Genomic DNA, 226,729 nt, shown 5'->3' on the forward strand with positions numbered 1-226,729 from the left:
AAGGTCCGGCCCAGCGCCGCCTCCGGCTCCATGCCCATCCAGGTGCGGAAAGTCGCGTTGAGGAACTGCAGCCGTTCCTCCGCGTCGATGTAGGAGATCAGCACCGGCAGGTTGTCGGCGATCGTGCGCAGCCGGCGCTCGCTGGACTCGTGGCGCAGCACGGCGTCGTGGAGCTCCAGCGTGCGCGCTTCGACGCGCAGCTCCAGCGAGGCGTTCAGCTGCGCCAGCGAACGGTCCTGCTCGGCCTGCCGGTGCGCCAGATCGGTCAACGCGTGCGACAGCAGCGCCGCCTCGCGATAACCGCCGACGGCGGGGAGCGCGTCCTCGCTCAGGTGGCGACGTTGCGCGATCGCGTCGGCCAGCTCGTTCAGCGGGCGGGTCATGCGCCGCGCCAGCCACCAGCTCAGCGGCACCGCCGCCGCCAGCATCAGGATCGCGCTGAGCATGATCTGGCGCCGCAGCCCGTAGTAGTCGGCGAGCGCCACCGCCACCGGCTGCCGCACCAGCACCGTCCAGCCCAGGCCGGGATACAGGCCGTAGCCCTGGCTGGGCACGCTGACGGCGAAGTAGTCGACACCGTCGGCCTCGTGGTGCCGCAGTCCCTGGCCGTTCTCGGTGCCGATGGGCATCTTCTTTCCCTCGCGGTCCGACGGCCCCAGGATCACCACGCCGTCCTTGCCCAGGACCAGCGCGTCGGCCTGGTGGGACGCCATCGTCGCGTCGATCAGCTCGCTCTTGATCTGGCGCGCCCAGCCCCAGCTCAGGTGCACGCCGAAGACGCCCTGCAACTGGCCGTGGTGGTCCAGCAGCGGGATCGCGAAGTCGACGAAACGCCACGGCTCGTTCTGCCGCGGCAGCAGCTTTTCCAGCAGCAAGGCCGCGTGCACGTCGCCGACGAAGGGCTGACCGCCCTTCGCGCCCTGCCACCACGGGCGCTTGGAGACGTCGACGCCGTCCAGCAGCCCGCCGGCGGCGGCCAGCACCTTGCCTTGCCCGTCGGTCACGCCCAGCCACGCGAAGTGGTCGAAACCGACCTGCACTTGGTCCAGCGCGCGGCGCATCGCCTCGGGATCGTCGAAGCGGCGGAAGGGCTCCAGCTGGGCCAGCACCCGCACTTCCTTGAACTGCTGCGCCATGCCGCGGTCCAGGGCGTCGCGGAAGTCGACCGCGACCTGTCGCAGCGACTCGACCGCGCGGCGCTCGGCATGGGCGCGGGCGAAGTTCTCGATGAGCAGGGCGGAGATCAGCAGCGCCGCCGCCACCGCCGCCAGCACCATCGCGGTGAGCCAGCGGCCGAGAGAGGCGCGCGACCCGCGCGGCGGGACGAAGCCGTCGGCGCTCGCGCCCGGTCCGTGAGGACCCCCGGGCGCGGGAGGAGACGGCAGGACCTGGACGTTGTCGTGCATCACTGCAGTTGTAGCGAGAGCGGGCGCAACCTGCAACGCGGGATAGTGCCACTGCACCAGCGGCGGGCAAAGACCGACCCTGTGCGGGCACCGTCGCGGGGCGGACTTTGCAGGCGCACCAAAAGCGATCAAGCTGGAGGCCCTGCCGGCCCGCCCGCCGGACGGGGGTGGGCACGGCGCTTGCAACCTGCCCCTCCCGACCGCCACCCGGAGGCGGTCCGTCCCTGGAGACCTCATGCATGCGCTGACCCTTCCGGCCGCTGGCCACTATGACGAGATGCTGCTGCAAAGCGGCGCGATCCGGCCCAGCTACCAGGCCTTCGCGGACTGGCTGCACGCGCAGACGCCCGACGCCCTGGCCAAGAAGCGGGCCGAGGCCGACCTGCTCTTCCACAAGGTCGGTATCACCTTCGCCGTCTACGGCGACGAGGCCGGCGCCGAGCGGCTCATCCCCTTCGACACCGTGCCCCGCATCGTCCCCGCCGACGACTGGCGGATGCTGGAACGCGGCCTGCGCCAGCGCGTCACGGCCCTCAACCGCTTCCTCTGGGACATCTACCACGACCACGAGATCGTGAAGGCCGGGCTGATCCCCGCCGAGCAGGTCTTCGCCAACGCGCAGTACCAGCCGGCGATGCAGGGGCTGGACCTGCCGCTGGGCGTGTACGCGCACATCACCGGCGTGGACCTGATCAGACATTCCGACGGCGGTTATTACGTGCTCGAAGACAACCTGCGCGTGCCCTCCGGCGTCAGCTACATGCTGGAGAACCGCAAGATGATGATGCGGCTCTTCCCGGAGCTGTTCGCGAAGTACTCGATCGCGCCGGTCGCGCACTACCCGGCGCTGCTGCTGAACACGCTGCGCCAGGCCAGCCTGGCGGACAACCCGACCGTGGTCGTGCTGACGCCGGGGCCGTTCAACTCGGCCTACTTCGAGCATGCCTTCCTCGCGCAGCAGATGGGCGTGGAACTGGTCGAGGGTCAGGACTTGTTCGTCAAGGACGGGTTCGTGTTCATGCGGACCACCGTCGGGCCCAAGCGCGTCGACGTCATCTACCGCCGCATCGACGACGCCTTCCTGGACCCGCTGGCCTTCCGGTCGGATTCGATGCTGGGCGTGCCGGGGCTGCTCTCGGTCTACAAGCAGGGGCACGTGGTGCTGGCCAACGCGGTCGGGACCGGCGTGGCGGACGACAAGTCCATCTATCCGTATGTGCCGGACATGGTCCGCTTCTACCTCGGCGAGGAACCCATCCTGCACAACGTGCCGACCTGGCAGTGCCGCAAGCCGCAGGACCTGGACCACGTGCTGGCCAACATGGGCGAGCTGGTGGTGAAGGAAGTCCACGGCGCCGGCGGCTACGGGATGCTGGTCGGACCGGCCTCGACGGCGGCAGAGGTCGCGGACTTCAAGGAACGCGTGAAGGCCAATCCCTCGAACTACATCGCGCAGCCGACGCTGTGCCTGTCGAGCTGCCCGACCTTCGTCGAGCGCGGCATCGCGCCGCGCCACATCGACCTGCGGCCCTTCGTGCTCTCGGGGCGCGAGGTCAACATGGTCGCCGGCGGCCTGACGCGCGTGGCGCTGAAGGCGGGCTCATTGGTCGTCAATTCGTCCCAGGGTGGTGGCACCAAGGACACCTGGATCCTGGAGAACTGAACCATGCTCAGCCGTACCGCCGCACAGCTCTACTGGATGAGCCGATACATGGAGCGCGCCGAGAACCTGGTGCGCATGCTCGACGTCACGCATTCGCTGTCGCTGCTGCCGCAGTCGCGCGGGGCCGCGACGGAACTCGCCGCGCCGCTCGCCGTCACCGGCACGCTGGAGGCCTACCAGGCGCGGCATCCGCAGTTGAGCGCCGCGCAGCTCTTCCGCTTCATGGGGATCGATCTGGAGAATCCCGCCTCGGTGCTGTCGTGCATCCGGCAGGCGCGCGAGAACGCGCACGCCGTGCGCGGCCAGATCACCGCCGAGATGTGGGAAGCCATCAACACCAGCTGGCTGGAAGCCCGTGAGCTCGCGCGCAAGGGCGTGGTCGAGCCGTCGTCCTTCTTCGACTGGGTGAAGGAGCGTTCCCACCTGTTCCGCGGCGCGACCTACGGGACGCTGCAGCGCAACGACGCGTACTGCTTCATCCGGCTGGGCACCTTCGTCGAACGCGCGGACAACACCGCCCGGCTGCTGGACGTGAAGTCGCAGCTGATCGCCCCGGCGGTGGACACGCTGGCGCCGGTCGACGCGCCCAGCGAGAGCGCGCCCGACTTCTACGCATGGAACGCGCTGCTGCGGTCGCTCTCGGCCTTCGAGGCCTATCACGCGGCCTACCGCGACAGCCTCAACGGCCGCCGCGTGACCGAGCTGCTGATCCTGCGGCCGGACGTGCCGCGCTCGCTGCGCGCCTGCTGCGACGAGATCCGCACGGTGCTGCCGCAGATCGAGGCGCGCCCCGGCGACGGGGACGCGGGGCGCAATGTCAAGCAGAGCGCCGGCCGGCTGGCGCTGCGGCTGGAGTATGGTGCGGTGGACGAGATCCTCGACCAGGGGCTGCATCCCTGGTTGACGGGTTTCCTGCAGGATTCGGCGCGGCTGGGCCGCGACATCCAGCAGGCCTATTTCGAGGCGCAGTGAAACCAGGGACAGCGCCATGCATCTGCACATCTCGCACGAGACCGTCTACGCCTACGACTCCCCGGTAGCCCGCAGCACGCAATACCTGCGGCTGACGCCCCGGCCCACGCGCGGCCTGCGCGTGCTGCACTGGGCGCTGGAACTGCCCTCGCCCGCCAGCGCCTGCAAGGACGCCTTCGGCAACACGATGCATGTACTGAGCCTGGACGGCCCGCGGCGCGACATCGTCCTGCGCGCGATCGGCGAGGTCGACACCGACGACGCACCGCCCACGCCGGACCCGGAGGAGGAACTGCCCTCCCCGCTGTTCCTGCGCGACAGCCCGCTGACGCGCGCGGACGCCCAGTTGCGGCAGTTCGCCGCCGGCTTCGCGGACGCCGCGAAGACCGACGCGCACGGGGCGCTGCTCGCGATGATGGCGGCGATCGGCGAACGCATGCCCTACGTGCGGGGCTACACCGATGCGGCCACCCCCGCGGCGGAAGCCTTCGAGACGGGTCACGGCGTCTGCCAGGACCATGCGCAGGTCTTCGTCTGCTGCGCGCGGCTGCTGGGGCTGCCGGCGCGTTACGTCTCGGGTTACCTCGCGACGGACTTCGAACATGTGGCGAGCCACGCCTGGGGCGAGGTACGCCTGCCCGCGGCCGACGCCACCGGACCCGCCCCCGCGCACGGCATGGCCGGCGGCTGGCTGGGGTACGACATCAGCAACCAGTGCCTGGCGGACGGGCGCTACGTGAAGCTGGCGACCGGCGCGGACTACCTGGACGCCTGCCCGGTGCGCGGTGTCCGCACCGGGGGCGGGCTGGAGACGATGCGGGCGGAAGTGCACGTGAAGCCCGGCACGACGGACCAGCAATGAGCGTGCACCACGACGGCGCGTTGCAAGCCTGATGCGCTAACCTTCCGCCCCATGACTTACTGTGTTGCCATGCGGCTGCGTGCCGGCCTGCTGTTCGCGTCGGATTCGCGGACGAATGCGGGCGTCGATCACATCGCCACCTTCCGCAAGATGAATCTGTTCGAGCAACCGGGCGAGCGCCTCATCACGCTGCTCACGGCCGGCAATCTGGCGACCACACAGAGCGTGGTCAGCCTGCTGCGCCAGCGCGCGACGGTCAACGGCCGGCACCTGATGAGCCTGACGTCGATGTACGACGTCGCGGAGCTGGTGGGCAAGACGCTGAAGGAAGTGGTCGCGCGAGACAGCGACGGCGTCGGCCAGTTGAACCAGGGCGTGGACTTCGGCGCCAACTTCATCGTCGGCGGCCAGATCCGGGGCGAGGCGCCGCGGGTCTTCCACGTCTATCCGCAAGGCAACTTCATCGAAGCCACGGAAGACACGCCCTACGTGCAGATCGGCGAGTCCAAGTACGGCAAGCCCATCATCGACCGCGTGATCGACTTCGACAGCTCGCTGGCCGAGGCCACGAAGTGCGCGCTGATCTCGTTCGACTCGACGATCCGGAGCAACCTGTCGGTGGGCCTGCCGATCGACATGCTGCTCTACAAGACCGACAGCTTCGCGCCAGCCGAGCCGCACCGGATCACGAAGGACGATCCCTACTTCACGACGATCAGCCAGGGCTGGGGCGGCGGGTTGAAGCGGGTGTTCGAGCAGTTGCCGGACGAAGACTGGTTCGCGTGAGCGGACGGCAAGCCCGTCACGGCTTGCCCTTGCAGTCGCAGACCTCGCTGCCGTTGTCGAAGACGACGCGCCAGCGGCCATCGGCATCGAGCCGCCAAGTCGACGCAAATCGCGCGACCAGCTTGTCTTTCACGTGCACCGGTCCGGTGGAGTAGCCGAGCTTGCCATCGGGCAGGACCTCGACGAGATCGGGTGTCCATGAGAACGGCGCTTCGGGGTCTTCGAAGAAGCGCTTCCAGTGCGCGAGCACGGCGGCCCGGCCGCGCAGCGGCTGCTTGCCGTCGATGAAGATGGCGTCCTCCGCGACGAATTCGGCGAAGGCCTTGAAGTCCCGCTTGGACATCGTGGCGGCGAAGGCGATCTCGGCGTCGCGGACTGGGTTCTGTTCGCCAGTGACAGAGGGCGTTGCTGCATTCGGCGATGTCGCGGCGGTCGCGCTCAACGCGCCAGAGGCCAGGGCAAGCGTGGAACGGAGGATCGAGCGGCGGTCGGGCATGGCGGGGCTCCGCTGAGTTCGTGGCGAAGTCTAGTCACAGTCCACCCTTCAACAGGAAGTCAGCTGACGGGCAGTGCCCATTTTCCAGGGAACGCGATAAACGCCGGCGCGTGCAGTGCGCGCATGCTGGACGATGAGCGGCCACCAATCGACCAGTCGGGAGGCCATCGGCCAGAACGTCTGCGACGCCCATTGGTTGTCGAGCACATAGGCAATCAAACCGTTCCGTCGTATCGCCTTGCGCTCTTCACCCGCGCGCTTGCTCAGTTGGTCGCGCGTGATCACGACCCAGCAAGATCCCTGCGCTCCGAGTCCATCCATCCATGCGGTGTCAGCCATGTGCGCAGGAAACACTTCCTGCAGATGCACGACCCGCTCCGCGAGATCCTTCTCCTCGGACAGAACCGAAATGGCGCGAGCGATGGTTTCCGAAAGGTTGTTGTCGAACATCACCTTCATGCGGCGACCCTCTGCTCGAACTCGACGGCCGCCATGACCTCTTGAGGCGTCGCACGCCAGAGCCTCGAGACGAAGTCCAAGGCGCCCTTTTCTGCGACGTATGACTGCTGGACGGTGATGGTCGGAACGCCGGTGCGCTCGATGATGGGATGTCCGAACTGACGGCACGGATCAATCACGATCAGTCGCTTCCTCGGCAACGGGAACCATCGCAAAGGCTGGCCGTTGCCATCGAAGTCGATCTGATCTTTCAAGGCCGGCCTGATGATCCGATCGAAAACGTACTGGCGCCGGCGCACGTCCACCAGCTTTCGATCTTGCGCGGAGACGCCGACCATGTCCATGAAGATGCGCTTCCCATCGGTCAGGAAGCGCTTGGACTGCAACGGGTATGGACCCAGGTCTTTCCGAGCCACTTCAATCGTCGCGCGGACCGCCTGCAAGGACACGCCTTGCCGGATCAGCTGCGTGACCATCCGCAGTTCCATCAGGTCCTTGAAGCCCAGCACGTAGTCGCCGCCGATCTCTTCATCGTCGGAGTACTGGAGTAGCCACAGAGGTTGGGTGACCGACGTCCCTGAGGCCGTCTGGCGCGAATACCCCTTCAGCCATCGGCGCACGCTGCGCACATCGGCGCCGACCAATTGGGCGGCGCGAGGAATGCGGTAAAGACCGGTACCCACAAGCGAATGACGTTGACTCATGACGAAGCAGTTTAGGAACGCTTCGTGAGTCCGGAATCGAGCCGGCGGGGGGATGTTGCCGTCGAGACACGCCCCATCGGGCGCCCCCTTCAGTGGGAACTCAATCGTCGAGCGACTTCAAGAACTGCTTCAACTCCGGCGTCCTCGGCGAGCCGAAGACATCGGCGGGTGTGCCGATCTCGTGCACGCGGCCTTGATGCATGAAGATCACCCGATCCGCGACCTTGCGCGCGAAGTTCATCTCGTGCGTGACCATCAGCAGTGTCATCCCCTCGTCGGCCAGCGACTCGACGACGCGCAGCACCTCGCCGACCAGCTCGGGATCGAGCGCCGACGTGATCTCGTCGCACAGCAGCACCTGCGGCTCCATCGCCAGCGCGCGCGCGATCGCGACGCGTTGCTGCTGACCGCCCGACAGCTGATCAGGCATCGCATCGAACTTCTCCGCCAGCCCCACCCGCGCCAGCAACGCCCGCGCCTGCTCGGCGGCGTCCCGCTCGGTGCGCCGCTTCACCAGCGTCGGCGCCAGCATCACGTTGCGCCCGACGCTCAGGTGCGGGAACAGGTTGAAGCTCTGGAAGATCATCCCGACCTGCTGCCGCAGCGCGCGCATCGCCATCGCGCTCTCGTGCAGCAGCGGCTTGTCGGCCACGCGCAGCGAGCCGTCCTGGAACTGCTCCAGCCCGTTGATGCAACGCAGCAGCGTGCTCTTGCCCGATCCGCTCTTGCCGATCAGCGCGATCACCTCGCCGCGCATGACGTCGAGGTCGATGCCCTTGAGCACCTCGTTCGTCCCGTAGGACTTGCGCAGCGCGGTGATGCGCACGATGGGCACGCCGGGAGCAGGCATCCCCATCGGCGGATTCATGTCGTCGATCGGGTGCTCGATCACGTGATCGATCAGCTTGTCAGGCAGTGCGGCCATGCTGCTTCCTTTCGAGGTGTTGGGCGGCCAGGCTCACGGGGAAGCACAGCACGAAATAGAACAGCGCCACGCAGCCGAAGACCAGGAAGGGCTTGAAGCTCGCGTTGGCGATCATCCCGCCGGCCTTGGTCAGCTCCACGAAGCCGATCACCGATGCGAGCGCGGTGCCCTTGATGACCTGCACCAGGAAACCGACCGTCGGCGCGATCGCCAGACGCGCCGCCTGCGGCAGGATCACGTGGCGCAACTGCTCGCCGAAGCTCATCGCCAAGCTGCGCGCCGCCTCCCACTGACCGCGCGGGACGGCCTCGACGCAACCGCGCCATATCTCGACGAGGTAGGCGCTCGTGTAGAGCGTCAGCGCCAGCGAGGCCGCCGTCCACGCCGAGACGTCGATGCCCAGCAGCGACACGCCGAAGTAGGCGAGGAACAGCTGCATCAGCAGCGGCGTGCCTTGGAAGATGGCCACGTAGGCCCCGATCACGCGCTGCGTCTTGGGGCCCAAGCCGATTCGCAGGCACAGCAGCGTTCCACCGACCAGGCCGCCGCCGATGAAGGCGATCAGCGACAGCGCGACCGTCCAGCGCAACGCGAGGGCGAGGTTGCGCAGGATATCCCAGAGGGTGAACTCGATCATGGGCGCCTCCCGCTGCCGAAGAACCACTTCGGTCCCGCCCAGAGCAGCAGGCGCCGCGTGATCAGCGACAGCGCCAGGTAGATCGCCAGCGCGACGAAGGTGGCCTCGAAGGCGCGGAAGTTGCGGCTGTGGATGAGGTTGGCGGCGTAGCTCAGTTCCTCGGTGGAGATCTGGCCGCACACCGCGGTGCCGAGCATCACGATGACGATCTGGCTGGTCATCGCGGGCCAGACGCGTTTGAACGCCGGCGGGAGGATCACGCGCGTGAAGACCTGCGTCGGACCGAGGGCCAGGCTTTGCGCCGCCTCCCATTGGCCCTTGGGCGCGGCCTGGATGCCGGCGCGCAGGATCTCGGTGCCGTAGGCGCCGAGGTTCAGCGTCATCGCGATCAGCGAGGCGGCTTCGGGCGACAGCTTCACGCCCAGCGCCGGCAGGCCGAAGAACACGAAGAACAGCTGCACGATGAAGGGCGTGTTGCGCAGCAGCTCGACGTAGACGCCGACGCCGCGCCGCAGCGCCGTCGACCCGCAGGCGCGCGCCCACGCGCCCAGGGTCGCGATCAGCAGGCCGAGCGGCACGGCGATCACCGTGAGGCCGACCGTCCACGCGAGGCCGCGCAGCAGCAGCGGCCATTCGGCGAGGACGGCGCCGAAGTCGAACTCGATCATGGGCGGCTCCCGGAGTGCCTGCTAGGCGCGATCAATGCCGATGTGCAGCGACGTCGCCGCTCAGAGCGGCAGCTCGCCCGCGCCGCGGCCCAGCCACTTCTTGGAGAGCGCCTCGAGTTCCCCGCCCTGCTTGGCGGCGGCGACGATCGCGTTGACCTTCGCGAGCAGCGCGTCCTCGCCCTTGGCCACGCCGATGAAGCACGGGCTGTCCTTGAGCAGCAGCTTGTATTCGATGTTCAGCCCGGGCTGGCGCTGCATCAGGTTGCCGGCGACGGCGGCGCTGGTGGCGACCACCTGCGTCTGGCCGGCGGCGAACGCGGCGATGGTCGCGTTGTTGTCCTCGAAGCGCTTGAACTCCAGCGTCGAAGGTGCGACCTTGGCGAGTTCCTGATCCTCCATCGCGCCGCGTGTCACGGCGACGGTCTTGCCGGCGAGGTCGGCGAAGCTCTTGATCGCCAGGCTCTTGGGCGCAAAGACCGCTTGGTAGAACGGCGCGTAGGCCGAGCTGAACGAGATGACCTTCTCGCGCTCCGGATTCTTGCCGAGCGTCGAGATGACGAGGTCGGCCTTCTTCGTCTGCAGATACGGAATGCGGTTGGCGCTGGTGACGGGGACCAGCTCGACCTTCACGCCGAGCTTGGCGGCGATCAGCTCGGCCATCGCGACGTCCAGGCCTTGCGGCTTCATGTCCGGACCGACGAAGCCGTACGGCGGGTAGTCGGTCGGGATCGCGATCTTGATCGTCTTGGACTTCGTGATCGTGTCCAGCGCGGTCTGCGCGTGCGCGCCCGGCGCGATGAAGCCGATGCTCAGGCCGAGGCCGGCGGCCAGCAGCAGGCGACGCGGCACGAGCGTGCGGACGGAGGGACGGACGGCGTGGCTCATAACAAGGCTCCTAGGTAGGGGGCGGGGGCGGAATCGGTGGCGTCGGCCGCGGCCGTGCGCGCACGGGAACGGCGCGCCGGCGAGGCGGAAGACGATGCGGAGGCGCTCGACGCCATCGGCGTCAGCGCCTGGCGCAAGTGATGCAGCGGGTCGTCGGTCTGCGTTTCCAGCTGCAGCCCGGCCTGCACGCTGGCGAGGTGCTCGGCCATCAGCGCCTCGGCGCGGACGGCGTCGCCCTGTTCGAGCGCGGCCACGATGGCGACGTGCTCCTGGCAGGACTGCGCGGCGTCGTGCGACGACTGGTAGAGCATCGCGATCAGCGTGGTGCGCGCGGTGTAGTCGCGCAGCGTGTCGGCGAGCAGGCTGTTGCCGAGGCACTCGGCCAGGCAGACGTGGAAGTCGCCGAGCAGGAAGCTGCGCGCGCCGACGTCGTCGCCGCGCAGGGCCGCCTTCTCCTGCGCGAGGTGTTTCTTCAGGCGCGTGAGCGCGGGCTTGTCGAGCGGCCGCCGACCCCGCAGCAGGCCGAGCTCGATGACGCGTCGCGCCTCGAAAGCCTCACGGGCTTCATCGCGCGAGGGGGCGATGAGATACCAGCCGCGGCGCGCGCTGACGGTGACGATGCCGCGCGCCGCGAGACGCGTCAGCGCCTCACGGACGATGGTGCGGCTGCAGTCGAAGAGCAGCGCGAGCTGCTGCTCGCCGAGACGCGTGCCCGGCGCCAGCTTCTGCGCGAGCACGGCATCGATGATGCGCTGGCTGATGTCGGTGGCGGTGATGCCCATGCAAGGGGCTTTGCAGCTTCCGTGCCAGCGCGGGTCCACCCTGCCTTCCCAGGCTCATCTGTCTTGTATGCAAGCCAGAACGACACCCGCGCACCGCCGTTGCGCACAAGCTTGGTGTGGCGGGCACTGTCGCAGTGCCTGCCTCGCCGTCAATGCGGCCACGGCGCTTCGATGTTGTCCATCGCAGACGGGTGAGGACGCTCATCGTCTTCGGACAGTTCCGCCTGATCCATCAAGAATGGAGCGTGCTTGATCTTCTCGTAAAGATTCAGCAGTCGACGCTCCGCCTTCTCGAGAAGGATGTCGTAGCGCATCAACGTGATCGTGGTCTGGGGCCCGGCGTTCCAGAACTCCTCTTCCCCGCGTTGGATGCCCTCTCCGAGGACATAGCAGTCAATCTTCGTGTGAGCTTTGAAGCATCCGTGATTCCGAAGCTCCTTCACGTACTTCGCCACCTGCGACCGCTCGGTATCCCCGATCTCCGTGCCGGTCGTCTTCAGTTCAATGAGTGCGAGATGCTTGATGCCGTTGACCTCATGCACGGCGTCGTAAGACGGGCAGGCGTAGAGCCCGATGCTGCTATCGGGTAACACAACGAAGTCAGGGCGATTTCGGGAGCCGACTGCCGTCGGATCCTTGAGGAACTTCCGGATCACTCGCGTCATGCCTGCGTTCGCCGTGAACTCGGCCGACTCGAACTCCGGACCAAACATCCACAACCCGCGCGCGACGAGCGGTTGCAGTTCGTGGACTTCATCGACGCCCACCACATCGAGCTTGCCGCGAAGCTCGGCGATCAGTCGCAGGCGGCACTCGACCTCGTTGAGCACCAGTGTCGCCATGCTGGCCGGCCAGCGGCTCAGGATGTCGCGGAGCGCGCCCGCATTCGCATTGGGCACGTGTTCATCGTTGCAAACTTCAATCAATACTGTCTCCTTCGGTTGGGAAGGAACTCAGTGTCTGAAAGAACTTCGGCGCCGAATATGGCGCCGAATTGCAGGAGTCGCTGATATCTGAGTCAGCGTCAGCCGTCGACCCGCATCGAGTAGTCGACCGCCTTCGCGTCCTTGGTCAGGCGTCCGACCGAGATGCGGTCGACGCCCGTCGCCGCGATCCAGCGCAGCTGGTCGAGGGCCACGCCGCCGGAGACTTCCAGCAAGGCCTGACCCCCGGCGATCGCCACCGCCTCGCGCATCATCGGCTCGCTGAAGTTGTCCAGCAGCACGCTGACCGCGCCGGCCTTCAAGGCCTCGCGCAGCTGCTCGATGGTCTCGACCTCGACCTGGATGGACACGCCGGCCTCCAGCGCCTGCGCCTGCTGCAGCGCCTGCGTCACACCGCCGGCCGCGGCGATGTGGTTCTCCTTGATCAGGATCCCGTCGTAGAGGGCCAGGCGTTGATTCGCCCCGCCGCCCACGCGCACCGCGTACTTCTGCGCCAGCCGCAGGCCGGGCAGCGTCTTGCGCGTGTCCAGCACCGCGCAGCCGCGCGGGTTCGGGCTCGCGCCTTCGATCGCGCGCGCATGCGCGCGCGTCGTCGTCGCCGTGCCCGACAGCAGCTGCAGGAAATTCAGCGCCGGGCGCTCGGCCGACAGCAGCGAACGGCCTTCGGCCTCGATGCGGCAGACCACCGTGTCGGGCGCCATGTCGGCGCCTTCCTCATACGACCACTCGATCCGAGACGAACCGTCCAGCGCGAGGAACACGCCCTCGAACCAGTCGCGGCCGCACAGCACCGCCGCCTCGCGCACGCGGACATGCGCCGTCACGCGCCGGCCCGCCGGCACCAGCCGCGCGGTCCAGTCGCTGACGCCGATGTCCTCGAACAGCGCATCACGGATGTTGCGCGCGCGGGCCTCGTCCAGGGTCTCGTTGTGATCGAACATCGTCGCGGGTCTCTGCCTTGCGCTCGTTGAACTTGGCTCGTTGAACCTGTTTACTCGGCCTCGCCGATCGTGATCGACAGTTCGCCGAAGCCTTCGATCACGCCGGTGATCTTGTCGCCCGGCTTCACCGGACCGACCCCTTCCGGCGTGCCCGTGTAGATCAGGTCGCCCGGTTCCAGGTGATAGAACTGCGACAGGTTGGCGACCAGCTCCGGAATGCTCCAGATCATGTCCGACAGGTCGCCGCGCTGCTTCTCCACGCCGTTCACGGACAGCGTGATCGCGCCCTTCGTCAGGTCGCCCTGCTCCGAACGCGGCACCAGCTCGGTGATCACCGCCGAGTGCTCGAAGCCCTTGCCCAGATCCCACGGCCGGCCGATGGCCTTGGCCTCGTTCTGCAGGTCGCGGCGCGTCATGTCCAGTCCGGCGGCGTAGCCCCAGACCGCATCGCCGGCCTGCTCGGGCGTGGCCTTGAACACCGGCTTGCCGATCGCCACCACCAGCTCCATCTCATAGTGCAGGTTCTTCGTGCCCGGCGCGTAGGGGATGGTGCCGCCCGACGGCGCCAGCGCGCTGGCCGGCTTGGTGAAGTAGAACGGCGGCTCGCGATCCGGGTCGCTGCCCATCTCGCGGGCGTGGGCGGCATAGTTGCGGCCGACGCAGAAGATGCGGCTGACGGCGTAACGCGCGTCGGTGCCGCGCACGGCCACGGCGGCCTGCGGCGCTGGGGGGAAGAGGTAGGTGCTCATGACGGTGCGGACGTAACGATCGAAACGATCATGAAAGGAAAGAGGGGTGCGCGCAGCATAACCTTGGCAAATCCGCGCCGCATTGCTAGGGTTGCGGCCATGTTTGAAGCCCGCCCCGCCGGTCAGCGCCTGACCGTCCTGACGTGTGCCCTGATCCTGGCCGCCTGCGCCAGCCCTGGCCCCTCCTCCAACCGACCCTCCTCCGGCGGCTCCAAGGTCTCCTCCTGGCCCGACCGGGACGGCCCCGACGCCGTCGTCCCGCCCGACCTGAAGAAGGTCCCCGATGCCGTGCCCAAGCTGGAATCCATCCGCAAGGGCGGTCCCAACAAGCCGTACGAGGTGCTCGGCGAACGCTACGAGCCGATCGCCGACGACAAGCCGCTGGTGCAGAAGGGACTCGCGTCCTGGTACGGCCGCAAGTTCCACGGCAAGCCGACGTCCAGCGGCGAGATCTACAACATGTACGCGATGACCGCCGCGCACGCGACCATCCCGATCCCGAGCTACGCCCGCGTGCGCAACCCGAAGAACGGCCGCGAGATCATCGTGCGCATCAACGACCGCGGTCCGTTCCACAAGGGCCGCATCATCGATCTGAGCTACACGGCCGCGCTCAAGCTGGACGTGCTCAACGGCGTGGCGCCGGTGGAGATCGAACGCATCACCTACGAGGACATCCGCACCGGCGCGTGGACGCGCGACCGCGACACGCTCTCGCCCGATCCGAAGGTCGCCCCCGACACGCCGGTGTATGCCGCCGCCACGCCCAGCGGCGCGCCCGACCTGACGACCACCGCGCAGATGCGTCCGCCGGTCACGCCGGTGCCGGCGCAGGTGCCGCTGCCGACGCCCGTGATTCCGCCGGTCGCCAAGGCGGACCGGCCCGCGACATCGTCGACGCCTTCCGCGTCCCCCTCGACCGCCACAGCGGGAATGACGGACGCGGGCATGACGCCCATTCCCATCACCGCGCTGCCGCCCGGCAGCGATCTGCCGCCGTCCGGCCAGACCAAGGCCGACGCGATGGCGGCCGCCACCGCCGGCGCGATCGCCGCGACCGACTCGCAGGCCCCGGTGCCCGCGCTGAAGATCGCCGCGGCGGCGCAGGGCTACTGGCTGCAGTTCGGCGCGTTCTCGCGCATGGAAGGCGCCGAGCAGCTGCGCGAGCGCTTCACGCGCGGCATGGAAGAACTGGCGCCGATGCTGACGATCTTCAAGGACAAGAACCTGCACCGGCTGCAGGCCGGCCCGTTCGCGAGCCGCGAGGACGCCCGCGCCGCCGCGGACCGCGTCCGCACGTCGATGGCCCTGACGCCTATCCTGGTCGAACGGCGCTGATGGCCGCGCGGGCCTCAGCGCCCGCCGGCCACGTCCAGCGTCGCACCGACGGTGTAGCTGGCCGCGTCGGACATCAGCCAGGCGATGACCTCGGCGATCTCCTCCGCGCGGCCGAGCCGTCCGATCGGAATGCCCTGGGCCGCCTCCGCCAGACGGGCCTGCAGCTCCTGCGCGGGCAGGCTGTCGGCATGGATGTCGGTCTCGATGACGCCGGGGCGCACGCCGTTGACCCGGATGCCCTGCCCGATCAGCTCATGCCCCAGGCTCAGGGTCAGCGTGTCCACCGCGCCCTTGCTGGCGGCGTAGTCCGAATAGAGATTCGCCGATCCGCGCTGCGCCGCACGCGAGGACAGGTTGACGATCGCGCCGCCGCGTCCGCCCCGCGCCGTGCTCATCCGCGCGGCGGCCTGCTGCGTGCAGTAGATCAACCCGAAGACATTGACCTCGAAGACGCGCCGGATGCGCTCGGGGGTCAGGTCTGCCAGCGAGGCCATGCGCCCCACCATGCCGGCGTTGTTCACCAGTCCGGTGAGCCGGCCGAGCCGCGCATCGACCGCCGCGAACATCGCCGCGACCTGATCCGGATCGCCGACATCGGCGCGGATGGTCTCGGCCCGCCGGCCCAGCGCCCGCACGCGCGACGCGATGGCCTCGGCGGCGGCGTCGTCCTGCCGGTAGTTGAGCGCCAGGTCGTGACCCCGCGCGGCGAGCAGCAGCGCGGTCGCCGCGCCGATGCCCCGTCCGGCGCCGGTGATCAGCGTGATCGGGCGATCAGCCACGGCCGTGGCAAACACGGGGCCTCCGGCCCCCTCCGAGTCAGGGACACCATTCGTCATGGGCGTGATTGTGCGCGCGGCATCGCTTTGCGATGATGGTCCGCATGCCGCCACTCGACACCGCCACGCTGCTGATGGTGATCGCCGTGATCGACGCGGTCGCGTGTGTCGTCTGGCTCGCGCTCGGCGATGTGCTGCGCATCGCGCCCCGCGCGTCGCGACGGATCTCCGCACACCACGGCCTGCTCGCGCTGAGCTGGTGGCCCGCGCTGCCGGCCTCGATGGAGCGGCTGATCGGCCTGCCGCTGGACCTCGTCGCCGCCGGCTTCCTCACCGCGGGTGCCCGCGCGCTGACCCGGGATCGCGACAACGTCCGCGACATCGTGGGCATCGTCCTGCTCGGCTTCGCCGCCGTCGCCTGCACGGCCGGCGATCCGGACCCCGACCGGGCGCGCGCCTTCTCCAACTTCATCGTCGGCGTTCTGGCGCTGATGGCGGCGCGCGATGTGGCCGTCGGCGCGGGCTTCCGCATCGCGCTCACCGGCGTGCTGGTCCTGCCCTTCGGCGCGTTCGCCACGGTCTGCCTCTGGCGCACGGCGACCTTGCTCGGCTGGCTTCCTCCGGCGTATGCCCTGGCGGGACCGGGCGTCAACGTGCCGCTGGTCATGCTGATCCTGGTCGTGGACGTGACCATGGCCACGGGACTGATCGCGCTCGTCATCCAGCGCCTGATCGCGCGGGTGCGCCACCTCATGCGCCGCGACGCGTTGACCGGCCTGCTCAACCGCCGCGCGCTGGAGGAGCACCTGGCCCGCATGCAGGCCCGGACCGACCGCGGCCGGCGCAGCGCCGTGCTGATGCTGGACGTCGACCACTTCAAGCGCATCAACGACGAACTGGGCCATGCGGGCGGCGACGCCGCGTTGCAGCACCTGTCGGCCGTGCTCGGCGCGACGCTGCGCGACGCGGACTGCTTCGGCCGCCTCGGCGGCGAGGAATTCGCGGTGCTGCTGCCCGACACCGACCTCGAAGGCGCGATGCTGGTCGCGGAGCGGCTGCGTGACCTGCTGCAGAAGCAGCCGCTGGCCTGGGGCGACAAGCTCTGGCCGATCAGCGCCAGCTTCGGCGTCGCGACGATGCGCCCGGGCGACCCCCACGGCCACGGCGCGCTCACGCGGGCCGACGCCGCGATGTACGCGGCCAAGGCGCGCGGGCGCAACCGCGTGCTGCGCGCCGCCGGCGAGGCGGAGTTCGCCTGATGCTGCCCGTCGCCGATCCGGTCTCGCTGATCGCCGCGCTGGTGGTGCTGTTCGGCGTCGCGGCCGCCGTGTGGCTGATGATGGCCGTCGGCCTGCGCGAATCGCCCTGGGCCTGCGTGAGCGTCGCGGGCGCGAACGGCGCGCTCGGGGCGTCCTTCCTGCTGCACGAGGCGCTGGGCCTGGTGCCGCACATGGACTACGGGTGGTCGGATTTCCTGTCGGTGGCGGCCTTCGGCCTCATCCGGGTGACGGTCCCGCTGGTGGGCGACCGGCCGGCACCTTGGCGTGCGACGCTGCTCGTGGTCGCCGGCGTGGGCCTGCTCACCGCGCTGTTCACGGCCGGACCGCAGACGCTGCCGCACAAGCTGGTCCTCTTCGGCACGATGTGCGTGCTCTCGCTGCTGGCGGCGGTGGACGCGTGGCGGCTGATGCGCGCGCGCGGGCTCCACATGCGGGCGGCGCTGATGCTCGCCTCGCCGCTGGTGATCGTCGGTGTCCTGCTGCTGTCGCGGCCGATGGAAGCGGCGCTCGCACCGGGCCGCACCGAGGACATCGACGTCGCCAGCGCCTTCAACCTCGGCTGGTTGTGGGCGTCGCTGGTGCTGGCCTTGCTGATCAACGGCTGGATCGCCTTCCTGCTGCTGATGAAGCTGGTGCTGGAGATCCGCCGCCTCACCGAACGCGACCCGCTCACCGATGCGCTCAACCGCCGGGCCCTGTCCGAGGCGGTGGACCTCGAGCACTCCCGCCAGATGCGCGGCCACGGCTACGCGCTGGTGCTGCTGGACATGGACCGGTTCAAGCTCCTGAACGACTCGCTCGGCCATCCGGCCGGCGACGCGGCGCTGAAGGCGCTCGTCACGCTGCTGCGGTCCTGCCTGCGGGAGGTGGACCGCTTCGCCCGCCTGGGCGGCGAGGAGTTCTGCGCGCTGCTGCCCGACACCGGCATCGCCGGCGCGGCGCTGGTGGCGGAGCGGATGCGGACCTTGCTGGCGGAGCATCCGTTCACCTGGGAGGGTCAGGCCTGGCCCCTGACGGCGAGCTTCGGCATCGCCGAATCCGCGCGCGAGGACGCCAGCGCCGCCGAGGTGCTCAAGCGCGCCGATCAGGCGCTCTACCGCGCGAAGGGACAGGGGCGCAACGTCGTGCAGGCGGTGGAGCTGGAGCCGGCGCCGGCGACCAAGCCGGCGCACTGAGCCGCTCCCTCAGAACCGCCCGCGCAGGCTCAGCATCACGCTGCGCGGATCCCCGTAGTTGGGATAGTCGAGGTTGGCCCAGTAGGTCTTGTCGAGCGCGTTGCGGACCGACAGGCCGAGACTGAAGTGATCGTTCAACTGGTAGTTGGCATGCAGGTTCAGCAGCACGTAGCTGCCCTGCGTGACGGTCACCGTGCCCAGCGTCGGATGCGGGATGCCAGAACCCGTGACCGTGCTCTGGGCATTCAAGCCCGCGCCGATGGTGAGCCGTTCCCATGCGCCGCGCAGGCGGTAGCTGGTGCTGAGCTGCATCGTGTGGCGCGGCAGGTTCGCGTAGATCAGGTCCAGCGCGTTGCGCGTGATCCGCGTGTTGGCGTAGCCCGCATTCAGCGTCCAGCCCGGCGCGAGCTGGCCCGCGACGTCGAACTCGAAGCCCTTCGTCTGGGTGCCGTTGACGCCGATGTAGGCCGAGCCGCCGTCCGACAAGGTCCCGTCCGGCACCGACGAATCGCGCACCGCGTAGTTGTCCTGCTTGGCCTCGAACACCGCGGCCGACACCGCCAGCCGCTTGTCGAGGAACTCCCCCTTGATCCCGAGCTCGGTGTTGCTGCCGCGGATCGGCGCGAGGAGGTTCTCGTTCTTGTCCTTGACGTTCTGAGGCTTGAACAGGTCGGTGTAGCTCGCATAGAGCGAGACCGCATCGGTGATGTCGTAGACGACGCCGACATACGGCGACACCTCGTCGGTCACCTTGTAGGCGCCGGTCCGGGCCGTGAAGTTGCCGGCCGCGTTGAACGCGTCGGTGCCGGTCTTCCAGTAGCTCAGCCGCGCGCCGGTGATCAGCGACAGCGGCTCCAGCACTTTCCAGCGGCCCATCGCGAAGACGCCGCTCTGCTCGGTCTCGGCGATGCGCTTCGCGCCCGTGGCGCTGAAGGTGGGCGCGGGCGCGTTGCCGTCCCAGCTGCGGATGTCGGGGATGTTGTAGCTCCACGAGGCAACCGAGGTCAGCGTCGGCGTGGTCGTCGTCGTCTTCACGCCGTTGGCGCCGATCACGAGGTCGTGCTTGCGACCGAACAGCTCCAGCGTGCCTGAGGCGTAGAGGTCGAGGCTGTCCCGCTTCTCCCAGCTCTTGCCGACGGCGGCGAGCAGCTTCAGTCCCGCGCCGGTCTTCGGGTCCGGATAACCGCTGGCGTAGGTGCGCAGGCTGAAGGTGTTGCCCTCGCTGTGATTGGCGATGGCCTTCAAGGTCCAGTCGCCGCCGAGCTTCTGCTCGAGCTGCGCGTAGCTCGTGCCGTTGTGGCGCGACCAGCGCGTCCACGGCGGCGAGAAGCTGGTCTCGCGCGGCAGGCCGGCCAGCGAGCCGTCCGACGCGAAGCGCGGGATCGTGCCCCAGATCGGGCCCTTGGGCACATTGTTCTGGTCCTGGTAGCCGAGGGTCAGCGTGGTGCTGTCGGTCAGGTCCGCCTCGAGGGTGGCCATGAAGGCGGTCTTGGTCTCGCTGTGGCGATCGCGGTAGCCGTCCTTCTCCTGCGCCGACGCGATCAGGCGCGCACGCACGCGGCCGTCGCGGGTGACCGGCGTGTTGAGGTCGGCTTCGACGCGATGGAAATCCTCCGAGCCCATCACCAGGCCGCCGTAGGCGGAGAACGCCTTCTCCGGCCGCTTGCGGATCATGTTGACCGTCGCCGACGGGATGCCCGCGCCGGTGGTCAGGCCGTTGGCGCCGCGCACGACGTCGATGCGCGAGTAGAAGACGGTGTCGTACTCCTGCTGCGTGCCGCCGCTGTAGGTGGGCACGCCGTCGATCTGGAAATCGGTGATCTGGAAACCGCGCGCGAAGTACAGCGGACGCTGCGTGTCGTAGAAGGACACGTTCACGCCGGTGATGTTCTGCATCACGTCGTTGATGCTGATCAGGGTCTCGTTCTCGATGCGGCTCGCGTCGAGGCTGCTCATCGACTGCGGCGTCTCGCGCGCGGTGAGTGGCAGGCGTGTGCTCGCGCCCTCGAGCTTCTTGCGCGCGGCGCTGATGGTCACGCGATCCAGCGCGCGACGGCGATCGGCGGGCGTCCCGCCCGCGCTGGAGGATTCAGCGGCGGCTTCGGCGGACTCGGCGTCCGGCACATCGGCATCGTGGCCGGGCGTCGACATCGACTGGGCCATGGCGGCGCCAGCGGACAGGAGCAATGCGACCGCGGTCGCGACGGGAGTTCGGGAGGAGCGTGACATGTGAAAGAGCAGGATCGAGCGGGCGCGAGCCCGCATACCGGCGCGCGCAAGCGCACCAGCCCCGGGGAGGGAGGTGGACGACGGAGGCTTGCGGGACCGGCTCCAGAATCGCGCGGCGTGCGCAACAGGCGTTGCGAGGCGCGGAGGAGCGGTAGATCAGGCTGGCGGGTGGGCCATCAGCGGGGATTTACCCGTCAGATGAGAACTGTTCTCATTGTAGAAACAGTTTTGGAGAGGCCTCGGGCAAGACCTGTCACCGTGTGCGGTCTTCAGGCCAGGGCGACACGGTTGCGGCCCAGATGCTTGGCGCGCTCGACGGCGGCGTTGGCGCGCGCGATGAGCAGGTCGGTGGCGTAGGGCGGCGCACTCGCCAGGCCCATGCTGAGCGTCACGTCCAGGCCCGGCGCGAGTTCCTGCCACGGGTGCACGGAGACGCTGGCGCGGATGCGCTCGCAGACTTCGAAGCCGCGATCCGCGATGGTGTCGGGGAAGACGACGAGGAACTCCTCGCCGCTCCATCGCAGCAGCAGGTCGGAGCCGCGCGTGTTCTCGCGCAGCAGGTCGGCGAGCTCCTGCAGCACGCGGTCGCCGATCTCGCTGCCGTGACGCTCGTTGATGTTGCGCAGACCGTCGGCATCGATCAGCGCGACGGTCAGCGGTCGGTCCTCCTGCTCCGCCGTGCGCAGCAGCGGCGGCAGGCGGGCTTCCAGGCAGCGGCGGTTGCCCAGACCCGTGAGAGGATCCTTGAACTCGGCCGCATCGCGCGCGGCGACGCTCGCAGGATCGGCGGCGAACTCCGCTTCCATGCGGGAGACGAAGTACTGCGATTGCGCCATCAACTGCGAGACCGCGCGGCGACGCTCCAGCGTGCGCGCCTGTTCGAGATGGAACAAGGACGGCCCGAGCAGCGCCAGCGCCTTCGCGGCACGGTAGCTGGCCTGATGCTGGCGCACGCGCTGGAACAATGGCACGTCGTGCGGCACCGGGGTCGCGGACGCGGACGCGGTCGACGCATCGGCGGTCGCGACGTGCTCGGTCTCCGCGCGCAGCGCCTCCAGCTGCTGCCAGGCGATGCTGGCCTGGCCGCGCGCGAGTTGCAGTTCCGCCAGCATGCAGCGCAGCCGCCAGTCCAGCAGCCGGAAGCCGGCACGCTCGCATTCGTCACGGGCTTCGATCAGCAGCGGCTCGGCTTCATCGAGGCGCCCCATCAGCAGCAGCACCTCGCCGAAGTTGGACGCGGTCAGGGCGATGCCGTAGCGGTCGCCGAGCTGCAGCGAATGCGGACGCGCCTCGCGGGCGAGCGCCAGCGCCCGTTCGAGCGTGCGCGCCGCCTGATCCGGCGCGGCGCCGTCGCGCTGCAGGTGGTACGCGCCGATCGCGACCGTGCACAGGTTGGTGAGCGTGACCACGCGTTCGAAGGGCGTGGGGTTGGTGCGGAGCAGGCCCGCCGCCTCGGTCATCAGGCGCTCGGCCTGCCAGGGATCGCCCATGCGCTCGAAACAGGCGCCGAGGCCGTTCAGCGCGATCGCATGCAGGCGCAGGTCGCCAAGCTCGGCGGCGAGCTTCAGCGCTTCATGCGCGCAGGCCAGGCCTTGTTCGTAGGCGCCGAGCTCGCAGGCGGCGAGGCTCATCCAGCGCAGCAGCTCGCACATCGCGGGGCTCGCACCCAGCGGACGCATCAGGCGCAACGCGCGCTCGCCGACGTCGAGCATGCCGGGCAGATCGCCCATGCGCAGCCGGAAGAAGCTGCGCAGCTTGCCGGCCTCGGCCTGCTCGTTGATGAAACCTTCCGCGTCGGCGCGATGCCAGATCGTATCGGCCAGCGCGACGCCGTCGGCCAGCCGCGCCTGCTGCTGCGCGAGGCGCGCGCGGTCGAGCAGCTCGCTCAGCGGCACGCCGTCGAAGGCGGACGCCGGAGTCGGGTCGGAAGAAGGAGCACCGTGCGGAAACATCCGGCAAGGTTAGCCGATCAGGCGGCGTGCGACGGCTGCCGGCCCTCACCCCTGCCCTCTCCCGCAAGCGGGAGAGGGAGTTCCGCCGGCTTACTTGCTCGTGGGCATCACGAACTCCGCGCCCTTGGCGATGCTGGCGGGCCAGCGCTGCATGACGCTCTTCTGCTTGGTGTAGAAGCGCACGCCCTCTTCGCCGTAGGCGTGCATGTCGCCGAAGAGGCTCTTCTTCCAGCCGCCGAAACCATGCCACGCCATCGGCACCGGGATGGGCACGTTGATGCCGACCATCCCGACCTGGACCCGACGCGCGAACTCGCGCGCGACGTTGCCGTCGCTGGTGAAGCAGGCGACGCCGTTGCCGAACTCGTGCGCGTTGACGAGGTCCAGCGCTTCGCCGAAGTCCTTGACCCGCACGCAGGCGAGCACCGGCCCGAAGATCTCTTCCTTGTAGATGCGCATCGTCGGCTTCACGTGATCGAACAGCGTGCCGCCGGTGAAGAAGCCGTCGGGCAGCCCGTCGACGCGATGCCCGCGGCCGTCGACCACCAGCGTCGCGCCTTCCTCGACGCCATGGGCGATGCAGCCCTCGATGCGATCGCGCGCCTCGCGCGTGACGATCGGGCCCATCTCGGCGTCGAGCGCCATGCCGTTCTTGATCTTGAGCGCCTTCGCGCGCTCGGCCAGCAGCGGCACGATGCGGTCGCCGACGTCGCCCACCAGCACGGCAACCGAGATCGCCATGCAACGCTCGCCCGCCGAGCCGTAGGCAGCGCCGATCAGCGCGTCGACCGCTTGGTCGATGTCGGCATCGGGCATGACGACCATGTGGTTCTTTGCGCCGCCTAGCGCCTGCACACGCTTGCCGTTGCGCGCGCCCGTCTCGTAGATGTACTGCGCGATCGGCGTGGAGCCGACGAAGCTCAGCGCCCGCACGTCCGGGTGGTGCAGCAGCGCGTCGACGACCTGCTTGTCGCCCTGCACGACCTGGAAGATGCCGTCGGGCAGGCCGGCCTGCTTGAAGAGTTCGGCGATGGCGAGGCTGGCCGACGGATCGCGTTCGCTGGGCTTGAGGATGAAGGCATTGCCGGTGGCGACGGCCAGCGGCGCCATCCACATCGGGACCATGAACGGGAAGTTGAACGGCGTGATGCCGGCGACCACGCCCAGCGGCTGGCGCGTGGTCCAGTTGTCGATGCCGGTGGAGACCTGCTCGGTGAAGTCGCCCTTGAGCAGTTGCGGCACGCCGCAGGCGAACTCGACGACGTCGATGCCGCGGCTGACCTCGCCCTGCGCGTCGGTGAAGACCTTGCCGTGCTCGGCGGTGATCTTCGCGGCGAGGCGGTCGCGATGCTGGTTCAGCAGCTCGAGGAACTTGAACATCACGCGCGCCCGGCGCAGCGGCGGCGCATCCGCCCACGCAGGGAACGCCGCCTGCGCCGCGGCGACGGCGGTGTTCACGTCCTCGACGTTGCCAAGCTGGAGCTGGCGCGCGACCTGACCGGTGGCGGGATTGAACACCGCCTGGCTGCGACCCGACGTCGCCGGGTGACGCTCACCCGCGATGAAGTGGGTGATGTCGGCGCTGTCAGTGAACGCGGCGGGGGCGTTGGCGGTCGAGCTCATGGCGGTCTCCTGCTTCTTGGGGATGCGATCCAGTCTAGGCATCCCCCTCGCGCCTGCCTAGCCCAGATCGTCGATCACATTGTTCGATAAACTGAACAATCATGACCCGCCGCGCCCCCACCTCGTCACCCACCGCCTCGCCCAACCGCGCCAAGCGTCCTGCAGCATCCACCCCCTCGATCCCCTCGGAACTCGACCCTCCCTCGACCCTGCGGGGGGACGCGCGCGACGAGCTCCTGTGGTCGCAGCTGCAGGCCTTGATCGCGGTGGCCCGGCTCGGTAGCTTCACCAAGGCGGCGCAGCGGCTGGGTCTGTCGAAGGCCGCGATCAGCCAGCGGGTGGCGGAGCTGGAACGCCACCTCGATCAGCAGCTGGTGCAGCGCACGACGCGCTCGGTGCGCCTCAGCGAGGCGGGGCTGCGCCTCGTCGAGCAGGCGGAGCCGGGTCTCCTGCTGCTGAACCGCAGTCTCAGCGAAGCACGCGAGGCGGCCGGCGCGCCGCGAGGGCTGCTGCGCGTGACGGCGCCGGTCGCACTCGGCAGGCAACACGTGGCCCCGTCGCTGCCGGCGTTCTTCGATCGATATCCGGAGTTGCGGATCGAGCTCGACCTGTCGGACCGGCTGGTGCCGCTGGCGCAGGAGGGTTTCGACCTGGCGGTCCGGCACACGAGCGCGCCGCCGGAGACGCATGTGGCGTTCAGGCTCTGCGCGTCACGGGCGCTGTTGACGGCGAGTCCGGCCTACCTGGAGCGGGCCGGCGTTCCGCAGCATCCCGCGGAGCTGGCGCAGCACCGCTGCCTGCCGTACCTGCGTCCGGGACCGGCGCAGTGGTTCTTCGAGCGCGCTTCGGGCGACGCGGAGCCCGAGCGCATCCGTGTGCCGGTGCAAGGGAATTTCCGCGCGAGCAACAGCGAGGTGCTTCGGGACGGCGCGCTGTCGGGCCTCGGCATCGCGCTGTTGCCGGACTTCAGCGCGCGGGACGCGATGCGGGAGGGGCGGCTGGTCGAGGTGCTGCCCGATTGGCGCGCGGTCGGCTTCTTCGGCGACGCGATCTACGCGATCCACCCGTGGAGCAGCCACACCCCGCAGGGGGTGCGCCTGCTGATCGACCACCTCAAGGGGGTCATGCGCGAGGGGTATTGACCGCGGCGACGATGCCCGAAAGGCCATCCAGTCGCGCACGCAGGTCGGCGATCTCCGCGGCGAAGTTGTCACGGGCCGTGGTGGCGCCGACGAGCTCCATCTCGGCGGCGAGGCGCCTGTCGGACTCCACGGCGGAAGCCGCCACCTGGCGCTCGAGCTGCTGACGGAGGTCGACGAGCTGCGAGTCCTTGCCCGCGATCGCGAGCTGGTCCTTGGCCTTGCCGACCAGCGCATCGGAAGCGATGTCGCGCGCGTGGCGCAGTTCGATGGTGAGGCGCTCGATGCTCGCGTCGCGCTCGGCGACGCGGGAGAGCGCCTCGTCACGCGCGGCGGCGACCTGGTCCAGATGCGACTGCAATTCGTCGCGCTCCGATTCCGCGCGTTCGTTCAGATGCAGCAGGGCGGCGAGGTCCGTCTCGGTCCGCGCGAGGCTGTCGCGCAGGCGCCCGGCGACGTCCTCCATCAGATGCCGGGCGTCGCGGAAGGTGCCGGAAGTGGCGGCCGGAGCGGCGATGGCCGCGTCCTCGAATGTCGTGTCCATGTCTGTTCCCAATCAGGTCCGTGAGCCGAAGGGATCACGGCGGCGGCCGATGCGTGTGCCGGGCGCCCACGGACGTGAAGGCGACCGTCGGACATCGATTCTTTAATCGCCCCCTCCAGGCGGCTGAGGTCTGGATGGCCGGTGCGTGGATGCCGAGATGGCGAACAGCCGACGCCGTTGCGGGCCGACCGAAGCCCGCCGGCAGACCCGCGATTGGGGGATCCACCATCGAACGTTCCGCCCACGCTTCCTAAACTCCGCCGTCCAAAACGAAGGAGGAAGGATTCATGCAACATCCCCGTCTCACCCTGACCCTTGCGGCCGCATTCGCACTCACTGGCTGCGTCAGCGTCAATCAAGCCCCCCTCACCGCCGACTCGTCGACCAAGCTGCAGAGCCGCTCTGTCGTGTCGTCCAAGTACGCGACGCCTGACTTCACCGCCATGACCGCGGGCAAGGCGGCGTTCGCCATCCTGGGCGCCGTGGCCATGATCGCCGAGGGCAACGCCATCGTGCGGGACAACGCGATCGACGACCCCGCGCTGTCCATCGCCGCGGATCTCCAGACGCGCCTCGGGACAGCCAAGGGCATGACCGCGATCACGGGCTCCGCCATCACCAGCAAGAACGACCTGCCCTCCGTCATTGCCAGCAACCCGGGCGCAGACTACGTGCTCGATGTCCAGACCACCAACTGGTCGTTCCTGTACTTCCCGACGAACTGGACGCACTACCGCGTCATGTACTCGGCGCGCGTGCGTCTGATCGATGCAGCGACCAAGACCGTCGTGGCGGAAGCCGGCTGCCGTTCGGTGCCATCCGACGACAAGAACGCGCCGACCTACGACGAGTTGCTGGCGGACAAGGCGGCCTTGCTGAAGAGCCATCTCGCCAAGGCCGCAGCAGAGTGCGTGGACCAGGTCGCCCGCGACACGCTCAAGGTCTGAGCCTGCCTGCGCGTCCGGTCCCCGCGGCGGGACACGCCCGACCCTTGAGGTCTTGATGCCGCCGATCGTGGCGGCTTTACCCGATCGTCCGGGCCAGGGTCCGCACCCACCCGATGCGGCCCTGCTCCCTCAGCCCCGAGTCGATGAAGCCGGCCTTCTCATACGCGCGTCGCCCGGGTGCGTTGTCCTCGTCGACCGAGAGCACCAGCCGTGTCGACGCCGGCCATTGCTCGCGGACCCAGTCGAAGACGGCGCGGAGCGCCAGGGTGCCCAATCCCTTGCCCTGATGCGCGAGGTCGATCCGCATGGCGCTGATGACGGCATCCGACGCGTGCGCCCAGGGGGGCAGGCTCGCGCTGCGCTTGAGCACCAGGAAGCCGACGACCTGCCGACGGTCGAGGATGGCCAAGCCGGTCACGTTGCCCTCCGCATCGGCATCGCAGGTCTGCATGGCGCGCTCGACGCTGCCGGCGAATTCGAGCTGCTCATCGGTGACCGACAGCGTCGACCCGGCCCGCCTTTCGGCATCGGTCAGCAGGTCCCATGTCTTCAAGGCAATGACGGGACTGGCGGGCCTCACGTAGTAGCAATCGAACTCGCCCTCTTCGACGAGTTCGAAGCCATGGCGCTTGTAGAAGCGATTCGAATCGCTCTGCTTCAGCGCGCCGACCCGCACCGGCAGGCCGAGCCGCCGCGATTCATCGAAGACGTCCGCCAGCACGGCGGCGCCGATGCCGTGACCCTGGCTCGGCGGATCGATGTAGAGGTGATCCAGCGACAGCCATTGCGCCTGCGGCGTCGTGACGACGAAGCCGACGCGATGTCCGTCGACGACGATATGCCGGGTGCGCGCCGGGTCGAAGCTGGACAGGAAACGCTCGCGGGCACGCTGGGGATCGAAGCGGCCGATGCGCTCCAGGCTTTCGCGCATGGCGGCAATGCGCAGGGCCACCAGGGCCTCGACGTCCGTGGACTCAGCGCGTTGGAACTGGAGGATAGACGGGGCGACGGGAGCGTGGATCATGGCGACGGATTCTCCGCGCGTCCCGGCGGTCATCCGGGCATCTTGCAAGGACCGACCGAGACACGGCTGCAGACTCGCCGCTCCCCTCTCGACGTGCAAAAAAGGACGCCCGACCAGCAGAGCTGACCGGGCGTTGCAAGTCCTAGAAAGGACGTCGTTGGGATCGGTGCCGTCCACCGGGGCCTTGTGGCCGCGCCGTTGGAGGGCGTGAGATCAACTCTAGGGCGAACCCTGAGCGGGCGGCATCCCCTCAAGGTGGGATACGTGCGCAAAATGGTGAGCAGGCGTAAGAGGCACTCCGCATTACGGAAAACCGTACGCCCCCACCTCCTTCGCCTCATGGCTTTGGTGCGGTGGCGAACAGAAGCCGTGGGATGCGGCGGTACGAACAGGCCGACCGGATAATCGCCCCCCATGACCGCGCCCAAGCACCCCAACAAGTCCGCGCCTCGCCGGCCCGCCCCCAAGACTTCCGGGGGCCCCGCCAAGACCGGGACGCCGGCGCGCGGTCCACGGCCCCAGCAGGGATTCGCTCCTTCGGGCACGTCCACGCCGTCCGCCGCGGCGGTGCCCCCCGCGCCGCCTGAAGCCTGGAGCGATGCCGATCTCGAAGAGCTGCAATCGCTGCTCGACGAGGTCCCCGCGCCACTGGAGCCGCTCGACGTCTCGATGCTGGACGGCTTCCTCGTCGCGGTGATCCTGCAGCCCAAGCCCGTGCCGTTGTCCGACTGGTGGCGCTGGGTGCTCGATTCCGAGGAAGGCCGGCCTGCGCCCGCCCGCTACGACGCGCGGCCGCTGCTGCAGCTCGTCCAGCGTCGCGAGCACGACCTCCGGCTGGCGATCAATGATCGCCAGTGGTTCGATCCCTGGGTCTTCGAACTCGACGAGGACGCGTCGGCTTCCGAGACCGTCCTGCCCTGGGTGGCCGGCTTCGCGCTCGCCGCGGACCTGTTCCCTGCGCTGATGAACCTGGACGAGACCGAGCTCACCGAGCCGCTCGCCCAGCTCTACATGCATCTGGATCCCGACGACCTCGAGGACGCCGAGGCGCTGCTCGTGGAGATCGAAAGCCTGGAGCCGCCGGAAGAGCTCGACGACGCGGTCGAGAGCCTCGTCCGCGCCAGCCTGCTGCTGGCTGACGTGTCCCGGCCGATCCCGGCGCCCAAGCCGCAACGGCCCGGCGGCCACCGCGGTGGTCCGGGCGGCCGCGGCGGTCCGCCGCCGCGTCGCCTGCGCTGAGGCCTTCAGGGCTGGGGAATCGCCGCGCCAGGTCCGACCTGGCGCTTCATCCATTCGCTCATCTCCCAGAGCGTGTGACCGACCGACTCGCGCGCCGAATAGCCGTGCGACTCGAACGGCAGCGTCACGTAGCGCACCGAGCCCCCCGTGCCCGCCAGCGCCTGGTACAGCCGCGCGCTCTGGATCGGGAAGGTGCCGGAGTTGTTGTCCGCCTCGCCGTGGATCAGCAGCAGCGGCTCCTTGAGCTTGTCGGCGTAGTTGAACGGCGAGAGCTTCTGGTAGACGTCCTGTGCGTCCCAGTAGGTGCGGCGCTCGCTCTGGAAACCGAAGGGCGTCAGGCTGCGGTTGTACGCGCCGCTGCGCGCGATGCCCGCCTTGAACAGGTGGGTGTGCGCCAGCAGGTTGGCCGTCATGAACGCGCCGTAGCTGTGCCCGCCGACGACCATGTGCTCCCGGTCGCTGACGCCCAGCTCCACGGCCTTGTCGATGACCGCCTGCGCGTTGGCCGTGATCTGCGCGATGAAGCTGTCGTTCACCGTCTTCGGATCGCCGACCACCGGCATCGTCGCGTCCATCAGCACCACGTAGCCGTCCAGCAGCAGCATCAGCGGGCTGGTCGCCGCGAAGCTGTTGAAGCGGTTGCCGGAGCCGCTCACCTGACCCGCGGTCGACGCGTCGGTGTACTCCAGCGGGTAGGCCCAGACGAAGGTCGGACGGCGCTCGCCCGCCTTGTAGCCCGGCGGCTTGTAGAGCCAGAACGACAGCTCCACGCCGTCCGCGCGCTTGAAGCGGACGAACTCGCGCTGGATGTCGCGCAGCTGCGGCGACGGGTCCTTCGCGTCGGTCAGCGCCTGCGCCGTCGCGAGCGCAGCGCCGCCGCGCAGCATCACGTTGCCGGGCTCGCTGACGCTCTCGCGCACCGTCAGGACGCTGGCGCCTCCGGTGTCGAGCACGGCCAGCGGGCGCTCGTAATGCGCGCTGTCGCCACCGTTGGCTTCGGACCCGGACTGGAACACCCGCGTCTTCCTGTTGCCCGCCAGCACGAGCCGGTCGATGAAGGGCTTGTCGCCCTCCGGGCTCGCCCCCGTTCCGAAGTACCAGATCGCGTCGCCGTCCAGGCGCACCACGGCGCGTCCCGTCGGCTGCATGCGATGCACCGGTGTGCCCGGATCGCGGTAGCGATCGCGCACGGAGCGTTCGATCAGCCGCTGGGCCGGGGACGCGCCGTCCGTCGCCACCAGTTCCGTCGACGTGCGCATCTTCGTCAGGTCGAAGTCCTGGACCAGCGCCTGCCTGCCGCCTTCGAGGAACTCCAGGCGCGACAGCCGCTGCGGCACGCGATGCACCTCGCGCGCCTCGCCGGTGTAGGGGGCGTCCAGGCGCATCAGCCGGTCGCGATGGGGCACCTGCGCGCGGTTGTCGCCGCCGTCCAGCGCTTCGACCCAGTAGACCGCGCCGTCCGCGCCGGGTGAGGCGAAGAAGTTGCGCGGTCCCGTGATCACGCCTTCGACCGGCACGCCCTCCTTCAGCTTCACCTTGCCGATCGTCGCGACCTTGCCGTCGACGCCGCGGACTTCGGCCTGCGCGGCGAAGTCGTCCCAGCCGACCTGGTAGCTGAAGGGCGGCAGCAGCCGCATCGTCAAGACCTGACCCGGCGTACCCAGAGCTTCGAGATGGCTGAAGAGGCCCGGCTCGCCGACCGGACGCACCGCGCCGGTGTTCAGGTCGATGCGCGCCAGCTGCGAGGTCGCGTGATGCGCGAAGACGGCTGCCTCCTGCGCGTTGGTCAGCAGGTCCTGCTGGGTGCGCTCCGGCGAGTTGCGCGCGATGGATTCCTGGATGGACGGGCCCGAGGGCGCGGCGAAGGTCGGTGCCGGACCGCGCTTGGCCGGCACCGTCAGCGTGACGAGTTCATGGTCGTTGAGCCACACGACGTCGTTCTCGAGCATCGTGTGCAGCTTGAGCCTGGGCACGGCCTTGAGCTTGCCCGTCGCGACGTCGCCCACCCACAGCTCGACGGCCGTGTCGGTGCGCCGGTTCAGCAGGAAGCGCTTGCCGTCCGGCGAGAAGCGCAGGTGATGGAAGGCGCCGCCGGCGGGCAGCACGACAGGACATGCAACACCCTCGGCGCCGTTCTGAAGCGGGCGCAGCGACAGCGACTCGATCGTGACGATCAACTGCGGGCTGTCGGTCGCCGGGTCGTAGCGCAGGCCGGCCTGGCGCAACACGGGACGGGCGAGCTCGGCGATCGCGCGCGACTTGCGGTTGACGACGATGGCCAGCGTGCGCTGGTCCGGCGAGACCTGATAGACCGGCAGGGCCTTGGCATCGAGCACCGCGCGGATCGCCTCGGACGGCTGCTGGTAGATCTGCGCGAGGGTCGCGGCGGACGTCAGCGCCGAGGTCGGCGCCGACGTGGACGCCGCCTCATCGGCCGGCGCCGCGATCGCGGAGAACCCGCCGAACGCGGCGGACAGGGACAGGGTCAGCGGGATCAGCGACGAGGCGCGAGGGGTGGGCATGTGTCGGCACCGTGAAGCAGTGGAAGGCGGCAATCTAGCAGCGCCCTCCCCCGATGTCCGACGTCAACCCCCCGGGTGATCCCGAGGTTTCAGCCCCGCGGCTTCACGCCCGGATCACGCAGCGAACAGACGCGCCGCATGCAGGCCCAATCCGGTCGCGACCGAGGCGAAACGGTCGCCGCGCACCGTCTTGGCGTCGGGGTAGTCCGCCGCGATGCGGTCGGCCAGCACGGTCAGGCCCGTCGAGCCGCCGGTGAAGTACAGCGCGTCGATGTCCGACGGCTTCAGCCCCGCGCGCTCGACCGTCTCGAGGCCCGCCTGCGCGATGCGCTCGATGTCGCCGCGCAGCGATTCCAGCGCCACGGCTTCCGACAGGGGCACCGTCAGGCCGGACTCGATCAGCTGCAGGTCGATCACGCAGTCGCCGCCGCCGGCGACTTCGATCTTGGCGTCTTCCGCGCGATTGGCGAGCTCATGGCCGAGCCGCTCGTCGAGCACCGTCATCAGCCGCTGGTGATGGCGCGGATCGCCGTAGAAGCCCTTCATGTTGCGCAGCTCCAGCACGCGCTGCGGGCTGTAGCAGGTATTGATCAGGTGCCAGGTCGCGAGGTCGAAGTAGACGCCGCTGGGCACCTCGCGCGGGGTCTGGCCCATCTTGGCCGGACCGAGCGCGCGATAGCCGAATTCACGCAGGATGCCGGTCAGCTCGATGTGGCGGTCGAAGTCGGTGCCGGCGATGTGCACGCCGTGGGCGGCGAGGATGTCGTCGCGGCGGTCCAGCCGCTTCGCGCGGTCGGGCCCGACGCGCACGATCGAGAAGTCCGAGGTGCCGCCGCCGATGTCGGCCACCAGCACGAGCTGCTCGCGGTCGGCGTGCTGTTCGAAGTCGAACGCGGCCGCGATCGGCTCGAACTGGAAGTGCACGTCGTCGAAGCCCACCGCCCGCGCGGCCGCGGCCAGCGAGGCCTGCGCCGCGGCGTCGCGCTCGGGCTCGCCGTCGACGAAGTAGACCGGCCGGCCCAGCACGACGCGGCGCGGCTCGTGGCCCTTCGCGTCGGCCGCGCCGGCCTGCTTGCGCAGGCGCTTCAGGTAGCCGCTGAGCATGTCGATGTACTTCACGCCGCGGCCGCCGCCGACGTCCGTCACCTGGTCGATCAGGCTGGAGCCGAGGATGCTTTTCATCGAGCGCATCAGACGCCCGTCGGTGCCCTCGACGTAGGCGCTCATGGCCGCGCGGCCGAAGGCGCGCGGCGGACCGTCGGCGTCGTGGCGACCCTCGGCGAAGTAGAAGACCGCCGTCGGCATGGTCACCTTGCCGTCTTCGAGCGGCACCAGGCGCATCGCGCCGGGCCGCTCGATGTCGGGCACGGCGACGGCCGAGTTGGAGGTGCCGAAGTCGATGGCGCAGAAATCGCGCGGCAGGTCGGAAAGCGATGAGGACATGGCGGCGCGGCGGAAATGCGAAAAGGGCGCGGATTCTAGCCGCGCCCTGGATTCGGGGTTCCGGCGCCCCGATGACGCCGGGAGGAGTTCGACCGGATCAGGCCGGTTGCAGCTTGCGCGCCGCCTTGGCGGGCAACACGTCGCCGTAGAAGCCGAAGTCCAGCTCCGGACGTTGGCCGCTCATCAATTCCGCCAGCGCGCGGCCCGAGCCCGCCCCGTGCGTCCAGCCCAGCGTACCGTGCCCGGCGTTGATCCACAGGTTGGACGCCTTCTGGCTGCGGCCGATGTAGGGCACGTTGGTCGGCGTGCTCGGGCGCAGGCCGGTCCAGAAGTTGGGCTCGGAGAGGTCGGCCACGCCGGGGAACAGTTCCTCGTAGCGGCGCACCAGCGACTCGCAGCGGACCTTGGAGGTCGGGCTGTCCAGGCTGGTGTCCAGGCCCACCAGCTCGGCGGTGCCGGCGATGCGGACGAAGTCGCCCAGGCGGGAGATCGCGATCTTGCGGGCGTCGTCCAGCAGGCTGACGGTGCTCGCCTGCTCGGGCTTCTTCAGCCGCAGCGTGGCCGAGTAGCCCTTGGCCGGATAGATGTTGAGGTGCTCGCCCAGCGACTTCGTCAGGGCCGGCGCGTACGACGCCAGCGCCACGACGTAGGCGTCGCCCTTCAGCCATTGCGTCTGGCCGGTCTCGCGCGACTGGATCTGCACGCCGGCGATCTCGTTGCCTTGTGCGCCGCCCTGCGGCTGCAGCGTCACGATGTCGTGGTTCCACAGGAACTGCGCGCCGCGCTTCTCGGCCAGTTTCGCCAGCGCCTGCGTGAAGACGCGGGCGTCGCCGGATTCGTCGCTCGGCGTGTAGGTGCCGCCGAACACCGCGTGCTGCGCCGAGCGCAGCGCGGGCTCGATCGCCAGGACCTCGTCGCGGCTCAGCACGCGGCGGTCGACGCCGTGGCGGCGCATGATCTCGGCGCCTTGCGCGCCGGCCTCGAAGTCGGCCTCGCTGCCGAAGAAGTGCAGGATGCCCTTTTGAAGGCGGTTGTACTCGATGCCCGTCTCCGCGACGAGCGACTGCAGCGACTCGTGGCTGTAGCGGCCCAGGCGCACGAGCTGCTCGACGTTGCGCTCGAACGCGGCCGTCGTGCACTGGCCCAGGAAGGACAGGCCCCAGCGCCATTGCGCCGGATCCAGCCGCGGGCGGAACAGCAGCGGCGCGTCGTCCTTCAGCAGCCACTTGGCGACCTTGAACGGCGCGCCGGCGTTGGCCCAGGGCTCGCAGAAGCAGACCGAGATCTGGGCGCCGTTGGCGAAGCTGGTTTCCAGCGCCGCATCGGGCTGGCGGTCGACGACGACGACATCGTGACCCTGGTCCAGCAGATACCAGGCGGTGTGGATGCCGATGATGCCGGCGCCGAGGACGATGACCTTCATGGAGAGCTCCAGGTGAACTTGTGGTTCTGCTGCGGTTCAGCGGTGGACATGCAGGGTTCAGGCCAGCGGGCGCAGGATCAGCTGCAGTCCCAGCACGGCCATCACGAGGGCGATCAAGGCATCGATGCTGCGCCAGACCGCCGGCCGGCGCAACGACGGCGCCACCGCCGCCGCGCCGAAGCCCAGCAGCGAGAACCACATCCAGGACGCCACCGAGGCGCCCGCCGCGAACGGCAATTGGTGGCCCGCCGGCTGCTGCGCGCCGACGGTGCCCAGCAGCACCACCGTGTCCAGGTAGACATGGGGGTTCAGATACGTCATCGCCAGCGTGCTGCCCAGCACGGTCGTGAGCGAGGCGCTGCCCGCCTGCGCCTGCAGGCCGCCCTGGGGCGACAGCGCGCGCAGCGCCGCCTTCGCGCCGTAGGCCAGCAGGAAGGCGGCACCGCCCCAGCGGAAGACTTCCATCAGCAGCGGGCTCGCGGCGATCAGCCGGCCAAGTCCGAACACGCCCAGCCAGATCAGCAGCATGTCCGAGAGCGCGCACACCACCACCACCGGCGCCACGTGCTGACGCATCAGGCCCTGCCGCAGCACCAGCGCGTTCTGCGCGCCGATGGCGACGATGAGGCCGGCTCCGGTGAGCCAGCCTTGCAACAGGGCTGCGCTGGGGGATGACATCAGGAGTTCGGCTGAAGCGGGATGAGAGGAGGTGTCGGGGCGAGCGTTGCCATCCGCCCGGCGGGGCGGCTCGGCGGATTGTCGGGAGCACTTCCGCTTTCATGAAGCAGGATTAATATCTCAGCGAATCCATTAGAGACGCTTATGAAAGACCTGGACGCCGCCGGCCTGGACTGTCTGGCCGCGCTGGCTGACGAACGCAGCTTCGAACGGGCCGCGGAGACGCTGGCCATCACGCAGAGTGCGGTGTCGCAGCGGCTGCGCAGCCTGGAAGCGCAGGTCGGGCAGTTGCTGGTCGTGCGCTCCCGACCGCTGCGGCTCACCGAGCCCGGCAAGCGGTTGCTGCGGTACGCCCGCCAGCTGGCGGCCTTGCGCTCCGACGTCGTCCGGGAACTCGGGGTGCAGGCGGCGCAGGCGGAGCGGCTGCCGATCGCGGTCAACGCCGACAGCCTGGCGACCTGGGTGCTCCCGGCGCTCGACCCGCTGGTGCAGCGCGGGATGCGGGAGGGCTTCGGGCTGGAGCTGGTCGTCGACGACCAGGACTTCACCCACGACTGGCTGCGCCAGGGCGAAGTGCTGGGCTGCGTCACGACCGTGCCGCAGGCCTTGCGCGGGTGTATCGCCCAGCCGCTGGGCGTGATGCGCTACGTCGCCGTCGCGAGTCCCGAGTTCATTGCGCGGGCGCTGCCCGACGGACTGGGCGCGGCCAACTTCGCGCAGGTGCCCTTCCTCGTGTTCAACCGCAAGGACGACGCCCAGCAGCAATGGGTCCGCCAGGCGATGGGGCTGCGTTCCGCGAGGCTCAACGCCCGCTACGTGCCGTCCAGCGAGGGCTACGTCAATGCGGTGCGGATGGGCTGGGGGGTCGGCGTCGCGCCGGAACTGCAGGTCCGGCCGCTCCTCGCGAGCGGGGAACTGGTGGCGCTGCGCCCGGAGGTGCAGGTGGCCGTCGCCCTGTACTGGCACCAGTGGAAGCTGGGCGGCGAGTCCGCGTCGGGCGTCGGAAAAGCGGCAGCGCCGGAAGGCGGGGCGCCTCCGGCGTTGCTGGACCAGATCGGAGAAGCGCTGGCCCGGGGGGCCCGGGACGCGTTGATCAGCGCTTGATGGAGGCGACCTGGACCTGGGTCTTGGCTTGTGCCTGCAGATGCGCCGGGACGACGGCCGGCGCGGCCGACGCGGGCGAGTCGCCCTGTTCGGCCAGACGCATCCGGAATCCGCCGCGCTCGTGCTTGTCCTGCACGGAGTTGGCCAGCCACGCGGAAGTCAGCACGACGCTGCTGACGATCGCCCAGGTCATCGATTTGTGAATCAGTGGAGACATGAGAAAGCAATGGCTTCCACGAACTAGGGAAGTCCCGGAGCATAGTCACCCCTGAATAAGGGGGGCATCACACCTAAGTGGGGCACGTGGTTATTTCGCCGCACCTGTGGTGGGCACGCGCCAGTCTGTGTGTATTTGTGAACGCGATTCCAGCACACCCGCGATCTGGGGATTTGCCTGAAGACAAAGGCGAGCAAACTGTGCTTCACGGCGCGGGGCGGCATCGTCACCGCGCAACGGTCACACCCCGTGCTTTCCGACGAGGTCCATCATGCGAATCTCCTCCGCCCTCAGCCTTTTCCGTCGCCAGTCGACCGGCACCCACGAGCCGGAACCTGCCGACATGGGCACCGCATTCGGGATGGAAGCCAGCTTCGGCGACGACAGCGAGTACGAGGACTTCCGGCGCAGCGACTACGGGCTCGAGTCCGAGTCCGCACCGCCGGCCTCGATCGAGTCGCCCCTGTCCTGGATGGCCGCGCGACGCGGCTGAAGCGACAAGGCGCCCCCTGCGGGCGCCTTTTGCATTCGCGGGGTTGCGGATCAGCGGATCAGCAGCACCGGCACCTCGCTGTGGGCCATGACCTTCGTGGCAACCGAACCCAGCACCAGCTTGCCCAGCGCCGTGTGGCCGTGCGAGCCCATCATCAGCAGATCGAAGCGCCCCTTCCCGGCGAGGGCCGTGATCGCGTCGGACGCATGGCCGATCTTGACGACGTACTGCGCCTGGATGCCGCGCTTGTCCATGAACGTGCGGATCGGCTTGAGGACCTTCTCGGCCTCGTCCTGGTAGTACTCGGCGAGCACGGCCTTGTCGAGCACCGCGGCCGCGCGCGGCGGCACGCCGGGCACCACGTGGACCACCGTGTAATCGTGCGCCCCGCCCAGCCACTCGTCGTGGGCGGAGAGATAGGCCAACATGCGTTTCGAGTACGTGCTGCCGTCGACGGCGACGAGGATCTTCATCGTGATGTCCCTCTCTGACGGCCGACATCCGGCCTCGGATCAGTGTGGCACAGGGCCGCTTCCGGAAAGCCGCCGGCGGGCCGCAGGTTGCTTCGTCCTTGACGTTGGACAATCGCGCTTTCCGTCATCCGCCCTGCCGCTGATCCGCCGTGCGCCTGCAACTGATTTCCGACCTCCATCTCGAGCGACAGACCGACTTCCAGACGACGGCCACGCCCGGCGTCGACCTGCTGGTGCTGGCCGGCGACGTCGGCTCGTACCAGACCGGCTCGCGGCTGGTCACGGACGACTTCGGCCTGGGCCGCTTCTCGCCGAAGCGCGACGGCGCGCCCTGGCCGCGCGTGCTTTACGTGCCGGGCAACCACGAGTACGACGGCATCGACTTCGCCACCGCGCACGCGCGGCTGCGCCAGACCTGCGAGGACCTCGGCATCGAGTGGCTGGACCGCGAGGAGATCGTCATCGGCGACGTGCGCTTCCTCGGGACCACGCTGTGGGCGGACTTCGACGCGCTGGCCGCGCGCGAGGCGACGCCGACGAAGCAACTGGCAGCACGCGAAAAGGCCTTCCGTGCCGCGAACCACTACCTGCGGCGGTTCTCGACGCTGGTCGACGGACAGCACATGCTGGCCGAGCGTCAGCGCGACCTCGCGCTGGAATGCCAGGCCTGGCTGCGCGAGGCACTCGAACGTCCCTTCGACGGGAAGACGGTGGCGGTGACCCATTACGCGCCCAGCCTGCGCAGCGCGGATCCGCGATACGGCCTGACGCCGGGCACGGCGGGCTTCTGCAATTCGCTCGACGACCTGTTGCCGTATGCGGACCTGTGGCTGCACGGCCACCTGCATTGCGCCCACGACTATGTCGTCGAGTCGGCCTCCGGTCCGCGCGGCGAAGTGCCGCACCACTGCCGCGTCGTGGCGAATCCGCTGGGCTACGCCAACAAGGGCGAACAGGAGGACTACCGGCCGGAACTCGTCATCGAGGTCTGAACCGGCGCTTCAGCGCGAGCCGACGGGCGCGTCTCAGCGCCTGGCCGGCGGACCGTCGTAGGTCCACAGGTACTCGCGCGGCATCGGACCCTTGTTGCGGCCGCCCTGCTTCGTCTGCTCCCAGGCATGCGCCAGGATGCCCACCGAGCGCGAGATGCAGAACAGCCCCCGCGCCAGTGGCGCCGGGAAGCCGAGCTCGGCGTAGATGACGGCCGTCGCGCCGTCGATGTTCATCGGGATGCGACGACCGTCCTTGCGCCGCTGAAGTTCCGCTTCCACGGCACGACCGATGGTCGCGAAGCGGCCGGACACGACGCCCAGTTGGGCCGCCTCGTCGACCAGCTCCAGCAGCCGCGGCGCGCGCGGGTCCACCGGATGGAAGCGATGTCCGAAGCCCGAGACGAACTTGCCGCGCAGCTCGATCGCCTCGTCCAGGCCCGCGGCGGTCGCCTCCTCCAGCGAAGCGCCAGCGTCCATGCGCATGGCGATCGACTGCAGCATCTCCACGCATTGCTCGCCCGCGCCGCCGTGCACGTCGCCGAGCACGTTGATCGCCGACGCCATCGCGTTGTTGAGCCCGACGCCGCAGGTCGCGGCCATGCGCGCGATGGCGATGCTCGGCGCCTGCGGGCCGTGGTCGACGGCGGCCATCAGCGCCACGTCCAGCAGCTTGGCCTGCTCCGAGCCGGGCAGCTCGCCGCGCGTCATCAGCCAGATCATCTGCGCGAAGCTCACCTGGCCGATCAGATCCTGGATCGCGTGGCCGCCGTAGCGGATGACGCCCGGCGACATCTCGATGATCGAGGTGCGCCACCAGTCCGGGACGCGTTGATCGTGCACCGGCCCGGCGCCCGAGGGCGCGCGGTCGCTGTCCTTGTCGTCGGCGCTCATACGGCCTTCTCCTCTTTCAACGCGGCGCGCTCGGCGGCGCCGTAACCCAGTTCTTCGAGGATCGCCTCGGTGTCCTGACCCAGCCGCGGCGGCGGCGTCGACACGGACGGCGCCTGGCCGTTCAACTTGAAGCCGGTGCGCAGCACGCGGACGTCGCGCCCGACGCCGGGCACGTTCTCGAAGTTGGCGACCATCCCGCGATCGGCGACCTGCGGATGGGCGAGCGCCTCCTTCACCGAGTACACCGGCCCCGCCGGCACCCCGGCGTCGTTGAAACGCTGCCACCAGTCCGCGGCGGAGCGATCGCTCATCGCGGCTTCCAGCAGGTGCTTGAGCTCGGCGCGGTGCTTCAACCGCGCGTGGCGGTCGATGAAGCGCGGATCCGTCCTCCATTCCGGATGCCCGACGGTGTCGCACACGGCCTCGAACTGCTCCTGCTTGTTCGCCGCGATGTTGAGCAGGCCCTGCCCCGTGCGGAAGGTGCCCGAAGGACTGGCCGTCACGTTGTCGTTGCCCATCGGCTGCGGCTCGCGGCCCGCGACGAGCAGGTTGGACACCGCCCATCCCATCGTCGCCATCGCCGCCTCGAGCATCGACACATCGATGAACGTGACCTCCGCGCGCTCCTTGTCGGCCAGCGCCGCGGCGATCGCCATGGCCGCCGTCAGGCCACCGATCGTGTCCGCCACCGGATGACCGACACGGAAAGGCGCGGTGTCCGGACCGCCGGTGATGCTCATCATCCCGGACATGCCCTGGATGATCTGGTCGTAGGCGGGCAGGTCGCGCAGCGGGCCGTCCTGGCCGAAGCCCGAGATCGCGCAATAGATCAGCCGCGGATTCACCTGCCGCAGTTCGTCGAAACCGACGCCCAGCCGCTGCATCACGCCGGGCCGGAAGTTCTCGACGACGACGTCCGCCGTCGCCACCAGCTTGCGGAAGACCGCCTTGCCGGCGGGTCGTTTGAGATCGATGGTGATCGAGCGCTTGCCCGGGTTCTGCGCCAGGAAGGACACGCCCATGTGCGCCTGGTTCAGCGCCGTGTCGGCGCCGAGCTGGCGGGCGAGATCGCCGGTCTCGCGCGCCTCGACCTTGATGACGTCGGCGCCCAGGTGCGCCAGCTGGTGGCACGCGAACGGGCCGGCCAGCACGTTGGTCAGGTCGAGGACCCGGACGCCGCGGAGCGGGGATTGGCTCATGCGAGTCTCCGTCGCGCGCTCAGTCGACCTTGACGTTGCCGCTGCGCACCACGTCGCCCCAGCGCTTCTGCTCACGCGCCAGGAACTGTGCGGCCTGCTGCGGCGTTCCAGCCATCGGCACGCTGCCCTCGGACTGCAGCTGCCCGATCGTGGCCGCCTTCGACAGCGCCTTCTGCACCTGCGCGTTCATCCGGGTCACGACCGCCGCGGGCGTGCCGGCGGGCGCGACGATCATCTTCCAGTCCGAGGTGTCGAAGCCCTTGAAGCCGCTCTCCGCCACGGTGGGGACGTCGGGCAGCACCGGCAACCGCGCGGCGGAACTGATGGCCAGCGCGCGCAGCCTGCCCGCCTTGATGAAGGGCACCACCGTCTGCGGTGTCGCGAAGTAGTAGTCGACCTGTCCGCCGAGCAGGTCGGTCGCCGCGGGTCCGGCGCCCTTGTAGGGGATGTGGGTCACCTGGATGGCGGCCTGCTTCGAGAACAGCTCCCCCGTCAGGTGGCCCACCGTGCCGTTGCCGGCGGAGGCCATCGTCAAGGTGCCAGGTTTTGCCTTGGCGGCGGCGACCAGGTCGGCGACCGTCTTGAAGCTCGACGACGACGAGACCACCAGCACGACCGGTTGGCCCGCGACCAGCGCGACCGGGGTGAATGCCTTGGCCGCGTCGTAGGGCATCCTGGGATAGAGCGTCGGGTTGATCGCCAGGTTGGCGGTCTGGCCCATGCCGAGCGTGTAGCCGTCGGCCTTGCTCTTGGCGACGGCGTCCAAGCCGATGTTGCCGCCCGCGCCGGCCTTGTTGTCCGGCACGAAGGTCCAGCCGGTGTCCTCGCGCACCTTCTCCAGGATCAGACGCGACACGATGTCCGTGCCGCCGCCCGGCGGGAACGGGACGATCAGCTTGATGGGCTGGGTCGGGAACGCCGCGTCGGCGGCCTGGGCGGCGATGGCGGTCATGCCCGCGCTCGCCGCGGCGATCAGGGTGAAGGCGGCGCCTCGGATCAGGAACTGCGTCATGTCGCGTCTCCGTGTTTGTTCTATCTAGCAGAACGATGGTTTGTTTGATAGAACTGTAGGACGTCTCCGCAATGCCCGAGGCGAGGGATTACCCGTGGCCGAAACAGACAGCGCACCTTCCGACAACTGCGAGGCGACAGCCGAATCCGCCGAATCCAGCGGCGTCGCCGTGCTCGACCGTGCGTTCGCGCTGCTGGGCGCGTTCGGCCAAGACGACGACGCCCTGTCGCTGGCCGAGCTGTCGCGGCGCACCGGCCTCTACAAAAGCACCGTGCTGCGGCTGCTGGCCGCGCTGGAGCACGGCGGCTTCGTACGCCGGCTGGCGGATGGGCAGTACGCGATCGGCCCCGCGCCGTTGCGCCTCGCGACGATCTACCAGCGCTCGTTCCATGTCGGGCCGATCATGGAATCGCTGCTCAAGCAGCTCAGCACGGACACCGGCGAGACCGCGTCCTTCTACGTCAGGCACGGTCAGGCGCGGATCGCGCTCTATCGCTGGGAACCGGCGCGCTCCGTGCGCGCGGCGGTGGCGGTGGGACAGCAGTACGCACTGCATCAGGGCGCGTCGGGCAAGGTGCTGTGCGCGTTCTCGAGCGACCAGAGCGAAGGCGTCGCCGCCATCCGTGAGCGCGGATGGGCCGCCTCCTACGGCGAGCGCGAACCGGACACCGCATCGGTCGCCGCGCCGGTGTTCGCGATCGACGGGCGCCTGCAGGGCGCGATCGCGGTTTCCGGACCGCGCGTGCGGCTGTCGCCGCCGGAGACGATGCTGGGCGCCTGCCGCGCCGTGCTCGGCGCCGCGCGCGAGGCCAGCCGCCTGCTCGGCGGCGATGTCGCGCTGCTGGACGCAGCGGTCCGGGCCGTGACGGTCACGGACTTCGCGCCCGGCGGCTGACCATGAAAAACGCCGGCGCTAAGGCCGGCGTCGTGGGTCTTCATCGTCTTCGCCGCGCCTAGTGAGTGGCGCGACGATCAACATCGACCAGCGGCGATCAGGCCGCGCCGTGGCAGTTCTTGAACTTCTTGCCCGAACCGCAGTGGCACGGATCGTTGCGGCCCAGCTTGGGCGCATCGCGACGCACCTGCTCGACGTGATAGCGCTGCTGCTCCGTCGCCTCCTGCAAGTCGACGACGGTCAGGATCAGGTCCTCGATGGCCTCGTCGATGTTCTTGAGCGGATGCTCCTCCTCCAGCAGCTTGACGATCTCCACCTCTTCCGGCGTCTCGGCCGGCAGGTGGCGATACAGGCGCGCCAACAGCGCGTTGATGTTGTCGTCGGCCTGCTCGTGCAGATCGGGGAAGGTCACCGCGGCATATTCGAAACCGCCGACCCACGGCAGCAACGAGCGGGTGATCGGATCTTCGGGGAGTTGCGGCGCGTCCGGATCGACAGGCTCATCGGCGACCGCTTCTGCTGCGGGTTCGGCGGAAGCCTCAGTCGCGGCTTCAGTCTTCGCCTCGCCGTCTTCGCCGCCTTCTTCTTCGGCGTCGAGGTCCAGCACCACCGGGTAGAACCAGCCCTGCTCCAGCATGCTCTGGTTCAGCGAGGCGAAGCGGCGCTCCACCAGTCCGCGGATGCGGGCCAGCCAGGCGGGGTCGATGTCGTCGGGGAGCGCGCGGCCTTCGTAGTCGAAGATGGGCGGCAGCCATTCCTCGATCGGGATCAGGCGTGGCTGCACCAGCACGCCGGCGAGGTAGCCGTCCAGCATCGAGGCGTCCAGCGCTTCGAGCGGCTCGGGGGTGAGGGCGAGGAGTTCGTCGAGTTCGTCGAACTCGGCGTCGGAAAGGTCGTGGGCAATGCTCATGGGGCGCGATTGTCGCCGCTCACGTCGGCGGGCGTGGCGATGGGCATGTTGGCAACCGCGCCGGCCGACGGCGGACGCACCGCGTCGATCAGCCGTTCGCGCAGCCAGCGCTGGGCGCTGCGGTCCTCGTTGCGCAGGTGCCAGAGCACGTCCACGTGCACCGGCGACAGGGGCATCGGCAGCGGGCGGTAGATCAGCGCGTCCTGGTAGCCGGTGGCGGTGATGAAGGACTGCGGCAGCACGGTCAGCAGGTCGGAATGCGCCACCACGCGACCGGCGGTGAAGAACTGGTTGACGGTCAGCGCGATGCGGCGGCTGCGCTTGAGCGCGGCCAGCGCCTCATCGACGAAGCCATAGGGCCGGCCCGAGAAGCTCACCAGCAGGTGATGCGCCTGACAGAAGACGTCGAGCGTCAGCTCCTGGTCGGCCAGCGGATGGCCGCGGCGCATCACGCAGACGTAGTACGAGTCGTAGAGCCGCTGCTGCCGGATCGCCGCCATGTCGCCCTGCCCCTTCAGCGCGGCGACGGCGTTCGGGAAGTAGCCGAGCGCGAAGTCCGCCTCCCCCTGCTCCAGCAGCTGGCGCGGATCGCGCGTGGTGAGCGGCAGCACATGGACATTGGCCAGGGCGCGCATCTGCTCCAGCTGCTGCATCAGCGGCGGCAGGATCAGCGCGGCCGTCGCGTCGGCCATCGCCAGGCGGAAGGTGTATTCCTCGGACGTCGGCTGATAGTCGCCCGGATCCAGCGCCACCCGCAGTCGCGTCAGCGCCGACCGGACTTCCGGCCAGAGCCCTTCCGCCCGGGACGTCGGTTTCATGCCGAAGGCCTGGCGCACGAACAGGTCCTCGCCGAGCGCCTCGCGCAGCCGCTTCAGCGCATGGCTCACGGCCGGTTGCGTCATCGACAGGCGCTCCGCGGCGCGGGTCATGGAGCGCTCGGCCATGACGGCGTCGAACACCTTCAGCAGGTTCAGATCGAGGTTCCGGAAGCTCATGGAAGGCACTTTTTCACGGGAAATGCACGGGAATCGCCACCACGCAACGGTCCGATGGGGGCCCCCGAGGAGGTCATCGGGGGCCATGGCTTGCGCATTCCTTGGCACTCCGGGGTGGGCAGCGTGACGAGCGTCACGGCTTGGACGCGATGCGCCCAATGATATGCACAGCATTCATACATTCAATGCCCATCTTTCATTGGCGGCATGCCTAGGGCAAACCCTATAGTTCGGTCCATCGGTTCTACAGAGCCGACCCAAACAAGCCAATCAAAGGAAATCGCCATGAGCGTCGCTACCCAAACCTTCGGTCTTCCCCTGAGCCGCACGGTGCGTCGCGGCGGCACGTTCGCCACGATCGGCGCCCGCGTCTGGGCCCGCACGATCACGAACGTCAAGGCCCGCATCGAGTCCGCCAAGATGGCCCGCGCCGAGCGCGAGATCCTGGCCCTCGCCGCCCAGTACGAAGAGAGCATGCCCTCCTTCGCCGCTGAGCTGCGCGCCGCGAACGCCCGCCGCAACGGCTGAATGAACGGTTGAACGGCTGAGCAGCCGAACCCGCCGGGCGCCGTATGGGCCCGGCCGCGAAGTCTGCAGACATCGTGATGTGAGCGCAGGCTCTCATTGAACGTCGCACCAGACCGAGCAAAAGAAAAGCCCGCTTCGAATCACTTCGAGCGGGCTTTGCCTTTTCAGGCTCCCCCGGACCCGCCTCTTTCGAGGCGGTCGCCGGGTGGAATCGGGAGGAACGATCAGGCCTGGGCCAGGCGCTGCTCGATCTTGGCCTTGGTGGCGGGCAGTTCCGCCGGCAGGCCTTGGGCCAGCTGGACGAACAGCTCGTCGTGGAGCTTCAGCTCCGTCGCCCAGTCCTCGTTCGAGATGTGGGTGACGGCCTTGTACTGTTCCGGCGTGAAGGCCAGGCCTTGCCAGTTCAGGTCCTCGTAGCGCGGGCTGGTGCCGAAGGCGTGCTCCACGCCCTGACCCTGGCCGTCGACGCGCTCGAGCATCCACTTCAGCACGCGCATGTTCTCGCCATAGCCGGGCCAGACGAACTTGCCGTCGGCGCCCTTGCGGAACCAGTTGACGCAGAAGATCGCCGGCAGCTTGGCGCCGGACTGGGCGAGCTTGGCGCCCAGCGTCAGCCAGTGCTGGAAGTAGTCCGCCATGTTGTAGCCCATGAAGGGCAGCATCGCGAACGGGTCGCGGCGCACGACGCCCTGCTGGCCGGCGGCCGCGGCGGTGGTCTCGGAGCCCATGGTCGCGGCCATGTAGACGCCTTCGGTCCAGTCGCGGGCCTCGGTCACCAGCGGCACGGTCGTCGAGCGGCGGCCGCCGAAGATGAACGCGTCGATGGCCACACCGGCGGGGTTGTCCCACTCGGCATCCAGCGCCGGGTTGTTGGTCGCGGCCACGGTGAAGCGGGCGTTCGGATGAGCGGCCTTGGCGCCGGTCTCCTTGGCGATCGCCGGGGTCCAGTCCTTGCCTTGCCAGTCGACCAGATGGGCCGGGGCCGTGTCGGTCATGCCTTCCCACCAGACGTCGCCGTCATCGGTCAGCGCGACGTTGGTGAAGATGACGTCCTTGTCCAGGCTGGCCATGCAGTTCGGGTTGGTCTTCTCGTTCGTGCCCGGGGCGACGCCGAAGTAGCCGGCTTCCGGGTTGATCGCGTAGAGGCGGCCGTCCTTGCCGGGCTTGATCCAGGCGATGTCGTCGCCGATGGTGGTGACCTTCCAGCCTTCGAAGCCGGCGGGCGGGATCAGCATCGCGAAGTTGGTCTTGCCGCAGGCGCTGGGGAAGGCGGCGGCCACGTGGTGCTTCTTGCCTCCGGGCGAGGTCACGCCCAGCACGAGCATGTGTTCTGCCAGCCAGCCCTGGTCGCGGCCCATGGTGGAGGCGATGCGCAGCGCGAAGCACTTCTTGCCCAGCAGCGCATTGCCGCCGTAGCCGGAGCCGTACGACCAGATCTCGCGGGTCTCGGGGTAATGGACGATGTACTTGGTCTTGTTGCAAGGCCACTTGACGTCGGCCTGGCCGGCTTCGAGCGGAGCGCCGACGGTGTGCACGCAGGGGACGAACTCGCCGTTGTCACCCAGCGTGTCCAGGACCGCGCGACCCATGCGGGTCATGATGCGCATGTTCACGGCGACGTAGGGGCTGTCGGACAGCTCGACGCCGATGTGGGCGATCGGCGAGCCGATCGGGCCCATCGAGAACGGCACGACGTACAGCGTGCGGCCGCGCATGGCGCCGCGGAACAGGGCCTGGTCGCCTTGCTGCAGCAGGGCGCGCATCTCGGCCGGTTCCATCCAGTTGTTGGTCGGACCGGCGTCGAGCTTGTTCTTCGTGCAGATGAAGGTCCGGTCCTCGACGCGTGCGACGTCGGTCGGATCGCTCCACGCGAGGTAGCTGCCCGGGCGCTTGGCCGGGTTCAGCTTCTGGAAGGTGCCGGCGTCCACGAGCTGCTGGCACAGGCGGTCGTACTCGGCCTGGCTGCCGTCGCACCAGTAGACCTCCTTGGCCTCGGTGAGGGCGGCGATCTCGGCGACCCAGGCGACGAGGCGCTGGTGTTTGACGTAGGCCGGTACGTTCAGGCGCAAGCCTTCCATGACGGGTTGGTTCATGACGGTTTCCAATTTGAGGATATGAAAAGCGGAATTGGGTCAGCTCCGTTCCGGTGGCTCCCGACCCCGTTTTTCAGAGGAGGAGACCGCGGAGCTGACCCAATGCCGCGCCTCAGCGTGGTGCTTCGCCGAACACTGGTTCCAATGTAATCACGCCGTAACTCCAACGCTTGCCGGGGTTATGCGTTTTGGGAATGGTTTGATGCCGGGAGAAGCAAGGCGGGTGCCCGGATGTTCTCCACGAAAAAACGCCCCGGGAGGCGACGAGCCGTCCCGGGGCGTTTCGATCGCACCTCGACGCGTCAGCGTGCGGAGACGGCGATCAGATGGTCAGCGTTGCTGCTGTAGCTCGGGAACGCGGCGTTGGACGCCATCGACGACCCGGAGAACGACGCCATCGCGGCGACCAGCGCATCCGCCTGACGCGCGGTGCTGGCGTGCTCGGCGGAGGAGGCGCTCGATACGGGCAGGCCGCGGGCCTTGTTGTCGAGGTCTGCCAACGACCAGGTCGTGCCGTCGGCGAACTTCACCTGCTGCAACTGGTTGTAGATGTTGGCCGGGTCCTCGGACAGGAAGAACTCCCGTACCGTCACGCTGTCGCTCGTGCCGTTGATCGAGATCACCAGCCCGCTGCTTTCGCGCTTGACCGTCACTTCGGAAGCGGCCACGCCGTCCTTGAACTGCAACGTGTTCAGTCGACCGGCCGTCGGGTCGTACTCCGACGCGATCGTGTCAGCGCCGTCACCCTTGCCGAACAGGTAGGTGTCGTTGCCCCAGCCGCCGGTGAGTGTGTCGCTGCCGACGCCGCCCTCCAGGACGTCGTCACCGTTGCCACCCTCCAGCAAGTCGTTGCCGTCACCACCGCGCACGATGTCGTTGCCGTCGCCGCCGTGGACGTAGTCGTCACCGGCTCCGCCGTCCAGCGTGTCGTTGCCACCTTGACCGTAGAGGCGGTCATTGCCACCCAGGCCGTTGATGCTCTCTGCAGCCGTCGTCCCGGTCAGGGTCTCCGCGTCGTCCGTAGCAATCAGCGAACGGGTCACAAGATCCGTGATGTTCCAGGTCGTGCCATCGGCAAACTTCACCTGCTGCAGTTGGTTGTAGATGTTGTTCGGGTCGTCGCTGCCGAAGAACTCCCGGACCGTGACGCTGTCGGTCGTGCCTGCGATGCGCAGCACCAGTTGGGTACCGTCGCGCCGCACGCTCACTTCCGAAGCGCTCACGCCGTCCTTGAACTGCAGCGTGTTCATCCGCGTGGCCGTCGGGTCGTAGTCGCCGACGATGATGTCCGCGCCATCACCCTTGCCGAACAGGTAGGTGTCGTTGCCCCAGCCACCGTTGACGGTGTCGTTGCCGGCACCGCCTTCCAGGACGTCGTCGCCGTTGCCACCCTCCAGCAAGTCGTTGCCGTCACCACCGCGCACGACGTCATTGCCGTCGCCGCCGTGGACGTAGTCGTCACCGGCTCCGCCGTCCAACGTGTCGTTGCCGCCTTGACCGTAGATCCGGTCGTTGCCGCCCAGGCCATCGATGACATCCGAGGTCGCGCTCCCCGTCAGCGTCTCCGCGTCATCGGTGGCAATCAACGAACGGCTCACCAGATCCGTGATGTTCCAGGTCGTGCCATCGGCGAACTTCACCTGCTGCAGTTGGTTGTAGATGTTGTTCGGGTCGTCGCTGCCGAAGAACTCCCGGACGGTGACGCTGTCGGTCGTGCCTGCGATGCGCAACACCAGCTGAGTGCCGTCGCGTCGCACGCTCACTTCCGAGGCGCTCACGCCGTCCTTGAACTGCAGCGTGTTCATCCGCGATGCCGTCGGGTCGTAGTCGCCGACGATGATGTCCGCGCCGTCGCCCTTGCCGAACAGGTAGGTGTCGTTGCCCCAGCCACCGTTGACGGTGTCGTTGCCGGCACCGCCCTCAAGGACGTCGTCGCCGTTGCCCCCCTCCAGCGAATCGTTGCCGTCACCACCGCGCACGAGGTCGTTGCCATCGCCGCCATGGACGTAATCGTCCCCGGCTCCGCCGTCCAGCGTGTCGTTGCCGCCCTGACCGTAGATCCGGTCGTTGCCGCCCAGGCCGTTGATGACATCCGAGGTCGCGCTCCCCGTCAGCGTCTCCGCATCGTCCGTGGCGATCAGCGAGCGGGCGACAAGGTCCGTGATGCTCCAGGTCGTGCCATCGGCGAATTTCACCTGCTGCAGCTGGTTGTAGATGTTGCTCGGGTCGTCGCTGCCGAAGAACTCCCGGACGGTGACGCTGTCGGTCGTGCCTGCGATGCGCAGCACGAGTTGAGTACCGTCGCGCCGTACGCTCACTTCCGAAGCGCTCACGCCGTCCTTGAACTGCAGCGTGTTCATGCGCGTGGCCGTCGGGTCGTAGTCGCCGACGATGATGTCCGCGCCGTCGCCCTTGCCGAACAGGTAGGTGTCGTTGCCCCAGCCACCATTGATGGTGTCGTTGCCGGCACCACCCTCCAGGACGTCGTCGCCGTTCCCACCCTCCAGCGAATCGTTGCCGTCACCACCGCGCACGATGTCGTTGCCGTCGCCGCCGTGGACGTAGTCGTCACCGGCTCCGCCGTCCAGCGTGTCGCTGCCGCCCTGACCGTAGATCCGGTCGTTGCCGCCCAGGCCATTGATGAAATCCGAGGTCGCGCTCCCCGTCAGCGTCTCCGCGTCATCGGTGGCAATCAACGAACGGGTCACCAGGTCCGTGATGTTCCAGGTCGTGCCATCGGCGAATTTCACCTGCTGCAGCTGGTTGTAGATGTTGCTCGGGTCGTCGCTGCCGAAGAACTCCCGGACGGTGACGCTGTCGGTCGTGCCTGCGATGCGCAACACCAGCTGAGTGCCGTCGCGCCGCACACTCACTTCCGAGGCGCTCACGCCGTCCTTGAACTGCAGAGTGTTCATCCGCGATGCCGTCGGGTCGTAGTCGCCGACGATGATGTCCGCGCCGTCGCCCTTGCCGAACAGGTAGGTGTCGTTGCCCCAGCCACCGTTGACGGTGTCGTTGCCGGCACCGCCCTCCAGGACGTCGTCGCCGTTGCCACCCTCCAGCGAGTCGTTGCCGTCACCACCGCGCACGATGTCGTTGCCGTCGCCGCCGTGGACGTAGTCGTCGCCCTCCCCGCCATCAAGCAGGTCATCGCCGCCTTGTCCGGAGATGCGATCGTTGCCGCCAAGCCCATAAATGACGTCATTGCCAGAACTGCCTGTCAGGACGTCCGCGGCCTGCGTGCCGCCGCTTGTCAACGCCAGGAGCGTCGTGATGTTCCAGGCCGTGCCGTCAGCAAACTTCACCTGCTGCAGCTGGTTGTAGATGTTGCTCGGGTCGTCGCTTCCGAAGAACTCTCGCACCGTCACGCTGTCCGTCGTGCCGTTGATCGTCAGCACCAGCGAACTGCCATCGCGCTTCACCGTCACTTCCGAAGCGCTCACGCCGTCCTTGAACTGCAGCGTGTTCGTCCGCGTAGCCGTCGGGTCGTAGTCGCCGACGATGATGTCCGCGCCATCGCCCTTGCCAAACAGGTAGGTGTCGTTGCCCCAGCCACCGTTGACGGTGTCGTTGCCGGCACCGCCTTCCAGGACGTCGTCGCCGTTGCCACCCTCCAGCAAGTCGTTGCCATCACCACCGCGCACGATGTCGTTGCCGTCGCCGCCGTGGAGGTAGTCATCACCGGCTCCGCCGTCCAGCGTGTCGTTGCCGCCTTGGCCATAGATGCGGTCGTTGCCACCCAGGCCGTTGATCACGTCCGACGTGGCGCTTCCCGTCAGGGTCTCCGCATCGTCCGTGGCGATCAGCGAGCGGGTCACCAGATCCGTGATGTTCCAGATCGTGCCATCGGCAAACTTCACCTGCTGCAGTTGGTTGTAGATGTTGCCCGGGTCGTCGCTGCCGAAGAACTCTCGCACCGTCACGCTGTCCGTGGTGCCGTTGATCGTCAGCACCAGCGAGCTGCCGTCGCGCTTCACCGTCACGTCCGATGCGCTCACGCCGTCCTTGAACTGCAGCGTGTTCATCCGCGAAGCCGTCGGGTCGTAGTCGCCGACGATGATGTCCGCGCCATCGCCCTTGCCGAACAGGTAGGTGTCGTTGCCCCAGCCACCGTTGACGGTGTCGTTGCCGGCGCCGCCGTCCAGGACGTCGTCGCCGTTGCCACCCTCCAGCAAGTCGTTGCCATCGCCACCGCGGACGAGGTCGTTGCCGTCGCCGCCGTGGACGTAGTCATCACCGGCTCCGCCGTCCAGCGTGTCGTTGCCACCTTGACCGTAGATCCGGTCGTTGCCGCCCAGGCCGTTGATCACGTCCGACGTGGCGCTTCCCGTCAGGATCTCCGCATCGTCCGTGGCGATCAGCGAGCGGGTCACCAGATCCGTGATGTTCCAGGTCGTGCCATCGGCAAACTTCACCTGCTGCAGTTGGTTGTAGATGTTGCTCGGGTCGTCGCTGCCGAAGAACTCTCGCACCGTCACGCTGTCCGTGGTGCCGTTGATCGTCAGCACCAGCGAGCTGCCGTCGCGCTTCACCGTCACGTCCGATACGCTCACGCCGTCCTTGAACTGCAGCGTGTTCGTCCGCGTAGCCGTCGGGTCGTAGTCGCCGACGATGATGTCCGCGCCATCGCCCTTGCCGAACAGGTAGGTGTCGTTGCCCCAGCCACCGTTGACGGTGTCGTTGCCGGCGCCGCCGTCCAGGACATCGTCGCCGTTGCCACCCTCCAGCGAATCGTTGCCGTCACCACCGCGCACGACGTCATTGCCGTCGCCACCGTGGACGTAGTCGTCACCGGCTCCGCCGTCCAATGTGTCGTTGCCGCCTTGACCGTAGATCCGATCGTTGCCGCCCAGGCCATTGATGAGGTTCGCGGCAGAGGTGCCGAAGAGGGCATCCGCATCGTCCGAAGCCGTTAGCGACTTGGTGACGATGTCAGCGATGGACCACGTCGTGCCATCCGCAAATTTCACTTGCTGCAGCTGGTTGTAGATGTTGCTCGGATCGTCGCTTCCGAAGAACTCTCGCACCGTCACGCTGTCCGCGGTGCCGTTGATCGTCAGCACCAGCGCGCTGCCATCGCGCTTAACCGTCACTTGGGACGCGGCCACGTCTTCCTTGAACTGCAGCGTGTTCAGGCGACCGGCCGTCGGGTCGTACTCCGACGCGATCGTGTCCACGCCGTCTCCCCTGCCGAACAGGTAGGTGTCGTTGCCCCAACCACCGGTCAGCACGTCGTTGCCAGCACCGCCATCCAGCACGTCGTTGCCTTCGCCGCCTTCGAGCACGTCGTCTCCGATCCCGCCCACCAGCGCATCGTTGCCTGACCCGCCCTGAAGGATGTCGTTGTCGGCACCACCCAGCAGTCGGTCATTGCCGCCACCGCCGATCAGCGTGTCCGCACCGCCTCCGCCAATCAGGACGTCGTTGCTCTCGCCACCGTCGATCCGGTTGGCGCCAGCGTTCCCGACGATCATGTCCGCCGACGACGTGCCCTGGTCCTCGACCGTGCGCACGCCTTGATTGCGCAACATCGCCCAGATCGAGGAGTCCGCCGGCAGTGCGTCAAGCCATTGCGACAGCTTCGAGTAGCCGTCGAAGCCCGCGCGGTCCAGGACCGAACTGCCGTAGCGCACGAGGTCCGCAAGATCGGCAATCGTCAGACGCTCGTCGGCAGCGTGACGTTGATCGAGAAGCGTCGACAGTGCGTCGGAAGACCACCGCACGCCGTTTCCATCGAACACGATTTCGACCGCGTCGACATACGCCGCCAGGCGCGTCTGCATGACAAGGGCGGCATAGACCGAGTCCTTCAGCGACGACATCGCGGCTTCGTAGAGCACGGTCGCTTCCGTCGCGGTGGGCTTCAGGAACGAGAATCCGTAGGTCGTGCGCCCGTCCAGCGTCGGAGGAACCGAGAACTGCAGTGTTCCGTTAAACGCCTGCAGACTCGCCGCGAGATCCGCCGATTCGCGATCCCCGTCGATGGTGTACGCGCCGGAAAACGCCGGTCTGGAGACCAGATAAAGCGATCTGGGCATCGTGTTTCCACCGACGACTTCTTCGGCCCGGAAACCTCCTTGAACAATCAGTCCCTGGTCGAAGAGCAGGCGCGTCAGTTGGTTCAGCGACTCCGATTGCACATAGGGGTCGTTTGACGGGGACTGGGCCAGGAGATGCCGCCATTCCACGCCGCGGCGATCGAGCTCGTTGCCGAACTGCTGGGCGAAGAGGAATTCCGTCTCGACCTGGAGCATCTCCGGCCGTTGCGCGATCGTCTTGAGCGGCTTGAAGAAGTCCGTCGCCGTATCGGCCCAGGTCGCCAGCACCCTCGGGATCAGCGCACGCTGTTCTTCCGCGGTCTTGGCGGCTGCGAAGGCGGCGACTGCTTCCTGAAGGCGCTTGGATTCCGCCGTGCCCAGACTCATCGCCTCGCGAAGGTCGCGGACGGCACCGGAACCCGTCATGTCGGGCAGCGCCATCGCTTCCGCCACGATGGGAATGGCCGGGAACTCACGATAGAACGGGTTGTCATCCAGGTTCAGGTTCGCGGCGCCATCACCGGTGACCGCCACGCTGTCGATTTCCGTCTGAGTGCCATCCACGCGGATGACCTTCGCCTTGCCGGTGATGCTGTTGCCGTTGCCGAGGTCGACGTTCCCCCCGGTCACTTCCAGTGAAATCCCCTTGATGCCCAGTTGCCCCAGGGTCTGCAGCTCGTTCTGCTGGCTGACGCCGTCGCCATTCAGATCGCGCCATAGGCGGACATTGGCGAAATTGACATCGTTGGCGTCGAATACGCCGTCCTTGTTGGAGTCCTGGGCTGCCAGTGCCTCGAAACCCGTGCCCGCCTTGCGTGTGATCGGATTGCCGTCAGCGTCCTTCCCCGGGATGTCCGTATCGACACCGAACAGTTCAGAACCGTTATCGATCAGGCCGTTGCCGTTGCGGTCCATGACGAGCCATGCGTCATCGCCAGCAAGCCAACCCGTCCCGGTTCGGACGCCGTCACCGTTGTGGTCGAAGAGGACCGGCCCGAGCGCCGGATTGCGCATTTCGATGCCGTCACCGTCCAGATCGATGGCGAGCGGATCGCGCGGGCGCCAGGTCGTCGAGCGCCGGTAATTGTCGTTGACCATCTGGTCAACGACCCAGTCGCGTGCCGTGCTGATCCATTTCCATGCCGTATCGCCCATGGCGCTTCCAGCGCCGGCCGCCACGGCCGCCGCAGTCACCACAACGATGGCTGGAGCACCAAAGAATGCCGCTGCCGCGCCGACCGCCAGGGCCGCTGCCCACGACAAGGCCACCCCGGTGGCGGCGGCGCCAAAGCCACTTTCATCGCCCGTATCAAACCAGTCGTAAAGGCCCTTTCCGAGTGCCATGGCATCGAAGGCGGGACCCAGCCATTTGGCTCCTACGTGATCCGCGTTGGACTTCAGGTTGTCAATAACCCAATCCGCCTCCCGGCTCATGTCGGCAATTTTCTTGCCGGAATCGATCAGCGGCGAGTGAAGATCATTGGCCACTGCAGCCGCCTTGTCGGCGTACTTCTGCATGACCTGGCCAATCCCCTTGCCTCCCTGCTCCGCCGCCGCATTCGCCCATCGCTGGGCATTCTCTGAAGCCTGCTTGAATCCCTGCCCAAACTCTTTCGCTATGCGGTCATACCGTTGCTGCTCGGTGACGATTCCCGCCCTGGTCTGCTCGATAAACCACTTCTCGTATCGCGTTGCCGCCTCAGATAGAGCGCTAGCCGTACTTGCGGCAAGACTTTCGACGGACTTGACGTAGTCTGCAAGAGTAACGCTGAAGATCTCAGTGTTATGCGTCATTTGAACTCCCTGTTGAAAATGCGCTTGAATGGATAGACGAAGGTGATGAATAGATTGAAGGCCGCGATGATCGTCATGCCGACAAACGCCAGCGGTCCGACGACGATCAGTCCGGCAGAAGTACGAAGAGCCCAGGCGACCAAATGGCTTCCTTGAGACGAGCCCAGCGGGTCGATGGCTCCAAAGTAGCAAGCGGCAAGAAGTGCCCAGAGAATCAATGCGGCCCAGTACGGCGCGGAACCGCGCGAGGCGCTGGAGGTCCGTCTCACATACTCACTGCGCTCGTACAGCCTGGCGCCGACGCAGAAGAGCACTGCGGCAGGCCATAGAAGAATTGCGGCCCAGGAAACGAAGGCAAAGGCTGCAGTGGTGGCTCCGATCTGCACGTTCTCCCGCAAGCGACGAATTGCGGGAATCCATTGACTGGGGGCCTCAATGAATTGACCAATGTCGACACTCAAGAACAGGACGACACAGAGAAGTGCACCAACATAAATGCCGGCGAAGCGCTTCACCATTCCAACGTTCAACGCATCCAGTTCTTGCTTGTTGATCGGTTTCATCGTCGGCTCACCTTTCCCGCATGCTTTCATCCACGTGCCGCCTCACCGGATCAAACAGATACCGGATCACGCGCCGCTGTGACGTCTTGATCTCCGCCGTCACATTCATCCCCGGCGCCAGCTTCACGGGCTTGCCGTCGACATCGATGACGCCCTGCCCCAGTACCAAGGTCACCGGAAAGATCGCCCCGCGCTTCTCGTCGTTGACGGCATCCGCGGTCACGCTCTTCACCGTCGCCGGCACCGTGCCGTAGCGCGTGAACGGGAAGGTCTCGAGCTTGATCTCCGCCTCCTGCCCGGCGCGCACGAAGCCGATGTCCTTGTTCTCGAGCACGACCTCCGCGGTCACCTCGGCCTCGTCGGGCACGAGCACCAGCAGCACCTGCGCCTCGGTCACGACGCCGCCCGCCGTGTGCACCGCGAGCTGCTGCACCGTGCCGTCCACCGGCGCGGTGAGCTTCGTCAGCTGGTTGCGCTTGTTGGCCTTCGCGCCTTCCTCGGCGAGCTGCTTGAGCTTGAGGTCCGCCTGCGCCTCGCGATCGCGCAAGGTCCTCAGCGTCTCCGCCTTGAACGAGGCCGTCGAGCCGCGCGACTCCGCCAGGGCCGCCTGCGTCTCGCGCTGGCGCGCGATGGCCGTGCCGAGGTCCTTCTCCTGCTCGATGCGCTCCCGCGTCCGGTCCTGTCCCGCATGGCCCGCGACGAAGCCCTGGTCGCTCAGCGCCTTGTAGTCGCGCTCGCGCTGCTGTGCCATCGGCACCGTGCTCTGCAGCTTCTCGACCACCTGCTTGGCGGTCGCGATCTCCGCGTCCCGACGCTCCAGCTCCGCCTGCAGCTTCGCGAGCTTGGCGGAGATGTCCGCCCACTCGCTCTGCAGCTGGAAACGCGCGCTGTCCGCGTCCTCGCGCGGCATCGAGGTCATGGCCGCCTGCGTCAACTGCGGAGCGCCCCCACCCGTCAGCGCCTGCAGCAGCGCGCGCGAGCGCAGCACCTCCGACAGCGCCGCCACGCGCTCCTTGTCGACCCGGTGGCTGTCCGCCTCCGTCATCGTCGAGTCCAGCGCGATCAGCAGCTGTCCCGCCTTCACCTTGTCGCCGTCCTTGACGAAGACTTCCCGCACCACGCTGGTCTCCAGCGGCTGGATCGTCTTGCTGCGGTCGCTGACGATGATCCGCCCCTGCGCCACCGCCACGATGTCGATCTGCCCGAGGATGGCCCACGCCAGCGCGATCACGAAGAGCGTGCAGATCGCGATCGCCATGCGGCGCGGCGCCGGATGCGGCGGCGTTTCCTGCAGTTCCAGCGCGGCGGGCATGAACGCCCGCTCGTCGGCCATGCGGCGCGGGCCGGCGAGTTCCTCGCGACGTGCCCAGGCGGCCTTGAACACTGCGGCGTAGCGCGACAGCAACTCGCGCAGCGGATGGCGAGGCGTCTCCGCGGCTTCGCCAGCCGCCGCGCTCCGGATCAGTTCGGCGCTCATTCCGAACCTCCTTCGCCCTGCATGCGCCACAGGTGCGCGTAGAGCCCTTGCGGCTTGGCGATCAACTCGTCATGGCTGCCCATCTCCGCGATGCGGCCCTTCTCCATCGCGATGATCCGGTGGGCATGGCGCACCGCGCTCAGCCGGTGGGCGATGATGAACACCGTCCGCCCCTGGCAGATCGCCCGCATGTTCTTCTGGATGATGGCCTCGCTCTCGTAGTCGAGCGCGCTGGTGGCCTCGTCGAAGATCAGCACCCGCGGCTGCCCGAACAGCGCCCGCGCGATCGCGATGCGCTGGCGCTGCCCGCCCGACAGGCCGGCGCCCTGCTCGCCCACCACGGTGTCGTAGCCCTCGGGCAATTCGGCGATGAAGTCGTGCGCGCCGGCGAGCTTGGCCGCCTGCATCACCGCCTCGATCGGTGCGGCCGGATCGGCGATCGCGATGTTCTCCCGCACCGAGCGGTTGAACAGCATGTTCTCCTGCAGCACCACGCCCACCTGACGGCGCAGCTGCGTCGCGTCCGCCATCGCGATGTCCTGGCCGTCGACCAGCACGCGGCCCGATTCCGGCACGTACAGCCGCTGAAGCAGCTTGGTCAGCGTGCTCTTGCCCGAACCGCTGCGGCCCACGATGCCGATCACTTCGCCCGCCTGCACCGACAGGTCCACGCCGTGCAGCACCGGCTGCGCGTCGGGCCGGTAGCGGAAGGTCACGTTCTCCAGCGTCACGTCGCCGCGCACGCGCGGCATCGCGCCGGCGCTCTGCGGCCGCAGCTCCGTGCGCGTGTTTAGCACGTCGCCCAGACGCGCCATCGAGATCCCCGTCTGCTGGAAGTCCGTCCACATCTGCGCGATGCGCATGATCGGCTGCGCGACGCGGCCGGCAAACATGTTGAAGGCGACGAACTGGCCCACGCTCAGTTGGCCGTCGATCACCAGTTGCGCGCCCCACCACAAGGTGGCCGCGTTCACCAGCTTGCCGATCAGGTTGATGCCCTCGTTGCCGTACTGCGCCAGGGTCTGCGTCCGGAACGACGCGGAGACGTAGGCGGCCAGCTGCTCGTCCCACTTGCGCGCCATCTGCGGCTCCAGCGCGCTGGCCTTCACCGTCTGGATGCCGGTCACCGTCTCGACGAGCAGGCTCTGGTTCTCCGCGCCGCGCGCGAATTTCTCGTTGAGACGCCCGCGCAGCACCGGCACGATGGACAGGCTCAAGATCAGGTACAGCGGCAGCGAGACCAGCACGATCAGCGTCAGCGTCGCGCTGTAGCTGAACATCACCGCGATGAAGATCACCGAGAACAGCACGTCCAGCACCAGCGTCAGCGCATTGCCGGTGAGGAACTGGCGGATGTTCTCGAGCTCACGCACGCGCGCCACCGAGTCCCCGACGCGCCGCGCCTGGAAGTAGGCCAGCGGCAGGCTCAGCAGGTGCCGGAACAGCCGTGAGCCGAGCTCCACGTCGATGCGGCTGGTCGTGTGGCTGAAGACATAGGAGCGCAGGATGTTGAGCGCGCTCTCGAACACCATGATCACCACCAGGCCGATCACCAGCACGTCCAGCGTGGTGAGGCCGCGGTGCACCAGCACCTTGTCCATCACGACCTGGAAGAACAGCGGGCTGACCAGGGCGAAGAGCTGCAGGAACAGCGAGATCGACAGCACCTCGCCCAGCAGGCGTCGGTGCTTGACGATGCTCGGGATGAACCAGGAGAAGTCGAACTTGGCCAGATCGCCGGCCAGACTCGCGCGGCTGGTGACGAGGATCAGCTCGCCGGTCCATTCGGCGGCGAAGGTCTCCACCGGTTCGATCGTCGGCCGCGCCGACGTCTCGTCGCCGGTCGGGTCCATGAACAGCACCCGCTTGCCGTCGCATTGCGCCAGCACCACGGTGCGGCCGTCCCGCAAGGTCGCCAGTGCGGGCAGCGCCGCGAGGCTCAAGCGGTCGATCGTCGTCTTCGAACGCTTGGCCTTGAGCCCCAGCCGCTTGGCGGCCAGGAGCAGGTCCTGCGTCGTCGGCGCATCGCTGGCGCCCAGGCCCAGCCCATGCCGCAGCGATGGCGCGTCGGCCGCCACGTGGTGCATGCGAGCGACGATGCACAACGCGCGCAACGCGCCGTCACGGTCCACCGCCGACGATGTTCCGTCGGTCCCTTGCCCGATTGCCAATGCGGCAGCCGAGCCGGACGCGTCTTGGAGCGCGTCCGCCATTCCCTGATTTGAGGCCATCCCTGTGGTCGCACTGTCGGCGACTCATTCCTTTTGACTGCGGCGGCGATTGTGCTGACGCCGTCTTCACGTCGCGTATCCCACCTCGGAGGGAGAAGCGGGAGTGCCGGGAACGATGCGTTACTTCGACGCGCGCAACTCGCTGATTCGATTGGGCGACGCGTGACAAACATCACGCCGATCGCCCCTTGCATCAGGTTTTGCCGATACAGGACGACGGAAAAACTGATGCACGCGCCCGCTTTGGCCCTGCGCTCCGGCGGGGGAATTCACACGCCTGTCGATGTGTGAGGCATGCCGTCAAGACCTGGCACCCGCCTCCCGGCACAACGCCCACAACGCGGGCACCCACAGCGTCTGCGGCGCCGGTTTCGGCAGCTTGACGAGCCCGGCCTCCCCCGGCCAGTCCCGCCGCGGTGACGCCGCGCACAGCAGCGTCTTCATCGCCGGCCAGCGCGTGCGCCAGCCGTGCCACGCCTCGACCGACGGCAGCGATTCCGGCGACGCGGCCAGCAGCAGTCCCTGGCCCGCTGCCGCCGCTTCCTCGAGTGCGCCGGGCAGTTCCTCCGCCCGCTCGACCTCCCGCGCATCGAACCCGCATTGCAGGAGCCGCTCCAGCATCACCTCGCGCACCGCCGCGCAGCGGTCCCACACGACCGCCACCCAGCCGTCGCCGATGCGCTCCATCCCGGCCTGCGTCTGCAGGGACGGCCATTGGACTTCGGCCTCCGTCGCCTCGATCAGCGGGAGTTCTGCGATGAAGCGGCTCCCCTGGCCCGGCGCGCTTCGCCCGCTCAACTCACCGCCCATGGCCCGCATCGTCTGACGCGCGATGGCCAGTCCGAGCCCCAGCCCGGGCATCGCGCTCACCGTACGACCCCGCGTGAATGGATCGAAGATCCGTTCCAGTTCCTCTGGCGCAAGACCTGGCCCCTCGTCGGTCACCGACAGCACCAGTTGCCCGCCGTCAACGCGCGCCTGAAGCACGACCTCGCCGGCCTGCCCATACTTCGCGGCATTCGACAGGAGGTTGAGCAGCACCTGCCTCACCCGTCGCGCATCCAGCGCCACGACCGCCGGCAGCGGCTCATCCATGACCAGCGAGAGCCGGGTCTTGCCCGCCAGCATCAGCGCCTGCGATTGCAGCGCCAGTTCATGCAGCAGGCCGTGCAGGTAGACCGGGGCATTCAGCACCTCGACATCCGCCTCCGCCGTCGGCTGCCGCGCGAAGCGCTGCAACTCGTCGATCGTGTCGAGCAGCATCACCCCGCCGTGCTCCAGCGCCTGCCGCGTCGATTCGAACTCCACCCCCGGGGTCAGTCGACGCGTCAGCTGCACAATGGACGCCAGCGGCGCGCGCAGGTCGTGGCCGATGTGGCCCAGCAGCCGCCCCTTCGCGGCGTCGCTGGCCTGCGCATGGGCGCTGGCGCGAGCCAGCTCCGCCGTCCGCTCCACCACCGCCGCCTCCAGCGCCTGCGCCTGTTGAAGCCGCTCGCGCTGCAACAGCCTCAGCATCGCCACCAGCACCGCCGCGGCGCCCGCCGTGCCCACCATCGACGGGGCCAGCTCGATCCAATCCGCATACGGCAGGAAGCCAAGCAGGCTGAAGTACCGCGGCGCCATGCCCAGCACCACGCCGACGAGCGCGCAGAGCCACACGCCGCCGACCGGATCGCCGCGCCGCATCGCGCGGAAGCTCGCGATCAGGCCGATCGCCGTGAGCGCCAGGTTGGTCGGCGCCGCCATCTGCGTGCCGGTCTGGTAGTCCGCCACGATGCATGCGGCCACCGCGACCAGGCTCAGTCCCACCACCGCCACCAGGGTGCGATGCACCGCCGGCTGCGTGACGCGCAAGCGCAGCACCGTCGCCAACGCCATCAGCTGGAAGACCGTCGTCAGCGCGCCCGTCGTGCCCAACGCCCGCTGGGCCCAGTCGGTCGCGTCGGGCCAGAAACGCTGGAAGGCGGTGCCGCGCATCGCCATCTCGTAGACCATCGCGCTCGACAGGAAGGCCGCGATCCACGCATAACCGCGGTCGCGCAGCGAGACCGCGAGTCCCGCCGCCAGCGCCGCCAGCGTCAGCCCCACCGCGGACAGCATGCCGTCGCGCCAGACCCGCCATTGCTGCTCCTCGACGAGCGCCTCCGCCACCCAGAGCGTCGGTTCGATCGACAGCGCGCCGCGGCTCGCGGCGCGCAGCCGCAGCTCCCAGATCTCGCCCGGATCGATGCGCATCGGGAAGGCGCTTTCGCGCAGGGCCAATGGCCGCTGGTGGAAGGCGACATCGGTCCCGGCGCGCTCCCGCGTCCACGGCGTCGCGCTGCCGTCCGGCAGCAGCCGGCGGCGATAGAGCGCCACCGACTCGATCCGCGCCGGGTCGACGACCAGGACGTAGCGCGCCGCCTCGGTCCCGTCCTGGCGCAGCGTCCAGCGCAGCCAGTAGGTATCGCGCGTGTAGCCGGGCGACAGGGCTCGCCGCTCAGCGGGACGCCAGGGCGCCGCTCCGGCGTCGCGTTCCTCGGTGTGTTCGATCCAGAGCTGCCCCCGGTCGACCAGCGCGAGACGAGCCAGCGCCGCGCCTTGCAGCGCGATCACCGGCTGCGGCGGCGCTTCGCTCGCCGCATCGGGCACAGCAGCCGGCAGATCCGGTACGGGCCACGCCTGCGCGGGGACAACCGCCGCGGCGAACGCGACCGCGGCGCCCAGCACAACGGCCCATCGGCGCCAGTCGACCATCAGGGCGCCGGACCGTCTGGTGCGGCGGACTCCCGAGCACGCAACGCCGTGCGGTAGGCCTGCGGGCTGAGTCCGTTGCGCTCGCGGAACGCGGTCGCGAAGTTGCCGGCGTTCGCGTACCCCACGTGGAACGCGACGTCCGAGACGCTCATGTCCGTATCGGCCAGCAGACGCTGTCCGGTGCGCACGCGCTCGTCGCTGATGTAGCCGGACACCGTCTGCCCCAGCTCTTCGCGGAACAGCGCCAGCAGCCGTCGTCCGGTCAGCCCGACCTGGCGGCCGATCTGGTTCACCGTCAGCGGCTCGACCAGGTGTTCACCGATGTACTGCCGCGCCGCGTTCAACAGGCGCTGGTCGGGCGTGCCCGCCTCCTCGACGGGCGCCGCCTCGACGTCGTTCGACGCCTGCGGCCGGCGCGATGCGGCCAGATGCAGATGCACCCGCACGCGCGCGAGCACTTCCTGCGGATGGAAGGGCTTGCTGATGAAGTCCACCGCGCCGTGGGACAGCCCTTCGATCCTGCTGTCCACATCGTTGTGGGCGCTCAGGAAGAGCAGCGGCATCTCGCGCGTCGCGGGGTCGGACTTGAGCAGCCGGCACAGCGCGAAGCCGTCCATGTCGGGCAGCCCGACGTCCAGCAGCGCGAGGTCCGGTGCCAGGCCTTGCGCCTTCTGCAGCGCCGCGCGTCCGCTCTCGGCGAAGGCCAGCCGGTACAGCGGATGCAGCAGCGCGGTCAACCAGCGCAGGTCCTCGGGCTGGTCGTCCACCAGCAGCAGCAAGGGGCGATGGATCGCGGGAGCAGGCGCGGCAAGGGACATCCGCGAATTGTCCGGGCCGCCTCGGCGAAACGAGTCCGCGGGGTCCCGTCCGGTGGGCGCCCAGCGATCAAAACGCCCATCTGGGGGGGAGGAACCGGAGCGGAAAAACTACCGGAAACAGGCACGGCCTGACCCCCTCCGCCGCCCTTGAACGAATCGCCAAACATCCGCGGCGAATTGACAGAACTCCGGACCGTTGCCGCACGGGATAACCGCGCCCTTGCCAAACACAACCGGAGATTGGGAATGAAGTACAGCACGCGCCGTGGCGCGGCCGGCCTGGGGCTGAGTCTGATGAGCCTGTCCGTCAGCGTGGCCTGGGCCGCGGCACCGGATGCCGGCCAGCTGCTCAACGAGCAGCGTCGGCTGACCCCGCCCGCGCAGCGCGGCGACCTCGACAAGGCCCCGACCGTCAACGCGCCGCTGGGCGGCGACCAGCAGGCGGGCCTGCGCGCGCGCATCGACCGCATCCGCTTCACCGGCGCCGACGACCTGATCCCCGAGGCCGAGCTGCAGGCGCTGGTCGCCGACGCCAAGGGCCGCCAGCTGTCGCACAGCCAACTGCAGGCGCTGGCCGCACGCGTCACGGCGGCGCTGCAGAAGCGCGGCTTCGTGCTCGCCCGCGCCTACCTGCCGAGGCAAGACCTGACCCAGGGCGAGCTGGAGATCGCCGTGCTGTCCGGCCGGCTGCAGTCCGGCGCCCACCGCGTGCGGGTGACCGGCGCCGACGAGGCGCTCGCCCCGCGTCTGGGCGCGATCGCCGATGCCGCGCTGGCCTACGGCCCGGTCCGCTACGAGCAGCTCGAACGCGCGCTGCTGCTGATCAACGACGTGCCCGGCGTGCAGGCCCGCGCGACGCTGGAACGCGGCGACGAGCCCGGCACCAGCCGCCTCGACGTCCGCGCCGAAACGGGTCGCGCCTGGGCGCTGGACGCCTCGGTCGACGACTACAACAACCGCTACACCGGCCAGTGGCGCATCGGCGCCGCGGCATCGCTGATCCGTCCGCTCAACCGCGAAGACCTGCTGCAGGCCAGCGTGTCGCGCACCGACGGCAGCCGCCAGGCCGCCCTGGTCTATGGGTTCGCCGTCGGCGCCTCGGGCCTGCGCGCCCAGCTGGCGACGACCTGGCTGGACTATCACGTCGGCGAAGAACTCAAGCCGCTGGACCTGCGCGGCACCGCGCGCACGGTCTCGGCCAGCCTCAGCTATCCGCTGCTGCGCGGCCGCGAGCGCAACCTGTGGGTCTCCGCCGAAGGCGAACAGCGCACGCTGGTCGACGACGCACTCGGCCAGACGCTGCGCGATCGCCGACTCAACCGGCTGTCCGTGAACGTCTACGGCAACGCCTGGGACGACGTGCTCGGCGGCGCGCAGAACGACTTCGGCCTGGGCGTGACCAGCGGCACCGTCGCGCTGCGCGAAGCCGGCGACCAGATCGCCGACGCGATGACCGCCCGCACCTCGGGCAGCTACGACAAGGCGACCTGGCGCGTCTCTCGCCTGCAGACGGCGCAGGCGCTGCCGGGCTGGGGCCTGTTCGTCGGCGGCTACGGCCAGATCAGCGCGCGCAACCTGGATTCGTCGGAGAAGTTCCTGCTGGGCGGACCGTCGGGCGTGCGCGCCTATCCGGTCGGCGAGGCCAGCGGCGACAACGGCTGGGTCGGCACCGCCGAACTGCGCCGCGAGCTGCGCATCGGCAACGGCCTGGCCGCGCAGCTGATCGCCTTCGCGGACTACGGCCGCGTCGAGCAGCACGAACGCCCCTGGACCGGCGCGCTCGCCGGACAACCGAACGCCTACGGACTGGGCGGCGCCGGCCTGGGCGCCAACCTGGCCGGCGAGCGCTGGACGCTGCGTGCCAGCTGGGCGCACGCCGTCGGCCACAACGCCGGGCGCACCGCCGCGGGCCGCGACGCCGATGGTCGCGACGACCGCCAGCGCTTCTGGCTGCAGGCCTCCTTCCACTATTGATCGACGCCGCGGCCGCCGCTCCGCCGCCTGGGCCGGCCGCTCCGACAGCACAGACCGAACAGATCAAAGAGAACCATCATGGGATCGTTGAACCACAGCTATCGCCTCGTCTGGAACGAGCTTTGCGGCGCCTTCGTCGCCGTGCCTGAATTCGCCCGCGGACGCGGCAAGCGCACCGGCGGCACCGTCCGCCGCGCCATCGCCGCCGCCATCGCGGCCGCCGCCGCCGGCACCTTCGCGGGACCGGCCGCCGCACTCGATGCGGGCGCGCTGCCCACCGGCGGGCAGATCACCGCCGGCAACGCCTCGCTGACGCAGCAAGGCGCGCAACTGCGCATCGACCAGACCTCCAACAAGCTGATCCTCAACTGGAACAGCTTCGACATCGGCAGCGGCGCCTCGGTGCGCTTCAACCAGACCGGCGCCGACGCCGTGGCGTTGAACCGCGTCACCGGCGGCGCACCGAGCCAGATCTTCGGCGACCTCTCCGCCAACGGTCAGGTCTGGCTGGTCAACAACAGCGGCGTGGTCTTCGGCAAGGGCGCGACGGTCAACGTCGGCGGTCTCGTCGCGAGCACGCTCAATGTCAGCGACGCCGACTTCCTCGGCGGTCGCGCGCGCTTCTCCGGCACCAGCACCGCGCAGGTCCGCAACGACGGCGCCATCCACGCCGACGGCGTGGTCGCGCTGCTGGGCGCCTCGGTGGTGAACACCGGCAGGATCAGCGCCGGTCAGGTCGCGATGGCGGCCGGCCAGCAGGTCGCGCTCGACTTCAACGGCGACGGCCTGCTGCAGGTCCGCGTCGACCAGGCGGCGCTCGACGCCGAGCTGTCGCAGGAAGGCCTCGTGCAAGGCCGCCAGATCGTGCTGAGCGCGCCCGGCGCCAGCGCCCTGCGTGCCAGCGTCATCAACATGGACGGCGTGATCGAGGCCAAGGGCCTGTCCGAACAGGGCGGCCGCATCATCCTCGACGGCGGCGATCTCGGTCAGGTGAACGTCACCGGTCGACTGGATGCCAGCTCGGCGCAAGGCGCCGGCGGCGACGTCCGCGTCACCGGCGGCACGATCGCGCTGCGCGGCGCGACGCTGGACGCCAGCGGCGCCACCGGCGGCGGCCAGATCCACGTCGGCGGCGGTTGGCAAGGCAAGGACACGAGCCTGACCAACGCGAAGAACGTCAGCGTCGATGCGGCCGCCACGCTGCGCGCCAACGCGACGGTGAACGGCAACGGCGGCGAGGTCGTGACCTGGTCGGACGGCCGCACCGAATTCGCCGGACGCGTGGAATCGCGCGGCGGTGACCAGGGCGGCAACGGCGGCCGGATCGAGGTCTCCGGCAAGCAGGAACTGGCCTACAGCGGCCGCGCCGACGCACGCGCCGCCAAGGGCACGACCGGCGACCTGCTGCTGGATCCGGCCTCGCTGACCATCCATGGCGGCGGCAGCGGCACCGACGTGCTGACGGGCTCGGTCGTCTACGAGAAGGACATCGAGGCGCAGCAGGCCAACGTGCTGCTCCAGGCCACCGGGGACATCCTCGTCAACGACCTGACCCTCAACGGCGGCGACGGCAGGATCACGATGCAGCCGAACGTCAGCCTGCGCATCGAGGCCGGCACCTCCACCGGCACGCACCTGACGCCGCCGTCCAACCTGACCGACGGCAGCTTCGCCAACAACTTCGACCTGATGTTCGCCAACGCGAGCAACGTGCTGGAGGTGTCGGGCAGCGGCAGCCTGATGCTGGTGGCAGGCGCGACCGGCTCCGGCCGCGTCCTCAATGCGCCGACGATGATCGCGCACGGGGCGGGCACCAATCCGTCGGGCGCGCTTCCGACGCACAACGTCACCACCCCCGGCAGCGGCACGCCGGGCGCGGGCTCGATCACCATCTACGGCGCCGACGGCGCGACGGTGGGCGGATCGCTGACCACCAACGGCGGTTACGTCCGCATCTGGGCCGACTCCGACAACGGCGGCGCCGGCTTCTTCACGCTGAACGCCCCGGTGTCCACCAACGGCGGCAACCTCTACGTGTCAACCGGCAGCGGCGACGTGACGCTGAACTCCAGCATGGTGCTGGGTGCGGGCCGGATCTTCTTCCGCGCGGACGGCAGCTACACCAACGGCAACAAGATCCTGGCCGGCCTGCTGAGCGTCAGCGGCGACGTCAACATCGACACGCCCTTCGTCTTCAAGGGCGGCGCCAGCATCTACACGGACAGCGCGATCAACTTCGGCAACGTCAACGTCAACATGGACACCGGCACCGGCGTCCTGACGCTGCGCGCCAACCGCATCGACTGGGGCAGCTCGACGCTGCAGAACCTGAGCACCGCGTCCATGCGCCTGGAGCCCTACGACCCGGCGACCAACATGGTGCTGGGCGACGCGAACGGCTTCGCCTCCGCGACGACGCTGGCCAAGCTGCCGGGCATCAAGAACCTGACGATAGGCCGCGCCGACGGCACCGGCACGATCAGCGTGCCGGGCAACTTCAGCTTCAACGCCTCGGGCAGCTTCGAGATGGTGGACCGCACCATCGACATCACCGCCGGCACGCTGAACAACACGACCGGCAACATCGTCCTGACCGGCGACAACGTCAACCTGTCGCAGACCATCACCGCCAACGGCGGCGCGGGCAAGGTCACGATCCGCCAGATGACGGCGGCCAACGAGCTGCACCTGGGCGGCGGGCTGAGCAACGCGTCGATCGGCCAGGTCAACGCGGCCACGCTGGAAGTCGGCCGCAGCGACGGCGGCAACCTCGTCTTCGACAGCGACATCACCACCAACGCCACCACCGTCAGCCTGAAGAGCGGCGGCCAAGTGCTCGGCGTGAACGGCGGCGTGGCCGCGGCCAACGTGGCCGTGACCGCGGGCCAGGGCGCGACGCTGACGGACGACACCTTCAGCTTCACGCGTCTGGCGCTGGACGTCGGCGGCACCACCGTCGTGAATCCGGCGAGCGCCAGCGGCTTCACGCTGGGCACCGTCGACGGCGTGGCAGGCCTGACCACGCACGGCGCGGCCAACGTGACGCTCAACAGCGGCACCGGCACGCTGGCGCTGGACGCGCCGATCAACTTCACCGGCGGCGCGGCGCAGCTCACGCTGCAGGCGCCGGGCTGGAGCAGCACGGCCAACCAGGTGACGAGCAACGGCGCGCTGGCCACGGTCGTCTTCGACCGCACCGGCCCGGCCACCGGCATCACCGTCGGCGGCACGGGCTCGGCGGACCTGACCAACACGATGCTGGCGCGCTTCAACGGCGTGAACACGCTGCGCGTGGATGCGTCGGACCTCGACCTGGGCGTCGTGGGCCCGGTCCAGCTGTCGCTGGGCAACCGCCTGGAGCTGCTGGGCGGCACCTTCACCCAGGCCGGCGCGATCACGATGACCAACGGCGGCGTGCTCGTGCGCGCGGAGGCCGGCGGCATCAACGTCGCAGACAACATCACGTCGAGCGGCACCGTCTCGCTGGACGACCGCAGCACGGTCGGCATCGGCAACCAGCAGGGCGTGCTCATCACCGCCGGGAAGCTGGCGCTGCGCAGCGGCGGTGACGCCAGCTTCAGCAGTGCCCAGCAGGTCGGCACGATCGCGGCGGATGTCCATTCGCTGACGATGTCCAACACCGGCTCGCTGACCGTCGGTAGCGCCGACGGGCTGCAAGGCGTCCAGGCGGACGGCACGGTCTACCTCCGGGCCCAGGGCGCGACCGCCGATCTGACGCTGCAGCAGCAGATCGTGGCCGGCAACGACGGCGCCGAAGCGACGCCTATCGTCCTGCGCGCGGCACGCAACTTCGTCAACCAGGCCGGCGCGACCGCGCTCCAGGCGGGCAACGGCGGCGCGTGGGAGGTGTACTCGGTCTCGCCGCTGAACGACACGCGCGGCGGACTGGTCGCCGACTTCAAGCAGTACGACGCCCGCTACGGCAACGCCGTGCTGGGCACCGGCAACGGGTTCCTGTACTCGGTGGCGCCCACGCTGACGGTCAGCCTGACGGGCAGCGCGTCCAAGGTCTATGACGGCAACGACGGCGCGGCGACCGGCGGTCTCCAGCTGGGCGCCACCGGTGCCATCGACGGCGACGTGCTGAACCTGGCCATCGGCGCCAACGGCTCGGCCCGCTACGACACGAAGAACGTCGGCAACGGCAAGACCGTGACGGTGAACGGCGTCGTCATCGCCGACGGCCACAACGGCGGGACCGCCGTCTATGGCTACCAGCTGGTCGCCGACAGCGCGAGCGCCGCGATCGGCCAGGTCACGCCGAAGACGGTGAGCGTGGTCAACGGCGCGGTGCAGGACAAGGTCTACGACGGCACCACCTCGGCGCAGCTGTCGGGCGGCGGAATCGCGGGCTTCGTGCAGGGCGACGACGCGGCGCTGAACGGCGCGGTCAGCTTCCTGGACAGGAACGCGGGCCGCGGCAAGTCGGTCGATCTGTCGGGTCTCGGCCTGGCGGGTGCGGACGCCGGCAACTACGTGCTGGACACGAGCTCGGCCGTCACGGCCACCATCACGCCCAAGACGGTCGACGTCGGCGCGATCCAGGTCGGCGGCAAGGTCTATGACGGCACGCGCGGCGCGCAGGTCACCACCGGCGGCCTCACGGGCACCGTGGCGGGCGACCAGCTCGCCGTCTCGGTCAGCGGCCAGTTCGACAACAAGAACGTCGGCACCGGCAAGGCCGTGGACGTGCAGCTGGCACTGGGCGGCGCCGACGCGGGCAACTACGTGCTGGCCGTCGACTCGGTGCGGAGCTCCGCTTCCATCACCGCACGCACGGTGGACGTCGGCGCGATCCACGTGGACAACAAGGTCTACGACGGCACGCGCGGGGCGCAGGTCACCACCGGCGGCGCTGTCGGCGTCGTCGCGGGCGACCAGCTCGGTGTCGCGGCCAGCGGCCAGTTCGACAACAAGAACGCCGGCAACGGCAAGACCGTGAACGTGCAACTCGGGTTGACCGGCGCGGACGCGGGCAACTACGTGCTGGCGTCGGGTTCCGCGCAGTCGAGCGCCGACATCACGGTCCGCACGATCCAGGCCCCCACGGTCACGGTGATCGGCGGTGTCTTCAACAGCGACACCACCGCCAACATCGTGATCGGCGCGCCGCAAGGCGTGGTCGCGGGCGACCAGGTGAGCGTCGGCGGCTCGGGCCGCTTCGACACGCCGTTCGTGGGCACCGGCAAGCCGGTCGACGTGCAGCTGACGCTGACCGGCGCGGACGCGTCGAACTATCGCCTCGAGCCTGCGTCGCTGACGGTGACCGGCACGGTCAATCCGCAGGTGGTTCCCGCGGCGATCGGCGCGCTGGTGATCCAGCCCGTCGGCGGCAACGGCACGCAGGACGGCGGCGGCAGCAAGACGTCGAACGTGCCGACCGGCAACGGCGGCAACGGGGGCGGCCTCGGCAGCAGCGTGTCCGCGGTCGCGGCGGGTCCGTCGGGCAATGCCGCGGGTTCGGTCGACCTGGGGAACGGCGGCAGCGCGGGCAACGGGTCCGGCTCCTCGTCCGGCAACGGCAACGGCAACGGCAACGGCGCGGGCAACGGCGCGGGCAACGGCGTCGGCGGCAATGGCGGTGCCGGTGGCAGTCAGGCTGGCGCCGACGGCAGCGCGGGTGGCTCTGGTCTGAACGGTACCAACGGCGCCAATTCGACCAACGGATCCATCCCGGGTAACGGTGCTGGCGCGGGTGCTGGCAACGGCACGGCGACCTCAGGCGACGGCGCCGGGTCGGGTCAGAACGCCAACGGCACCGGCGGCAACATCGCCGTGGCCAACGTCGGTCTGGAGCAGATGCTGCGCGACAGCGGCCAGATCAGCCTGGCGCTCGACACGCCGGCCTACGACCAGCCGCGTCAGAGCCAGCTGCCGGTCTATGCCGACAAGGACGGATCGGCCCCGGCGCCGCTGGGCATGTTCCGCGTGGACGACCTGGGCGACAGCCTGGCGCTGAAGCCGGTGCAGCAGCCCGTCCCGGCGGCGGAGGCTTCCGCCGGCGGCGTGACCCGCCAGGTGAAGGCGATCGTGGCGCTCGGCAACGAGCGTTCGGCGACGCTGGACGTGGTGCTGATGGCCGACGGTACGCTGCGGGTGACTGCGCCCGCGACGGCCTCTGAGCTGGACGACGACCTTGTCACCACGCTGGCGCTCAGCGCGCTCAAGCAGCAGACCGGCGTGGCGCCCACCAGCGTGCGTGCCGTGATGCTGCGTCGCGGCGGCTGATCCGCCGATCCCGATGATCCCCGCGAGGGGATCCCACCAACGCCGCGGCGCTTCCACGCCGCGGCGTTGTCGCATCCGTACATCGGGCCCCCCAAAGCTTCGGGGATCGGCTCGCCCGTCGAATCGTCCTATGCTCGGCGCCTCCCTCGCGAGGTCCCCGACGACCATGTCCGCCCCTACCGGCCTCTCGCTGCGCGCCCGCCTCTACCTGGTCCTGGGCCTGGCGCTCGCGTTGGTCGGCGCGTCCGCGCTGCTGGGCTGGTGGCAGTCGCAGCGGCTCGCCGGCATCGCCAAGTCGCTGTATGAGGACCGGCTCGTCCCCGTCGACCTGCTGCGCGAGCTCGAGCACACGCTCGGTCCCCACCAGCTGGGCGCGCTGCTGATCACGCAGACGCAGCAGCCCGACGCCGGCAAGCTGGACAGCGGCGGCCGCCGTCTCGCCGACACGACCCGCCAGCTCTGGACCCGCTACCTCGCCACGCGCATGGCACCGACCGAGCGCGCCCTCATCGCCCGTACGCAGCCGCTGCTCGACCAGCTCTGGGCCGCCCTCGCCGCGAACGAGGCCGGCACGCCCCCTACGCCCGACTCGCTGCGCGAGCTGAACCTGCGTCGCCTCGCCACGATGCGGATGCTCGACGAGCTGATCGCCTTCCAGCTCAGCCAGGCCCGTGTCGACACCGAGCGCGCCCAGCAGACCGCCACGGAGGCCGCCCATCTGGGTCTGCTCCTGGTGCTGCTGACCGGCGGCCTGTGCAGCGTCGTCGTCTGCACCGTCTGGACCCGCTACGACGACGAGCGTCGTCTCAGCCAGGACTCGCGCGAGCGGCTGCAGCGGCTCTACGTCGCGCTGTCGCAGACCAACCAGCTCATCGTGCGGCGCGAGACCGATGCCTTCGACGACCCGCGGGCCGAGCAGCACCTGTTCGAAGGCCTCTGCCGCATCTGCGTCGAGACCGGCCACGCCCGCCTCGCTGCCGTGGTGCTGTCCGACGGCCACCACTTCGAGCGCGTCGCCGAGCACGGCCCCAGTGATCGCCTGATGCCCGGCGCGCCGCGGCAATGGTCCCGCGACGCCCCCTTCGCGCGGAGCTCGATGGCCACACGCGCGATCCTCGAAGGCACGCACCAGGTCAGCAACCGCGCCATGGAAGACCCGAGCCTCGCGGTCCCCGGCGCGCCGCTGATCCCGCCCGGCGTCGAGTCGATGGCCGCCTTCCCGCTGCGCCGTCGCGGCCAGATCGTCGGCGCGCTCAGCCTGCTCGCCGGCGAGCCCGGCTACTTCAGCCCGCAGGTGCTGGGGCTCATGGACGAGATGGCGGGCGACCTGTCCTTCGCGCTCGACCACCTGCAGCGCGAGCGCGACCAGGCGCGCGAACTCGACCGCCTGCGCGACGCCCTGTGCCGCCAGGAGGGCAGCCTCGTCGAGACCACGCCGGCCGCCTTCCGGCCCCCGACGCCGCCGGAGCCATTGGCGCCACTGGGGCCGACGAGGCCTGCGGCAGAATCGCCGGATGCAACTGATCAGTCTGAACACGGCCCGCGCTGAACCACTGCTCATCGACGGGCGCCCGGTCATGACGGGCATCCGCAAGCGGCCGGTGGACGGCGAGGTCGAGGTGAGGCCCCTGGGCCTGGAAGGCGACGAGCAAGCCGATCCCAGCGTCCATGGCGGCCTGTCCAAGGCCGTCTACGCGTATCCCTCGGAGCACTACGCCTTCTGGCGCACCGTGCGCGCGCAGGCGCAGGCCGCGGGCTGGGATGAGGCGCTGCCCTGGGGCGCGATGGGGGAGAACCTGTCGATCTCCGGCCTGGCCGAAGGCGACGCCTGGATCGGCGACGTCTTGGTCTTCCCCGACTGCGAGCTCGCCATCAGCGAGCCGCGTTATCCCTGCTTCAAGTTCAACGCGGTGATGGGCTTCAACAAGGCCGCGAAGATGATGACGCAGAGCGGATGGTGCGGCTTCTACCTCGCGGTGCGGCAGCCCGGAACGATCACCGCAGGCCAGACCTTCACCGTGCGCCCCGGCCCGCGCGAAGTCTCCATCGCGGAGCTCTTCCGCGCCAAGACACGACGCTGACCGCTCTTGCTCCCTCTCCCGCTTGCGGGAGAGGGCGGGGGGTGAGGGCCAGCGGCGACGGAAGTCCTGAAGCCTGCGGACTCCCTCAGTCCGCCAGCGCCGGATAGTCGGTATAGCCCTCGGCGCCACCGCCATACATCGTGGCCGAGTGCGCCTTCTGCAGCGGCGCATTGAGCTTCAGGCGGCGCACCAGATCCGGGTTCGAGATGAAGCTCCGACCGAACGCCACCGCGTCCGCATGCCCCTTGCCGACGGCGTCGATCGCCATTTCGCGGGTGTAGCCGTTGTTGGCGATGTACACGCCCTTGAAGCGTTCACGCAGCGCGTCGTAATCGAACGGCGCGACATCACGCGGTCCGCCGGTGTGGCCCTCGATCACATGCAGGAAGGCCAGCTTCATCGGCGACAGCTGCTCCACCACGTGGTTGAACAACGCCTGCGCATCGCTGTCCTGCCCCGCGTCGTTGACCGGCGTGACCGGCGACAGGCGCAGCCCCGTGCGGTCGGCGCCGATCGCGCCGGCGATGGCCGTCATCACCTCAAGCAGCAGACGCGCGCGGTTCTCGATCGAACCGCCATACGAATCCGTACGGTCGTTGATGCTGTCGCGCAGGAACTGGTCCAGCAGATAACCGTTGGCCCCATGCACCTCGACGGCGTCGAAGCCCGCCGCGACCGCCGCCTTCGCCGCATGGACGTAGGACTGGACGACCCCGGGCAGTTCCTCGAGCTTGAGCGCGCGCGGCGCGGCGACATCCACGAATCCGTCCTTCGTGAAGGTCTTGCTCTTGGCCTGGCGATCCGTCGCCGACAGCGGCTTGGCGCCGCCGGGCTGGAAGTCCGCGTGGGAGATGCGGCCCACGTGCCACAGCTGCACGGCGATCTTGCCGCCGGCTTCATGGACGGCGTCCGTCACCTGCTTCCAGGCGGCGATCTGCTCGGGCGAGTGGATCCCGGGGGTATCGAGGTAGCCCTGGCCCTCCTGCGTGATCTGGGCGCCCTCGCTGATGATCAGGCCGGCGCTGGCGCGCTGGCGGTAGTACTCGATCGCGAGCGGTCCCGGCACCAGGCCGACGGAGCGGTTGCGCGTGAGCGGGGCCATGACGATGCGGTTGGCCAGCGAGACGGCGCCGACTTGCAAGGGATCGAAGAGACTGGGCATAGCGATGTCGAGGATTCAGGTGGATGAGCTGAAGCCCGGCGGGGGAGCCGGACCGGATGCCACGCAGCTTAGCGACCGAATCGGAGCGCCGCAGCGCGTAGGCGACAGCCCCGATCCGGGCTGGGGCCTTGCGCGAGCTTCACGGCCGGTCCGTAACGCTTGGCTACACTCGCCCGGCTGCCTGGGGACGCCGTCCCCGCCTCTGCGCAGCGCCCTCCTCTTCCACCGCCACGACTCGGGAGCCTGTCGATGCCCTTCGGTTCCTCGCTCTCCCCGCTCGAATCCTGGCTGCGCGCGTCGCGCACCGACGTTGCACGCCGCCGCTTGATGCAGGCCGGCGCCTCGCTGGTGCTCGCGCCGTGGCTGCTGTCGGCGCACGCGCAACGGGGCGGTGCTTCAGGGGCGGTGATGCATGTCGGACCCGACCATCCGGTCAAGACACTGGCGGCGGCGGCCTCGCAGGCGAAGGCCGGCATGACGATCGAGGTGCAGGCCGGCGACTATGCCGGCGACGTCGCCGTCTGGCCGCAGGACGATCTGACGCTGCGCGCCGTCGGCGGTCGTGCGCGGATGCTGGCCAAGGGCGCGCATGCGCAAGGCAAGGGCATCTTCGTCACCACCGGCAAGCGGATGACGATCGAAGGCTTCGACTTCGTCGGCGCGCGCGTGCCGGACCGAAACGGCGCGGGCATCCGGCTGGAGCGTGGCTCGCTGACCCTGCGCGACTGCCGGTTCCAGGACAACGAGAACGGCCTGCTGGCCGGCAACGACGCGAACATCGAGCTGCGCATCGAGTCCTGCGACTTCGGCCCGATCGCACCCGGCGAGGGCCGGACGCACAACTGCTACGTCGGCGCGATCGGCAAGCTGTCGGTGGTGGCGAGCTACTTCCACCACGGCGCGTCGGGTCATCTGCTGAAGTCGCGCGCGGCCGTGAACCACGTCTTCTACAACCGCCTGACCGACGAGACGGGTCGAGCGAGCTTCGAACTCGAGTTCCCCAACGGCGGCGTCGCACTGGTGATGGGCAACGTCATCCAGCAGAGTCCGTCGACCGAGAACTACCACCTGATCGCCTATGGCAGCGAGGGGCTGTCCAACCGTCGCAACGAGCTGCACCTGATCAACAACACGCTGGTCGACCGCCGTCCGGCCGGCGGCGTGTACCTGCGCATGGCGCAGCAGGCGCAGAAGCTGCGGCTGATCAACAACCTGCTGTGCGGCAAGCACGAACTGCCGGCGGGAGCGGACCGCGAGCAGCATCACAACTACTTCGTCGAGCTGGACAGCTTCGTCGACGCGGACCGCTACGACTTCCGGCTGCGGCCGGACTCGCCGCTGATCGGACGCGCCGTGGACGCAGGCGTCGTCGACGGACAGGTGCTCAAGCCGGTCATGCAATACCAGCATCCGTGCGCGCTCAAGGACGTGCCGGCGGGGACGGCGTATTCGCCGGGGGCGTTTCAGGTTTGACCGCTCAATAGGTATAGATCGCGCGCTCACGAGCCTCGGCCATCCTGCGACCGCGGGTGATGTCGATGTCGCGGACGCTCTCGCGGATTGAGGCGTAAACGGCATGTCGCAGCTGCACCTCCTTTCGAGCCCTTGCTGCGTCCAGCGACACCACGGTGGGTTTCGGCAAGGCCTGTTGCCCGGTCGATTCAAGTTGCTTCATGTTCAGGAACTCCGTTCGTACGAGAGGGCTTGGACTCGTCGTCGGCGATCAGGCTGCGCTCGCGCAGTGATTCAATGACAAGCGACTCAAGCACGGGCAAAGCGGCCAAGCTCTTCTCCAGTTTCGGTGTGGCGGCGATCGACGGGATCTGCAGAAGCTTGCCTGCCCTTTTCCGAGAGTTGGGCGCCATCTTGAAGAGGCTCAGGAAACGCATGGGTGCCACGCCGTCATAAGGAATCAGCTTCACCTTGCCTGGCTGGTCCGATTCCGTCATCGCGTCGGCATGCAGCTTGACGGCGAGACTCTTCTTGTACGGCTCGATGAAGTGGATCTCCCGGATGCCAGCCGCCACCAGATGACGGGCGCAGGCATGGCAGGGATAGGTGGTCACGAAGATCGCCCCTCCTCGAACCCGTTCGCCTGTCTGGCGCAATGCGGTCAGGAGAGCGTGCATTTCCGCGTGGATCGCTCGCGAAAACTCGACCAGACCACGCAGCTTCTTGTTGTTCGCGACCACTTCCGTCGCCCGCTGGTGCTCACCATCCTTGATCAACGGCGCTAGAGCATCGACCACGTGCGCAGCGAACAGGCTCTTCTCCTCGTCGTTGTGGCACTTCTCGCCGAAGTTCCAGCAACGCTTGTCGCGCGCGCCGCTCGGGTCGGACGCGAGGTCGGTGACGTAGAGGTCCCCGAAGGGACGGGGCACGTCATTCCATCCGATCGCAAGCACCTCACCGGATTCATCCGTGACGGCCGCTCCCACCTGCCGCGACAAGCATGCCGAATTGCCTGCGGCGGAGGCCGCCGCATACATGGCCGTCTCGCTGCGGGTCGGCGTGATGACCCGCGATCCCAGCACGAGATGCAGGAACCGTTCAACACGGGTGCGAAGTTGCGACTCCGTGTAGGAGTCCATGCGCAGGAAGAAGTCGCATCGGGAAAAGGTCTGCTCCACCGATTGCCCAACGGCCACCTCCTCGCCCGATTCCCGATCCATCAGCGCCGCGATATCGGAGATCTCCAGCCCCTCGGCCTTCAACAGGACCTCGCGATCGGACAAGGGAGAGTGCACGCCGATGACGTAGAGCAGCTCCCGGTACACCGTCCGCAGCAGATCAAGCTCCTGCGGGCTCTTGATGGAGTCGATGATGTGGCAGATGCGACGCGCCCCAGGATCAGGGTTGCCGCCGGCGATGGCGGTCCTCCCGCGACCGTAGCGGATGTCGTTGACGGCGAGTTCGGCAAGGACGCTCACTCCGAATTCGGTGCGCATCTGGCTTCCATACTCAATCAAGGCACTGCGTCGTTCTGCTGGCCGCCGCGGAAGCACCTGCCCTTGACGTGCCGCGAAGTCTTGGACGTACTGGTCCACCCGAAGGACCACCGTCTCGTAACCGAACACATCGCGAAGCACCTGATCCAACTTGCGCGCGACGTCGTTCATGGGCGAGCCAATGGGCCCGCACAGGGCGATGACCAGTTCCTCCGTGTGCGTCGAATCAATCCTTTCCTTCGCTGTCAGGTGTTCGAAGCGCATCTGACCAAGCTGGGCGGCGGGCGGGGTCACGACTTTCAATTGCGAGTTCATGCAGATCTCCGGCGACAACAGACCGAAATCCTGCGCCCGTTCCGGAGGGTCGAATTTCACCCAGCCTCGATGCCGTCGCGAATCCGCGACGGGCTCTCCTGCACATTCATGGGTCCGTTGAGGGCCCGATGCCTTGGATTTGCTACCCCCGTGGGGGGAACGACAGCCGGGGGCGCGCTACAGTCCTGCCCATGCTCGCTTACCGACACGCCTTCCACGCCGGCAATCACGCCGACGTGCTCAAACACCTGGTATTGGCCGAGGTCCTCCGCTACATGGCGGAAAAGGACAAGCCCTACACCCTGGTGGACACCCATGCCGGCGCCGGCGGCTACGCCCTCGACGGCCGCTATGCCCAGAAGAACGCCGAGCACGCCGGCGGCATCGCCGCGCTCTATTCGCGCAAGGACCTGCCCGGGCCGCTGCAGCAGTACGTGCAGCTGGTGCACGACTTCAACCCCGGCAAGAAGCTGGAGCAGTACCCCGGCTCGCCCGCCATCGCGCGCATGCTGATGCGCTTCGACGACCGTCTGCGCTGCTACGAGCTGCACGGCACCGATCACCGCATCCTCGCCAGCTACCTCGAAGACCGCGCCAACACGCAGGTCCTGCAGCAGGACGGCTTCGCGTCGCTGAAGGCGGAACTGCCGCCGCCGTCCCGGCGCGGCGTCGTGCTGATGGACCCGTCCTACGAGATCAAGGCCGACTACGGCAAGGTCATCGCCGCGCTGCGCGAAGGTCTGCAGCGCTTCGCCGACGGCACGATCGCGATCTGGTATCCGCAGCTGCAGACCGTCGAATCCGCGCAGCTCGTCCAGCGCCTGAAGTCGGCCTGCGAGCCCATCGCGAAGAAGGGCTGGCTGCACGTGCGCCTCACCGTCACGCAAGCCGACGAACGGGGCTTCGGCATGATGGGCAGCGGCATGTTCGTCGTGAATCCGCCCTTCGTGCTCCACGACAAGCTGGCCGAATGCCTACCCACGCTGGTGGACACGCTCGGCCAGTACGACGACGCCAACTACCTGCTGGAACAGCAGACCGCCTGATCACCCTCCGCGCGCCGATGCGCGCTCGCACGAAGTCCTGGTTGGGAGCGGCGGATGCCGGTGCCCCCGGGAGCGAATTCCGAGCGGCGAGGAGGAGATTGAGCGGACGGGGGCACCGGCATCCGCTGCGATCGCCGTCCTCGTTCAATGCCCGACGGTGAACCGACGACGGATGTGCTGCGGGCGTTCCAGCTCGTCGACGATGGCGACTGCCAGGTCGGCCGTCGAGATGTGTGCCGGGCCGTCGGCGTCCATCACTGGCGTGTCGAGGCTGACGCGGTAGCTGCCGCGGCGCTCGCCCGGTTCCAGGTGCGGCGCGGGCGACAGGAAAGTCCAGTCGAGCGACGACTCCAGGCGGATCAGGTTCAGCGCTTCGCGTGCGGCCAGGGCGCCCTGCTTCCATTGGTCCGGGAACTCCGGCAGGTCCACGATCTGCACGCCGGGCGCCGCGTACAGGCTGCCGGCGCCGCCGACCACCAGCAGACGCTTCACGCCGGCGCGCTTCACGCCGTCGTAGATCGCGCGGGTGCCTTCCAGGAACTCGGTGTGGATGTCCGGCACCGACCAGCCCGGGTTGTAGGCGTTGACGACCGCGTCGACGCCTTCCACGGCGGCGGCGACCTGCTCCGACTGCTTCGCGTCCGCCTTCACCACGGTCAGGCCGGAACGGGCCTCCAGCTTGGCCGGATCGCGCGCCAGGGCGACGACCTCATGACCGCGGGACAGCAGTTCCTTGAGCACTTCCTTGCCGACAAAGCCGGTCGGTCCGATCAGGGCGACTTTCATGAGAATTCCTTTCGAGGGGTTCCGGGGAGGCCGGGGATTTCCGGGAAGCGACAGGGTGTCGCGATGAAGTGAACTGTAGAAACTTCACAATCTCCGCAGAAGTCCTCAGAATCCGACTCCATTCTTTAGACGATCTTCACAATCCCCCGATGCTGGACCAACTCCGCCGGATGGCCGTGCTGGCGACCGTCGTCGAACAGGGCAGCCTGGTCGCCGCGGCGCGACAGCTCCAGACCACGACCTCCGCCGTCAGCCAGCAGCTGCGCGCGCTGGAGCGCGACATGGGCGTGACGCTGCTGCACCGCTCGACCCGCCGCATCGGCCTGACGCCCGCCGGCGAACGCTTTGTGCAGGGCTGCCAGGCGATGCTCGCCGCTGCGCGCGACGCGCAGACCCAGCTCCACCACCTGCGCGACGCGCCGGAAGGCGAGCTGCGCATCAGCGCGCCCGTCGGCGCGGCGCGGCAGATCGGACCGGCGCTGGCGCCGCTGCTGTCGGCGAACCCGGGGATGAGCCTGCACCTGGAGGTCGACGACGGTTTCACCGACCTCGTCGCCAAGCGCATCGACCTGGCCGTGCGCTTCGGCCGGCTGCCCGACAGCAACTGGGTCGCGCAGCGCATCGGCCAGCGCACGGTCGGGCTCTACGCCGCGCCGGCCTACCTCGCGCGACGCGGCGTCCCCACCTCGATGTCGGACCTGACGCGGCACGACTGGGTGTTCCTGCGCTCGGACACCGGCGCGATCCGGAACCTCTCGTTGGTCGGTCCCGATGGCCGCGAGGAAGTGCTGCGGGTCCATCCGCGCGCGAGCAGCAACAACCAGCTCAGCCTGCAGCAGTTCTGCGAGGCCGGCGTCGGGCTGGCGTTCCTCAGCGCGGAGGACGTCGAGGAGTCGCAGACGCAAGGCCGCCTGCTGCCGCTGCTGCCGGGCTGGTCGCTGCCGATGCTCCCGGTCTACGTGATGACGCCGCAGCGCGATGCGCAGCCGGCCAAGGTCCGGCACGCGATTGAAGCGCTCGCCCACGCGTTTGCCGGCGCGACAACGACCAGAAGCGACCAGGAGCGACCCGGATGACCGATGACCACTGGATCCAGCTGCGACGCGATCCGCGCACCGGCATCGAGACCGTGCGCGCGCATTTCACCGGCCACGCCTACGACCCGCATGGCCACGACGAGCTGCTGATCGGCATCACCCAGCAAGGGGTGCAGCGCTTCCGCTGCCAGCGAGCGCTGCACACGAGCACGCCCGGCCGCGCGATCCTGATCGAGCCGGGCGCGGTGCACGACGGCCATGCGCCGGAAGAGACCGGTTTCACCTACGCGATGCTCTATCTGCCGCAGGACTGGACGACGCGCTTGCTGGCGCAGCACGGGCTCGGCGGGTTGTCCGCCATCCAGCCGGCGTTCCGCGACACGCTCGCGGACGATCCGCGCCTCTTCACCGCGATCGAGGCGGCCTTCGACGCGCTCCACGCCGGTGAAGCGCGTCTGGGCTGCGACCAGACGCTCGACCGCCTGATGGGGCTGCTGGCCCGGCATGTCGATGTCTCGGACCAGCCGATGCGAGGAGACTCGTCCCGGCTGGCGGAGCGCGCCCGCGAGTTCCTCCATGACCGGATGGCCTGGGACGTCGGGCTCGACGATTTGGTCGCCCACACGGGGATGGACCGCTTCCGGCTGACGCGGCAGTTCAAGCAGTCCTTCGGCCAGTCGCCCCACGCCTACCTCGTGAGTCTGCGGCTGCGCGCGGCACGGGCGCTGCTGGCGCGCGGCCACCGGCCGTCCGAGGTCGCGACCGAGGTCGGCTTCTCCGACCAGAGCCACCTGGGACGCTGGTTCCAGCGCGCCTACCGCCTCACGCCGGCCGACTACCGCCGCCGCTGCACAAACCTTCTAGACCGGGACCCGGGGCCGACGTGACGATGCGGGCTTCGCAGTTGAAGCACGCCGTGCGACGCCCATGTTTGATACGAAAGTGGCTCTCATCGTCCGGAACGACCTGGCGACCTGGCAGCGGCTGAACGTGACCGCCTTCCTCGCGACGGGGGTCGCGGCCGCCGCGCCCGAGGCGATCGGCGAGCCCTACGTCGACGCGCTCGGACGCCGTTATGCAGCCATGCTGGGCCAGCCGATGATGGTCTTCGAAGCCGACCTCGCCGGCCTGCAGGCCGCGCATCGCAAGGGGCTTGAGCACGACCTGACCCTGGTGCCCTACGTCCACGCGATGTTCTCGACCGGCCACGACGAGGCCAACCGCGCCGCCTTCCTCGCGGAGGACGCCGAGCGGCCCGACCTCGTCGGGCTGGCGCTGCGGGGACCGAAGAAGGCCGTGGACAAGGCGATCAAGGGTCTTTCGCTGCACCGCTGACCGCCGCGCCGACCGCACCGCAGACAGCCTCTCGGTTGTCCGCATGCCGCCGTCACGGCGCGCCGCTACATTGGCGCCATGCAACTGAGTCAAGCCGCCTGGGCCCGCATCGTCCCGTTCGCCCTCTTCATGCTGCTGCTGGCGCTGCGGGGCGCCCTGCCCGAGCAGAACGCCCTGGGCCTCGATCCGCGCTGGATCTACGCGCTGAACCTCGTGGTGGTCGGCGGCGCGCTGGCGTGGTTCTGGCGCGGCTACGGCGAATTCGACCGGCAGAACCGGCCTCGCCTCGGCGAGGCCGCGTTGAGCGTCGCCGTCGGGCTGATCGTCTTCGGCTTGTGGATCAACCTCGACGCGCCGTGGATGCAGCTCGGCGAGGCCACCGCCGCCTTCGTGCCGATGACGGCGGACGGCCGCGTGGACTGGCCGCTGATCGCGATCCGCTGGCTGGGCGCGACGCTGCTGGTGCCGGTGATGGAGGAACTGTTCTGGCGCAGCTTCCTGATGCGCTGGATCTCGAGCCCGCAGTTCGAGACCGTCGATCCGCGCGCGGCCGGTCTGCGGGCGCTGGTGCTCTCGACCTTCGTCTTCATGCTCGCGCACACGCTGTGGCTGGCGGCCATCGTGGCCGGCGCGGCCTACGCGTGGCTCTACATCCGTACCGGCAAGCTGTGGTGCGCCGTCATCGCGCATGCGGTGACGAACGGCGTGCTGGGCATCTGGGTCGTCTACAGCGGGCGGTGGGAGTTCTGGTGAAGCGCCCGTCGCCGCTCAGCGCTTGAGCGCCTTCGTGACGGCCGCAGGCCGCTGCAGGTGCTTGAAGCGCTCGAACAGCCAGCAGCGCATGCCCATCACGAGCGTGAACTGGCGCTTCTCCTCGTCGGGCAGCTTCTGATCGAGCAGGTGCTGGCGCGCGAAATCCTCGGCGACGCGCTGAAGCCGGTCGCGCAGCTCCCGCGCCATGCCGGGGCTGAGTTGGCCGTGGACCAGCATCAGCAGTTCCGCGTCGTTGTCGAAACCACCGGCGAAGAAGTCCTGCATGACGTTCTCGCGGAAGAAGGCCATCACCGGGCCTTGCGGCCGCCAGCGGAAGGTCTTGGCGACCTGCAGCCGGTAGCGGTTCAACGGCCGCAGTTCGATGATGCCGAGCCGGTCCAGCTGCGCGAGCGCGCGCGTCACGTCCGGCTCGCCCATGCGGTAGGTCGCGACGATCTGCTCGAAGCTCCATTGACTCAGGCAGCAGATGGCCGTCAGCAGCAGCTTCTCATCGGCGACGACCTCGCGCTCCTGCTGCAGCGTCAACTCGCTGCGCAGCGAGGTCGACTTGGCCAGGCGCTGCGACAGCTCCGCGAAATCGGTCTTCAGCACGCGGCAGATCTCGTCGATCCGCGACAGCGGCATCTCGCCGCCCGAGGCGAACATGCGCTTCACGCTGGACTCGGACAGGTCCAGCGCCGTCGCCAGCTGCGCGTAGCTGATGCCGGATTGCTTCAGCTCGGCCTTGATGAGATCGATGAGGGATTGCGTGCTCGCCATGGGGGCGGACGTTAGCGCAGTTCCGAACCATTCAAGCCCGCCGGTACACCTCTCGCCGCCCCCTGCAAAAGCTTGCACATATCGAATTCCACGGCGTTCGCCCTGTTTCACTGCCGAAGTCAGCGCTCTATACTCAACCCACTTAGATTCCATTTAGATGCTGTGGCACGAGCAAACGCGACTGACACCACGAAGCTCCAACTCACCGTCGATGTCACCACCGACCGTTTGGTGGGCGAGATCGCGGCGCTGGGGATTCACGGGGTCAACAAGTCCGAAGTTGCTTGTTCGATCCTCCGGATGTGGATCTGGGAGAACCAAGCGAAGCTGCGTGAGAATGGCATCGGTATCCGCCGGCCTCGAAAGTAGTCCTTGAGGTAAACGTGGCAGCCTTGCGACCGCATCTGAACAACGCCCCCGCCAGGGAAGCATTGATCGACATCAAGTTCGAGCCGCACATTCCGCTCGAGGTCGTTCGGCGTTTTGCAGAGCAGGCGACGCCACACTTCGAGAAGCGGACCGAACTCTTCGACGCATTCTTCGGGTTCACGCCGGATGGCAGTGCCACCACAGCAAATCAGACATTGACGGGCTGGAGGCTTGACTGCCAACGGACGCACTACGTGCTGATGTGTCGGGTCGACAGCTTCACGGTGAGCCGGCTCTCTCCCTATGGGCGGTGGGAGGAGTTGCGCGAGGAGGCTTCGAAGTGGTGGAACACCTTCTTAGACATGGCATCGCCGAGTGTTGTTACCCGAGTGGCCGTGAGGTATGTGAACGCAATCAAGCTTCCACTTCCGCTGGAGAGCTTCGAGGAGTATCTGAGCTGCCCTCCTCGGATTCCCAATGAGCTTCCACAGGCGGCGAGTGCCTTCATTCAACGAGTTGTTCTGCCGGACGAAGCCAGGAACTGCACTTCGGTCGTCACACAGGCGTTGGAGGAGTCCCCAGTGCGGCAAGGCAATGGCGACTCGATCACAGTGCTACTGGATATCGATGTTTTTCGGAGCACCCGGATCGAGCGCAGGCGCTTTGGAGAACTCTGGGGCGCGCTTGATGAACTTCGCGACCAAAAGAATCGTCTTTTCTTCAGTCATCTGACTGAGAAAACTTTGGAGATGTTCATATGACAGCACTGGCTCAAAGCAGCATCACGGGCTTCATGACGGGTCTTGGTCAGTCTTCTGCCGGCGAACACGGCAAGAGGATCACGCAGATCACCTTCGATGCTTTGGGATTCGTGAAGGCCGGCTCGACCGCTGGGTCGACCTTGGTCTTCAACGACCTTGTCGCGCTTGCCGATGAAGCGAGGATTGACCCGAACGCCTCGCCCACTTTCAATGTGGCACGGCGCTTTCTCCTCGCGCTTCCATCCCATCTACTGGTCGCCGGTTTGGCACCGGAACTTGCTCTCGACAACGATGGCGATATCGTCTTCGATTGGGTTGGCACCGGGGACCGAATGCTGACTGTCACATTGAGCGAGACCGGCAAGCTTCATTACGCGGCGCGCTTGTCAGCATGGGACAAGGAACATGGCACGAAGCGATTTGTGGACTCAATTCCAAGGCCGATTCTTGAGCTTATTCAAAAGGTCACCACCACCGTGTGACGCCCCCCTTCCTGAGTTCGTTCACCCATCAGGAGTGATCGCGCGGTTCGTATTCAAGCGCCGCGACCTCCGTGGCGATGGCTCCCCGAAGCCTTCGGCATTCGAACCTGAGCTTCATCCTGCGTTGAAGCGTTGGGAAACTTCCGTCTGCGGACGGAACGGCGTCTCGGATGAACGCCTATGGCACCTTGGCTGCACGATTCGAAGTGACATGCACTGCAAAGCAGCCGTAGAGGTTCCAGTCCCAGCCATTCTTGATGCCGGACTCGATTGCATTCCCCTTCCTGAGGGATACGACGAGCACGGCGTGATCATCAAATGGCCCGAAGAGGACAAGGACGCCAGGCTCGCACGGCAACAGGATCTGGTTGCTGCGCGCACTGCCGTCCTGTTGGCCCCTTCTCAGTCTTCGGCCTGCGCCTCATAGGCCTCCAGCGCTGGTAGCGCGGCGCGCCCCCTGCGGGCGCATTTTTCGACACCCGCCGCTCTTCGTCGCTCGCGCCGAAGAGACGTGCAGGAGCATCGCGTCCGTTCCAACTTCCACGGGCGCCGTCATGCTCAGCCGACGTCATCTCCTGTGCTGCGGCGCCGCCGCAGCGGCGGGCCTCTTCAGCGCGCTCGCGGCCGATGCCGCCGGTCCGTTGCGCAATCCCTGCGGACACGCGTCCCTGCCCATTCCCGGCGTCGATCCGCAGTGGCTCGAACGCATCTGGGAGGGCCTCGACCCCTCTCAGCTCTGGGACGTCCACGCCCATCTGATCGGCACCGGGGACTCGGGCTCAGGCTGCTGGATCGCGCCCTCGCTGTCACAGTGGTGGCATCCCGTCGAGTTCGCCCGCAAGCACGCGATTCTGAACGGCGCCTGTGTCGATCCGCGCTCGGTCGCCGTGGGCGATGTCGACCGCGCCTACGTCCGCCGGCTCACTGCGCTGGCCGATGCCTTCCCGGCCGGAGCGCGCTGGCTGCTCTTCGCCTTCGACGAGGCCGTCGACATCGGCGGCCACCGGCGGCCCGACTGGACGACCTTCCACGTCCCCAACGCCTACGCGCGTGCCGTCGCGGCGGAACGTCCCGACCGCTTCGGCTGGGTCGCCAGCATCCATCCGAACCGCGACGACGCACTGGAACGTCTGGACCGCGCTGACTAGAACCAAAGCTGTCGCGTCTGCTAAGTGGTTGATTATTTTATGTTCTTGCTTGCTGGCGTTTGTCACTGTGACAAACAAGTCTCGGGCAGGCGATGACAAAGGAGTCGCGACAGGAATGACAAACTTCCCGCGCCCCTGGTCCAGGCCCGCCCTGTCTTCCGGCATCCAGCCTCTCCGCCTCATCCAGGGCGGCCCGCTTCTGACCAATCTGGCAGCCCTCCCGGGCCGTGCTCCTACTCAGTGTAGGTCGCAGAACGCTCGTTCGCGATGACGCCCGCGGCGACACTCTCAACCGCAAGCCCGAGCTTCGTTGCGTGGCGTTCTCGATGTTGCCTGAGGTAGGCCCGCAAGCCTGGGAAGCGACCGAAGTCCCGGATTTCTGCATCCGCCTTGATGCCCAGAGCTTCCTGGACCTCCCGACCCTGCGCCTCTTCGGACAGGATGATTCGCCCATCGTCGTCGAAGCTGATGAGACCGGTTTCGAAGGCCTTGTCGAGGCCAGGATGCAGGAGCAGTCCGTTGTCTGCGCTCCACCGGTCCTTCGCAGTTTTGCAGTCCGTCCACCTGTGGATGTGGGATGCGATGAGCAGACCTGGCCTGCCTAGGCCGGACACCGAGCAAGCATGGCCCCACCGCTCAAGGAGGCGAGCACGGTAGTCGGACTGCTGGATGCGCGCCTTGGCCAGAACGAGCTTCTCGGTGGCATTCAAAGGCAGTTGGTCAATCTCGCTCATGGCGGCTTCGTCACGCACCCAGGAAGCAGGCTCATCGCCAGGACTCGGGCCTCCCGCAGGTGGGATGGGCAGCAAGCTCGGCGGCGGTGAGCCTTCATGGCTCGCCAAGACGTACCGGACGAAGGTCTCAAACACTGCCCTGAGCGTCGGCTCGCCAGGAGCGCCGATGCCTCGCAATGCGACGGCATGCTTGATCCCTCGCACCTCAACGCGGAAGCTATGCTTGTTGACCTGCTCGTGAGCCTGTCCGCGAAGGAACGGTGGACTTGCAATGAAGCGGCGGTACAGCTCCTCGTGTTGGGAGAGCACCCACACCTTGCACTCGATGCCTAGCGTTGCACCCTCGCCAACCAATGCGAAGGAGACTCGGTGGAGCCCATGCAGCGGAGTGTCCAAGTACACCCAAAGTGCTGGTACCGGGGAAGCACGCCCCGGTTTGGACTCGTCTTGGGGGTCCGATTTCGGAGCTCCTGCAGGTAGCAGCCACTCCAGGCCCTCACCAGCATCTTGCCAATCCGCGACGCATTGGTCTGACGTCGACCAGGCGTCCCAGCCGGCAAAGGTCGGCACAACCTTATCTGAGGTCCGGGCCGCACCTGCCGAGCCCAGCGCTTCGTGAGCTCTAAGAATCTCCTGCGCGGCCGCGGTTGCCTTCAGCGCGACGAGCGTGCCTTGCGGGTTCTCCTTGGGCGCGAAGGCTCGTCCTTCCTCTCCGCACGCTCGCCAAAGTGCGTCGGGATCAATCTCCGTGAGCTCCGCCGAACGCACGTGGGCGTACCCCGCGACGCGTGACGGCGGCTCAAGGTACTCGTACCGCCCGGTGACCCTGAACACTCCGAGCCGCTTCCCGTCGCCAACCTCGACGACGTAGTCGCCCACCTGCATGAGCGAGAAGAAGCTCCAGAGCGAGGGCGGCCCGTTGAGGTTCTTCTTCTGCTCGAAGGTCGCGTAGACATGCGGCTTGATGTCGTCAACGCTCGACGGCTTGATAGCGGCCATGTCGCCTGCTTCGGTCCAACCCACCGCGATGTAGCCACGTGCTACATGCTCCGCAAAGGCTTCCTTGGCTGGCCGCTCGTCGTGAGCCATCAGCTTCCAAATCTTCATGCGTTCTATGTTGCCTGTGATCCGCGGGCGCGTCGGCGCCCTTCAGCGCGCGGTGAGCAGTCCCTCCCGCACCAGTACCTTCTCCACCTCGTGGAAGATCGCAGCGATCTTGCCCTTGGGGAAGCGAATCTGCCCAAGACCGTTAATGTTGGAGAACTCCTCGCAGCCCTCCTCAAGCAGCACGATGGCGCGGGTGAATCCCAAGCGTCCTTGGAACAGCCCGACTTCGTGGACGACGTTCATGCGCGCCTGCTTGTTGCCGTCGCTCATCTCATCTTCCGCGGTCATGACCAAGAAGGCGAAAGCCGCGTCGTCCATCATCTGCTTGAGCCGGTCGAGCGTCGTAACTCCTGGAGCGGACACGCGGTTGAACTCATCTGGTTGGAGGCGAAGCTGATCCTGGATGTAGTCCTTCAATTCGCGCCACAAGGGTGACCGCCCATGACCGATGAAGATGTGGGAAGGCTGCGTGGTTTGTTTCATGGGTTCAGTTCCGATTCCAAGGGCGTCAGCGTGCCGAGCCATGTTCTTTGCCAAGCGGGCGAGCTCCTTCGCCACGGCGAAGGGCTGGTTAAGTACGGCCGTTGTGGCGGTCACGCGCAAATGACCAGGTGCCGTCATCCCTTGGGAGACGGCGAGGGTGTCGTGAGTTATCACCTGACCGCGCGGAGCCCAGGCCTTGATGACGTCGCTGACGTCCATCAAGATCAGACCATTCAGCTCCCCTAGCGAGCCCTTTAAGACCTCGTCGTTGGGCGCGGCTCTCAGCAGCGCCGTCGTGAGCGAAATGAGGCTCGCCTTGGCGTCCATGGCTCGTTCGCCAGCTTCATCCGCCAACACCATCAGCGCGTCGCGGTCCGGTCGGCCTGCCAGTTCATAGATGTGGTCCAGGATGTCGTCGCTGCGGCACTGAACCCAGTCCCCGGTACTGCCGCTACCGTACCCGCCCATCAGGCCCCATTCCCTACTGAAGTTCGCACCGGGTGGAGGGGCGTCGAGTTGCCGGTAGTAGACGTTCGCTTGGTACCCCAGCCAGGAACCACTCCAGGCCTTGCCGACAGCCTCGGCGGCCTTGCGCAGCTTCTCCAGCGGCTCCTTTACCTCGGGCCTCATCCCCTCAGCGAGGAGCGCTGACATCTCCTGCTCCACCGTCCGGATTCGATCAACGATGCTCATGTGTAAAACGCCAACTGGTCTAAGGTAAGGATGGCCTGGAGCGCCCGAGTCATCGTGTACGTCTCCTGGGCGGCTGCGCCATGCCCCACAGCGTGCCTCGACCCTGCGGTGCCGTTCTGGGCGGTCGGATCGAAGTTGGCGAAGGTATGGCCGTTCAGGTACTCCCCGAAAGCTGTCGGGAAGAGAAGAGTGTCCGAGTCTCCAGCGCGCGCCTCGGCTGAGGCCACGGCGAACCGAAGCAGTTCCTTCTGCCGAGCGCCCTGGCCAGGATTGGCCGCCCGGTAGGCATCCTGAAGCACCCCCTCAATCTCCGTGAGGATGATCTTGATGACCGGGATGGGCTTCCCCGCCTGAAATTGGCTGACCGCCTCCTTGAGCAGGTCCGCCTTGGCCTGGAAGTGCGGCTTCTCCAGCCAGCGCTGCAGCATGTGGTCTACGCGGTCGCCACTGAAGGCCTTCACCATCCCCGCTTCCGTCGCTGTCAGGTCGACTTGTGCCTCCACCAAGGCGGCCAACTCCTTGAACTCCCTGTGGATGATTTCCACGAAGGGGAACCACCCGGCCCCAACCAGTGCATTGAAAACGGTCGAATTCGTGACCGCCCCGTACTGCGCTCGGTACCTCAGCACTCGGTGAAGTCGCCCCAACGCCTTGACGAAGGCCTCACGGTCCAGGTTTCCCGAAGCGTTGAAGTCGAAGGCTAAGCCGAAGCCCCACCCCTCCCGGAACAGGCACAGCACCTTGTCGGCCGGACCAATTTCGACCATCGGGAAGTCCATGCCGGTGACATCCGAAATGTCATGCTCAAACACCACCGTGGCCATCTCAACGGGGCGTTTGACGGTGCAGCGCAAGGTGACGGCGGCTGCATCGAACCAGAACTCTGCGCGCTCGCCTGGCTTGAAGACCAATAGCGCCACGTCCGTGTGGCGCAAGCTGAGGCCAGACCCGGCATTCAGCAGGATTTGACGGACCGCGGGCTCAAGCCCTTCAACGAAGCGATGGAAGAGCGGCTCGTCCGAGGTGAGCGCGCCGGCCGTCATCACCCGTCCCGGTGTCCCAGGACCGACGGTCTCGATCACGAATCCGTCCATGGACTGGACGTTATCCAGCCGCAACGGCTCCTTCAGGTTTCGTACCTCCCCCAGCCTGCCAGCGGCTGCTTGCTCTGCTGGCCTCCCCGCCCTCTCATCCATGCACGTTCCTTCTTATACGGAATCGCTCCGAAAGTAGCCCGGTCTGGTTCGATCTGAGCTGACGAACCTTCACCATCTTCTCCGACCGGAACACAACCAGCGCCTTTGTCCCCCAAAAGGAGGGGCACCGAACTTAAAGGTCTTGAACTTCTAGTTACTGCCCAAAAGTTCACAGATCGGGTGCGGAAGGGCGTCAGGAGGAGTTGGGCCGGTTGTCGTCCGCGAAACATGAGTACAGATCGCCGTAGGGCGGCAAGGGAAGATCATGACCAAGCGGACTTGGAGCGAAAGCTCGGCGAAGGCGCGTATCGCGACGCGCCTGAGCGAGGTGAAGACTGTCGAAATCAAGGAATACAAGCGCGACACCGACTTGACCGGGATCAAGACCGGCGTTGCCTACCGTGTCGATGGGGTCCACCTCTACCTGGACATCATCAACATCAAGGAACTCCTGGAGACCACCGCCTACGACGGCGAGACCGCCCAGAAGCGAGCCTTCCGGTTCCTCAACAATCACTACCGGGCTGTCCGGAACATCCTCCAGGACGTGGACGCGATCCAGGTTGACTTCCACAACCAGCGACTGCACGCTGTCTTTGCCAAACCCTACGGGGATGAAGCGGCCCGCGTCCACAAGGCTGTCGCGACGGCTCAGCTCATCCGCGACGTCCTGGCCAAGATCGGCGAGAACGAGGATGACCCCCTCCCCGCGGCGAAAACGCGTGTGGGCATCGACACCGGCAAGGCGTTGGCGGTCAATAACGGGCGTCGGTCCAATCGTGAGCCCTTGTTCTTGGGGAACCCGGCGAATGAAGCCGCGAAGCGTGCGGGGCACGACCTGACCGTCGAAGGCATCTTCATCACCAACGCCGCGCGCGCTGCGGTTGGCTGGGATCAGGTCTTGCAGGACCGGACAACCGAGCTGACGGAAGCGCAGGTCGAGAAGTCCCAGGAGAAAGCGGCGTTGACTCCCACCGTCGACAGCGTCGTGAAGCAGTGGGAGGAGGACCTTGAGCAGCACCCCATCGGGAAGTTCGAGTTCTCCCGGCACACGCCGCCCTACAAGACGCTCGACCTCGAGACCTTGAATCCCGCCGACTCGCGTCGGCAGGAGGCTGTCTCGATCTACGCGGACATCGACAACTTCACCCGCTACGTCGCCGAACGCATCGACGACGATGATGACGCCATCGACGTGGTCAAGACGCTGCACGTTCTGCGCAGTGAGCTCGATGCTGTGCTGCACGACGACTTCGCTGGGAAGAAGGTCCGGTTCATCGGCGATTGCATCCACGGCATCCTCGTGGAAGGCACGGCCCCGACAACCGACGAGGCGGAGACCGCGAAGAACGCGATGCTCTGCGCAGCCGCGATGCGCAGCAGTTTCGCCGTGGCGCTCGGAGAGTTGCAGGCCGAAGGGATCGACACCGGCGACCTGGGGCTGGGCATCGGCCTGGAGCATGGCTTCACGGCCGTGACCAGGCTGGGCATCAAGGGCGAGAAGATTCGTTGCTGCTTGAGCCGTTCAGTGTTGCGCTCGGAAGACGAACAACGGCGCTGCAACGGTCGGGAGACGGCCATCGGCGCGAACGCGGATCGGCACGCCCCCCAGCAGTTCCGCAGCCTCTTCGGCACCGGCCGCAAGCGCGCTGACTTCGACTACGCCGCTGCGGAGGAGGCACTGAACCCCAAGGAAGAGACCAAGAAGTCATCCAGCTCGTCGTCCTTGCTCAAACCTGCCGTTGCCGCAGGGGCCGGTTTCAACTTCAAGGCCGAAGCTGCGCCATCTCGCAACCTGACCGGGTTCTCCTGATGGTCTGGTTTGAGCGACGTCCGCGTCGCTTCGCGCACGAGCGCGCCGCGCTGGAGGCCCTGCAGCAAGAGGGCTGGGTGAAGTCCGTCCACTGGGTCGTCGATGCTGACGCGGGCAAGGCCCATGTGGACATCGACTTCGAGGGCGGCGGTAAACTGCGCGAGGCACGCCTCGAGTTCCCGTTCATCTACCCCGGCGCCCCGCCGAGGTTGGTGCCACGGGGCGAGCGCCAGCGCTGGTCGAGTCACCAGTGGGGCATCTGGGGCGAGCTATGCCTGCAGATTCGGGCCGACACCTGGGTGAAGTCGTTCGACGCGGCGGACGTGATGCGTAGCGCTCGGCATCTTCTCGACACCGAAGGGACTCTTGACGACGCCGGGCGCCCTGGCGTGGTCCCTTCGGAGCACCCGTTCACGCAAGGCCAGCTGCTGCGCTGGCAGTACGCCCGTCTGGTGTTGAGCGATGAGCTGCTGGCCGAAGTCCGCCGGCGCGGGCCGGGTGTCTGGATATTGGACCTGCGCACCACATTCTTCGACGACGCCTGTATCAGCATCGGCGTGGGGGTAGGCGGTGACGCGAACCATGACCGGTGGGATGACCCGACCGTCCCCCAGTCCGTCGGTCTGGCCCAGCGCGGCATCGGTCGAATTTCTTCGGTTGAACCGGGCGAGCCGCGCTTCGATGCTTTGACGTCCATCGACATGACGACGGATGAGAGATGGGCTGCCTTTTCTTCGATCCCGTTTGACGGCTACGGAATCGTGGTCGGACTTCACGGCGACCACGTCGGTGCCAAGTTCCTCGGTAGCGAGAACCACTCACACGAAATCATCAAGGTGCTCATGGACAAGCAGCAACGTTCGCCGGCTCGGAACGAAGCCCTTGCCGGGAAGCGAGTGGCGATCCTTGGCTGCGGCTCGATGGGCAGCAAGGTCGCCGCCTCCCTGGCTCGCATGGGCGTCACGCGATTTTTCCTGGTCGACTCTGATGTCCTGAAGGTCGGGAACATCGTGCGGAACGATCTGGACTGGTGCGAGGTGGGCGCTCACAAGGCACCCGCGCTGGCGGAGCGCTTGAAGCGGATCAACGCGCAGGTGGAAGCGAAGCCCTGGGTCAACCAGCTGGGTGGCCTGACCTCGATGAGCGAGACGCAGAGTTGCCTCGAGAGCTTGAAGAACTGCGACTTGATCGTCGAGGCAACGGGCAGCGGAGAGGGCTTTGTCTACGCGAGTAGCGTGTCTGAGGAAGCCAACATCCCTATGGTCTGGGGGCGAGTTTTCGGTGGCGGCTTCGGCGGCTACATCGCTCGCAGTCGTCCCGGGATCGAGGCGTCGGCCTGGAACCTTCGCGACGCGATCTACGGGTGGCTTCATGCACCGGAGCATCCGGCACCGCCCGCTGACGCCGGCATCGACTACGCCGCCGGTGTTGAGGGTCAGCCTCCCATGATTGCTGACGACGCCGACGTGTCGATCATTTCCGGACATCTGACGGCCTTCGCAGCGGATGCACTCCGAGCAGGGAGCCAATCGGACTACCCGCACTCGGCCTACGCCATCGGGTTGCGGAAGGAGTGGCTGTTCGAGGAGCCGTTCGATGTCCGCCCCATTGACCTGTCCAAGGTCAAGACGTCGGATGTGGGTGAGCTAGGAGACACCGTCGAAGGGAAGGATCTTGATTGAGGTCGTTCTCAACAGCAGGTGTGTGCGGAAGCTCAAGAGAGAGCTTGCGGCCGCGGGTCCGCGCGAGATTGGTGGAGTTCTCGCGGCAGAGCAGACGGCGGATGGTCGATTCCTGGTGCTGGACCTATCCGTTCAGCGTGACGGGACGACTTCCAGCTTCCAGCGAGACCCCGCGCAGCACCGCGCCTTCATCGAGGAGTTCCACGAGAAGCGGGGGCACCAGCCGCAGCGCTTCAACTACCTGGGCGAATGGCACTCACACCCGAGCTTCTCGGCTACGCCCAGCCCAGAAGACTTCGCTCAGATGCAGAGTTTGGTCGAGGAGGACGACCAGAAGTCCACCTTCCTCGTCCTGCTGGTGGTGAAGCTAGGCCTCGATGGCAAGCTTCGCGGTTCCGTGCATGGGTTCCGACCCGGACAGCAGCCGGTTCGAGGCCGGCTCACCAGCGTTGATGAGGGGGCCGTCGAGGAAGAGCAAGCCCCCGTCATCCTGATACTGATTACAGCAAAAGAAGATCATGAAGCTGATTGACCGTTTTCAAGACAAGACGATCCTCTCGGAGGCCCTTCTCGCCCAAGCCGTCGTGCAGGGAGACAAGGCGGTTGCGGATGCCCTTTCAGCTGTCGGCGAGCTGAGGGAGTTCGCTACCGATGAGGTGTTGATCCAGCAGGGCGGGGCAGACCGCGACATCTACTATCTGCTCACGGGCAAGGTCTCGGTGAGGGTGAAGGGCCAAGAGGTGGCCACTCGGGTGAAGAACCAGACGGTGGGTGAGATGTCCGCCGTCAACTCTTCGATTCCGAGAAGCGCCGACGTTGTCGCGACTGAGACCACGGTGGCGCTGCAGGTGTCGTCCTCCAATCTTGAGAAGGTCGCCGCCACCCATCCACGGGTCTACAAGCTCATCGCCAGCGAGCTGGCATCTCGCCTCTTGCAACGCAACGATTTGATCCGGTCGCCAAACGAGCGGTCCAGGGTCTTCTTCATCTGCTCGAAGGAAGCGCTGGATGTCGCGGAGGCGTTGCGCCACGGTCTTTGCCATGAGCCAGCGGATGGGGTCATCTGGAGCGACGACAACATCTTCCCGGCCGGAGGTTACCCGCTGGAGGCGCTCGAGACGGAAGTGAACCGCGCACATCGCGCAGCCTGATGACCTGGTGCGCTCGCGGGACCGCACCAGCGTGGCGCCGCGGGACAACGTCATCTTCGAACTGGGCTACTTCATGTCAAAGCTGGGAAGGTTCCGGACGTTCCTCCTGGTGCCGGAGATGCCGAATGCTGAGTCAATCAAGCTGCCCTCGGACTTCAAGGGACTCACACCGATCACTTATAAGCAACTTGTACGTGGGCAACGTCATGGGGTGACGCTGCAGTCGACCGTTTACGACTTGAAGATGCTGATTCGAGACCTCGGACCTCGCGCGTAAGCAGACCAGACAAGTGCGCCTCTGACGGGCCCCCTCCGACGCTGTCAGCCGAAAGCGCAAATGCAGTAGATGCCCTCGCGTCTGACCTGACGTACGCATGAAAGTAACCTCCATGCCCGCGCGCATCGCGCCGAGCAGGCTTAGCTACCCTTCCTGAACGGAGAAGAAGATGCCAGCGGAGCAGGTTTTTGGAGGCCATTCATATATCGGGTGGCTCACGTTCATCCTTGAGATGACGAGAGCGCTCGCTTGGCCGGTGCTGGTCGGTGGGGTCATCGTTCACTTCCGCCGGCACCTACGGTTGCTGTTCGCCGTAGTGGCACGCAGCCTGCGCAGGGTGAACCGGTGGAAGTTCGGCGAGGTGGAACTCGCAGCCAGTGTTCTTGCGCCGGCGCTCTCAGCTGCGGAATCCAAGGCGGAAGCAGCACGGTCGAAGCTTGAAGGCGAAGACGTGCTCGACGCGGAGCAGCGCAAGCACTTGGTCGCTCAGTTGGAGACGGCGACACGTGAGCTGACTGAGCTCAAAGCCGCGCACGAAGAAGTGACACATTACATGATGGTCCCGCTCGACCAAAGCGCCTACGGAAAAGACCGAATCGGCGACACCTTCCTGCGCAGGCTGCTTGCCCACGTGGACCGCGTCTCTCTGCTCACACAGACAGACGACGAAGCCCAGGGGCAAGTTAAGGCAGCCTTGACCGAAGACTTGCGGCTCAGCTTGAAGGAGCCTGACCGCACGATCCTTATCGCAAAGGCAATCCTGCGGCGGGATAACCTCTTGACGCCCCGCGCGTTGAAGCGCCTACGCGAACTCGCAAGAACATCGTTCCCCGGATTCAACGCGTAGCTGCATCGGAAGGTGTGGCTGGCTCCGGCCTCGGACCTAGGACCTCGGGCTACGCATTGTCGAGTGACGGCCAAACGGCTTCAGGGAGGATCGTCTTGAGGTCCGCACTGAACGCACGCATGAGGTGGATGACGCGCCCCTTGGGAAAGCGCTTGGCTTGATAGTCGGGCCACAGCCAGCTGCGGAGGTCGCCGTCCTGCTTCCCGCGAAAGAAGCGTGTGATGCCAACGTCTGCGATGACGCCCATGGCAAGCTCAAACTCTCTGCAGGACATGACCGAGTAGGGCATGGTTTCGATCAAAGTCGGGTCCAGCTTCTTCTTCGTCAGCCGCTCGCGGACTGCGTTGTCCAGCACCTGGTACATCACCGGCCCGTTGATGTACCAGTCTTCGAAGGTTAGCAACAAGGGCCAGCAGGGATTTGAGTTCCGCTCCCAGTGGGATTTGCCCGCCATCGCCTCGACGACATTTTTGTAGTTCTGAACGATGAAGTCGGCGAGCTTCCCAACCTCCTCACGAAGCTTCTCGTCGCCTCCGGCGGACTTCGCCTCATGGCTCAGCCGCTTTCCCTTGCACTCGATGAAGAGATTTCCCCCTGCATCGCCAAGAATCCAATCGGGTCCCCGGTGCTCCACCTTCTTCACAAGGTACGGCTTCTCCTCCTGAATCCGGAAGGAGGGAGACGAAAAGGCCAACGCAAGCAGTTCACCCACGTACGCCTCGATGGAGTCTCCGAAGGCCTTGTTGAAGCCTTCCTCGTCTACTAGGTCGTAGTACAGCCCACCGCCGAACCTGCGGAAGAGTAGCTGTGGCACTGGGCAGTACAGGCGGTTCGGGTGCGCTGGGTGTGCTGCCACAAATGGAGTCGACTCCAGCGGATTCCACATATACGACCAGTTCTCGTCCACGCCGCCCTGACTCTCGGCCGCACGCCCGATGTCCCGCCAGTCCATTTTCAGCAGGTCGAAGAAGGCAGCCGCACGCTCTTTCGTCACGCCGAATTCTTCGTAGTCCTGGTCGCTGTTGATGTCGAAGCGGCGGGCCAGATGGCCGCTCACCGCGATGCCCAAGAATGTGAACTCTCGGATCGTTAGGCCCGTCCTTCGCTCCAACATTGGCGACATGGCTGGGGTCCCAAAGACCTTGAAGCACCGCACCATGGCATACATGTCAGCACGGTTCTGCGAGGGGATCTGGCGATGAGCCATGCGGAGCGCTTCGAAGAACAAGACTTCGTTGACCCCGTCATCAGCTTGAAGTCGGAGCACGCCGCTGAGGTTGTCAACCTTGTTTATGGCCTCGCCTACTTGGCCGAGGCGCTCTCGTGTGTTTAGCCGAAGAGGACCATTCGGAACGGCGTGAAACAGGACTTCGCGAACCAGGGCCGACAGCTGCCAAGGCCGAATGCCTGTGCCGAGGACGCCGGCGAGCAACTCGTCCCGGGTTGGCGGGTGCGCGGCCTCGTGTCTCGCCAGTTCCCAGACGTCCACAAGGCTTTCGGGCAGGCCGCAGGACTGTAGAAGCTCTTGCAGCCGTCCGTACTCACGTTCGAGTTGGCTGCGGCCGGCCGACGCGCTGCCGAGGTCTTCCTGCTGCTCCATAGGCTACTCCATGGTGTAGATGTAGTCCGTGTCGAAGACATGCGCGCCTCCACCCAGGGCAGCCTCCTCACGGACGTGCCACACGTAGGCCCCCTCGTGGATGATGAACTCCGGCGCCAGCAGGTCGAACACGGCCTTGGTGATGCGCACAGGTCGTCCTGGCAGCGCGGTGAGCTTGGCCGCCCAGTTCGCCGCACGGCCAACCCAGACGATGTCGTTGTCGCCCCGCACGCCGATTCGCGCCGCATGAAGTGAGCTGGCATCGACGCCCACGGTCTGACGCAAGACAAACCCGCTGTCCGGATACTTGGTGTTGATGACTGGCTGGATGACGGCGCCCACGACATACGTGATCTTCATCGCCGCTCGGACGGCGTCCACGCATTGATTGGCTCCGGTGAAGACCGCCATGACCCGGTCGCCGTCGTAGCTCGTGATGACGCCGCCTTCGCCGCGGATGATGTCGGCAGCGCAGGCCAAGTAGGCTTTGTAGACACCGGCGCTGAACCACCAGTAGTAGGTGTCCACCATGTCGGTCGATCCATCGAGGTCGGCGTACAGAACGGTAGCGAACTGCAGGTCCTTCGCGTGGGTGCCGTTCAGGGTCAAGTCTTCCGGCGCCGGCACGATGTCGGTGCGCTCAACCAGCCACTCGTGGTTGAAGCACGTCTGGGCCACCTGACGGAGCTCTTCCTTAAACTTGCTCACGTCGCCTCAGGTGGTCTTGTTCAGAAGGGCCAGCACCGCGCAGAACCAGAACGGAATGGCAAGGAAAGCTGCCGCCATTGACCACTTGACGCACCACATCTTGTCGGCGGCAATTTCGGCGTTCCGATGAATCTGGGCAGACCAGTCCGCCAACAGGTCATCGTCCGCAACGTCGCGGAACTGCACGACGTAGTCCGCCAGGGGTTGCTTGCTCACCTTGAGGAAAAACAACAGGGACGTGGGTGGCCCCTTCTTGCGCGGAAACAGTGCCCATGCCGCGAGCACCAGGCTCGCGACAAGCGGCGCCATGGCCGCCACGGTGGCGCGGATCGCCCACTTGTTGTCCGGCGAGGCCCAGATGCTCCACCGCTCTGCGCCAACCAAAGCGCAGATCGCTGCCAGCATGGCCAAGTCCAGCGTCACGACAACCGCGACCTTGGCATCCGCCGCAGCAATCCAGGCGAGCTGGCGCTCGAAAACCCACTGCGCCGTCTGCAGGCGCTCGTTGTTGGAGCTCATGGCCTCTCCATCTGCTGTTTGGTCCTTCACACATCGTCCGGTCGACTGCAGAACAGTCGCACCTGCTGTGAACTCAAGTTGGACTGCGAGCGTACAGCGTTGCCGAGTCCTATCGTCAGGACAGGTCCAGCGCCGTCGCCAGCTGCGCGTAGCTGATGCCGGACTGCTTCAGCTCGGCCTTGATGAGATCGATGAGGGATTGCGTGCTCGCCATGGGGGCGGACGTTAGCGCAAGTCGGTAGCCGCAACCCATGGCGGGTAGCGGGATTCGAGACCGCCCGGCTCGCGCCGCGATACCGCCGCAAGCGAAGCGCGTCAGATCAAGCGCGCGTCCCGACCATCGCGTCCGTTCCAACTTCCACGGGCGCCGTCATGCTCAGCCGACGTCATCTCCTGTGCTGCGGCGCCGCCGCAGCGGCGGGCCTCTTCAGCGCGCTCGCGGCCGATGCCGCCGGTCCGTTGCGCAATCCCTGCGGCCATGCGTCGCTGCCCATCCCGGGTGTCGATCCGGAGTGGCTCAAACGCATCTGGGACGGCATCGACCCCGCCCAGCTCTGGGACGTCCACGCCCATTTGATCGGCACCGGCGACTCGGGCTCGGGCTGTTGGATCGCGCCCTCGCTGTCACAGTGGTGGCATCCGGTCGAGTTCGCCCGCAAACACGCGATCCTCAACGGCGCCTGCGTCGATCCGCGCTCGGTCGCGGCGGGGGATGTCGACCGGGCCTACGTCCGCCGGCTCACTGCGCTGGCGGATGAGTTCCCGGTCGGTGCGCGCTGGCTGCTCTTCGCGTTCGACGAGGCCGTCGACGCGTCCGGCCACCGACGTCCCGACTGGACGACCTTCCATGTCCCCGATGCCTATGCCCGCGCCATCGCCGCCGAACGTCCCGACCGCTTCGGCTGGGTCGCCAGCATCCATCCGAACCGCGACGACGCGCTGGAACGTCTGGACCGCGCGATCGCCGGCGGCACGCTGGCGATGAAGTGGCTGCCCAGCAGCATGGCCATCGACCTGCGCGACGCCCGTCTACGGCCGTTCTACGACCGCCTCGCCGCCGCCCGGATCCCGCTCATCGTCCACTGCGGGGAGGAGCACGCCGTCCCGGGCGCGGACCGCCAGGATCTCGGCAATCCGCTGCTGCTGCGGGAGCCGCTGCGCCACGGCGTGCGCGTGATCGCGGCGCACTGCGCCTCGCTGGGTCACGCGATGGACCTGGACCTGCCGCGTCCCCGCTCCGTTCCCGCCTTCGAGCTCTTCGCGCGCCTGATGGACGAGCCCGCCTGGAACGGTCTGCTGCTGGGCGACGTCTCCGCGATGTTCCAGTTCAACCGCCGGCCCGAGGTCTGGCGCACCGTGCTGCGACGCAAGGACTGGCACGACCGTCTTCTGCATGGTTCCGACTACCCGCTGCCGGGGGTGCTGCCGCTGGTCCAGCTGCCCCAGCTCGTCCGGGCCGGGGTGCTGGACGAGGCCCACGTCGCTCCTTTGGGGGCATTGCGCAACCACCATCCCCTGATGTTTGATCTCGCCCTCAAGCGGTTCGCCCGGTGGCAGGGAGACGCATTGAGCGCTCCGGTCTTCGCGACCGCCCGGCACTTCCCTGTGCCGGCGGCATGAAGTCCTCCCACTGAACCCCGGGGTCACCCCGGGGGCGAGACCCGACCCGCCCGGATCGAGCGGTAGCACCGATCGATACCGGGACAGGCGGCGGGTGATACTCGCCGCAAATCAGCAAGGGGAACCGGGCGCCCGCGACGACAGTTGCGCCATCGCCACCGGGAACCACCCGACGGGGCGACGACCCCGGCAACCACAACCGGCCTGAACGGCCGGCTCACAGGAGGAAACCCAGACATGACCACCCCGCACATCCGCATCCAGCGCGACACACAAGCCTGGCGCTACCAGGTGTGGATCTCTTTCGGCATCAGCGTCGCGCTCTGCGCGATCGGGCTGGCCTGGCTCCCCGGCGCGGACCTGGATCGCGCCTTCATGGTCATGGGCTACGTGTTCTGCCTGTCCGCCGCCTTCGCGCTGTCCAAGTACATCCGCGACAACCAGGGCGCCCGTACCGACACCCCGATGTGGGGCCTGGTCGTCTGGAGCGGCTTCGCCCTGGCGATGGCGCTCACCGGCTGGGGCCTGTGGCGCATGGAGGTCCAGCCCGTCTGGAAGGCCTACCTGCTGGTCTGCTGGTTCTACCTGATCTCCAACGTCTTCACGCTCGCCAAGATGCTGCGCGACGCCCACGAGGCCGAGCTGGCCGAAGCGCGCCTGCAAGGCCGCCGCGACGCCCAGCGCGAGGCCGTGCCGGCCGCCGCTCAATGATCACCGCCGCGATCCTCGCGCCGACCGCCCCCACAAGGAGTTTCCTCATGCGTCCCCGTTCGTCCCTCATCGCCCTCCTGACCGCCGCCGCCCTCGCCTTCGGTGCGACCGGCGCGGCCCGCGCCAACGGCCCCAGCGACGCCAGCGCCGCACTGTCGGCCGTCCCGGTCGCCATCTCGGTCGTCGCGCCTTCCGCGGTGCTGGCCGGTGGCGCGGCCTTCGTCGTCGTCGCGGTCGAGAGCACCGCCCGCGGCACCGTCTGGGTGCTGCAGCGCGCCTCCGACGGCGTGCGCATCAGCGTCGAGTTCTCCGGCAAGGTCGTCTCCAGCGCCGCGAACTCCATCGGCACCGCCGTCGTCATCACGGCGATCAGCACGGGCTATGTGATCTCCGCCGCGGCCGAGGCCATCGCCTTCATCCCGAACGAGATCGGCGCCTCGCTGCTGCACAACGAGCGCGTCACCGACAAGGACCGCGTCACGCGATGAGCGGCGGTCACGCCATGAAGACGATGCTGGCGGCGGCCGTGCTGGCCGCCGCGCTGGCAGCGGGTCCGGCGCAGGCCGGCCGCCCGTGCGAGAACGCCAAGCCCACGATCGACCAGATCCGTCGCGGCATGGACCTCGCGCAGGCGACCGCCGCGGCGCTGGACCGCAGCGGCGCCGACGTCGTTCTGCTGGCGCGCGCGGGCCAGGACCTGAGCGAGTACGGGCTGCGCTGGTCGCACGTGGGCTTCGTCTATCGCGACACGATGGGCAGCGGCGCCGAGGCCAGGCCGGTCTGGCGCGTGATGCACAAGCTCAACCAGTGCGGCACCGCGCTGGCCGACCTGTACCGCCAGGGACTGGGCGAATTCTTCATGGACAGCCCGGTCCGCTACGAGGCGGCGTTCTCGGTCCTCAAGCCCGAACTGCAGCAGGCGCTGCTGCCGGTGCTGAAAGAGAACGCCCGCTCGGCGGCCTTGCACACGCCGGACTACAACATGGTCGCCTACCCCTGGTCGCGCCAGTACCAGCAGAGCAACCAGTGGGCGCTGGAGACGCTGGCGTCCGCCGCCGCGCCGCGCGAGGTGCTCAACCGGGCGCAGGCGCAGGACTGGCTCAAGCGCCAGGGCTACGAGCCGTCCGACCTGCGCCTGTCGGCCGCCAAGCGCCTGGGCGCGCGCATCGGCATGGCCAACGTCGCCTTCGACGACCATCCGTCGGCCAGGCGCTTCGCCGGTCACATCGAGACCACCACGGCCGACACCGTCTTCAGCTGGCTGACCCGCAGCGGTTACGGCCAGGCGCCGCAGACCGTCAAGGCGGCGCCCTGACGCCCGCTCACGGGTATTGACCGACACTCTCCTCCGACTTCCACAGCGAGCCCTCCCATGAGCGACTCTTCCCACACCAGCCAGTTCGCGTTGCTGAGCCAGCGCCGGTTCGCGCCCTTCTTCTGGACGCAGTTCCTCGGCGCGGGCAACGACAACCTGTTCAAGTTCGCCTTCACGGTGCTGGTGACCTACCAGCTCAACGTGAGCTGGCTGCCGCCGACGCAGGCGGGCCTGGCGATCGGCGCCTTGTTCATCCTGCCGTTCGTGCTGTTCTCGGCCACAAGCGGCCAGCTCGCCGACAAGTACGACAAGGCGCGGCTGATGCGCTTCGTGAAGTCGCTCGAGATCGTCATCATGGCGCTGGCCGCCTACGGCTTCTACGCGGTCAACGTGCCGGTGCTGCTGGGCTGCGTGTTCCTGATGGGGCTGCACTCGACGCTGTTCGGGCCGGTGAAGTACGCCTACCTGCCGCAGCACCTCAGCGATCACGAGATCACCGGCGGCAACGGCATGGTGGAGATGGGCACCTTCGTCTCCATCCTGCTGGGCAACCTGGCGGGCGGCCTGCTGGTCGCGACGCCGATCGTCGGGCCGCAGCACGTGGCGATCGCCTGCGTGGTGGTGGCGCTGCTGGGTCGCGCGACGGCGCAGGCGATTCCCGCCAGCCCCTCGACCGATCCCGACCTCGTCATCAACTGGAACCCGGTCACCGAGACCTGGCGCAACCTGAAGCTGGCGCACGGCCAGCTCGCGGTGTTCCGCTCGCTGCTGGGCATCTCGTGGATGTGGTTCTTCGGCGCGGTGTTCCTGGCCAACTTCCCGTCGTTTGCGAAGGAAGTGCTGCACGGCAACGAGCAGGTCGCCTCGCTGCTGCTGATGGTGTTCTCGATCGGCATCGGCATCGGCTCCCTGATGTGCGAGATGCTGTCGCGCCGGCAGGTCGAGATCGGCCTCGTGCCGCTGGGCGCCATCGGCATGAGCGTCTTCGCGATCGACCTGTACTTCGCCTCGCGCGGGCTGCCGCCGTCGTCGCCGCTGAGCGTGGGGGCCTTCCTCGCCAATCATGCGCACTGGCGCGTGCTGGCCGACCTGGGTCTGCTCGCGCTCTTCGCCGGCCTGTACAGCGTGCCGATGTACGCGCTGATCCAGATGCGCGCGCAGCCTTCGCACCGCGCGCGGATCATCGCGGCCAACAACATCCTCAACGCGCTGTTCATGATCGCCAGCTCCATCCTGGCCGGCGCGCTGCTGGGCGCGGGCCTGACGATCCCGCAACTGTTCCTGGTGGTAGGCATCGCCAACGCGGTGGTGGCGTTCTACATCTTCCTGGTGGTGCCGGAGTACCTGCTGCGCTTCTTCGCCTTCGTGCTGTCGCGCCTCATCTACCGTTTCCGCGTCACCGGCGATCAGCACATCCCGACGCAGGGCGCCGCGGTGCTGGTGTGCAACCACGTGAGCTTCGTCGACGCGGTGCTGCTGATGGCGGCGAGCCCGCGGCCGATCCGCTTCCTGATGGACCACCGCATCTTCCGGGTGCCGGTGCTGGGCTGGATGTTCAAGCTGGCCAAGGCCATCCCGATCGCGCCGCAGAAGGAAGACGCGGCGACCTATGACGCCGCCTTCGCCGCCGCGCAGGCGGTGCTGGACGACGGCGAGCTGGTGGGGATCTTCCCGGAAGGCGGCCTGACGCGCGATGGTTCGCTGCAGGCTTTCAAGGGCGGCGTGATGAAGCTGCTGGAAGGCCGTCCGGACATCCCGGTGGTGCCGATGGCGCTGCGGAACCTGTGGGGCTCGTTCTTCTCGCGCGTCGAGCAGGGGCAGGCGATGGTGCGGCCGTTCCGGCGCGGCTTCCTCAGTCGCGTGGGGCTCGCGGCGTCGGCGCCGATCGCGGCGAAGGACGTGACGCCGGAGCTGCTGCGGGAGCGGGTGGCGGCGTTGCTGGCCTCGCAGGACCACGTGACGGCTCAGCCGGTGAAGGCGTGAGTTGACGTACAGTCGACCATGACGCGTCGGTTAGACAACCCGAAAGGGCGCGACCCGGTGTAAAGAGTGTGAAGGCCTCCGAAAGGAGGCTTTCTGCTTTTCAGACTCGCAAAGCGCTTGAGATGAAGTCAACGACAGCTTGCCGACGCCATCTGAAAGGCGCCGTTCTTCGAGCGCTTGTAGACCACTTCGCAGCTGGAGTAGCCATCGAGCGGACGCACCAGCTCGACCCGAGTTCGGAAGTAGCTGCAGACGGCGATGCGCCCTTCCGAGAAGCCCTCGAGGTTCCAGCGCAGCGTCTGGGTGGCACCGCCCTTCCCGTCCTTGCGCTCTTCCATCTTGTCGTAGATCTCGCCATCGGGCGACCCGGCGGGACCACCGTTCACGGCGAAGCCGGTGAGCTGGTGCTGCGTGCGATCGGAGCCGGCGGTCGTGGCTTCCCAGCCGACAGGAACGGAGGCGAGCGACTGGTCCGTCGACGCAAGCTGCGCCGGGCAAGCGAATGGCTCCGGTGCGGCGGCGGACGCCGATCCAAAGCACGCAGACAGCATCGCGAGAACGACCCAGCGCGGGGGTGAGGAATCGATACGCATGGTGGGGAGAAAGTCTAGGCGGCCCGGTGCTCTGACGTCGCTGACCATGGTCACTCCCAGCAGACGACTCACGCGCTCCGAGCGCCTCGCCGCATCAGCCGCTTGATCCGCAACTTGATCGCCCTTGCCGAGCGCCAGACGGCGCTCGCGCGGACCCAGATCAGCAGGCTTTCCTTCCACACGGTCCAGCGCCCGTAGAGCCGCGCGAACCAGGGCAGGCTCATCAGCGCGGGCTGTGTCAGCGCGAAGATCCGCGCCACCACCGCCGTGCCGACGACCTTCGCCAGCACGATGACGCAGAGCCCCAGGCCTGGCCGGCCGATGCCGATGAGCCAGAGCGCCAGCAGCTTGATCGGCAGCAGCAGCAGGCCCGGCAGAAAGAACACCACCAGCGCCAGATAGGGCGGAAGCCGCCTCACGACGGCTTCCAGCTGGCGCAGCACCGGCAGGCGGCCGATGGCGGCCATCATGCGCTGCAGCGGTTCCCAGCCCCATTCCTCGAAGAGGATGACGATGGCCAGGACGACGCGGATCAACCAGCGGATGGGCGCGAAGAGCAACTTCAGCATCACGCCATCTTTGCACGGCCCAACTTAGGGCCTTCTGAAGTCAGACCCCTCGCGCGCGGTCGGCCGCGAAGCGCTGCCGGAAGCCTTCGAAGTCCCCGGCGTCCAGCGACTCCCGCACTTCCTTCATCAGGTTGAGGTAGTAGTGCAGGTTGTGCACGCTCGTCAGCATGGGGCCGAGCATCTCGCCGCAGCGGTCGAGGTGATGCAGGTAGGCGCGGCTGAAGTTCTGGCAGCAGTAGCAGGTGCAGGTCTCGTCGACCGGCTTCTCGTCCGACTTGTAGCGCGCGTTGCGCAGCCGCAGGTCGCCGAAGCGGGTGAACATGTGGCCGTTGCGCGCATTGCGCGTCGGCATGACGCAGTCGAACATGTCGACGCCCTGGCGCACGCCTTCGACCAGGTCTTCCGGCGTGCCCACGCCCATCAGGTAGCGCGGCTTGTCCGCCGGCAGCTGATGCGCGATGTGATCGAGGATGCGGAGCATGTCCGTTTTCGGCTCGCCCACCGACAGCCCGCCGATCGCGTAGCCCGGCAGGTCCAGGTCCTTGAGACCGGCCAGCGATACGTCGCGCAGGTTCTCGAACATCCCGCCCTGCACGATGCCGAACAGCGCGTTCGGGTTCTGCAGCTTGGTGAATTCGTCCTGGCAGCGCCTGGCCCAGCGCAGGCTCATCTCCATCGACAGCCGCGCTTCCTTCTCGGTCGTCAGCTGGCCCTTGGATTCGTAGGGCGTGCATTCGTCGAACTGCATGACGATGTCGCTGTTGAGCACCGTCTGGATCTGCATCGAGATCTCCGGCGTCAGGAACAGCTTGTCGCCGTTCACCGGGGACGCGAACTTGACGCCCTCCTCGGTGATCTTGCGCATCTCGCCCAGCGACCAGACCTGGAAGCCGCCCGAGTCCGTGAGGATGGGCTTGTTCCAGCTCTCGAAGCGGTGCAGCCCGCCGAACTGCTTCATGATGTCCAGGCCCGGACGCATCCACAGGTGGAAGGTGTTGCCCAGGATGATCTGCGCGCCCATCTCCTCGAGCGAGCGCGGCATCACCCCCTTCACGGTGCCGTAGGTGCCTACCGGCATGAAGATGGGGGTCTGGACGACGCCATGGTTGAGCGTCATGACGCCACGTCGCGCGCGGCCTTCGGTCTTGAGCAGTTCGAACTTCAGCATGGGCGCGATTATCGGGCTCCCCGTCCGCCGCGGGTCGCGCGTCGCCGGGGCCTCACGGACGAGGCGTAGACTCGGCGCGCAATCGGGAGCGCAGACTCCCCGGAGAAGCATCTTGAGGTCCTGGATCGCCGCCCTCGTCGCGACGGCCGCCTGCGTCGTCGCGCCGGCGCCCGCGCTCGCCTGCGGGCCGTACACGGTCGGCCTGTACGAGTACAGCGGGCTCTACTACCGCGACCCCCAGGGGCGCTGGACCGGCATCGACAAGGATGTCGTGGACGAGGTCGCCCGACGCAGCGGCTGCAAGCTCAAGGCCGTCACCGAATCGCGCGTGCGCATCTGGGCGCAGATCGCCTCCGGCCAGATGGACATGACCGTCTCCGCGCTGATGACGAAGGAGCGCGAGCTGCTCGTCGAGTTCATCCCCTACATCGAGTCCAAGCAGTTCGTCGTGATGCGCCCGGCGCTGGCGGCATCGAGCGGAACGCCCGCGGCCTTCCTCGCCGACAAGCGGCGGCGCGTCATCGTCGTGCGCGGCTACGTCTTCACGCCGACGGTGGAGTCGTGGCTCACGACGCTGCGCATCCAGGGCCGCGTCGACGAGGCGCCCGACCAGCCCACCGCGATCCGCATCTTCAAGGCCGGCCGCGGCGACGCCGTGGTGCTGGGCGCGCACAGCCTGGCCCTGGCGCGGCGTGCGGATCCGGCGTTCGCGGGCTTCACCGCGCTGTCCTTCGCGCCCACCGAGCGCAGCATCGGCGCGCTGGCGCTGTCCCGTGAACGCATCCCCCAGGCCGACCGCGACCTCATGCGGCATGCGGTCGACGAGATGCTGAAGGACGGGACCATCGACGGCTACAAGCACAAGCATCTTGGGGATCTGTCCGAGACCCCGTGAACCCGGCGGGCCGGACGAGCGGACGCGACAATCGCGCCCATGCCCCACAGCCTCGACGCGCCGGTCCACGCCGAACTGATCATCAAGAAGAGCCGCTTCATCGGCTGCGTGGAATCGGTGGCCGATCGCGCGGCGGCGCTGGCGCGGGTCGAACAGCTGCGCGCCGAGCATCCCGGCGCGGCCCATGTCTGCTGGGCGCTGATGGCCGGCGGACAGTCCGCCGCGAACGACGACGGCGAACCCGGCGGCACCGCGGGTCGGCCGATGCTGGAAGTACTGCGGCACCAGGACCTGGAGGGCGTGCTCGCAACGGTGGTGCGCTACTTCGGCGGCGTGAAGCTGGGCGCGGGTGGCCTCGTGCGCGCCTATACCGACGCGGTCGCGCAGGCGCTGCTGAAGGCCGACAAGGTGCCGGTGATCCGGTTGCGCACGCTGCGCTGCACCCTGCCCTACGCGCAGGAAGGCCTGCTGAGGCGTGAAGCCGACAAGGCTGGCGCGCAGCTGGTGGATGTGGCGCATGGGGCGTTGGTCGAGGTCACGCTGCGGCTGCCCGAGAGCACCGCCGAAAGCTTCGTCGCGCTGCTCAACGAGGCCGGGCAAGGGCGGATCGGTTGGCTCAAGGAAGCCTGAGTTGCCCGTTGGCGGAGCGATAAGCGCGCTTACCGCTGAAGTAAGCACGCTAACATCGCAGGTTGCTTTTTCCCCTACCGTGAGGCGTACCGTGGCCGCAACCATCCTCCAAAAGATTCCCGCCGGCGAGCGCGTCGGCATCGCCTTCTCGGGCGGCCTGGACACCAGCGCCGCGGTGCACTGGATGCGCGGCAAGGGCGCCGTCCCCTGCGCCTACACCGCCAACCTCGGCCAGCCCGACGAGAGCGACTACGACGAGATCCCCCGCAAGGCCAAGGCCTACGGCGCCGAGATCGCCCGCCTGGTCGACTGCCGCGCGCTGCTGGTCGCCGAAGGCATCGCCGCCCTGCAGTGCGGCGCGTTCCACATCAAGAGCGGCGGCGCCACCTACTTCAACACCACCCCGCTGGGCCGCGCCGTGACCGGCACCGCCCTGGTGGTCGCGATGCGCGACGACGGCGTCAACATCTGGGGCGACGGCTCGACCTTCAAGGGCAACGACATCGAGCGCTTCTACCGCTATGGCCTGCTCGCGAACCCGGCGCTGAAGATCTACAAGCCCTGGCTGGACCAGACCTTCATCGACGAGCTCGGCGGCCGCAAGGAGATGAGCGAGTACCTCATCGCCAACGGCTTCGACTACAAGATGAGCGTGGAGAAGGCCTACTCGACCGACTCCAACATGCTGGGCGCCACCCACGAGGCCAAGGACCTGGAGTTCCTGAACCAGGGCATGAACATCGTCAACCCGATCATGGGCGTGGCCTTCTGGAAGGACGACGTCGTCATCAAGGCGGAGACGGTGTCGGTGCGCTTCGAGGAAGGCGTGCCCGTCGCGATCAACGGCCGGACCTTCCCCGACCTGGTCGAGCTGTTCCTGGAAGCCAACCGCGTCGGCGGCCGCCACGGCCTGGGCATGTGCGACCAGATCGAGAACCGCATCATCGAAGCCAAGTCCCGCGGCATCTACGAAGCCCCCGGGATGGCGCTGCTGCACATCGCCTACGAGCGCCTGGTCACCGGCATCCACAACGAGGACACCATCGAGCAGTACCGCATGAACGGCATGAAGCTCGGTCGTCTGCTGTACCAGGGCCGCTGGTTCGACCCGCAGTGCCTGATGCTGCGCGAGACCGCCCAGCGCTGGGTCGCCCGCGCCATCACCGGCGAAGTGACGCTGGAGCTGCGCCGCGGCAACGACTACACGATCCTGGACACCGTCAGCCCCAACCTGACCTACGCGCCGGAGCGCCTGTCGATGGAGAAGGTCGAGGACGCCGCCTTCACGCCGGCCGACCGCATCGGCCAGCTGACGATGCGCAACCTGGACATCGCCGACACCCGCGAGAAGCTGGGCGTCTACAGCCGCAGCGGCCTGCTGGGCAAGAACTCGGAAGGCTCGATCCCGCTGCTGACCGGCGGCGGCGAATAAGCCGCGGACGCGGCGCGTCGACGCCGCGAAGTTCCCCGCAAAAGCCGCCCTCGCTGGCGGCTTTTCTCATGGGGTGTCGACGGCGCCTTCCGACACTGATGAGCTCCCTGTTTTCATGAGGAGCTCTCATGCGTTCCATCGGCTTGTCCACCCTGCTGCTGCTCGGTGGTCTCTGGTCCAGCGTGGCCATCGCGACATCGCGTCCTCAGCCAACCCAAGCGGCCACCGACACCACCACAAAGCTCCCCCCAAAGAGCGAATGGAGGAAATGGGGCGGAGGTTGGGTGCGGCTCGAACACGACGATAACCTGAGCTGCCTCAGCCGCAATGCCAGGCACTGCCTCTGGAACAACGATGTGACCGATCCGACCCTCATCCCGGAGCAGGACCTGAAACCGCTGGTGTGCGGCCAGGCGCATCAAAAGTCCGTGTGGGGTATCAACGGATACAACGACCAGAGGGCCGGCGAGGATAACGGCGACTTCCATTGGTGCCGCTCCGCCTACGCCACGCTGTTCGTGAAGTGGAAGGACTATTCCGTGGTCGGTGTCGACTATTGGCTGTCCGAAACGCCCGCCGGCGATGCGATGTGCCATTCGACCAACGGTAAGACTTGCACGCGGGTCGTTCCGGGGGACGCTCCTCCCTCGGACAGCGTCATCGCCCATCCGCTGGTGTGCGGCGCCCATCACCGTCGCATGTGGGGGACCGATGGGTACAGCGATCCCAATCACTGGTGCGCCACGCCCAAGATCGACGAGGACCTCGGCACGCATGTGGCGACGAGCAACTGGACGCGGATCGAGGCTGCGGGTTGGGCCGCGGCCATCGAGCCCGCGATGCTCATCCGCGCCAAGGTGCCTGCAACGCAATCGTTGACACTGGGCGCGCACGCGCTGCGTAGCCGCTCGGCGGTCGACGGCGGGCCACCGTTTCAGAAGGCGTTTTTCGGCCTTGAGTTCGGCAAACGGCTTCGTTTCCACTTGGACGGCAAGGACGTGGTGCCGCCGGAAGAGTCCTGGAAGAAGATGGCGGCATCGGGCGATGAAGTCATTTTGGGCATGACCGTGACGCCGGGCGGGAACGCATGCTTCTTTGGCGCGAAGACCGGCGCGGAACGTGCGGGGCACTTCTTTGCCAAGGCCAATTTCCTCGGCAGCACCCTGAAGATCCTTGACGACGCAAAGCATCCGCTCAAATTCAAGGCCAGCAGCGCCAACTGGAGGTCGGTCAAGTCGCTGGTCGATTTGCGGATCAACGACGGGGACGCGCTCCCGATCGAGCAGATGCTGATGCTGTACGCCCGCCAGGTGCCGGAAGAAGGCGATCCTCCCGGCAAGGAGAAGCGCTGGATCCACTACGCGACCGACTGCGACAAGACGTGACCCTGAACGCCGGGCGCAGCGCGTCCGGCAAAACAAAAAGCCGCTGATCACTCAGCGGCTTTTTCGTCATGGGGTCCAGGCCCCGATGCGGGCGATCAGCTGCGGCGGCGGCGCGCGATGAAGCCCAGCGCGCCCAGGCCCGCGAGCATCAGCGCGTAGGTGTGCGGTTCCGGCACGGCCGGTGCGACCGCGGCGTTGACGTTGGAGCTCAGGAACTCCGCGCGCAGGCCGGTGAAGTTGTAGGTCTGGTCGACCGTGTCGGTGACGACGAACTGCAGCGTGTTCACGCCGGCCAGGAAGCCGCTCGAGGCCGAGAACGAGGTCCAGTCCGCATAACCGCGCTGGCCGGAGATCGACGAGATCGCCACGCCGTTGAGCAGCAGCACGCCGTTGTTGTCCGCCGCCCAGTGGCCGCTGAACGAGGCGCTGCTGGCGTCGAAGCCGGTCAGGTCGAAGTTCAGCGTCCAGGTGAACGTCGAATTGCCCGTCGGGCTGTAGTTCGTGTTCTGGTCGGCACCCGGGATCAGCCACGACGAGGACGACGTGTTGGGCAGCCAGCTCGGGAACGGATCCGCGTTGCCGTTGCTGACGACGCCGAAGCCCGACAGACCCGCGGCATTGCCGGTGGCCGTGTACTTGTAGTTGGTGTCGGTGCTGCCGGTCGACTGTCCGGCACCCGTGTTCACCAGGCCCCCGATGGAAGCGGCGGCGGCCAGGCCGCTGAACAGCGCAGCGGCGGCGGCGATCGAGGTGCGTGCAAACAGCGTCATGGTGGATCCCGAGCGGTGGTAGGTCTTGTGGGACCCATTGTCCCTAAACATAGGGATTCCCAAACACCCGGAACCCCCCGTGGCCACGGGGGGACACCACAGTCCGAAGGAGGGGTCGGGTGTTGCCTGAACGGTCATGTCGCGCCAGAACGGCGCAGGAACGCGCCGGATGGGCGCATAGCGCCCATTTCCAGCTCAGGCCGCACCGTCGTCGGGCGCGGGGGACGCAGACGATGGAAAGGACGGCGGAACGGCGCCGGGCACCTCGAGCGGCTCGATCCTGGGCAGGTGACCGAGCTTGTCGGGATTGCGCTGGACGTAGACCGCGCTGACGCGGCCCGGTGCCATCGCTGGCCGCAGCGCGACGGTCTGGATCGGCTCGCCGGCCGCGTCGTAGAAGATGCATCCCGGCAGTCCGTTGACGAGCGCGGGGCGGATGCGCCAGTCGCGACTGGTCGGCATCTTCACCCAGCCGACGAAGGCGCGCGCCACCGTCATGGCGCCCTCCAGCATCCGAGGCACCGCCGTGACCTTGCCGCCGCCGTCCGCCAGCAGCACCGCGTCGTCGGTCAGCACCTTGGCCAGGCCGTCGACGTCGAAGGACTGCAGCGCGCCAATGAAGGCCTGGAACAGACGCTGTCGGTCGTCGTCCTCGACCTCGTGCCGCACGTAATCGGCCTTGACGTGCTGCCGCGCGCGACTCGCGAGCTGGCGGCACGCCGCCGCGCTCCGGTCCAGCCGGCGCGCGATCTCGTCGAAGTCCAGTTCGAACACCTCGTGCAGCAGGAAGGCGGCGCGCTCCAGCGGAGACAGCCGCTCCAGCGTCAGCATGAACGCCACCGACACGTCCTGCGCGAACTCCGCCTGCGCCTCGGGGCTGGGCGACCACTCGGCGGCCTCGTCGACCAGGGGCTCCGGCAACCAGACGCCCACGTACTGCTCGCGCCGCATCGCCGCCGACTGCAGCCGGTCCAGACAGAGGTTGGTCACCAGCCGCGACAGGAAGGCGCCCTCATGACGCACGGTCGACTCGTCGACATCGGCCCAGCGCAGCCAGCCCTCCTGGACGATGTCCTCGGCCTCGGCGCGCGATCCCAGCATGCGGTAGGCCAGCGCCCGCAGCGAACGCGCGTGATCGCGCTCGTAGCGCAGCGCGCGCGCGGCGGGCGAGTCCTCAGTCACCGGACCGCTCCTGCGCGCGTTCCAGCAGCATGGCGTCGCCGTAGCTGAAGAAACGGTAGCGCTGTTCGATCGCGTGACGGTAGAGCGCCATGATCGGCTCGTAGCCGGCGAAGGCCGACACCAGCATCATCAACGTGCTCTTGGGCAGGTGGAAGTTGGTCACAAGCCGGTCGACGACCTGGAAGTCGAAGCCCGGGGTGATGAAGATGTCGGTCTCGCGCGCACCGGCCTGGAGACCGCCGACCAGCGCCGCCGATTCCAGCGCGCGCAGCGTCGTGGTGCCGACCGCCGTGACCTTGCCGCCCGCGGCGCGGCAGCGCGCGATCGCGTCGACGGTGCCGGGCGTGACCTGGAACCACTCGCTGTGCATCTTGTGCTCGGCCAGCGACTCGACACGTACCGGCTGGAAGGTGCCGGCGCCGACATGCAGCGTCACGTGCGCCGTGCCGACGCCGCGTTCGGCGAGCCGGGCCAGCAGCGCTTCGTCGAAGTGCAGCGCGGCGGTCGGCGCGGCCACGGCGCCGGGCTCGCGCGCGAACACGGTCTGGTAGCGCCGCACGTCGTCGGCCGAGTCGCCGTGCTCGATGTAGGGCGGCAGCGGCACATGGCCGTGCTGCTCGAGCAGCTCGAACGGGTCGCCGGACAGGCGCAGGTGGAAGAGGCCGTCGTCCGGCCCGCAGCGGCCGAGGACCTCGGCGTCGAAGGCGTCGGCGAAGCGCACCACCGCGCCCGCCTTCGGGCTCTTGCTGGCGCGCATATGGGCCCAGACCTCGCGTGTGCCGGGCAGCACGCGCTCGACCAGCGCCTCGACCGCGCCGCCGCTGGCCTTGGCGCCGTACAGGCGGGCCTTGATGACCTTGGTGTCGTTGAACACGAGCAGGTCGCCGGGGTTCAGCAGTTCGGGCAGTTCGCGGAACACGCGGTCGACAGGCGGATCGGACCGGCCGTCGAGCAGGCGCGAGGCGCTGCGTTCCGCGGCAGGGTGCTGGGCGATGAGATCGGGAGGCAGAGCGAAATCGAAATCGCTCACCGAGTAGGTACGGGACATGGGAGCGATTTTCCCACTACTGCCAGCGCGCCCCCTGCTGCAGCAGCATCGCCAGCCGGCCGCTGCCCTGCAGATCGCCGATGCCGCGGCTGAGCGCGGCGGCGAAGCGCTCGCCCTCGGGACGGATCTTCGAGAACACCGTGTAGAGCGGGATCTCCGACACCGAGGGCTCCAGCCACACCAGCTTGCCGGCGGCGGCGCGCAGCTGCGTCTCCAGCAGGTGAGCGCCGACACCCTTGTCGATCAACGCCAGATCGACACGACCGGCCAGCAACTTGCGCAGGTTGGCGAGATCGTCCACGGCGCCCTCGACCGCCAGATTGGCGGCGTCGAAGCGCGGCGGATTCGCATACCCGTGGACCACGCCGATGCGCAGGTCGCGCAGCGCGGCGAGGTCGTCGACACGGCGCTTGCGGTCCGCCCGCGCCATGAAGCCGACCTGGTTGAGGATGCCCAAGGGCTGGGGGAAGCGCATCGTGCGCTCGCGCTCCACCGAGCGCCACGCACCGATGACGCCGTCGTGGTCGCCGCGCTGGAATTCGAGCAGCGCCCGGGCCCAGGGCCGGAAGGTGAGTTCCATCGACCGGCCCGCCTGATGCAGGGCCGCGCGCGTGATCTCGCAGGCGATGCCGCCGCCGGGCAAGGCGCTGCCGGTGTAGGGCGGGAATTCGGTGGCGACCATCCGCACCGGCGCGTCCGTCGCCTGGGCCGCACGCGCCGATGGCGCCGGCAACGCCGGCACGGCGGTGGCGGCGAGCCAGAGCAGGCTCTCGCGGCGGGTGGTCATGAATGGACGGGAAACGATGAGGTCGATGACGGGGACGCCAGGCTGGCGCGTCCGGGTCAGACTAGCAGCCGCCCGTGGCGGGCGACTCCCCTCGGACCCGGGTGCGGACACCAGAACCACACGTCGAACGGGCAATCGGTCACGGCCTCGCCAGAAACGAAAAGGCCGGCCCGGGTCGCGAGACCCGGTCCGGCTCAGGCGCCCGTGGCCTGGCTTACTGGCCGCCGGTTCCGGTGGCCAGCAAGGTGCCGCCGCTACCGATCATCCATCCGGTGCGGGAGTCGGTGAACTGCACCTGCGTCAAGGTCTGCTGCGTCCCCGAGGTCTGCGGGGTCCAGGTCTTGCCGGCGTCCGCCGTCGCGAGCACCGTGCCGTACTCGCCGACCGCCCAGCCGCGCTGGGGGGTCACGAAACGCACCGCGTTCAGGCCAGGCAACGCGGGCAGGCCGGCAACGGCCTCCCAGGTCACACCGTCGTCCTTCGAGAACCGCAGCAGGCCGGAGTCGCCGACCGCCCAGAGGATGCCCGTGTCGCTGTAGGTCACGGCGCGTGCCGAGTTGCCCGTGCCGAAGAAGCGTCCGGTCCAGGTCTTGCCGCCGTCGGCGGTCGACATCATGCGACCGCCCGGTCCGTAGAGCACGCCCTTGGACGCACTGCCGAACTGGAGCCCGCTGTAGTAAGGCGATCCTGGCGAACTCATCGCTGCCTGGGTCGTCCAGGTCCTGCCACCGTCCGCGGTCGTCATGACCAGCTGCTGCTGGGACATCGTGGTGTCGGTCATCAGCGCGAAGCCGGTGGTCGCGTCGAGGAACTGGTAGGCCGAGACGCGACGTGTCGGCTGCACCGCGCTCAGCCAGGTCGTGCCGCCGTCATCGGTCAGCAGGAGGATGCCGTCCGATGTCTGCAGCCAGCCCTTCTTGTCGTCCACGAACTGCAGGCGGTTGGGCAGGTTGTAGTAGTACTGGGGGGCCGCGAGCTTCGGCGCCTTCGTCGACCAGCTCAGACCCCCGTCCGCCGTCGCCAGGAGATCGCCCAGCGCGTTCACCGCCAGGCCGCGCTTGGCATCGAAGAACCAGGTGCTCGTCAGCGTCTTGCCTTCCCCGTCGGCATCGGGACCGCCGATCCGGGTCCAGCTCTGGGCGCCGTCGGTGCTCAGGCCGACCGCACCTGAAGAGCCTCGAGCGACCCAGATCGTCGCGCCCAGGCGTTTCAGCGTATTGCCGGTGTACATCGGCGGGACCTGCCGCCATGTGGTCCCGGAGTCCGTGCTGATTTCAGTCACCGAGGTCGTGCTCAGGTAGTAGGTGCGCATCCACACGCCGTTGGCCCGGCTCGGACGCGAGTAGTGGACCGTGTTGGCACCCGCCGGGTTCGGCTGCGCGATCCAGTTGCTGCCGGCGTCCTGGGTGCGGTAGAGCACGTCGCTGATGACCGCCGAGGCCTCGGTGCCTGAAGTCACGCTCAACGACTGGACGTAACTCCATCCGTTCTGCGGCAGTCCCATTGCCGTGACGGCGTCCCATGTCTGTCCGTTGTCCAGGCTGCGCCTGGTCGTGTAGGTCTGGACGTAGTTGCCGGCGACGAAGTTGGACGTCGAGGTGAGCACCATCGCGTTGCGGCCGGAGAAGTTGAAGCCGATCAGGTTTTCCGGGCGCTGCATCACCACGCTGCTCGTTCGCCCCTGGTCCACGGACCTGCGCACCCCGTCGTAGGAGGCTTCCCACAGCACGCCTTCGGCGCCGAGCATGGGCTCGTTCTGAAGCGTGGTGCCCTCGATCCAGTTGACGCCGCCGTCGACGGTCATCTTCGTCCCACCGTAATAGCTGCTGATCAGGATCGTGCTGGCGCCGTCGGTCTGGATCGAGAGGCTGCTCAGTTGGGACGGCGTCGGCTGCAGTGCCCAGGTCTTGCCGCCGTCGGTCGTGCGGAGCACAGCCCCGTACTCGCCCACAGCCCGGCCGTTGTTGGCGTCGACGAAGGCCACCCCCGTCAAGGTCGTCTTGACGCCGCTGGTCTGGTTGACCCAGCTCTTGCCGCCGTCCGTGGTGTGCTGGATGGTGCCCTGCTCACCCACGGACCAGCCATTGTTCGCATCCACGAAGGCGTGGTCGTACTGGTAGGTGCCCACGGGACGCGGTGCCTGCCAGCACCAGCCACTGCTGTCCGCGCCGGAGCAGCTCAGGCCCTGGACGTGGGTGCGGTTGTTGACCGCAGCGCTGAACTTCACTTCCTTGGACGCGCCGGCCGCATTGGTCACCTTCAGCGTGACCGCGTACTCGCCGGCCTTGGCGTAGTCATGCCTGGGCGCCGCCTCGCTGCTGCTCGTCCCGTCGCCGAAGCTCCAGGCGAAGGTCAGGCCGGTGGCGGACGCGAGGTTGGTGCTGAAGGCAACCCCCGTCCCGAGTTCGTTCGAGACGGGAGCCACGACGGCCAGTGTGTCCGGAATGGCCGCCCCCTGCACAGGAGACGGCGTGGAATCACCGCCGCCACCGCCGCACGCGCTCAGCAGCGCAGCACTGATCAGCACGCCGGCCCAGCCGGCGCGCGCACGTTCTTTCATGCTCAAGGGATCCTCCCGATGTTTCAATTTGTTTGCTTTTTGGCCGGCGCGATTCTGCATCAGCTTCACGCCATCTGAACGCCCGGCGCTCTCGCCCGGATGGGGGATCGCCCGAGGCAGAATCCTGCCCATATGTCCGAGGCCAGCACCGCTCCATCGTCGCCACCGCCGCCCGCGAAACCGGGTCGTGCGGGAGCGGGCGCGGAGGCCGCGCCGCCCCGGTCCGCGCCGCAGAAGGCGATGGAGAAGATGGGCCTGACGCGCGACATCGACCTCGCGCTGCACCTGCCGCTGCGTTACGAGGACGAGACCACGCTGACGCCGCTGGACCGCGCGCGTGATGGCGACACCCTCCAGTGCGAGGGCGAGGTCATCGAGAGCCGCATCGAGATCCGCGGCCGCCGGCAGCTGCTGGTCAAGCTGCGCGACGACGACGGCGCGCTGCTGACCTTGCGCTTCCTCCACTTCTATCCCGCGCATCAGAAGACCATGGCGGTCGGCACCCGCGTGCGCGTGCGCGGCGAGATCCGCGTGGGCTTCTTCGGCCGCGAGATGGTCCATCCCAACTTCCGCAAGGTCGACGCGGACACGCCGCTGTCGACCTCGCTGACGCCGGTCTATCCGACCAGCGCCCAGCTGCCGCAGGCCTACCTGCGCAAGGCCGTCGCGTCCGCGCTGCGCAGAGCGCCGCTGGACGAGGTGCTCCCGCTGGCGCTCGTGCCCAAGGGGCTGCCCGCGCTGCGCGATGCGCTGAACTTCCTGCACCACCCGCCGCCGTCGGCCGGCCTGTCCACGCTGGAGGACCACACCCATCCCGCGTGGCAGCGGCTCAAGTTCGAGGAGCTGCTCGCGCAGCAGCTCAGCCAGCAGCGCGCGCAGCGCGAACGCGCCCATCTGCGCGCGCCGCCGCTGCGGGGCGCGCCCGGCGGCCTGCATGAACGGCTGCTCGCCGCCCTGCCCTTCGCGCTGACGGGCGCGCAGCACCGCGTCGCCGAAGAAATCGCCGCCGACCTCGCCCGGCCACAGCCGATGCACCGGCTGCTGCAGGGCGACGTCGGTTCGGGCAAGACCGTGGTGGCCGCGCTCGCGGCCGCCGTGGCGATCGACGCCGGCTGGCAATGCGCCCTGATGGCGCCCACCGAGATCCTGGCCGAGCAGCACTTCCGCAAGCTCATCGGCTGGCTGGAGCCGCTGGGCATCCGCGTGGCGTGGATCACCGGCAGCATCAAGGGCAAGGCGCGGCAGAAGATGCTGGACGCGGCCGCCTCGGGCGAGGCCACGCTGATCGTCGGCACGCATGCGGTGATCGAGGACAAGGTGCGCTTCCGGCGCCTGGGGCTGGCGATCATCGACGAGCAGCACCGCTTCGGCGTCGCGCAGCGGCTGGCGTTGCGCAAGAAGCTCGCGGACGAGGCGGCCGGCGCCGTCGATGCCGTCCACGCCGGCTCGCCGGGTTCAGGCCCGCTCGAGCCGCACCTGCTGATGATGAGCGCCACGCCCATCCCGCGCACGCTGGCGATGACCTACTTCGCCGACCTGGACGTGTCCACGATCGACGAACTGCCGCCGGGCCGCAGCCCCATCGTCACGCGCGTCTTCGCGGACGGCAGACGCGACGACGTCATCGAGAAGATCACCGCCGCCGTCGAGGACGGGCGGCAGGTCTACTGGGTCTGTCCGCTGATCGAGGAGTCGGAAGCCCTCGATCTCAAGAACGCCACGGAGACGCACGCCGAGCTCGGCGCCGCGCTGCCGGGAAAGATGGTGGGACTGCTGCACGGCCGCATGCCGCCCGCGGAGAAGGCGGCGGTGATGTCGCTGTTCAGCGGCGGGCAGATGCACATCCTCGTCGCGACGACCGTCATCGAGGTCGGCGTCGACGTGCCCAACGCCAGCGTGATGGTCATCGAGCATGCGGAGCGCTTCGGCCTGTCGCAGCTGCACCAGCTGCGCGGTCGCGTGGGACGGGGATCGGTCGCCAGCGTGTGCGTGCTGATCTACACCGGCCCGCTCTCGGACACCGGCAAGGCGCGCCTGCGCGCGATGGCCGAGACCACGGACGGCTTCGAGATCGCGCGACGCGACCTCGACATCCGCGGGCCGGGGGAATTCATGGGCGCGCGCCAGAGCGGCGCGCAGCTGCTGCGCTTCGCCGATCTGCAGGAAGACGCGCCGCTGCTGAGCGCGGCGCGGGCGCTGGCGCCCCGGCTGCTCGACGAGCAGCCGCGCGCGGCGCGGCTGCAGGTGGAGCGGTGGCTCGGTCACAAGACCGAGTACCTCAAGGCCTGACCCTTCCGGCCCGATCACTCATGCCGGAAGCACGCCGGCGGCAGCACGCCAGTGGATCAACGCAGGCGGATCGCCCAGTACAGCAGGACTTCGGTCGCCGTGACTTCGGCACCGTTGTAGAGCTGCGGCTCGGCGTTGATCTTGTCGACCGTGGCCTGGCCCGAGATCACGCGGCCGAAGGCGGCGTAGCCCGGGTTCGGCGCGGTGGTCGAGGCGCTGTAGTCCAGCACCTTGCTGTTGTCGACGGAATTGAAGAAGAACTGGCTGGTCGCGGAGTCCACCGGCGAGTTCAGGCGCGCCATCGCGATCGTGTACTTCACGTTGGAGATGCCGACGTTGCTCTCCAGCTTGATCGTGCCGCCCAGATCGGTCTTCTTGTCGACGTAGCCGGTGATCTGGCTGCCGCCCTGCGCGACGAAGTCGGGCACCACGCGGTGGAAGATCGTGTTGTCGTAGAACTTCGCGTCGACGTACTTCAGGAAGTTGGCGACCGTGATCGGCGCGCGGGCGTCGAGCTCGACCACCATCTCGCCGTCGCTGGTCAGCATGCACACGACGTTCGCCGCCGTGCTCGCGTTGGCCGCGGCGACACCGGCGGTGCTGCACGTGGTGGTGGGCGCCACCGTCACCGGGTTCGGCTTGGGCCGCTGGACCGGGGTGCCGTTGTCGTTGTTGCTGCCGCCGCCGCCGCAGGCGGCCAGCAGCAACGCGCCGCCCAGCGCCGCGGACAAGGCCAGCAGACGGGGCTTGGAGGACATCGGGGAAGTGATGGAAATCGGCTTCATGTGGGCTCGCGATGGGAGCTCGTGGCTCCCGCTTTCTGGCAAAGAAGGGCGAAGTATCGTGGGCGGTCCGACACAAGTCATGGGCCCGGGTGCGTGCGCCGCACGAAACGGGGCGGGGCTTTCCCTAACGACGCCTTTACTGAGTGTCAAAGCTCACTCTGGGCGCGTGAAGGGCCCAGGATCCTCGCCGGAAAGACACGTCCGGTTTCAGAACTCGAGGTTGTCGATCAGGCGCGTCTGGCCGATCCGCGCAGCCGCCAGCGCCACCAGCGGTTCGCCTTCGCCCTCGCCTCCGCGCGCGGGGCCGAGGTCGTGACGACGGCGCAGCGTGAGGTAGTCCGGTGCCCAGCCCGCGTCGACCAGCGACTGCATCGCGTCGGACTCGATGCGGTCCAGGTCGCGCTCGCCCGCCTGCCAGCGCGCGATCATCGCCTTCAGCGTGCGCGAAAGCAGCAGCGCGTCCTGCTTCTGCTGCTCGCTCAGGTAGCCGTTGCGCGAGGACAGCGCCAGGCCGTCGGCGTTGCGCTCGGTCTCGCCCGCCAGCACGCGGATGGGCATCGCCAGCTGGTCGACCATGCGGCGGATCACCATCAGCTGCTGGTAGTCCTTCTTGCCGAAGACGGCGACGTCCGGCCGGACGATCTGGAACAGCTTCGCGACCACCGTGCAGACGCCGATGAAGAAGCCGGGCCGGAAGTGCCCTTCGAGGATGTCGGCGAGTTCCGCCGGCGGGTGCACCTTGTAGCCCTGCGGTTCGGGGTACATCTCGCGCTCGTCGGGCGCGAAGACGAGATCGCAGGTGGCGCCCTCGAGCAGCTCGGCGTCGCGCGCGAGCGTGCGGGGATAGCGGTCGAAGTCCTCGTGCGGCGCGAACTGCAGCCGGTTGACGAAGACGCTGGCGACGACGAGGCCGTCCGGACCGACCGCCGCGCGGGCCTGGCGCACCAGCGCCAGATGACCGTCGTGCAGGTTGCCCATGGTGGGCACGAACGCGACCGGGCGGCCGCCCGCGAGCGCGGCGCGCAGGCCGGCGATGTCGTGGTGGATCTTCATGATCAGTAAGTGTGCTCGGCGGCGGGGAAGGCGCCGGACTTCACATCGTTGACGTAGCGCGAGAAGGCGTCGCCGATCGAGCCCGCGCCCTGCAGGAAGTCGCGCACGAAGCGCGGCTTGCGGCCGCCGCCCACGCCCAGCATGTCGTGCATCACCAGCACCTGGCCGGAGCATTCCGCGCCGGCGCCGATGCCGATCACGGGCACGCCCAGCGAGCGGGTCAGTTCGCCGGCCAGCGCCGCGGGCACCATCTCCAGCAGCAGCATCTGCGCGCCGGCATCGACCAGCTCGCGCGCGTGGGCCTTGATGCGCGCCGCGCCGGCTTCATCGCGGCCCTGCACCTTGAAGCCGCTCAGCGCGGTCACGGTCTGCGGCGTCAGCCCGAGGTGGGCGCAGACGGGGATGCCGCGCTCGGTGAGGAAACGGACCGTCTCGGTGGTCCAGCCGCCGCCTTCGAGCTTGACCATGTGCGCGCCGGCCTGCGCCAGCTGCATCGCGTTCTTCCAGGCGACCTGCGGCGACTCGTGGTACGTGCCGAAGGGCAGGTCCGCGATGACCCAGGAGACACGGCGCGCGCGCGCCACGTTGGCCGTGTGATAGACCATCGCCTCCAGCGTGACCGGCACCGTCGTCTGCAGGCCCTGCACGACGTTGCCCAGCGAATCGCCGATCAGGATCGAGTCCACGCCGGCGTCCTCCATCGCGTGCGCGAAGGTGGCGTCGTAGGCGGTCAGCATCGCGATCTTCTCGCCGGCAGCATGCATGTCGAGCAGGCGCTGCAGCGTGACGGGCTTGCGGTCGGGCGACGAGCCCGCGGGGCGCGGCACGGCGTAGAGGGACGTCGGGGAGGACGCGGGGGAGGAGCTCGGGGGGGCGGTCGGTTCGGTCATGCGTGTCCCCTGGAGGAAGGTCCGGGGAGGGGCCGGGGGGGTGGGGCGGCAGTGTACCGGGACGGTGCCACGATGCCGCTTTCTGAGGACAATGCCGGCCATGACCCTGACTGAACTGCGCTACATCGTCGCCGTCGCCCGCGAGCGCCACTTCGGCCGCGCCGCGGAAGCCTGCTTCGTCTCCCAACCGACCTTGTCGGTGGCGATCAAGAAGCTGGAGGAGGAGCTCGACGTCAAGATCTTCGAGCGCGGCGCCAACGAGGTGACGATGACGCCGCTGGGCGAGGACATCGTGCGCCAGGCCCAGTCGGTGATCGAGCAGGCCAGCGCGATCAAGGACATCGCCAAGCGGGGCAAGGACCCGCTGGACGGGCCGCTGCGGCTGGGGATCATCTACACCATCGGGCCGTACCTGCTGCCCGAGCTCGTCAAGCACTGCATCGACCTCTATCCGCGCATGCCGCTGATGCTGCAGGAGAACTTCACCCAGAAGCTGCTGGACATGCTGCGCACCGGCGAGCTGGACTGCGCGATCATGGCCGAGCCCTTCCCCGACGCGGGTCTGGCGGTGGCACCGCTCTACGACGAGACCTTCGTCGTGGCGGTGCCGGCGGTGCATCCGCTGGCCAAGAAGCCGCGCATCAGCGCCGAGGAACTCAAGGCCGAGACCATGCTGCTGCTGGGCAACGGCCACTGCTTCCGCGATCACGTGCTGGAGGTCTGCCCGGAGTTCGCGCGCTTCTCGACGGACGCCGAAGGCATCCGCAAGAGCTTCGAGGGCAGCTCGCTGGAGACGATCAAGCACATGGTGGCGTCCGGGATGGGCGTCACGGTGGTGCCGGCGCTGAGCGTGCCGGACCATGTCCCGCCGCACCTGCGCTACGTGCCCTTCGAAGACCCCGCGCCGACGCGCCGTGTCGTGCTCGCCTGGCGCCGCACCTTCACCCGCTACGAAGCGGTCGCGGCGCTGCGCAACGCGGTCTACGCGTGCACGCTCAAAGGCGTGACGTTGTTGTCGTGAGGTTTCGCAAGACCTGACCCTTATCGAAGCCGCCTCCGGGCGGCTTTAGTTTTTCTAATCGTCACGTTTAAACTATCCAACTATTCATATCGATAGCAATTCTCTAAAGTCCTCCTCATGCGCCGTCGCCGTCCTCCTTCCGGGAGAGTTCAGCGCCGGTCCGGACCTCTACAAAAGCGTCCCTGTCTGAAGCATCGAGGAGTGCCCCGAATGAGCGCCAAGCCCCCCCATCCCGCCCAGTGCCCGGTCATGACGACGAGCGCCGGCGCGCCCATCGCCGACAACCAGAATTCGTTGACCGCCGGCCCTCGCGGGCCCGTCCTGATGCAGGACTACCAGCTCATCGAAAAGCTGGCCCACCAGAACCGCGAACGCATTCCTGAGCGCGTCGTGCATGCCAAGGGCTGGGGCGCCTTCGGCACGCTGACCGTCACGCGGGACATCACCCGCTTCACCCGCGCGAAGCTCTTCGGCCAGGTCGGCCAGCAGACGCCCATGCTGGCGCGCTTCTCGACCGTCGCCGGCGAACAGGGCGCGGCCGACGCCGAGCGTGACGTGCGCGGCTTCTCGCTGAAGTTCTATACCGGCGAAGGCAACTGGGACCTGGTCGGCAACAACACCCCGGTGTTCTTCATCCGCGACCCGCTGAAGTTCCCCGACTTCATCCGCACGCAGAAGCGCCATCCGGTGAGCAACCTGCGCTCCGGCACCGCCGCGTGGGACTTCTGGAGCCTCTCCCCCGAAAGCCTGCATCAGGTCACCATCCTGATGAGCGATCGCGGCATCCCCGTCAGCCCGCGCTTCATGGACGGCTTCGGCTCCCACACCTACAGCTTCTGGAACGCCGACGGCGAGCGCTTCTGGGTGAAGTTCCACTTCAAGACCCGCCAGGGTCATCGCACGCTGACCAACGCCGAAGCCGGCGCCGTCATCGGACAGACCCGCGAGAGCTACCAGGAAGACCTCTTCGGCGCGATCGAGCAGGGTCAGTTCCCCCAGTGGACGATGTCCGTGCAGGTGATGCCTGAGCTCGACGCCGACAAGACCTCGTACAACCCCTTCGACCTGACCAAGGTCTGGCCCCATGCGGAGTACCCGCTCATCGAAGTCGGCGTGCTCGAGCTCAACCGCAACCCGGAGAACTACTTCGAGGAGATCGAGCAGGCCGCCTTCTCGCCCAGCAACATCGTCCCCGGCATCGGCTTCAGTCCCGACAAGGTCCTGCAGGCGCGCATCTTCAGCTACGCCGACGCGCACCGCTACCGCCTCGGCACGCATTACGAGGCGCTGCCGGTGAACGCACCCAAGTGCCCCGTCCATCACTATCACAAGGATGGGGCCATGAAGTTCTTCCGCACGCCGACCGGCAATCCGAACGCGTACTACGAGCCCAACAGCTTCGGCGGCGCGACGCAGGATCCGTCGGTCGCCGAGCCGCCGCTGCGCCTGCAAGGCGACGCCGCGCGCTTCGATCACCGTGAAGGCAACGACGACTACGCCCAGCCCGGCGCCCTCTTCCGACTCCTCGGCGAGGAACAGCAACAACGCCTGGGCCGCAACATCGCGGAATCGATGCGCGGCGTGCCGGCCTTCATCATCGATCGCCAGCTGGGCCACTTCGACAAGGCGGATGCCGACTACGGCCGCGTCGTGCGCGCCGCACTGAGCACGCTCGACATCGAGTTCACCGTCTGACGCCGTCGGATTTCATCTCCAAAGGAGCAAGACATGACCCCTCGTTCCGGACAACGCACACTGGGTTGGTTGCTGGTCGCCGCCGGCGCTGCGCTGAATGCACAGTCATTGATCGACTGGATGCAGCACAGCGTCGCATGAACGAAGGCCCAAGGCCCGATCCCCTCGGTCGTTCGGGGACGGGAGGCCTTGGGGTTTCGGCGCTTGCCGCCGGGGCCCCATGGCCTCGCGGCCTAGCGCGCCGGACGTCCAAGTAGAGCCCTGCCAGTCGCCCCACAGTCACGCCACCGATCACTGGTATCGGTTAGTCTGCGGGGCGTCTTTTTCCCTCCATACCCGTAAGGAGTCCCTCGATGGCCAAGAAGAGCCCCTCCCCCGCCAAAGCCGCTTCGGCCAAGGGCGCGCCGTCCATCCAGATCGGCATCAGCGACAAGGACCGTGCCGCGATCGCGCAGGGCCTGTCCAAGCTGCTGGCCGACACCTACACGCTGTACCTGACCACGCACAACTTCCACTGGAACGTGACGGGGCCGATGTTCAACTCGCTGCATGCGATGTTCATGGCCCAGTACACCGAGCTGTGGAACGCCGTGGATCCGGTCGCGGAGCGCATCCGCTCGCTGGGCCACAAGGCGCCGGGTTCGTACGCGCAGTTCGCGGCGCTGAGCTCGCTGCCGGACGCGCCGACCACGCCGCCCAAGGCGCTGGACATGGTCCGCATCCTGGTCGACGGTCATGAGGGCGTCGCCCGCACCGCGCGCGCGTTGTTCGACCTGGTCGACAAGGCCAGCGACGAGCCGACCGCCGACCTGCTCACCCAGCGCCTGACGGTGCATGAGCAGACCGCGTGGATGCTGCGCTCGCTGCTGGAAGAGTGATCAGCCCACGGCCTTGATGCGCCCGGCCCGCCGGGCCTCCGACAGCATCGAGGCCAACGCGCACGACGCGAGCCGCGCCGTGCGCGAATCGGCGCGGCTGGTCAGCACGATCGGCACCTTCGCGCCGAGCACCACCCCCGCCGCGTAGGCCTGCGCCAGGAAGCTCAGGCTCTTCGCCAGCATGTTGCCGGCGTCCAGGTCGGGCACGATCAGCACGTTGGCCTTGCCCGCCACCGGCGACACGATGCCCTTGATGCGCGCGGCCTCGGGATCGATGGCGTTGTCCATCGCCAGCGGCCCGTCCAGCACCGCGCCGGTGATCTGACCGCGGTCCGCCATCTTGCACAGCGCCGCCGCATCCAGCGTCGACGGCACCTTCGGGTTCACCGTCTCCATCGCCGACAGCAGCGCCACCCGCACCTCCGGCAGATGCAGCGCATGCGCGAGGTCGATCGCGTTCTGCACGATGTCGACCTTCTCCTCCAGCGTCGGCGCGATGTTGATCGCGGCGTCCGAGATGATCAGCGGCTGCGCGTGCCCCGGCACGTCCATCACGAAGCAGTGGCTGATGCGCCGTGAGGTCCGCAGGCCGCCCTCGCGCCGCACCACCGCGCCCATCAGCTCGTCGGTGTGCAGGCTGCCCTTCATCAGCGCGTCGACCTCGCCCTTGAGCGCCATCGCCACGCCCATCTCCGCCGCCGCATGGCTGTGCGGCACGTCGACCACCGTGTAGCGCGAAAGATCTACGCCGGCAGCGGCCGCGGCCTCCGACACCTTGCCCGCCGGACCGATCAGGATCGGCTCGATCAGGCCCAGCGCCGCCGCTTCCGTCGCCGCGAGCAGGGACACGTCATTGCACGGGTGGACGACCGCCATGCGCAGCGGCGGCAGCTCGCGCACCGCTTCGATGAGGCGGTCGTAGTGCGGATGGGCATCGGGCGTTTGTTCGGTCATTGTTCGATCACCCTGCGTCTCCCTCGGACATTGGCAACGAGCCGCGGTCGATGATGCATGCTGCGGTGCAACAAATCAAGCCGAGCGGACCTCGCGAGGCGATGCTGGGAGCACTGCGAATGTCCGGAACGTCCGACTGGATCCACGACTGGCAAGCGTACGCGACCGACGCGTGGCAACGCTCGCTGCTGACGCTGGACACGATGCGCGAGCGCGGCAACGTGTTCCTCCACCATTTGAAGGCCGGCAAGCCCGCGCTGCTCAAGTTCGAACATGAACTGCTGATCGACGGCCGCGACCTGCCGCAGCCCTGCAACTATGCGCTGCTGCGCATCCTGCCGGCCGACGGCGACATCGTCGATCCCGCGCGGCGGCCCATCGTCGTCATCGATCCGCGCGCAGGCCACGGGCCCGGCATCGGCGGCTTCAAGCCGGACTCCGAGATCGGCGTCGCGCTGCGCGCCGGCCACCCGGTCTACTTCATCACCTTCGAGCCGGAACCGGTCGAGGGTCAGACCTTGCTCGACGTCGCGCGCGCCGAGGCGCAGTTCATCGAGGAGGTCGCCCGCCGCCATCCCAAGGCCCCGGGGCTGCCAGCGGTGATCGGCAACTGCCAGGCCGGCTGGGCCGTCGCGGCGCTGGCCGCCGTGCGCAGCGACCTGATGGGCCCGATCATCCTGAACGGCGCGCCGCTGTCGTACTGGGCCGGCTCGCCGGAGCAGAACCCGATGCGCTACTCGGGCGGTGCGCTCGGTGGCGCGTGGATGTCGGCGCTGTCGGCGGACCTCGGGGGCGACCGCTTCGACGGCGCGCACCTGGTCTCCAACTTCGAGAACCTCAACCTCGCCAACAGCTGGTGGGACAAGTACTACCACCTCTACGCCAACGTCGACACCGAGCGGGAGCGCTTCCTCGACTTCGAGCGCTGGTGGGGCGGCTACTTCCGCATGACCGGCGAGGAGATCGAGGCCATCGTCGAGAACCTGTTCATCGGCAACCGCCTGGCGCGCGGCGAAGTGGAGCTCGAAGGCTATCGGCTGGACCTGCGCAACATCGCCGCGCCGATGGTGATCTTCGCGTCCTGGGGCGACAACATCACGCCGCCGCAGCAGGCGCTGGACTGGATCATCGACGTCTGGGGCAGCGAGAAAGCGCTGGTCAAGGCGGGCCGCACCATCGTCTACATGCTGCATCCGAAGATCGGCCACCTGGGCATCTTCGTCGGCGGCGGCGTCGCGCGGCGGGAGCACGAGCAAATCTTCGACACGCTCGAACAGATCGTCGCCCTGCCGCCCGGCCTCTACGAGATGAAGATTGACGCGCGCGATCCCGAGGCGCCGCTGGCGGCCCTGGAATCGGGCGACTACTCGGTGAGCTTCGAGACCCGCACCGTCGACGACCTGCGCGCGCTGAATCCGGAATGCCGCCGCGACGAAGCGCTGTTCAGCACCATCGCGCAGGTGTCCGAGATGAACATGCGCCGCTATCGCCAATGGCTGCAACCGGCGGTGCGCGCGGTGGGGAGCAAGGCGCTCGGCGACTGGCTGCGATGGATGCACCCGCTGCGCCAGCAACACCTGGCCCTGTCCGACCTGCATCCGCTGGCGCCGTGGCTCAGGCAGGCGGCCGACGGTGCACGCGCGCAGCGCCAGGCGGTCGATGCGGAGAACCCCTGGTTGAAGTGGGAACAGCTGGGCTCTCGCTCGATCAGCGAAGCGTTGGACCGGGTCGGGCATCAGCGCGACGCGACGCTCGTGCACTGGGTCGAGGCGGTCTACGGGCCGTACGGTCTGGGCGCGCTGCTGCCGCCGCGCGATTCGGACATCGCCTCCGGCACCGCGCACGCGGCCGCCGACGAACGCGAAGGTCGTCGCATGGCGCTGGAACAGGTCGAGCAAGGCGGCTTCGCCGACGCGGTCTGCCGCATCCTGCTCGCAGGACTCGCACATCGCGGCGTCGTGCAGCGGCGCGGGCTGGTGCTGGGCCAGCTGCTGGCCGACTCCCACCGCCGCATGGCCGAGGACGCCGAAGGCGCCGTCGCCGCCGACGCGGTGCCCGGCGAGGACTGGGCGACGCTGCTGCACAGGCAGGCGCTGATCGTGACCTTCGCGCCGGACGAGGCGATGGCCGCACTGCCGACGCTGCTGCCCACGCTCGAAGACCGCGAACAGGCGCTGGCGCTCGCGAGCGCCGTGCTGATGGCCGAATCCGAGCTCGCCGATCCGCACTCGCCGGCGGCGCGCTACGTCCACGAACTGCTGCACGTCGACCCGGTGCGCGTCGCCGACATGGCGCTCGCGCTGTCGACGTCCGGCACGGCGTCGACAGCGACCACGGCGACGGTCTCGATCGCCGCCTCGCCCACCCCCAGGCCCGCGCGCCGCCGCAAGGCGGTGGCATGAACTCCGCCGCCGTGCAGTTCGGCCGGCTGCTGGCCGGGCGCAAGGTGCTGATCACCGGCATCGCCAACGACCAGTCCATCGCCTACGGCTGCGCCCGGGCCTTCCGCGCGATGGGCGCGGACCTGGCGCTGACCTACCTCAACGACAAGGCGCTGCCGCACGTGAAGCCGCTCGCCGACGACCTGGGCGCCGAGCTCCTCCTGCCGCTGGACCTGCGCGATCCCGAGTCGCTCGACGCCGTGTTCGCGACCGTGTCCGAACGCTGGGGCGTACTGCATGCGGCGCTGCATTCGATCGCCTTCGCGCCGAAGGACGATCTGCACGGTCGGCTGATCGACAGCAGCGCCGCCGGTTTCGCGATGGCGATGGACATCTCGTGCCACAGCTTCATCCGCATGGCGCGACTCGCGGAGCCGCTGATGCGCGGCGCCGGCGGCACGCTGTTCACGATGAGTTTCCAGGGTGCGAGCAAGGTCGTCGAGCACTACAACCTGATGGGCCCGGTGAAGGCCGCGCTGGAGGCCTCGGTGCGCTACCTGGCGCATGAACTGGGTCCGTCCGGCATCCGGGTGCACGCGATCTCGCCGGGGCCGATCGCGACGCGCGCGGCCTCGGGCCTGGAGGAATTCGACCAGCTGCTCGCGGACGCCGCCGCCCGCGCGCCGGCGCACGCGCTGGCGACCATCGACGACGTCGGCTACGCGACCGCGATGCTCGCGGGCGACCACGCGCGGCTCATCACCGGCTCGACCTTGTACGTCGACGGCGGCTATCACATCATGGGGTGAGCAATGGATGCACGACTTGAAGGCGAATTCATCGCGGTCGTCAACGCGGGCTCCTCCAGCATCAAGCTGTCGATGTACTCGTTGCACGAGGATCGCCGGCGGGGCCCGCTGCGGCTCGAACTGCGCGCGCAGGTCGAAGGCATAGGCACCGCGACGCCGCACTTCGAGGCCTCGCATGCCGACGGCTCGAAGGCCGGTTCGCGGGACTGGCCCGTCGGCGACACGCTGATGCATGAGGGCGCGCTCGATCACCTGGTCGAGTTCGTCACCCACGAGTTCCCCGGCATCCGGATGCTGGGCATCGGCCACCGCGTCGTGCACGGTGGCACCGCGTTCGCGCAGCCGGTGCGGGTGACGCCGCCGGTACTGGCGCAACTGGAGACCCTGACGCCGCTCGCGCCGCTGCATCAGCCGCACAACCTGGCACCGATCCGCAGAGCCTTCTCGGCGCTGCCGGGACTGCCGCAGGTCGCCTGCTTCGACACGGCCTTCCACCGCGGCCAGTCCGACATCGCCGATGCCTTCGCCCTGCCCTATGCGCTGTTCGAGGCCGGCGTGCGCCGCTACGGTTTCCACGGCCTGAGCTACGAGTACATCGCCTCGCGGCTGCCGGCGCTGTCGCCGCGGCTGGCGGACGGCCGCGTCGTCGTCCTGCACCTGGGCAACGGCGCCAGCGCCTGCGCGCTGCACCGCGGCCGCAGCATCGCCAGCAGCATGGGCTTCACCGCCGTCGACGGCCTGCCGATGGGCACGCGCAGCGGCGCGGTCGATCCCGGCGTGCTGATCTACCTGATGGACGAGCAGCGCATGGATGCGCGCGAGCTCGAGACCCTGCTCTACAAGCAGTCCGGCCTGCTGGGACTGTCCGGCATTTCCAGCGACATGCGCCAGCTGCTGGCCAGCGACGCGCCGCGGGCGCGTTTCGCGATCGACGTCTTCGTCCACCGCGTCGCCCGCGAGATCGGCGCGCTGGCGGCGGAAATGGGCGGGCTGGACGGGCTGGTCTTCACCGCCGGAATCGGCGAGCATGCGGCGGAGATCCGTCGGCGCGTGCTGTCGCGCTGTCTGTGGCTGGGGGTGTCGGTGCAGGACGCCGCCAACCGCGAGGGACCGGCCGAGCGCCGGATCAGCACCGTCGACAGCCGGTGCGAGGCCTGGGTCATCCCCACCGACGAGGAACTCATGATGGCCCGCCACACGTTCCGGCTCCTGGCCGGGGAGGAGTGACCATGCGAACGCCCAAGCAACGCCACAGCCACGAGGAGTGGGAGAAGACCGTGGAGGACGTGGACCTGCAGATCGCGCAGCTGGCGATCATGTGCCACGTGCGGCTGCTCGATCCCGGCGTCATCGAGCGCGTGCTCGACAACGACCTGCGCATCTGCGGCGACGGGCACGAGAGCGGCTTCGAGAAGCTGCGCGGCATGCTCTACCTGCACTACGAGGTCCAGGCCCGGCTGGCCGAGGAACTCGGCCCGGTCGACGCGGCCGAGGTCGTCCAGCGGGTGCGCCAGCATCTGCTGGTGCGCATCGGCACGCAGCTCGGCACGCTGGGCACGCCGCGGGCGCCGGGTGGCGCCGGCGGCCCTGACGGTCAATAACCCCGACGGCTTGGGCCCCGCGCGCAGCGGCGCTACAGTGGGCCGATCGCCTTGCGGGCCTCCCGGGTCTCCCTCATGCGCATTGCCATCCTCTCCTTCGACGGCTTCAACGAGATCGACAGCTTCATCCCGCTGGGACTGCTGAACCGGCTCAAGCCGCTGGGCTGGTCCGCCGAGCTGTGCGGGCCGGGACCGGCGGTCACCTCGATGAACGGCGTGACCGTCCAGCTCAAGCATCCGCTCGAATGGGCCAACGAGGCCGATGCCGTCTGGTTCGGCTCGGGCATCTACACACGGGCGATCGCGGAGACCTCGGCCGTGCTGGACCGGTTGCAGCTCGATCCGACGCGGCAGCTGATCGCGTCGCAATGCTCCGGCGCGCTGCTGGTGGCACGACTGGGGCTGCTCGGCGATGCGCCGGCCTGCACCGACTCGTCCACGCGTCCCTGGCTGGTCGAGGCCGGCGTGCGGGTCCTCGACGAGCCCTTCCACGCCCGCGGCCCGGTGGCGACCTCCGGCGGCTGCCTCGCCTCGCAGTACCTGTCAGCGTGGCTGATGTGGAGCAAGGCCGGCGAGGCCGCCGCGCGCGATGCGCTGACCTACGCGGCGCCCGTCGGGGAGAAGGACGAGTATGTCGAGCGGCTGCTGGCGAAGGTGCGACCCTTCATGCCCGAGCAATGAGCCCCTCGCGCGGTGCATGGCCGATAATCGCGGGTTCGCCGCCCCAGAGCCGCCATGTCCACCGACCTCTCCCGCATCCCGTCCGAAGTGCGCCGTCGCCGCACCTTCGCCATCATTTCCCACCCTGACGCGGGCAAGACCACGCTGACGGAGAAGCTGCTGCTGTTCTCCGGCGCGATCCAGATCGCGGGGTCGGTGAAGGCGCGCAAGGCCTCGCGGCATGCGACGTCCGACTGGATGGAGATCGAGAAGCAGCGGGGCATCTCGGTGGCCTCGTCGGTGATGCAGATGGAGTACCGCGACTGCGTCATCAACCTGCTGGACACCCCGGGCCACCAGGACTTCTCGGAAGACACCTACCGCGTGCTGACCGCCGTCGACGCGGCGCTGATGGTCATCGACGCGGCCAACGGCGTGGAGCCGCAGACCCGTCGCCTGATCCAGGTCTGCCGCGCGCGCAACACGCCGATCCTGACCTTCGTCAACAAGATGGACCGCGAGGTCCAGGAACCGCTGGCGCTGATGGACGAGATCGAGCGCGAGCTGGGCATGACGGTGGTCCCGTTCACCTGGCCGGTCGGCATGGGCAAGCACTTCCACGGCGTGATGGACCTGCGCCAGCAGCGCATGCGCGTCTTCGCGCCCGGCGAGGACCGAGCCGCCGGCACCGAGGAAGTGCTGGACGGACTGGACAACCCGGCCTACGCCGATCGCTTCGGCATGCAGTACGAGAACGCGCAGGGCGAGATCGAGCTGGTCCGCGAAGCCGCGCCGACCTTCGACGAGGAAGCCTTCCTCGGCGGCAGGCAGACGCCGATGTTCTTCGGCTCCGCGGTCAACAACTTCGGCGTGCAGGAAGTGCTGGACGCGCTGGTCGAGCTGGCGCCCGCGCCGGCCGAGCGCGCCGCGATGCAGCGCGTGGTGCAGCCGGAGGAACCGAAGTTCACCGGCGTCGTCTTCAAGATCCAGGCCAACATGGACCCGGCGCACCGCGACCGCATCGCGTTCCTGCGCGTGGCCTCCGGCCACTTCGAGCGCGGCATGCGCCTGAAGGTCGTGCGCTCCGGCAAGGAGCTGCGCCCCAACACGGTGGTGAGCTTCCTGTCGCAGCGCCGCGAGCTGCTGGACGAGGCCTTCGCCGGCGACATCATCGGCATCCCCAACCACGGCGTGCTGCAGCTCGGCGACACGATCACCGAGGGCGAGGCGCTGCAGTACACCGGCCTGCCCTTCTTCGCGCCGGAAATGTTCCGGTCCGTGGAAGTGGCGGATCCGCTCAAGACCAAGCAGCTGCGCGAAGGTCTGCGCCAGCTCGGCGAGGAAGGCGCGATCCAGGTCTTCCGTCCCGAGGCCGGCAGCGTGCTGCTGCTGGGCGCGGTCGGCCAGCTGCAGTTCGAGGTCGTCGCGCACCGCCTGGAGCATGAGTACGGCGTCAAGGCCCGCGTCATGCCGGCGCGCTACAACGTGGCGCGCTGGGTGACCTGCGACGAGGCCGACGGCGGCGAGAAGGAACTGCGCCGCTTCATCGACCACAACGCGCACCGCGTCGCGTGGGATGCGGTGAACGCGCCGACGGTGCTGCTCGAGTACGCCGGTGAGCTCCGCGCGATGCAGGAGAACTGGCCCAAGATCAAGTTCCACGCGCTGCGCGAGCACGCGGGCCTGGTCTTCCAGAAGCAGATGGACGCCTGAGGCTCACGACCCGGACGTGAACCGGCCGGCTCCGCGAGCGCACTCGGGGTCAGGTCTTTCCTTCCCAGGCGGGGTGTCGTGACCTTGTTGACGTTCATGCGCCGACATCGTTGTCAGCCTGTCATCACTCCTTCCTACACTCTCGCGATGTCCGACCAGAGCCCACCCCTGCCGGAGCGCCGTCTGTGCTGCCTCCTGCTGGCGGCGGGTCTGCTGCCGGGCGCGGTGCCCGCGGCGATGGCGGTGCCGGCGGCTCGTGCGCGGGTGGGCCAGGGGTCGGCCGAGCTGGTCGCGTTCACGGAAAACCTGCCGCCGCTGAACTACGCCGAGGGCAGCGAGGCGCGAGGCTTCAGCACGGAACTCCTGACGCTGATGGCCGCCGAAGCCGGCGTGCCCGTGCGCGTCCAGGTGCTGCCGTGGCAGCGGTCGGTGCAGGAGGCGGCGCGGCGCACGGACAGCGTGCTGTTCTCGCTGACGCGCACGCCGGAACGCGAGACCCAGTACCGCTGGGTCGGGCCGATCAGCCCACGGCGCATCCTCGTCTACCGGCTGAGCCACCGCACGGAGGTGCGCCCCACCAGCCTCAAGCAGCTCAACGGCTGGCGTCTGGGCGCGTCGCGCGACTCGGCGGCTGCGAAGCAACTGATCGCCGACGGGCTGCGGCCGGAGACCGAGCTGGAACTCGGCCTCGACGACGCCACCAACCTGCGCAAGCTGCTGGCCGGCCGCATGGACCTGATCGTGCTGCTGGACTGGGCCGCGGCCTGGCATCTGCGCGAGCTGAAGCTGCCCTACGCGACCCTGACCCCGGTGCTGCCGATGGACGTCGACAAGTCCTACTGGTACGGCCTGCCGCTGGACGGAGATCCGGCGGTGGCGCGACGCCTGCAGGCCGCGCTGGACCGCCTCAGGCGGGATGGGCGCTACGAGCGCCTGCGCCAGCACTACTTCGATTGAGCGTCGACGTGCCGGGCGTCCCTGCACCCGCAGCGGCGGCAGGCAGGCAGCCCAGCGCTTCCAGCGTGCGCTCGATCGCCACATCGAGCGGCGTGTACGGCACGCCTCCCGCGTCGGCCAGCTCGGTGGCAAGACGCGCCTCGCCCATGCGCAGCGGCTCGCGCCACAGGTAGCGCATCTCGGCCAGCTCGCGGAACAGCGGCACCACCGGCTGGGCCAGCCGCACCGCCCACCAGGGGAAGCGGGTGAGCCGCGGCTGCCGGCCGGTCCTGCGCTGGACGACGCGGCTGATCGCCGCCGCCATCTGGCGTCCGTCGCCATCCCAATGACCGGCGAAATGGAAGCGGGCGAAGGCGGGCAGCGTGTCGCAACGCTCGATCAGCGCGGCCATCGCCGTCGCGACGTCAGGCAGATAGGCCCATTGATGGCCGACACCGTCGGTGCCTGGCTGCTGGATCCGCGTCACCGGCTGGCCCGGCGTCACGAGCCCTTGCGAGAACCAGCTGTTCACCGCCCCCGGGCCGAAAAAGTCGCCGGCCCGGAGCACGATCGCCCGGAAGTCGCCCCGCTCGGCGCCTTCCTGCAGACGGCGTTCCATCTCGACGCGGATCGCGCCCTTGCGAGTCAGCGGGCGCTGCGGCGAGTCCTCGGTCGGATGCGGCATCGCGTCGGACCCAAAGTTGTAGACGGTGCCGGGCAGCACGACGGTGGCGCCGCGCGCCGACGCGGCGGCGATGGTGTTGTCGAGCATCGGCAGCACCAGCTCGCTCCAGCGACGGTACCCGGGCGGATTCACGGCGTGGACGATCACGCTGCAGCCCGCCGCGGCGCGCTGAACATCCTGGGCATCGAGCGCATCGCCGCGCAGCCACAGCAGGCCGTCGCGATGTTCCGATTCGCCGGCCAGTCCGCGCTTGAGCGCCCGCACCGTCCACCCCGCGTCGCGCAGGGCGCGGGCCACCGCGCCGCCGACACCGCCGCTCGCGCCGAGCACCAGCGCCGTCCGCCGCGCCACCGCCGTCATCGCGGCCAGCACACCGATCGCATCCATCGAAGTCATCGCATCCATCGTCAGCTCCTGTGGGACCTCGCCGGTCCGGTTGGGTGAAGGCATGGGATGGATTCTGGAAAAGAGCGGCTTTCCTGGAAATTACCGAGCATCGACAGGCGGCTATACATTTCTGCATGGCTTCGAAGACTTCCTCGCCGGCGGCGGTTACCCCTGCGCCAGCGCGCTCCATCGGTTCCTCCGGTTCCTCCGGTTCCTCCGAATCCTCGGAGTCCTCCAGATCCTCCAGTTCCGGCATCGCCTGGGAGTGGTACCGCTCCTTCCTCGGCGTGCTGCGGGAGGGCTCGCTGTCAGGGGCCGCGCGGGCGCTGGATCTGACGCAGCCGACGGTCGGTCGGCACGTGGCGGCGCTGGAGGCGCAGGTGGGGCAGTCGCTCTTCGTGCGCACGCCCGCCGGCCTGCTGCCGACGGAGGCGGCGCTGGCGCTGCGCCCTTATGCGGAGGCGATGGACAGCACTGCAGCGGCGTTGGAACGCACCGCGCGCAGTCACGGCGACGGCGTGCGCGGCATCGTGCGGGTGACTGCGAGCGAGGTGATCGGCGTGGAGGTGCTGCCCCCGCTCATCGCCGAGCTGCGCGAACGCCATCCGGCGCTGATCGTCGAGCTGGTACTGAGCAACCGCGTGCAGGACCTGCTCAGACGCGAGGCCGACATCGCGATCCGCATGACGCCGCCGAAACAGGAGCAGCTGATCGCGCGGCGCGTCGGCGTGATCGAGGTCGGACTGCATGCGCACGAGCGCTACCTGGCCGCGCATGGAACACCGGGTTCGATGAAGGCGCTGGTCACGGAGGGCCACGCATTGATCGGCTACGACCAGCCGGCACCTTACGTGCGTGAGCTGGCGCGACACTATCCGGTGATGGTGCCCGAGAACTTCGCGCTGCGCACCGACAGCGACCTCGCGCACCTCGCCCTGATCCGCGCGGGAGCGGGATTGGGCTTGTGCCAGGTCGCGCTGGCCAGGCGCGATCCGGCGCTGCGCCGCGTGCTCGCGGAGGACCTCAGCATCCCTCTGGAGACGTGGATCACCATGCATGAGGACCTGCGGGACAGCCCGCGATGCCGGGCGGTGTTCGATGCGCTGGTCACCGGCCTCGAACGTCATGTCGAGGCCGGCGATCCCGCCCGTCTCAGCTGATCACGGCTTGACGCTGTAGTTCGCCGGCACCCAGCGATAGCCCTTGCCGTCCGCGGCCACGTGGCCGAGGCCCGGGAAGGACACGTGCGCGATCGCAACCCAGTAGCCGTTCTTCGCCGCGTCCGCGTAGGCCTTCTGGCGCTGCGGCATCGCCTGCTTCGAATCGCTGTCGAAGTTGATCGTCACCGACGGATCCGGGAACTGCACCGCCGCGACGTGCATCAGGTCGCCCCACACCGCCAGCTTCTGGCCCTGGCTCTCCACCATGTACACCGTATGCCCCGGCGTGTGGCCGTAGGCCGCGTGCGTGCGGATGCCCGGCACGAGCTCGGTCTCGCCGCTGAACGGCTTCAGGCGGCCGGCATCCTGGTACGGCTTCAGCGCCGCGATCGCGGCGCCGAAGAAGTCCTTGTGGCCCGGCGAGGCCTTCTCCGCATTCGCCGTGTTCAGCCAGTAGTCGGCGTCGTGCTGATCCATCCGGACCACCGCGTTCGGGAACACCGCCTGGCCGTCCTTCGTCAGCCCCGCGGCATGGTCGGGGTGCAAGTGGGTGATGTAGACCTCGTCGATCTGCTCCGGCTGGTAGCCTGCCGCCTTCAGGTTGGCCAGCAGCTTGCCCGTCGTCGGACCGAACGCGCCGTTGGCGCCCGTGTCGATCAGCACCAGCTTGGTGCCGGTGTTGATCAGGTAGCCGTTGATCGAGGTCTCCACCGGCGGCTTCAGGTAGTTCTTGCCCAGCGCCTTCACCACCGTGCCGGGCTTGGCCTTGTCCATCAGCTGGTCGACCGCCAGATCGACCGTGCCGTCGCTCAACGCGGTGATCTCGAAGTCGCCCAGCATCAGCCGGTAGTAGCCCGGCGCCTGCGTCTTCACCTGCGGCGCGGCCGCTTGCACGCCTGCAGCGGCCAGTGCGATGGCGAGGCCGAGGGCGGCGAATTTTCCGGAACGGATCATGGGGAATCTCCTGTGGATGTGAAGCGTGGGTTCGACGTGACGCGTGTGTTCGACGCGATGTGTGCGTTCGAGGAACGGGTGTGTTCGAACTGGCGCGCAGCATAGCCACGCTGCGAGGGGCCCACCCGCCCCGTTCGGAAGAAGCATCGTTCCCTCGCAGGAGATTCCGGTGACACGCGTTCGTCAAGACGGCGTTGTGGCACGTCCTGGCCCCTTCAAGAAAGCACCGCGTCAGCGGTCTGCGTCAGCCTCGTGCAAGACGCCTGCGGCGTCATGTGGAACCCCCGCGCCGCAGCGAGCACAGAGGCCCGAGGGTTAGCCCTTGCGCAATGCTGCGTAAAGGGTTTTACGCTGTCGAGGGGCCCCGCCAGGGCCCTAAATTCCTGGCTCCACTACAGAGGCACCGGACCACCGGCGCCCACCCTTGCGCCGATGAGCAACCTCATCCTGGAGACACGCAAACTGACCAAGGAGTTCAAAGGCTTCACCGCCGTGGACTCGGTCGACCTGCAAGTGCAGCGTGGGCATATCCACGCGCTGATCGGTCCGAACGGCGCCGGCAAGACCACCTGCTTCAACCTGCTCACCAAGTTCCTGACGCCCACCCGCGGCCAGATCTTCTTCAACGGCATCGACATCACCGGCGAGAAGCCCGCGCAGATCGCGCGCCGCGGCGTGATCCGCTCGTTCCAGATCAGCGCGGTGTTCCCGCACCTGACGGTGCTGGAGAACGTCCGCATCGGCCTGCAGCGCTTCACCGGGACGAGCTACCACTTCTGGAAGGGCCTCGGCGGTCTGTCCAAGCTGGACGGCCGCGCGCTGGAGCTGCTGGAACTCGTCGACCTGCGCGACATGGCCTCGCTGCGCGCCGCCGACCTGCCCTACGGCCGCAAGCGCGCGCTGGAGATCGCCACGACGATGGCGATGGAACCTGAACTGATGCTGCTGGACGAACCGACCCAGGGCATGGGCCACGAGGACGTGGACCGCGTCACCGCGCTGATCAAGCGCGTCGCCGAAGGACGCACCGTGCTGATGGTGGAACACAACATGAAGGTGATCAGCAGCATCGCCGACCGCATCACCGTGCTGGCCCGCGGCGCCGTGCTGGCCGAGGGCGACTACGCGACCGTGTCCCGCCATCCGAAGGTGCTGGAGGCCTACATGGGCTCCGAGGCCACCGAGCTGCAAGGGGCGCATTGATGGCCTACGCGCTCGAGATCAAGGGACTGCAGGCCTGGTACGGCGAGAGCCACATCCTGCACGGCATCGACCTGGCGATCCCGCAGGGTCAGGTCTTGACGCTGCTGGGCCGCAACGGCGCCGGCCGCACGACGACGCTGCGCGCCATCATGGGCCTGACCGACCGCCGCAGCGGTTCGATCAAGGTCCACGGCCAGGAGAGCGTCACGCTGCCCACGCACCGCATCGCGCGACTCGGCCTGGGTTACTGCCCGGAGGAGCGCGGCATCTTCGCGTCGCTCAGCACGGAGGAGAACCTGCGCCTGCCGCCGGTGTTCAAGAGCGGTCGCGGCAAGGTCATGTCGGAGGACGAGATCTACGCGATGTTCCCCAACCTCTCCGAGCGCCGCCACAGCCCGGGCACGCGGCTGTCCGGCGGCGAGCAGCAGATGCTGGCCGTGGCCCGCATCCTGCGCACCGGCGCGGACATCCTGCTGCTGGACGAGATCTCCGAGGGCCTGGCCCCGGTCATCGTCCAGGCGCTGGCCCGCATGATCACCGCGCTGAAGGCGCAGGGCTTCACCATCGTGATGGTGGAGCAGAACTTCCGGTTCGCCGCGCCGCTGGCGGACCACTTCGTCGTGATGGAACACGGCCAGGTGGTCGAGTCCTTCGCCGCCGCGCAGCTGGACAGCAAGCGCGCGCTGCTCGACGAGCTGCTGAGCGTGTGACGGAACGCGCCGCCGCCGTCACGCACGACCCCGACATCCGAGCGTCCGATACCGGCCTCCCGATACCGACCGCCCGATACTGATTTTCCGAGCTTCGAGTCTGAAACCCGCATGGGCCCATTGAGGCCGTTAGAACAAGGAGACAAGCGATGAAGACCACCCTCAAAACCGTTGCCCTGGCCTCGGTGCTGGCCTGCGGCAGCCTCGGCGCGCAGGCGCAGATTTCCGGCGACACGATCAAGATCGGCATCATCACGGACATGTCGAGCGTCTACGCCGACATCGACGGCGCCGGCGGCGTGGAGGCCATCCGCATGGCCATCGCCGACGCGAAGGGCCAGGTCGCGGGCAAGAAGATCGAGCTGGTCTTCGCCGACCACCAGAACAAGGCCGACGTCGCCGCCTCCAAGGCGCGCGAGTGGTTCGACACGCAAGGCCTGGACCTGCTGATAGGCGGCACCAACTCCGGCACCAGCCTGGCGATGGCCAAGGTCGCGGCGGAGAAGAAGAAGCCCTTCATCTCCATCGGCGCCGGCACCTCGCGCCTGACCAACGAGGAGTGCACGCCCTACACCATCCACTACGCCTACGACACGGTGGCCCTGGCCAACGGCACCGGCGCGGCGGTGACCAAGTCGGGCGGCAAGACCTGGTACTTCCTGACGGCGGACTACGCTTTCGGCACCTCGCTGCAGGCCGACACCTCGGCGGTGGTGGCCAAGTCCGGCGGCCAGGTGCTGGGCGCGGTGAAGCACCCGCTGAACGCGAGCGACTTCTCCTCCTTCCTGCTGCAGGCGCAGAGCTCCAAGGCGCAGATCCTGGGCCTGGCCAACGCGGGCGGCGACACCATCAACGCGGTGAAGGCGGCCAACGAGTTCGGCATCACCAAGACGATGAAGCTGGCCGGCCTGCTGATGTTCATCAACGACGTGCACTCGCTGGGACTGAAGACCACCGAAGGCATGTACCTGACCGACAGCTGGTACTGGAACCAGAGCCCCGAGTCGCGCGCCTGGGCGCGCCGCTTCTTCGAGAAGATGAAGCGCATGCCCTCGTCGCTGCAGGCGGCGGACTACTCGGCGGTGTCGCACTACCTGAAGGCGGTCGAGGCGATCAAGTCCGACGACGGCGACAAGGTCGTGGCGCAGATGAAGGCCACGCCGATCAACGACTTCTATACGAAGGGCACGATCCGCAAGGAAGACGGCCGCGGCGTGCACGACATGTTCCTGCTGCAGGTGAAGTCGCAGAAGGAGTCCACCGAGCCGTGGGACTACTTCAAGGTCGTGACCCGCATCGCGGGCGACGACGCGTTCACCAAGCTGGCCGACTCGAAGTGCCCGCTGGTCAAGAAGTGAGCTGAGGCCGGAGACACCGCATGACCGATTTCTTTGGCGTCCCGTTGCCGGCGCTGCTCGGCCAGCTCCTGCTGGGGCTGGTGAACGGATCCTTCTACGCGATGCTGTCGCTCGGGCTTGCGGTGATCTTCGGCATGCTGAACATCATCAACTTCGCCCACGGCGCGCTCTACATGATGGGCGCGTTCCTGGCGTGGTTGGGGTTGGAATACTTCGGCATCAACTACTGGGCGATGCTGCTGATCGCGCCGCTGATCGTGGGCGTGTTCGGGCTGGTGATCGAGCGGCTGCTGCTGCAGTGGCTCTACAAGCTCGACCACCTCTACGGCCTGCTGCTGACCTTCGGGCTGACGCTGGTGATCGAGGGGGTGTTCCGCTCCTTCTTCGGCGTCGGCGGGCAGCCGTACTCGGCGCCGGAGGCGCTGTCGGGCGCGACCAACCTGGGCTTCATGATCCTGCCGAACTACCGGGCGTGGGTGGTGGTGGCCTCGCTGGTGGTGTGCCTGGGCGTGTGGGTGCTGATCGAGAAGACCTCGCTGGGTGCGACGCTGCGCGCCGGCACCGAGAACCCGAAGCTGGTGCAGGCCTTCGGCGTCAACGTGCCGCGGCTGGTCACGCTGACCTACGCGGGCGGCGTGGCGCTGGCGGGCTTCGCCGGGGTGCTGGCCGCACCCATCCTGCAGGTCAATTCGCTGATGGGCTCCAACCTGATCATCGTGGTCTTCGCGGTGGTGGTGATCGGGGGGATGGGTTCCATCCTCGGATCGATCCTGACCGGCCTGGGGCTGGGCGTCGTCGAGGGCCTGACCAAGGTCTTCTATCCGGAGGCGTCCAACACGGTGGTGTTCGTCGTCATGGCCCTGGTCCTGCTGGTGCGTCCCGCCGGCCTGTTCGGCAAAGAGAAATGAACAAGAAACCGCTGGGCTACGGGGCCCTGTTCCTCGCCATCGCGCTGCTGCCCTTCCTGGGCGTGTATCCGATCTTCGCGATGAAGGTGATGTGCTACGCGCTGTTCGCGTGCGCCTTCAATCTGCTGATCGGCTTCACGGGGCTGCTGAGCTTCGGCCACGCCGCCTTCCTGGGCGCGGCGGCCTACGGGGCCGGGCACGCGATGAAGGTCTGGGGTTTCCCGCCGCTGGTGGGCATCGCGTTCGGCACGCTGATGGCGGCGGTCGCGGGACTGGTGTTCGGGCTGCTGGCGATCCGGCGCTCGGGGATCTACTTCTCGATGATCACGCTGGCGCTGGCGCAGATGCTGTTCTTCTACTTCCTGCAGGCGCCGTTCACCGGCGGCGAGGACGGCCTGCAGTCGGTGCCGCGCGGCAGCCTGCTGGGCATCAACCTGGAGAGCGACAGCGCGCTGTACTACCTGGTGCTGGCGATCTTCGTCTTCGGCTTCTGGCTGATCTACCGGACGGTGCACTCGCCGTTCGGGCAGGTGCTGACGTCCATCCGCGAGAACGAGGCGCGCGCGACCTCGCTGGGCTACGACGCGGCGCGCTTCAAGCTGATGGCCTTCGTGCTGTCGGCCGCGCTGGCCGGGCTCGCCGGCGCGACCAAGACGCTGGTGCTGGGCTTCGCGACGCTGACCGATGCGATCTGGACCACGTCCGGGCTGGTGATCCTGATGACGCTCGTGGGCGGCATGGGGACGATGGTGGGACCGATCGTCGGGGCGCTGGTGATCATCGCCCTGGAGAACAAGATCGGCGACCTCGGCCAATGGCTGGCCAACCTGACCGGGATCCAGTGGTTCACCGGGCTGGGCGAATCGGTCAGCCTGGTCACCGGGCTGATCTTCATCGTGTGCGTGCTGGCATTCCGGCGCGGGCTGGTGGGCGAAGCGGGCGCGCTGTGGGAGCGGCTGCGCAAGACGGAGAATGCTCGTTAAATCGAGCACTATCGCTTTAAAGCTCGATTTAACGAACATCGAATCGGCTTAGCTTTGCTAGCCATTTCGACAGAATGCTCGTAATATCGAGCCTTAACGCGTTAAGGCTCGATTTAACGAACATGAAAGTCGACCAGGCTTCCGTGCTCCCCGCACACTTGCAGACCGAGAGCGCCCAGTTGGGTGAGCGCCTCGCCCGGTTGCGGGTGGCCCGGCAGATCAAGCAGGCTGACGCAGCCATCCGGGCGGGACTGTCTCGCAATACCGCCTACCGGATCGAACGAGGTGACCCCGGCCTCGCCATCGGCCAGATCCTGCGTTATCTAGACGCGATCGCCCCGGGGCTGACGCTCACGCATCTCCTGACCGAAAGCGATCCGGCGCTTTTCCAGCAACAGCAGGAAGAGCAGCGCCAGCGTGTACGCGGGCTGACGCAGGCGGAAATGCAGGAACTGGATTTCTGAGGGCGATTCATGGCGGCCAAGGAAACCAAGCTCACCGTCTTCGCGCATCTGGGATCTGCCTGGGCACCCTGCGGCCAGCTCCAGCTGAACGAGCAGGATCAGGAACTCCAGGGTTCGACGCTGGCCTATGGGTTGAACTACCTGCGACGGTCTGACGCCATCGAAATCGATCCGGTGAGCCTGGGTCTGCTCGATCGTGAACGGGTCCGTGGTCAACGGTTGCGCCCGATCAACAACCTCCCCTTCTTCGGCGGCATCCGCGACGCGGCGCCAGACGCGTGGGGACGCCGAGTCATCGAAGCCAAGCTGCGCGTGCCAGCCAACAGCCTGCCGGAATCCCAATACCTGATCCACGCCGGCAGTGAACGCGTCGGCGCGCTCGATGTGCGGACGGGGCTGGCCGACGGCCCGAGTCCGGGTGTCAGTTCCTGGCACACGCTGCAGCACCTGATGGAAGCCGCGGAGCGCATCGAAGAGGGTGCGCCCGTCCCCGCACATCTGGATGCCATCTTCATGAACGGTGCGTCATTGGGAGGTGCGCGCCCGAAAGCCTCAGTCCGGGACGACGACGGCGTGCTGTGGCTGGCGAAATTCGCCAGCCGCCAGGACCGCATGGACATTCCCGCCATCGAATGCGCCGCGCTGCGCCTGGCGGCCGAGGCCACGCTGTCCGTGCCGCCCGTCAAGACGCTGACCATCGGCGACCGTCACGTCATGCTGATCCGACGTTTCGATCGCTATTGGTCCTCCGATCAACTGCCCGCCGTCGAGGACGATCCCACCCTGCTCGAGGCAACGCCGGCCGACGGCCTGGCGGAACGACGACTGGCGTTCAACAGCGGCCTGACCTGGCTGGGGTGCGACGAGAGCGAGTCGCGGACCAAGGCGTACGCGGACCTCGCTGCGGCGATCCGCCGCTACGCGCATCCCGATACGGTCCGCGCCGGCAACACCGAGCTCTTCAAGCGCATGGTGTTCAACATCCTGGTCAGCAACGACGACGACCATCTGCGCAATCACGGCTTTCTGTGGGATCCACGACTGCAGGGCTGGCGACTCAGCCCGCTCTACGACGTGATGCCTCGACCCAGCCTGGCAAGCGAACGATTCCTCCATCTGGGCATCGGGCCGTCAGGTCGATTGGCCACGCTCGACAACGCGCTGGCGGCGCACGGCGGATTCACGCTTTCCGAGCGCGATGCGGCACTCGCCATCGACGAGGTCTGGCGCGTCGTCCGCCAATGGCGCATGTACTTCGAGCAGTTCGGCGTCGGCGCACAGGAGATGGATCGGATCGCCCCCGCGTTCCGCCACATCGACGACATCTCGACGGCGGAGCTGCGGCGCAAGCTTGGCTGAACGATGCGCGACGGGCGAGCGACTTCCGCGGCGCGACAATGCGCGCCATGACTTCCGCAGCCCCCGCTCCCGCCGCGCCGTCGCGTCTGTCGCTGTACCTGAACCTGATCCGCTGGGACCGCCCGGCCGGCACCTACCTGCTGCTGTGGCCGACGCTGGCCGCGCTGTGGATGGCCGCCGACGGCTGGCCGGGCTGGCACCTGCTGCTGGTCTTCACCATCGGCACCTTCCTGATGCGCAGCGCGGGCTGCGCCGTCAACGACGTCGCCGACCGCGACTTCGACAAGCACGTCAAACGCACCGCCCAGCGGCCGGTGACCTCGGGGCTGATCTCCGTGAAGCAGGCGCTCGTGCTCGGCGCGGTGCTCGCGCTGGTCGCCTTCGCGCTCGTGCTGACGACCAATCCGCCGACCATCCTGCTGTCCTTCGCCGCGCTGGCGGTGACCATCCTCTATCCGTTCACCAAGCGCTGGGTCTCGATGCCGCAGGCCGTGCTCGGCGTGGCGTTCTCGTTCGGGATCCCGATGGCGTTCTCGGCGGCGCTAGGCGGGCGGGAGTGGAGCCTGCAGGCGATCCCGGCCTCGGTCCCGATGGCCGCATGGGGACTGCTGGTCGCCAACCTGTTCTGGGTGCTGGCCTACGACACCGAGTACGCGATGGTCGACCGCGACGACGACATCCGCATCGGCATCAAGACCTCGGCGCTGACGCTGGGGCGCTTCGACGTCATCGGCGTGATGGCGTTCTACGTCGCGTTCCTCGCGCTGTGGGCCGCGCTGGGGCTGCGGCTGGGCATGGGGCACTGGTTCCTGGCCGGGCTCGCGGTCGCGGCGGCCCAGGTGGTCTGGCACTACACGCTGATCAAGGACCGCAGCCGCGACGGCTGCTTCAAGGCCTTCCGCGAGAACCACTGGGTCGGCTTCGCGATCTTCGCGGGCACCGTGGTGGATCTGACGCTGCGCTGAGCGGCTCGTTCTACGACAGCCACTGCACGATCACGTCCGGGTGCAGCGGCCAGCCGCCCAGTCCCGCGAACCCCATCAGCACGCCGAAGACCGTCGGCACCATCGCCGCCGCGTACAGCCACCACAGCTGCGTCAGCGCGGTCACCGCCAGCATGGCGATCGCGATCGCCAGCAACGCATCGGACAGGTCGAACTGGTCGTCCCGGTAGTTGAGCGCGTCGTAGCGCTGCTGGTCGGCTTCGGCCTGCTTGCGGAGCTCGTCCTTCTTGGCGGCCTGGTCCGCGGCGAGCGCCTCGTAGTGCGCGATCGCCTCGCGGTAGCCGCCGGCCGCCGACGCCGGCGCGCCGATCGCCTGCAGCTTCAGCTGCGTCAGAGCGGCCTTGGCGACTTCCTCCCGCGCGTTGCGCGCCTGGTAGAAGGACCAGTGATCGATCTTGTCGGCCTGCGCCTGCTGCATGCCCTGGCCGATGTTGTCGTCCTTGATCTTGCAGATGCCCATGAAGGTCGCCAGCAGCGCGACGGTCAGCGCGACCGCCACGTTGAGCCGGGACTGCGACGTCGGCGCTTCAGCCCGCCCGTTGGCTTGACGGGCGGTCTCAATCAGTTCGTCGGGGTCGATGTCCATCGGCGGCACGGTTCAGGAATGGCCGCGGCAGCATACCGAGCGAAGCTGAGCGGGACCTGTACGTCCGCTTAGCCGCGGCCTAGATGCGGTTCAGGCGTCGCTCAGAGCCGGTCCACGCGCGCCAGGGCCGACACCAGGTCCGACTGCGTCAGGATGCCCACCAGCCGCGCCTCCTCGCCGACGATGGGGATGTGGTGGTGCCCGGTCGCCGCGAACAGCGGCACCAGGTCCGCCAGCGGCCGGTCCGCGCTGGCCACCCGCACCTGCCGGCTCATGATCTGGCCGACCACCTCGGCCTTGTCGCTGTGCGTGGCCGGTGTCGAGCGGATCAAGTGGCGCAGCCGCGCCGCCCAGTCCTCGTGCACGTCCAGCGACGCGCCACGCATGAAGTCCGCCAGCGTGACGATGCCGACCACGCGCCGCGCCCGGTCCACCACCGGCAGGGCCTTGATGTGATGCGTCCGCAGCAGCGACCACGCCTCCTGGAGCGGCGTGCCCCATTCCACCGTCTTCACGTCGCGCGACATGACGTCGGCGCAGCGCAGTGTCGTCATCCGCCGCCGCGCGGCCAGCAGGCCGGCCTCGTCGACGATGGCCTGCAGATCGTCCCGGGGAATGTCCAGCACCTGGTTGTAATGCGCCAGGACGGTATCCAGGTCGATGCCGCTGAACGCAGGCGACTCGCCCACCGTCCCGCCGGCATCGCCGGTGGTGCCGCTTGCCGCCGCAACGGGAACGGCGGTCTGCGGGTGCGGATACTTGCGTCCGGTGACGCCGTTGTAGGCCATGCCGGCGAGGACCATCAGCACCGAATTCAGCAGCACCGGATCGAGCACGAAGCGCCAGTCGTGCACGCCGCTGAGCACCATCAGCAGCGCCGCCGCGCCACCGGGCGGATGCAGACAGCGCAGCAGGAACATCAGCCCGATCGCGCCGCCGACGGCGATCGCGGCGGCCAGTTCCGCCGCGCCGCCGAACAGGTGCACGCAGACGATGCCCACCAGGGCCGACGCCGTGTTGCCCATCACCACGGCCCACGGCTGGGCCAACGGACTGGCGGGAACGCCGAACACGAGCACCGCACTCGCGCCCAGCGGCGCGATGAGCCACGGCACGCCCGGGGCATGGCGCGACAGCCATTCGGTCAGCACGCCGGTCAGCAGCAGGCCGGCGATCGCGCCGGCCACCACCCGCAGCCGCTCGCGCGCGTCGACGCGCATCGGCGCCGGTCGGAACGCCTGCAGCCAGTGGCGGAATCGATTCATCACCGGCGCGGCCTCGACTTGCGTCGCAACGGTCCGGGATCGCGCAGCGCGACGTCGGGCACGAACATCTCCATCACCCGCAGCTGCTGCCCGTGCCGGGTGAAGACGGAGTTCCGCGACCACTGCATCTGCGCGGGCGCTTCGGTCCCCGTGGCGGCCAGCCATTGGCGCTGCATCTGGCGGTGCGTCGCGCCATGGCGCGTCACGCGCCGCGGTTGCAGCTCGCTGCGATGGATGCGGGGATCGTCGTAGAGCAGATGGCCGAGCGGCCGGCTGCCCAGTCCCTTCAAGGCTTTCCAGGGACCGGCCACCGCGTGGCCATGCACCGCCGAGCGGGCCCACACCAGCGGCTGCCCGTCGACGCGCAGCAGCACCTCGCGCACGAGCGTGAGTCCGCGCTTGGGCAGCCCCAGCGCGGCGCGCTCCTGCGGCCGCAGCGGCGCGGTGGTCTGGCGCAGCACCTGCACCTCATAGCGACGGCCGGTCGCGGCCAGGCGCTTGCTCAGCGAGCCCGGCGCGCGCAGCCACGCACGCAGGCCCCAGCGATCAGCGATCCCCATGGATGGATGCAGCTTTCAGGAATCAGTCGGTGGTCCGCCGACGAGCAACGCGTGGGCCGTCGGCCTCGGGCGCCGCGGCATCAAGCGCGGCCAAACTCGTCGCCCAACTCGCCGGCGCGTCGGTGCGCGGCTTTCACCGCGCGCTCGATCGCTTCGCCCACGCCGTCGGCCTGCAGGCTGGTGATCGCGGCGTGCGTGGTGCCGCCCTTGGACGTCACCTTCTCGCGCAGCGCGGTCGGCGAATCGCCCGACTGCAACGCCAGCGCCGCGGCACCGCCGCAGGTCGCCAGCGCGAGCTCGCGCGCCTTGGCCTCGTCCAGGCCCAGCGCGCGCGCCGCGGCGACCATGTGCTCGACGAGGAAGAAGAAGTAGGCCGGTCCCGAGCCCGACAGCGCGGTGACCGTGTCGAGGTCGCCCTCGTTGTCGACCCACACCGTGCGTCCGGTCGGCTGCAGCAGCTGCTCGACCAGCGCGCGATCGTCGGCGGTGACGGCCTCGCTGGCGAAGAGCCCCGTGATGCCCTGCCCGATCAACGCCGGCGTGTTGGGCATGCCTCGCACCACACGCGACGCGCCGGTCGGACGCGCGATCGCGTCGCTGCGCAGGCCCGCCATCACCGACAGCTGCAACGCGCTGGCGACGTGAGGCGCGACGGGCACAGCGGCTTCCTGGAAGAGTTGCGGCTTGACCGCCCAGACGACCGCGCGAGCCCGCGCGAGCGAGGCATCCGCCGCCGCGAGCGGCTGGATGCCGAAATCGGCGGCGAGCCGATCGCGCTGCGCCTCGAAAGGCTCGACCACCAGCAGGTCCTCGGCCGGGAAACCGGCCCGGCGCAGGCCGCCGACGATGGCGCTGGCCATGTTGCCTCCGCCGATGAATGCGATGCAGGAACTCATGGGCCGGCAGTTTAGTCCCGCCCCGGCGCTGGAGCGGGTCCACCTCGGGCGCTCAGCGCGCCATCGGCTTGCCATCAACTCGCCATCAACGCGCCCTCAGCATCGATGCGCAGAGCTCGCCCAGCGTCACGATCGCCCGACGCTGTGCGTCATCCATCGGGTTGCCTGCGTTGATGCGGATGAAGTTGTCGAAGCGCTCGGAGTTCGAGTACATCAGCCCGGGCCCCAGCCGGATGCCCTTCTCCAGCGCGGCGTCGAACAGCGCGAGCGAGGACAGTCCCTCGGGCAGCTCGACCCACAGGCTAGGCCCGCCCGGCGGCAGGCTGAGCCGCGTGCCGGCCGGCAGTTCATCGGACAACGCCGCCACCATCTGCTCGCGCTGCGTCGCCAGCTTCGCCCGCAGCGCGCGCAGGTGGCGATCGATCTGGCCGCCTGCCAGGAACTCCGCCAGGATGGCCTGCCCGAGCATCTCGTTGGGCCGGCTCTGCGCGTACTTGAGGATCTCCACGCGCGACTGCCAGCGCCCCGCGGCGATCCAGCCCACGCGCATGCCGGGCGCCAGCGTCTTGTGCAGCGACGAGCAGAAGATCACCCGCCCCGTCGTGTCCCAGGACTTGATCGCGCGCTGCGGCGTCTCGCACAGCAGCGCGTAGGTGTCGTCCTCGACGAGCGCGAGATCGCGCGCCTCGCAGACCGCCAGCAACGCCTGCTTGGCATCGTCCGGCATCACCGCGCCCAGCGGGTTCTGCAGGTTGGGCACGACGACCACGGCCTTGAGCCGGGGCTCCTGCATCGCGGCGGCTTCGAAGGCCTCGACGGACAGGCCCGTGTGAGGACTCGTCGGGATCTCCAGCGCGCGCAGCCCCAGGCTCTCGAGCAGTTGCAGCAGGCCGTAGTAGGTCGGCGATTCGACCGCGACGGCATCGCCCGGCGTCGTCACCGCCCGCAGTGCGATGCCGAGCGCTTCGGTGCAGCCGTGCGTGATGACGAGTTGCGACGGGTCGAGCTGGATCTGTGCGTTGAGCGCCAGGCGCGACAGGCCCTGGCGCAGCGCGAGCAGGCCTTGCGGATCGGGCTGGGTGCCGAGGATCTCCGGCCGGCGACGCAGCAGCCGCTGGCCGTGCAGCGCCAGCGCGCGCGTCGGGTACAGCGAGGGATGCGCGCACGCGCCGGAGAGATTGACCTCCGGCTTTGCGGCGATGCCGCGGGTGAGGATCTCGGAGATGCGCTCGTGCACGCCGACGAAACGCGCCGGGTCGGCCTGCGTCTGGCGCGGCTCGGCGGCGCGCGCCAATCGGTTCGGACGTGGCGGTCTCACGAAGTAGCCGGCGCGTTGGCGGGCCTGCAGCAGGCCCTGGCTTTCGAGCAGCCGGCAGGCCTGGAGCGCGGTGCTCAGGCTCACGCGATGCAGGCCCATCAGCGTGCGCACCGAGGGCATCCGGCTCCCCGGCGGCATCGTGCCCGCCGCGATGGCCTGGCGGTAGTGCGCGGCGACCTGCGCGTACAGAGGGTCCGAAGCATCCATGCCGGCGATTCTGCGCCCGCAGGCGCGCGCGACACCGGAACAGCGGGCGGGCCGTCGATACGGAACAGACCGGCCGCGATCGCTGTTACGCAGAACAAAAGGCGCCGCTGTGCCTGTCACGCCGCGTCGTCGATGGGAACACTGGATCCCCATCCCATCGAGGCGCCCCGCCCGGGCGAAGTCGTCATGTCCCTCGCCGCCGTCCTGAGATCCCTGCCCCTGCCGTGGCCCTGGCAGGCAGCGCCCGCCCGCGTGATGCGGCCCGTCGCGACGCCGCTGGAGCAACGCCTGGCCCCCGGTCAGTCGCTGATGCTCAAGCTCGCCCGCGGCACCGTGATGCATGTGGAGGCCGGCGTCGTCGATGTCGAGGACGCCCCCGCGCTCTGGGCCGATCAGTGCTGGCCGCAGGCGCGCCGCTTCAGGAGCGGCGAGGTCTGGGTCGTGCCGCGCACCGGCTGGTGGCGGCTGGAGGGCCGGGTCTCCCGCGACCCGGCCTGCCGTCTCAGTGCACGCCCGCCAGCAGCGCGGCGTTCCCACCGGCCGCCGCCGTATTGATCGTCAGCGTCTGCTCCGCGACGAGGCGGTAGAGCTGGCGCGCATCGGTCAGCTCGACCATCGGCACGACCGGCAGGATCGCGCCGTCACGGCCCGCCAGCTCGCGCTGCACCGGCACCTGCAGCGTCGCCGGCGCGATCACGCCCGCCAGACGCGTTGCGCGCAGCACGGTGCCGAGCTGGTCCGCCGGCACGATCTGCATCGCCGCCGCCGTCACGCCGCCACGCATCAGCGCCGTGCGCAGTTCCTGCGCCACATCGCCGCCACCGACGATCACGACCGCGTTGCCCGCCACCAGCGCCGCGCCCAGGGCGCGTGCCAGTTCTTCCGGCGACGCGCCCTGCGCCAGCACGGCGATCACGCCGCGGCCGTGCAGGCGCAGCTCGTTGCTCTCACCGGTCGGGCCGGGCAGCTTCACGTCGACCAGCGAGCGACGGGCGCCCGCTGCAAGCGTGCGCCAGGCGCCGGCGACCACCGGTCCCTGGCCGGCCGCGGAGCGCTCCAGTGCTGTCGCGCGCTCCTCGACCGAGCGTTCGGCCCAGCCCTCATGCGCGGTGAACAGCGGCGACAGATCGGCGCCCGCGCCCGTCGTCGACAGCGCCGGCGCCTCGGCGGCAGCGTCCACCTTCGGCTGAGCGACGAAGCGCAGCAGGTAATGCGGACCGCCCGCCTTCGGGCCGGTACCGGACATGCCTTCGCCGCCGAAGGGCTGAACACCGACCACCGCGCCGATGATGTTGCGGTTCACGTAGACGTTGCCGATGCGCGCCTCCGACGCGAGCCGCAGCGCCCGGCTGTCGATGCGGGTCTGGATGCCCAGCGTCAGGCCGTAGCCCAGCGCGTTGATCTGGCGCACGACGCCGTCGACATCGCCGCCCCAGCGCACCACGTGCAGCACCGGGCCGAAGATCTCCTTCTTCAGCGAGGCGATCGTCGGCAGCTCGACCGCCACCGGCGCCAGCAGACGCGGGCAGGCATCGGCGGGCACGGCCTCGGCGATCAGCGTCGCCTCGCGCTTGAGGCGCTGGACGTCCTTGGACACGCCCTCGAAGGCTTCGTCGTCGATCAGCGGGCCGACGTCGGTCGCGAGGTCCGCACTGTCGCCGACGCGCAGTTCCTTGACCGCGCCGCGCAGCATTTCGATGACGCCGTCGGCGACCGCCTCGTGCACCGCCAGCAGTCGCAGCGCCGAGCAACGCTGACCCGCGCTGCGGAAGGCCGACTGAACGACGGCATCGATGACCTGCTCCGGCAGCGCCGTCGAGTCCACGATCATCGCGTTCAGACCGCCGGTCTCGGCGATCAGCGGCAGCGCGGCGGCGCCGGGCTTGGCGGCCAGCTGGCGGTTGATGATCTGGGCCACTTGCGTGGAGCCGGTGAAGCACACCCCCGCCGTCTGCGGCGCGGCCACCAGGCGCGCGCCGACGGTCTCGCCGCGCCCGTGCACCAGTTGCACCGCGTCGACGGGAACGCCCGCCCCGTGCAGCAGCGCGACGCATTCGCGGGCCACGGCCGGCGTCTGCTCAGCGGGCTTCGCGGCGACCGCGTTGCCGGCGGCGAGCGCGGCCACGACCTGGCCGGCGAAGATCGCCAGCGGGAAGTTCCACGGCGAGATGCAGACGAACACGCCGCGGCCGTTCAACGCGACGCCGTCGACGGCCAGACGCTCGGCTTCGTCGGCGTAGTAGCGCAGGAAGTCGATGGCCTCACGCACTTCGCTGATCGCGTCGCCCAGGCTCTTGTAGGCCTCCTTGACCAGCAGCGCGCAGAACTGCGGCAGCTGGGCCTGTATCGCATCGGCGGCGCGGCGCAGCACGGCGGCGCGCTCGGCCACGGGGGTCGCGTTCCAGCCCGCGAAGCCACCTTGCAGTCGCGTCATCACGGCGTCGACCTCCTCCGCCGTCGCTTCGACCAGCACCGGCACCGTGCACTGCGCCAACGCGTCCAGCAGCGTCTTTCGCTGCTCCGGCACGGCGAGGTCCAGGCCCGATGAGTTCTCGCGGCCACGGCCCGTCGTGTCGCGGTAGAGGTCGATCGGCAGCGGCAGCGAAGCCTCGTCGCGGATCTCCGTCATCGGCGACGCCAGCAGCTCTTCGGGCGCGACGGTCGGATCGGCCAGCTGGTGGACGAAGGACGAGTTGGCGCCGTTCTCCAGCAGGCGTCGCACGAGGTAGGCCAGCAGGTCGCGGTGCTCGCCGACCGGCGCGTAGACGCGGCACGGGATGGCTCCGTCCTTCAGCACTTCGCGATAGACGCCCTCGCCCATGCCGTGCAGGCGCTGCATCTCGAACTTGGCCCCCAGCGCGCGCGCCATCTGCAGGATGGCGGCGACCGTGCCGGCGTTGTGCGTCGCGAACTGCGGGTAGATGACGTCGTGATGCCGCAGCAGCGCCTGCGCGCAGGCCAGGTAGGAGACGTCGGTGTGCGGCTTGTGCGTGTAGACCGGATAGAACGGCAGCCCCTGCTCCTGGGCGCGCTTGATCTCGCCGTCCCAGTAGGCGCCCTTCACGAGTCGCACCATGAATTTCAGACCGTGCTTGTGGGCGATCGCGGCCACCGCCTCGACGACGTCCCGAGCGCGGGTCTGGTACGCCTGCACCGCCAGACCGAAGCCGCGCCACTGCGGGAAGTGCGTCGCGATGCGCGCCGCCAGCGTGTCCAGCAGCTCCAGCGAGAGTTCGAGCCGGTCGACTTCCTCGGCATCGATCGTCAGGTTGATGTTGGCCTGCGCGGCCTTCTCGACGAGTTGCCACACGCGCGGCAGCAGCTCGGCGTAGACGCGCTCGCGCTGCAGGACCTCGTAGCGCGAGAACAGCGCCGACAGCTTGATCGAGATGCCGTCGCTGCCTTCCGGCGATTCGGCCTTGCGGCCCGAGGCGATGGCGGCGATCGCGTTCAGGTACGAGGCCTGGTAGCGCTCGGCGTCGCGTTCCGTGCGGGCGCCTTCCCCCAGCATGTCGTAGGAGAAGCGCAGTTGCGCCTGCACCTTGCGCGCGGCGTCGGCCTCCTTCATCGCTTCCTGGATGTTGCGGCCCAGCACGAACTGGCGGCCCAGCAGCTGGATCGCGCGCACCGTCGCGGCCACCACCGTCTGCGCGCCGAGGCGCTTCATCAGGCCGGAATCGGCCTCGGCATCCGGCAGGAATTTCTTGGACAGCGAGATCGCGCTCGCCGCCAGCCCGGCCAGCATCTTGTGCGGGCCATCCGAGGCGCCGTCGAAGTCGGCGCGGCCGAGCTGGTCCGCCGTCAGGGCGATGGCCGTCTCCGCGTCCGGCACGCGCAGCAGCGCTTCCGCCAGGCGCATCAACGCCAGGCCCTCGGCGCTGGTGATCGGGTACTCGCGCAGCAGCGATTCCATGGCCCAGAACGGCGCCGGGTTCCCGCGCACCTGCTGCACCCACGGGCGCGCCTGATCCACCACCGCCTGCCAGTTCAGGGCCTGCATCTCCGCGGCGAGCGCGCGCACCAGGGGCAGTTCCTCGCGGTACGGGTCCGGCAGGCGGGAGGTTTCCAGGGGAAGGGGGAAGGCGGTCATAGAATCCTCGGATGTTCGTGCGAGGGGCGCTCCCCTAGCGAATGGCGGGAGTTTAGGAAGTAACGCTCCGAATTACTCACCAATGTTTCTGCACTCGACCGGATGGAATCCAGCATGAGCAGCGTTGAAGACCTGGACAAGATCGATCGCCGCATCCTGGGGCTGCTGCAGCAGGATGGTCGCATCAGCAACCTGAAACTGGCCGAGGAGGTGCAGATGTCCGCGACGGCGGTGCTGGAGCGGGTCCGCCGCCTCACCCGGGACGGCTTCATCCTCGGCTACGAGGCGCGGCTGAACCCCGCCAAGCTGGGCGCGCAGATGCTGGTGTTCATCGAGATCCTGCTCGACCGCACGGTGCACGACGTCATGGACAACTTCCGCGCCGCGGTGCAGGCCCGGCCGGAGATCCTGGAATGCCACCTGGTGGCGGGCGGCTTCGACTACCTGCTCAAGACCCGGGTGTCCGACATGACCGCCTACCGGGAGTTCATCGGCGCCGTGATCTGGACGCTGCCCGGCGTTCGCGAGACACGGACCTACGCGGTGATGGAAGAGGTGAAAAACACGACCGCGCTGCCACTGTGAACGGGACTGCGCTGTCCAGCGATCTGCTTGTGATTTCCACACACCGCCGGCCATTGCAAGCGAATTCAAGGGGGAGATGTCCTCCCCCTTCAGCCCCTCCATCTGCGGGCTGACGGTCGGGCCGCGACAGGATCACCATGGAGTGCCTCCTCCCCCGTGATCCTGAGGTTTCCGAGATGAAGTACCGGCCCTCCCAGACCCCCTCCCAGCTGCCGCGCACGAGCTCCCGGCCGTTCACGAGCGCCTCCGGACCCGACAGCGAGCTGCCCAGCCATTACGGCGACAGCCGGTTCAGCCATGGCGACAGCCGCTATTCCGACAGCGGCAGCAGCTTCGGCGATTCCGACTTCGGTGCGGAACCGCCGCCCAGGCGGACGCTCGTCGGACCGGTGGAAAGCTGGCACGACTCCAGTTTCATCCTGCGACGCGGCCTGGAAGTGCGCGAGGTCAGCGCCAAGGAATGGCGCGTGTGGGCAGAGCCCCCTTCAGCGCCGTCCGCATCGTCGGCTTCGCCTGCGTCGCCTTCCTCCTCAACGCCGACGCCGACGCGTCGGCGCATGACTGGCGATGGCAACGCCTGATCGGGCCTTGGCCAGTGGGCCGGAGGATCAGGCCAGCTGCAGACGCTTGGGCGCGCGACGCAGCGGCTCGGGCGGCGGCGTGACGACGAAGTCTTCCGGCGGCATCGGTCGGCCGTAGTACCAGCCCTGCGCCCAGTCGCAGCCTTCACGGCGCAACCACTCCGCCTGCTCGATCGTCTCGACGCCCTCGGCGAGCACGTCGAGGTTGAGGCTGCGCGCCAGCACGATGACCGTGCGCGCGATCGCCGCGACGTTGGCATCGCTGCTCAGCTCGTTGACGAAGCTGCGATCGATCTTCAACGTGCTGACCGGCATGCGCTTCAGATAGGCCAGCGACGAGTAGCCGGTACCGAAGTCGTCGATCGCGATGCGTACGCCGCGGTTGGAGATCCGCGTCAGCAGGCTGATGGCCTGCTCGGCGTCTTCGAGCAGCAGGCTCTCGGTGACCTCCAGCTCCAGCGCGCTCGCCGGGCACCCGGTCTCGCCGAGGATGAAGTCCAGCGTCTCGATGAAGTCCGGCTGGCGCAGCTGTCGCGCCGAGACGTTCACCGCGACCTGCTGCGGCTTGCCTTCCTGACCCTGCCAGCGCACCACCTGGGCGCAGGCCTGCTCCAGCACCCAACGGCCGATGGGGATGATCAGGCCGGTCTCTTCGGCCAGCGGGATGAAGTCCGCCGGCGAGATCGGACCGCGCGTCGGATGGCGCCAGCGCAGCAGCGCCTCCGCGCCGATCAGCGCACCGTCGCTCAGGCGTACCTGCGGCTGGTACTCGAGGCGGAACTGCGCGGCCTCGTTGGCCTGCCGCAGCGCGTGCGTCAGTTCGAAGCGCTGCTGCACCGCCTGCGTCAACTCGGGCCGGTAGGCCTGGACGGAACCGCGCGCGTGCAGCTTGGCCCGCACCATGGCGACCTCGGCGTTGCGCAGCAGTTCGTCGACATGGATGCCGTCGGCCGGGAACAGCGCCAGGCCGATGCTGGCGCCGACATTGAAGCGGTGATGGTCGATGAGGATGGGCTCGTCCATCGCCTGGATCAGCCGGTCGCCCAGCCGCATCGCGGTCTCTTCGTCGACCAGGCCCGACAGCACGACGACGAACTCATCGGCACCGACGCGCGCCACGGAGTCGCTCAGCCGCGTCACGTTGGCGAAGCGCGCCGCCGCCGTCAGCAGCACCTGGTCGCCCGCGGCGTGGCCCGCGATGTCGTTGACGTCGCGGAAGCCGTCCAGGTCGATGTAGAGCACCGCCACGCAGGTGTGCTCGCGCTGCGCGTTGCCGACCTGGCGCGAGATGCGATCGCGCAGCAACGCCGCGTTGGGCAGGCCGGTCAGGCTGTCGTGCAGCGACTGGTGCAGCAGCTCGGCCTCGGTCTGCTTGATGCGGGAGATGTCGGTCAGCACGCTGAGGTACTGCACCTGCTCCGGATCGCCCGAGGGCGCCGGCACCTTCACGAAGGTCGCCCACATCGGGATCGAATCGCCGTTCTTGTGGCGCTCGGTGACTTCGCCGCTCCATTTGCCGCGGGTCTCGATGTCGGCCCACAGGGCGCGCAGCTTCTCGGGGTCCTGCTCGGCGTCGCGCAGCAGCAGCGGGCGCTTGCCCAGCAGCGTCTGCCGGTCGTGGCCGACCATCGCCACCAGCGCCGGATTGACGTCGACGATGCGCAACTCGTGGTCGATGACCATGATGCCCTCGCCGCAGTGTTCGTACACGGTGGCGGCACGGCGGGCGGCGTCGGTGGCCTCCTGCAGCTGGGTCACGTCGCGCGCGATGGCGACCTGGCCCAGGTACTGGTCGTCGTCGAACACGCGGGCGCTGGAGACGTCCAGGCAGCGCGTCCCGCTGGCGGCCTCGCTGGTGTCGTCGCGCCAGGTCAGGAGGCGGCCGTCGGACTGGGTGTCGACCCAGCCCGGGGGATTCGGCAGGTCGGCGTCGCGGCGGCCGATCAGCTCCTGCTCGGTGAGGCCGACGGCGCGCTCGAAGGCCGGATTGCAGCCTTCATAGGCGCCGTTGGCGTCCTTGAAATACATCGGATCGGGAATCGCGTTCAGCAGCGCGCTCAGCCGGGCGCGCTCGCGGCGCACGCGCTTGAGTTCCTCGCGGCGACGATGCAGACGACCGCGCTGCTGCACGAACAGGCTGACCATCACGCCCAGCGTCAGGCCGCCGATCACGCAGCCGGCACCCAGCCAGAAGACGGTGGAGCTTGAATCGATCCATGCCGGCAGTTGCGCCACCATGGCCTGCGCTGCGGACGGCACCGTCGCGGGGACGGACGCGGACGCACCCGCCCATGCCGACGTGCTCAGGCACGCAGGCAGAAGCGCGGACGCGGCAAGGCACCCCCAACGACGGTTCAGGCGAAGACGCATGGCTCACCCAAGGATCTTTTTATGAATGGAGGGGCAACAGCTGGCCCCATGTCGGCGTCGTCCGCGTGTGGCGGACGTTCCCTCAAGCGCGACCGGCGGAGTATCCATGCCGGTCGGAAAATGTTGCTAGGGGTTACAGCGAGGCCGCCACTCGCGTTCCCTGCAAGATTGCACGCTTTGCATCCAATTCTTTGGCTTCGGCCGAACCGCCGATCAGCTGCACCGACCGGCCCGCCGCGCGCAGCGGCGCCTCGAGTTCGCGCAGCGGTTCCTGGCCCGCGCACAGCACGATGGTGTCGCAGTCGATGCGCTCGGGATCGGTGCGATCTTCGCCCTGGCTGATCCAGAGTCCGTGCTCGTCGATGCGCTCGTACTGCACCCCGCCGACCATCCGTACACCGTGCGTCTTCAACGCGGCGCGATGGATCCATCCGGTGGTCTTGCCCAGGCCCGCGCCGAGCTTGCCGGCGCGTCGCTGCAGCAGGGTGACCTCACGATCGGCCGGCTCGGGTTGCGGACGCACGAGCCCGCCGCGCGTCTGCTCAGGATCGCCCACGCCCCAATGCCTGCGCCACGCCGGTGCGTCGAGTGCCAGCGAGTGGCCCTGTTCGAGCAGGAACTCCGCCACGTCGAAGCCGATGCCGCCCGCGCCCACGACCGCGACACGACGCCCGACCGGCTTTTCTCCGCGCAGGACCTCGAGGTAGGTCAAGACCTGACCCCGGGCGATGCCTTCGTCCTGGCCCGGGATGCGCGGATCGCGGGGCGTGACGCCGGTGGCGAGCAGCACCTCGTCGTAGTCCATCAGGTCCGCGGCGCTCACGCGCCGCCCCAGTTGCGGCGAAACGCCGAGCAGCTCCAGCCGCCGCTTGAAGTAGCGCAGCGTCTCGTGGAACTCCTCCTTGCCCGGGATCCGCTTGGCGAGGTTGAACTGGCCCCCGATCTCCTGGGCCGCGTCGATCAGCGTGACGTGGTGACCGCGCTCGGCGAGCGTCGTCGCGGCGGCCAGGCCGGCCGGTCCCGCGCCGACGACGGCGACGCGCTTGCGCGCCTGCCCCGCGGCGACGGGGACGATGCGCAGCAGGGTCTCGTGGCCGGCTCTCGGATTCACCAGGCAGGACGCCACCTCCTGCTTGAACACGTGATCCAGGCAGGCCTGGTTGCAGGCGATGCAGGTATTGATCTCGTCGGCGCGGCCCTCCGCGGCCTTGCGCACGAAGGCCGGATCGGCCAGCAGCGGACGCGCCATCGACACCATGTCCGCCGAGCCGTCGGCCAGCACCGACTCGGCGACCTCCGGGGTGTTGATGCGGTTGCTGGTGATCAGCGGCGTGCGGATGCCCTCGGCGTGCAGCTGGTCGCGCAGCTTCTTCGTGACCCAGGCGAATCCGGCGCGCGGCACGCTGGTCGCGATCGTCGGGATGCGGGCCTCGTGCCAGCCGATGCCGGTGTTGATGATGGTGGCGCCGGCCTTTGCCACGGCCCGCGCCAGTTGCAGCACCTCGTCCCAGTTGCCGCCGTCGGGGACCAGGTCCAGCATCGACAGCCGGTAGATGATGATGAAGTCCGGGCCGACCGCCGCGCGCATGCGGGTGAGGATCTCCACCGGCAGCCGCATGCGGCGTTCGAAGTCGCCGCCCCAGGCATCGCTGCGCTGGTTGGTGGCGGCAATGAGGAACTGGTTGATGAAGTAGCCCTCGGAGCCCATCACCTCGACGCCGTCGTAGCCCGCCTCGCGCGCCAGCACGGCGCAGCGGACGAAGGCGCGGATCTGGCGCTCGATGCCGCGCTCGCTCAACGCATGCGGCGTGAACGGCGAGATCGGCGACTTCAACGCCGACGGCGCCACGTTGAACGGGTGGTAGCCGTAGCGGCCGGTGTGCAGGATCTGCAGCGCGATCTTGCCGCCTTCGCCATGCACGGCGCGGGTGATGGCCTGGTGCCGCCGCGCGGCGCCGCCTGTCATCAGCGTGCCGGCGAAGGGCTTGGTCCAGCCGGCGATGTTGGGCGCGTAGCCGCCGGTGACGATCAGGCCGACCTGACCCCGGGCGCGCTCGGCGAAGTACTCGGCCAGACGGTCGATGTGCTTGCGCGAGTCCTCGAGCCCGGTGTGCATGCTGCCCATGAGCACGCGGTTCTTGAGGGTCGTGAATCCCAGGTCCAGGGGCGACAGCAGCTGCGGGTAGGCATTCATCGCGCGGATGCTAGCGCCGGAGACGGCGCGCGTTTAGAGAGGTGGTACCAGCGACGCCCGCCACTCTGTGTCGGCGTTGATATCGAAGTTCACAAAGCTGGCAAGCGGCCACAAGCCCCAGCAACACGGTCCGCGTTCAATCGCCGCATTCTCAATCGGAGTGTCGGACGATGCGATTCAAGACCTGGGCCTGGGGCCTGAGCGTGGCCACCGCCGCCCTGCTGACCGCCTGTGGCGGCGGCGGCGACAGCAGCTCGGCGCAGATGCGCCTCCTCAACGCCAGCATCGGCTACGCCGCGCTGGACATGGCCGTGGACAGCACGACGGTGAACACCGGCGTCGCCTATGCCGGCGTGGGCAGCTATGCCGACGTGAAGACGGATGCCACCGGCACCGAGGTGCAGAGCAACAACGTCGGCAGCACGCTGGCGTCGTCGACGCCGACGCTGGCCTCCGGCAGCCATTACACGATGATCGCGTACGGCTCGGCGGGCTCGGTCCGCACGACGCTGCTGCAGGAAGACCAGGACGCGGCGGCCACCGGCAAGTCCAAGCTGCTGGTGCTGAACCTGGCGCCGGACGCCGGCGCGATGGACGTCTACGTCACCGGCGCCGACGAGTCGCTGGACACCGCGTCGACCGTGGCGAGCGGCATCGCGACCGGCTCTGGCAGCGGCTACATCACGCTCAACAGCGGCACCTTCCGCGTCCGGATCACCGCCGCCAGCTCCAAGACCGATCTGCGGCTGGACATTCCCAGCCTCTCGCTGCCGTCGACCGGCGTCTCGACGCTGATCCTCACGGGCAGCACCGGCGGCGTGCTGGTCAACGGCATCCAGCTGCTGCAGCAGGGCACCACCGCCAACTTCCCCAACACGACCGTCCGGGCCCGCCTGGTGGCCGCGGTGGGGGGCAGCGCGTTGGTCTCGGGCTCGATCGGCCAGACCTCGCTGATGCCGACCTCCGTGGCGCCCACGATCGGCGACTACACGACGGTCTCCGCCGGCACGGCGGACCTGTCGGTCTACGTCAACGGCGCGCTGATGTCGTTCACGAAGCCGGCGCTGACCGCCGGCAGCGACTACACGCTGATGGTGTGGGGCACGGCGGCGGATCCGAAGCTGGCCGTCCTGACCGATGACAACCGGCTGCCGACCAGCCCGACGACGACGGCCAAGATCCGCCTCGTCAACGGCGTGGCGAGCGCCACCACCGGGCTGACGCTCAATGTCGACTACAGCGCGCTGGCATCGAACGTGGTGGCCGGCACCTCGTCGTCGCCGCAGACGACCGCGGCATCGACGTCCGCCCTGCTGACGGTGACCTCGCCGTCCTCGACGACACCGGTCTACAGCCTGAGCGAACTGGGCATCCAGGCGGGCTACGTCTACACCGTCTTCGTGATGGGCGACAACAACGCGATGGTCGGCTCGCTGCGCCGCGAGCGCTCCTCGAACTGACCGACTGACACGGCGCCAGGTGGCCTCGACCGGGAACGGCTCCCGGCCCGGCGGCCACTCAGCGCAAGACCCGGCACCGCCGTCGAATCGATCGCGGCCCGGCGCACCCTCCTCCCTGTTGGCCACGTCCTCTCACGAGGCGTGGCCTTTTTTTGTCCATCGCTGCTGACGCCCTTCGTCCGGCGCATGCGGCAACATCGTGGGATGTCCACGACGCCGCCCCGCCCGACCGTGTTCCAGGTCCGCCGCCTGCGCCAGCTCTGGCGCTCGGCCGGCTGGCCGTGCCAGGACATGCTGGAGGTGGAATTGCTGGCGCTGGGCTGGCTGGAACGCCGCGTGGACACGCACGGCCGGGAGACCTTGCGGCTGACCGCGCCCGGCATCGAGGCGCTGCACCTCGGACTTCAGAAGAACCGCACCGCACGCGATCGCCACGAGGACCTCGTCGCCCGCATGGCCGTCGAGCTGCAGCGCGCGGGGCGCATCGTGTGGCGCGGGCTGTCCCTGCGCGCCGGCCTGCCGCGCGAGGACGAACCCGAACGGATGCGATGGGTCAATGCCATGCCGGACGTCTATTCGGTGCGCAACACCACCGTCGAGGACTACCTCGAACCGGCGGTGCACGAGATCAAGGTCAGCCGGGCCGACCTGTTGTCGGAGCTCCGCCGCCCGGCGAAGTCGCAGGCCTACCTCGCGCTCAGCGGCCAGTGCTGGTACGTGCTGCGCGCCGGCATCGCCGAGGTCGAGGAGATTCCGCCGGCCTTCGGCGTGCTGTTCGCACACGACCTGAACGGGGGCGAGGGCCTGCGTTTCGAACTTGGCCGGCCCGCGCCGCGCCGCGCGATGAAGCCGGATTTCGCGACCTGGATGACGCTCGCCAAGGCCGCGCCGGAGGCGGCACCGCTCGACGAAGGCCAGGACTTCCTGGGCGAGGTCTGACGCCCGCGCGACGGGTGACCTCCGTCGTCCCCGGATCGCGCGGCTCGCGCTCCGGCGATGGCCGTTTTCGGACCGGTATCCTGCGCGCTCGCATCACGAGGGAGACGCCATGAACGACACATCCGACACGCCTGACGTTTTCGAAGGCGGCTGCGACTGCCGCCAGGTCCGCTACCGCATGACCAGCCGCCCGCTGATCGTCCACTGCTGCCACTGCCGCTGGTGCCAGCGCGCCAGCGGCGCGGCCTTCGCGCTCAACGCGATGATCGAGGCCGACCGCGTCGAGCTCCTGGCCGGCGAGCCGGTCCCCTTCATGAATCCGAGCGAAAGCGGCAAGGGCCAGAAGATCTGGCGTTGCCCGAGCTGCGCGATCGCCGTCTGGAGCAACTACGCCGGCGGTGGCGACGCCGTGCGATTCGTGCGTGTCGGCACGCTCGATGAGCCGGACCGCCTGCCGCCGGACATCCACATCTTCACCGCTTCCAAGCAGCCCTGGGTCTCCTTGCCGCCCGATACGCCGGCCGTGCCGGAGTACTACGACGTCCGGGCGCAGTGGTCCGCGGAAAGCCTCGAACGCGGTGCGATCCTGCGGGCGAAACGTCCGTCGGGAACGGGGAGCGCGGCCGCGACTCAGGATCCGCCAGGGAAGGCCTGACCGCCGTCGGGCGGGCCCAGGAAGCGACGGAGAAAGCGTACCGCCCGATGATCCTTCGGCCAATGTCCCGTCAAGGCACGGGCGAGCAACCACACGGCGAGCGACTCCCGGGTGGGTGCCTCGGCCTCGCCCCGCCCACCTTCTTCCTGATGGAGCGCGCGCAGGAACTGATCCTCACGGCCGCGCGGCGACGCGACCGTTTCCAGCATGTGCGCCACCGCGAGCCAGATCGCGGACACCTCGGCACGCTCCGGCCGCGCGAACTGGATGCGCTGCTCGACCTCCAGCGCATCCCATTGGCGCGGGGTGCCCGAAATGAGGATCTGCCGTCGCTCTTCATCCATCGAGGCCAGCGGTCCATGTGACAGGACCGCCCCGACCGATGTGACCGGCTCCGTCCCTCGAGCGATGTCCGCCGGCGGGACGGCAATGAAGCGCACTTCCCGCAGCAGATCCTTGGCCGGCGCCGGCAGGCTCGATCTAAACTTCAGGATCGCACGGAGCGCCTCGCCATCAACTGCCGAGCCGCTGGTCCCTGCTCTCACGGTCGCCGCGGGAACGACGCCATCGCGCGCCGGTTCATTCCTCTGCGTATCCGGAGAACGTGGCGCGGGATCGGCCGGATGCCGCATGGCGCCGGCATCACGCCGGACCTGGTGCAACCATGCCCGGATCGACGCCAGTTCGTCGGGATCCGGGCGGTCCGTGTTCAGGTGCTCCTGGGCCTTCACGGCACGCTCGGCGTGATGACACCAGGGCTCATCCTCGTCGAGGCGCAGGGTCACGGCCATCACGACCCAGACCCAGCGCTGCAACTCGACCAGCGTGCAGCGGTCGAAGTCGTCCGAACAACGGTGCCAGTCGGAGGTCGACAGCCAACTGGGCTCGGATCGGCTCGCGCGATCGGTGGCGGGAGCGGACTCCGGGCCCGCGTCGGTATCGGCGGCCGATGCGGCCGCGAGCGAGGGGAGTGAGCCAGGAAGCATGGTGGGCGCTGGGCGCCTTGCGCCCTGGGATGGGGGAACGCGCCCTAGTGCCACGCAAGCTTAGAAGCGTCCCGCATATCGGATCCGGCGGCGGAGCGCCACAATGGCAGCTTCCTCGACATCGACCGGCTCACGAGGCCGCGATTCCGCCATGACCTTCTCCACCTCGATGGCCCGTCGTCTCCGTTCGGCCGCCCGTCTGACCGCACTCGCCGCCGCCTTGTCGACGATCGGCGCCTTGCCGGCGCTGATGCCCACGGCCCTGGCGGCCAGCGCCTCGGCCTCGGTGTCGTGGCAGGAAGCCTCCGGCGACGCCGACATCGAGCGGGCCTTCACCCAGGCCCGCGGCGAGAAGAAGCCGGTGCTGCTGTACTGGGGTGCCAAGTGGTGTCCGCCGTGCAACCAGCTGAAGGCGACGTTGTTCAATCGCGCCGACTTCATCGAGCAGTCGCGCGCCTTCGTCGCGGTGCATATCGACGGTGACAACCCCGGCGCGCAGCGCCTGGGCGCGCGTTTCAAGGTGCGCGGCTATCCGACGATGATCCTGTTCAGCAACGACGGCCAGGAACTCACCCGTCTGCCGGGCGAGGTCGATGCGCCGCAGGTGCTGCGCGTGCTGCAGCTCGGCCTCGCGGGCGGTCGTCCCGTGAAGACCGTGCTGGCCGACGCGCAGGCCGGCAAGAAGATCTCCGCCAACGAATGGAAGCTGCTCGGCTTCTATTCCTGGGAGACCGATGAACAGCAGCTGGTGCCGGCCGCTCAGCGTCCCGCGCTGCTGGCGAAGCTGGCCGCCGCCAGCCAGGGCGTCGACGACGAGACCACCACCCGCTTGTGGCTGAAGGCGCTCGCCGCGACTGAAGGCGGCGGCTCATTGAAGGCCGACGCCACGCTGCGTGCGCGGGTCGAGCAGGTGCTGGCCGACCCGGCCGCCGCCCGTGCCCAGATGGACGTGCTGAGCAACAACGGCGACGACATCGTGCGCGCGCTGGCCCCCGCAGCGGGTGCCGACCGGCAGGCGCTGGTCGCGAAGTTCGACGTCGCGCTGAAGCGCTTCGAGGCCGACGCCTCGCTGTCGCGCGCCGACCGGCTGCAGTCGTTGCTGGCCCGTGTCGAGCTGGCACGCCTGGACCAGAAGAAGGACGAGCTCGCGCCCAAGTTGCCCGCCCCGCTGCTCGGCGAGGTCAGGACGCATGCCGCCAAGGTCGACAAGGAAGTCACCGACGGCTACGAACGCCAGGCGGTGATCACGTCGGCGGCCTACCTGCTCGGACGCGCCGGCCTGTGGAGCGACAGCGACGCGCTGCTGAAGGCCAGCATCGCCAAGAGCCACAGCCCGTACTACCTGATGAGCTCGCTCGGCAGCAACGCGCGCAAGCAGGGCAAGAAGGAAGAGGCGCTGCGCTGGTACGAGGAGGCCTTCAACAAGAGCGAGGGACCCGCCACCCGCCTGCAATGGGGCTCCAACTACCTGAGCGCGCTGGTTGAACTCGCGCCGCAGGATTCGGCCCGCATCGAGAAGGCCGCGGCCCAGTTGCTGGCCGAGGCCGAGAAGGACAAGGGCGCCTTCTACGAGCGCAGCGCGCGCTCGTTGCAGAAGGTCGGCAGCCAGCTGGTGGCGTGGAACGCGAGCGGACAGCATGACGCCTCGCTCTCACGTCTGCGCACCCAGCTGGACGGCGTCTGCGCCAGACAGGAGGCCGGCGACAAGGGTGCCTGCGAATCGCTGCTCAAGAAGAAGGGCTGATGCCCCTCTCCTTCCCGGCTTACTTCACCAGGCCTTCGGCCTTCATCGCTTCCTGGACCGCCGGCCGCGCCGCGATGCGGCCGCGGTAGGCGACCAGGTCCGGGTAGCCGGCCAGATCGACGCCGACATGCTGGCCCCAGTTCGAGACGGTGAACAGGTAGGCGTCGGCCACCGAGAACTGGTCGCCCATCAGGAACTGCTTGCCGGCGAGTTGCCCGTCGACCCACTTGAAGCGCTCGTGCAGCTTGGTCCGGAAGACGCCCTTGGCGTCGTCGGAGATCGCCGGGTTGAACAACGGGCTGAAGGTCTTGTGCAGCTCGGTGGTGATGAAGTTGAGCCACTCCTGCAGCCGGTAGCGGGCCATCGTGCCGTTGGCCGGCGCGAGCTGCTTGTCCGGCGCCTGGTCGGCGATGTACTGGATGATCGCCGGGCCTTCGCTCAGGCGCTGGCCGTCGTCCAGCTCCAGCAGCGGGACGTAGCCCTTGGGGTTGATGCCGTAGTAGTCGGTACCGTCCTGCAGCTTGTGGGTCTTGGTGCTGGCCATCACCGGCTCGAAGGCCAGGCCCGCCTCGCGCAGGACGATGTGGGGCGACAGCGAACAGGCGCCGGGGCTGTAATAGAGCTTCATGGGGGGTCTCCTTCAGGGTCTTCGATCCTACTCGTACAGTCCGCCGGTCGACATCCAGTCCAAGGGTCCCGCCATGAGCACCGATTCCCCCGCCAAGACCTACGCGTTCGAGGACTTCACCGTCGGCCAGGTGCGCGAATTCGGCTCGCGCCTGGTCGACCGGGAGGAAGGTCTCGCCTTCGCCGCCGCCTACGACCCGCAGCCGCTGCATCTGGACGAAGCCGCCGCCGACGCCTCGGTGCTGGGCGGACTGTCGATCAGCGGCTGGCAGACCTGCGCGCTGGTCATGCGCATGATGTGCGATGCCTACCTGCTGGATTCCACCAGCCAGGGATCGCCCGGCATCGACAACCTGCGCTGGCTCAAGCCGGTGCGCCCCGGCGACACGCTGCGGGTGCGCATGTCCGTGCTGGAGACCAAGGCCAGCCGCAGCCGTCCGCAGATCGGCCTGGTGCGTTCGGCCTGGGAAGTCTTCAACCAGAAGGATGAACAGGTCATGAGCATGGAGGGTTGGGGGATGTTCGGTCGCAGGGAAAGCAGATCGGAAAGCTGACCGAAGGCACCCTGCCAAGCGCCTCCTGCTCGCCATAATCGCCGGGCACCATGGAGGAGCGAGTTGATGACGATGCGTCCCGGGGCAAGTCCTGCCCCCCGAGCCCGGCCGATCCACACCCTGGCCTTGATGGCGACGGCCGCCGTGGCGGGTTTCACCGGCAACGAGGCGCGGGCCGAGGCGTCCGCGCGGGCCTTGCAGCCCTGCCGCGTCGAAGGCGTGGCCACCGAGATCCTGTGCGGCAGCCTCCAGCGTCCGCTGGATCCGGCCCGCCCGGACGGCGCCCGCATCGACGTCCATTACGTCGTCGTGCCCGCGTTGGCGCGCAACAAGCTGCCGGATCCGGTGCTGCTGCTTGCCGGCGGTCCCGGTCAGAGCGCCATCGCGCTGACAGCCACCGTGATGCCGCGGCTGTCGCGGCTGAACTACCGCCGCGATCTCGTCTTCATCGACCAGCGCGGCACGGGACGCTCGGCGCCGCTGGCCTGCCCGGACAACAGCGCCCGCAGTCTCGACGAACTCCTGAAGCCCGGCGCCAAGGTGCGACTGCTGGAACAGTGCCGCGATGCGCTGAAGCAGCTGCCTTACGGCGACCTGCGCTTCTTCACGACGACGATCGCGATGCAGGACATGGACGCCGTGCGCGCGGCACTGGGCGTCGAACGCTGGAACCTGGTCGGCGCGTCCTACGGCACCCGCGCGGCGCTCGAGTACCAGCGCCAGTTCCCCGATCGCGTGCGGCGCAACGTCATCGACGGCGTCGCTCCGCCGGACATGGTGCTGCCAGTCACGTTCTCGCAGGACTCGCAGCGCGCGCTGGATGCCGTGTTCGCCGCCTGTGCGGCCGATGCGGCCTGCGCGGCGCGCTTCCCCGGTCTTCAGTCGGAATGGCAAGCCTTGCTCAAGGGCCTGCCGCGCAAGGTCTCGTTCACGCATCCACTGACCGGTCGACCCGAAGAGGTCACGCTGACGCGTGAAGGCCTGCTCGGCCTGGTCCGGCCGCCGCTGTACGCCCCCGGCGTCGCCGCAGCGCTTCCTGCCGCGCTGCACGAGGCGTCGCTGGGACGCTTCGACGCGTTGGCCGGCCTGGCCGGACAGTTGGGCGGCGGCTCACGCGCGATGCGGATCTTCGAAGGCATGCACTTCTCCGTTGTCTGCGCCGAGGACGCGCCGCGCATCGCGGCGTCGACCGAAGCACCCGCACCGGACTTCGGCACGCTGGACCGCGATCTCTATGCCCGCGTCTGCAGTGCGTGGCCGCGCGGCGAGGTGCCGTCGGCGTTCTACACGATCCCGGCGACGAAGACCCCCGTCCTGCTCACCAGCGGCGGCAATGATCCCGCCACGCCGGAGCGGCATGGGCAACGCGTCAAGGTTGCCCTGGGTGATCAGGCCCGCCATGTCGTCGTCGGCACCGCCGGTCACGGCGTCGCGCTGACCCTGCCCTGCATGCGCGACGTGCTGTTCCGCTTCATCGACGCACCGCGCGACGCCGACGCGCTCCAGGTGGACGCGAGCTGCGCCAAGGGCGTGCCCCGCCCACCCGCATTCCTGCCCCCCACGCCGGCCACCATCGCGGCCGCAGCCTCCGCCGCCCGGGAGTCCGATCGATGATCCGCCTGCATGCGCTCCACAAGACCTTCCAGACCCGCGGCGGTGGTTCGCTGGCGTCGATGTTCGGCAAGAAGGGCTCGGCCCGCACGGTGGTCGCCGTCCAGCAGTTGAACCTCGATGCGCCCAACGGTCGCATCACCGGCCTGCTCGGCCCCAACGGCGCCGGCAAGACCACGTCGCTGCGGATGCTCGCCGGCCTGTTCCCGCCCGACCAGGGCAGCATCGAGGTCGACGGCCTCGACGTGCTCAAGCAGCCGCGCGCGGCGCTGGCGCGGATGGGCATCCTCGGCGACGCGCACGGCCTGTATCCGCGACTCACGGCGCGCGAGAACATCGTCTACTTCGCGCGATTGCAGGACATGCCGATGGATCAGGCGCAGGCACGCGCCGAATCACTGGCCGAGCTGCTGGACCTGCGGGCCATCCTCGATCGCCGCGCCGAAGGCTTCAGCCAGGGGGAGCGGATGAAGACCGCGCTGGCCCGCGCGCTCGTCCACGATCCGGCGAACATCGTGCTGGACGAGCCCACCAACGGTCTGGACGTCGTGGCCACGCGCGCGCTGCGCGAGGTCCTGCGTCACCTGCGTTCGCCCGAGGGCGGCGGCAAGTGCATCGTCTTCTCCAGCCACATCATGCAGGAGGTGGAACAGCTCTGCGATCAGGTCGTGGTGATGTCCCATGGCCGTTCGGTGGCCACGGGCACCGTCGACGGACTGCTCGCGCAGACCGGTCGCCAACGCTTCGAGGACGCCTTCGTCGACCTCGCCTTCCCTGACGTCGCGCCCGCACGACTGGAGTCCGCATGAACGGCCCGTTCTTCAAAGCCTTCCGGACGGTCTTCGCCAAGGAGATCCTCGACGCCCTCCGCGACCGCCGCACGCTGCTTCGCCTGCTGATCCCGTCGGTCCTGATGGGTCCTCTGATGCTGACCCTGATGTCGGGGCTGGCGGCCTCGCTGCAGGAACGCGCCGAGCAGCGCGAGGTGCTCGTCGCAGGCATCGAGCATGCCCCGACGCTGCGCAACTACATCGAGCGTCAGACCTACACGATCAAGCCGGCGCCCGCCGACTACGAGGCGCGCCTGAGGAACTCGAAGCTCGCGGATCCGGTGCTCGTCGTGCCGGCGGACTTCGAGACGCTGCTCGCCGGCGGTGAACCCGCGACGGTGGAGATCGTCAGCGACAGCGCCAACCAGCGCGCCGAGGCCGGCGTCGGCGCGCTCGGCCGCCTGCTGCAAGGCTTCAGCAGCGAACGCGCGACGCTGACCCTCGCGATGCGCGGCATCGGCGCGCAGCAGCTGCGCCCAATCGACGTCCGGGAACGCGACCTTGCCAGTATGCAGGCACGCTCCACGCGGCTGACGCAGATGCTGCCGATGTTCATCATGATGGCGGTGCTCTATGGCGCACTGACCGCGGCGCTCGACAGCACCGCGGGCGAACGCGAGCGCGGTTCGCTCGAGCCGTTGCTGGTCAACCCGGCGCCGCATTCAGCGATCGTCGCGGGCAAGTGGGCCGCGGTGCTGATGGCGGGTCTGCTGGTGGCGGTGCTCTCCAACCTCAGCTTCCTTCCGGGCCAATGGCTGATGCGGAGCGACGCGCTTGCCGCGATGTTCCAGTTCGGCTGGAGCGAGGCACTGCGCTTCCTGCTGCTGCAGATCCCGCTGGGCGCGGGACTGTCCGCAGTGCTGATGGCGCTGGCGATCCGCACCAAGACCTTCAAGGAGGCGCAGGCCAGCACGACGCTCGTGATCACAGCCATCGCCCTCACACCGATGGTGGCGATCGTCAATCCAGGAGGGGGGGCTTCCTGGCACCTGTGGGTGCCGGGGCTGGGTCAGAACCAGCTCATGATGCAGGTGCTCAAGGGTGAGCCCTTGACCTTTGCGAAGGTGATGCCGACGGTGATCGTCGGCGCCGCACTCACGTTCGGCGGGTTGGCGCTGGTGGCCCGCTCCATGCGCGCGGCGGTGGCGCGGTGAACGGGCGGCAGCCGACTCGCTCAGTGGCGCGTGGCGAGCGCCAACTGGACCTGCTCCTGCCACGGCAGCATATGCACGATGCCGTTGAGCTGGATCGCCGATTCGATCGGCGCGAGCACCTCGCCTTCGCCGTTCAGGAACTGCATGTTGGTCACGAGCGCCATCGGATCGACCATCGAGACGACGCCGTAAGGCATGCGCACCCAATCCCACGCCACGCCGGCGGCACCGAACTCGGATTCACCGCTCCACAGGGTTTGCCCCATGGCCGGGTGATCCTCGTCTCCCGTCACCAACACGCGCGTGCTCAAATGCGCGAACTGTAAGCGGGGCAAACGCTGGACATCACACAATATTCGTGGCCACGCGTACACAATCCAAGCTGGTGTCATTGTCAGAATTGTTTGGTTTGGCTATTGCGGATCGGCGGTTGCTGCTTCTCCCCTTGACCAGAAGTGTGGTCACGAAGCGGTCGACTCGCCAGCTGTAAACCCTGTCAGGGGCGTGAATGCGTCACGTGACCTATGCGGCCCGATGGGGTGCGTGGCGGATCACAGACAGGCGAGCAGGTCCGCCACAGCGACCGAAGAGGCCCACTAGGCCGGCCACGGGCCGGAGCGATCAATGCTGCAAGGCGGTTATCAATCAGTCCTGGAAGCCCGCTCACGCGACGAGTTCCGCAGTGAGGTGATTCGCTTCGCGCATAAGCTGGACTTCCAGACGGTATCGGCCATCACGGTCGTCGATCACACCCTGGCCGAGACCGAGTTCATCACCATCGACAACTGCCCGGTGGGCTACGCCGAAGTGATGCACGCGCCGGAGTTCGGCCGCCGCGACCCGGTGATGCAGCACTGCAAGCGCAACAGCATGCCGATCGTCTGGGATCGTCAGACTTACGCCCGTCACGGGGCCAGCGACATCTGGGAATCGCAGGCGCAATTCGGCTACAGCACCGGCATCTGCCTGGCGCTGCATCTGCCCGAGGGGCGGCATTTCGTGCTCGGCGTCGATCGCGACCAGCCGCTTCCCAGCGACTCGGGCCAGTTGACGCGCATGGTCGCGGATCTTCAGCTGTTCGCCGTGCACGCCGTGGACACCGCGTTGCGCGTGCTGCTGCCGGAAGAGAAGGTCACCGAATCGCCACGGCTCACGCCACGCGAGCTCGAGTGCCTGCACTGGACGATGGAAGGAAAGACCGCCTGGGAAGTCGGCGCGATCCTCAGCATCACCGAACGTACGGCCGTCCTGCACATCAACAATGCGATGCACAAGCTGGCGTGCTCCAACAAGCATCAGGCAGTGCTCAAGGCCCTGCGGCTGGGCCTGATTCGCTGATGCTGCCTCTGGCGCCGGCTTGTAAACACTGTAAGAGCTGACAGTTATGCGGGCGTCCGCACGCTGCTTCAATCCGTTCCGTGCTCAACAAATTCCTGGGCACGTCACCGAATCTGGAGCCTCTCATGCAAGCCCAACCACAAAACGTCGCCGTCAACACGCAAGTCGAAGAAGGTCTGGTCGAGTTGGACCTGCAGTCCTTGGTGCACGTCGGCGGTGGTGCTCCGAAGGGCACTTGGCTCACAGGCCAGACCGTCTTCGTCGACGTGTCTGCCGCAGAGGTCGAACCCGCGCCGAAGGGCACTTGGTAAGTCCTCCCTGCTTCGCGAACCGTCAGGTTCGCAACAAGGCGTAGCAGATCGTGGTGGCCCTGTTCCGCGCCGAGGCGCAAGCCTCGCAACAACAGGCCTGGTTGGGTTCGGTCCAATTGCATAGACCGCCCACGTTGAAATGGCTGAGCATTCTGGCGCTGGGCGGCGTAATCGCCGTCGGGGTCTTTCTGTTCAGCACCGAATACACCCGCAAGGCCCGCGTCAGCGGCCTGCTGGTGCCCGAACGGGGCGTGATGCGGTTGAGCGTGCCGCAGAGTTCGACCGTGATGGCACGACCCGTCCAGGACGGGCAGCAGGTTCGCGAAGGTGACGTGCTGTTTGTACTGTCGCTCGACAGCACAAACCCGACCGGCGATGGCCTGTCGAGGACCTTGAAGGATCGTGAGCAATCGCTGGGCGCCGCGCAGGAGCAGCAACGGGAACTTGCGCAGAGCCAGGCGACGTCGCTGAAGGCACGGATCGCCACGCTCGCATCCACACTGCAGCAGGCTGACGCCGAGCTGCAACTGCATGCCCAGCGCGAAGCGCTGGCGCAGCAGAGTCTGGGACGTCTCGAATCGCTGGCGAAAGACCAGTTCGTGTCGAGTGCCCAGGTCCAGACCAAGCGGGAGGAGTTGCTTGGCTTGCAGGCCCAACGGCAGGCGCTGGCGCGAGAGCGCGAGAACCTGCAGCGGGAGGCGTTGGGCTTGCAAGCTGAGCTTCAGTCGATTCCGTTGAAGGCGCAAGTCCAGCAAGGGGTGCTCGCACGTGACATCGCCGCGCTGCAGGCTCAAGGTGTCGAGAACGAGGCGCGTCGCCGTCTCGTGCTGCGTGCCCCCAGCGACGGCCAGATGAGCACCGTGCTCGCCGAGCCCGGACAGGTGGTCCAGGCCGGCACGCAACTCGCCGTCCTGCTCCCCGCGCACACGCCCTTGCTGGCGCACCTCTACGCCCCCTCCAGCGCCGTCGGCTTTCTGCGTCCGCATCAGGCGGTGCTGCTGCGCTACCAGGCCTTTCCGTATCAGAAATTCGGCCAGCAGCAGGGCGAAGTACTGCAGGTCTCACGCACGCCGCTGCAGGCCTCGGAGCTTGCGCAACTCGGCTTGCCCGCCGCCATGGCGCAGGGCGAGCCGATGTACCGCATCACCGTGCAACTCCAGCGCCAGTCCGTCGAAGCCTACGGGCAGGACCAAACGCTCAGCCCCGGTATGCTGCTCGAAGCTGATGTGCTGCTCGAACGGCGTCGTCTGATCGAGTGGATCTTCGAACCGCTGCTGAGTCTCGTCCGCCGTGTCTGACGCCCCCTCCTCTACCGACTCCTCCGTTGCAGGCGCCTCGTCCGGCAGTGTCCTGCCTCGGTTGAACCTCGGTTGGAGCCGCCGCCGGCCCGTCATCCTGCAGACCGAGGCTGCGGAGTGCGGCCTCGCGTGCCTCGCCATGGTTGCCAGCGCACATGGCCAGCGCTGGGCGCTTGGCGAGTTGCGCGACCGTTTCGCGGTCTCTCTCAAGGGCCTGACGATGGCGGACCTGGTGCGCATGGGTGCGCAACTCGGTCTCACCGCCCGCGCGTTGCGCGCCGAGCCGCACACGCTGCACAAGCTGCAGACGCCTTGCGTCCTGCACTGGGACTTCAACCACTTCGTCGTGCTGGAACGTGTCGACGGCGACCGCGTCGTCATCCTCGATCCCGCGCATGGCGAACGTCGGCTGATGCTGGCCGAGGTCTCCAAGCATTTCACCGGGGTCGCGCTCGAATTGCGCCCGGGCATGGACTTCGCGCGCAAGGCGCCAGCGCCGGCGCCGAAGTGGCGCCAATTGCTCGGTCACGTGACCGGGTTGAAACGCTCGATCGCGCAAGTCCTGGCCCTCGCCCTTGGGCTTGAGCTGCTCGGACTGCTGGCGCCTTTCCTGCTGCAATGGGCCGTCGACGGTGTCATCGTCAGCGCCGACCGCGACTTGCTCGTGACGCTGGGCATCGGCTTCGCGCTTCTGGTCCTGCTGCAGGTGGGTGTGGGACTGCTTCGCTCGTGGGCGGTGATGATCCTGTCGGCATCGCTCAACCTGCAGTGGCTTTCCAACGTGTTCTCGCACTTGCTGCGGCTGCCGCTCGCGTGGTTCGAGAAACGCCATCTGGGCGACATCTGGTCGCGATTCTCCAGCGTGCAGGAGATCCAGAAGACGCTCACGGGCAGCTTCATTGAAGCCGTCCTCGATGGACTGATGGTGCTCCTGACCTTGGCGATGATGGTGCTCTACAGTGGGCGCCTGACAGCGGTCGCGCTGACCGCGGTGGCGGGCTATGCGCTGTTGCGATGGATCTGCTTCCGCCCGCTGCGCGATGCGCAGGAAGAGGCGCTGACCCACGAAGCCCGCCAGAACACGCACTTTCTCGAATCGCTGCGCGGCGCGCAGGCGATCAAGCTCTTCAACGCGCAGGCAGACCGCGGGGCACGCTTCGCCAACCTGATCGTCGAGCAGATGAACGCGTCACTGACCGGTCGCAAGCTCGAACTCGGCATGGCGCAAGGCAACAAGCTGCTGTTCGGCCTGGAGCGCGTCGCGATCGTCGCGATGGGCGCGATGCTGGTGCTGGACAACGCGCTGTCGGTGGGGATGCTGTTTGCCTTCCTCGCCTACAAGGATCAGTTCAGTCAGCGCATCGCCGGGCTGATCGACAAACTGGTCGCGCTGAAGATGTTGCGCCTTCAGGGCGAGCGGCTAGCCGACATCGTGCTGACCGCGCCAGAGGCTGAGTTCGAAGCGCCCGGTCGCGCAGTGCCGCACGACGCGGCGCTGGAGCTCGACGGTCTGCGTTTCCGCTACGCCGATGGCGAGCCGGAGGTCATCGCCGGGTGCTCTCTGCGCATCGAACCCGGTGAGTCGGTCGCGATCGTCGGCCCCTCGGGCTGCGGCAAGACCACGCTGATGAAACTGATGCTCGGCATCCATGCGCCGCAGCACGGCGAGATCCGCATTGGCGGTGTGGCACTCGCGCAGTTGGGCGCCCACGCCTGGCGTGAGCGCATCGGTACGGTGATGCAGGACGACCAGCTGTTCGCCGGCAGCATTGCCGACAACATCAGCTTCTTCGATCTCGATGTCGATCCGGACTGGGTGCGCGAGTGCGCAAGGCTTGCCTGTGTGCTCGAGGACATCGAGGCCATGCCGATGCGACTGCAGACCTTGATCGGCGACATGGGATCGAGCCTGTCCGGCGGTCAGCGCCAGCGCATCCTGCTGGCGCGCGCGCTGTACAAGCGGCCACACTTCCTGTTCCTGGACGAAGCCACCAGCGCGCTCGACGTGGAGCGGGAACGGCTTGTCAATGCGAGCCTGCGCCAGCTGTCGCTGACGCGGATCGTCATCGCGCATCGCCCCGAGACCATCGCGGCGGCGCAGCGCGTGGTCAGCCTCCAGGGCGGACGCGTGGTGCAGGATCTGCGATCGGTCCAGCACCGCTGAGCCGCCCCCCGCGAGTCTCGTCTCTTCCGATCAATCGGGCTTGATCTTCGCGCGGGTCACGACCTGCTTCCAACGCTGTTGCTCCTGCGCGATGAATGCGGTGAACTGCGCTGGCGTATTGCCGACGGCTTCAGCCGCATCATGGCTCAAGCGCTCCCGGGCCGAGGCGGAACGGATCGCCTTCACCGATTCGACCGCCAGCTTGTCGGCGTTGGCTTGCGCCAGATTGGCCGGCGCACACAGGCCATACCACTGCGTCATCTCGAAGCCAGGGTAGCCCTGCTCCGCAACCGTCGGCACGTCGGGCAGCTGCGGCAGTCGCTCCTTGGAGCCCGTCGCGATGCAGCGCAGCTTGCCAGCCTTGATGAACTGCATGATGGCCGGCGCGCCCACCGAGGCCGCCTCAAGCCGCCCCGCGAGCAGATCCGTCAATTGTGGACCGGTGCCGCGGTACGGCACGTGGAGGATGAAGAGGTCGGCGACCATCTTCAGATACTCCATCGCCAGATGCCCCGCACTGCCGTTGCCTGCTGAGCCGTAGCTGAACTTGCCCGGATTCTTGCGCACGAGAGCGACCCATTCCTTCAGGTTTCGCGCCGGCACGTCCGGGTGGACGACGTAGAGGCTGGGCACCTTTGCCAGCAGCGTGATGGGCTTGAAGTCGCGGTTGGGGTCGTAGGGCAGCTTGTCGTAGATGTACGGATTCACCGCCAGCGTGCCGATGTGGCCGAGGATCAGCGTGTGCTGATCTTCCGCTCGGGCGACCTCGCCCATCGCGATGTTGCCGCCGCCGCCGGGCTTGTTGTCGACATAGACCGACTGTCCCAGCGTCTTGCTGAGTTCGGCTGCGGTAGCACGGGCGACGATCTCACTGCTGCCCCCCGGCGCGAAGGGCACGACGAAACGCACATTGCGCGAGGGCCAGGTCGATTGCGCCAAGGCGGGAAGCGACGTGCCGAGCGCGGTGCCTGCGGCGCCGAGCGCGGCGGACTGCAGGAGGAAGCGGCGGCGGTCCTCGTCGATGGGGATCATGCGGAGTCTCCGATAGGTTCTTCTGGAAACTCCGACTCTACGCGGGGCGCGCTGTCAGCGTGCTTTCAGGACCCCGTGCCGGGCGGCGACCGCCCCGCTGCATCAGCTGCGGATGTCGTTCTTCTTGGGCTGCAATGTCTTCGGCGCGGAAGCGGCCGTGGCCGTCGCCTCGGCGAGCATCTCCTTGATGGCGAGCGTGTCGATGGCCGCCGAGCGTGCGGCAACGCCGCTGCGGTCAAAGTAGAGGCGGTACTTCTGGCGGAAATCGAAGTCTTCACTCAGGTCGCGCAGCGTGTCGACCTGCGGCTTGAGTTGAGCTTCCGACTGTTCCGCGAAACGCTTGCAGGTGTCGCTTCTATCCTTGCCGGCCAAGGACAGGTGGTTGCGGCAGTCCCGGGCCTTGAGCGCAATCGCTTCCACTTCGGCGGTCGCCCGGGAAGCGCGATGCACGCGTTGATCGGTCACGCGCGCGAGACTCGGCAGCGAAGGCATTCGCGGGTCGGAAGTCTGCCGCGAAGACGACGGCGTCACCTTGATCTCGATTTCCTTGGACTCCGCCTCCCGCGGACAAGGCGCGTCCTGGAACGAGACGGTGCCATCCTTGTTCGTGCACTTGTTGATCGCCCAAGCACCGTCGATCGGCGCCAAGAGCAACGGCAGCCACAGCACCCACTGCTTCATTCGTAACTCCCTCCTTGTTTGGGGCGAGAGGATACGGCACGGCCGGGCCTCCGCCTCTCCCCGGAGAGAGGGATAGCCGCGGCGGTCAGACGGGGCGGGTCTCTTCTTCCATCCACCCGAGCCAGCGCATCGCCTGCTCCCGGGAGTCACCGCACATGTCTTCCGACGGCGGCAGCGATCCGCACACGGCGGGCCGCTCTGGTTGACCAAAGATCTTGCAGCGCAACGCCTCATCGAGCTGGATGCAGCGCACGCCGGCTGGCTTGCCGTCGGGCATGCCAGGGATGGGACTGCTGATCGACGGTGCGATGCAACAGGCGGCGCAGGAGGGGCGGCAATTCATGGGAAGCGGATTGTCGCCGCCCACTCATCAACGACGCCAACAAGGTCCGTCGGGCATGCCCATGAGGCGGTGACTTATCCACAGCCCCGCGTAAAATCACGCCCTTCTCTCATCTGAACGCCAGCCGGCTGCCCATCGCCTGATCCCGCGCCCCGCGCGCTTCGCGATGGCCTCGATCCCCTTGATCGCCGACTCCGCTGGAAGCCTAGCCATGCTTTATCCGAAAGAATTCGACGTGATCGTGGTCGGTGGCGGCCATGCCGGCACCGAGGCCGCGCTGGCTGCCGCCCGCATGGGCGTCAGCACGCTGCTGCTGACCCACAACATCGAGACGCTGGGGCAGATGAGCTGCAATCCGTCGATCGGCGGCATCGGCAAAGGCCACCTGGTCAAGGAAGTCGATGCGCTGGGGGGCGCGATGGCCGCGGCCACCGACGAAGGCGGCATCCAGTTCCGCATCCTGAACGGCTCCAAGGGTCCGGCCGTCCGCGCCACTCGCGCCCAGGCGGACCGCATCCTCTACAAGGCGGCCATCCGTCGTCGGTTGGAGAACCAGCCCCACCTGATGCTGTTCCAGCAGGCCGTCGACGACCTGATGGTCGAGGGCGACCGCGTCATCGGCGCCATCACCCAATCGGGCCTGCGCTTCCGTGCTCGCGCGGTCGTGCTGACCGCCGGCACGTTCCTCGACGGGAAGATCCATATCGGCCTCGAGAACTACGCGGCCGGCCGCGCCGGCGATCCGCCGTCGGTGTCGCTGTCCGGGCGTCTCAAGGAGCTCAAGCTGCCTCAAGGCCGCCTGAAGACCGGCACGCCGCCGCGCCTGGATGGCCGCACCATCGACTTCTCCAAGTGCGCTGAACAGCCGGGCGACCTGGACCCGGTGCCCGTGTTCAGCTTCATGGGGAACGCCGCGCAACATCCGCGGCAGCTTCCCTGCTGGATCACGCACACCAATGAGCGCACGCACGAGATCATCCGCTCCGGTTTCGACCGCAGCCCGATGTTCACCGGCGTCATCGAAGGCGTCGGCCCGCGTTATTGCCCTTCCATCGAGGACAAGGTCAATCGCTTCGCCGACAAGAACTCGCACCAGATCTTCCTGGAGCCTGAGGGTCTGACGACGCACGAGTTCTATCCGAACGGCATCTCGACCTCCCTGCCCTTCGATATCCAGCTGGCCGCTGTCCAGTCGATCCCCGGCCTGGAGAACGCGCACATCCTGCGCCCCGGGTATGCGATCGAGTACGACTACTTCGATCCGCGCGAGTTGAGGTCGAGCTTCGAGACGCGTGCCATCGGCGGCCTGTTCTTCGCAGGCCAGATCAACGGCACGACCGGCTATGAAGAGGCTGCGGCGCAAGGGCTGTTCGCCGGCTTGAATGCGGCGCTCCAAGTCCAGGGAAAGGACGTCTGGCTCCCAAGCCGCGACCAAGCCTATCTGGGCGTTCTGGTCGACGACCTCATCACCAAGGGCGTCACCGAGCCCTACCGGATGTTCACGAGCCGCGCCGAGTTCCGCTTGCAACTTCGGGAAGACAACGCCGACATGCGTCTTACCGAAGCCGGTCGCCATTTGGGGCTGGTGGATGACGTTCGCTGGGACGCTTTCAACCGGAAGCGCGACGCTGTTTCACGTGAAACAGAGAAGCTGAAGTCGACCTGGGTGAATCCGAATACGCTTCCAGCGCTTGATGCCGAAAGGCTCGTGGGCAAGGCCCTCGAGCGTGAATACAACCTGATCGACCTCCTTCGCCGCCCCGGGGTCACGTTCGAGACCATTTCGGAAGTCGCTGCCATCGCACGCCCCGCAGCTGGCGTCACACGCGCTTCCCTCACTGAATCGCTCGGGGTCGATCTCGCGGCCGCAGTGATTGAGCAGCTGGAGATCGGCGTCAAGTACGCCGGCTACATCAGCAAGCAGCAGGAGGACGTGGCCCGAGCGTCGAACTACGAGCACCTGAAGTTGCCCGAGGATCTCGACTACGCCCTGGTCACGGCCTTGTCTTTCGAGGCCCGGCAGAAGCTGGGTAAACATCGTCCTGAAACCCTCGGCCAAGCATCCCGGATCTCCGGCATCACGCCTGCAACGATCTCCCTGTTGCTGATTCATCTTCGCAAAGGTCGCTTCAAGGGCTTCACCGAGCAAGTCGCGATCGACTCCAACGCGGCCTGAACCCCCACCTCTTCCCGTTCATCGATGACTGACCTCGACCTCCGTTCCCGTCTCGCCTCCGCCGCCGACACACTTGGGCTCGGACTCAAGGATGAGCAACTCGACCAGCTGATCGCTTACCTCGGCTTGCTGTCGAAATGGAACAAGGTCTACAACCTGACGGCCGTCCGCGACCCGGAAGCGATGCTGACCCAGCATCTGGTGGATAGTCTCAGCCTGATTCCCCCGCTGCGGCGTCACGCCACCGGGCAGCCGCTCCGTCTGATGGATGTTGGCAGCGGCGGTGGGTTGCCCGGGGTGGTGATCGCGATCTGTGATCCGACAATCGACGTCACCTGTGTGGACACCGTCGGCAAGAAGGCTTTCTTCATTGCGCAGGTCGCTGCCGAGATCGGACTGCCCAACCTGCATGCCGAGCATTCGCGGGTGGAGCAACTGAAGACCGCGCCCTTCGATGTCATCACGTCGCGGGCATTTGCTTCGTTGGCGGACTTCACCGAATGGACCCGCATGCATCTGAAGCCGGGCGCCGTGTGGGCGGCGATGAAGGGACAACACCCGTCAGAAGAGCTCGACGAACTCGCCCAGCGCGCCCCCGACCTGTCCGTGTTTCACGTGGAACAGCTGGACGTTCCCGATCTCGACGCTCAACGTTGCCTGTTGTGGATCCGTCCGACGGCCACCATCGGTTAAGCTCAGCCCCTCTCCTGAGTCCTGCCCTCCGACCATTCATGGCCAAGATCTTTTGCGTTGCGAACCAAAAAGGTGGCGTCGGCAAGACGACCACGACCGTGAATCTGGCCGCCGGACTGGCCAAGGTCGGACAGCGGGTGCTGGTGGTCGATCTCGATCCCCAAGGCAACGCGACGATGGGCTCGGGCATCGACAAGCGGGCATTGACGCTGACCGTGTATGACGTGCTGCTGGAGTCCGCCACGATCGCGGAAGCGAAGCAGCGCAGCGAGAAGGCCGGCTATGACGTGCTGGGCGCCAACCGGGAACTGGCCGGCGCCGAGGTCGAGTTGGTCGAACTCGACCGTCGCGAGCAACGCCTGAAAACGGCTTTGTCTGCCTCGGCACAGGATTACGACTTCATCCTGATCGACTGCCCGCCCTCGCTGTCCATGCTTACGCTGAACGGCTTGTGCTCGGCGCACGGGGTGGTCGTTCCGATGCAGTGCGAATACTTCGCCCTGGAAGGCTTGACCGACCTGGTCAACACGATCAAGCAGATCCACGCCAACCTGAACCCGGATCTGCAGATCATCGGTCTCCTGCGCGTCATGTTTGACCCGCGCATCACGTTGCAGCAGCAGGTCAGTGAGCAGCTCAAGGCGCACTTTGGCGACAAGGTCTTCGACACCGTCATTCCGCGCAACGTCCGCTTGGCAGAAGCGCCAAGCTACGGCCTGCCGGGTGTTGTCTTCGACGGCGCTTCCAAGGGCGCACACGCCTTCATCGATTTCGCCAAGGAAATGGTGACCCGCGTCGGCGCCATGCGCTGAACGATGTCTCCGGAGCTGGACGCCCTCGCCCGCCGTGCGGAACTGGCGGGTCTGAACGCGGCCTCCGCGCCACGTGAAGCGCAGGTGGAGGGGTGGCTGCTGCGACTGTCGCCAGGCAAGGCCAAACGCTCACGATGCGTGAACGCGCTGGCCGGCGGCACCCTCCCCCTCGACGATCTGCTGCGCCGGTGCCGCGTGAGCTTCGAGCACGCAGGGCTGCCGTTGATCCTTCGACTCACCCCGTTCAGCCAGCCGGCAGGTCTGGACGACCAACTCGCCGCCAAGGGGTGGGTCCGCTTCGATCCCGCCGATGTGATGGTGCTGTCATCACTCGATGCCTTTGAAGCCGCGAGCGGATTGACGCCCCTTTCGCCGGCCGAATACGCCGCACTGATCGGCGCACTGCGCGGCTCCAGCGCCGAGGAGATCGAAGGCCACGCGCGCCGCCTTGAGCAAGCCAGCGTTCCGCATCAGGCATTCAAGATGGAACGGGAGGGCGTGCTGCTCGCCTGCGGCCAGGTGGCCATCGATCCGGGTCCGGAAGGCAGTCCTACAGGGGGAATGGCAGGGCTGTTCGACATCTTCACGCCTGAGGGCCAGCGCGGTCGTGGACATGGCTACCGGCTCTGCGCGGCCCTGTTGGCGGAAGCGCGCCGCCAGGGCGCTCTCAGTGCGTATCTGCAGGTCGGGGCCGACAACTCGGCTGCTCAGCGTCTGTACGTCCGTCTGGGCTTCGTGCAGGCCTATCGCTACCACTACCGCAGCGACGACCCACGCGCCTGGGCGTGAGCGCCTAGTCGCGCGCCTGCCAGACCTTCAGCAGCGTATGGCGGGTGAAGCCCGGCACGAAGTCGTGCACGTGGCTGATGCAGGCGTAACCGAGGTGCTCGTACATCTCGGCAGTCTCGTCCAGCAGCGTCTCGATCAGCGCGTCGACGCAGCCGCGCTTCAATGCCATCGCTTCGAGCTGGCGCAGGCAGTCGCCGCCAATGCCCTGCCCCCGATGATCGGCATCGACCCACAGGTAATTGACGTAGAGGCGCTGGAACTCGGTTCGCCCGGAGGCGCCAGCGATCAACTCACCGCCGCCGTCGTACAACGCCACCGCGATATCTTCCGCATCGCTGCCCTGCGTCTGCTGGCGTCCGTAGCGGATCACGCCATCGCAGAGCGCATCGAGGTCGTGCTGGGGAACAGCGCCATCCCGGCGCCATTCCCTGCTGCCGTCCGACCTCGAGTCCGACATCAGATGCCGTTGACGTCCGGACCGGTCAGGCCCAGCGACTCGTCCAAGCCCAGATGCACGTTCATGCTCTGCACCGCGGCGCCGCTGGCGCCCTTGCCCAGGTTGTCCAGGCGGGCCATCACGAGGATCTGCTGTTCGCTGCCGAACACGAACAGGTCGACGTTGTTCGTGTCGTTGCAGGCCTGCACATCGAAGAAACCCACCGCCAGCGTGTCCGCATCGCGCAGTGGTTTCACGTGGATGAAGCGCTCGCCTTCATAGTGCGCGGCCAGGGCATCGCGAACCTGCTGCGGCGTAGTACCGGCGCGCAGTTGGCTCAGATGCAGCGGCACGGTGACCGCCAGGCCCTTGTAGAAGTTGGAGACGATGGGCATGAACACCGGCGCCGTCTTCAGGCCGGTGTGGGCCATCATTTCCGGCAGATGCTTGTGGGCCAGGCCCAGCGCGTAGGGACGCGGCGCGATCAGCTTCGGATTCCCGCCGGCCTCGTACTCCGCGATCATCGATTTGCCACCACCGGAATAGCCGGTGATCGACGTCGCCGTGACCAGCGCGTCGGCCGGCAGCAAGCCGGCATCGACCAGCGGACGCACCGCCAGGATGAAGGCGCTGGCATGGCAACCGGGATTGGCGATGCGCTTCGATTCACGGATCGCCGCGCGCTGATGCCTGGCCAGTTCCGGCAGTCCGAAAGCCCAGCCCGGCGCCGTGCGGTGCGCGGTGCTGGCGTCGATCAGGCAGGTCTTGGGGTTGGTCACCATGGCCGCGGCTTCCTTCGACGCGGCGTCCGGCAGGCACAGGAAGGCGACGTCGGCGGCATTCAGCAGACGCGCGCGCTCGGCGGCATCCTTGCGCTTGTCCGCGTCGATGCGCAGCACCTCGATGTCGGCGCGCTGCGCCAGATATTCATTGATGCGCAGGCCGGTCGTACCTTCCTGCCCGTCGACATACACCGCGTACTTCATCGCCGCTCCTGCAAAATCCGTTGCCTCCGGGGCCCTTCCCCGACGGCGCCAAGAAAGCGCGAAGCATAAGGCCAACAGATGTCACCACACGCCAGTCCGACGAATGACCTGGACGATCCCGCCGACCTTGCGATCACCCGTCCCGTCTACCTGTTGCCGGGGTGGCTGAACTCCGACCCCGACCACTGGCAGAGCGAATGGCAACGCCTCCACGGCGACGCCCGGGTCGAGCAGAACGATTGGGAGTGGCCCCGCCGCGGTGACTGGATGGCCCGCCTCGACGAAGTACTGCAGCAAGACGCTCGCCTGCACGGCCAGCCGGCGCTGCTGGTCGCGCACAGCCTCGGCTGCCAGCTCGTGGCGGCCTGGGCCGAGCACTCGAACCATACCCACCTGGTGGCCGCCGCGCTGCTGGTCGCGCCTCCCGACACCGAACGCGAGGAGATGCCGCCGCAACTGCACAACTGGCGGCCGATCAGACGCCCGCGTCTGCCGTTCCCTGCCGTCGTCGTCGCGTCGAACGACGACCCCTTCTGCACGCCAGAACGTGCCGCAGGCATGGCGGCGGATTGGGGCGCCGAGTTCGTCCTGGCAGGCCCACGGGGGCACCTCAATTCGGAATCCGGGCTGGGCGCCTGGCCCGAAGGCCGCGCGATGCTGAAGCGTCTGGCGGGCTGAACCGACCGAACAGGCGACACGCCACATCGGGCTGACGGCCCTCCCCCGGAATCGCGGAGAATCGCGCCCCATGGCGACAAAGAAACCCAAGGGCCTGGGCATGGGCCTCGAGGCCCTGCTCGGACCCAAAGTGAGCGACGCACCGGCGGTGCGCGAAGGCGAACCCGGCGTGCTTCCCCTGGCGCAGATGCAGGCCGGCAAGTACCAGCCGCGCACCCGCATGGACGAAGGCTCGCTCTACGAGCTGGCGGAGAGCATCAAGGCGCAGGGGATCATGCAACCGATCCTCGTGCGCCCGATCGCACCGAACGGCGCGGTCCGCTACGAGATCATCGCGGGCGAACGGCGCTTCCGCGCCGCGAAGCTGGCGGGCCTGGCCGAGGTGCCGGTGCTGGTCAAGCCGGTGCCCGACGAGGCCGCCGCAGCGATGGCGCTGATCGAGAACATCCAGCGCGAGGACCTCAACGCGCTGGAAGAGGCGCAAGGCCTGAAGCGGCTGGTCGACGAATTCGGCCTGACGCATGACGAGGCGGCGAAGGCCGTGGGCCGCTCGCGCAGCGCGGCGTCCAACCTGCTGCGTCTGCTGAACCTGGCCGAGCCGGTCCAGAACATGCTGATGGCCGGCGACATCGACATGGGCCACGCGCGCGCGCTGCTGGCGCTGGACGGCGCCCACCAGATCACCAGCGCCACCGAGATAGCCGCGAAGAAGCTCAGCGTGCGCGAGGCCGAGAAGCTCGTCCAGCGCCAGCAGGGTGGTGGCCGCCAGGCCCCGCTGTTGCGCGTGAAGGCGAACAAGAGCCGGGACGTGCTGAGACTCGAGGAAGAACTCTCCGACCTGCTGACGGCGCAGGTGGAGATCCGCGTCAAGAAGAAGACCAAACGCGGCGAGCAAGGCGAGGTCGCGATCAGCTTCGGATCGCTCGACGAATTGAACGGCTTGCTGCAAAAGCTGCGTCCGGCGGGCGCGGAGGAATAAGGCCCTCACGGGCCTTCATCAGGTCCGTCGACCGGCTCAATCCACAAGGATGGCACGCGGGATGCGTGCTGTCTTCTTCGTACTTCCCACAGGTGCCCCGTGTCGGGGGATCGTCAACTTTCGCGCTTCACAGGCGTTGGACATGGGAGTACAACGGGGTCATGTCTTGCTATCGCGCATCGCTTCCGATGGGCGTAGCATGACCCAATAAAGCCGCACCGCGCTCGAGGTTGTCGAAGGCGACTTCACACAGGGCGGCGGACTTTGGACCAGCATGGGCTGGCCGTTTGCTGATTGCTTGCTGAGCTCGGAAAGCTCTGATGACGCCTTGAGTCATGGACGTCGCCAGAACTTCCTGGACGATGCGAGGTCCGTTGTCGCACGGACGCGCGTCGCCTCCCAATGAACCACACTGGAGGTCAGCATGGATGTGATCAGCCATTTCGCGGCACGCTACGAACGCGGCAAGGTCGAGGAACTCACGCTGGAGGAGTACCTCGACGAGTGCAAGCGCAATCCCCTCGCCTACGCCACCGCGCCCGAGCGCATGCTCAAGGCGATCGGCGAGCCGCAGATGCTGGACACGCGCAATGACTCGCGCCTGTCGCGGATCTTCCAGAACAAGGTCATCAAGATCTATCCCGCCTTCGCCGAGTTCTACGGCATGGAGGATGCGATCGAGCAGGTCGTCAGCTACTTCCGCCACGCGGCGCAAGGGCTGGAAGAGAAGAAGCAGATCCTGTATCTGCTGGGCCCCGTCGGCGGCGGCAAGAGCTCGATCGCCGAGCGCCTCAAGCAGTTGATGGAGCACGTGCCGTTCTACGCGCTGAAGGACAGCCCGGTGAACGAAAGCCCGCTCGGGCTCTTCGATGTCGTCGAGGACGGCCCGCTGCTGGAACGCGAATACGGCATCCCGCGCCGCTACCTCAACCGCATCCTGAGCCCGTGGGCGGTGAAGCGGCTCGACGAATTCGGCGGTGACATCCGCAAGTTCAAGGTCGTCAAGCGGCTGCCGAGCGTGCTCAAGCAGATCGGCGTCGCCAAGACCGAGCCGGGCGACGAGAACAACCAGGACATCAGCTCGCTGGTCGGCAAGGTCGACATCCGCAAGCTCGAGACCTACGCCCAGGATGATCCCGACGCCTACAGCTATTCCGGCGGCCTGTGCCTGTCCAACCAGGGCCTGCTGGAATTCGTCGAGATGTTCAAGGCGCCGATCAAGGTGCTGCACCCATTGCTCACCGCGACGCAGGAAGGCAACTTCAAGGGCACCGAGGGCTTCGGCGCGATCCCCTTCGACGGCATCGTGCTCGCGCACAGCAACGAGAGCGAGTGGAAGACCTTCCGCAACAACAAGAACAACGAGGCCTTCCTCGACCGGATCTACATCGTCAAGGTGCCCTACTGCCTGCGCGTCAGCGAGGAAGTGAAGATCTACGAGAAGCTGATCCGCGGATCCTCGCTGGCCGACGCCAAGTGCGCGCCCGGCACGCTGAAGATGATGGCGCAGTTCGCCGTGCTGACGCGGCTGAAGGACCCGGAGAACTCCAGCGCCTTCAGCAAGATGCAGATCTACGACGGCGACAACCTGAAGGACACCGATCCGAAGGCCAAGTCCATCCAGGAGTACCGCGACTACGCCGGCGTCGACGAAGGCATGGCCGGCATCTCGACGCGGTTCGCCTACAAGATCCTGTCGAAGGTCTTCAACTTCGATTCGACCGAGGTGGCCGCCAATCCGGTCCATCTGATGTATGTGCTCGAACAGCAGATCGAGCGCGAGCAGTTCCCGCAGGAGTCTGAACAGAAGTTCGTCGGCTTCATCAAGGAGGTGCTGGCGCCGCGCTATGCCGAGTTCATCGGCAAGGAGATCCAGACCGCCTACCTGGAGAGCTACAGCGAATACGGCCAGAACATCTTCGATCGCTACGTGACCTACGCGGATTACTGGATCCAGGACCAGGAGTACCGCGACACCGACACCGGCGAGGTCTTCGACCGCGTGGCGCTGAACGCCGAGCTGGAGAAGATCGAGAAGCCCGCGGGCATCAGCAATCCGAAGGATTTCCGCAACGAGATCGTCAACTTCGTGCTGCGCGCGCGCGCCAACAACGCGGGCAAGAACCCGCTGTGGACCAGCTACGAGAAGCTGCGCACGGTGATCGAAAAGAAGATGTTCTCCAACACCGAGGAGCTGCTGCCGGTGATCAGCTTCAACGCCAAGGCCAGTGCCGACGAGGCGAAGAAGCATGAGAACTTCGTCCAGCGGATGGTCGACAAGGGCTACACGCCGAAGCAGGTCCGGTTGCTCTGCGAGTGGTATCTCCGCGTGAGGAAGTCGAGCTGAGGCTAACGAATGACACCGGAAAGGTCCCTCATGACAGGCCTTCAACAAATCATCGATAGGCGGCTGTCGGGCAAGAACAAGTCGATCGGGAATCGTGAGCGCTTCCTGCGCCGCTACAAGGACCAGATCCGCGACGCGGTGCGGCGCGCGGTGGACAAACGCGGCATCCGGGACATGGAGCGCGGCGAGGACGTCCAGATTCCCAAACGCGACCTGAGTGAGCCCGTCTTCAGCCACGGTGAGGGCGGAACCCGCGAAGTCGTGCGGCCCGGCAACACCGAGCACATCAAGGGGGACCGCATCGGCAAGCCGCAGGGCGGCCAAGGCGGGGGCGGCGGTTCGCAGGCGAGCGACTCCGGCGACGGTGAGGACGACTTCGTCTTCCACCTCAGCAAGGAGGAGTTCATGCAGGTCTTCTTCGAGGACCTGGCGCTTCCCAACCTCGCCCGCACGACGCTGGCCGAAACGCCCGAGTACAAGACGGTGCGGGCCGGCTACGTCACCGACGGAACGCCGACCAACCTCCACGTGGTGCGCTCCATGCGCGGCGCGCTGGGACGCCGGATCGCACTGGGCATGGAGAAGCGGCGCGAACTCCACGAACTCGAGACCCGTCTGCTGACCCTCGCGCAGGAAGAGGACAAGCGCCGCCCCGAGATCCAGGCGCTCGTGGCCGAGACGGAGGCGCGCATCGTGCTGCTGCGCCAGCGGCTGTCGAACATCCCCTTCCTCGATCCGATCGACCTGCGCTTCCGCAACCGCATCAAGGTGCCGCAGCCGACGACGCGGGCGGTGATGTTCTGCCTGATGGACGTTTCGGGCTCGATGGACGAAAGCCGCAAGGACCTGGCCAAGCGCTTCTTCATCCTGCTGTACCTGTTCCTGACGCGGCACTACGAGAAGATCGAAGTCGTCTTCATCCGCCACCACACCCAGGCGCAGGAAGTCGACGAGCAGAACTTCTTCCACGCCACGGAGACGGGCGGCACGGTGGTGTCCTCGGCGCTGGTGATGATGGAAGAGATCATCCGTGCGCGTTATCCCGCCGGCGACTGGAACATCTACGGCGCGCAGGCCAGCGACGGCGACAACTGGCACCACGACAGCGGCCGCTGCCGCGAACTGCTGGCCGACAAGATCCTCCCGCTCTGCCGCTACTACGCCTACGTGCAGGTGGCGGAAGCCGAGCAGAACCTCTGGGAGGAATACGCCAAGCTGGAGGACGAGGTGCAGCACTTCGCGATGCGCAAGGCGGTCGAGGTGGCGCAGATCTATCCGGTCTTCCGCGACCTGTTCAAGAAGGAAGGGGCGACCGCGTGACCGCGGCGCCGGAGGGCAACACCATGAGCAGCCTGGAGAATCGCCGCAATGTCAGCGTCGGTGTCGGTGTCAACGAATACGGCGGTCGCCGGGTTCGCGCGCCCCTGACGCAGATGCGGCCGCTGGAGAAGCGGCCCGAGCATCCGCTCCCGTCACCGAGCGACTGGACCTTCGAGCTCGTCGAGCAGTACCACGACGTGATCCGCCAGACGGCGGAGCGCTACGGCCTCGACACCTACCCCAACCAGCTCGAAGTCATCACCGCCGAGCAGATGATGGACGCCTACGCGTCCGTCGGCATGCCGGTGAACTACCGGCACTGGAGCTACGGCAAGGAGTTCATCTCCACCGAGCGCAACTACAAGCGCGGCCAGATGGGCCTGGCCTACGAGATCGTCATCAACTCCGACCCCTGCATCGCTTACCTCATGGAGGAGAACACGATGGCGATGCAGGCGCTGGTGATCGCGCACGCCTGCTACGGCCACAACAGCTTCTTCAAGAACAACTACCTGTTCCGGATGTGGACCGACGCGTCGTCGATCATCGACTACCTGGTCTACGCGAAGAACTACGTCGCCGATTGCGAGCAGCGTTACGGCCTGGACGCAGTCGAGTCGACGCTGGACTCATGCCACGCGCTGATGAACCACGGCGTCGACCGGTATCGCCGCCCCGCCAAGCTCTCGCTCGCGCAGGAACAGGCCATGCGCAAGGACCGCGAGTCCTATGCGCAGCTCCAGGTCAACGACATGTGGCGCACGCTGCCGCGGCGCCTGGAGGACGAAGCGAAGGAAGAAGAGAAGCGCCGCTTCCCCAGCGAGCCGCAGGAGAACCTGCTGTACTTCATCGAGAAGAACGCGCCGCTGCTGGAGCCCTGGCAGCGGGAGATCGTGCGCATCGTCCGCAAGATCGCGCAGTACTTCTATCCGCAGCGGCAGACGCAGGTCATGAACGAAGGCTGGGCGACCTTCTGGCATCACAAGCTGCTGAACACCATGTACGACGACGGCTACCTGTCGGACGGCATGATGATCGAGTGGCTGAAGTCGCACACCAACGTGGTCGCGCAGCCGGCGATGGCGCAGCTCAATCCGTATGCGCTGGGCTTCGCGATGTACACCGACATCAAGCGCATCTGCGAGAAGCCGACCGACGAGGACCGCGAGTGGTTCCCCGCGATCGCCGGCAGCGACTGGCTGCCGACGCTGGATCACGCGATGCGCAACTTCAAGGACGAGAGCTTCATCGCGCAGTACCTGAGCCCGAAGATCATGCGCGACTTCCGGCTGTTCTCCATTCTCGACGACGAGCACCAGTCGGAGTACGAGATCTCCGCGATCCACGATGAACAGGGCTACCAGTACGTGCGGCAAGCCTTGTCCCGGCAGTACGACCTGTCCACACGCGAACCCAACATCCAGGTATGGAACGTCAACCTGCGCGGCGACCGCTCATTGACGCTGCGTCACCAGCAGCACCAGGACCGCCCGTTGCACGACGGCGCACAGGAGGTGCTGAAGCACGTCGCCCGGCTGTGGGGCTTCGGCGTCCAGTTGGAAAGCGTCAACGCACGCGGCGACGTGTCACGCCGCTGGAGCGTGCCTGCACCTCAACACTGAATTCCCCGTCCCTTCAGACGAAGATCTTCCCGGGATTCATGATGTCGTTCGGATCGAGCGCCCGCTTGAGCGCTCGCATCTGATCGATCGCGCCCTCCCCCGCTTCCTGCAGCAGGAAGCCCTGCTTGTGCAGGCCGATGCCGTGTTCGCCGGTGCAGGTACCCTCCAGCGCGATGGCCCGCGCCACCATCTGCGCGCTCAGGCGCTCGGCGGCTTCGCGTTCGGCGGGAATCGCGGGATCGATCAGGTACCCCATGTGGAAGTTGCCGTCGCCGACATGGCCGACGATGAAGTAGGGCAGCCCGCTGGCCTCGACTTCATCGACCGAGACGTTGATCGACTCCGCCAGGCGCGAGATCGGCACGCAGGTGTCCGTCGTCACCGCCCGGCAGCCGGGCTCCATCTGCAGCGCTGACAGGTAGGCGTGATGCCGCGCGGTCCAGAGCCGTGTGCGCTCCTCCGGCGTCGTCGCCCATTCGAAACCGGTGCCGCCGTGTTCGGCCGCGATCTCCTGCACCGTCGCCGCCTGCTCCGCGACGCCCGCCTCGGAGCCGTGGAATTCCATCAACAGCATCGGCGCCTCGCGCAGCGTCAGCTTGTCATGGCGGTTGACCGCGCGCACGGCATGCGCGTCGAGCAGCTCGCAGCGCGCGATCGGCACGCCCATCTGGATGATCGCGATCGTCGTGCGGACGGCCGCGTCTATCGATTCGAACGAACACACCGCCGCCGACACCGCTTCCGGCAGCGGGTACAGACGCAAGGTGATCTCGCAGATGGCGCCCAGCGTGCCTTCGCTGCCGACATACAGGCGCGTCAGGTCGTACCCCGCGCTGCTCTTGCGCGCACGGGAGCCGGTGCGGATCAGCCGGCCATCCGGCGTCGCGACGGTCAGCCCGAGCACGTTCTCCTTCATCGTCCCGTAGCGGACGGCGTTCGTGCCGCTCGCCCGCGTCGCCGACATCCCGCCGATCGACGCATCCGCGCCCGGATCGATCGGAAAGAACAGCCCCTGATGACGGATCTCCGCGTTCAGCTGATTGCGGGTCACGCCGGCTTGCACGGTCACTGTCAGATCCTCGGCGTTGATGCCCAGGATGGCCTTCATCCGCGACAGGTCCAGACTCACGCCGCCCTGCACCGCCAGCAGGTGGCCTTCCAGCGAGGTGCCCGCACCGTAGGGAATCACGGGCACGCGATGCGCATTGGCCAGCGACAGCACGGCGGCCACGTCCTCGTTGCTCTCGGCGAAGACGACGGCCTCGGGCGGTGGCACGTCGAACGGGGATTCATCGCGGCCATGCTGCTCGCGCATCGCCAACGCGGTATTGCAGCGCTCACCGAACCGCGCCTTCAACGCCTCCAGCATCGCGACCGGCATCGGCCGCGGCGCATAGGACGGCTGGTGCGCGGGGTGGTCACCGAGTTCTCGAGGCGCATTCATCGCTGTCTCCTGGTTCCACGCGGTCCGATGCGGAAGAGTTCCCCGGCCGGCGTTGTCCGGTCGATTCTAGGAAGGGCTGCCGCTGCATCCGCTTGCATCGTCACGCTTGCACCGCGACCCGCACAGTGACAGCATGAGCGGACGCGCGCACGATCGCGCGACATGAGGAGTCCGCCATGTCCCATCTGTGGTTATGGACGATCTGGGTCCTGCTGCTGGCGCTGCTGGTGGTCGCGACCCTGCGCATGGATTGGCTGAAGGTCTGGTGGATGGATCAGCTCCGCCACCTGCCCAACGAAGTCGCGGATCGCGACATCGATCCCGGCGCTCCCGCCGATACGCCCGAACCCGGCACCCGCCCGCAGGCGCATCACGCGCCAAGACCCGTCGGCATTCCGCGCCACACGGTCCACGACATCCACGGCCATTCGACCGGGATGTCCCACCACCGTCCGGTGTTCCACCGCAGCGGCAGCCGGAACTGAACGCATCCGGTCCGGCGGCCGGGCGAGTTGCGGCAAGATGCCGGGTTTGCACTTCCGCAGCCCGCGCGGCACCCGCCATGGCCAATCGACTTTCCCAGATCGCGACCCGCACCGGCGACGACGGCACCACCGGCCTCGGCGACGGCACCCGCGTCCCCAAGGACCATCTGCGCGTGCAGGCCATGGGGGACGTGGACGAACTGAATTCGCAGATCGGCGTGCTGCTGGCCGAACCGCTGCCCGACGACGTCCGCGACCTGCTGGTCACGATCCAGCATGAGCTGTTCAACCTCGGCGGCGAGCTCTGCATGCCCGGCTACAGCCTGCTGAAGGAAGCGGCCGTGCTGTACCTCGACCAGGCGCTGGCCGACCACAACGCCGCCCTGCCCCGCCTGGCGGAGTTCATCCTTCCCGCCGGCACGCGCAGCGCCGCCATCGCCCACGTCTGCCGCACGATCGCCCGTCGCGCCGAGCGCGCCGTGGTCACCCTGGCCGCACACGAGACGATCAACACCGCACCGCGCCACTACCTGAACCGGTTGTCGGACCTGCTGTTCGTGCTGGCGCGCGTGCTCAACCGGGCCAACCTGGACGGCAAGGGCGGCGACGACGTCTACTGGAAAAGCGAGCGCATGGCCCGCTATGCCGCCGAGGACGCCACGGAACAGGCCCAGGAAGGCCCCGGAAACGCCCCCTGAGCGATTCGGCGGACTTTCTCAGGCCACGGCGGCCGCCGCGGTCTTGAGGCGCTTCACGTAGGCCTCGCGCAGCGCGGGCGGTTCCACCACTTCGACCTGGCCGGCATGCCGCAGCAGGTCCATCAGCAGCTCGGTCGCATCGACAAAGGGCAGCTCCAGCTGCCAGCGTCCATCCGGCAACCATTCGCTGCGCTGAGCGGGATGCCATTCCTCGCTGGAGACCCAGGCCGCGATCTGTTCGCTGAAGATCACCGTCGCCCACTGCGGATCACCGCCGGCGAAGATCCCGTAGCCCTGGTCGAGCTCTCCTTCGAGTTCCTTCAACGGCAGGCTGCGCGCGAGCTGGTCCTCCAGCACCGAGGCGTCCTCCATCGCATCGAGCGCGAAGCGTCTCAATCCGTCGCTGGCGTGGCACCACGCATCGAGGTACCAGGTGTTCCGGTAATGCACGAGCCGCTGAGGCGACACCTCGCGGTCGCTGACCGATCCGCCGCCGGGTCCGCGCTTGCGGTAACGCAGCTTCAGCCGCCGGCGCTTCACCACGGCGCTTCCCACCGTCTCGAAGTGCTCTGAGGGCACGCGTCGACGGGCCGTCGAGATCAGCTTGATGCGACGCGTCATCTCCTGCGCCTCGACCTCATCGCCGCCGAGCATGCCGGTGAGCTTGTCCAGCATCGGCTGCAGGTGGCGGCTGAGCAGGCCGTTCTCATCGAGCCCGGCCATCATCTGATGCATGGTCAGCAGCGCGTGCAGCTCCTTCTCGCTGAACCAGACGCCGGGGAGCTCATGCCGCTGGCCGCGCCAGTGCTGGCCGAAGCGATAGCCGTTCTCGGCGGCGTCGTACTCGATAGGCGCATCCATGCGCTCGCGCAGGTACTGCAGGTCCCGCTTGAGCGTCGCCGGCGACACCTCCAGCAGATCCTTCATCTTCGCGAAGCTCACGCAGCCGCGGCTGCGGATCAGCATCTCGATCTTGTAGAAGCGTTCAGTGCGATCCATGCGGGGCCTCTCCTGACAGATCCGGGTCGTCGACCCACAACCTTCTGTCGACTGCTGGTTGATGGCTCATTCTATGAGCCACCTCCCTTGAATACTTGATCCCAAGCCTGAAGCAGTCATGCGCCGGGCCCCGGTTCCCAAGCCTTCAAGGAGCACCTCATGGTCGCCACGATCCGCCGCAACGCCAACGACATCGCCATCCAGCAACTGCCCCTGCCGATGACTGCGGTTGAGGCTGTGGACAACTCGAACGACGAGATCGGCGCCTCGAGCCACGAGCGCGTCGGCTTCGAACTGGGTTGGGACTATGCCCATCACGGACTGACCCCGCCGGTCGAGCAGCTGTTCCGGCAGTCGCCGCTTCAGCAGGGCTGGCAACTGGGCCGATCGACCTTCGGCGGACGCACTCTGAAGTCGAACCGCCATACGCAACTGTGGCTCTCGCTGCGCCTGCACGCCTGGCAGCGCGGCCGCAGCTTCGAGACGCTGCTGGTCACACCCAACTACCTGCAGCAGCTGGACACGACGCACTGCCCGGTCAGCCGCCTGCCGTTCAATGACGAGCAGGACCATCCGCAGCGTCGTTCGATCGACCGGGTGCGCGACGACGCCGGATACGCGGCCGGCAACCTGGCCCTGGTGAGTCATGCCGCCAATGTCGCCAAGCTGGACCGCGGATGGCAGCAATGCTGGGCGATGGCGCAAAGCCTGCGCCAGGGTCCGATGACGATGGCGGGTGGACTGAACGCCGACGCCTGGGAGCGGATGGCGATCCTGACGAGCTTCGTGACGCCGATGTCGCATGAACTCGCCGCGCAGTTGCCCATGCTGGTGCTGCCGCCGAACCGCCTTCGGATGTTCAACCCGGTGCAGGCCTTGCAGGCCCTGGTCACGCGGCAGCTGGCGACGCCGGGATGGAGCCAGCGTCTGACGCGTCTTGAGGCGTTGCTGGCCACGCAGCAACGCGCCGACTTCTCGAAGTTCGTTCTCGCCCTGGTCCCGCGCGTGCTGCGCTGCCAGTCCCTCAGCGATCCGATGGACATCCGCTGGGCGCTGGAAGATGCCTGGCGCGATCCGCTGCTGCAGAAGCGCTGGACGCACTTCGCGCAACAACTGACCCCCGAGCAGGCGCAACAGCTGGTGCAGCGCGCCGCCAACAAGCGGCTGAGCACCGTGCACGTCCAGAGCCACGACGCGCCCACGGACGGCTGGGCGCTGGAACGTCAGGGATTCCGTTCGGCAGCCTGAGCCTCGACGCGAGCCTCAGCCCGGGATGCCCACGTGCAGCTTTTCAAGACCGCCGTTCTGGTCCTGGAGCGCGACGTGATAGCCCTGCTCCTTGAACCAGTCGGCCCATTGCCGGGCGTGCGACTTCTCCGGGAGCCAGGGCCCGGTGCGATCCATGTGGACCCGGTTGCCGCGGCGTTCGTAGAACACCACGCGCCACATGTTGGAGGGGATGCGGTCGTGAAAGCTGGACATGAGCGACCGCGGAATCTAGCAAAGCAATGTGTCCCGCTGGGAGGGGGGCAACACCTGGAACCATCCCGACATCGCACACACCGTGCAGAGTTGCCGGGCGGCCTGGCTACGACTGTTCGCACACCATCTCGACAGCACCGCGTCGTCGCACATCAGCAGTGAGGCACCACCTTGCAGCGCGAGTTCGACGAGCGATTGCAGGGGCTCGGACAACCCCGTGATCCGTGCGCCACGCTTGGGTTTCACCACCTCCGCATACGGCAGGAAATCCGCGAGCAGTTCCTGTTGCTGCACGTTGGACAACGCGAGCTTCGGATAGGCCAGCGCACGCATCAGCGTCGACGCGAGATCGGGGCTTACCAGCGGTCGCAGCAGGCCCTGCTGCCACGCGCGACGAAGGCCGAGCGCCTCGCCACCGGACATCAACAACGCACGCAGGATCAATGCCGGATCGATGACGGCGCGCTCCGGCGCCGCCGCCTTCTTCGATCGCCGGGTCATGCGGATTTGCGGATGGTCTTGCGGACGGATGCGGCTGCGGGTGCCTTGCCCGTCGCAGGCGCCTTCCCGACGACCTTCGCGACCTTCGCAACCTTGGTGACCTTCACGGTCCTGGCCGCAGGCTTGGCGGCCTTCGACGAAAACGCCATCGCCTTCGCGATCACGCCGTCGTCGAGCTCGAGTTCCGCCAGCTTGGCCCGGACCGCATCGCCGCGCTGGATGCGCACCGGCGTCAACACCACCTGCCCGGCCTGCAGCAGCACTTCGAAGTACTGCACGGGGCCGAGCTTGTCGGTGACGCTTTTCGGGAGGGTGAGCTGGTTCTTGGACGTCAGCTTCGCCAGCACGCGATCAGACCAGCGAGCGCTGCAGACGGAGCTGTTCGAGCGCGCGACCTTCGACGTCGACCGCCTTCACGCTGTCGTTCTCGACCTTGAAGCCGGCGATCTCGAAGAAGCGCATTGCGCGGTCGTTGTTCTTGTAGGTCCACAGCGTGACGCGGGTGCAGCCTTCTTCCTGAAGACCTTCCTGCGCCGCTTCGACGAGTGCCTGGCCGACGCCCTTGTCCCAATGAGCGGGCATGGCGTACATGGCCCAGATCTCACCGGTGGTGGAGGGCGTGCCCTTGTCGCGGGAGCGGTCGAAGCCGACGAAACCCATCACCTCGTTGTCCAGGTGTGCGACCAGCACTTGTGGCTCGCACATGTTGATGGCTTCGCGCCAGTAGGCCTGGCGTTGGGCGACGGACAAGCCGTTCAGGGCGGTATCGGGCCAGAACTCCTTGTACGCGTCCTGAGCGGAACTCACCTGGATCTGGGCGATGGCCTTGGCATCACGCAGTGTGGCCGGGCGAATCTGAATACTCGACATACTTGGAGAACAAACGCATTTCGGGGAAAGGGCGGGATTGTCCCAGTCAATGCGACCAAACGGGCATCTTGACAGTAAATGTTTTACTGACCTTGATCGCAGCGGTGCGCATCGAGGCCACCACCGGCCTCAAAGCTCACGACAGGCGAACTTCAGACCAGCGACACCTGCAGATGCCGTCGGAAATCGCGCGCGAATCCGGTGGCTGCCTTGTGCCAATGAGGCCGCGCCACCGCCTGCAATCGCAGCAGCAGCTCGTGTTCGACGCTCAGTTCCCCGAGAAATTCAGCAAGTTCAACCCCGATGTCACGTTGCATCCGCTGCACCAGCTGAGCGGTGGTCAGCGCGTCGGCGAGGGCACGGTGAGCGCGGCCGTTGTCGGGCAGGCGATGGAAGCGTGCGAGCGTTCCCAGCTTGCAGTTCGGCGAATCCGGATAGAGGCGGCGAGCCAGTTTCACGGTACAGGCGAACTCGGGGGCGATGCGCGGCGAGGCCTCTGCGCGATCCAGTTCATGCAGCCAGAAGCCGCGATCGAAGCTCGAGTTGTGCGCCACGAAGCCGCAGCCCTCGGTGAACGTCGCGACCTCGCGCATGACCTGGGCCGCATCGGGCGCGTCCTCGACCATCTCGTTGCTGATGCCGGTGAGGCGCTCGATCATCGGCGGGATCCACGCGCCGGTGTTCATGAGGCTCTGGTACTGGCCGACGATCTCCCCGTCGCGCAGCAGCACGGCGGCGATCTCGGTGGCACGGCCTCCCCCTTGCGGCGAGTTGCCGGTGGTCTCGAAGTCGATGACGGCGATGGTGCGCTTCATGCGGTCTTGGCGGGGTACTTCCGGGCGTTTATGGCGATCTTCCGATCGACGGCGGCTGGCACGTCGACGCCGGCTCGGTCGGCGATCTGCAGCAGGTACATCAACACGTCGGCGATCTCCTCGCCCAGATGCTGATGGTCTTCGGGCGACAGCTGCCGGGACTCCTCGGCGGTCTTCCACTGGAAGATCTCGACGAGCTCGGCCGACTCCACGACCAGCGCCATCGCCAGGTTCTTCGGCGTGAGGTACGGGTCCCAGTCGCGGGCCGCGGCGAAGTCGCGCAGTCGTCGTTGCAGGTCGGCAATGTCCATGGCTTCGCAGTGTGCAAGTCCGGGGCGGGCTGCTCAAGCACCGTGTGCGCTGGCAACGCTCCACAGCAACGTCGCAGAGAAATTTCCCGCCTCTGTTTTCAACATCAAGGTTTTATATAACTCTTTAGTCGTCTTAGTAGAGGGCCGACATTTCTGTGGACAAGTCTCAGATCTTCTTGAAAATCAAGGACTTGAGTGGACCTGAACCTTGTGCGTGGAGGGCCTCTTTGGCGTTGCACGGATCGACAACAACCGGACCACCACCCCCTCGGCCTGTGGAGAAGTGGCCACTTGCCAGAAAGTTTTCCACAGCGTTGTTGGCTATGCAGCGGTGCCCGTCCTGTGCAAGCACCGGCGGGAACGGGGATAACTTCCCCGTCCGCCTCAATCGATCCCGACCACCTTGTGCATCTGGATCGACAACTTCCATTGCGGATGGTCCATGCAATACGCGATGGCGGCCCGGGTGTTCTGCTTCTGAAGGACCGAGTCCATGGGCTGGAGGAAGAAGTGGTCGAAGGCCAGATCCGCGAAGCGCTCGGGCAAGGCCAGAGGCTGTGGATAAACCAGCTTCAACTCGTTGCCCTTCGTCAGGACGACTTCCGCGTCGGCCTTCGGGCTCACGCAGATCCAGTCCAGGCCTTCAGGCGCGGGCTGGGTGCCGTTGGTCTCGACGGCGATCTCGAAGCCGTGTGCCTTCAACGCGGTGATCAGCGGGCCGTCGAGCTGAAGCAGCGGCTCGCCGCCGGTGCAGACCACGTATGGCGTGCCGGTCTTCCGGCCGTGTTCATCCTTGGGCCACTTCGAGTCGATCGCTTCGGCCAAGGCATCCGCCGAGACGAACTTGCCGCCGCCCTGCCCGTCCGTGCCGACGAAGTCGGTATCGCAGAAGGTGCAGACGGCCTTCTCCCGGTCCTGCTCACGGCCGGTCCACAGGTTGCAGCCGGCAAAGCGGCAGAACACGGCCGCGCGGCCGGCTTGGGCGCCCTCGCCCTGCAGCGTGTAGAACATTTCTTTCACGGCGTAGGTCATACGGGGATCAACTCCTCGAACGGGCCGTGGCTGACGATGACGCCGCTGCCGCGGGTCTCGTAGAGGTCCACGCGCTCCAACGGCGGCAATTGCGCCTTGGCTTGTTGCAGCACCCAGGCGGCCAGGCTGGCCGTGTCCGAGTCCGGCAGGCCGGCGAGTTCATGCAGCGGATGGTGATCCATCGCCTTGTAGATCGGATCGAACAGCAGCTTCACGTCGCTGAAGTCCATGGCCCAGCCGAAGACCTGGTCCAACGCCGCGCTCAGATGCAGACGCAGGGTGAAGGTGTGGCCGTGGATGCCTGCCAGCGGATGTTCCGACGGTGCGCGGTTGAGCTTCACCGCGCTGTCGAGGGTGAACTCCTTCCAGATCCGGTAGCGCTCGCCGTCGAAGTTGGCGCCACTGGATCCGGTCTCGTAGACGGTGACCCAGCTCAGTTCAGGCAGTTGAGGCTTCAACCGGGCCCACAGCCAGGACGAAATCAATTCGCTGGTCGGATTCGACAGGCCGTCGATCTCGTTCAGGCACTGGTAGTTCAGCTGCGCGTGGAACGGCGCCCAGAGCTCGTCGAGATGGTCGTAGTCGATGCTCAGGTCGCGCTCGCCGAGGTCCTGGTTGGCGTGCAGGATCAATTCGAAGCCGTGTCCGTGCATGCGACCGCACTTGTGGCCCATCGGGACGTTGGGCAGCTGATGCGCAGCCTGGAAGCGGTATCGACGCCAGACATGCGCGTGGCCGTTGGCGTCCAGGTCGACGCCGGAGTTCGACGTGCTCTGGATCCCGACCTGCGTGATGCCGGGCACCTCGAACTCGGTCTCGAGACGGTGACGGATCCAACGGGCGATGTTCTCGTCGGTCGGCTGGGTGATGTGCTGGTTCAGCAGCGCGTGGTCCAGCGGGGCGATGCAGCGTTCGAGGCAGTCGCGCAGCGCGCTGACCTCGCCTCCTGGGAACGGTGCCCAGCCGGACGGCAGTTCCGCGCGAACGGTGGCCAGATAGCTGTGACCGTGAAGACTGCGGGAGCGGTGACCGGGAGGGAGCGCGTCGATCTGACACGCGGACTCGAAGCCCGCCGAGGCGGTGAAAAGCGAGGCGGGAGAAGCAGGTAAAGCAGACATTCCGAGAGTGTGACACGCCCGCTTTTCTTATCTTCTTGTATTGAATATCTCCTTGGTCGTATTAGTAGGTGTTTACGGGTTCGTGTGGACAACGCCCGAATTGCTTGTCAGAACAAGGACTTGCGAGCAGGGCAACGGTGTGGGCCGAACCCGGAGGAACTCCGGGAATGGAAGACAACAACTTCTGGAAGCGCGGAGCCGCTGTGGACAACCTGCAGCTTGTTCATTGTTCATCCCCAGGGTTGTGCACAGGCCGCCAATCAAGACAAACACGCATCTTTGAGCTAACGACAGCGTCGAACTCGTCGGCCAGACTATGGCACCTAGTGCTACAGTTTGGAGATCAAGTGAAGAGGGTTTTCAAGACGCGTGCGTTCGATCGATGGGCGAAGAAGTTGATTCCTGATTGCCTGTTGTGTTTGGCTGCGCGGGACATTGAAGCCGGCCGCTTTGAGGCGGATCTGGGCCACGGCTTGTGCAAGAAGCGCATTGCGGTGGCAGGTCGCGGAAAGCGGGGAGGGCTGCGAGCGCTTGTCGCCAAGCGACATGCAGGTGCTGTCTTCTTCGTAGCGGGCCGAGAGAAGAACGAACCTGGGTTTGATTTTTCTGATGAAGCGGTCGACGTCGCGCTGGCGATTGCTGTCCAACTGCAAGGCATGAGCCTGACGGACCTTGCTGCATCGATCCTTGATGGCCGATTGAAGGAGATTTGCAATGGCAACGAAGGACCCTGAGAACGCGCGCATCTTGCGGGACCTGCTTGAGTTCGCTGAGGACCTGAATTCCTATGGGCTGATGTCGAAGTCCAGCATGGCGAAAATAAGGTCGCTCTGTGTGCCGCCACCGGCGTACACCTGCGAACAGATCGCGGCCATCCGCACGGGCGTGGCGAAGATGAGCCAATCGGTCTTCGCAGCATTCCTCAATGTCAGCGTGTCGACGGTCCAGAAGTGGGAATCTCCCAGGGCAAACAAGCAACCGACCGGCACCGCGCTCCGACTCCTGCAACTCGTCGAATCGAAAGGGGTCGAGGCCCTGATCGCGTGAGATCGACACAGCATCCAGGAACGAAAAAGCCCCGCACCGCGGGGCTTTCGTTCATCTGGGTCAGGCCATCAATTCGTCACTTCTTGTCCGTCTTTTCCGCCTTGTCCGGCCAGATGCTCTCCAGCATCTGCGCCAGGCGGGCGCCGCCATTGATGACGTTCAGGCGCGTCTGCTCGAGGCTGCGGGCGTCGTAGTTTGCCGGAGGCGTGGCCAGCCAGCGAGGACCGCGAAGGCTTTGCTGGCGGGGACCGAAGCTCATGCCATCGAACGCATCGCGTGCGCCCAGCAGCGATTCGCTCGCCCACTGCACGGGCCAGTCGTCCGGGTTTCCCGTTGCGGGCGGCACATCCTTGGCAAGCGCCGGCATCGCAGCGAGTTGCTCCGCGCTCAACCGTCCCGGCATCCCGTCCCAGTAGCTGTGCAGGTTGCCGCCTGGCGTGCCGTCCGGCTTGGGCAGCGTGATGGCGTTCGCGCCCACCGTATGCGTCTGCGCATCGGCGCCCTGCGTATCCGGGTCGTATGGCTTGCCGTCCGCGTCCAGGTACAGCGAACCCATGTGCAGCGGCTGGTGCATGTCGCCGATCGCGTGCGTGATCAGCGCCAGCGCCTCCCGTTCGTTGAAGTCCATCGGCGGCGTCTGCTTGCCGGTCTTCAATACGAGGATCGCCGCCTTCAGCGCGGGCACCAGGTCATGGTCGCTGGTGCCGATCGCGCCAGGCACATAGCGGCCACGCTGGATCGCGACGTTGGCATAGTGGTACTGCTTGTTGCAGGACTCTTCGCCCGGCTTGGGCAGGCATTGCTCGAAGTTGCGCTTCACGTAGTCGCGCATCCGGGCTTCTTCCTCGGCGTTGTTCTCGAACACCGCGCACTCGGCAAAACGGCCCGTCACCGCGTACTTGAACTCGTTGCCGGTATCGATGCCCTTCACGCAGTCGTCCCACACGGCGATGTCGCGCAGCGAGACCGGACCGAGGATGCGCTTGACCTCGGCTTCAGCGCGATGGCCCTTGATCAACTGGGCGGCGATCTCACCGACGGTGTTGTGGCCGACGGCCCCGAATCCGAAGGCCTGACCGCAGCAGACGGCCAGCAGCGACAACGCGGCTAGGCCGCGCGCAAACGATTTGGTCATGACATGAAACCCGTGTCGAACGATGCGCCGGCGGGCGGCCGGCAGGGGATGGCGGATTGTGCATGGGGCTCCATGACAGCCTTCAACGGAGATTCCCCTGGGACGGCGCCCGGCGGGCGGATCGCGCAGCGGCGGCCCCGGCTTTACCTCCGCTTTACCGCTCCACCCCGCCCGCGTTCTTATTCGTTCAGCGCATGTGGATGCATCAAGCGCTTCGTTCGGCAAATGAGCCGGGCTGCCTAAGCTGGTCCCCATCTTCTTTGGAGCCCCTCACATGACCATCACCGCCATCAACGTCCGCAACCAGTTCCGCGGCACCATCAAGGAAATCGTCGAAGGACCGGTTGTCTCGGAAGTCGACGTGCAGACGGCCGCCGGCCTGATCGTCACATCGGTGATCACGACGCGCTCGGTGAAGGAACTCAACCTGACGGTCGGCAAGGAAGTCGTCGCCCTGGTGAAGTCCACCGAGGTGTCGATCGCCACCTTGTGAGCCTCCGGCCCGAGACCAGCAGGAGATCGCCATGGCGCTCTACCCTCTCCGTGCGACGCAGCACAACGGCAGCGCAGAGCCGCGCCTGCTGATCATCCCCGGCCTGCATGACAGCGGGCCGGCGCATTGGCAGAGCTGGCTCGAGCAGCAGTATCGCGACGCGCACCGCGTGAAGCAGCGCGACTTCAGCCATCCGGATCTGGAGCGGTGGTCGGAGCGCATCCATGCGCGCATCGACAACGCGGGCCCCGGCGAATGGATCGTCGTGGCGCACAGCTTCGGCTGCCTGGCGCTGGCGCATCACCTGCAGCATCATCCGGACTCGCCGGTCCGGGAGGCGCTGCTGGTCGCGCCGGCCGAGCCTGACAAGTTCGGCCTCGCGGAAAGCCTGCCGCACCAGCGCCTGGGTCGTCCGACGGCCTTGATCGCCAGCCAGAACGACCCCTGGATGAGCGCCTCGAGCGCACTGCGCTGGGCGACGCGCTGGGGCAGCAGCTACAGCAACATCGGCCTGGTCGGACACATCAACACCGAATCCGGCTTCGGCCCATTCCCGCTGGCCAAGCGCTGGGTCGAGGCCGCGAAGGCCCGCGCCGCACGTGAGCGTCGGTCCGAACGCGCGGGCATCCTCGAGTGGTCGTTCTCCGTCTGAGCAAGGGCTGACCCCCGGTTGAAACTGCGAGGCAGAGCGCCCTCGGTGGTATCCCTGTCAGGGCCACGGGGACTCGCGCCGGACACGTTCCGAGGCTATGGTGAATCTCCCATTCGAGAACAAATCCAGGAGACACCGATGCCCTTCACCATCCGCCTGCACCGCGTCCTGAAAGCACCGCCCGAACGTGTCTATCGCGCGTTCACCGACGCCGCAGCGATGTGCAAATGGCTGCCGCCCCATGGCTTCACAGGGACCATGCACCACATGGATCCGAAGGTCGGCGGCACCTGGCGCATGTCGTTCACCAACCTCTCGGCCGGCGGCTCGCATGCCTTCGGCGGGGAATACCTCGAGCTCGAACCAGGGAAGAAGCTCCGCTACACCAGCCGCTTCGATGACCCCAACCTGCCCGGCGACATGACGACGACCATCGAGCTGACCGCAGTTTTCTGCGGGACAGAAATGCAGGTCACCCAGGAAGGCATCCCCGATGTCATCCCCTCCCAAGCCTGCTATCTGGGCTGGCAGGAGTCCCTCACCCTGCTCGCTCAACTCGTCGAACCCGATATTCCGAACGGCTGATTCCGCGCGTTTTCCTGGCAGGGGTTGTCAGGCTCTCAGCGTTTTTGAACGCTGGTTTTTGCGTCTTTCCAGAGACCTGGACCCCGCTTGGCCAAGCGCGGGCTCTCCACGGGGCATGGGGCCTCGCGTCCGCGAACCCCAAGCCCCATTCCGGCCCCACCCGCACCCGCTGACTTCCCGTTCTTGGCGACGGTCACGGACTGTGGAATTCGGGGATATCGGATTTCCCGGTTTCATCGAATCGGGAAAGTAAGGAAACAAGGAAAGACGACGCCTTGTGAGGGTCAAGCCCATTGCCTAGCATCGCGCCCATGCGCTTTCTTCCCATGAACCTCCTGCGATCCGCAGCAGCGACGGCATTCGCCTCGTTCGCGGTCCTCGCATCCACGGCGAGCGCCGCGCCGCCCACCGACCGCTCCGCGACCGACGAGGTCCAGGTCCGGCTGATCAGCGCCTCTTCACAGGTGGCACCAGGCCAGACCCTGCTGCTCGCGCTCGAACAACGCATCGCGACACACTGGCACACCTACTGGAAGAACCCCGGCGACTCAGGCCAACCCACCAGCATCGAATGGACCCTGCCCAAGGGCGCGACCGCCGGCGAGATCCTCTGGCCGGCACCCCGGCGATTCGACGTCGGTCCCATCACCAACTACGGCTACGAGGACCAGGTCCTGCTGTTGACCGAAGTCCGGCTCCCTCAAGACCTGACCCCCGGCACGATCGCCACGCTGACCGCCGAGGCGACGTGGCTCGTCTGTCGCGAAGAATGCATCCCGCAACAGGCGACGCTGGCGCTCTCGCTTCCCATCGCCGCCGCGGCGAAACCTTCTGCGGACGCCTCCGCGTTGTCCACAGCGCGTGCCGCGTTGCCCGGCAAGGCACCGTTCCCGACTGCCGCCCGCTTGGAGGGGCGAGACCTGCTCGTGACGTGGTCCGCCTCGACCGTACCCGTCGTCAAGCAGGCGCTGTTCATGCCGCAGGACTGGGGTCGCATCCAGCACGCCGCGAAGCCGCAACTCGACCGCATCGGCGATGACTGGCGGCTGCGTGTGCCGGTCGGTGAGGAACCAGCCACGGCCGGAAAACCGCTGAATGGCTTGCTGCTCGTCGATGGCAAGGCCTGGGAGGTCAGCTTGCCGGTCACCGGTGCAGTGATGGCACCGACATCGGTCGCACCACCGGCGACAACGACGACATCGTCGACGTCAACCTCGGCAGCAGCGTCTCCTGCTGCAAGCACCACAACCGGCGAATCCGCCATCAGTCTCTGGAGCGCGATGGGCCTCGCGCTGATCGGCGGCCTGATCCTGAACCTCATGCCCTGCGTGTTCCCGGTGCTGGCGATCAAGGCGTTGGGCTTCCTGCATGGCAATGCCGGCGAGCACCGCCGCCAAGGCCTGGCCTACACCGCGGGTGTGCTGATCGCCTTCGCGGCGTTCGGCGGTGTGCTGCTCGCGTTGCGCAGCGCGGGCGGCAGCGTGGGCTGGGGCTTCCAGTTCCACTCGCCGCTGTTCGTGCTGCTGCTCGCCTGGCTGATGTTCGTGCTGGGCCTGTCGCTGGCGGGACCATTGCAAATCGGTGCGGGATTCGCCGGCATCGGCGAAGGGCTGGCCAGCAAGCCCGGCCTCGCGGGCAGCTTCTTCACCGGCGTGCTCGCGACGGTCGTGGCGACGCCGTGCACCGCGCCGTTCATGGGCGCGGCGATGGCGTATGCGCTGGCGCAGCCTGCCGCGGAGTTGATGGCAGTGTTCCTGTCGCTGGGACTGGGCCTGGCGCTGCCTTACCTGGTCCTGGCCTGGTGGCCCGCGCTGCAGCGACGCATGCCGCGTCCTGGCGTGTGGATGGACGTGCTCAAGCAGGCGTTGGCGTTCCCGATGTTCGCCGCCGCGATCTGGCTCGTGTGGGTGATCGCGCAGCAGGCCGGGCCGATGGGCGTGCTGGTGGCCCTCGCGGGCATGGGCCTGCTGGCGTTCGCCGCCTGGATCCGTTCGGTGAGCCGGAACGCCACGCCGCGGTGGCGATGGACGGGAGTCGGCGCGGCGATCGCGTCGTTGGCTGCCGCCGTCGCGCTGCTGCCGACGCTGTCGACCCTCGGTGGCGAGGAGTCGCCAGGCGCGGCGGCATCGGGTGCTGCCTCACGATCCGCGGCCGCCGATCACGAACCCTACTCGCCCGAGCGCCTGGCCCAGCTGCGCGCGCAAGGCAAGCCGGTGTTCGTGAACCTGACCGCGTCGTGGTGCATCACCTGTCTCGTGAACGAGCGCGTCGCACTGTCCACCGACGAGGTACGCGCTGCCTTCGAGCAACAAGGCATCACCTACCTCAAGGGCGACTGGACCCGCCAGGATCCGCGCATCACCGAACTGCTGAAGCAGCACGACCGCAGCGGCGTGCCGCTGTACCTGTTCTATCCCGCCGGGACCGGCGGCACCGCGCAGGTGCTGCCGCAGCTGCTCACGCCCGGCATCGTCACGACAGCCCTGAAGGCTGGCACCTCTTGAGCCGAGGGCTCACCCCCTTCCCTTCCTACCGCCGTTTTCATCCTGGAGACCTTGTCATGAACATCCCGATGACTTCCACGACCTCCTCGTTCCGCGGCGCGCTGTCGCGCCGTGTGGTGCTGGCCGGCGCCGCGTTCGCGGCGACGATGGCGATGACCGGCGTGGCGCACGCGCAGGCGCAGATCGATCAGCCCGCGCCGGCCTTCAGCGCGACGACCGCCGACGGCAAGACCGTCACGCTGGACAGCTACAAGGGCAAGACCGTGGTGCTGGAGTGGACCAACCACGACTGCCCCTTCGTGAAGAAGCATTACGGCAGCGGCAACATCCCGGCGCTGCAGAAGGAGGCCACCGCGCAAGGCGTCGTGTGGCTGCAGGTGATCTCGTCGGCACCGGGCCAGCAGGGCCATGTCGACGGCCCGACGGCGATCAAGCTGAACAAGGACCGCGGCGCGGCGCCGACGCAGGTGCTGCTCGATCCGAGCGGCCAGTTGGGCAAGGCCTATGGCGCGCAGACCTCGCCGCATCTGTACATCGTCAATCCGCAAGGCGTGCTGGTCTACAAGGGCGGCATCGACAGCATCGCGACCGCCAAGGCCGAGGACATCGCCAAGGCCGATCCGTATGTGAAGACGGCGCTGGGTGAACTGGCCGCCGGCAAGAAGATCACCCATGCGAGCACGAAGCCTTACGGCTGCTCCATCAAGTACGGCAGTTGAGCGCTGCGTCGATCTGTCGCTTTCTTCCGCTTTCTCCCCCACTCTCGGGTCGTGTTGAGGGGGGAGCGAGGCAGTCCCGTCGCAGGCAGCCGTTACAGTCCACGCACAACGGAAAGCGGATGGGATGACGGACAGACGAGCGTGGGAGGCGGTGACCGACGCCGGGGCCTGGTTGGGGGAGCGGATGCTCCATCAGGGCCGCCGGAGCGAAGTCGTCCGGGTCGAGGATGGTCGAGGCGGCACGCTGCTGCTCAAGCGCCTGCGCGACCCCCGCGCCGATCCCGCCGCCGTGGCCCGGCTGCGCCGCGAGTTCGAGCTGGCCCAGCGCCTCGATCCGGCCTTCGTCCTGCGCCCCGCGGCGCTGATCGAGCACGGGGGCCGTCCGGCGTTGCTGCTGCCGGACTCCGGCGCGGAGACCTTGCGAGACCGTCTTCGGCGCGGCACGCTGGACAACGACGCCCTGATCCGCATCGCGCTCGACCTGGTCGAGGCGCTCCAGCATCTGCATGGCCAGGGACTCATCCATCGCAATCTCGGACCGGGTCAGGTCGTGCTGCTGCCCGGCGCGGGACGCGAAGCGCGCAAGGTGCTGATCGCGGACCTCGGGCTCGCCGCCGAGATCGAGCGCGAACGGCCGCTCGTCCAGCGCGCCGAACTGATCGAGGCCTCGCTCGCGACGCTGGCGCCGGAGCTGACCGGCCGCATGAGCCGTGACGTCGACTACCGGGCGGATTTCTACAGCCTGGGCGCCACGCTGCTGGAGGCGCTGACAGGCGCGCCGCCGTTCAACATCGACGACCCCGCGCGCGCCGTGCATGCGCACCTGGCGCTCGCGGCGCCGATGGCGACGACGCGCAATCACCAGGTCTTCGCACCGCTGGCGCAGGTCGTCGCGCACTGTCTGCACAAGGAGCCCGAAGGCCGCTATCAGAGCCATCAGGCGCTGCGACACGACCTGCAGCTCTGCGATGCGGCGCTGGAACAGGGCCGTGGGCTGCCGGGCTTCGAGCCCGGACAGGGCGACGCCGCCGTGCGCTTCCAGCCCAGCGGGAGGCTTTACGGTCGCGAGTCGGCGCAGGCGCAGCTCGGACAAGCGTTCGAAGATGCCGCGCACGGCCAGGCCGCTGGCCCCGGACTGGTGGCGGTGGCGGGCTTCTCCGGCATCGGCAAGACCGCGCTGGTGCTGGCGGCGCAGCGCAGCCTGCTGGCGCAACGGGGGCACTTCGCAGCCGCCAAGTTCAACCAGTACGGACAGGATCGGCCGTACGGGCCGCTGCTGCATCTGCTGCTCCAACGTGCCGCGCAAGTGCTGGCGCTGCCGGCGCCGCAGCAGCTCGTCTGGCGCGATCGCCTGCGAGAGCGCCTCGGCGCGAATGCCGCGCTGCTCGCGCAGGCGCTGCCGGAGATGACCCCGTTGCTGGCCCTGGACGCGCCGCTGATGCCGGTCGGTCCGGCCGAGGCGGAGAACCGCTTCCTGCGCGCCGTCAGCCAGGGCTTCGCCGCGCTGGCGCGCGAGGGCGAGCCGCAGACGCTGTTCCTCGACGACTGGCAATGGGCCGACCGCGCCTCGCGCCGCCTGCTGCGCGAGTGCCTGCACGACGCGACCCTGCGCCACACGCTGTTCGTCATCGCCTATCGCGACAACGAGATCCCGCCCGGTCATCCGATCGCGCAGGAACTCGCGGAACTGCGGCAGCAGCTCGGCGAGCGCTTCATGCCGCTGCGCGTCGGCCCGCTCGGTCTCGACGACACCCGCCACCTGCTGGCCGACAGCCTGCACCGGGATCCGACCGACGAGGACGCCGGACTCGATGAGCTTGCCCGCCTCTGCCAGACCCGCACGGCGGGGAATCCGTTCTTCCTGCGCCGCTTGCTGGAGGACCTCGTCCGCCGCGGCTTGATCCATTACGACACGGCCGCACAGCGCTGGGACCACGCCCTGGAACGCATCGCCGCGACGCGCACGGCGGACAACGTCGTCGCGCTGATGCTGCAGCAGCTCGATCGCCTGCCCGACACGACGCGCCAGGCGCTGAGCGTGGCGGCGCTGCTGGGTGCGGGCTTCAACCTCGACAGCCTGGCCACGGCGCTCGACGTGCCGGCCGACCTGCTCGCCACCGACCTGCTGCCGGCGCTGCAGGCGCAGCTGCTGGTGCCGGCGAGCGCGCTGTACCGCTACGCGCCGCAGCTGCAGGGTCAGGCCAGCGAGGCCGTGCGTTACGCCTTCGCCCATGACCGCGTGCAGGAGGCGGCGCTGCAGCGCATCGCGGCCGACCAGCGCCCCGCGCTGCAACTGCGCATCGGCCGGCTGCTGCGCGACGGCCATCGCGCCGCGCATCCGGAGGTGCCGCTGCCCTACACGGTGCTGCATCACCTGAACGCGTCGCGCCTGCTGCTGCACGAGCCGCACCACGAGGCCGAGCGCCAGGCGCTGGCCGGATTCAACGCCCAGGCGTCCCGGCAGGCGATGGACGCCGCCGCCTTCGAGCCCGCGGCCGACTACGCCGAACTGGCCCTCGAACTGGCGCCCTGCTCGCCGCATCGCGCGGCGTGGCTGCATCACGCGGCGCGGATGGCCTACCTGGCCGGCCGCCCGTCGCGCATGGACGCGCTGCTGGAATCGGCGATCGCCGATGCCGAGGACAACGCGCAGCGGGCGCGCCTGCTGGAAGTCCGGATGGAGGCCTTCTACGCGCAGGGCCGTCTTGCGGACACCGTCGATCTCGGACTCGAGCTGTTCCTGCTGCTGGGCGCGGAGCTGCCGCGCGCCGGCGGCCCCGACGCGATGGCCCAGGTCATGCAGCTGCTGGCCGACCTGCAGCAGGAGATCGCCGGGATCGGCCTGGACACGCTGGCCGCGCGCGGTCCGATGCGCGACGAGCAGCGCCTGCTGCTGATCTCGATCGCCGCCAAGATGACCGCCGCGGCCTATATCGTGCGGCCGGCGCTGCTGCCCTTGCTGACGCTGTTCCAGGTCCGGCTGATGGTCGACCACGGCCATGTGCCGCAGGCGCTGTCGGCGTACTCCGTGCTGGGTCTGATGTGCGCGGAGTTCCTCGGCGACTACCGCTTCGCCCACGACCTGGGCCGCATGTCGACGGAGCTCGTCGAGCGGCACGGCTGGATGCAGGTGTTCGCGCACGCGGGCTTCTCGTTCCACGCCTTCCTCAGCCACTGGGTGCAGGGGCTGCGCGTGAGCATGGACGGCCTGATGCAGACGCATCGCAACGGTCTGGAGTTCGGCAACCTGCGCCATGCGGGCCTCGGCCTGTATGTGCACGACGTGCACGCGCTGCTGTCGGGCATGCCGCTGCCGGCGCTGGAGGATCAACTGGTCACGCATGGGCAGCGCCTGCGCGCGATGCGCCAGCCGGTGGCCGCGGACTATGAGGACGCGTTGCTCGGCCTCGTGCGCGCGTTGCGGCAGCCGCGCCTGCCCGAGGACGGCTTCGAAGGACTGGAGGCGCTGGCCCGGACCTATGGCGAGCGCCAGGACCAGACCGGCCTGATGTTCCTGCACGGCTGGCAGGCGGTGCTGCATTTCATCGCCGATCGGCCCGAGCCCGCGCTGCGTCTGGCGCTGGAGGCACGAGCGCTCTTCGCCGCGGGACGCGGCATGCACGCGCAATCGCTGCTGCTGTTCATCGCGGCCTGGGCGGCGCAACGCGTCGCGCTGGCGGGCGGGGCGCGCGATCAGGCGCTGGAGGATGACGCGCTGCGACGCCTGCAACGCTGGAGCGACGCCGGCCCCGGCCATCTGCGCGATCGTGTCGCACTGCTGCGTGCGCAGCAGGCGATGCTGTCGGGCGCGCCCATCGAAGAGAGTGACCGGCTGCTGGCCGAGGCATTGGCCGCGGCGGAGGGGCCGCATGGGACGTCGCTCGATCTCGCCGCCGTGCTGCGGGCGCAGGTCGACGCGTGGCGCGAGCATGAACCGGCGCGCGCCGCTCAGGCCCGGCTGCGACTGCAGCAGGCCTGGAAGGACTGGGGCGTCACGGCGCTCGCGGGGGAAGCGCTATCGCGGCCGGTCGACGATCGGAGCGCCTCGATGGCCGCGACCGCCGACGCCGGCGAGATCCGCGCCGACGCCGCCGACCTCAGCACGCTGACGAAGGCGGTACACGCGATCAGCAGCCAGCCCGACCTGCCGCGCCTGTTGCGTCGCCTGCTGGAAGTCGTCGCCGAGAACGCCGGCGCGCAGCGCGCGGCGATCGTGCTGGCGACCGGCACTGCAGGCACGGCCGGCGCAGCGGGTGCTTCGCGCTGGGTGCTGCAGGCGGAAGCGACGCTCGGCGAGTCGCCGACGCTGCATCTGCTCGAGCAGCTGCCGCTGGAGCGCGCGGGCCAGCAACTGCCGCTGACGCTGATGAGCCGCGTGCTGCGCGATGGCGAGCGCGAGTTGATCGTCGACGCGCGTGGTCTGGCCACGATGGAGGACTACTTCCAGCGCCACCCCTCGCCGCCCCGCTCGGTGCTGGCGCTGCCGCTGCTCAAGCAGGGGCAGACGGTGGGCGCGCTGTACCTCGAGAACGCCGCCGCGGCGGGCGTGTTCACCGAGGCGCGGGTGAGCTTCCTGGAACTGCTGTGCGCCAACGTCGTCAACGCGGTGGACAACGCGCGGCTGGTGGCCGAGCTGCAGGAGCTCAATGCCAACCTGGAACGCCGCGTGGCGCGACGCACGCGCGAGCTCGCCGACAGCGAGGAGCGCCTGCGCGCCGTGCTGGATCACGCGCCTATCCCGATGGTCGTGACGCGCGAGCACGACGCGCTGATCGTGTACGCCAACGGCCCTTCCGCGGCGATCGTCGGGCGGCCGCTGGACGACCTCGTCGGCAAGCCGGCGATCAGCTTCTACCGCGAGCCCGGCGAGCGCGACCGCATGCAGCTGAAGTTCAAGGAGGACGGCCGGCTGCAGGGCGAGGAGATCTGCCTGCTGGCCGCCGACGGCCGCGAGCTGTGGATGCTGCTGTCGATGGTGCCGGTGGTGTACGACGGCGCGGCGTCGGTGCTGAGCACGCTGGTGGACTTCACCGACCGCAAGCGGCTGGAGATCGAGCTGCAGCGCCTGGCGACGACCGATGCGCTGACCGGCGCGGCCAACCGGCGCAGCTTCCTGGAGCACGCCGACGCGGAACTCGCGCGCAGCCGTCGCTACGGGCTGGAGATGTCGCTGGTGATGATGGACGTCGACCACTTCAAGCGCATCAACGACACGCTGGGTCACGCGCGCGGCGACGCGGCACTCTGCCACCTGGTGCAGCTCTGCGCGCAGATCGTCCGCAAGCAGGACCTGCTCGGCCGGCTCGGCGGCGAAGAGTTCGGGCTGCTGCTGCCGCAGACCTCGCTGGAAGACGCCACGCACCTGGTGGAGCGTCTGCGTCACCACATCGAGACCAGCGGGCTGGAACTGCAGCCGGGCTCGCCGCCGGCCCTGCTCACGGCGAGCTTCGGCGTGACGGCGTTGCGGCCGGAGGACCTGCGCGTCGAGGAGCTGCTCGGTCGTGCCGACCAAGCGCTGTACCGCGCGAAGGACGGCGGGCGCAATCGCGTCGAGCGGCAGTCCTGATCAGGGATCGATGCGGGAGGGCTTGGCGCGCTCGCGATAGAACGCGTCGAAGCGGGCCGCGTAATGGGCCTTGGTCTCCGGCGTGAGCCAGCGCATCAGGCCCTGCCGCAGGTTGGCGGCGCCTTCCGGCCGGCCGTAGGCCTTGTCGATGCCGCGGATCGCCGCGAGTCCCCACGGCGTGCGCGGGCAGGCGATGCCGGCCATCACCAGATCGCTCGCGCCCTGGATGGGGACGCTGACGAGGTTCTCGGGATTCCCGGCCATGATCAGCGCCATGTCCATCTCCACCGAGTAGTCGGCCCGCCCGAGGTTGAGCATCTGCAGCACGCGGGCGCCGAAGTCCTTGGGCGAATAGAGCGTCACGGCGCTGTCCACGGATCGGGCGGCGAGCATCTCGTCGAGCGCCGGACCGTAGCTGCGTCCGTCGATCAGCGCGCCGCGCAGCGAGGGATCGGCGAGCAGCCGAGGCAGCTGCACCTCGCCGGCCGCGTTGCGCGGCAGGCGCTTGAGCGTGTCGCGGCGCACGATCAGGCCGGGCGGCGGCGTGAGCTGGGTGTTGATGAAGTACGCCGCCTTCTCGCGATCAGGCGTGCGGACCATGTTGGCGCGGCACACCTCCTCGCCGTTCTCGATCATCTGCCAGCTGCGCTTGGCGTTGGCGAAGACGACCTCGTGCCGGACGCCCGGCCACTGCTTCTCAAGGTAGGCCGTCACGCGTCCGGTCACGCCGCTGGCGTCCGCGCCCGTCATCTGCGGCGCGTGGTCGGAGGCGAGCCAGGTGATCCTGGTGACGACGGGCGCGGGGGCAGGCGTTGCGCCGGGGCTCTGCGCACGCGCCTGCGGTGCCGCCAGTATCAGGGCGGTCAGCGGCAGCAGGGCGACAAGGCACGAACGGATCGGGACGGGGAGCTTCACGGTCAACAGCATAAGGGGGTCGCTGCTGGCCATTGAAAAAAAGCCCCGCCGGCCATCGCCAGCGGGGCTGCTCGCACAGAGCGAACGGTCTGGTTGCCTGAAGGGCCGCTTGCGCGGCACCCGAGACCGACCGAGGAGACAAACGTTGATGCTGCAAGCCTGGCGGCTTGCGGCGGAAAGCGTGAAGCGCGGTCCCGTGGGGACTCAGCGCACCGCGCTGATCTGGTCGAAGACGCCGCCGTCGTCGAAGTGGGTCTTCTGCGCATTGCGCCAGCCGCCGAAGACCTCGTCGATGGTCACCAGCTTCACCGGGGCGAAGGTCTTGGCGTACTTCGCGGCGATCTTGGGGTCACGCGGGCGGTAGTAGTTCTTGGCCGCGATCTCCTGGCCTTCCGGCGAGTACAGGTACTCCAGATAGGCCTGGGCGACCTTGCGCGTGCCCTTCTTGTCGACGGTCTTGTCGACCACCGACACCGGCGGCTCGGCCAGGATGGACAGGCTGGGCGTGACGATCTCGAACTTGTCCGGACCCAGTTCCTTCACCGCCAGGTAGGCCTCGTTCTCCCAGGCGATCAGCACGTCGCCGATGCCGCGTTCGACGAAGGTCGTCGTGGAGCCGCGCGCACCGGAGTCCAGCACCTTGGTGTTGGCGTAGATGCGCTTGACGAAGCCCTTGGCCGAGTCGGCGTTGCCGCCCGGCTGCTTCAGCGAATACGCCCACGCGGCCAGGTAGTTCCAGCGCGCGCCGCCCGAGGTCTTCGGGTTCGGCGTGATCACGTCGATGCCGCTGCGGGCCAGGTCCGGCCAGTCGTTGATGTGCTTGGGGTTGCCCTTGCGCACCAGGAACACGATGGTCGAGGTGTAGGGCGAGGCATTGCTCGGCAGACGCTTCTGCCAGTCGGCCGGCACCAGCTTGCCGTGGTCGTGCAGCGCGTCGATGTCGTAGGCCAGCGCCAGCGTGACGACGTCCGCATCCAGGCCGTCGATCACCGAGCGCGCCTGCTTGCCCGAGCCGCCGTGCGAGTTCTTCACCGTGACGGTCTCGCCGGTCTTGGCCTTCCAGTACTTCGCGAACGCGGCGTTGTAGTCCTGGTAGAGCTCGCGGGTCGGGTCGTACGACACGTTGAGCAGCGTGACCGAGCCCTGCGCATGGGCCAGGGGCATCAGCGCGGCACCGCTCAGCAGGGCGGCGGTGGCGAGCAGCGAGACAGTGCGACGAAGTGAGTTCACGGGATTCTTCTCATCACGGGGGGTGGAGGGGAGCGCCCAATGTAGGCAAGCGAACATTCAAAGGGAACGAAGAAGATCTGCTTTGCTTTGCACCGTTCCCGGAAAAAGGGCCGCCCCCTCGTGAGGAGCGGCCCGCAAGCCGGGCGGATCGCCGCGGCAGTCGGAACGGGTCGGCAGCCTCAGGCGCCGAAGCGGTGCTCCAGCTCGATCCAGCCCTGGCGCCCGTGCGGCGAGTAGTAGCCGACCGGGTAGTACGGCCAGGTGGCGCTGGGATCGCGACGGATCTTGTCGAAGAGGTTGTTGACGATCAGGCTCACGCTGGTCCGCTTGCCGATCTGCCAGGCGGTGCTCGCATTGAAGTTCCAGTACGGGCCCAGCGTGCCTTCCTGGTCCTCGCGTGTGATGCGGCCGTTGCGCTGCGCGGAGAGCGCATGCGTCCAGTCGCCGGTCTGCCAGACCACGCTGGCATTGAGCCGGCTCGGCCAGTCGGTGAAGTCCGGCGTCCCCACGACGTTGCGGTTGTCGTCCCCGGCGAACTGCTGGTACTTGAAGCTCTTCACCCGCGTGTACTTCGCGTCGACCGTCCACTTGCCCCAGGACGCCGTTCTCCACGAGTAGCGAGTGCCGACGTCGACCCCCCAGGTGGACTCGTTCGCCGCGTTGATCGGATTGACGCGCACCTCCGCGACCTCGCCCGGACGGACCAGCGCGTCGGCCGGATTGCGGCGCACGCGTGCGATGGCGTCCACGCAGCTGGGCGACTGGATGTCCTTGATGCCGGTGCGGCAGTCCGACTCGTCGCGCAGCACGCCGTCGGCGCTGAGGTCGGTGACCAGGTCGCGGATCGCGATCTTCCACAGGTCCAGCGACACGTCGAAGGACGAGGCCGGCTGCCACACCGCACCCACGCCCCAGGAGCGGCCGCGTTCCGACTTCAGGTCCGAAGAGCCCGTGCGCACGAAGTTGAAGCCGGGCGAGACGTCCGCGAAGTCGCAGGTCGACAGCGGCTGTCCGGTCTGCTTGCAGCGGTAGTAGTCCGTCGACGACGAGTAATAGCCCTTGGTCTGCTGCGCGAAGATGTAATTCATGTCCGGCGCGCGGAAGCTGGTCGCGTGTTGCGCGCGCAGCAGCAGGGAGGACAGCGGCCGGAACTCGAGGCCCGCGTTGTAGGTCGTGCTGCCGTCGCTGCGGCCGGCGAATTCGTAGCGGTCGTGCCGCGCGGCCAGCGTCGCGGTCAGCTGCTTCGTGATCGGCGCGTTGAGCTCACCGCCGAGCGCCAGTCGCTCACGCGTGCCGCGCACGGTTGGCGAGGTGCTCGTGTTGTAGAACACGCCTTGACCCAGTCGCGGGTCGGCTTCGTTGCGGAAGCCTTGCGTGCCCGCTTCGGCCACGACGGCGGCGCGCACCGGTCCGCCGGGCAGCTGGAACCACTCGCCGCTCGCGGAAGCGCTCAACTGCTGGTTCCAGCTCGCGTTGCGCGTCCAGCTGCGGTCGGTGACGCTGTCGATCTCCTGCGGCGTCAGCGGACGGAACAGTCGCGCCGGATCGGCCGAATAGATCGCCGTGCCGTCCGCCTCGGTCCCGAGCTTCTGTCCGAGCAGCAGCTGCTCGATGCCCGCGGTGAGGCGCGGCGTCGTCGTGCGGTTCAGGTAGTAGGAGCTGTTGGCCGCGACCTCGAAGGTCCAGGTGCCGGTGAGCTCGCCGCGTGCGCCGACGGCGACGTTGTGCGTCGAGTCCTGCCACTTGCGGTTGAAGTTGTCCACGCCGCCAAGCTCCTCGGGCGCGAAGCGCCGCGTCCAGATCTCGAGCTGGCCGGTCGAGGCATTGCGGAAGTAGCCCTTGCCCGCGATGTCCGAGGTCCACGTCGGACCGCGCGTGTTGTTCTCGGTCCTCGCCCAGCCGAACTGGCCCTCGGCGAACAGCTCGAGGCCGTGGTCCAGCGCGAGCGTCAGCGAGCCCGCGGCCTGTGCGCTGCGGTTGCCGGTCTGCGTCGTCCAGTAGGTGGTCGATGCGCGGCCGCTGCCGCAGTAGGTGCCGTTCTTCGCCGTGTAGGCCGAGACCGAGCCCTCGAAAAGCGAACCCGCGCCGGCGCAGCCGTCGGTCGGCGTGAGGTAGGCCCCGCCGTTCGCGTTGCGCCGGCCGAAGACGACCGACGGCGCGGCGCCCTTCAGCGTGGTGTCGGCCATGAAGTCGCGCTGACGGCTCCAGATCGGCTCTCGGCCGCTGAGCTCGACGCCCCACACGCCCTGCAGCCGGCCGGCATCGAGGCCGCCGGTGATCTGCGCGCGGGCGTTCTCGCCGCCGCCGCGCTGCGTGCCGCCGCCGCGCAGGTTCACGGTGACGCCGTCGACATGCTTCTTCAGCACGATGTTGACGACGCCCGCGATCGCGTCCGAGCCGTACACCGACGAGGCCCCGCCGCTGAGCACCTCGATGCGGTCGATCAGCGCGGACGGGATGTTGGCGATGTTGACGAAGTTGACCGAGCCTTCATAGGCGGTCGGGTAGTCCGCGACGCGCCGGCCGTTGACCAGCACCAGCGTGTGGTTGGGGCCGAGGCCGCGCAGGCTGATCGCGTTGGCGGCCGGCGTGAAGGTGTTGCCGAAGTCCTCGCCCTGCGTGAAGCCGGTGTTCTCGGTCAGGCTGCTCAACGCGTCGGAGACGTTCTTGTAGCCGAGCCGGTCCAGGTCTTCCGACTTGATCACGGTGATCGGGCTCGGACCCTCGCTGTTGACGCGCGAGATGCGCGAGCCGGTGACGACCACCGACGGCAGCGGCGCATCCTTGGCGGGAGCGTCCTGCGCAAATGCGCCGGTGACGGGGAAGGCCGCGGCGAGGGCCGCAGCCAATGTGGCGGCCGGTCCGGTCAGGCGGGCCACGTGGTCGACGAGCTGCTTCAAGAGACTTCCTTGTGGGAGTGAACAGGTGAGCCCGTCACTCTAGGAAGCGCCCTCCGCGCACAGAACCAATGCTTTCTGCGTTGCTTAGCTGTGCACCCGGCCTATGCACATGAGGAATTTCTTTCGGCACCCCCCGGAGGGATCACTGGCCATCAATCCGAGCCGTTCGGCGCGACGCGCGCCTGTTCCACCAGCTCGCGCGACAGCGGCGGCGCGAAGGTCTCGATGAAGGCGTAGACGTAGTCGCGCAGGTAGGCGTCGCGACGCACCGCGAGGCGCGTCAGGTTGTCCGCGAACAGATGTCTTGCATCGATCGAGCGCAGGTGGCGGTCGCGTTCCTCGTCGTACGCGATCGCGGCGACGATGCCGACGCCCAGGCCCAGCTCGACGTAGGTCTTGATCACGTCCGCGTCCATCGCGACCAGCACGACGTTGAGGTCCAGCCCCGCGGCCGCGAAGGCATCGTCGATGTGCGAGCGGCCGGTGTAGCCGGTCTCGTAGGTGATGACCGGGAATTCGGCCAGGCGCTCCAGCGTCAGCGGCGTGCCGGCGTTGGCTTCGGCCTCCAGCGGATGGCCGGGCGGCACCAGCACCGTGTGGGTCCAGCGGTAGCAGGGCAGCGTCAGCAGTTGCGGATGCAGCGCGAGCGCTTCGGTGGCGATGCCGATGTCCGCTTCGCCGTCGATCAGCAGACGCGCGACCTGTTGCGGCGAGCCCTGCGTGAACTGCAGGCTCACTTCGGGATGCGAGTCGCGGAAGTCGCGCACCGCCGGCGGCAGCGCGTAGCGCGCCTGGCTGTGTGTCGCCGCGATGCGCAGGTGGCCGCTGTCGGCGCGGGCGAAGTCCTCGCCGGCGCGGCGCAGGTTCTCGGCCTCGCGCAGCAGGCGCTCGACGATGGGCATCACGTTGCGGCCCGGCTCGGTGAGCCCGGTGAGCCGTTTGCCCGCACGGATGAAGATGTCGATGCCGAGCTCGTCCTCGAGCTCGCGGATCTGACGGCTCACGCCGGGCTGCGAGGTGTGCAGCGCCTGCGCGACCTCGGTCAGGTTGAAGTTGCGGCGCTGGGCCTCGCGGACGGATCGGAGTTGTTGGAAGTTCATCGTCGGCCACACATCGGGGGGAACGACATCGGAAAATGTCGGGAAAGCGGATTGCTTATGCGGATTGATTATTCGAATCCGCGCCTCCGATGTCCTCCAACAAAAATCGATAAGCAATCCCGCGCCGGATGCATGTGCATAGAAGATGAATCGTCGTTCCCTGCTGTCCTCGTTCCCGTCGACGACCGTCGCGCTGTCGATCGCTGGCGCCCTCTGCGCCTTGTTCGCGCCTGCCACGACCTGGGCGGTCGACAAGATCGTCTGGCTGATGCCCGAGCTCGACACCGTCGCGCCGCCCTCGCCCGGCGCGGCCTCGGTGCCCGTGCGGCGCGGTCTGGCGCAGCCGCTGTCGGACTATCTGACTGCAAATTGGGGGACGCCCGCGAAGCACGAGGTGCTGATCGCCAACGTCAAGCGCAGCTGGCGCATGGTCGAGGACGGTGAACAGGCCTGCCATCTCGGCGTGCTGCGGACGCCGGAGCGGGAGGCCGTCGCCTACTTCTTCGATACCCACCTGATTCCGCCGCATCAGCTGATGGTGCGGCGCGACGCGCTGGCCAAGCTGCCGCGCCACACGGACGGCGACGCGGACCTCGAGAAGATCTGGGCGGAGAAACAGCTGCGCGGCGCGATCGTCGCAGGCCGCAGCTACGGACGCGCGCTCGATGCGTTGCTCGCCAGGCGACCGCCAGGCGCGATCGAGGAATACACGACCTCGGACTTCGGCGGGAACATGCTGTCGATGATCGCGATCGGCCGGGCCGACTACACGATCGAATTCGACTTCGTGCTCGCCAACCAGCAGGAGTTGCGCGCGACCGTTGCCGCGGGGAGTGCGGGCGGCGCGAGCGGCAATGCGAAGGTGTCGACCGCCGATCTCGTCAGCGTGCCCATCGAGGGCTTCAGCAGCCCGGTGATCTCCGGCATCGCCTGTCCGCGCAATGCCTGGGGCAAGCGCACCATCGAGCAGGTGGAGCGCGTCCTCTCCACGCCGCAGGCGCGGCAGTTCATGCGGGATGAATTCATCTCCCACCTGAGCCCCGAGGCCCAGGCCCGCTACGGCTCGCGGATCGACGCGTTCTACTTCTACGCCAAGCCGGCGGGCGGCGCGCCGAAGTGACAGAAAACGCTCAAGCGTCCGGGTCCATCGCCTCGCGCACCGCTTCCTCGGTCAGCTCGGCCACGCATTCCTGCAGGAAGCGATAGGCGAAGCCGCGCAGGTAGTGGCCGCGCTTGAGCGCGATGCGCGTGGTGTTCGGCGGGAACAGGTGGGTCGCGTCAATGAGCTGCAGGCCGGCGTCGCGCGCGGGCTCGAAGGCCATCGCCGCGATCACGCCGACGCCCAGCCCGATCTGCACGTAGGTCTTGATGACGTCCGCATCCAGCGCCGACATCACCAGGTCCGGTGCCAGGCCTGCCGCCGCGAAGCTCGCGTCGATGCGCGCGCGGCCGGTGTAGCCCTCGTGGTAGGTGATCAGCGGCTGCTCGGCGAGCGCCTCCAGCGTCAACGGCTGGCGCGTCAGGGCATGCCCTTCCGGCACGACGACCGCGTGACGCCACTCGTAGAACGGGAAGGTGACGAAGGCGTCGTCCTTGCCGAGCGCCTCGGTGGCGATGCCGATGTCGGCCTCGCCCGATTGCAGCAGCGAGACGATCTCCGACGGACTGCCCTGATGCAGCACCAGGTGCACCCGCGGATAGGCCGCCTTGAAGCGCGCCACGACCTGCGGCAGCGCATAACGCGCCTGCGTGTGCGTCGTCGCGATCGTCAGCTGGCCCTGGTCGGCGCTGCTGAACTGCTGCGCCAGGCGCTTGATGTTGCGCACGTCCTGCAGCATGCGGTCGACGACGACCGCCAGCTCCTTGCCCGGCTCGGTCAGCCCGAGCAGGCGCTTGCCGCGGCGCTGGAAGAGCTCGACGCCGAGTTCGTCCTCCAGATCCTTGATGTGCTTGCTCACGCCCGACTGCGAGGTGAACAGCGCGGCCGCCACCTCGGTCAGGTTGAAGTTCTGCTGCACCGCCTCGCGGACGATGCGCAACTGCTGGAGGTTCATGCCGCCTGGTCGATCCCGAACAGGCTCAGGCGCGAGGCCTGCAGACGCACGCGCTGGCCGGCGGCCAGCTGCAGCGCCTCGGCCTGTTCGCGGCTGAGTTCCGCTTCCAGATGCTCGCCCTGGGCGCCGCGCAGCTCGACACGCGCGGCGGCGCCGAAGGCCAGCACGCGTTCGACAGTCGCCGGCAGACCCGGCCCGTCCTGCGACGGGTTGATCACCAGTTCGTGCGGACGCGCATACGCCTGCACCAGACCCTGCTGTGCGCCTTCGATCGACGCCGCGGCGCCCTGCGCCAGCGTCTGGTCGCCGACGCGCACGATGCCGCTGTCCACGCGACCTTCGAAGCGGTTGACCGCGCCGAGGAAGCCATAGACGAAGGGCGTCGCCGGACGCTGGTAGACCTCGATCGGCGAGCCGACCTGCTCCACGCGGCCATGGTCCATCAGCACGACGCGGTCGGCGACTTCCAGCGCTTCTTCCTGGTCATGCGTGACGAAGATGCTGGTGATGTGCAGCTCGTCGTGCAGGCGGCGCAGCCAACGGCGCAGTTCCTTGCGGACCTTGGCGTCCAGCGCGCCGAAGGGCTCGTCCAGCAGCAGCACGCGCGGCTCGACGGCCAATGCGCGGGCCAGCGCGATGCGCTGGCGCTGGCCGCCGGACAGCTGCGGCGGATAACGGTCGGCCAGCCAGTCCAGCTGCACCAGCTGCAGCAGCTCATGCACCTTGCGCTTGATCTCCGCTTCCGGCGGACGCTGCTTGCGCGGCTTCACGCGCAGGCCGAAGGCCACGTTGTCGAAGACCGTCATGTGGCGGAACAGCGCGTAATGCTGGAACACGAAGCCGACTTCGCGCTCGCGCACATGCGTGTCCGACGCGTCGGCGCCGTCCAGCAGCACCTGGCCGCGGTCGGCCGTCTCCAGCCCCGCGATGATGCGCAGCAGCGTGGTCTTGCCGCAGCCCGACGGGCCCAGCAGCGCGGTCAGTTCGCCGGTGGGGAAGTCCAGGCTGACGTCGCCCAGCGCGGTGAAGCTGCCGAAGGACTTGTGGATGTTGCGGACCTGGATGCTCATGCTTGTTCCTTCACGACGCTGCGCGTCGCCTGCCATTCCACGAGCTGCTTGAGCCCGAGCGTCACCAGCGCCAGCAGGGCCAGCAGCGACGCGACCGCGAATGCCGCGGCGAACTGATATTCGTTGTAGAGGATCTCGACCTGCAGCGGCAGCGTGTTGGTCTGGCCGCGGATGTGGCCGGACACCACCGACACCGCGCCGAACTCGCCGAAGGCGCGCGCGTTGCACAGGATCACGCCGTAGAGCAGGCCCCACTTGATGTTGGGCAGCGTCACATGCCAGAAGGTGCGGAAGCCGCTGGCGCCGAGCACCGTGGCCGCTTCCTCTTCATCGCGACCTTGCGCCTGCATCAGCGGGATCAGCTCGCGCGCGACGAAGGGGAAGGTCACGAACACGGTGGCCAGCACGATGCCGGGCACGGCGAAGATCACCTTGATGTCGTGCTCCTGCAGCCACGGACCGAACCAGCCCTGCGCGCCGAAGATCAGCACGTAGATCAGGCCCGCGACCACCGGCGACACCGAGAACGGTAGGTCGATCAGCGTGATCAGCAGCTGCTTGCCGCGGAAGTCGTGCTTGGTGATCGCCCACGCGGCGCTGACGCCGAAGACGATGTTCAGCGGTACCGAGATCACCGCCGCCAGCAGCGTCAGCTTGATGGCGGAGACGGCGTCGGGCTCGATCAGCGAGGCGATGTAGGTGTCCCAGCCCTTGCGCAGCGCCTCGGTGAAGACGGCCGCCAGCGGCAGCAGCAGGAACAGGGCGAAGAAGGCCAGGCCCAGCGTCAGCAGCGTGTAGCGCACCCAGCGCTTCTCTGCCGTGGCGGGGTTCCCCTGGTAGTGGCCGGCGGAGCGGCCGCGGCCCAGCGATGCAGCGGATCCAGCCATGTCAGCGCTTCCCGTCCAGACCGTTGCGACGCAGGCTCCAGGCCTGCAGTCCATTGATGCCCAGCAGCAGCAGGAACGAGAACACCAGCATCACCACCGCGATCGCGGTGGCGCCGACGTAGTCGTACTGCTCGAGCTTCGTGATGATCATCAGGGGGGTGATCTCGCTGACGAAGGGCATGTTGCCGGCGATGAAGATCACCGAGCCGTACTCGCCGACCGCGCGCGCGAAGGACAGCGCGAAGCCGGTCAGCAGCGCCGGCGTCAGCATCGGCAGCACCACCAGGCGGAAGGCCTGCCAGCGATGCGCGCCGAGGGAGGCCGCGGCTTCCTCGAGTTCCGTGTCCAGGTCCTCGAGCACCGGCTGCACCGTGCGCACGACGAAGGGCAGGCCGATGAAGATCAGCGCGATCAGCACACCCAGCGGCGTGAAGGCCACCTTGATGCCCAGCGGCTCCAGCCACTTGCCCATCCAGCCGTTGGGCGCGTACAGCGCGGTCAGCGCGATGCCGGCGACGGCGGTGGGCAGCGCGAAGGGCAGGTCGATCAGCGCGTCCACCAGCTTCTTGCCCCAGAAGTCGTAGCGCACCAGCGACCACGCGAGGATGAAGCCGAAGATCACGTTGATGAACGCGCCCAGCAGCGCCGCGCCGAAGCTCAGCCGGTACGAGGCCAGCACGCGCGGCGAGGTGGCCGCGGCCCAGAAGGCCTCGGCGCCGTGGCCGGCGGACTTCAGGAAGACCGCGCACAGCGGGATCAGCACCAGCAGCGAGAGATAGAAGAGCGTGAAGCCCATCGTCGGCGCGAAGCCGGGCAGCACGCGGCGACGCTTGCGGGCGGGCACGGGCGCGGCCTGCGTCGCGGGGAGCACGGCGGTGTTCATCGTCGGGTCGGGAGCTCGGAGATCAGGAAAGTGGACGGACGATCAACGGCGCGCGGCCATGATCTGGTCGTAGGTGCCGCCGTCGGCGAAGTGCGTCTTGCCGACCTTGGCCCAGCCGCCCAGCGTCTGGTCCACGGTGAACAGCTTGATCGGCGCGTAGCGCTTCTCGTGCTTCTTGAAGATGGCGGCGTCGCGCGGGCGGAAGTTGTTCTGCGCGATGATTTCCTGGCCTTCCGGCGTCCACAGGAAGTCCAGGTAGGCCTTGGCCAGCGCGGCGGAACCGTGCTTGGCGGCGACCTTGTCGACCACGGCGACCGGCGCGTCGGCCTCGATCGAGAGGCTGGGCGCGACGACCTCGAAGTTGCCCTTGCCGAATTCGTTCTCGATGAGCTCGGCTTCCGACTCGAAGGTCAGCAGCACGTCGCCGATGCCGCGTTGCGTGAAGGTGGTCGTGGCGCCGCGGCCGCCGCCGTCCAGCACCGGCACGTTGGCCAGCACCTTGGAGACGAAGTCCTTGGCCTGCGCGTCCGTGCCGCCCTTGGCGATCACGCTGCCCCACGCGGCCAGATAGCCGTAGCGGCCGTTGCCGGTGACCTTGGGGTTGGGGATGATCACCGAGATGCCGGGACGCGCCAGGTCGGCCCAGTCCTTGATGCCCTTCGGGTTGCCCTTGCGGACCAGGAACAGCATGGTCGAGCTGTAGGGCGCGGCGGCGTTGGGGAACTTGCTGCGCCAGTCGGTGCCGGTCAGGCCCTTCTCGGCCAGCGTGTCGACGTCGGTGGCCTGGTTCATCGTGACGACGTCGGCTTCCAGTCCGCCGATGACCGAGCCGATCTGCTTGGACGAGCCGCCGTGCGACTGGTTCACCGTGATCGTCTGGCCGGTCTTGGCCTTGTACGACGCCACGAACGCCGGATTGACCTGCTTGTAGAGCTCGCGCGCCACGTCGTAGGAGACGTTCAGCAGCGTGGTCGGCTGGTCGGCCGCGACCGCCAGCAGGGACGTCCCCAGCAACGGCGCCGCCGCGGCCAGCATCAGCGCCTGACGGCGCGAAGCGGAGAACAGGGAGCGGGTGTTCTGGTGGGCGTTGTTCTGGGTCATGGCGGACAGGGCAAGCAGGCGTGGGCCGGCGACGTTGAGGGTCGGGCTGCGAAGCTTGCCAAACAGTCCTTATTCCAGGAACGATTGTTTGGGCATTTGCTTATTTCGCATAACGCATATGCGAGATCGGCAGAAGGCGCGGCAGAGGCCGGAGCCGGGAGACGAAGACAGCAGAAAAGCGCCAGGACCGCGATCGGACACCGCCGGAAGCGCCTCCCCCAAGACCCCGAGGGCGGCCCCCGGTCGCGACCTGGGCTCTCACCATGCCTTCCCGGTGGCCGTACTGCTGCCACCGGCGGGGGCGACATGGGCGCGCCCCGTGGAACGGAGTCTGGGCGTGTGCGGCGCGCATCGCCAATGCGCAATGGGCGCAAGCTGCTGCGGGAGCCTCATATGCCGCGCATGGCAAGGCCTGGCACGTCCGACCTCCGGGGATCCCCCTCAAGGGCGACCCGGGTGGCGCCCTGTGGACAACTCGGATAGTCTGGGCCTTCGAAGGCGCGACGGCCGGACCGGCCGCGCAGGGAGAGAACAACATCGGAAGAGCGAGGAAACGCCTCCATGATGAATGCCCCGATTCCCGAGAACGAAGCCGACCGGCTGCAGGTGCTGCGTGAACTGCTGATCCTGGACACGCCGCCGGAGGAACGCTTCGATCGCATCGTCGAGTTCGCCGCCGAGGAATTCGGCGTGCCGATCGCATTGATCAGTCTGGTCGACGA

The 226,729-nt window shown here is 67.9% G+C and carries 196 protein-coding genes and 2 pseudogenes (2 of these 198 only partly in view); 101 read left to right on the plus strand and 97 right to left on the minus strand.

Going from position 1 to position 226,729, the window contains the following annotated elements; genetic code table 11:
- Positions 1-1,406, minus strand: the 5' portion of a protein-coding gene (locus tag ABE85_RS21970) for a diguanylate cyclase domain-containing protein (RefSeq protein ID WP_067279739.1). 721 nt of this gene lie to the left of the window's left edge; the window shows 1,406 of its 2,127 coding nt (coding positions 1-1,406); the start codon lies at positions 1,404-1,406; its stop codon lies beyond the left edge, outside the window.
- 235 nt (positions 1,407-1,641) lie between these two features.
- Here ABE85_RS21970 and ABE85_RS21975 point away from each other — a divergent pair, with 235 nt between their 5' ends.
- From ABE85_RS21975 to ABE85_RS21990, 4 genes are read left to right on the plus strand one after another with little or no spacing between them, the layout of a single operon-like run.
- Complete coding sequence (locus tag ABE85_RS21975; RefSeq protein WP_067279743.1) at positions 1,642-3,069, plus strand: circularly permuted type 2 ATP-grasp protein; 1,428 nt, start codon at positions 1,642-1,644, stop codon at positions 3,067-3,069.
- Positions 3,070-3,072: 3 nt separating this feature from the next.
- Entirely contained in the window at positions 3,073-4,041 is a 969-nt protein-coding gene (locus ABE85_RS21980; protein ID WP_067279746.1) for an alpha-E domain-containing protein, read from the plus strand.
- A 16-nt stretch (positions 4,042-4,057) separates the two neighbouring features.
- Positions 4,058-4,903, plus strand: a complete 846-nt coding sequence (locus tag ABE85_RS21985) for a transglutaminase family protein (RefSeq protein ID WP_067279750.1) — start codon at positions 4,058-4,060, stop codon at positions 4,901-4,903.
- Positions 4,904-4,954: 51 nt separating this feature from the next.
- A complete protein-coding gene (locus ABE85_RS21990) occupies positions 4,955-5,689 on the plus strand; it encodes a proteasome-type protease (RefSeq protein ID WP_067279753.1) in 735 nt (244 codons plus the stop codon).
- Between the two features lie 16 nt (positions 5,690-5,705).
- Here the strand turns inward: ABE85_RS21990 and ABE85_RS21995 are convergent, their stop codons facing one another.
- The 11 genes from ABE85_RS21995 to ABE85_RS22045 all read right to left on the minus strand — a co-directional run bounded on the left by ABE85_RS21995 (position 5,706) and on the right by ABE85_RS22045 (position 13,879).
- A complete protein-coding gene (locus ABE85_RS21995; protein ID WP_067279757.1) occupies positions 5,706-6,185 on the minus strand; it encodes a DUF4440 domain-containing protein in 480 nt (159 codons plus the stop codon).
- 48 nt (positions 6,186-6,233) lie between these two features.
- Positions 6,234-6,644, minus strand: coding sequence for a hypothetical protein (locus tag ABE85_RS22000; protein WP_067279761.1), 411 nt, complete (start codon positions 6,642-6,644; stop codon positions 6,234-6,236).
- Positions 6,641-7,348 (minus strand): hypothetical protein, encoded by a 708-nt coding sequence (locus ABE85_RS22005; RefSeq protein WP_067279764.1) that lies wholly within the window; start codon positions 7,346-7,348, stop codon positions 6,641-6,643. The genes ABE85_RS22000 and ABE85_RS22005 overlap by 4 nt, the downstream gene beginning before the upstream one ends.
- Positions 7,349-7,448: 100 nt before the next feature.
- On the minus strand, positions 7,449-8,216 hold the full coding sequence (locus tag ABE85_RS22010) for an amino acid ABC transporter ATP-binding protein (RefSeq protein ID WP_067283322.1): 768 nt from the start codon (positions 8,214-8,216) through the stop codon (positions 7,449-7,451).
- Between the two features lie 40 nt (positions 8,217-8,256).
- Positions 8,257-8,910 (minus strand): amino acid ABC transporter permease, encoded by a 654-nt coding sequence (locus ABE85_RS22015; protein WP_067279768.1) that lies wholly within the window; start codon positions 8,908-8,910, stop codon positions 8,257-8,259.
- On the minus strand, positions 8,907-9,578 hold the full coding sequence (locus ABE85_RS22020; protein WP_067279771.1) for an amino acid ABC transporter permease: 672 nt from the start codon (positions 9,576-9,578) through the stop codon (positions 8,907-8,909). Before ABE85_RS22020 ends, ABE85_RS22015 begins: the two co-directional genes overlap by 4 nt.
- 60 nt (positions 9,579-9,638) lie before the next feature.
- A complete protein-coding gene (locus ABE85_RS22025) occupies positions 9,639-10,463 on the minus strand; it encodes a transporter substrate-binding domain-containing protein (RefSeq protein ID WP_082938841.1) in 825 nt (274 codons plus the stop codon).
- The gene (locus ABE85_RS22030; protein WP_067279775.1) at positions 10,460-11,245 is read right to left on the minus strand and encodes a GntR family transcriptional regulator; all 786 of its coding nucleotides are present in this window, start codon (positions 11,243-11,245) and stop codon (positions 10,460-10,462) included. Before ABE85_RS22030 ends, ABE85_RS22025 begins: the two co-directional genes overlap by 4 nt.
- 149 nt (positions 11,246-11,394) lie before the next feature.
- Complete coding sequence (locus ABE85_RS22035; protein ID WP_067279779.1) at positions 11,395-12,144, minus strand: hypothetical protein; 750 nt, start codon at positions 12,142-12,144, stop codon at positions 11,395-11,397.
- A 125-nt stretch (positions 12,145-12,269) separates the two neighbouring features.
- On the minus strand, positions 12,270-13,130 hold the full coding sequence (gene nadC, locus ABE85_RS22040) for a carboxylating nicotinate-nucleotide diphosphorylase (RefSeq protein WP_067279782.1): 861 nt from the start codon (positions 13,128-13,130) through the stop codon (positions 12,270-12,272).
- A gap of 50 nt (positions 13,131-13,180) precedes the next feature.
- On the minus strand, positions 13,181-13,879 hold the full coding sequence (locus ABE85_RS22045; RefSeq protein ID WP_067279786.1) for a fumarylacetoacetate hydrolase family protein: 699 nt from the start codon (positions 13,877-13,879) through the stop codon (positions 13,181-13,183).
- Positions 13,880-13,978: 99 nt separating this feature from the next.
- On the opposite strand from ABE85_RS22045, the gene ABE85_RS22050 reads away from it, so the two are divergent.
- Entirely contained in the window at positions 13,979-15,217 is a 1,239-nt protein-coding gene (locus ABE85_RS22050; protein WP_067279789.1) for a septal ring lytic transglycosylase RlpA family protein, read from the plus strand.
- 14 nt (positions 15,218-15,231) lie between these two features.
- Here ABE85_RS22050 and ABE85_RS22055 read toward each other — a convergent pair whose 3' ends face one another.
- Positions 15,232-16,053 carry an SDR family oxidoreductase gene (locus ABE85_RS22055; protein WP_067279792.1) on the minus strand — a complete coding sequence of 274 codons (822 nt, stop codon included), beginning with the start codon at positions 16,051-16,053 and terminating at the stop codon, positions 15,232-15,234.
- A 44-nt stretch (positions 16,054-16,097) separates the two neighbouring features.
- Here ABE85_RS22055 and ABE85_RS22060 point away from each other — a divergent pair, with 44 nt between their 5' ends.
- Both ABE85_RS22060 and ABE85_RS22065 read left to right on the plus strand, forming a co-directional pair.
- A complete protein-coding gene (locus tag ABE85_RS22060) occupies positions 16,098-17,252 on the plus strand; it encodes a diguanylate cyclase (RefSeq protein ID WP_197507115.1) in 1,155 nt (384 codons plus the stop codon).
- A complete protein-coding gene (locus ABE85_RS22065) occupies positions 17,252-18,448 on the plus strand; it encodes a GGDEF domain-containing protein (RefSeq protein WP_067279799.1) in 1,197 nt (398 codons plus the stop codon). Before ABE85_RS22060 ends, ABE85_RS22065 begins: the two co-directional genes overlap by 1 nt.
- A gap of 9 nt (positions 18,449-18,457) precedes the next feature.
- Here ABE85_RS22065 and ABE85_RS22070 read toward each other — a convergent pair whose 3' ends face one another.
- The 3 genes from ABE85_RS22070 to ABE85_RS22080 form a co-directional block, all read right to left on the minus strand.
- Complete coding sequence (locus tag ABE85_RS22070; protein ID WP_231993158.1) at positions 18,458-20,611, minus strand: TonB-dependent siderophore receptor; 2,154 nt, start codon at positions 20,609-20,611, stop codon at positions 18,458-18,460.
- Between the two features lie 335 nt (positions 20,612-20,946).
- Positions 20,947-22,629 carry a tetratricopeptide repeat-containing diguanylate cyclase gene (locus tag ABE85_RS22075; protein WP_082938842.1) on the minus strand — a complete coding sequence of 561 codons (1,683 nt, stop codon included), beginning with the start codon at positions 22,627-22,629 and terminating at the stop codon, positions 20,947-20,949.
- 90 nt (positions 22,630-22,719) lie between these two features.
- Positions 22,720-24,252 (minus strand): CoA-acylating methylmalonate-semialdehyde dehydrogenase, encoded by a 1,533-nt coding sequence (locus ABE85_RS22080; RefSeq protein WP_067279810.1) that lies wholly within the window; start codon positions 24,250-24,252, stop codon positions 22,720-22,722.
- Positions 24,253-24,353: 101 nt separating this feature from the next.
- Between ABE85_RS22080 and ABE85_RS22085 the strand changes: the two genes are divergently transcribed.
- Complete coding sequence (locus tag ABE85_RS22085; protein WP_082938843.1) at positions 24,354-25,394, plus strand: LysR family transcriptional regulator; 1,041 nt, start codon at positions 24,354-24,356, stop codon at positions 25,392-25,394.
- Here ABE85_RS22085 and ABE85_RS22090 read toward each other — a convergent pair.
- On the minus strand, positions 25,375-25,935 hold the full coding sequence (locus tag ABE85_RS22090) for a hypothetical protein (protein ID WP_067279813.1): 561 nt from the start codon (positions 25,933-25,935) through the stop codon (positions 25,375-25,377). The genes ABE85_RS22085 and ABE85_RS22090 overlap by 20 nt on opposite strands.
- Positions 25,936-26,222: 287 nt before the next feature.
- Here ABE85_RS22090 and ABE85_RS22095 point away from each other — a divergent pair, with 287 nt between their 5' ends.
- Complete coding sequence (locus ABE85_RS22095) at positions 26,223-26,882, plus strand: hypothetical protein (protein WP_067279817.1); 660 nt, start codon at positions 26,223-26,225, stop codon at positions 26,880-26,882.
- Positions 26,883-26,958: 76 nt separating this feature from the next.
- Here ABE85_RS22095 and ABE85_RS28885 read toward each other — a convergent pair whose 3' ends face one another.
- Positions 26,959-27,906 carry a GNAT family N-acetyltransferase gene (locus tag ABE85_RS28885; RefSeq protein WP_157522773.1) on the minus strand — a complete coding sequence of 316 codons (948 nt, stop codon included), beginning with the start codon at positions 27,904-27,906 and terminating at the stop codon, positions 26,959-26,961.
- 414 nt (positions 27,907-28,320) lie between these two features.
- Here ABE85_RS28885 and ABE85_RS22105 point away from each other — a divergent pair, with 414 nt between their 5' ends.
- The gene (locus ABE85_RS22105; RefSeq protein WP_082938844.1) at positions 28,321-29,145 is read left to right on the plus strand and encodes a YecA family protein; all 825 of its coding nucleotides are present in this window, start codon (positions 28,321-28,323) and stop codon (positions 29,143-29,145) included.
- Positions 29,146-29,150: 5 nt separating this feature from the next.
- Here ABE85_RS22105 and ABE85_RS22110 read toward each other — a convergent pair whose 3' ends face one another.
- The 4 genes from ABE85_RS22110 to ABE85_RS22125 all read right to left on the minus strand — a co-directional run bounded on the left by ABE85_RS22110 (position 29,151) and on the right by ABE85_RS22125 (position 35,211).
- Complete coding sequence (locus tag ABE85_RS22110) at positions 29,151-31,667, minus strand: S9 family peptidase (RefSeq protein WP_082938845.1); 2,517 nt, start codon at positions 31,665-31,667, stop codon at positions 29,151-29,153.
- A 114-nt stretch (positions 31,668-31,781) separates the two neighbouring features.
- Positions 31,782-33,110, minus strand: a complete 1,329-nt coding sequence (locus ABE85_RS22115; RefSeq protein WP_067279823.1) for an Hsp70 family protein — start codon at positions 33,108-33,110, stop codon at positions 31,782-31,784.
- A gap of 97 nt (positions 33,111-33,207) precedes the next feature.
- On the minus strand, positions 33,208-34,533 hold the full coding sequence (locus ABE85_RS22120; protein ID WP_067279826.1) for a D-amino acid dehydrogenase: 1,326 nt from the start codon (positions 34,531-34,533) through the stop codon (positions 33,208-33,210).
- A 57-nt stretch (positions 34,534-34,590) separates the two neighbouring features.
- Positions 34,591-35,211, minus strand: a complete 621-nt coding sequence (locus ABE85_RS22125; RefSeq protein WP_067279830.1) for a LysE/ArgO family amino acid transporter — start codon at positions 35,209-35,211, stop codon at positions 34,591-34,593.
- A gap of 144 nt (positions 35,212-35,355) precedes the next feature.
- On the opposite strand from ABE85_RS22125, the gene ABE85_RS22130 reads away from it, so the two are divergent.
- On the plus strand, positions 35,356-36,315 hold the full coding sequence (locus ABE85_RS22130) for a LysR family transcriptional regulator ArgP (RefSeq protein WP_067279833.1): 960 nt from the start codon (positions 35,356-35,358) through the stop codon (positions 36,313-36,315).
- Here the strand turns inward: ABE85_RS22130 and ABE85_RS22135 are convergent.
- On the minus strand, positions 36,305-36,532 hold the full coding sequence (locus ABE85_RS22135; RefSeq protein ID WP_157522776.1) for a hypothetical protein: 228 nt from the start codon (positions 36,530-36,532) through the stop codon (positions 36,305-36,307). The genes ABE85_RS22130 and ABE85_RS22135 overlap by 11 nt on opposite strands.
- A 271-nt stretch (positions 36,533-36,803) precedes the next feature.
- On the opposite strand from ABE85_RS22135, the gene ABE85_RS22140 reads away from it, so the two are divergent.
- On the plus strand, positions 36,804-37,025 hold the full coding sequence (locus tag ABE85_RS22140; RefSeq protein ID WP_067279839.1) for a hypothetical protein: 222 nt from the start codon (positions 36,804-36,806) through the stop codon (positions 37,023-37,025).
- A 50-nt stretch (positions 37,026-37,075) separates the two neighbouring features.
- On the opposite strand, the gene ABE85_RS22145 is transcribed toward ABE85_RS22140, so the two are convergent.
- Positions 37,076-37,498 (minus strand): universal stress protein, encoded by a 423-nt coding sequence (locus ABE85_RS22145; protein ID WP_067279842.1) that lies wholly within the window; start codon positions 37,496-37,498, stop codon positions 37,076-37,078.
- Positions 37,499-37,647: 149 nt separating this feature from the next.
- Here ABE85_RS22145 and ABE85_RS22150 point away from each other — a divergent pair, with 149 nt between their 5' ends.
- Positions 37,648-38,490: a metallophosphoesterase gene (locus ABE85_RS22150; RefSeq protein WP_067279844.1), complete on the plus strand. Its 843-nt coding sequence runs from the start codon at positions 37,648-37,650 to the stop codon at positions 38,488-38,490.
- A 33-nt stretch (positions 38,491-38,523) separates the two neighbouring features.
- On the opposite strand, the gene ABE85_RS22155 is transcribed toward ABE85_RS22150, so the two are convergent.
- Genes ABE85_RS22155 through ABE85_RS22165 form a run of 3 tightly spaced genes read right to left on the minus strand, consistent with a single transcriptional unit; the run spans position 38,524 to position 41,592 of the window.
- A complete protein-coding gene (locus ABE85_RS22155; RefSeq protein ID WP_067279847.1) occupies positions 38,524-39,381 on the minus strand; it encodes a citryl-CoA lyase in 858 nt (285 codons plus the stop codon).
- Positions 39,378-40,580, minus strand: coding sequence for a CaiB/BaiF CoA-transferase family protein (locus ABE85_RS22160; protein ID WP_067279849.1), 1,203 nt, complete (start codon positions 40,578-40,580; stop codon positions 39,378-39,380). Before ABE85_RS22160 ends, ABE85_RS22155 begins: the two co-directional genes overlap by 4 nt.
- Positions 40,581-40,599: 19 nt before the next feature.
- Positions 40,600-41,592 carry a tripartite tricarboxylate transporter substrate binding protein gene (locus ABE85_RS22165; RefSeq protein ID WP_067279852.1) on the minus strand — a complete coding sequence of 331 codons (993 nt, stop codon included), beginning with the start codon at positions 41,590-41,592 and terminating at the stop codon, positions 40,600-40,602.
- A 94-nt stretch (positions 41,593-41,686) separates the two neighbouring features.
- Here ABE85_RS22165 and ABE85_RS22170 point away from each other — a divergent pair, with 94 nt between their 5' ends.
- Entirely contained in the window at positions 41,687-42,487 is an 801-nt protein-coding gene (locus ABE85_RS22170) for an IclR family transcriptional regulator (protein WP_067279855.1), read from the plus strand.
- Between the two features lie 97 nt (positions 42,488-42,584).
- On the opposite strand, the gene ABE85_RS22175 is transcribed toward ABE85_RS22170, so the two are convergent.
- Complete coding sequence (locus tag ABE85_RS22175; protein ID WP_067279858.1) at positions 42,585-43,397, minus strand: UPF0149 family protein; 813 nt, start codon at positions 43,395-43,397, stop codon at positions 42,585-42,587.
- A complete protein-coding gene (locus tag ABE85_RS22180; protein WP_067279861.1) occupies positions 43,394-44,392 on the minus strand; it encodes a LysR family transcriptional regulator in 999 nt (332 codons plus the stop codon). The genes ABE85_RS22175 and ABE85_RS22180 overlap by 4 nt, the downstream gene beginning before the upstream one ends.
- A 285-nt stretch (positions 44,393-44,677) precedes the next feature.
- On the opposite strand from ABE85_RS22180, the gene ABE85_RS22185 reads away from it, so the two are divergent.
- A complete protein-coding gene (locus ABE85_RS22185) occupies positions 44,678-44,920 on the plus strand; it encodes a hypothetical protein (protein ID WP_067279865.1) in 243 nt (80 codons plus the stop codon).
- A gap of 224 nt (positions 44,921-45,144) precedes the next feature.
- Here the strand turns inward: ABE85_RS22185 and ABE85_RS22190 are convergent, their stop codons facing one another.
- The 7 genes from ABE85_RS22190 to ABE85_RS22220 form a co-directional block, all read right to left on the minus strand.
- Entirely contained in the window at positions 45,145-47,013 is a 1,869-nt protein-coding gene (locus tag ABE85_RS22190) for a phosphoenolpyruvate carboxykinase (GTP) (protein WP_067279869.1), read from the minus strand.
- A gap of 302 nt (positions 47,014-47,315) precedes the next feature.
- The gene (locus ABE85_RS28580; RefSeq protein ID WP_310732608.1) at positions 47,316-54,845 is read right to left on the minus strand and encodes a calcium-binding protein; all 7,530 of its coding nucleotides are present in this window, start codon (positions 54,843-54,845) and stop codon (positions 47,316-47,318) included.
- The gene (locus tag ABE85_RS28585) at positions 54,842-55,408 is read right to left on the minus strand and encodes a hypothetical protein (protein ID WP_067279875.1); all 567 of its coding nucleotides are present in this window, start codon (positions 55,406-55,408) and stop codon (positions 54,842-54,844) included. Before ABE85_RS28585 ends, ABE85_RS28580 begins: the two co-directional genes overlap by 4 nt.
- Before the next feature lie 7 nt (positions 55,409-55,415).
- A complete protein-coding gene (locus ABE85_RS22205; protein WP_067279880.1) occupies positions 55,416-56,885 on the minus strand; it encodes an HlyD family type I secretion periplasmic adaptor subunit in 1,470 nt (489 codons plus the stop codon).
- Positions 56,882-59,017, minus strand: a complete 2,136-nt coding sequence (locus ABE85_RS22210; RefSeq protein WP_255362618.1) for a type I secretion system permease/ATPase — start codon at positions 59,015-59,017, stop codon at positions 56,882-56,884. Before ABE85_RS22210 ends, ABE85_RS22205 begins: the two co-directional genes overlap by 4 nt.
- 399 nt (positions 59,018-59,416) lie before the next feature.
- Positions 59,417-61,852: a sensor histidine kinase gene (locus ABE85_RS22215; RefSeq protein WP_067279885.1), complete on the minus strand. Its 2,436-nt coding sequence runs from the start codon at positions 61,850-61,852 to the stop codon at positions 59,417-59,419.
- Positions 61,852-62,670 carry a DNA-binding response regulator gene (locus ABE85_RS22220; protein ID WP_067279888.1) on the minus strand — a complete coding sequence of 273 codons (819 nt, stop codon included), beginning with the start codon at positions 62,668-62,670 and terminating at the stop codon, positions 61,852-61,854. The genes ABE85_RS22215 and ABE85_RS22220 overlap by 1 nt, the downstream gene beginning before the upstream one ends.
- A gap of 246 nt (positions 62,671-62,916) precedes the next feature.
- Between ABE85_RS22220 and ABE85_RS22225 the strand changes: the two genes are divergently transcribed.
- The 4 genes from ABE85_RS22225 (at position 62,917) to ABE85_RS22240 (ending at position 72,974) form a co-directional block, all read left to right on the plus strand.
- On the plus strand, positions 62,917-64,644 hold the full coding sequence (locus ABE85_RS22225; protein WP_197507116.1) for a ShlB/FhaC/HecB family hemolysin secretion/activation protein: 1,728 nt from the start codon (positions 62,917-62,919) through the stop codon (positions 64,642-64,644).
- A 78-nt stretch (positions 64,645-64,722) separates the two neighbouring features.
- Complete coding sequence (locus ABE85_RS22230; RefSeq protein WP_067279891.1) at positions 64,723-70,893, plus strand: YDG domain-containing protein; 6,171 nt, start codon at positions 64,723-64,725, stop codon at positions 70,891-70,893.
- 166 nt (positions 70,894-71,059) lie between these two features.
- Positions 71,060-72,442 carry a GAF domain-containing protein gene (locus ABE85_RS27145; protein ID WP_197507118.1) on the plus strand — a complete coding sequence of 461 codons (1,383 nt, stop codon included), beginning with the start codon at positions 71,060-71,062 and terminating at the stop codon, positions 72,440-72,442.
- Positions 72,408-72,974 (plus strand): MOSC domain-containing protein, encoded by a 567-nt coding sequence (locus ABE85_RS22240; RefSeq protein ID WP_067279897.1) that lies wholly within the window; start codon positions 72,408-72,410, stop codon positions 72,972-72,974. The genes ABE85_RS27145 and ABE85_RS22240 overlap by 35 nt, the downstream gene beginning before the upstream one ends.
- Before the next feature lie 85 nt (positions 72,975-73,059).
- Here the strand turns inward: ABE85_RS22240 and ABE85_RS22245 are convergent, their stop codons facing one another.
- A complete protein-coding gene (locus tag ABE85_RS22245) occupies positions 73,060-74,136 on the minus strand; it encodes an alkene reductase (protein ID WP_310732588.1) in 1,077 nt (358 codons plus the stop codon).
- Positions 74,137-74,385: 249 nt separating this feature from the next.
- On the opposite strand from ABE85_RS22245, the gene ABE85_RS22250 reads away from it, so the two are divergent.
- The gene (locus ABE85_RS22250; protein ID WP_067279902.1) at positions 74,386-75,609 is read left to right on the plus strand and encodes a hypothetical protein; all 1,224 of its coding nucleotides are present in this window, start codon (positions 74,386-74,388) and stop codon (positions 75,607-75,609) included.
- A gap of 4 nt (positions 75,610-75,613) precedes the next feature.
- On the opposite strand, the gene ABE85_RS22255 is transcribed toward ABE85_RS22250, so the two are convergent.
- Both ABE85_RS22255 and ABE85_RS22260 read right to left on the minus strand, forming a co-directional pair.
- Positions 75,614-75,811, minus strand: coding sequence for a hypothetical protein (locus tag ABE85_RS22255; RefSeq protein WP_067279905.1), 198 nt, complete (start codon positions 75,809-75,811; stop codon positions 75,614-75,616).
- On the minus strand, positions 75,798-77,399 hold the full coding sequence (locus tag ABE85_RS22260; protein ID WP_067283339.1) for an anti-phage dCTP deaminase: 1,602 nt from the start codon (positions 77,397-77,399) through the stop codon (positions 75,798-75,800). Before ABE85_RS22260 ends, ABE85_RS22255 begins: the two co-directional genes overlap by 14 nt.
- Positions 77,400-77,590: 191 nt before the next feature.
- Here ABE85_RS22260 and ABE85_RS22265 point away from each other — a divergent pair, with 191 nt between their 5' ends.
- Complete coding sequence (locus ABE85_RS22265) at positions 77,591-78,445, plus strand: 23S rRNA (adenine(2030)-N(6))-methyltransferase RlmJ (RefSeq protein ID WP_067279908.1); 855 nt, start codon at positions 77,591-77,593, stop codon at positions 78,443-78,445.
- A gap of 144 nt (positions 78,446-78,589) precedes the next feature.
- Here the strand turns inward: ABE85_RS22265 and ABE85_RS22270 are convergent, their stop codons facing one another.
- The gene (locus tag ABE85_RS22270; protein WP_067279911.1) at positions 78,590-79,231 is read right to left on the minus strand and encodes an NAD(P)-dependent oxidoreductase; all 642 of its coding nucleotides are present in this window, start codon (positions 79,229-79,231) and stop codon (positions 78,590-78,592) included.
- A 149-nt stretch (positions 79,232-79,380) separates the two neighbouring features.
- Here ABE85_RS22270 and ABE85_RS22275 point away from each other — a divergent pair, with 149 nt between their 5' ends.
- The 4 genes from ABE85_RS22275 (at position 79,381) to ABE85_RS22290 (ending at position 82,356) form a co-directional block, all read left to right on the plus strand.
- Positions 79,381-80,307 (plus strand): LysR family transcriptional regulator, encoded by a 927-nt coding sequence (locus ABE85_RS22275; RefSeq protein ID WP_082938850.1) that lies wholly within the window; start codon positions 79,381-79,383, stop codon positions 80,305-80,307.
- Positions 80,304-81,155 (plus strand): AraC family transcriptional regulator, encoded by an 852-nt coding sequence (locus tag ABE85_RS22280; protein WP_067279915.1) that lies wholly within the window; start codon positions 80,304-80,306, stop codon positions 81,153-81,155. Before ABE85_RS22275 ends, ABE85_RS22280 begins: the two co-directional genes overlap by 4 nt.
- A gap of 40 nt (positions 81,156-81,195) precedes the next feature.
- Positions 81,196-81,603, plus strand: coding sequence for a DUF2000 domain-containing protein (locus tag ABE85_RS22285; RefSeq protein WP_067279918.1), 408 nt, complete (start codon positions 81,196-81,198; stop codon positions 81,601-81,603).
- Between the two features lie 78 nt (positions 81,604-81,681).
- On the plus strand, positions 81,682-82,356 hold the full coding sequence (locus ABE85_RS22290; protein ID WP_067279921.1) for a CAAX prenyl protease-related protein: 675 nt from the start codon (positions 81,682-81,684) through the stop codon (positions 82,354-82,356).
- A gap of 15 nt (positions 82,357-82,371) precedes the next feature.
- Here ABE85_RS22290 and ABE85_RS22295 read toward each other — a convergent pair whose 3' ends face one another.
- A complete protein-coding gene (locus tag ABE85_RS22295; RefSeq protein ID WP_067279924.1) occupies positions 82,372-83,136 on the minus strand; it encodes a helix-turn-helix transcriptional regulator in 765 nt (254 codons plus the stop codon).
- A 383-nt stretch (positions 83,137-83,519) separates the two neighbouring features.
- Between ABE85_RS22295 and ABE85_RS22300 the strand changes: the two genes are divergently transcribed.
- The 3 genes from ABE85_RS22300 to ABE85_RS22310 all read left to right on the plus strand — a co-directional run bounded on the left by ABE85_RS22300 (position 83,520) and on the right by ABE85_RS22310 (position 85,896).
- Positions 83,520-84,266 carry a TIGR04255 family protein gene (locus ABE85_RS22300; RefSeq protein ID WP_082938851.1) on the plus strand — a complete coding sequence of 249 codons (747 nt, stop codon included), beginning with the start codon at positions 83,520-83,522 and terminating at the stop codon, positions 84,264-84,266.
- On the plus strand, positions 84,263-84,748 hold the full coding sequence (locus ABE85_RS22305; protein WP_067279930.1) for a hypothetical protein: 486 nt from the start codon (positions 84,263-84,265) through the stop codon (positions 84,746-84,748). The genes ABE85_RS22300 and ABE85_RS22305 overlap by 4 nt, the downstream gene beginning before the upstream one ends.
- A 554-nt stretch (positions 84,749-85,302) precedes the next feature.
- Entirely contained in the window at positions 85,303-85,896 is a 594-nt protein-coding gene (locus tag ABE85_RS22310) for a hypothetical protein (RefSeq protein ID WP_067279933.1), read from the plus strand.
- 233 nt (positions 85,897-86,129) lie between these two features.
- Here ABE85_RS22310 and ABE85_RS22315 read toward each other — a convergent pair whose 3' ends face one another.
- From ABE85_RS22315 to ABE85_RS28135, 3 genes are read right to left on the minus strand one after another with little or no spacing between them, the layout of a single operon-like run.
- A complete protein-coding gene (locus ABE85_RS22315) occupies positions 86,130-87,737 on the minus strand; it encodes an HNH endonuclease signature motif containing protein (RefSeq protein WP_067279937.1) in 1,608 nt (535 codons plus the stop codon).
- A gap of 42 nt (positions 87,738-87,779) precedes the next feature.
- The gene (locus ABE85_RS22320; protein WP_067279940.1) at positions 87,780-88,913 is read right to left on the minus strand and encodes a TIR domain-containing protein; all 1,134 of its coding nucleotides are present in this window, start codon (positions 88,911-88,913) and stop codon (positions 87,780-87,782) included.
- On the minus strand, positions 88,910-90,007 hold the full coding sequence (locus ABE85_RS28135) for a hypothetical protein (protein WP_197507119.1): 1,098 nt from the start codon (positions 90,005-90,007) through the stop codon (positions 88,910-88,912). The genes ABE85_RS22320 and ABE85_RS28135 overlap by 4 nt, the downstream gene beginning before the upstream one ends.
- Positions 90,008-90,374: 367 nt before the next feature.
- Between ABE85_RS28135 and ABE85_RS22330 the strand changes: the two genes are divergently transcribed.
- From ABE85_RS22330 to ABE85_RS22355, 6 genes are all read left to right on the plus strand, one after another.
- Entirely contained in the window at positions 90,375-91,922 is a 1,548-nt protein-coding gene (locus tag ABE85_RS22330; RefSeq protein WP_067279948.1) for an adenylate/guanylate cyclase domain-containing protein, read from the plus strand.
- A complete protein-coding gene (locus tag ABE85_RS22335; protein WP_067279952.1) occupies positions 91,922-93,604 on the plus strand; it encodes a ThiF family adenylyltransferase in 1,683 nt (560 codons plus the stop codon). The genes ABE85_RS22330 and ABE85_RS22335 overlap by 1 nt, the downstream gene beginning before the upstream one ends.
- On the plus strand, positions 93,597-94,136 hold the full coding sequence (locus tag ABE85_RS22340) for a Mov34/MPN/PAD-1 family protein (protein ID WP_067279956.1): 540 nt from the start codon (positions 93,597-93,599) through the stop codon (positions 94,134-94,136). The genes ABE85_RS22335 and ABE85_RS22340 overlap by 8 nt, the downstream gene beginning before the upstream one ends.
- Positions 94,123-94,755: a Crp/Fnr family transcriptional regulator gene (locus ABE85_RS22345; RefSeq protein WP_067279960.1), complete on the plus strand. Its 633-nt coding sequence runs from the start codon at positions 94,123-94,125 to the stop codon at positions 94,753-94,755. The genes ABE85_RS22340 and ABE85_RS22345 overlap by 14 nt, the downstream gene beginning before the upstream one ends.
- Before the next feature lie 31 nt (positions 94,756-94,786).
- Complete coding sequence (locus ABE85_RS28890) at positions 94,787-95,032, plus strand: TIR domain-containing protein (RefSeq protein ID WP_409072591.1); 246 nt, start codon at positions 94,787-94,789, stop codon at positions 95,030-95,032.
- Positions 95,033-95,201: 169 nt separating this feature from the next.
- Positions 95,202-95,879 (plus strand): hypothetical protein, encoded by a 678-nt coding sequence (locus tag ABE85_RS22355; protein ID WP_067279964.1) that lies wholly within the window; start codon positions 95,202-95,204, stop codon positions 95,877-95,879.
- A gap of 49 nt (positions 95,880-95,928) precedes the next feature.
- On the opposite strand, the gene ABE85_RS22360 is transcribed toward ABE85_RS22355, so the two are convergent.
- The 3 genes from ABE85_RS22360 to ABE85_RS22370 are packed head-to-tail and all read right to left on the minus strand — an operon-like array spanning position 95,929 to position 98,706.
- Positions 95,929-97,479, minus strand: coding sequence for a hypothetical protein (locus ABE85_RS22360; protein ID WP_067279967.1), 1,551 nt, complete (start codon positions 97,477-97,479; stop codon positions 95,929-95,931).
- A 3-nt stretch (positions 97,480-97,482) separates the two neighbouring features.
- Positions 97,483-98,187: an adenylate/guanylate cyclase domain-containing protein gene (locus tag ABE85_RS22365; protein ID WP_067279975.1), complete on the minus strand. Its 705-nt coding sequence runs from the start codon at positions 98,185-98,187 to the stop codon at positions 97,483-97,485.
- Between the two features lie 6 nt (positions 98,188-98,193).
- Positions 98,194-98,706 carry a Pycsar system effector family protein gene (locus ABE85_RS22370; protein ID WP_067279978.1) on the minus strand — a complete coding sequence of 171 codons (513 nt, stop codon included), beginning with the start codon at positions 98,704-98,706 and terminating at the stop codon, positions 98,194-98,196.
- A gap of 372 nt (positions 98,707-99,078) precedes the next feature.
- Between ABE85_RS22370 and ABE85_RS22375 the strand changes: the two genes are divergently transcribed.
- From ABE85_RS22375 to ABE85_RS22395, 5 genes are all read left to right on the plus strand, one after another.
- A complete protein-coding gene (locus tag ABE85_RS22375; RefSeq protein ID WP_067279982.1) occupies positions 99,079-100,326 on the plus strand; it encodes an amidohydrolase family protein in 1,248 nt (415 codons plus the stop codon).
- Positions 100,327-100,563: 237 nt separating this feature from the next.
- Complete coding sequence (locus ABE85_RS22380) at positions 100,564-101,037, plus strand: YiaA/YiaB family inner membrane protein (protein ID WP_067279986.1); 474 nt, start codon at positions 100,564-100,566, stop codon at positions 101,035-101,037.
- A 47-nt stretch (positions 101,038-101,084) separates the two neighbouring features.
- Positions 101,085-101,525, plus strand: coding sequence for a hypothetical protein (locus ABE85_RS22385; protein WP_082938854.1), 441 nt, complete (start codon positions 101,085-101,087; stop codon positions 101,523-101,525).
- Positions 101,526-101,539: 14 nt separating this feature from the next.
- Entirely contained in the window at positions 101,540-102,352 is an 813-nt protein-coding gene (locus ABE85_RS22390; RefSeq protein WP_067283346.1) for a DUF2145 domain-containing protein, read from the plus strand.
- Positions 102,353-102,409: 57 nt separating this feature from the next.
- Positions 102,410-104,335, plus strand: a complete 1,926-nt coding sequence (locus tag ABE85_RS22395) for an MFS transporter (RefSeq protein WP_067279989.1) — start codon at positions 102,410-102,412, stop codon at positions 104,333-104,335.
- A 128-nt stretch (positions 104,336-104,463) separates the two neighbouring features.
- Here the strand turns inward: ABE85_RS22395 and ABE85_RS22400 are convergent, their stop codons facing one another.
- Genes ABE85_RS22400 through tgt form a run of 3 tightly spaced genes read right to left on the minus strand, consistent with a single transcriptional unit; the run spans position 104,464 to position 106,665 of the window.
- A complete protein-coding gene (locus ABE85_RS22400) occupies positions 104,464-104,976 on the minus strand; it encodes an STY0301 family protein (protein WP_157522782.1) in 513 nt (170 codons plus the stop codon).
- Positions 104,977-104,996: 20 nt separating this feature from the next.
- Entirely contained in the window at positions 104,997-105,497 is a 501-nt protein-coding gene (locus ABE85_RS22405; RefSeq protein WP_067279995.1) for a hypothetical protein, read from the minus strand.
- A 40-nt stretch (positions 105,498-105,537) separates the two neighbouring features.
- Positions 105,538-106,665, minus strand: a complete 1,128-nt coding sequence (gene tgt / locus ABE85_RS22410) for a tRNA guanosine(34) transglycosylase Tgt (protein WP_067279998.1) — start codon at positions 106,663-106,665, stop codon at positions 105,538-105,540.
- Between the two features lie 112 nt (positions 106,666-106,777).
- Here tgt and ABE85_RS22415 point away from each other — a divergent pair, with 112 nt between their 5' ends.
- The 4 genes from ABE85_RS22415 (at position 106,778) to ABE85_RS22430 (ending at position 111,007) form a co-directional block, all read left to right on the plus strand.
- Positions 106,778-107,560 carry an ABC transporter substrate-binding protein gene (locus ABE85_RS22415; RefSeq protein WP_067280002.1) on the plus strand — a complete coding sequence of 261 codons (783 nt, stop codon included), beginning with the start codon at positions 106,778-106,780 and terminating at the stop codon, positions 107,558-107,560.
- Between the two features lie 39 nt (positions 107,561-107,599).
- Positions 107,600-108,190, plus strand: coding sequence for a YigZ family protein (locus ABE85_RS22420; protein WP_067280005.1), 591 nt, complete (start codon positions 107,600-107,602; stop codon positions 108,188-108,190).
- A gap of 91 nt (positions 108,191-108,281) precedes the next feature.
- Positions 108,282-109,622, plus strand: coding sequence for an argininosuccinate synthase (argG, locus tag ABE85_RS22425; protein WP_067280008.1), 1,341 nt, complete (start codon positions 108,282-108,284; stop codon positions 109,620-109,622).
- Between the two features lie 128 nt (positions 109,623-109,750).
- Positions 109,751-111,007 carry a hypothetical protein gene (locus ABE85_RS22430; RefSeq protein WP_157522788.1) on the plus strand — a complete coding sequence of 419 codons (1,257 nt, stop codon included), beginning with the start codon at positions 109,751-109,753 and terminating at the stop codon, positions 111,005-111,007.
- 95 nt (positions 111,008-111,102) lie between these two features.
- On the opposite strand, the gene ABE85_RS22435 is transcribed toward ABE85_RS22430, so the two are convergent.
- From ABE85_RS22435 to ABE85_RS22455, 5 genes are all read right to left on the minus strand, one after another.
- The gene (locus ABE85_RS22435) at positions 111,103-111,777 is read right to left on the minus strand and encodes a PEP-CTERM sorting domain-containing protein (RefSeq protein WP_067280013.1); all 675 of its coding nucleotides are present in this window, start codon (positions 111,775-111,777) and stop codon (positions 111,103-111,105) included.
- A 195-nt stretch (positions 111,778-111,972) separates the two neighbouring features.
- Positions 111,973-112,959, minus strand: coding sequence for an RNA polymerase sigma factor SigJ (gene sigJ / locus ABE85_RS22440; RefSeq protein ID WP_067280015.1), 987 nt, complete (start codon positions 112,957-112,959; stop codon positions 111,973-111,975).
- Complete coding sequence (queA, locus tag ABE85_RS22445) at positions 112,952-114,007, minus strand: tRNA preQ1(34) S-adenosylmethionine ribosyltransferase-isomerase QueA (protein ID WP_067280018.1); 1,056 nt, start codon at positions 114,005-114,007, stop codon at positions 112,952-112,954. Before queA ends, sigJ begins: the two co-directional genes overlap by 8 nt.
- 16 nt (positions 114,008-114,023) lie before the next feature.
- The gene (locus tag ABE85_RS22450; RefSeq protein ID WP_067280020.1) at positions 114,024-114,794 is read right to left on the minus strand and encodes an ABC transporter substrate-binding protein; all 771 of its coding nucleotides are present in this window, start codon (positions 114,792-114,794) and stop codon (positions 114,024-114,026) included.
- Positions 114,795-115,008: 214 nt separating this feature from the next.
- Complete coding sequence (locus ABE85_RS22455; protein ID WP_067280022.1) at positions 115,009-117,354, minus strand: YCF48-related protein; 2,346 nt, start codon at positions 117,352-117,354, stop codon at positions 115,009-115,011.
- Between the two features lie 132 nt (positions 117,355-117,486).
- On the opposite strand from ABE85_RS22455, the gene recG reads away from it, so the two are divergent.
- On the plus strand, positions 117,487-119,643 hold the full coding sequence (gene recG, locus ABE85_RS22460; RefSeq protein ID WP_082938857.1) for an ATP-dependent DNA helicase RecG: 2,157 nt from the start codon (positions 117,487-117,489) through the stop codon (positions 119,641-119,643).
- Positions 119,644-119,699: 56 nt separating this feature from the next.
- Here recG and ABE85_RS22465 read toward each other — a convergent pair whose 3' ends face one another.
- The 3 genes from ABE85_RS22465 to panB all read right to left on the minus strand — a co-directional run bounded on the left by ABE85_RS22465 (position 119,700) and on the right by panB (position 122,371).
- Positions 119,700-120,428, minus strand: coding sequence for a peptidylprolyl isomerase (locus tag ABE85_RS22465; RefSeq protein WP_157522791.1), 729 nt, complete (start codon positions 120,426-120,428; stop codon positions 119,700-119,702).
- Between the two features lie 207 nt (positions 120,429-120,635).
- Positions 120,636-121,481 carry a pantoate--beta-alanine ligase gene (gene panC, locus ABE85_RS22470; protein ID WP_067280026.1) on the minus strand — a complete coding sequence of 282 codons (846 nt, stop codon included), beginning with the start codon at positions 121,479-121,481 and terminating at the stop codon, positions 120,636-120,638.
- Between the two features lie 2 nt (positions 121,482-121,483).
- Positions 121,484-122,371 (minus strand): 3-methyl-2-oxobutanoate hydroxymethyltransferase, encoded by an 888-nt coding sequence (gene panB / locus ABE85_RS22475; RefSeq protein ID WP_067280028.1) that lies wholly within the window; start codon positions 122,369-122,371, stop codon positions 121,484-121,486.
- Positions 122,372-122,471: 100 nt separating this feature from the next.
- On the opposite strand from panB, the gene ABE85_RS22480 reads away from it, so the two are divergent.
- The 3 genes from ABE85_RS22480 to ABE85_RS22490 all read left to right on the plus strand — a co-directional run bounded on the left by ABE85_RS22480 (position 122,472) and on the right by ABE85_RS22490 (position 125,965).
- Positions 122,472-123,392 carry a hydrogen peroxide-inducible genes activator gene (locus ABE85_RS22480; RefSeq protein ID WP_067280030.1) on the plus strand — a complete coding sequence of 307 codons (921 nt, stop codon included), beginning with the start codon at positions 122,472-122,474 and terminating at the stop codon, positions 123,390-123,392.
- Positions 123,393-123,602: 210 nt separating this feature from the next.
- A complete protein-coding gene (locus ABE85_RS22485) occupies positions 123,603-125,087 on the plus strand; it encodes a catalase (RefSeq protein WP_067280032.1) in 1,485 nt (494 codons plus the stop codon).
- 353 nt (positions 125,088-125,440) lie between these two features.
- The gene (locus ABE85_RS22490; RefSeq protein ID WP_067280034.1) at positions 125,441-125,965 is read left to right on the plus strand and encodes a Dps family protein; all 525 of its coding nucleotides are present in this window, start codon (positions 125,441-125,443) and stop codon (positions 125,963-125,965) included.
- Here the strand turns inward: ABE85_RS22490 and ABE85_RS22495 are convergent, their stop codons facing one another.
- On the minus strand, positions 125,966-126,919 hold the full coding sequence (locus ABE85_RS22495) for a phosphate acetyltransferase (protein WP_067280037.1): 954 nt from the start codon (positions 126,917-126,919) through the stop codon (positions 125,966-125,968). It abuts the gene before it with no gap.
- Between the two features lie 119 nt (positions 126,920-127,038).
- On the opposite strand from ABE85_RS22495, the gene ABE85_RS22500 reads away from it, so the two are divergent.
- From ABE85_RS22500 to ABE85_RS22530, 7 genes are all read left to right on the plus strand, one after another.
- On the plus strand, positions 127,039-129,321 hold the full coding sequence (locus ABE85_RS22500) for a DUF3141 domain-containing protein (RefSeq protein WP_197507123.1): 2,283 nt from the start codon (positions 127,039-127,041) through the stop codon (positions 129,319-129,321).
- Positions 129,318-130,109: an enoyl-ACP reductase FabI gene (gene fabI / locus ABE85_RS22505; RefSeq protein WP_067280041.1), complete on the plus strand. Its 792-nt coding sequence runs from the start codon at positions 129,318-129,320 to the stop codon at positions 130,107-130,109. Before ABE85_RS22500 ends, fabI begins: the two co-directional genes overlap by 4 nt.
- Positions 130,110-130,112: 3 nt before the next feature.
- On the plus strand, positions 130,113-131,336 hold the full coding sequence (locus ABE85_RS22510) for an acetate/propionate family kinase (protein ID WP_067280045.1): 1,224 nt from the start codon (positions 130,113-130,115) through the stop codon (positions 131,334-131,336).
- A 2-nt stretch (positions 131,337-131,338) separates the two neighbouring features.
- Positions 131,339-131,710: a hypothetical protein gene (locus tag ABE85_RS22515; protein ID WP_082938859.1), complete on the plus strand. Its 372-nt coding sequence runs from the start codon at positions 131,339-131,341 to the stop codon at positions 131,708-131,710.
- A 75-nt stretch (positions 131,711-131,785) separates the two neighbouring features.
- On the plus strand, positions 131,786-132,391 hold the full coding sequence (locus ABE85_RS22520) for a DJ-1/PfpI family protein (protein ID WP_067280052.1): 606 nt from the start codon (positions 131,786-131,788) through the stop codon (positions 132,389-132,391).
- Positions 132,392-132,445: 54 nt separating this feature from the next.
- A complete protein-coding gene (locus ABE85_RS22525) occupies positions 132,446-134,083 on the plus strand; it encodes a peptide chain release factor 3 (RefSeq protein ID WP_067280054.1) in 1,638 nt (545 codons plus the stop codon).
- Positions 134,084-134,230: 147 nt separating this feature from the next.
- Complete coding sequence (locus ABE85_RS22530; RefSeq protein ID WP_082938860.1) at positions 134,231-135,040, plus strand: ABC transporter substrate-binding protein; 810 nt, start codon at positions 134,231-134,233, stop codon at positions 135,038-135,040.
- Here ABE85_RS22530 and ABE85_RS22535 read toward each other — a convergent pair.
- On the minus strand, positions 134,991-136,064 hold the full coding sequence (locus ABE85_RS22535) for an NAD-dependent epimerase/dehydratase family protein (protein WP_067283356.1): 1,074 nt from the start codon (positions 136,062-136,064) through the stop codon (positions 134,991-134,993). The genes ABE85_RS22530 and ABE85_RS22535 overlap by 50 nt on opposite strands.
- 161 nt (positions 136,065-136,225) lie before the next feature.
- On the opposite strand from ABE85_RS22535, the gene ABE85_RS22540 reads away from it, so the two are divergent.
- Positions 136,226-137,251: a LysR family transcriptional regulator gene (locus ABE85_RS22540; RefSeq protein ID WP_082938861.1), complete on the plus strand. Its 1,026-nt coding sequence runs from the start codon at positions 136,226-136,228 to the stop codon at positions 137,249-137,251.
- Here the strand turns inward: ABE85_RS22540 and ABE85_RS22545 are convergent, their stop codons facing one another.
- On the minus strand, positions 137,252-138,205 hold the full coding sequence (locus tag ABE85_RS22545; RefSeq protein ID WP_067280057.1) for an MBL fold metallo-hydrolase: 954 nt from the start codon (positions 138,203-138,205) through the stop codon (positions 137,252-137,254).
- A 432-nt stretch (positions 138,206-138,637) separates the two neighbouring features.
- Between ABE85_RS22545 and ABE85_RS22550 the strand changes: the two genes are divergently transcribed.
- From ABE85_RS22550 to ubiA, 8 genes are all read left to right on the plus strand, one after another.
- The gene (locus tag ABE85_RS22550; RefSeq protein WP_067280060.1) at positions 138,638-139,408 is read left to right on the plus strand and encodes an ABC transporter ATP-binding protein; all 771 of its coding nucleotides are present in this window, start codon (positions 138,638-138,640) and stop codon (positions 139,406-139,408) included.
- The gene (locus tag ABE85_RS22555; protein WP_067280063.1) at positions 139,408-140,118 is read left to right on the plus strand and encodes an ABC transporter ATP-binding protein; all 711 of its coding nucleotides are present in this window, start codon (positions 139,408-139,410) and stop codon (positions 140,116-140,118) included. The genes ABE85_RS22550 and ABE85_RS22555 overlap by 1 nt, the downstream gene beginning before the upstream one ends.
- Before the next feature lie 149 nt (positions 140,119-140,267).
- Positions 140,268-141,476, plus strand: coding sequence for an ABC transporter substrate-binding protein (locus tag ABE85_RS22560; protein ID WP_067280065.1), 1,209 nt, complete (start codon positions 140,268-140,270; stop codon positions 141,474-141,476).
- Positions 141,477-141,496: 20 nt separating this feature from the next.
- On the plus strand, positions 141,497-142,384 hold the full coding sequence (locus ABE85_RS22565) for a branched-chain amino acid ABC transporter permease (RefSeq protein ID WP_067280068.1): 888 nt from the start codon (positions 141,497-141,499) through the stop codon (positions 142,382-142,384).
- Positions 142,381-143,367 (plus strand): branched-chain amino acid ABC transporter permease, encoded by a 987-nt coding sequence (locus tag ABE85_RS22570; protein WP_067280072.1) that lies wholly within the window; start codon positions 142,381-142,383, stop codon positions 143,365-143,367. The genes ABE85_RS22565 and ABE85_RS22570 overlap by 4 nt, the downstream gene beginning before the upstream one ends.
- A 122-nt stretch (positions 143,368-143,489) precedes the next feature.
- Positions 143,490-143,831, plus strand: coding sequence for a helix-turn-helix domain-containing protein (locus tag ABE85_RS22575; protein ID WP_067283361.1), 342 nt, complete (start codon positions 143,490-143,492; stop codon positions 143,829-143,831).
- 9 nt (positions 143,832-143,840) lie between these two features.
- Entirely contained in the window at positions 143,841-145,190 is a 1,350-nt protein-coding gene (locus ABE85_RS22580) for a type II toxin-antitoxin system HipA family toxin (protein ID WP_067280075.1), read from the plus strand.
- A 47-nt stretch (positions 145,191-145,237) separates the two neighbouring features.
- Positions 145,238-146,155 carry a 4-hydroxybenzoate octaprenyltransferase gene (gene ubiA / locus ABE85_RS22585; RefSeq protein WP_067283363.1) on the plus strand — a complete coding sequence of 306 codons (918 nt, stop codon included), beginning with the start codon at positions 145,238-145,240 and terminating at the stop codon, positions 146,153-146,155.
- Positions 146,156-146,165: 10 nt separating this feature from the next.
- On the opposite strand, the gene ABE85_RS22590 is transcribed toward ubiA, so the two are convergent.
- The 5 genes from ABE85_RS22590 to ABE85_RS22610 form a co-directional block, all read right to left on the minus strand.
- Positions 146,166-146,780, minus strand: coding sequence for a DUF4337 domain-containing protein (locus ABE85_RS22590; protein WP_082938862.1), 615 nt, complete (start codon positions 146,778-146,780; stop codon positions 146,166-146,168).
- A gap of 101 nt (positions 146,781-146,881) precedes the next feature.
- On the minus strand, positions 146,882-148,045 hold the full coding sequence (locus ABE85_RS22595; RefSeq protein WP_067280078.1) for an HPP family protein: 1,164 nt from the start codon (positions 148,043-148,045) through the stop codon (positions 146,882-146,884).
- Positions 148,045-148,605, minus strand: a complete 561-nt coding sequence (locus tag ABE85_RS22600; RefSeq protein WP_067280080.1) for a chorismate lyase — start codon at positions 148,603-148,605, stop codon at positions 148,045-148,047. Before ABE85_RS22600 ends, ABE85_RS22595 begins: the two co-directional genes overlap by 1 nt.
- A gap of 80 nt (positions 148,606-148,685) precedes the next feature.
- Positions 148,686-149,501 (minus strand): pyrroline-5-carboxylate reductase, encoded by an 816-nt coding sequence (proC, locus tag ABE85_RS22605; protein ID WP_067280083.1) that lies wholly within the window; start codon positions 149,499-149,501, stop codon positions 148,686-148,688.
- Positions 149,502-149,586: 85 nt separating this feature from the next.
- Positions 149,587-151,026, minus strand: a complete 1,440-nt coding sequence (locus ABE85_RS22610; protein ID WP_067280087.1) for a PLP-dependent aminotransferase family protein — start codon at positions 151,024-151,026, stop codon at positions 149,587-149,589.
- 186 nt (positions 151,027-151,212) lie between these two features.
- Between ABE85_RS22610 and ABE85_RS28140 the strand changes: the two genes are divergently transcribed.
- Positions 151,213-151,581 carry a hypothetical protein gene (locus ABE85_RS28140; protein ID WP_197507125.1) on the plus strand — a complete coding sequence of 123 codons (369 nt, stop codon included), beginning with the start codon at positions 151,213-151,215 and terminating at the stop codon, positions 151,579-151,581.
- Here the strand turns inward: ABE85_RS28140 and ABE85_RS22620 are convergent.
- Complete coding sequence (locus ABE85_RS22620) at positions 151,529-155,116, minus strand: L-glutamate gamma-semialdehyde dehydrogenase (protein ID WP_082938863.1); 3,588 nt, start codon at positions 155,114-155,116, stop codon at positions 151,529-151,531. The genes ABE85_RS28140 and ABE85_RS22620 overlap by 53 nt on opposite strands.
- 114 nt (positions 155,117-155,230) lie before the next feature.
- Between ABE85_RS22620 and ABE85_RS22625 the strand changes: the two genes are divergently transcribed.
- Both ABE85_RS22625 and ABE85_RS22630 read left to right on the plus strand, forming a co-directional pair.
- Positions 155,231-155,701 (plus strand): Lrp/AsnC ligand binding domain-containing protein, encoded by a 471-nt coding sequence (locus tag ABE85_RS22625; protein ID WP_067280091.1) that lies wholly within the window; start codon positions 155,231-155,233, stop codon positions 155,699-155,701.
- A gap of 176 nt (positions 155,702-155,877) precedes the next feature.
- On the plus strand, positions 155,878-156,282 hold the full coding sequence (locus tag ABE85_RS22630) for a hypothetical protein (protein ID WP_067280094.1): 405 nt from the start codon (positions 155,878-155,880) through the stop codon (positions 156,280-156,282).
- Between the two features lie 27 nt (positions 156,283-156,309).
- On the opposite strand, the gene ABE85_RS22635 is transcribed toward ABE85_RS22630, so the two are convergent.
- Together ABE85_RS22635 and ABE85_RS22640 are read right to left on the minus strand one after the other, a co-directional pair.
- Entirely contained in the window at positions 156,310-158,520 is a 2,211-nt protein-coding gene (locus ABE85_RS22635) for an EAL domain-containing protein (RefSeq protein WP_067280097.1), read from the minus strand.
- A 265-nt stretch (positions 158,521-158,785) separates the two neighbouring features.
- Positions 158,786-160,846 (minus strand): FAD-dependent oxidoreductase, encoded by a 2,061-nt coding sequence (locus ABE85_RS22640; protein WP_067280100.1) that lies wholly within the window; start codon positions 160,844-160,846, stop codon positions 158,786-158,788.
- A gap of 170 nt (positions 160,847-161,016) precedes the next feature.
- Here ABE85_RS22640 and ABE85_RS22645 point away from each other — a divergent pair, with 170 nt between their 5' ends.
- The 3 genes from ABE85_RS22645 to ABE85_RS22655 all read left to right on the plus strand — a co-directional run bounded on the left by ABE85_RS22645 (position 161,017) and on the right by ABE85_RS22655 (position 163,900).
- Complete coding sequence (locus tag ABE85_RS22645; RefSeq protein ID WP_067280104.1) at positions 161,017-162,306, plus strand: DUF4397 domain-containing protein; 1,290 nt, start codon at positions 161,017-161,019, stop codon at positions 162,304-162,306.
- A gap of 204 nt (positions 162,307-162,510) precedes the next feature.
- Positions 162,511-163,245, plus strand: coding sequence for a hypothetical protein (locus ABE85_RS22650; protein ID WP_157522800.1), 735 nt, complete (start codon positions 162,511-162,513; stop codon positions 163,243-163,245).
- A 109-nt stretch (positions 163,246-163,354) separates the two neighbouring features.
- A complete protein-coding gene (locus ABE85_RS22655; RefSeq protein WP_067280110.1) occupies positions 163,355-163,900 on the plus strand; it encodes a GFA family protein in 546 nt (181 codons plus the stop codon).
- On the opposite strand, the gene ABE85_RS22660 is transcribed toward ABE85_RS22655, so the two are convergent.
- Positions 163,876-164,886: a hypothetical protein gene (locus ABE85_RS22660; RefSeq protein WP_067280113.1), complete on the minus strand. Its 1,011-nt coding sequence runs from the start codon at positions 164,884-164,886 to the stop codon at positions 163,876-163,878. The genes ABE85_RS22655 and ABE85_RS22660 overlap by 25 nt on opposite strands.
- 151 nt (positions 164,887-165,037) lie before the next feature.
- Between ABE85_RS22660 and ABE85_RS22665 the strand changes: the two genes are divergently transcribed.
- Positions 165,038-166,630: a thioredoxin fold domain-containing protein gene (locus ABE85_RS22665; RefSeq protein ID WP_067280118.1), complete on the plus strand. Its 1,593-nt coding sequence runs from the start codon at positions 165,038-165,040 to the stop codon at positions 166,628-166,630.
- 19 nt (positions 166,631-166,649) lie between these two features.
- Here ABE85_RS22665 and gstA read toward each other — a convergent pair whose 3' ends face one another.
- Positions 166,650-167,258, minus strand: a complete 609-nt coding sequence (gene gstA / locus ABE85_RS22670) for a glutathione transferase GstA (protein WP_067280121.1) — start codon at positions 167,256-167,258, stop codon at positions 166,650-166,652.
- 73 nt (positions 167,259-167,331) lie between these two features.
- Here gstA and ABE85_RS22675 point away from each other — a divergent pair, with 73 nt between their 5' ends.
- From ABE85_RS22675 to ABE85_RS22690, 4 genes are all read left to right on the plus strand, one after another.
- On the plus strand, positions 167,332-167,811 hold the full coding sequence (locus ABE85_RS22675; protein ID WP_067280124.1) for a MaoC family dehydratase: 480 nt from the start codon (positions 167,332-167,334) through the stop codon (positions 167,809-167,811).
- Between the two features lie 66 nt (positions 167,812-167,877).
- On the plus strand, positions 167,878-169,425 hold the full coding sequence (locus ABE85_RS22680; RefSeq protein WP_231993160.1) for an alpha/beta hydrolase: 1,548 nt from the start codon (positions 167,878-167,880) through the stop codon (positions 169,423-169,425).
- The gene (locus ABE85_RS22685; protein WP_067280131.1) at positions 169,422-170,231 is read left to right on the plus strand and encodes an ATP-binding cassette domain-containing protein; all 810 of its coding nucleotides are present in this window, start codon (positions 169,422-169,424) and stop codon (positions 170,229-170,231) included. The genes ABE85_RS22680 and ABE85_RS22685 overlap by 4 nt, the downstream gene beginning before the upstream one ends.
- Positions 170,228-171,406, plus strand: a complete 1,179-nt coding sequence (locus ABE85_RS22690; protein ID WP_067280134.1) for an ABC transporter permease — start codon at positions 170,228-170,230, stop codon at positions 171,404-171,406. Before ABE85_RS22685 ends, ABE85_RS22690 begins: the two co-directional genes overlap by 4 nt.
- Before the next feature lie 20 nt (positions 171,407-171,426).
- Here ABE85_RS22690 and ABE85_RS22695 read toward each other — a convergent pair whose 3' ends face one another.
- On the minus strand, positions 171,427-171,672 hold the full coding sequence (locus tag ABE85_RS22695) for a hypothetical protein (protein WP_067280137.1): 246 nt from the start codon (positions 171,670-171,672) through the stop codon (positions 171,427-171,429).
- A 358-nt stretch (positions 171,673-172,030) separates the two neighbouring features.
- Between ABE85_RS22695 and ABE85_RS22700 the strand changes: the two genes are divergently transcribed.
- The 4 genes from ABE85_RS22700 (at position 172,031) to ABE85_RS22715 (ending at position 176,517) form a co-directional block, all read left to right on the plus strand.
- Positions 172,031-172,744, plus strand: coding sequence for a LuxR family transcriptional regulator (locus ABE85_RS22700; protein WP_067280140.1), 714 nt, complete (start codon positions 172,031-172,033; stop codon positions 172,742-172,744).
- Between the two features lie 125 nt (positions 172,745-172,869).
- On the plus strand, positions 172,870-173,055 hold the full coding sequence (locus tag ABE85_RS22705; protein WP_067280142.1) for a hypothetical protein: 186 nt from the start codon (positions 172,870-172,872) through the stop codon (positions 173,053-173,055).
- A gap of 53 nt (positions 173,056-173,108) precedes the next feature.
- Positions 173,109-174,353 carry an HlyD family secretion protein gene (locus ABE85_RS22710; RefSeq protein WP_067283368.1) on the plus strand — a complete coding sequence of 415 codons (1,245 nt, stop codon included), beginning with the start codon at positions 173,109-173,111 and terminating at the stop codon, positions 174,351-174,353.
- Entirely contained in the window at positions 174,346-176,517 is a 2,172-nt protein-coding gene (locus tag ABE85_RS22715; RefSeq protein ID WP_409072559.1) for a peptidase domain-containing ABC transporter, read from the plus strand. The genes ABE85_RS22710 and ABE85_RS22715 overlap by 8 nt, the downstream gene beginning before the upstream one ends.
- 30 nt (positions 176,518-176,547) lie before the next feature.
- Here ABE85_RS22715 and ABE85_RS22720 read toward each other — a convergent pair whose 3' ends face one another.
- The 3 genes from ABE85_RS22720 to ABE85_RS22730 all read right to left on the minus strand — a co-directional run bounded on the left by ABE85_RS22720 (position 176,548) and on the right by ABE85_RS22730 (position 178,573).
- Entirely contained in the window at positions 176,548-177,549 is a 1,002-nt protein-coding gene (locus ABE85_RS22720) for a tripartite tricarboxylate transporter substrate binding protein (RefSeq protein ID WP_067280149.1), read from the minus strand.
- A gap of 102 nt (positions 177,550-177,651) precedes the next feature.
- Positions 177,652-178,230: a DUF4124 domain-containing protein gene (locus ABE85_RS22725; protein ID WP_067280152.1), complete on the minus strand. Its 579-nt coding sequence runs from the start codon at positions 178,228-178,230 to the stop codon at positions 177,652-177,654.
- A gap of 85 nt (positions 178,231-178,315) precedes the next feature.
- Entirely contained in the window at positions 178,316-178,573 is a 258-nt protein-coding gene (locus ABE85_RS22730) for a YkgJ family cysteine cluster protein (protein ID WP_067280155.1), read from the minus strand.
- Positions 178,574-178,784: 211 nt separating this feature from the next.
- On the opposite strand from ABE85_RS22730, the gene mnmG reads away from it, so the two are divergent.
- The 4 genes from mnmG to ABE85_RS22750 are packed head-to-tail and all read left to right on the plus strand — an operon-like array spanning position 178,785 to position 183,043.
- Positions 178,785-180,749, plus strand: a complete 1,965-nt coding sequence (gene mnmG, locus ABE85_RS22735; RefSeq protein WP_067280159.1) for a tRNA uridine-5-carboxymethylaminomethyl(34) synthesis enzyme MnmG — start codon at positions 178,785-178,787, stop codon at positions 180,747-180,749.
- A 24-nt stretch (positions 180,750-180,773) separates the two neighbouring features.
- A complete protein-coding gene (gene rsmG / locus ABE85_RS22740) occupies positions 180,774-181,442 on the plus strand; it encodes a 16S rRNA (guanine(527)-N(7))-methyltransferase RsmG (protein WP_067280161.1) in 669 nt (222 codons plus the stop codon).
- 38 nt (positions 181,443-181,480) lie between these two features.
- The gene (locus ABE85_RS22745; protein ID WP_067280164.1) at positions 181,481-182,254 is read left to right on the plus strand and encodes a ParA family protein; all 774 of its coding nucleotides are present in this window, start codon (positions 181,481-181,483) and stop codon (positions 182,252-182,254) included.
- A 3-nt stretch (positions 182,255-182,257) separates the two neighbouring features.
- Positions 182,258-183,043, plus strand: coding sequence for a GNAT family N-acetyltransferase (locus ABE85_RS22750; protein ID WP_067280167.1), 786 nt, complete (start codon positions 182,258-182,260; stop codon positions 183,041-183,043).
- Between the two features lie 4 nt (positions 183,044-183,047).
- Here the strand turns inward: ABE85_RS22750 and ABE85_RS22755 are convergent, their stop codons facing one another.
- The gene (locus ABE85_RS22755) at positions 183,048-183,500 is read right to left on the minus strand and encodes a GNAT family N-acetyltransferase (protein WP_067280181.1); all 453 of its coding nucleotides are present in this window, start codon (positions 183,498-183,500) and stop codon (positions 183,048-183,050) included.
- Positions 183,500-184,465, minus strand: coding sequence for an N-acetyl-gamma-glutamyl-phosphate reductase (gene argC / locus ABE85_RS22760; RefSeq protein WP_067280184.1), 966 nt, complete (start codon positions 184,463-184,465; stop codon positions 183,500-183,502). Before argC ends, ABE85_RS22755 begins: the two co-directional genes overlap by 1 nt.
- Positions 184,466-184,543: 78 nt before the next feature.
- On the opposite strand from argC, the gene ABE85_RS22765 reads away from it, so the two are divergent.
- From ABE85_RS22765 to ABE85_RS22785, 5 genes are all read left to right on the plus strand, one after another.
- Positions 184,544-185,143, plus strand: a complete 600-nt coding sequence (locus ABE85_RS22765; protein ID WP_082938867.1) for an alpha/beta hydrolase — start codon at positions 184,544-184,546, stop codon at positions 185,141-185,143.
- 70 nt (positions 185,144-185,213) lie between these two features.
- Positions 185,214-186,122 (plus strand): ParB/RepB/Spo0J family partition protein, encoded by a 909-nt coding sequence (locus ABE85_RS22770; RefSeq protein ID WP_067280188.1) that lies wholly within the window; start codon positions 185,214-185,216, stop codon positions 186,120-186,122.
- A gap of 424 nt (positions 186,123-186,546) precedes the next feature.
- On the plus strand, positions 186,547-188,469 hold the full coding sequence (locus tag ABE85_RS22775; protein ID WP_067280191.1) for a PrkA family serine protein kinase: 1,923 nt from the start codon (positions 186,547-186,549) through the stop codon (positions 188,467-188,469).
- 30 nt (positions 188,470-188,499) lie between these two features.
- Entirely contained in the window at positions 188,500-189,789 is a 1,290-nt protein-coding gene (locus ABE85_RS22780; protein ID WP_067280193.1) for a YeaH/YhbH family protein, read from the plus strand.
- A gap of 113 nt (positions 189,790-189,902) precedes the next feature.
- Positions 189,903-191,411 carry a SpoVR family protein gene (locus ABE85_RS22785; RefSeq protein WP_231993336.1) on the plus strand — a complete coding sequence of 503 codons (1,509 nt, stop codon included), beginning with the start codon at positions 189,903-189,905 and terminating at the stop codon, positions 191,409-191,411.
- A 13-nt stretch (positions 191,412-191,424) separates the two neighbouring features.
- Here the strand turns inward: ABE85_RS22785 and ABE85_RS22790 are convergent, their stop codons facing one another.
- Positions 191,425-192,855 carry an FAD-binding oxidoreductase gene (locus ABE85_RS22790; protein WP_067280195.1) on the minus strand — a complete coding sequence of 477 codons (1,431 nt, stop codon included), beginning with the start codon at positions 192,853-192,855 and terminating at the stop codon, positions 191,425-191,427.
- Positions 192,856-193,031: 176 nt separating this feature from the next.
- On the opposite strand from ABE85_RS22790, the gene ABE85_RS22795 reads away from it, so the two are divergent.
- Together ABE85_RS22795 and ABE85_RS22800 are read left to right on the plus strand one after the other, a co-directional pair.
- The gene (locus ABE85_RS22795) at positions 193,032-193,340 is read left to right on the plus strand and encodes a hypothetical protein (protein ID WP_067280198.1); all 309 of its coding nucleotides are present in this window, start codon (positions 193,032-193,034) and stop codon (positions 193,338-193,340) included.
- A 77-nt stretch (positions 193,341-193,417) separates the two neighbouring features.
- The gene (locus tag ABE85_RS22800) at positions 193,418-194,038 is read left to right on the plus strand and encodes a cob(I)yrinic acid a,c-diamide adenosyltransferase (RefSeq protein ID WP_067280201.1); all 621 of its coding nucleotides are present in this window, start codon (positions 193,418-193,420) and stop codon (positions 194,036-194,038) included.
- A gap of 18 nt (positions 194,039-194,056) precedes the next feature.
- Here ABE85_RS22800 and ABE85_RS22805 read toward each other — a convergent pair whose 3' ends face one another.
- The gene (locus ABE85_RS22805; RefSeq protein ID WP_067280203.1) at positions 194,057-195,037 is read right to left on the minus strand and encodes a YafY family protein; all 981 of its coding nucleotides are present in this window, start codon (positions 195,035-195,037) and stop codon (positions 194,057-194,059) included.
- A 159-nt stretch (positions 195,038-195,196) separates the two neighbouring features.
- On the opposite strand from ABE85_RS22805, the gene ABE85_RS22810 reads away from it, so the two are divergent.
- Positions 195,197-196,285 (plus strand): hypothetical protein, encoded by a 1,089-nt coding sequence (locus ABE85_RS22810; protein ID WP_067280206.1) that lies wholly within the window; start codon positions 195,197-195,199, stop codon positions 196,283-196,285.
- Between the two features lie 15 nt (positions 196,286-196,300).
- Here ABE85_RS22810 and ABE85_RS22815 read toward each other — a convergent pair whose 3' ends face one another.
- From ABE85_RS22815 to ABE85_RS22850, 8 genes are all read right to left on the minus strand, one after another.
- Positions 196,301-196,519 carry a hypothetical protein gene (locus ABE85_RS22815; RefSeq protein ID WP_067280209.1) on the minus strand — a complete coding sequence of 73 codons (219 nt, stop codon included), beginning with the start codon at positions 196,517-196,519 and terminating at the stop codon, positions 196,301-196,303.
- A 15-nt stretch (positions 196,520-196,534) separates the two neighbouring features.
- On the minus strand, positions 196,535-197,020 hold the full coding sequence (locus ABE85_RS22820; protein WP_067280212.1) for a putative toxin-antitoxin system toxin component, PIN family: 486 nt from the start codon (positions 197,018-197,020) through the stop codon (positions 196,535-196,537).
- Positions 197,017-197,367 carry an AbrB/MazE/SpoVT family DNA-binding domain-containing protein gene (locus ABE85_RS22825; RefSeq protein ID WP_067280215.1) on the minus strand — a complete coding sequence of 117 codons (351 nt, stop codon included), beginning with the start codon at positions 197,365-197,367 and terminating at the stop codon, positions 197,017-197,019. Before ABE85_RS22825 ends, ABE85_RS22820 begins: the two co-directional genes overlap by 4 nt.
- 4 nt (positions 197,368-197,371) lie before the next feature.
- Positions 197,372-197,890 carry a GNAT family N-acetyltransferase gene (locus ABE85_RS22830; RefSeq protein WP_067280217.1) on the minus strand — a complete coding sequence of 173 codons (519 nt, stop codon included), beginning with the start codon at positions 197,888-197,890 and terminating at the stop codon, positions 197,372-197,374.
- Between the two features lie 152 nt (positions 197,891-198,042).
- Positions 198,043-198,705, minus strand: a complete 663-nt coding sequence (locus ABE85_RS22835) for a PolC-type DNA polymerase III (RefSeq protein WP_067280219.1) — start codon at positions 198,703-198,705, stop codon at positions 198,043-198,045.
- On the minus strand, positions 198,702-199,016 hold the full coding sequence (locus tag ABE85_RS22840; RefSeq protein WP_067280221.1) for a nucleotide pyrophosphohydrolase: 315 nt from the start codon (positions 199,014-199,016) through the stop codon (positions 198,702-198,704). The genes ABE85_RS22835 and ABE85_RS22840 overlap by 4 nt, the downstream gene beginning before the upstream one ends.
- Positions 199,017-199,400: 384 nt before the next feature.
- Positions 199,401-200,048, minus strand: coding sequence for a 7-carboxy-7-deazaguanine synthase (gene queE, locus ABE85_RS22845; protein WP_067280223.1), 648 nt, complete (start codon positions 200,046-200,048; stop codon positions 199,401-199,403).
- Positions 200,045-201,166 carry a 6-carboxytetrahydropterin synthase gene (locus ABE85_RS22850; RefSeq protein WP_067280226.1) on the minus strand — a complete coding sequence of 374 codons (1,122 nt, stop codon included), beginning with the start codon at positions 201,164-201,166 and terminating at the stop codon, positions 200,045-200,047. Before ABE85_RS22850 ends, queE begins: the two co-directional genes overlap by 4 nt.
- 167 nt (positions 201,167-201,333) lie before the next feature.
- On the opposite strand from ABE85_RS22850, the gene ABE85_RS27155 reads away from it, so the two are divergent.
- Positions 201,334-201,900 (plus strand): type II toxin-antitoxin system RelE/ParE family toxin, encoded by a 567-nt coding sequence (locus ABE85_RS27155; protein ID WP_231993161.1) that lies wholly within the window; start codon positions 201,334-201,336, stop codon positions 201,898-201,900.
- Complete coding sequence (locus ABE85_RS22855; protein WP_067280228.1) at positions 201,881-202,213, plus strand: DNA-binding transcriptional regulator; 333 nt, start codon at positions 201,881-201,883, stop codon at positions 202,211-202,213. Before ABE85_RS27155 ends, ABE85_RS22855 begins: the two co-directional genes overlap by 20 nt.
- Before the next feature lie 76 nt (positions 202,214-202,289).
- Here the strand turns inward: ABE85_RS22855 and ABE85_RS22860 are convergent, their stop codons facing one another.
- On the minus strand, positions 202,290-203,348 hold the full coding sequence (locus ABE85_RS22860) for a S1/P1 nuclease (RefSeq protein WP_067280231.1): 1,059 nt from the start codon (positions 203,346-203,348) through the stop codon (positions 202,290-202,292).
- Between the two features lie 274 nt (positions 203,349-203,622).
- Here ABE85_RS22860 and ABE85_RS22865 point away from each other — a divergent pair, with 274 nt between their 5' ends.
- The 7 genes and pseudogenes from ABE85_RS22865 to ABE85_RS22890 all read left to right on the plus strand — a co-directional run bounded on the left by ABE85_RS22865 (position 203,623) and on the right by ABE85_RS22890 (position 213,867).
- A complete protein-coding gene (locus ABE85_RS22865) occupies positions 203,623-203,841 on the plus strand; it encodes a molybdopterin-binding protein (RefSeq protein ID WP_067280234.1) in 219 nt (72 codons plus the stop codon).
- A gap of 31 nt (positions 203,842-203,872) precedes the next feature.
- Positions 203,873-204,493, plus strand: coding sequence for an alpha/beta hydrolase (locus ABE85_RS22870; protein ID WP_067280236.1), 621 nt, complete (start codon positions 203,873-203,875; stop codon positions 204,491-204,493).
- Positions 204,494-204,631: 138 nt separating this feature from the next.
- Positions 204,632-205,078, plus strand: coding sequence for an SRPBCC family protein (locus tag ABE85_RS22875; RefSeq protein WP_067280239.1), 447 nt, complete (start codon positions 204,632-204,634; stop codon positions 205,076-205,078).
- A gap of 326 nt (positions 205,079-205,404) precedes the next feature.
- Positions 205,405-205,866 (plus strand): annotated as a pseudogene (locus ABE85_RS28895) (protein-disulfide reductase DsbD domain-containing protein); the annotation flags it as partial.
- Positions 205,867-207,036: 1,170 nt separating this feature from the next.
- A pseudogene (locus ABE85_RS28900) lies at positions 207,037-207,579 on the plus strand (thioredoxin family protein); the annotation flags it as partial.
- Between the two features lie 59 nt (positions 207,580-207,638).
- Entirely contained in the window at positions 207,639-208,301 is a 663-nt protein-coding gene (locus tag ABE85_RS22885; protein WP_197507127.1) for a redoxin domain-containing protein, read from the plus strand.
- A 124-nt stretch (positions 208,302-208,425) separates the two neighbouring features.
- A complete protein-coding gene (locus ABE85_RS22890; RefSeq protein WP_082938870.1) occupies positions 208,426-213,867 on the plus strand; it encodes a diguanylate cyclase in 5,442 nt (1,813 codons plus the stop codon).
- Here ABE85_RS22890 and ABE85_RS22895 read toward each other — a convergent pair whose 3' ends face one another.
- The 4 genes from ABE85_RS22895 to ABE85_RS22910 all read right to left on the minus strand — a co-directional run bounded on the left by ABE85_RS22895 (position 213,868) and on the right by ABE85_RS22910 (position 220,012).
- Positions 213,868-214,794, minus strand: a complete 927-nt coding sequence (locus ABE85_RS22895) for a TIGR02285 family protein (protein ID WP_067280247.1) — start codon at positions 214,792-214,794, stop codon at positions 213,868-213,870.
- Between the two features lie 192 nt (positions 214,795-214,986).
- Entirely contained in the window at positions 214,987-215,946 is a 960-nt protein-coding gene (locus tag ABE85_RS22900; protein ID WP_067283376.1) for a sulfate ABC transporter substrate-binding protein, read from the minus strand.
- Positions 215,947-216,191: 245 nt separating this feature from the next.
- Complete coding sequence (locus tag ABE85_RS22905) at positions 216,192-218,912, minus strand: TonB-dependent siderophore receptor (protein ID WP_231993162.1); 2,721 nt, start codon at positions 218,910-218,912, stop codon at positions 216,192-216,194.
- 152 nt (positions 218,913-219,064) lie between these two features.
- Complete coding sequence (locus ABE85_RS22910) at positions 219,065-220,012, minus strand: CysB family HTH-type transcriptional regulator (RefSeq protein ID WP_067280248.1); 948 nt, start codon at positions 220,010-220,012, stop codon at positions 219,065-219,067.
- A gap of 145 nt (positions 220,013-220,157) precedes the next feature.
- Between ABE85_RS22910 and ABE85_RS22915 the strand changes: the two genes are divergently transcribed.
- A complete protein-coding gene (locus ABE85_RS22915; protein WP_067280251.1) occupies positions 220,158-221,132 on the plus strand; it encodes a hypothetical protein in 975 nt (324 codons plus the stop codon).
- Between the two features lie 10 nt (positions 221,133-221,142).
- On the opposite strand, the gene ABE85_RS22920 is transcribed toward ABE85_RS22915, so the two are convergent.
- The 5 genes from ABE85_RS22920 to ABE85_RS22940 are packed head-to-tail and all read right to left on the minus strand — an operon-like array spanning position 221,143 to position 226,007.
- On the minus strand, positions 221,143-222,066 hold the full coding sequence (locus ABE85_RS22920) for a CysB family HTH-type transcriptional regulator (protein ID WP_067280254.1): 924 nt from the start codon (positions 222,064-222,066) through the stop codon (positions 221,143-221,145).
- The gene (locus ABE85_RS22925) at positions 222,063-223,136 is read right to left on the minus strand and encodes a sulfate/molybdate ABC transporter ATP-binding protein (protein WP_067280256.1); all 1,074 of its coding nucleotides are present in this window, start codon (positions 223,134-223,136) and stop codon (positions 222,063-222,065) included. Before ABE85_RS22925 ends, ABE85_RS22920 begins: the two co-directional genes overlap by 4 nt.
- The gene (gene cysW / locus ABE85_RS22930) at positions 223,133-224,023 is read right to left on the minus strand and encodes a sulfate ABC transporter permease subunit CysW (protein ID WP_067280260.1); all 891 of its coding nucleotides are present in this window, start codon (positions 224,021-224,023) and stop codon (positions 223,133-223,135) included. The genes ABE85_RS22925 and cysW overlap by 4 nt, the downstream gene beginning before the upstream one ends.
- 1 nt (position 224,024) lies before the next feature.
- Positions 224,025-224,906, minus strand: a complete 882-nt coding sequence (gene cysT, locus ABE85_RS22935; protein ID WP_067280263.1) for a sulfate ABC transporter permease subunit CysT — start codon at positions 224,904-224,906, stop codon at positions 224,025-224,027.
- Positions 224,907-224,948: 42 nt separating this feature from the next.
- Positions 224,949-226,007 carry a sulfate ABC transporter substrate-binding protein gene (locus tag ABE85_RS22940; protein ID WP_082938873.1) on the minus strand — a complete coding sequence of 353 codons (1,059 nt, stop codon included), beginning with the start codon at positions 226,005-226,007 and terminating at the stop codon, positions 224,949-224,951.
- Between the two features lie 561 nt (positions 226,008-226,568).
- Between ABE85_RS22940 and ABE85_RS22945 the strand changes: the two genes are divergently transcribed.
- Positions 226,569-226,729 carry the start of a GAF domain-containing protein gene (locus tag ABE85_RS22945; RefSeq protein WP_067280266.1) on the plus strand. It continues 343 nt past the right edge of the window, so the window shows 161 of its 504 coding nt (coding positions 1-161); the start codon lies at positions 226,569-226,571; the stop codon falls past the right edge of the window.

Origin of the sequence: Mitsuaria sp. 7 (genome assembly GCF_001653795.1) — a bacterium.
Lineage (GTDB): Bacteria > Pseudomonadota > Gammaproteobacteria > Burkholderiales > Burkholderiaceae_C > Roseateles.

Coding starts and splice junctions, on each gene's coding strand:
- ABE85_RS22240 (WP_067279897.1), top strand. CDS start 72,408: ATGCAACTGATCAGTCTGAACACGGCCCGCGCTGAACCACTGCTCATC.
- ABE85_RS22520 (WP_067280052.1), top strand. CDS start 131,786: ATGCGCATTGCCATCCTCTCCTTCGACGGCTTCAACGAGATCGACAGC.
- ABE85_RS22345 (WP_067279960.1), top strand. CDS start 94,123: ATGAAGCTGATTGACCGTTTTCAAGACAAGACGATCCTCTCGGAGGCC.
- ABE85_RS22700 (WP_067280140.1), top strand. CDS start 172,031: ATGCTGCAAGGCGGTTATCAATCAGTCCTGGAAGCCCGCTCACGCGAC.
- ABE85_RS28135 (WP_197507119.1), bottom strand. CDS start 90,007: ATGGACGGATTCGTGATCGAGACCGTCGGTCCTGGGACACCGGGACGG.
- ABE85_RS22660 (WP_067280113.1), bottom strand. CDS start 164,886: ATGCTTCCTGGCTCACTCCCCTCGCTCGCGGCCGCATCGGCCGCCGAT.
- ABE85_RS22805 (WP_067280203.1), bottom strand. CDS start 195,037: ATGGATCGCACTGAACGCTTCTACAAGATCGAGATGCTGATCCGCAGC.
- ABE85_RS22730 (WP_067280155.1), bottom strand. CDS start 178,573: ATGAATTGCCGCCCCTCCTGCGCCGCCTGTTGCATCGCACCGTCGATC.
- ABE85_RS22125 (WP_067279830.1), bottom strand. CDS start 35,211: ATGTCATCCCCCAGCGCAGCCCTGTTGCAAGGCTGGCTCACCGGAGCC.
- nadC (WP_067279782.1), bottom strand. CDS start 13,130: ATGTTCGATCACAACGAGACCCTGGACGAGGCCCGCGCGCGCAACATC.
- ABE85_RS22870 (WP_067280236.1), top strand. CDS start 203,873: ATGGCGCTCTACCCTCTCCGTGCGACGCAGCACAACGGCAGCGCAGAG.
- ABE85_RS22265 (WP_067279908.1), top strand. CDS start 77,591: ATGCTCGCTTACCGACACGCCTTCCACGCCGGCAATCACGCCGACGTG.
- ABE85_RS22790 (WP_067280195.1), bottom strand. CDS start 192,855: ATGAATGCGCCTCGAGAACTCGGTGACCACCCCGCGCACCAGCCGTCC.
- ABE85_RS22560 (WP_067280065.1), top strand. CDS start 140,268: ATGAAGACCACCCTCAAAACCGTTGCCCTGGCCTCGGTGCTGGCCTGC.
- ABE85_RS22380 (WP_067279986.1), top strand. CDS start 100,564: ATGACCACCCCGCACATCCGCATCCAGCGCGACACACAAGCCTGGCGC.
- ABE85_RS22190 (WP_067279869.1), bottom strand. CDS start 47,013: ATGAACCAACCCGTCATGGAAGGCTTGCGCCTGAACGTACCGGCCTAC.
- ABE85_RS22285 (WP_067279918.1), top strand. CDS start 81,196: ATGTTTGATACGAAAGTGGCTCTCATCGTCCGGAACGACCTGGCGACC.
- ABE85_RS22510 (WP_067280045.1), top strand. CDS start 130,113: ATGGATGCACGACTTGAAGGCGAATTCATCGCGGTCGTCAACGCGGGC.
- ABE85_RS22780 (WP_067280193.1), top strand. CDS start 188,500: ATGACAGGCCTTCAACAAATCATCGATAGGCGGCTGTCGGGCAAGAAC.
- ABE85_RS22620 (WP_082938863.1), bottom strand. CDS start 155,116: ATGACCGCCTTCCCCCTTCCCCTGGAAACCTCCCGCCTGCCGGACCCG.
- ABE85_RS22540 (WP_082938861.1), top strand. CDS start 136,226: ATGGCTTCGAAGACTTCCTCGCCGGCGGCGGTTACCCCTGCGCCAGCG.
- ABE85_RS21995 (WP_067279757.1), bottom strand. CDS start 6,185: ATGCCCGACCGCCGCTCGATCCTCCGTTCCACGCTTGCCCTGGCCTCT.
- ABE85_RS22745 (WP_067280164.1), top strand. CDS start 181,481: ATGGCCAAGATCTTTTGCGTTGCGAACCAAAAAGGTGGCGTCGGCAAG.
- ABE85_RS22080 (WP_067279810.1), bottom strand. CDS start 24,252: ATGAGCTCGACCGCCAACGCCCCCGCCGCGTTCACTGACAGCGCCGAC.
- ABE85_RS21985 (WP_067279750.1), top strand. CDS start 4,058: ATGCATCTGCACATCTCGCACGAGACCGTCTACGCCTACGACTCCCCG.
- ABE85_RS22135 (WP_157522776.1), bottom strand. CDS start 36,532: ATGTCTCCACTGATTCACAAATCGATGACCTGGGCGATCGTCAGCAGC.
- ABE85_RS22115 (WP_067279823.1), bottom strand. CDS start 33,110: ATGTCCTCATCGCTTTCCGACCTGCCGCGCGATTTCTGCGCCATCGAC.
- ABE85_RS22105 (WP_082938844.1), top strand. CDS start 28,321: ATGACCGCGCCCAAGCACCCCAACAAGTCCGCGCCTCGCCGGCCCGCC.
- queE (WP_067280223.1), bottom strand. CDS start 200,048: ATGACCTACGCCGTGAAAGAAATGTTCTACACGCTGCAGGGCGAGGGC.
- ABE85_RS22600 (WP_067280080.1), bottom strand. CDS start 148,605: ATGGGGATCGCTGATCGCTGGGGCCTGCGTGCGTGGCTGCGCGCGCCG.
- ABE85_RS22555 (WP_067280063.1), top strand. CDS start 139,408: ATGGCCTACGCGCTCGAGATCAAGGGACTGCAGGCCTGGTACGGCGAG.
- ABE85_RS22280 (WP_067279915.1), top strand. CDS start 80,304: ATGACCGATGACCACTGGATCCAGCTGCGACGCGATCCGCGCACCGGC.
- ABE85_RS22630 (WP_067280094.1), top strand. CDS start 155,878: ATGAAGTACCGGCCCTCCCAGACCCCCTCCCAGCTGCCGCGCACGAGC.
- ABE85_RS22455 (WP_067280022.1), bottom strand. CDS start 117,354: ATGAAAGAACGTGCGCGCGCCGGCTGGGCCGGCGTGCTGATCAGTGCT.
- ABE85_RS22255 (WP_067279905.1), bottom strand. CDS start 75,811: ATGAAGCAACTTGAATCGACCGGGCAACAGGCCTTGCCGAAACCCACC.
- ABE85_RS22725 (WP_067280152.1), bottom strand. CDS start 178,230: ATGAAGCAGTGGGTGCTGTGGCTGCCGTTGCTCTTGGCGCCGATCGAC.
- ABE85_RS22655 (WP_067280110.1), top strand. CDS start 163,355: ATGAACGACACATCCGACACGCCTGACGTTTTCGAAGGCGGCTGCGAC.
- ABE85_RS22900 (WP_067283376.1), bottom strand. CDS start 215,946: ATGCCCCTGGCCCATGCGCAGGGCTCGGTCACGCTGCTCAACGTGTCG.
- ABE85_RS22230 (WP_067279891.1), top strand. CDS start 64,723: ATGGGATCGTTGAACCACAGCTATCGCCTCGTCTGGAACGAGCTTTGC.
- ABE85_RS22165 (WP_067279852.1), bottom strand. CDS start 41,592: ATGACGCAGTTCCTGATCCGAGGCGCCGCCTTCACCCTGATCGCCGCG.
- ABE85_RS22260 (WP_067283339.1), bottom strand. CDS start 77,399: ATGAACTCGCAATTGAAAGTCGTGACCCCGCCCGCCGCCCAGCTTGGT.
- ABE85_RS22610 (WP_067280087.1), bottom strand. CDS start 151,026: ATGGATGCTTCGGACCCTCTGTACGCGCAGGTCGCCGCGCACTACCGC.
- ABE85_RS22910 (WP_067280248.1), bottom strand. CDS start 220,012: ATGAACTTCCAACAACTCCGATCCGTCCGCGAGGCCCAGCGCCGCAAC.
- ABE85_RS22395 (WP_067279989.1), top strand. CDS start 102,410: ATGAGCGACTCTTCCCACACCAGCCAGTTCGCGTTGCTGAGCCAGCGC.
- ABE85_RS22545 (WP_067280057.1), bottom strand. CDS start 138,205: ATGATCCGTTCCGGAAAATTCGCCGCCCTCGGCCTCGCCATCGCACTG.
- ABE85_RS22175 (WP_067279858.1), bottom strand. CDS start 43,397: ATGAGCATTGCCCACGACCTTTCCGACGCCGAGTTCGACGAACTCGAC.
- ABE85_RS22635 (WP_067280097.1), bottom strand. CDS start 158,520: ATGGTGGCGCAACTGCCGGCATGGATCGATTCAAGCTCCACCGTCTTC.
- ABE85_RS22005 (WP_067279764.1), bottom strand. CDS start 7,348: ATGAGTCAACGTCATTCGCTTGTGGGTACCGGTCTTTACCGCATTCCT.
- ABE85_RS22130 (WP_067279833.1), top strand. CDS start 35,356: ATGAAAGACCTGGACGCCGCCGGCCTGGACTGTCTGGCCGCGCTGGCT.
- ABE85_RS22595 (WP_067280078.1), bottom strand. CDS start 148,045: ATGAATCGATTCCGCCACTGGCTGCAGGCGTTCCGACCGGCGCCGATG.
- ABE85_RS22685 (WP_067280131.1), top strand. CDS start 169,422: ATGATCCGCCTGCATGCGCTCCACAAGACCTTCCAGACCCGCGGCGGT.
- ABE85_RS22140 (WP_067279839.1), top strand. CDS start 36,804: ATGCGAATCTCCTCCGCCCTCAGCCTTTTCCGTCGCCAGTCGACCGGC.
- tgt (WP_067279998.1), bottom strand. CDS start 106,665: ATGCTGAAGTTCGAACTGCTCAAGACCGAAGGCCGCGCGCGACGTGGC.
- ABE85_RS28885 (WP_157522773.1), bottom strand. CDS start 27,906: ATGATCCACGCTCCCGTCGCCCCGTCTATCCTCCAGTTCCAACGCGCT.
- ABE85_RS22390 (WP_067283346.1), top strand. CDS start 101,540: ATGAAGACGATGCTGGCGGCGGCCGTGCTGGCCGCCGCGCTGGCAGCG.
- ABE85_RS22860 (WP_067280231.1), bottom strand. CDS start 203,348: ATGACCAAATCGTTTGCGCGCGGCCTAGCCGCGTTGTCGCTGCTGGCC.
- ABE85_RS22420 (WP_067280005.1), top strand. CDS start 107,600: ATGCCCCACAGCCTCGACGCGCCGGTCCACGCCGAACTGATCATCAAG.
- ABE85_RS22480 (WP_067280030.1), top strand. CDS start 122,472: ATGACCCTGACTGAACTGCGCTACATCGTCGCCGTCGCCCGCGAGCGC.
- ABE85_RS22550 (WP_067280060.1), top strand. CDS start 138,638: ATGAGCAACCTCATCCTGGAGACACGCAAACTGACCAAGGAGTTCAAA.
- ABE85_RS22885 (WP_197507127.1), top strand. CDS start 207,639: ATGAACATCCCGATGACTTCCACGACCTCCTCGTTCCGCGGCGCGCTG.
- ABE85_RS22220 (WP_067279888.1), bottom strand. CDS start 62,670: ATGTCCCTTGCCGCGCCTGCTCCCGCGATCCATCGCCCCTTGCTGCTG.
- panB (WP_067280028.1), bottom strand. CDS start 122,371: ATGACCGAACCGACCGCCCCCCCGAGCTCCTCCCCCGCGTCCTCCCCG.
- ABE85_RS22205 (WP_067279880.1), bottom strand. CDS start 56,885: ATGAGCGCCGAACTGATCCGGAGCGCGGCGGCTGGCGAAGCCGCGGAG.
- ABE85_RS22290 (WP_067279921.1), top strand. CDS start 81,682: ATGCAACTGAGTCAAGCCGCCTGGGCCCGCATCGTCCCGTTCGCCCTC.
- ABE85_RS22355 (WP_067279964.1), top strand. CDS start 95,202: ATGCCAGCGGAGCAGGTTTTTGGAGGCCATTCATATATCGGGTGGCTC.
- rsmG (WP_067280161.1), top strand. CDS start 180,774: ATGACTGACCTCGACCTCCGTTCCCGTCTCGCCTCCGCCGCCGACACA.
- ABE85_RS22270 (WP_067279911.1), bottom strand. CDS start 79,231: ATGAAAGTCGCCCTGATCGGACCGACCGGCTTTGTCGGCAAGGAAGTG.
- ABE85_RS22810 (WP_067280206.1), top strand. CDS start 195,197: ATGGTCGCCACGATCCGCCGCAACGCCAACGACATCGCCATCCAGCAA.
- mnmG (WP_067280159.1), top strand. CDS start 178,785: ATGCTTTATCCGAAAGAATTCGACGTGATCGTGGTCGGTGGCGGCCAT.
- ABE85_RS22855 (WP_067280228.1), top strand. CDS start 201,881: ATGGCAACGAAGGACCCTGAGAACGCGCGCATCTTGCGGGACCTGCTT.
- panC (WP_067280026.1), bottom strand. CDS start 121,481: ATGAAGATCCACCACGACATCGCCGGCCTGCGCGCCGCGCTCGCGGGC.
- ABE85_RS22320 (WP_067279940.1), bottom strand. CDS start 88,913: ATGAGCATCGTTGATCGAATCCGGACGGTGGAGCAGGAGATGTCAGCG.
- ABE85_RS22690 (WP_067280134.1), top strand. CDS start 170,228: ATGAACGGCCCGTTCTTCAAAGCCTTCCGGACGGTCTTCGCCAAGGAG.
- ABE85_RS22665 (WP_067280118.1), top strand. CDS start 165,038: ATGACCTTCTCCACCTCGATGGCCCGTCGTCTCCGTTCGGCCGCCCGT.
- ABE85_RS22890 (WP_082938870.1), top strand. CDS start 208,426: ATGACGGACAGACGAGCGTGGGAGGCGGTGACCGACGCCGGGGCCTGG.
- ABE85_RS22500 (WP_197507123.1), top strand. CDS start 127,039: ATGTCCGGAACGTCCGACTGGATCCACGACTGGCAAGCGTACGCGACC.
- ABE85_RS22370 (WP_067279978.1), bottom strand. CDS start 98,706: ATGAGCTCCAACAACGAGCGCCTGCAGACGGCGCAGTGGGTTTTCGAG.
- fabI (WP_067280041.1), top strand. CDS start 129,318: ATGAACTCCGCCGCCGTGCAGTTCGGCCGGCTGCTGGCCGGGCGCAAG.
- ABE85_RS22120 (WP_067279826.1), bottom strand. CDS start 34,533: ATGAAGGTCATCGTCCTCGGCGCCGGCATCATCGGCATCCACACCGCC.
- ABE85_RS22625 (WP_067280091.1), top strand. CDS start 155,231: ATGAGCAGCGTTGAAGACCTGGACAAGATCGATCGCCGCATCCTGGGG.
- ABE85_RS22830 (WP_067280217.1), bottom strand. CDS start 197,890: ATGTCGAGTATTCAGATTCGCCCGGCCACACTGCGTGATGCCAAGGCC.
- ABE85_RS22360 (WP_067279967.1), bottom strand. CDS start 97,479: ATGGAGCAGCAGGAAGACCTCGGCAGCGCGTCGGCCGGCCGCAGCCAA.
- ABE85_RS22650 (WP_157522800.1), top strand. CDS start 162,511: ATGTCCACGACGCCGCCCCGCCCGACCGTGTTCCAGGTCCGCCGCCTG.
- ABE85_RS22375 (WP_067279982.1), top strand. CDS start 99,079: ATGCTCAGCCGACGTCATCTCCTGTGCTGCGGCGCCGCCGCAGCGGCG.
- ABE85_RS22305 (WP_067279930.1), top strand. CDS start 84,263: ATGACAGCACTGGCTCAAAGCAGCATCACGGGCTTCATGACGGGTCTT.
- ABE85_RS22840 (WP_067280221.1), bottom strand. CDS start 199,016: ATGGACATTGCCGACCTGCAACGACGACTGCGCGACTTCGCCGCGGCC.
- ABE85_RS22915 (WP_067280251.1), top strand. CDS start 220,158: ATGAATCGTCGTTCCCTGCTGTCCTCGTTCCCGTCGACGACCGTCGCG.
- ABE85_RS22295 (WP_067279924.1), bottom strand. CDS start 83,136: ATGGCGAGCACGCAATCCCTCATCGATCTCATCAAGGCCGAGCTGAAG.
- ABE85_RS22940 (WP_082938873.1), bottom strand. CDS start 226,007: ATGACCCAGAACAACGCCCACCAGAACACCCGCTCCCTGTTCTCCGCT.
- ABE85_RS22310 (WP_067279933.1), top strand. CDS start 85,303: ATGCTCAGCCGACGTCATCTCCTGTGCTGCGGCGCCGCCGCAGCGGCG.
- ABE85_RS22315 (WP_067279937.1), bottom strand. CDS start 87,737: ATGAAGATTTGGAAGCTGATGGCTCACGACGAGCGGCCAGCCAAGGAA.
- ABE85_RS22795 (WP_067280198.1), top strand. CDS start 193,032: ATGTCCCATCTGTGGTTATGGACGATCTGGGTCCTGCTGCTGGCGCTG.
- ABE85_RS22225 (WP_197507116.1), top strand. CDS start 62,917: ATGAAGTACAGCACGCGCCGTGGCGCGGCCGGCCTGGGGCTGAGTCTG.
- ABE85_RS22435 (WP_067280013.1), bottom strand. CDS start 111,777: ATGACGCTGTTTGCACGCACCTCGATCGCCGCCGCCGCTGCGCTGTTC.
- ABE85_RS22430 (WP_157522788.1), top strand. CDS start 109,751: ATGCGTTCCATCGGCTTGTCCACCCTGCTGCTGCTCGGTGGTCTCTGG.
- ABE85_RS22575 (WP_067283361.1), top strand. CDS start 143,490: ATGAAAGTCGACCAGGCTTCCGTGCTCCCCGCACACTTGCAGACCGAG.
- ABE85_RS22160 (WP_067279849.1), bottom strand. CDS start 40,580: ATGAGCCAATCCCCGCTCCGCGGCGTCCGGGTCCTCGACCTGACCAAC.
- ABE85_RS22000 (WP_067279761.1), bottom strand. CDS start 6,644: ATGAAGGTGATGTTCGACAACAACCTTTCGGAAACCATCGCTCGCGCC.
- ABE85_RS22030 (WP_067279775.1), bottom strand. CDS start 11,245: ATGGGCATCACCGCCACCGACATCAGCCAGCGCATCATCGATGCCGTG.
- ABE85_RS22785 (WP_231993336.1), top strand. CDS start 189,903: ATGCGGCCGCTGGAGAAGCGGCCCGAGCATCCGCTCCCGTCACCGAGC.
- ABE85_RS22590 (WP_082938862.1), bottom strand. CDS start 146,780: ATGGACATCGACCCCGACGAACTGATTGAGACCGCCCGTCAAGCCAAC.
- ABE85_RS22850 (WP_067280226.1), bottom strand. CDS start 201,166: ATGTCTGCTTTACCTGCTTCTCCCGCCTCGCTTTTCACCGCCTCGGCG.
- ABE85_RS28140 (WP_197507125.1), top strand. CDS start 151,213: ATGTCCCTCGCCGCCGTCCTGAGATCCCTGCCCCTGCCGTGGCCCTGG.
- ABE85_RS22865 (WP_067280234.1), top strand. CDS start 203,623: ATGACCATCACCGCCATCAACGTCCGCAACCAGTTCCGCGGCACCATC.
- ABE85_RS21980 (WP_067279746.1), top strand. CDS start 3,073: ATGCTCAGCCGTACCGCCGCACAGCTCTACTGGATGAGCCGATACATG.
- ABE85_RS22465 (WP_157522791.1), bottom strand. CDS start 120,428: ATGAAGCCGATTTCCATCACTTCCCCGATGTCCTCCAAGCCCCGTCTG.
- ABE85_RS22250 (WP_067279902.1), top strand. CDS start 74,386: ATGCCCTTCGGTTCCTCGCTCTCCCCGCTCGAATCCTGGCTGCGCGCG.
- ABE85_RS22705 (WP_067280142.1), top strand. CDS start 172,870: ATGCAAGCCCAACCACAAAACGTCGCCGTCAACACGCAAGTCGAAGAA.
- ABE85_RS22535 (WP_067283356.1), bottom strand. CDS start 136,064: ATGACGGCGGTGGCGCGGCGGACGGCGCTGGTGCTCGGCGCGAGCGGC.
- ABE85_RS27155 (WP_231993161.1), top strand. CDS start 201,334: ATGGAAGACAACAACTTCTGGAAGCGCGGAGCCGCTGTGGACAACCTG.
- ubiA (WP_067283363.1), top strand. CDS start 145,238: ATGACTTCCGCAGCCCCCGCTCCCGCCGCGCCGTCGCGTCTGTCGCTG.
- ABE85_RS22070 (WP_231993158.1), bottom strand. CDS start 20,611: ATGGCCCAGTCGATGTCGACGCCCGGCCACGATGCCGATGTGCCGGAC.
- ABE85_RS28580 (WP_310732608.1), bottom strand. CDS start 54,845: ATGACGCATAACACTGAGATCTTCAGCGTTACTCTTGCAGACTACGTC.
- ABE85_RS22640 (WP_067280100.1), bottom strand. CDS start 160,846: ATGAATGCCTACCCGCAGCTGCTGTCGCCCCTGGACCTGGGATTCACG.
- ABE85_RS22055 (WP_067279792.1), bottom strand. CDS start 16,053: ATGACGAATGGTGTCCCTGACTCGGAGGGGGCCGGAGGCCCCGTGTTT.
- ABE85_RS22065 (WP_067279799.1), top strand. CDS start 17,252: ATGCTGCCCGTCGCCGATCCGGTCTCGCTGATCGCCGCGCTGGTGGTG.
- ABE85_RS22045 (WP_067279786.1), bottom strand. CDS start 13,879: ATGAGCACCTACCTCTTCCCCCCAGCGCCGCAGGCCGCCGTGGCCGTG.
- ABE85_RS22720 (WP_067280149.1), bottom strand. CDS start 177,549: ATGATCCCCATCGACGAGGACCGCCGCCGCTTCCTCCTGCAGTCCGCC.
- ABE85_RS22765 (WP_082938867.1), top strand. CDS start 184,544: ATGTCACCACACGCCAGTCCGACGAATGACCTGGACGATCCCGCCGAC.
- ABE85_RS22525 (WP_067280054.1), top strand. CDS start 132,446: ATGTCCACCGACCTCTCCCGCATCCCGTCCGAAGTGCGCCGTCGCCGC.
- ABE85_RS22755 (WP_067280181.1), bottom strand. CDS start 183,500: ATGTCGGACTCGAGGTCGGACGGCAGCAGGGAATGGCGCCGGGATGGC.
- queA (WP_067280018.1), bottom strand. CDS start 114,007: ATGTCCCGTACCTACTCGGTGAGCGATTTCGATTTCGCTCTGCCTCCC.
- ABE85_RS22570 (WP_067280072.1), top strand. CDS start 142,381: ATGAACAAGAAACCGCTGGGCTACGGGGCCCTGTTCCTCGCCATCGCG.
- ABE85_RS22920 (WP_067280254.1), bottom strand. CDS start 222,066: ATGAACCTCCAGCAGTTGCGCATCGTCCGCGAGGCGGTGCAGCAGAAC.
- ABE85_RS28585 (WP_067279875.1), bottom strand. CDS start 55,408: ATGAAACCGATCAACAAGCAAGAACTGGATGCGTTGAACGTTGGAATG.
- ABE85_RS22085 (WP_082938843.1), top strand. CDS start 24,354: ATGACCCGCCGCGCCCCCACCTCGTCACCCACCGCCTCGCCCAACCGC.
- ABE85_RS22645 (WP_067280104.1), top strand. CDS start 161,017: ATGCGATTCAAGACCTGGGCCTGGGGCCTGAGCGTGGCCACCGCCGCC.
- ABE85_RS22580 (WP_067280075.1), top strand. CDS start 143,841: ATGGCGGCCAAGGAAACCAAGCTCACCGTCTTCGCGCATCTGGGATCT.
- proC (WP_067280083.1), bottom strand. CDS start 149,501: ATGAGTTCCTGCATCGCATTCATCGGCGGAGGCAACATGGCCAGCGCC.
- ABE85_RS22820 (WP_067280212.1), bottom strand. CDS start 197,020: ATGACCCGGCGATCGAAGAAGGCGGCGGCGCCGGAGCGCGCCGTCATC.
- ABE85_RS22155 (WP_067279847.1), bottom strand. CDS start 39,381: ATGAGCGCCGACGACAAGGACAGCGACCGCGCGCCCTCGGGCGCCGGG.
- ABE85_RS22330 (WP_067279948.1), top strand. CDS start 90,375: ATGACCAAGCGGACTTGGAGCGAAAGCTCGGCGAAGGCGCGTATCGCG.
- recG (WP_082938857.1), top strand. CDS start 117,487: ATGTCCGAGGCCAGCACCGCTCCATCGTCGCCACCGCCGCCCGCGAAA.
- ABE85_RS22400 (WP_157522782.1), bottom strand. CDS start 104,976: ATGGTCAGCGACGTCAGAGCACCGGGCCGCCTAGACTTTCTCCCCACC.
- ABE85_RS22075 (WP_082938842.1), bottom strand. CDS start 22,629: ATGTTTCCGCACGGTGCTCCTTCTTCCGACCCGACTCCGGCGTCCGCC.
- ABE85_RS22185 (WP_067279865.1), top strand. CDS start 44,678: ATGAGCGTCGCTACCCAAACCTTCGGTCTTCCCCTGAGCCGCACGGTG.
- ABE85_RS22025 (WP_082938841.1), bottom strand. CDS start 10,463: ATGAGCCACGCCGTCCGTCCCTCCGTCCGCACGCTCGTGCCGCGTCGC.
- ABE85_RS22495 (WP_067280037.1), bottom strand. CDS start 126,919: ATGACCGAACAAACGCCCGATGCCCATCCGCACTACGACCGCCTCATC.
- ABE85_RS22695 (WP_067280137.1), bottom strand. CDS start 171,672: ATGGGGCAAACCCTGTGGAGCGGTGAATCCGAGTTCGGTGCCGCCGGC.
- ABE85_RS22750 (WP_067280167.1), top strand. CDS start 182,258: ATGTCTCCGGAGCTGGACGCCCTCGCCCGCCGTGCGGAACTGGCGGGT.
- ABE85_RS22090 (WP_067279813.1), bottom strand. CDS start 25,935: ATGGACACGACATTCGAGGACGCGGCCATCGCCGCTCCGGCCGCCACT.
- ABE85_RS22060 (WP_197507115.1), top strand. CDS start 16,098: ATGCCGCCACTCGACACCGCCACGCTGCTGATGGTGATCGCCGTGATC.
- ABE85_RS22775 (WP_067280191.1), top strand. CDS start 186,547: ATGGATGTGATCAGCCATTTCGCGGCACGCTACGAACGCGGCAAGGTC.
- ABE85_RS22050 (WP_067279789.1), top strand. CDS start 13,979: ATGTTTGAAGCCCGCCCCGCCGGTCAGCGCCTGACCGTCCTGACGTGT.
- ABE85_RS22490 (WP_067280034.1), top strand. CDS start 125,441: ATGGCCAAGAAGAGCCCCTCCCCCGCCAAAGCCGCTTCGGCCAAGGGC.
- ABE85_RS22180 (WP_067279861.1), bottom strand. CDS start 44,392: ATGAGCTTCCGGAACCTCGATCTGAACCTGCTGAAGGTGTTCGACGCC.
- ABE85_RS22815 (WP_067280209.1), bottom strand. CDS start 196,519: ATGTCCAGCTTTCACGACCGCATCCCCTCCAACATGTGGCGCGTGGTG.
- ABE85_RS22095 (WP_067279817.1), top strand. CDS start 26,223: ATGCAACATCCCCGTCTCACCCTGACCCTTGCGGCCGCATTCGCACTC.
- ABE85_RS22875 (WP_067280239.1), top strand. CDS start 204,632: ATGCCCTTCACCATCCGCCTGCACCGCGTCCTGAAAGCACCGCCCGAA.
- ABE85_RS22675 (WP_067280124.1), top strand. CDS start 167,332: ATGAGCACCGATTCCCCCGCCAAGACCTACGCGTTCGAGGACTTCACC.
- ABE85_RS22515 (WP_082938859.1), top strand. CDS start 131,339: ATGCGAACGCCCAAGCAACGCCACAGCCACGAGGAGTGGGAGAAGACC.
- gstA (WP_067280121.1), bottom strand. CDS start 167,258: ATGAAGCTCTATTACAGCCCCGGCGCCTGTTCGCTGTCGCCCCACATC.
- ABE85_RS22145 (WP_067279842.1), bottom strand. CDS start 37,498: ATGAAGATCCTCGTCGCCGTCGACGGCAGCACGTACTCGAAACGCATG.
- ABE85_RS22245 (WP_310732588.1), bottom strand. CDS start 74,136: ATGCCCAGTCTCTTCGATCCCTTGCAAGTCGGCGCCGTCTCGCTGGCC.
- ABE85_RS27145 (WP_197507118.1), top strand. CDS start 71,060: ATGTCCGCCCCTACCGGCCTCTCGCTGCGCGCCCGCCTCTACCTGGTC.
- ABE85_RS22485 (WP_067280032.1), top strand. CDS start 123,603: ATGAGCGCCAAGCCCCCCCATCCCGCCCAGTGCCCGGTCATGACGACG.
- ABE85_RS22565 (WP_067280068.1), top strand. CDS start 141,497: ATGACCGATTTCTTTGGCGTCCCGTTGCCGGCGCTGCTCGGCCAGCTC.
- ABE85_RS22405 (WP_067279995.1), bottom strand. CDS start 105,497: ATGCTGAAGTTGCTCTTCGCGCCCATCCGCTGGTTGATCCGCGTCGTC.
- ABE85_RS22010 (WP_067283322.1), bottom strand. CDS start 8,216: ATGAATCCGCCGATGGGGATGCCTGCTCCCGGCGTGCCCATCGTGCGC.
- ABE85_RS22020 (WP_067279771.1), bottom strand. CDS start 9,578: ATGATCGAGTTCGACTTCGGCGCCGTCCTCGCCGAATGGCCGCTGCTG.
- ABE85_RS22335 (WP_067279952.1), top strand. CDS start 91,922: ATGGTCTGGTTTGAGCGACGTCCGCGTCGCTTCGCGCACGAGCGCGCC.
- ABE85_RS22015 (WP_067279768.1), bottom strand. CDS start 8,910: ATGATCGAGTTCACCCTCTGGGATATCCTGCGCAACCTCGCCCTCGCG.
- argC (WP_067280184.1), bottom strand. CDS start 184,465: ATGAAGTACGCGGTGTATGTCGACGGGCAGGAAGGTACGACCGGCCTG.
- ABE85_RS22770 (WP_067280188.1), top strand. CDS start 185,214: ATGGCGACAAAGAAACCCAAGGGCCTGGGCATGGGCCTCGAGGCCCTG.
- ABE85_RS22530 (WP_082938860.1), top strand. CDS start 134,231: ATGTCCGACCAGAGCCCACCCCTGCCGGAGCGCCGTCTGTGCTGCCTC.
- cysW (WP_067280260.1), bottom strand. CDS start 224,023: ATGGCTGGATCCGCTGCATCGCTGGGCCGCGGCCGCTCCGCCGGCCAC.
- ABE85_RS22895 (WP_067280247.1), bottom strand. CDS start 214,794: ATGCTGTTGACCGTGAAGCTCCCCGTCCCGATCCGTTCGTGCCTTGTC.
- ABE85_RS21990 (WP_067279753.1), top strand. CDS start 4,955: ATGACTTACTGTGTTGCCATGCGGCTGCGTGCCGGCCTGCTGTTCGCG.
- ABE85_RS22385 (WP_082938854.1), top strand. CDS start 101,085: ATGCGTCCCCGTTCGTCCCTCATCGCCCTCCTGACCGCCGCCGCCCTC.
- ABE85_RS22110 (WP_082938845.1), bottom strand. CDS start 31,667: ATGCCCACCCCTCGCGCCTCGTCGCTGATCCCGCTGACCCTGTCCCTG.
- ABE85_RS22275 (WP_082938850.1), top strand. CDS start 79,381: ATGCTGGACCAACTCCGCCGGATGGCCGTGCTGGCGACCGTCGTCGAA.
- ABE85_RS22800 (WP_067280201.1), top strand. CDS start 193,418: ATGGCCAATCGACTTTCCCAGATCGCGACCCGCACCGGCGACGACGGC.
- cysT (WP_067280263.1), bottom strand. CDS start 224,906: ATGAACACCGCCGTGCTCCCCGCGACGCAGGCCGCGCCCGTGCCCGCC.
- ABE85_RS22215 (WP_067279885.1), bottom strand. CDS start 61,852: ATGGTCGACTGGCGCCGATGGGCCGTTGTGCTGGGCGCCGCGGTCGCG.
- ABE85_RS22925 (WP_067280256.1), bottom strand. CDS start 223,136: ATGAGCATCCAGGTCCGCAACATCCACAAGTCCTTCGGCAGCTTCACC.
- ABE85_RS22450 (WP_067280020.1), bottom strand. CDS start 114,794: ATGACCACCCGCCGCGAGAGCCTGCTCTGGCTCGCCGCCACCGCCGTG.
- ABE85_RS22680 (WP_231993160.1), top strand. CDS start 167,878: ATGACGATGCGTCCCGGGGCAAGTCCTGCCCCCCGAGCCCGGCCGATC.
- ABE85_RS21975 (WP_067279743.1), top strand. CDS start 1,642: ATGCATGCGCTGACCCTTCCGGCCGCTGGCCACTATGACGAGATGCTG.
- ABE85_RS22835 (WP_067280219.1), bottom strand. CDS start 198,705: ATGAAGCGCACCATCGCCGTCATCGACTTCGAGACCACCGGCAACTCG.